Annotated in this window: 203 protein-coding genes, 7 tRNA genes and 1 riboswitch; of the genes, 154 read left to right on the top strand and 56 right to left on the bottom strand. The window is 72.0% G+C overall.

All coding sequences use genetic code 11. The features are described 5' to 3' along the window. Positions 1-245: 245 nt before the first annotated feature. Together CP978_RS07655 and CP978_RS07650 are read left to right on the top strand one after the other, a co-directional pair. A complete protein-coding gene (locus CP978_RS07655) occupies positions 246-1,073 on the top strand; it encodes an SGNH hydrolase domain-containing protein (RefSeq protein WP_227745338.1) in 828 nt (275 codons plus the stop codon). Between the two features lie 62 nt (positions 1,074-1,135). Then, positions 1,136-1,447: a hypothetical protein gene (locus CP978_RS07650; RefSeq protein ID WP_144401437.1), complete on the top strand. Its 312-nt coding sequence runs from the start codon at positions 1,136-1,138 to the stop codon at positions 1,445-1,447. Between the two features lie 36 nt (positions 1,448-1,483). Here CP978_RS07650 and CP978_RS07645 read toward each other — a convergent pair whose 3' ends face one another. Both CP978_RS07645 and CP978_RS07640 read right to left on the bottom strand, forming a co-directional pair. Then, complete coding sequence (locus CP978_RS07645) at positions 1,484-2,176, bottom strand: gamma-glutamyl-gamma-aminobutyrate hydrolase family protein (protein ID WP_043438719.1); 693 nt, start codon at positions 2,174-2,176, stop codon at positions 1,484-1,486. Positions 2,177-2,276: 100 nt separating this feature from the next. Beyond that, entirely contained in the window at positions 2,277-3,023 is a 747-nt protein-coding gene (locus tag CP978_RS07640; RefSeq protein WP_043438717.1) for a FadR/GntR family transcriptional regulator, read from the bottom strand. Positions 3,024-3,127: 104 nt separating this feature from the next. Here CP978_RS07640 and CP978_RS07635 point away from each other — a divergent pair, with 104 nt between their 5' ends. The 3 genes from CP978_RS07635 to CP978_RS07625 are packed head-to-tail and all read left to right on the top strand — an operon-like array spanning position 3,128 to position 6,725. Beyond that, on the top strand, positions 3,128-4,498 hold the full coding sequence (locus CP978_RS07635; RefSeq protein WP_043438715.1) for a glutamine synthetase family protein: 1,371 nt from the start codon (positions 3,128-3,130) through the stop codon (positions 4,496-4,498). An 11-nt stretch (positions 4,499-4,509) separates the two neighbouring features. Beyond that, positions 4,510-5,913: an aldehyde dehydrogenase family protein gene (locus CP978_RS07630; RefSeq protein WP_052454055.1), complete on the top strand. Its 1,404-nt coding sequence runs from the start codon at positions 4,510-4,512 to the stop codon at positions 5,911-5,913. 26 nt (positions 5,914-5,939) lie between these two features. After that, a complete protein-coding gene (locus tag CP978_RS07625) occupies positions 5,940-6,725 on the top strand; it encodes a 3-oxoacyl-ACP reductase (protein ID WP_043448268.1) in 786 nt (261 codons plus the stop codon). A gap of 89 nt (positions 6,726-6,814) precedes the next feature. On the opposite strand, the gene CP978_RS07620 is transcribed toward CP978_RS07625, so the two are convergent. Beyond that, positions 6,815-7,234, bottom strand: a complete 420-nt coding sequence (locus tag CP978_RS07620) for a hypothetical protein (protein WP_043438713.1) — start codon at positions 7,232-7,234, stop codon at positions 6,815-6,817. Positions 7,235-7,325: 91 nt separating this feature from the next. On the opposite strand from CP978_RS07620, the gene CP978_RS07615 reads away from it, so the two are divergent. After that, positions 7,326-8,228 carry a DUF2510 domain-containing protein gene (locus CP978_RS07615; protein WP_043438711.1) on the top strand — a complete coding sequence of 301 codons (903 nt, stop codon included), beginning with the start codon at positions 7,326-7,328 and terminating at the stop codon, positions 8,226-8,228. A 24-nt stretch (positions 8,229-8,252) separates the two neighbouring features. Here CP978_RS07615 and CP978_RS07610 read toward each other — a convergent pair whose 3' ends face one another. After that, positions 8,253-9,455 carry an amino acid deaminase/aldolase gene (locus CP978_RS07610; RefSeq protein WP_043438710.1) on the bottom strand — a complete coding sequence of 401 codons (1,203 nt, stop codon included), beginning with the start codon at positions 9,453-9,455 and terminating at the stop codon, positions 8,253-8,255. 1,009 nt (positions 9,456-10,464) lie between these two features. Between CP978_RS07610 and CP978_RS35575 the strand changes: the two genes are divergently transcribed. Beyond that, a complete protein-coding gene (locus tag CP978_RS35575; RefSeq protein WP_249044197.1) occupies positions 10,465-11,730 on the top strand; it encodes a hypothetical protein in 1,266 nt (421 codons plus the stop codon). 14 nt (positions 11,731-11,744) lie between these two features. Further along, the gene (mycP, locus tag CP978_RS07600) at positions 11,745-12,923 is read left to right on the top strand and encodes a type VII secretion-associated serine protease mycosin (RefSeq protein ID WP_043438707.1); all 1,179 of its coding nucleotides are present in this window, start codon (positions 11,745-11,747) and stop codon (positions 12,921-12,923) included. A gap of 22 nt (positions 12,924-12,945) precedes the next feature. Here the strand turns inward: mycP and CP978_RS07595 are convergent, their stop codons facing one another. Beyond that, entirely contained in the window at positions 12,946-13,887 is a 942-nt protein-coding gene (locus CP978_RS07595; protein ID WP_150478164.1) for a serine hydrolase, read from the bottom strand. Between the two features lie 236 nt (positions 13,888-14,123). Between CP978_RS07595 and CP978_RS07590 the strand changes: the two genes are divergently transcribed. Further along, positions 14,124-14,882 (top strand): SseB family protein, encoded by a 759-nt coding sequence (locus tag CP978_RS07590; protein WP_043448266.1) that lies wholly within the window; start codon positions 14,124-14,126, stop codon positions 14,880-14,882. 84 nt (positions 14,883-14,966) lie between these two features. Here CP978_RS07590 and CP978_RS07585 read toward each other — a convergent pair whose 3' ends face one another. After that, positions 14,967-15,344, bottom strand: coding sequence for a DUF1844 domain-containing protein (locus CP978_RS07585; protein ID WP_043438704.1), 378 nt, complete (start codon positions 15,342-15,344; stop codon positions 14,967-14,969). 412 nt (positions 15,345-15,756) lie between these two features. On the opposite strand from CP978_RS07585, the gene infC reads away from it, so the two are divergent. The 9 genes from infC (at position 15,757) to CP978_RS07540 (ending at position 26,093) form a co-directional block, all read left to right on the top strand. Beyond that, the gene (gene infC, locus CP978_RS07580) at positions 15,757-16,419 is read left to right on the top strand and encodes a translation initiation factor IF-3 (protein WP_079162497.1); all 663 of its coding nucleotides are present in this window, start codon (positions 15,757-15,759) and stop codon (positions 16,417-16,419) included. 110 nt (positions 16,420-16,529) lie between these two features. Next, positions 16,530-16,724: a 50S ribosomal protein L35 gene (gene rpmI / locus CP978_RS07575; RefSeq protein WP_007829094.1), complete on the top strand. Its 195-nt coding sequence runs from the start codon at positions 16,530-16,532 to the stop codon at positions 16,722-16,724. A 95-nt stretch (positions 16,725-16,819) separates the two neighbouring features. Continuing rightward, on the top strand, positions 16,820-17,203 hold the full coding sequence (gene rplT, locus CP978_RS07570; RefSeq protein WP_043438698.1) for a 50S ribosomal protein L20: 384 nt from the start codon (positions 16,820-16,822) through the stop codon (positions 17,201-17,203). Between the two features lie 135 nt (positions 17,204-17,338). Next, positions 17,339-18,193, top strand: a complete 855-nt coding sequence (locus CP978_RS07565) for a TrmH family RNA methyltransferase (RefSeq protein WP_043448265.1) — start codon at positions 17,339-17,341, stop codon at positions 18,191-18,193. A gap of 138 nt (positions 18,194-18,331) precedes the next feature. Further along, positions 18,332-19,462: a sensor histidine kinase gene (locus CP978_RS07560; RefSeq protein WP_043438696.1), complete on the top strand. Its 1,131-nt coding sequence runs from the start codon at positions 18,332-18,334 to the stop codon at positions 19,460-19,462. Between the two features lie 313 nt (positions 19,463-19,775). After that, positions 19,776-20,900, top strand: a complete 1,125-nt coding sequence (pheS, locus tag CP978_RS07555; RefSeq protein WP_043438693.1) for a phenylalanine--tRNA ligase subunit alpha — start codon at positions 19,776-19,778, stop codon at positions 20,898-20,900. After that, positions 20,900-23,410: a phenylalanine--tRNA ligase subunit beta gene (gene pheT, locus CP978_RS07550; protein ID WP_043438690.1), complete on the top strand. Its 2,511-nt coding sequence runs from the start codon at positions 20,900-20,902 to the stop codon at positions 23,408-23,410. The genes pheS and pheT overlap by 1 nt, the downstream gene beginning before the upstream one ends. Before the next feature lie 647 nt (positions 23,411-24,057). After that, on the top strand, positions 24,058-25,398 hold the full coding sequence (locus tag CP978_RS07545; protein WP_043438687.1) for an NsdA family TPR-like regulatory protein: 1,341 nt from the start codon (positions 24,058-24,060) through the stop codon (positions 25,396-25,398). Positions 25,399-25,547: 149 nt separating this feature from the next. After that, positions 25,548-26,093 (top strand): NUDIX hydrolase, encoded by a 546-nt coding sequence (locus CP978_RS07540; RefSeq protein WP_043438684.1) that lies wholly within the window; start codon positions 25,548-25,550, stop codon positions 26,091-26,093. Between the two features lie 206 nt (positions 26,094-26,299). On the opposite strand, the gene CP978_RS07530 is transcribed toward CP978_RS07540, so the two are convergent. Together CP978_RS07530 and CP978_RS07525 are read right to left on the bottom strand one after the other, a co-directional pair. Next, the gene (locus CP978_RS07530; protein WP_043438682.1) at positions 26,300-26,557 is read right to left on the bottom strand and encodes a hypothetical protein; all 258 of its coding nucleotides are present in this window, start codon (positions 26,555-26,557) and stop codon (positions 26,300-26,302) included. 245 nt (positions 26,558-26,802) lie between these two features. After that, entirely contained in the window at positions 26,803-27,663 is an 861-nt protein-coding gene (locus CP978_RS07525) for a 3-hydroxybutyryl-CoA dehydrogenase (protein ID WP_043438681.1), read from the bottom strand. Positions 27,664-27,866: 203 nt separating this feature from the next. On the opposite strand from CP978_RS07525, the gene CP978_RS07520 reads away from it, so the two are divergent. Beyond that, complete coding sequence (locus CP978_RS07520; RefSeq protein WP_227745336.1) at positions 27,867-29,054, top strand: glycoside hydrolase family 10-like protein; 1,188 nt, start codon at positions 27,867-27,869, stop codon at positions 29,052-29,054. 16 nt (positions 29,055-29,070) lie between these two features. On the opposite strand, the gene CP978_RS07515 is transcribed toward CP978_RS07520, so the two are convergent. Together CP978_RS07515 and CP978_RS07510 are read right to left on the bottom strand one after the other, a co-directional pair. Continuing rightward, positions 29,071-29,277: a DUF1918 domain-containing protein gene (locus tag CP978_RS07515; protein WP_043438679.1), complete on the bottom strand. Its 207-nt coding sequence runs from the start codon at positions 29,275-29,277 to the stop codon at positions 29,071-29,073. A 98-nt stretch (positions 29,278-29,375) separates the two neighbouring features. Beyond that, positions 29,376-30,350 carry a DMT family transporter gene (locus tag CP978_RS07510; RefSeq protein WP_043438677.1) on the bottom strand — a complete coding sequence of 325 codons (975 nt, stop codon included), beginning with the start codon at positions 30,348-30,350 and terminating at the stop codon, positions 29,376-29,378. On the opposite strand from CP978_RS07510, the gene CP978_RS07505 reads away from it, so the two are divergent. After that, positions 30,349-31,839 (top strand): aminotransferase-like domain-containing protein, encoded by a 1,491-nt coding sequence (locus tag CP978_RS07505; RefSeq protein ID WP_052454053.1) that lies wholly within the window; start codon positions 30,349-30,351, stop codon positions 31,837-31,839. The genes CP978_RS07510 and CP978_RS07505 overlap by 2 nt on opposite strands. Positions 31,840-31,911: 72 nt before the next feature. Beyond that, positions 31,912-32,493 (top strand): histidine phosphatase family protein, encoded by a 582-nt coding sequence (locus CP978_RS07500; protein ID WP_043438676.1) that lies wholly within the window; start codon positions 31,912-31,914, stop codon positions 32,491-32,493. 11 nt (positions 32,494-32,504) lie between these two features. Here the strand turns inward: CP978_RS07500 and CP978_RS07495 are convergent, their stop codons facing one another. Continuing rightward, positions 32,505-32,963 carry a DUF6314 family protein gene (locus CP978_RS07495; protein WP_043438675.1) on the bottom strand — a complete coding sequence of 153 codons (459 nt, stop codon included), beginning with the start codon at positions 32,961-32,963 and terminating at the stop codon, positions 32,505-32,507. 189 nt (positions 32,964-33,152) lie between these two features. On the opposite strand from CP978_RS07495, the gene argC reads away from it, so the two are divergent. The 5 genes from argC to CP978_RS07470 all read left to right on the top strand — a co-directional run bounded on the left by argC (position 33,153) and on the right by CP978_RS07470 (position 38,157). After that, positions 33,153-34,181 (top strand): N-acetyl-gamma-glutamyl-phosphate reductase, encoded by a 1,029-nt coding sequence (gene argC / locus CP978_RS07490; protein ID WP_043438674.1) that lies wholly within the window; start codon positions 33,153-33,155, stop codon positions 34,179-34,181. Next, positions 34,178-35,335, top strand: a complete 1,158-nt coding sequence (gene argJ / locus CP978_RS07485; protein WP_043438671.1) for a bifunctional glutamate N-acetyltransferase/amino-acid acetyltransferase ArgJ — start codon at positions 34,178-34,180, stop codon at positions 35,333-35,335. Before argC ends, argJ begins: the two co-directional genes overlap by 4 nt. Before the next feature lie 116 nt (positions 35,336-35,451). Then, positions 35,452-36,402, top strand: coding sequence for an acetylglutamate kinase (gene argB / locus CP978_RS07480; RefSeq protein WP_052454052.1), 951 nt, complete (start codon positions 35,452-35,454; stop codon positions 36,400-36,402). Further along, the gene (locus CP978_RS07475) at positions 36,399-37,610 is read left to right on the top strand and encodes an acetylornithine transaminase (RefSeq protein WP_043438670.1); all 1,212 of its coding nucleotides are present in this window, start codon (positions 36,399-36,401) and stop codon (positions 37,608-37,610) included. The genes argB and CP978_RS07475 overlap by 4 nt, the downstream gene beginning before the upstream one ends. Positions 37,611-37,617: 7 nt before the next feature. Further along, positions 37,618-38,157 (top strand): arginine repressor, encoded by a 540-nt coding sequence (locus CP978_RS07470; protein WP_043438667.1) that lies wholly within the window; start codon positions 37,618-37,620, stop codon positions 38,155-38,157. A gap of 99 nt (positions 38,158-38,256) precedes the next feature. Here CP978_RS07470 and CP978_RS07465 read toward each other — a convergent pair whose 3' ends face one another. The 5 genes from CP978_RS07465 to CP978_RS07445 form a co-directional block, all read right to left on the bottom strand. Continuing rightward, positions 38,257-38,994: an FAD:protein FMN transferase gene (locus CP978_RS07465; protein ID WP_043438665.1), complete on the bottom strand. Its 738-nt coding sequence runs from the start codon at positions 38,992-38,994 to the stop codon at positions 38,257-38,259. Between the two features lie 63 nt (positions 38,995-39,057). Beyond that, positions 39,058-39,516: an FMN-binding protein gene (locus tag CP978_RS07460; RefSeq protein ID WP_043438664.1), complete on the bottom strand. Its 459-nt coding sequence runs from the start codon at positions 39,514-39,516 to the stop codon at positions 39,058-39,060. Between the two features lie 28 nt (positions 39,517-39,544). Continuing rightward, a complete protein-coding gene (locus CP978_RS07455; protein ID WP_052454541.1) occupies positions 39,545-40,882 on the bottom strand; it encodes a ferredoxin reductase family protein in 1,338 nt (445 codons plus the stop codon). Positions 40,883-41,006: 124 nt separating this feature from the next. Next, on the bottom strand, positions 41,007-41,474 hold the full coding sequence (locus CP978_RS07450; protein WP_043438662.1) for an FMN-binding protein: 468 nt from the start codon (positions 41,472-41,474) through the stop codon (positions 41,007-41,009). 7 nt (positions 41,475-41,481) lie between these two features. Continuing rightward, positions 41,482-42,831: a ferredoxin reductase family protein gene (locus CP978_RS07445; RefSeq protein WP_043438661.1), complete on the bottom strand. Its 1,350-nt coding sequence runs from the start codon at positions 42,829-42,831 to the stop codon at positions 41,482-41,484. A 166-nt stretch (positions 42,832-42,997) separates the two neighbouring features. Between CP978_RS07445 and CP978_RS07440 the strand changes: the two genes are divergently transcribed. Further along, the gene (locus tag CP978_RS07440) at positions 42,998-43,756 is read left to right on the top strand and encodes a response regulator transcription factor (RefSeq protein ID WP_043438660.1); all 759 of its coding nucleotides are present in this window, start codon (positions 42,998-43,000) and stop codon (positions 43,754-43,756) included. Continuing rightward, on the top strand, positions 43,753-45,390 hold the full coding sequence (locus CP978_RS07435) for a sensor histidine kinase (protein WP_079162049.1): 1,638 nt from the start codon (positions 43,753-43,755) through the stop codon (positions 45,388-45,390). The genes CP978_RS07440 and CP978_RS07435 overlap by 4 nt, the downstream gene beginning before the upstream one ends. A gap of 133 nt (positions 45,391-45,523) precedes the next feature. Here CP978_RS07435 and CP978_RS07430 read toward each other — a convergent pair whose 3' ends face one another. Together CP978_RS07430 and CP978_RS07425 are read right to left on the bottom strand one after the other, a co-directional pair. Continuing rightward, positions 45,524-46,228, bottom strand: coding sequence for a L,D-transpeptidase family protein (locus tag CP978_RS07430; RefSeq protein ID WP_043438659.1), 705 nt, complete (start codon positions 46,226-46,228; stop codon positions 45,524-45,526). A 3-nt stretch (positions 46,229-46,231) separates the two neighbouring features. Continuing rightward, positions 46,232-46,819 (bottom strand): pyridoxamine 5'-phosphate oxidase family protein, encoded by a 588-nt coding sequence (locus CP978_RS07425; RefSeq protein WP_043438657.1) that lies wholly within the window; start codon positions 46,817-46,819, stop codon positions 46,232-46,234. A gap of 175 nt (positions 46,820-46,994) precedes the next feature. On the opposite strand from CP978_RS07425, the gene CP978_RS07420 reads away from it, so the two are divergent. The 5 genes from CP978_RS07420 (at position 46,995) to CP978_RS07400 (ending at position 52,962) form a co-directional block, all read left to right on the top strand. Beyond that, positions 46,995-48,191, top strand: coding sequence for an argininosuccinate synthase (locus tag CP978_RS07420; RefSeq protein WP_179946873.1), 1,197 nt, complete (start codon positions 46,995-46,997; stop codon positions 48,189-48,191). Between the two features lie 102 nt (positions 48,192-48,293). Further along, positions 48,294-49,724 carry an argininosuccinate lyase gene (gene argH, locus CP978_RS07415; protein ID WP_043438654.1) on the top strand — a complete coding sequence of 477 codons (1,431 nt, stop codon included), beginning with the start codon at positions 48,294-48,296 and terminating at the stop codon, positions 49,722-49,724. A gap of 77 nt (positions 49,725-49,801) precedes the next feature. Further along, the gene (locus tag CP978_RS07410; RefSeq protein ID WP_043438652.1) at positions 49,802-50,773 is read left to right on the top strand and encodes an aldo/keto reductase; all 972 of its coding nucleotides are present in this window, start codon (positions 49,802-49,804) and stop codon (positions 50,771-50,773) included. A gap of 93 nt (positions 50,774-50,866) precedes the next feature. Beyond that, the gene (locus tag CP978_RS07405) at positions 50,867-51,418 is read left to right on the top strand and encodes a TetR/AcrR family transcriptional regulator (RefSeq protein ID WP_221500863.1); all 552 of its coding nucleotides are present in this window, start codon (positions 50,867-50,869) and stop codon (positions 51,416-51,418) included. Beyond that, positions 51,415-52,962, top strand: coding sequence for an MFS transporter (locus CP978_RS07400; RefSeq protein WP_079162048.1), 1,548 nt, complete (start codon positions 51,415-51,417; stop codon positions 52,960-52,962). The genes CP978_RS07405 and CP978_RS07400 overlap by 4 nt, the downstream gene beginning before the upstream one ends. Before the next feature lie 378 nt (positions 52,963-53,340). Here the strand turns inward: CP978_RS07400 and CP978_RS07395 are convergent, their stop codons facing one another. Continuing rightward, complete coding sequence (locus CP978_RS07395) at positions 53,341-54,012, bottom strand: lysophospholipid acyltransferase family protein (RefSeq protein ID WP_043438645.1); 672 nt, start codon at positions 54,010-54,012, stop codon at positions 53,341-53,343. Positions 54,013-54,351: 339 nt separating this feature from the next. Between CP978_RS07395 and CP978_RS07390 the strand changes: the two genes are divergently transcribed. Both CP978_RS07390 and CP978_RS07380 read left to right on the top strand, forming a co-directional pair. Further along, entirely contained in the window at positions 54,352-55,548 is a 1,197-nt protein-coding gene (locus CP978_RS07390; RefSeq protein WP_043438642.1) for a glycerophosphodiester phosphodiesterase, read from the top strand. Positions 55,549-55,820: 272 nt separating this feature from the next. Next, positions 55,821-56,324 carry a GNAT family N-acetyltransferase gene (locus tag CP978_RS07380; protein ID WP_043438640.1) on the top strand — a complete coding sequence of 168 codons (504 nt, stop codon included), beginning with the start codon at positions 55,821-55,823 and terminating at the stop codon, positions 56,322-56,324. A gap of 169 nt (positions 56,325-56,493) precedes the next feature. Here the strand turns inward: CP978_RS07380 and CP978_RS07375 are convergent, their stop codons facing one another. Then, positions 56,494-56,928 carry a hypothetical protein gene (locus tag CP978_RS07375; protein WP_043438638.1) on the bottom strand — a complete coding sequence of 145 codons (435 nt, stop codon included), beginning with the start codon at positions 56,926-56,928 and terminating at the stop codon, positions 56,494-56,496. Position 56,929: 1 nt separating this feature from the next. Then, the gene (locus tag CP978_RS07370) at positions 56,930-57,289 is read right to left on the bottom strand and encodes a hypothetical protein (RefSeq protein WP_043438636.1); all 360 of its coding nucleotides are present in this window, start codon (positions 57,287-57,289) and stop codon (positions 56,930-56,932) included. A 308-nt stretch (positions 57,290-57,597) separates the two neighbouring features. Here CP978_RS07370 and CP978_RS07360 point away from each other — a divergent pair, with 308 nt between their 5' ends. The 9 genes from CP978_RS07360 (at position 57,598) to CP978_RS07320 (ending at position 69,880) form a co-directional block, all read left to right on the top strand. Then, positions 57,598-58,248, top strand: coding sequence for an HAD-IA family hydrolase (locus tag CP978_RS07360; RefSeq protein WP_043438632.1), 651 nt, complete (start codon positions 57,598-57,600; stop codon positions 58,246-58,248). Positions 58,249-58,634: 386 nt separating this feature from the next. Continuing rightward, the gene (locus CP978_RS07355; RefSeq protein WP_043438630.1) at positions 58,635-59,669 is read left to right on the top strand and encodes a methionine ABC transporter ATP-binding protein; all 1,035 of its coding nucleotides are present in this window, start codon (positions 58,635-58,637) and stop codon (positions 59,667-59,669) included. After that, complete coding sequence (locus CP978_RS07350; protein WP_043438628.1) at positions 59,666-60,430, top strand: methionine ABC transporter permease; 765 nt, start codon at positions 59,666-59,668, stop codon at positions 60,428-60,430. The genes CP978_RS07355 and CP978_RS07350 overlap by 4 nt, the downstream gene beginning before the upstream one ends. A 119-nt stretch (positions 60,431-60,549) precedes the next feature. Then, positions 60,550-61,383 carry a MetQ/NlpA family ABC transporter substrate-binding protein gene (locus CP978_RS07345; RefSeq protein WP_150478163.1) on the top strand — a complete coding sequence of 278 codons (834 nt, stop codon included), beginning with the start codon at positions 60,550-60,552 and terminating at the stop codon, positions 61,381-61,383. Positions 61,384-61,586: 203 nt separating this feature from the next. Next, positions 61,587-62,225: a GNAT family N-acetyltransferase gene (locus tag CP978_RS07340; protein ID WP_043438626.1), complete on the top strand. Its 639-nt coding sequence runs from the start codon at positions 61,587-61,589 to the stop codon at positions 62,223-62,225. 125 nt (positions 62,226-62,350) lie between these two features. After that, the gene (gene cbiE, locus CP978_RS07335) at positions 62,351-63,559 is read left to right on the top strand and encodes a precorrin-6y C5,15-methyltransferase (decarboxylating) subunit CbiE (protein WP_043438623.1); all 1,209 of its coding nucleotides are present in this window, start codon (positions 62,351-62,353) and stop codon (positions 63,557-63,559) included. Between the two features lie 344 nt (positions 63,560-63,903). After that, a complete protein-coding gene (gene cobT / locus CP978_RS07330) occupies positions 63,904-67,536 on the top strand; it encodes a nicotinate-nucleotide--dimethylbenzimidazole phosphoribosyltransferase (protein ID WP_150478162.1) in 3,633 nt (1,210 codons plus the stop codon). A gap of 234 nt (positions 67,537-67,770) precedes the next feature. Then, positions 67,771-69,009 (top strand): uroporphyrinogen-III C-methyltransferase, encoded by a 1,239-nt coding sequence (gene cobA, locus CP978_RS07325; protein WP_043438614.1) that lies wholly within the window; start codon positions 67,771-67,773, stop codon positions 69,007-69,009. Between the two features lie 52 nt (positions 69,010-69,061). Next, a complete protein-coding gene (locus tag CP978_RS07320; protein WP_043438611.1) occupies positions 69,062-69,880 on the top strand; it encodes a TrmH family RNA methyltransferase in 819 nt (272 codons plus the stop codon). Between the two features lie 103 nt (positions 69,881-69,983). On the opposite strand, the gene CP978_RS07315 is transcribed toward CP978_RS07320, so the two are convergent. After that, positions 69,984-71,255, bottom strand: a complete 1,272-nt coding sequence (locus CP978_RS07315; protein WP_043438609.1) for a serine/threonine-protein kinase — start codon at positions 71,253-71,255, stop codon at positions 69,984-69,986. Positions 71,256-71,956: 701 nt separating this feature from the next. Between CP978_RS07315 and CP978_RS07310 the strand changes: the two genes are divergently transcribed. Next, complete coding sequence (locus CP978_RS07310; protein ID WP_043448260.1) at positions 71,957-72,166, top strand: hypothetical protein; 210 nt, start codon at positions 71,957-71,959, stop codon at positions 72,164-72,166. A gap of 231 nt (positions 72,167-72,397) precedes the next feature. On the opposite strand, the gene CP978_RS07305 is transcribed toward CP978_RS07310, so the two are convergent. The 5 genes from CP978_RS07305 to CP978_RS07285 all read right to left on the bottom strand — a co-directional run bounded on the left by CP978_RS07305 (position 72,398) and on the right by CP978_RS07285 (position 72,895). Further along, positions 72,398-72,469, bottom strand: a tRNA-Val gene (locus tag CP978_RS07305). Positions 72,470-72,511: 42 nt separating this feature from the next. Further along, positions 72,512-72,583 (bottom strand) — tRNA-Val (locus tag CP978_RS07300). 54 nt (positions 72,584-72,637) lie between these two features. Continuing rightward, positions 72,638-72,709: transfer RNA gene (locus CP978_RS07295), tRNA-Val, on the bottom strand. 1 nt (position 72,710) lies between these two features. Beyond that, positions 72,711-72,784, bottom strand: a tRNA-Cys gene (locus CP978_RS07290). A 38-nt stretch (positions 72,785-72,822) separates the two neighbouring features. Next, positions 72,823-72,895, bottom strand: a tRNA-Gly gene (locus CP978_RS07285). A gap of 179 nt (positions 72,896-73,074) precedes the next feature. Between CP978_RS07285 and CP978_RS07280 the strand changes: the two genes are divergently transcribed. The 3 genes from CP978_RS07280 to CP978_RS07270 all read left to right on the top strand — a co-directional run bounded on the left by CP978_RS07280 (position 73,075) and on the right by CP978_RS07270 (position 75,869). Further along, the gene (locus CP978_RS07280; RefSeq protein ID WP_043438607.1) at positions 73,075-74,118 is read left to right on the top strand and encodes a chorismate-binding protein; all 1,044 of its coding nucleotides are present in this window, start codon (positions 73,075-73,077) and stop codon (positions 74,116-74,118) included. Next, positions 74,115-74,936, top strand: a complete 822-nt coding sequence (locus tag CP978_RS07275) for an aminotransferase class IV (protein WP_043438606.1) — start codon at positions 74,115-74,117, stop codon at positions 74,934-74,936. Before CP978_RS07280 ends, CP978_RS07275 begins: the two co-directional genes overlap by 4 nt. Before the next feature lie 108 nt (positions 74,937-75,044). Beyond that, positions 75,045-75,869, top strand: a complete 825-nt coding sequence (locus tag CP978_RS07270; RefSeq protein WP_043438605.1) for a GNAT family N-acetyltransferase — start codon at positions 75,045-75,047, stop codon at positions 75,867-75,869. 95 nt (positions 75,870-75,964) lie between these two features. Here the strand turns inward: CP978_RS07270 and CP978_RS07265 are convergent, their stop codons facing one another. Beyond that, positions 75,965-76,489, bottom strand: a complete 525-nt coding sequence (locus CP978_RS07265; RefSeq protein WP_174498611.1) for a DsbA family protein — start codon at positions 76,487-76,489, stop codon at positions 75,965-75,967. Between the two features lie 220 nt (positions 76,490-76,709). On the opposite strand from CP978_RS07265, the gene CP978_RS07260 reads away from it, so the two are divergent. Together CP978_RS07260 and CP978_RS34790 are read left to right on the top strand one after the other, a co-directional pair. Further along, on the top strand, positions 76,710-77,159 hold the full coding sequence (locus CP978_RS07260; RefSeq protein ID WP_043448259.1) for a hypothetical protein: 450 nt from the start codon (positions 76,710-76,712) through the stop codon (positions 77,157-77,159). A gap of 199 nt (positions 77,160-77,358) precedes the next feature. Further along, positions 77,359-77,511, top strand: a complete 153-nt coding sequence (locus CP978_RS34790) for a hypothetical protein (protein ID WP_167748005.1) — start codon at positions 77,359-77,361, stop codon at positions 77,509-77,511. 93 nt (positions 77,512-77,604) lie between these two features. Here the strand turns inward: CP978_RS34790 and CP978_RS07255 are convergent, their stop codons facing one another. Then, positions 77,605-78,162: a CGNR zinc finger domain-containing protein gene (locus CP978_RS07255; RefSeq protein WP_043438602.1), complete on the bottom strand. Its 558-nt coding sequence runs from the start codon at positions 78,160-78,162 to the stop codon at positions 77,605-77,607. Between the two features lie 300 nt (positions 78,163-78,462). After that, a complete protein-coding gene (locus tag CP978_RS07250) occupies positions 78,463-78,876 on the bottom strand; it encodes an SsgA family sporulation/cell division regulator (RefSeq protein ID WP_003959770.1) in 414 nt (137 codons plus the stop codon). Between the two features lie 380 nt (positions 78,877-79,256). On the opposite strand from CP978_RS07250, the gene CP978_RS07245 reads away from it, so the two are divergent. Continuing rightward, positions 79,257-79,328: transfer RNA gene (locus CP978_RS07245), tRNA-Val, on the top strand. Between the two features lie 608 nt (positions 79,329-79,936). Here CP978_RS07245 and CP978_RS07240 read toward each other — a convergent pair. Then, the gene (locus CP978_RS07240) at positions 79,937-82,309 is read right to left on the bottom strand and encodes an SCO7613 C-terminal domain-containing membrane protein (protein WP_150478161.1); all 2,373 of its coding nucleotides are present in this window, start codon (positions 82,307-82,309) and stop codon (positions 79,937-79,939) included. Positions 82,310-82,412: 103 nt separating this feature from the next. Here CP978_RS07240 and CP978_RS07235 point away from each other — a divergent pair, with 103 nt between their 5' ends. Continuing rightward, positions 82,413-82,859 carry an SRPBCC family protein gene (locus tag CP978_RS07235; RefSeq protein ID WP_043438595.1) on the top strand — a complete coding sequence of 149 codons (447 nt, stop codon included), beginning with the start codon at positions 82,413-82,415 and terminating at the stop codon, positions 82,857-82,859. A 39-nt stretch (positions 82,860-82,898) separates the two neighbouring features. After that, positions 82,899-82,970: transfer RNA gene (locus CP978_RS07230), tRNA-Val, on the top strand. A 78-nt stretch (positions 82,971-83,048) separates the two neighbouring features. Here the strand turns inward: CP978_RS07230 and CP978_RS07225 are convergent. Continuing rightward, complete coding sequence (locus CP978_RS07225) at positions 83,049-83,774, bottom strand: 3'-5' exonuclease (protein WP_043438594.1); 726 nt, start codon at positions 83,772-83,774, stop codon at positions 83,049-83,051. 168 nt (positions 83,775-83,942) lie between these two features. On the opposite strand from CP978_RS07225, the gene CP978_RS07220 reads away from it, so the two are divergent. The 4 genes from CP978_RS07220 (at position 83,943) to CP978_RS07205 (ending at position 88,604) form a co-directional block, all read left to right on the top strand. Then, on the top strand, positions 83,943-84,566 hold the full coding sequence (locus CP978_RS07220; protein ID WP_043448258.1) for a DUF4365 domain-containing protein: 624 nt from the start codon (positions 83,943-83,945) through the stop codon (positions 84,564-84,566). Beyond that, a complete protein-coding gene (locus tag CP978_RS07215; protein WP_043438592.1) occupies positions 84,563-85,789 on the top strand; it encodes a hypothetical protein in 1,227 nt (408 codons plus the stop codon). The genes CP978_RS07220 and CP978_RS07215 overlap by 4 nt, the downstream gene beginning before the upstream one ends. A 136-nt stretch (positions 85,790-85,925) precedes the next feature. Continuing rightward, positions 85,926-87,902 carry a threonine--tRNA ligase gene (thrS, locus tag CP978_RS07210; protein WP_043438590.1) on the top strand — a complete coding sequence of 659 codons (1,977 nt, stop codon included), beginning with the start codon at positions 85,926-85,928 and terminating at the stop codon, positions 87,900-87,902. A 123-nt stretch (positions 87,903-88,025) separates the two neighbouring features. Further along, positions 88,026-88,604 carry an HIT family protein gene (locus CP978_RS07205; protein ID WP_043438589.1) on the top strand — a complete coding sequence of 193 codons (579 nt, stop codon included), beginning with the start codon at positions 88,026-88,028 and terminating at the stop codon, positions 88,602-88,604. A 99-nt stretch (positions 88,605-88,703) separates the two neighbouring features. On the opposite strand, the gene CP978_RS07200 is transcribed toward CP978_RS07205, so the two are convergent. After that, entirely contained in the window at positions 88,704-90,362 is a 1,659-nt protein-coding gene (locus CP978_RS07200) for a hypothetical protein (RefSeq protein ID WP_043438588.1), read from the bottom strand. A gap of 220 nt (positions 90,363-90,582) precedes the next feature. Further along, positions 90,583-92,781 carry an elongation factor G-like protein EF-G2 gene (locus CP978_RS07195; protein WP_043438586.1) on the bottom strand — a complete coding sequence of 733 codons (2,199 nt, stop codon included), beginning with the start codon at positions 92,779-92,781 and terminating at the stop codon, positions 90,583-90,585. 300 nt (positions 92,782-93,081) lie between these two features. Between CP978_RS07195 and pgsA the strand changes: the two genes are divergently transcribed. Genes pgsA through CP978_RS07180 form a run of 3 tightly spaced genes read left to right on the top strand, consistent with a single transcriptional unit; the run spans position 93,082 to position 95,907 of the window. Beyond that, entirely contained in the window at positions 93,082-93,780 is a 699-nt protein-coding gene (pgsA, locus tag CP978_RS07190; RefSeq protein WP_043438583.1) for a phosphatidylinositol phosphate synthase, read from the top strand. 37 nt (positions 93,781-93,817) lie between these two features. After that, a complete protein-coding gene (locus tag CP978_RS07185; RefSeq protein WP_043438580.1) occupies positions 93,818-94,750 on the top strand; it encodes a phosphatidylinositol mannoside acyltransferase in 933 nt (310 codons plus the stop codon). Further along, positions 94,747-95,907 (top strand): glycosyltransferase family 4 protein, encoded by a 1,161-nt coding sequence (locus CP978_RS07180; protein ID WP_043438578.1) that lies wholly within the window; start codon positions 94,747-94,749, stop codon positions 95,905-95,907. The genes CP978_RS07185 and CP978_RS07180 overlap by 4 nt, the downstream gene beginning before the upstream one ends. 149 nt (positions 95,908-96,056) lie before the next feature. On the opposite strand, the gene CP978_RS07175 is transcribed toward CP978_RS07180, so the two are convergent. Further along, on the bottom strand, positions 96,057-96,602 hold the full coding sequence (locus CP978_RS07175) for a LemA family protein (protein WP_043438576.1): 546 nt from the start codon (positions 96,600-96,602) through the stop codon (positions 96,057-96,059). Between the two features lie 215 nt (positions 96,603-96,817). Here CP978_RS07175 and pdxS point away from each other — a divergent pair, with 215 nt between their 5' ends. The 11 genes from pdxS to CP978_RS07120 all read left to right on the top strand — a co-directional run bounded on the left by pdxS (position 96,818) and on the right by CP978_RS07120 (position 108,616). Next, complete coding sequence (gene pdxS / locus CP978_RS07170) at positions 96,818-97,729, top strand: pyridoxal 5'-phosphate synthase lyase subunit PdxS (protein WP_043438574.1); 912 nt, start codon at positions 96,818-96,820, stop codon at positions 97,727-97,729. 37 nt (positions 97,730-97,766) lie between these two features. Continuing rightward, complete coding sequence (gene pdxT / locus CP978_RS07165; RefSeq protein WP_043438573.1) at positions 97,767-98,375, top strand: pyridoxal 5'-phosphate synthase glutaminase subunit PdxT; 609 nt, start codon at positions 97,767-97,769, stop codon at positions 98,373-98,375. 50 nt (positions 98,376-98,425) lie between these two features. Beyond that, entirely contained in the window at positions 98,426-99,178 is a 753-nt protein-coding gene (locus CP978_RS07160) for a YebC/PmpR family DNA-binding transcriptional regulator (RefSeq protein ID WP_043438571.1), read from the top strand. Positions 99,179-99,296: 118 nt separating this feature from the next. Beyond that, positions 99,297-99,827, top strand: coding sequence for a crossover junction endodeoxyribonuclease RuvC (gene ruvC, locus CP978_RS07155; RefSeq protein ID WP_043438569.1), 531 nt, complete (start codon positions 99,297-99,299; stop codon positions 99,825-99,827). Next, a complete protein-coding gene (gene ruvA, locus CP978_RS07150; protein ID WP_043438568.1) occupies positions 99,824-100,429 on the top strand; it encodes a Holliday junction branch migration protein RuvA in 606 nt (201 codons plus the stop codon). The genes ruvC and ruvA overlap by 4 nt, the downstream gene beginning before the upstream one ends. Before the next feature lie 109 nt (positions 100,430-100,538). Further along, positions 100,539-101,609, top strand: a complete 1,071-nt coding sequence (gene ruvB / locus CP978_RS07145) for a Holliday junction branch migration DNA helicase RuvB (RefSeq protein ID WP_043438566.1) — start codon at positions 100,539-100,541, stop codon at positions 101,607-101,609. A gap of 163 nt (positions 101,610-101,772) precedes the next feature. Then, complete coding sequence (gene yajC / locus CP978_RS07140; protein ID WP_107070356.1) at positions 101,773-102,318, top strand: preprotein translocase subunit YajC; 546 nt, start codon at positions 101,773-101,775, stop codon at positions 102,316-102,318. A 139-nt stretch (positions 102,319-102,457) separates the two neighbouring features. Then, entirely contained in the window at positions 102,458-104,221 is a 1,764-nt protein-coding gene (gene secD, locus CP978_RS07135) for a protein translocase subunit SecD (protein ID WP_043438562.1), read from the top strand. A 1-nt stretch (position 104,222) separates the two neighbouring features. Then, the gene (gene secF, locus CP978_RS07130) at positions 104,223-105,329 is read left to right on the top strand and encodes a protein translocase subunit SecF (RefSeq protein WP_043438560.1); all 1,107 of its coding nucleotides are present in this window, start codon (positions 104,223-104,225) and stop codon (positions 105,327-105,329) included. Further along, on the top strand, positions 105,326-105,865 hold the full coding sequence (locus CP978_RS07125) for an adenine phosphoribosyltransferase (RefSeq protein ID WP_043438557.1): 540 nt from the start codon (positions 105,326-105,328) through the stop codon (positions 105,863-105,865). The genes secF and CP978_RS07125 overlap by 4 nt, the downstream gene beginning before the upstream one ends. A 219-nt stretch (positions 105,866-106,084) precedes the next feature. Next, positions 106,085-108,616 (top strand): RelA/SpoT family protein, encoded by a 2,532-nt coding sequence (locus CP978_RS07120; RefSeq protein WP_043438554.1) that lies wholly within the window; start codon positions 106,085-106,087, stop codon positions 108,614-108,616. Positions 108,617-108,751: 135 nt separating this feature from the next. Here CP978_RS07120 and CP978_RS07115 read toward each other — a convergent pair whose 3' ends face one another. Both CP978_RS07115 and CP978_RS07110 read right to left on the bottom strand, forming a co-directional pair. Further along, positions 108,752-109,981 carry a DUF349 domain-containing protein gene (locus tag CP978_RS07115; protein ID WP_043438552.1) on the bottom strand — a complete coding sequence of 410 codons (1,230 nt, stop codon included), beginning with the start codon at positions 109,979-109,981 and terminating at the stop codon, positions 108,752-108,754. Positions 109,982-110,116: 135 nt separating this feature from the next. After that, on the bottom strand, positions 110,117-110,938 hold the full coding sequence (locus CP978_RS07110) for a peptidylprolyl isomerase (protein ID WP_043438550.1): 822 nt from the start codon (positions 110,936-110,938) through the stop codon (positions 110,117-110,119). Between the two features lie 167 nt (positions 110,939-111,105). Here CP978_RS07110 and CP978_RS07105 point away from each other — a divergent pair, with 167 nt between their 5' ends. From CP978_RS07105 to nusB, 19 genes are all read left to right on the top strand, one after another. Continuing rightward, positions 111,106-111,813, top strand: coding sequence for an MBL fold metallo-hydrolase (locus CP978_RS07105; protein ID WP_043438548.1), 708 nt, complete (start codon positions 111,106-111,108; stop codon positions 111,811-111,813). A 13-nt stretch (positions 111,814-111,826) separates the two neighbouring features. Continuing rightward, positions 111,827-113,089, top strand: a complete 1,263-nt coding sequence (hisS, locus tag CP978_RS07100) for a histidine--tRNA ligase (RefSeq protein WP_043438546.1) — start codon at positions 111,827-111,829, stop codon at positions 113,087-113,089. Positions 113,090-113,431: 342 nt separating this feature from the next. Beyond that, positions 113,432-114,088, top strand: coding sequence for a vitamin K epoxide reductase family protein (locus tag CP978_RS07095; RefSeq protein WP_043438544.1), 657 nt, complete (start codon positions 113,432-113,434; stop codon positions 114,086-114,088). 79 nt (positions 114,089-114,167) lie between these two features. Further along, the gene (locus CP978_RS07090; protein WP_043438542.1) at positions 114,168-115,523 is read left to right on the top strand and encodes a replication-associated recombination protein A; all 1,356 of its coding nucleotides are present in this window, start codon (positions 114,168-114,170) and stop codon (positions 115,521-115,523) included. A 367-nt stretch (positions 115,524-115,890) separates the two neighbouring features. Further along, the gene (gene rpsD / locus CP978_RS07085) at positions 115,891-116,505 is read left to right on the top strand and encodes a 30S ribosomal protein S4 (RefSeq protein WP_043438540.1); all 615 of its coding nucleotides are present in this window, start codon (positions 115,891-115,893) and stop codon (positions 116,503-116,505) included. Between the two features lie 185 nt (positions 116,506-116,690). After that, on the top strand, positions 116,691-117,146 hold the full coding sequence (locus tag CP978_RS07080; RefSeq protein WP_043438538.1) for a DUF948 domain-containing protein: 456 nt from the start codon (positions 116,691-116,693) through the stop codon (positions 117,144-117,146). Positions 117,147-117,153: 7 nt separating this feature from the next. Further along, positions 117,154-117,504, top strand: coding sequence for a hypothetical protein (locus CP978_RS07075; protein WP_043438536.1), 351 nt, complete (start codon positions 117,154-117,156; stop codon positions 117,502-117,504). Continuing rightward, positions 117,504-120,176 (top strand): alanine--tRNA ligase, encoded by a 2,673-nt coding sequence (gene alaS / locus CP978_RS07070; protein ID WP_043438533.1) that lies wholly within the window; start codon positions 117,504-117,506, stop codon positions 120,174-120,176. Before CP978_RS07075 ends, alaS begins: the two co-directional genes overlap by 1 nt. A 15-nt stretch (positions 120,177-120,191) precedes the next feature. Beyond that, positions 120,192-120,656, top strand: a complete 465-nt coding sequence (ruvX, locus tag CP978_RS07065; RefSeq protein ID WP_043438530.1) for a Holliday junction resolvase RuvX — start codon at positions 120,192-120,194, stop codon at positions 120,654-120,656. A gap of 302 nt (positions 120,657-120,958) precedes the next feature. Further along, entirely contained in the window at positions 120,959-122,881 is a 1,923-nt protein-coding gene (mltG, locus tag CP978_RS07055; protein WP_150478159.1) for an endolytic transglycosylase MltG, read from the top strand. Next, positions 122,862-123,710 carry a shikimate dehydrogenase gene (locus CP978_RS07050; RefSeq protein WP_043438525.1) on the top strand — a complete coding sequence of 283 codons (849 nt, stop codon included), beginning with the start codon at positions 122,862-122,864 and terminating at the stop codon, positions 123,708-123,710. Before mltG ends, CP978_RS07050 begins: the two co-directional genes overlap by 20 nt. Positions 123,711-123,863: 153 nt before the next feature. Beyond that, positions 123,864-124,262 carry a serine/threonine protein kinase gene (locus CP978_RS07045; RefSeq protein WP_227745334.1) on the top strand — a complete coding sequence of 133 codons (399 nt, stop codon included), beginning with the start codon at positions 123,864-123,866 and terminating at the stop codon, positions 124,260-124,262. A gap of 192 nt (positions 124,263-124,454) precedes the next feature. Further along, a complete protein-coding gene (gene aroC / locus CP978_RS07040; protein WP_043438520.1) occupies positions 124,455-125,639 on the top strand; it encodes a chorismate synthase in 1,185 nt (394 codons plus the stop codon). Next, on the top strand, positions 125,636-126,151 hold the full coding sequence (locus CP978_RS07035) for a shikimate kinase (protein ID WP_043438517.1): 516 nt from the start codon (positions 125,636-125,638) through the stop codon (positions 126,149-126,151). The genes aroC and CP978_RS07035 overlap by 4 nt, the downstream gene beginning before the upstream one ends. Continuing rightward, entirely contained in the window at positions 126,148-127,239 is a 1,092-nt protein-coding gene (gene aroB, locus CP978_RS07030; RefSeq protein WP_043438514.1) for a 3-dehydroquinate synthase, read from the top strand. The genes CP978_RS07035 and aroB overlap by 4 nt, the downstream gene beginning before the upstream one ends. Before the next feature lie 194 nt (positions 127,240-127,433). Continuing rightward, the gene (locus CP978_RS07025; protein ID WP_079162045.1) at positions 127,434-128,288 is read left to right on the top strand and encodes a Pro-rich N-terminal domain-containing protein; all 855 of its coding nucleotides are present in this window, start codon (positions 127,434-127,436) and stop codon (positions 128,286-128,288) included. A 105-nt stretch (positions 128,289-128,393) separates the two neighbouring features. Further along, positions 128,394-129,500: an aminopeptidase P family protein gene (locus CP978_RS07020; RefSeq protein WP_043438508.1), complete on the top strand. Its 1,107-nt coding sequence runs from the start codon at positions 128,394-128,396 to the stop codon at positions 129,498-129,500. A gap of 44 nt (positions 129,501-129,544) precedes the next feature. Further along, on the top strand, positions 129,545-130,111 hold the full coding sequence (gene efp / locus CP978_RS07015) for an elongation factor P (RefSeq protein ID WP_043438506.1): 567 nt from the start codon (positions 129,545-129,547) through the stop codon (positions 130,109-130,111). Positions 130,112-130,113: 2 nt separating this feature from the next. Then, the gene (gene nusB, locus CP978_RS07010; RefSeq protein WP_043438504.1) at positions 130,114-130,548 is read left to right on the top strand and encodes a transcription antitermination factor NusB; all 435 of its coding nucleotides are present in this window, start codon (positions 130,114-130,116) and stop codon (positions 130,546-130,548) included. A 173-nt stretch (positions 130,549-130,721) separates the two neighbouring features. Here nusB and bldD read toward each other — a convergent pair whose 3' ends face one another. Beyond that, entirely contained in the window at positions 130,722-131,222 is a 501-nt protein-coding gene (gene bldD, locus CP978_RS07005) for a transcriptional regulator BldD (RefSeq protein WP_043438502.1), read from the bottom strand. A gap of 265 nt (positions 131,223-131,487) precedes the next feature. On the opposite strand from bldD, the gene pyrR reads away from it, so the two are divergent. From pyrR to CP978_RS06935, 14 genes are all read left to right on the top strand, one after another. Then, positions 131,488-132,060, top strand: coding sequence for a bifunctional pyr operon transcriptional regulator/uracil phosphoribosyltransferase PyrR (pyrR, locus tag CP978_RS07000; RefSeq protein WP_043438501.1), 573 nt, complete (start codon positions 131,488-131,490; stop codon positions 132,058-132,060). A gap of 102 nt (positions 132,061-132,162) precedes the next feature. Further along, positions 132,163-133,194 (top strand): aspartate carbamoyltransferase catalytic subunit, encoded by a 1,032-nt coding sequence (locus tag CP978_RS06995; RefSeq protein WP_043438499.1) that lies wholly within the window; start codon positions 132,163-132,165, stop codon positions 133,192-133,194. Positions 133,195-133,200: 6 nt separating this feature from the next. Continuing rightward, positions 133,201-134,487 (top strand): dihydroorotase, encoded by a 1,287-nt coding sequence (locus CP978_RS06990; RefSeq protein WP_043438496.1) that lies wholly within the window; start codon positions 133,201-133,203, stop codon positions 134,485-134,487. Continuing rightward, positions 134,484-135,053 carry a PH-like domain-containing protein gene (locus CP978_RS06985; protein ID WP_043438493.1) on the top strand — a complete coding sequence of 190 codons (570 nt, stop codon included), beginning with the start codon at positions 134,484-134,486 and terminating at the stop codon, positions 135,051-135,053. The genes CP978_RS06990 and CP978_RS06985 overlap by 4 nt, the downstream gene beginning before the upstream one ends. Beyond that, a complete protein-coding gene (gene carA, locus CP978_RS06980) occupies positions 135,050-136,207 on the top strand; it encodes a glutamine-hydrolyzing carbamoyl-phosphate synthase small subunit (RefSeq protein ID WP_043438492.1) in 1,158 nt (385 codons plus the stop codon). The genes CP978_RS06985 and carA overlap by 4 nt, the downstream gene beginning before the upstream one ends. Then, positions 136,200-139,508, top strand: a complete 3,309-nt coding sequence (gene carB, locus CP978_RS06975; RefSeq protein ID WP_043438489.1) for a carbamoyl-phosphate synthase large subunit — start codon at positions 136,200-136,202, stop codon at positions 139,506-139,508. The genes carA and carB overlap by 8 nt, the downstream gene beginning before the upstream one ends. A gap of 102 nt (positions 139,509-139,610) precedes the next feature. Then, a complete protein-coding gene (locus CP978_RS06970) occupies positions 139,611-140,717 on the top strand; it encodes a quinone-dependent dihydroorotate dehydrogenase (protein ID WP_043438488.1) in 1,107 nt (368 codons plus the stop codon). Then, entirely contained in the window at positions 140,714-141,625 is a 912-nt protein-coding gene (gene pyrF, locus CP978_RS06965) for an orotidine-5'-phosphate decarboxylase (RefSeq protein WP_052454050.1), read from the top strand. The genes CP978_RS06970 and pyrF overlap by 4 nt, the downstream gene beginning before the upstream one ends. Positions 141,626-141,881: 256 nt before the next feature. After that, positions 141,882-142,205: an integration host factor gene (locus CP978_RS06960; RefSeq protein WP_043438486.1), complete on the top strand. Its 324-nt coding sequence runs from the start codon at positions 141,882-141,884 to the stop codon at positions 142,203-142,205. Positions 142,206-142,242: 37 nt separating this feature from the next. Beyond that, a complete protein-coding gene (gene gmk / locus CP978_RS06955; protein ID WP_052454049.1) occupies positions 142,243-142,836 on the top strand; it encodes a guanylate kinase in 594 nt (197 codons plus the stop codon). Positions 142,837-142,903: 67 nt separating this feature from the next. Then, on the top strand, positions 142,904-143,176 hold the full coding sequence (gene rpoZ / locus CP978_RS06950) for a DNA-directed RNA polymerase subunit omega (RefSeq protein ID WP_005319902.1): 273 nt from the start codon (positions 142,904-142,906) through the stop codon (positions 143,174-143,176). Positions 143,177-143,318: 142 nt separating this feature from the next. Then, a complete protein-coding gene (gene coaBC / locus CP978_RS06945; RefSeq protein WP_043438481.1) occupies positions 143,319-144,521 on the top strand; it encodes a bifunctional phosphopantothenoylcysteine decarboxylase/phosphopantothenate--cysteine ligase CoaBC in 1,203 nt (400 codons plus the stop codon). 239 nt (positions 144,522-144,760) lie between these two features. Continuing rightward, the gene (gene metK, locus CP978_RS06940; RefSeq protein WP_043438480.1) at positions 144,761-145,969 is read left to right on the top strand and encodes a methionine adenosyltransferase; all 1,209 of its coding nucleotides are present in this window, start codon (positions 144,761-144,763) and stop codon (positions 145,967-145,969) included. Between the two features lie 224 nt (positions 145,970-146,193). After that, the gene (locus CP978_RS06935; RefSeq protein WP_043438479.1) at positions 146,194-148,353 is read left to right on the top strand and encodes a primosomal protein N'; all 2,160 of its coding nucleotides are present in this window, start codon (positions 146,194-146,196) and stop codon (positions 148,351-148,353) included. Positions 148,354-148,606: 253 nt separating this feature from the next. On the opposite strand, the gene CP978_RS06930 is transcribed toward CP978_RS06935, so the two are convergent. After that, on the bottom strand, positions 148,607-149,149 hold the full coding sequence (locus CP978_RS06930; RefSeq protein WP_043438478.1) for a hypothetical protein: 543 nt from the start codon (positions 149,147-149,149) through the stop codon (positions 148,607-148,609). Between the two features lie 298 nt (positions 149,150-149,447). Here CP978_RS06930 and fmt point away from each other — a divergent pair, with 298 nt between their 5' ends. Further along, positions 149,448-150,380, top strand: a complete 933-nt coding sequence (fmt, locus tag CP978_RS06925) for a methionyl-tRNA formyltransferase (protein ID WP_043438477.1) — start codon at positions 149,448-149,450, stop codon at positions 150,378-150,380. 89 nt (positions 150,381-150,469) lie between these two features. Continuing rightward, positions 150,470-151,888: an RsmB/NOP family class I SAM-dependent RNA methyltransferase gene (locus tag CP978_RS06920; RefSeq protein WP_043438475.1), complete on the top strand. Its 1,419-nt coding sequence runs from the start codon at positions 150,470-150,472 to the stop codon at positions 151,886-151,888. Positions 151,889-151,948: 60 nt separating this feature from the next. Here the strand turns inward: CP978_RS06920 and CP978_RS06915 are convergent, their stop codons facing one another. Continuing rightward, on the bottom strand, positions 151,949-152,254 hold the full coding sequence (locus CP978_RS06915) for a hypothetical protein (protein ID WP_043438474.1): 306 nt from the start codon (positions 152,252-152,254) through the stop codon (positions 151,949-151,951). A gap of 123 nt (positions 152,255-152,377) precedes the next feature. Between CP978_RS06915 and rpe the strand changes: the two genes are divergently transcribed. The 6 genes from rpe to CP978_RS06885 all read left to right on the top strand — a co-directional run bounded on the left by rpe (position 152,378) and on the right by CP978_RS06885 (position 157,144). After that, entirely contained in the window at positions 152,378-153,064 is a 687-nt protein-coding gene (gene rpe / locus CP978_RS06910; protein ID WP_043438473.1) for a ribulose-phosphate 3-epimerase, read from the top strand. A gap of 77 nt (positions 153,065-153,141) precedes the next feature. Next, positions 153,142-154,185, top strand: coding sequence for a sugar-binding transcriptional regulator (locus CP978_RS06905; RefSeq protein ID WP_043438471.1), 1,044 nt, complete (start codon positions 153,142-153,144; stop codon positions 154,183-154,185). A 36-nt stretch (positions 154,186-154,221) separates the two neighbouring features. After that, on the top strand, positions 154,222-154,632 hold the full coding sequence (locus tag CP978_RS06900; protein WP_043438470.1) for a guanyl-specific ribonuclease: 411 nt from the start codon (positions 154,222-154,224) through the stop codon (positions 154,630-154,632). Further along, entirely contained in the window at positions 154,629-154,958 is a 330-nt protein-coding gene (locus tag CP978_RS06895; RefSeq protein ID WP_043438469.1) for a barstar family protein, read from the top strand. Before CP978_RS06900 ends, CP978_RS06895 begins: the two co-directional genes overlap by 4 nt. Before the next feature lie 132 nt (positions 154,959-155,090). Beyond that, positions 155,091-156,533, top strand: coding sequence for a GuaB1 family IMP dehydrogenase-related protein (locus CP978_RS06890; protein WP_043448255.1), 1,443 nt, complete (start codon positions 155,091-155,093; stop codon positions 156,531-156,533). 158 nt (positions 156,534-156,691) lie between these two features. Then, on the top strand, positions 156,692-157,144 hold the full coding sequence (locus tag CP978_RS06885; protein ID WP_043438468.1) for an Lrp/AsnC family transcriptional regulator: 453 nt from the start codon (positions 156,692-156,694) through the stop codon (positions 157,142-157,144). Positions 157,145-157,164: 20 nt separating this feature from the next. Here the strand turns inward: CP978_RS06885 and CP978_RS06880 are convergent, their stop codons facing one another. Further along, positions 157,165-157,905 (bottom strand): GntR family transcriptional regulator, encoded by a 741-nt coding sequence (locus CP978_RS06880; RefSeq protein WP_043438465.1) that lies wholly within the window; start codon positions 157,903-157,905, stop codon positions 157,165-157,167. 211 nt (positions 157,906-158,116) lie between these two features. On the opposite strand from CP978_RS06880, the gene CP978_RS06875 reads away from it, so the two are divergent. The 7 genes from CP978_RS06875 to CP978_RS06845 all read left to right on the top strand — a co-directional run bounded on the left by CP978_RS06875 (position 158,117) and on the right by CP978_RS06845 (position 166,413). Beyond that, positions 158,117-159,271, top strand: a complete 1,155-nt coding sequence (locus tag CP978_RS06875) for an ABC transporter substrate-binding protein (RefSeq protein ID WP_043438463.1) — start codon at positions 158,117-158,119, stop codon at positions 159,269-159,271. Continuing rightward, the gene (locus CP978_RS06870) at positions 159,268-160,167 is read left to right on the top strand and encodes an ABC transporter permease (RefSeq protein WP_043438460.1); all 900 of its coding nucleotides are present in this window, start codon (positions 159,268-159,270) and stop codon (positions 160,165-160,167) included. The genes CP978_RS06875 and CP978_RS06870 overlap by 4 nt, the downstream gene beginning before the upstream one ends. Continuing rightward, on the top strand, positions 160,155-160,967 hold the full coding sequence (locus CP978_RS06865) for an ABC transporter permease (RefSeq protein ID WP_043438456.1): 813 nt from the start codon (positions 160,155-160,157) through the stop codon (positions 160,965-160,967). Before CP978_RS06870 ends, CP978_RS06865 begins: the two co-directional genes overlap by 13 nt. Positions 160,968-161,018: 51 nt before the next feature. Beyond that, positions 161,019-162,104, top strand: coding sequence for an ABC transporter ATP-binding protein (locus CP978_RS06860; RefSeq protein ID WP_052454539.1), 1,086 nt, complete (start codon positions 161,019-161,021; stop codon positions 162,102-162,104). A 49-nt stretch (positions 162,105-162,153) separates the two neighbouring features. After that, positions 162,154-163,620: an HAD-IA family hydrolase gene (locus tag CP978_RS06855; RefSeq protein WP_043438454.1), complete on the top strand. Its 1,467-nt coding sequence runs from the start codon at positions 162,154-162,156 to the stop codon at positions 163,618-163,620. Positions 163,621-163,849: 229 nt separating this feature from the next. After that, on the top strand, positions 163,850-164,638 hold the full coding sequence (locus CP978_RS06850; RefSeq protein WP_043438451.1) for a carbon-nitrogen hydrolase family protein: 789 nt from the start codon (positions 163,850-163,852) through the stop codon (positions 164,636-164,638). A gap of 62 nt (positions 164,639-164,700) precedes the next feature. Beyond that, positions 164,701-166,413, top strand: a complete 1,713-nt coding sequence (locus CP978_RS06845; protein WP_043438449.1) for a flavin monoamine oxidase family protein — start codon at positions 164,701-164,703, stop codon at positions 166,411-166,413. 31 nt (positions 166,414-166,444) lie between these two features. Here CP978_RS06845 and CP978_RS06840 read toward each other — a convergent pair whose 3' ends face one another. From CP978_RS06840 to CP978_RS06830, 3 genes are all read right to left on the bottom strand, one after another. Further along, entirely contained in the window at positions 166,445-167,374 is a 930-nt protein-coding gene (locus CP978_RS06840; protein ID WP_043438446.1) for an LLM class F420-dependent oxidoreductase, read from the bottom strand. 147 nt (positions 167,375-167,521) lie between these two features. Then, the gene (locus CP978_RS06835; RefSeq protein WP_052454048.1) at positions 167,522-168,967 is read right to left on the bottom strand and encodes a uracil-xanthine permease family protein; all 1,446 of its coding nucleotides are present in this window, start codon (positions 168,965-168,967) and stop codon (positions 167,522-167,524) included. 131 nt (positions 168,968-169,098) lie between these two features. Further along, positions 169,099-170,310 carry an MFS transporter gene (locus CP978_RS06830; RefSeq protein WP_043438444.1) on the bottom strand — a complete coding sequence of 404 codons (1,212 nt, stop codon included), beginning with the start codon at positions 170,308-170,310 and terminating at the stop codon, positions 169,099-169,101. Between the two features lie 131 nt (positions 170,311-170,441). Here CP978_RS06830 and CP978_RS06825 point away from each other — a divergent pair, with 131 nt between their 5' ends. The 10 genes from CP978_RS06825 (at position 170,442) to CP978_RS06780 (ending at position 179,764) form a co-directional block, all read left to right on the top strand. Beyond that, positions 170,442-171,659, top strand: a complete 1,218-nt coding sequence (locus CP978_RS06825; RefSeq protein WP_043448252.1) for an ROK family transcriptional regulator — start codon at positions 170,442-170,444, stop codon at positions 171,657-171,659. Between the two features lie 313 nt (positions 171,660-171,972). Further along, positions 171,973-172,103, top strand: a riboswitch (FMN riboswitch). A gap of 146 nt (positions 172,104-172,249) precedes the next feature. Then, positions 172,250-172,852 carry a riboflavin synthase gene (locus CP978_RS06820; RefSeq protein ID WP_043438441.1) on the top strand — a complete coding sequence of 201 codons (603 nt, stop codon included), beginning with the start codon at positions 172,250-172,252 and terminating at the stop codon, positions 172,850-172,852. Next, the gene (locus CP978_RS06815; protein WP_043438438.1) at positions 172,849-173,493 is read left to right on the top strand and encodes a nicotinamide mononucleotide transporter family protein; all 645 of its coding nucleotides are present in this window, start codon (positions 172,849-172,851) and stop codon (positions 173,491-173,493) included. The genes CP978_RS06820 and CP978_RS06815 overlap by 4 nt, the downstream gene beginning before the upstream one ends. Next, on the top strand, positions 173,490-174,935 hold the full coding sequence (gene ribA / locus CP978_RS06810) for a GTP cyclohydrolase II (protein WP_079162044.1): 1,446 nt from the start codon (positions 173,490-173,492) through the stop codon (positions 174,933-174,935). Before CP978_RS06815 ends, ribA begins: the two co-directional genes overlap by 4 nt. Before the next feature lie 19 nt (positions 174,936-174,954). After that, positions 174,955-175,440 (top strand): 6,7-dimethyl-8-ribityllumazine synthase, encoded by a 486-nt coding sequence (gene ribH / locus CP978_RS06805; protein WP_043438436.1) that lies wholly within the window; start codon positions 174,955-174,957, stop codon positions 175,438-175,440. A 34-nt stretch (positions 175,441-175,474) separates the two neighbouring features. Continuing rightward, positions 175,475-175,747, top strand: a complete 273-nt coding sequence (locus CP978_RS06800) for a phosphoribosyl-ATP diphosphatase (RefSeq protein WP_043438434.1) — start codon at positions 175,475-175,477, stop codon at positions 175,745-175,747. Between the two features lie 49 nt (positions 175,748-175,796). After that, entirely contained in the window at positions 175,797-176,645 is an 849-nt protein-coding gene (gene hisG, locus CP978_RS06795) for an ATP phosphoribosyltransferase (protein ID WP_043438432.1), read from the top strand. 14 nt (positions 176,646-176,659) lie between these two features. Beyond that, positions 176,660-177,115, top strand: coding sequence for a PH domain-containing protein (locus CP978_RS06790; protein WP_043438431.1), 456 nt, complete (start codon positions 176,660-176,662; stop codon positions 177,113-177,115). A 223-nt stretch (positions 177,116-177,338) separates the two neighbouring features. After that, entirely contained in the window at positions 177,339-178,676 is a 1,338-nt protein-coding gene (locus tag CP978_RS06785; protein ID WP_150478158.1) for a hemolysin family protein, read from the top strand. Next, positions 178,673-179,764, top strand: coding sequence for a hemolysin family protein (locus tag CP978_RS06780; RefSeq protein ID WP_043438430.1), 1,092 nt, complete (start codon positions 178,673-178,675; stop codon positions 179,762-179,764). The genes CP978_RS06785 and CP978_RS06780 overlap by 4 nt, the downstream gene beginning before the upstream one ends. A 105-nt stretch (positions 179,765-179,869) precedes the next feature. On the opposite strand, the gene CP978_RS06775 is transcribed toward CP978_RS06780, so the two are convergent. Both CP978_RS06775 and CP978_RS06770 read right to left on the bottom strand, forming a co-directional pair. Further along, on the bottom strand, positions 179,870-181,726 hold the full coding sequence (locus CP978_RS06775) for an AAA family ATPase (RefSeq protein ID WP_043438428.1): 1,857 nt from the start codon (positions 181,724-181,726) through the stop codon (positions 179,870-179,872). Positions 181,727-182,160: 434 nt separating this feature from the next. Next, a complete protein-coding gene (locus CP978_RS06770) occupies positions 182,161-182,781 on the bottom strand; it encodes a uridine kinase family protein (protein ID WP_079162043.1) in 621 nt (206 codons plus the stop codon). A gap of 401 nt (positions 182,782-183,182) precedes the next feature. Here CP978_RS06770 and CP978_RS06765 point away from each other — a divergent pair, with 401 nt between their 5' ends. The 4 genes from CP978_RS06765 to CP978_RS06750 all read left to right on the top strand — a co-directional run bounded on the left by CP978_RS06765 (position 183,183) and on the right by CP978_RS06750 (position 187,084). Beyond that, positions 183,183-184,541, top strand: coding sequence for a C39 family peptidase (locus tag CP978_RS06765; RefSeq protein WP_043438426.1), 1,359 nt, complete (start codon positions 183,183-183,185; stop codon positions 184,539-184,541). Positions 184,542-184,726: 185 nt separating this feature from the next. Next, a complete protein-coding gene (locus CP978_RS06760) occupies positions 184,727-184,873 on the top strand; it encodes an SCO1431 family membrane protein (RefSeq protein ID WP_311775010.1) in 147 nt (48 codons plus the stop codon). 67 nt (positions 184,874-184,940) lie between these two features. Further along, positions 184,941-185,702 carry a TetR/AcrR family transcriptional regulator gene (locus tag CP978_RS06755; protein ID WP_079162042.1) on the top strand — a complete coding sequence of 254 codons (762 nt, stop codon included), beginning with the start codon at positions 184,941-184,943 and terminating at the stop codon, positions 185,700-185,702. A gap of 182 nt (positions 185,703-185,884) precedes the next feature. Further along, the gene (locus tag CP978_RS06750; protein ID WP_043438424.1) at positions 185,885-187,084 is read left to right on the top strand and encodes an acyl-CoA dehydrogenase family protein; all 1,200 of its coding nucleotides are present in this window, start codon (positions 185,885-185,887) and stop codon (positions 187,082-187,084) included. Positions 187,085-187,542: 458 nt separating this feature from the next. Here the strand turns inward: CP978_RS06750 and CP978_RS06740 are convergent, their stop codons facing one another. Further along, positions 187,543-187,971: a hypothetical protein gene (locus tag CP978_RS06740; RefSeq protein WP_043438422.1), complete on the bottom strand. Its 429-nt coding sequence runs from the start codon at positions 187,969-187,971 to the stop codon at positions 187,543-187,545. 291 nt (positions 187,972-188,262) lie between these two features. On the opposite strand from CP978_RS06740, the gene CP978_RS06735 reads away from it, so the two are divergent. From CP978_RS06735 to fxsA, 4 genes are all read left to right on the top strand, one after another. Next, positions 188,263-188,703 carry an Lrp/AsnC family transcriptional regulator gene (locus CP978_RS06735; protein ID WP_043438421.1) on the top strand — a complete coding sequence of 147 codons (441 nt, stop codon included), beginning with the start codon at positions 188,263-188,265 and terminating at the stop codon, positions 188,701-188,703. Between the two features lie 66 nt (positions 188,704-188,769). Continuing rightward, the gene (locus CP978_RS06730) at positions 188,770-190,386 is read left to right on the top strand and encodes an amidohydrolase (protein ID WP_043438419.1); all 1,617 of its coding nucleotides are present in this window, start codon (positions 188,770-188,772) and stop codon (positions 190,384-190,386) included. A 514-nt stretch (positions 190,387-190,900) separates the two neighbouring features. After that, positions 190,901-191,686, top strand: coding sequence for a polyprenol monophosphomannose synthase (locus CP978_RS06725; protein ID WP_043438418.1), 786 nt, complete (start codon positions 190,901-190,903; stop codon positions 191,684-191,686). An 88-nt stretch (positions 191,687-191,774) separates the two neighbouring features. Continuing rightward, positions 191,775-192,344 carry an FxsA family membrane protein gene (gene fxsA, locus CP978_RS06720; RefSeq protein WP_043438416.1) on the top strand — a complete coding sequence of 190 codons (570 nt, stop codon included), beginning with the start codon at positions 191,775-191,777 and terminating at the stop codon, positions 192,342-192,344. 191 nt (positions 192,345-192,535) lie between these two features. On the opposite strand, the gene CP978_RS06715 is transcribed toward fxsA, so the two are convergent. The 4 genes from CP978_RS06715 to yczE all read right to left on the bottom strand — a co-directional run bounded on the left by CP978_RS06715 (position 192,536) and on the right by yczE (position 196,086). Then, positions 192,536-192,910 carry an RNA polymerase-binding protein RbpA gene (locus CP978_RS06715; protein WP_043438414.1) on the bottom strand — a complete coding sequence of 125 codons (375 nt, stop codon included), beginning with the start codon at positions 192,908-192,910 and terminating at the stop codon, positions 192,536-192,538. A 267-nt stretch (positions 192,911-193,177) separates the two neighbouring features. Then, positions 193,178-194,569, bottom strand: a complete 1,392-nt coding sequence (locus CP978_RS06710) for an MFS transporter (protein ID WP_052454047.1) — start codon at positions 194,567-194,569, stop codon at positions 193,178-193,180. Between the two features lie 42 nt (positions 194,570-194,611). Next, a complete protein-coding gene (locus CP978_RS06705; protein WP_043438411.1) occupies positions 194,612-195,379 on the bottom strand; it encodes a glycerophosphodiester phosphodiesterase family protein in 768 nt (255 codons plus the stop codon). Beyond that, positions 195,376-196,086: a membrane protein YczE gene (yczE, locus tag CP978_RS06700; protein WP_052454046.1), complete on the bottom strand. Its 711-nt coding sequence runs from the start codon at positions 196,084-196,086 to the stop codon at positions 195,376-195,378. Before yczE ends, CP978_RS06705 begins: the two co-directional genes overlap by 4 nt. Before the next feature lie 64 nt (positions 196,087-196,150). On the opposite strand from yczE, the gene CP978_RS06695 reads away from it, so the two are divergent. Continuing rightward, a complete protein-coding gene (locus CP978_RS06695; RefSeq protein ID WP_043438408.1) occupies positions 196,151-197,650 on the top strand; it encodes an SCO1417 family PLP biosynthesis transcription factor in 1,500 nt (499 codons plus the stop codon). Between the two features lie 75 nt (positions 197,651-197,725). Here CP978_RS06695 and CP978_RS06690 read toward each other — a convergent pair whose 3' ends face one another. Next, positions 197,726-199,294, bottom strand: a complete 1,569-nt coding sequence (locus tag CP978_RS06690) for a P-loop NTPase family protein (RefSeq protein WP_043438407.1) — start codon at positions 199,292-199,294, stop codon at positions 197,726-197,728. 37 nt (positions 199,295-199,331) lie between these two features. Continuing rightward, complete coding sequence (locus CP978_RS06685; RefSeq protein ID WP_043438406.1) at positions 199,332-199,526, bottom strand: hypothetical protein; 195 nt, start codon at positions 199,524-199,526, stop codon at positions 199,332-199,334. A gap of 336 nt (positions 199,527-199,862) precedes the next feature. On the opposite strand from CP978_RS06685, the gene CP978_RS06680 reads away from it, so the two are divergent. The 8 genes from CP978_RS06680 to CP978_RS06645 all read left to right on the top strand — a co-directional run bounded on the left by CP978_RS06680 (position 199,863) and on the right by CP978_RS06645 (position 213,144). Continuing rightward, a complete protein-coding gene (locus tag CP978_RS06680; protein WP_043438405.1) occupies positions 199,863-200,255 on the top strand; it encodes an ankyrin repeat domain-containing protein in 393 nt (130 codons plus the stop codon). Between the two features lie 299 nt (positions 200,256-200,554). Then, the gene (locus CP978_RS06675) at positions 200,555-202,009 is read left to right on the top strand and encodes a HEAT repeat domain-containing protein (protein WP_150478157.1); all 1,455 of its coding nucleotides are present in this window, start codon (positions 200,555-200,557) and stop codon (positions 202,007-202,009) included. Positions 202,010-202,148: 139 nt separating this feature from the next. Next, entirely contained in the window at positions 202,149-203,315 is a 1,167-nt protein-coding gene (locus CP978_RS06670) for a glycosyltransferase family 4 protein (RefSeq protein ID WP_043438404.1), read from the top strand. Next, positions 203,312-204,523, top strand: coding sequence for a glycosyltransferase (locus CP978_RS06665; protein ID WP_227745333.1), 1,212 nt, complete (start codon positions 203,312-203,314; stop codon positions 204,521-204,523). The genes CP978_RS06670 and CP978_RS06665 overlap by 4 nt, the downstream gene beginning before the upstream one ends. Then, positions 204,520-205,374: an SGNH/GDSL hydrolase family protein gene (locus CP978_RS06660; protein WP_043438402.1), complete on the top strand. Its 855-nt coding sequence runs from the start codon at positions 204,520-204,522 to the stop codon at positions 205,372-205,374. Before CP978_RS06665 ends, CP978_RS06660 begins: the two co-directional genes overlap by 4 nt. Positions 205,375-205,984: 610 nt before the next feature. Then, complete coding sequence (locus tag CP978_RS06655; protein ID WP_043438400.1) at positions 205,985-207,508, top strand: hypothetical protein; 1,524 nt, start codon at positions 205,985-205,987, stop codon at positions 207,506-207,508. 37 nt (positions 207,509-207,545) lie between these two features. Continuing rightward, complete coding sequence (locus tag CP978_RS06650; RefSeq protein ID WP_043438398.1) at positions 207,546-208,433, top strand: hypothetical protein; 888 nt, start codon at positions 207,546-207,548, stop codon at positions 208,431-208,433. Between the two features lie 67 nt (positions 208,434-208,500). Beyond that, positions 208,501-213,144, top strand: a complete 4,644-nt coding sequence (locus CP978_RS06645) for a hypothetical protein (protein WP_150478156.1) — start codon at positions 208,501-208,503, stop codon at positions 213,142-213,144. Positions 213,145-213,240: 96 nt separating this feature from the next. Here the strand turns inward: CP978_RS06645 and CP978_RS06640 are convergent, their stop codons facing one another. Further along, positions 213,241-213,714, bottom strand: a complete 474-nt coding sequence (locus CP978_RS06640; RefSeq protein WP_043448246.1) for a hypothetical protein — start codon at positions 213,712-213,714, stop codon at positions 213,241-213,243. A 420-nt stretch (positions 213,715-214,134) separates the two neighbouring features. Between CP978_RS06640 and CP978_RS06635 the strand changes: the two genes are divergently transcribed. The 6 genes from CP978_RS06635 (at position 214,135) to CP978_RS06610 (ending at position 222,536) form a co-directional block, all read left to right on the top strand. Then, positions 214,135-216,663, top strand: a complete 2,529-nt coding sequence (locus tag CP978_RS06635) for a sensor histidine kinase (protein WP_043438394.1) — start codon at positions 214,135-214,137, stop codon at positions 216,661-216,663. Continuing rightward, on the top strand, positions 216,660-217,100 hold the full coding sequence (locus CP978_RS06630) for a roadblock/LC7 domain-containing protein (RefSeq protein ID WP_043438392.1): 441 nt from the start codon (positions 216,660-216,662) through the stop codon (positions 217,098-217,100). Before CP978_RS06635 ends, CP978_RS06630 begins: the two co-directional genes overlap by 4 nt. A 9-nt stretch (positions 217,101-217,109) precedes the next feature. Then, positions 217,110-217,505: a DUF742 domain-containing protein gene (locus tag CP978_RS06625; RefSeq protein ID WP_043438390.1), complete on the top strand. Its 396-nt coding sequence runs from the start codon at positions 217,110-217,112 to the stop codon at positions 217,503-217,505. Positions 217,506-217,700: 195 nt separating this feature from the next. Continuing rightward, complete coding sequence (locus tag CP978_RS06620) at positions 217,701-221,312, top strand: hydantoinase B/oxoprolinase family protein (protein WP_043438389.1); 3,612 nt, start codon at positions 217,701-217,703, stop codon at positions 221,310-221,312. Further along, positions 221,293-221,898, top strand: coding sequence for a GTP-binding protein (locus tag CP978_RS06615; protein WP_043438386.1), 606 nt, complete (start codon positions 221,293-221,295; stop codon positions 221,896-221,898). The genes CP978_RS06620 and CP978_RS06615 overlap by 20 nt, the downstream gene beginning before the upstream one ends. Positions 221,899-221,993: 95 nt before the next feature. Then, positions 221,994-222,536 carry an NUDIX domain-containing protein gene (locus CP978_RS06610; protein ID WP_043438383.1) on the top strand — a complete coding sequence of 181 codons (543 nt, stop codon included), beginning with the start codon at positions 221,994-221,996 and terminating at the stop codon, positions 222,534-222,536. Positions 222,537-222,600: 64 nt separating this feature from the next. On the opposite strand, the gene CP978_RS06605 is transcribed toward CP978_RS06610, so the two are convergent. Then, positions 222,601-224,973 carry a glycoside hydrolase family 31 protein gene (locus CP978_RS06605; protein WP_043448245.1) on the bottom strand — a complete coding sequence of 791 codons (2,373 nt, stop codon included), beginning with the start codon at positions 224,971-224,973 and terminating at the stop codon, positions 222,601-222,603. 222 nt (positions 224,974-225,195) lie between these two features. On the opposite strand from CP978_RS06605, the gene CP978_RS06600 reads away from it, so the two are divergent. Both CP978_RS06600 and CP978_RS06595 read left to right on the top strand, forming a co-directional pair. After that, complete coding sequence (locus tag CP978_RS06600) at positions 225,196-227,163, top strand: acetoacetate--CoA ligase (RefSeq protein ID WP_043438380.1); 1,968 nt, start codon at positions 225,196-225,198, stop codon at positions 227,161-227,163. A gap of 118 nt (positions 227,164-227,281) precedes the next feature. Further along, complete coding sequence (locus tag CP978_RS06595) at positions 227,282-228,172, top strand: hypothetical protein (protein ID WP_043438378.1); 891 nt, start codon at positions 227,282-227,284, stop codon at positions 228,170-228,172. Between the two features lie 114 nt (positions 228,173-228,286). Here the strand turns inward: CP978_RS06595 and ptsP are convergent, their stop codons facing one another. After that, positions 228,287-229,957 (bottom strand): phosphoenolpyruvate--protein phosphotransferase, encoded by a 1,671-nt coding sequence (gene ptsP, locus CP978_RS06590; RefSeq protein WP_043438376.1) that lies wholly within the window; start codon positions 229,955-229,957, stop codon positions 228,287-228,289. Positions 229,958-230,016 lie beyond the last annotated feature (59 nt).

The raw sequence follows: 230,016 nt of genomic DNA, 5'->3' as shown, positions 1-230,016 counted from the left end.
TCGGACGGCGTTGCCGATCGGGAGATTAGTCGTCCGGGTGCTGTGCCGAGTTCTGGCGCGCCCATCGGTGCAGTCATCCGGAGGCGGTTTCCGGACGGCTTGGGCCGATCCGGTGAAACACGGCACCATCGGGTCGCGCCGGGCGGTCGTCCAGTTTCCCACCGGTACGCTCCGAGGTCGTTGTCCGAGTTATCGGAACCTGTCGACGAATTGCGTGCTTCCTTTCTCCGGAGGGATTGGCGAAAATGCTTGTGTGTCAGGTGTTGAAAGGTGTCTCCCTGTGCCTGGCAGGCAGTATTTCCGGCTGGTCGGACGGCGTCCCCGGCGTTGCTCATGAACTGGGGCAGGCACGCTCGCCCATTCCCTGCTATGCGGCTCCGTGCTCGTACCCCGAAGCGCCTCGGTCCGCGCGTAACACCGGTCTCCCTCCCTGGGGGCAGCCCACCCTGCTGCCGGGTGCGGAAGGGAAGAAGGTGCTGGTCGTCGGCGACTCCTGGGCGCGGGACGCGGCTTCCGGGATCGCTGCGGCCTTTCATGGAAAGGGGCAGGTCAAGGACGCCTCGGTGCTCGCCTGCGGGATCCGCAAGCCGATCAATCCGATGCCGAACCGGCACTGTCCGGACTGGGAGCGCGAGTGGCCCGCCCTGATGGACAAGGTGCGTCCGGACGCGGTTCTGCTGAGCGTCCAGTGGGATGCGGCCGAGCAGCAGATCGACCCGGGTGGCAAGCCGGTGACGATTCGCGACGACAAGGCGCGGAAGAGGTTTGTGGTCAATCTTGACCGGGCCGTCCGGATCCTCTCGCGGCGGGGAACTCCGGTCTATGTCTTCGGGTCCACCTTCGCGCATGTCCCGGGCTCGGTCGCGGTCCTGCTGTCCGGGATTCTCCTGGAATTCAGCAAGAAGTATCCCGGGGTGCACTACCTGGATATCTATCACCAGCTCTGCAATGACCTGAACCAATGCCCGAAGAAGATGTCGGGGGTGCCCGTCTACGGTACCGACGTGCACACCAGCAAGGAAACCAAAGTGCGCCTCGGCAATTGGATTCTCAATTCGATGTTCCATCGGTAGGCGGCGTGCGGCGACGAGGTGAATGAACAATCGAAGAGGCTGGAGTCTGTGGAATGCTTGGTGTGAAACTCGTGCGGGCGGCCGGCCCGGGACTGCTGGTGGCCGCTCTGCTGACGCTGCCGATGTCCGCGCACGCGGCTGACGGGGGCTTCTACTGGAGCACCTCCGGGGTGGGCGGCCAGGACGGAGCGCTGTCCTCCCCGAAGTCGGGCCGCTGCTACTCCCTCAGGGGCGACAACCCCCCGTTCTATGCGTCGAACTACACCGGCTGGACGGTGCGTTCGTACCGCTCCAAAGGCTGTAAGGGCGCCGTCCAGAGCACCATCGAGCCTGGTGCCGTGGGGCACGTCTACAAATATGTGAAGTTCGGGTAGTGCCGGGGCGTCGGCGGGGCCGGCCGGAGCGTGCCGTCAACCGTCGGACGCGGCGCGGACCAGGGCCCGCATCACCCGGAGGTCCTCCGCCATCTCCGGATGCCACTGCACCCCCAGCACCCAGCGGGCAGCGGGGAGTTCGACGGCCTCCACCGTGCCGTCCGCCGAGTGCGCCGACGCCACCAGTCCCTCGCCGAGACGGTCCACGGCCTGGTGGTGGGAGGTCGGCACGACGGTCTCCTCCGGGACGGCGGCGGCGTACCGGGTGCCCGGCACCGGTACGACCGGATGACGGCCGAAGACCCCGGCGACGTCCGCCGTGTGCCCGTCGAGATGCTGGACGAGTGTGCCGCCGAGGGCGATGTTCAGCAACTGCATCCCCCGGCAGATGCCGAGCAGCGGGGTGCCGGACGCCAGCGCCGCCTCGATCAGGGCGAGTTCCCAGGCGTCCCGCTCGGTGGCGGGCGGCCCGGTGCGCGGGGAGCGGGGTGCGCCGTAGCGTGCGGGGTCGACGTCCGGGCCGCCCGCGATCACCAGGCCGTCCAGCCGGGCCACGGCCGCCGCCGCATGCGCCGGGTCGTCCGGCGGCAGCATCGCGACCAGCCCGCCGGCCCGTCGCACCAGCAGGGGGTAGCCCGTCGGCAGCAGCGCCGCGTCCAGCTCCCAGACGCCCCAGCGCGTACCGGTCTCCCAGTAGGTGCTCACACCGATCAGCGGCCGTCCGGACACAGGGACCTCCCGGGATTTCCATGGTGCACGGGCATACCTTTGCGGAGTGAGGGGCGCCGTATCAAGGCCGAGGTGCGACCGGGGCGCCATGACGCCGTCGTCAGGCCAGAAAGCCCCGGAGCAGCGCCGCCGTGCCCGCGCAGTGCTCCCGCATCATCTCCCGCGCGCCGTCCGCGTCCCCGTCGAGCACCGCCTCCACCAGCGCCTCGTGCTGCCGCTGCGAGTGCTCCAGATTCCGTACCAGCAGCGGGATGCAGTCCAGAAGGTCGTTCACCGTCGCCCTGACCGCCGCGTACTGCGCCGTGAGCGACGGCGATCCGCACAGTTCGGCCAGGGTGAGGTGCAGCAGGGTGTCCCGGCGCCGGTACTCCGTCAGCGGTGCCTCCCGGGTGCCCGCCAGCGCCGTGCGCAGCCGCCCGGCCTGCTCCGCCGTGAGGCCCCCGGCCGCGCACAGCCCGGCCGCCCCCACCTCCAGCACCTCCCGGAAGCGCAGCGCGTCCTCGATGTCGATCCGCCCGATCCGCCGGCGCAGCTCGTCCTCCCCGGCCGCGCCCCCGGACACCCGTACGAAGGTGCCGCCGTAGCGCCCGCGCCGCGACTCGACCAGACCCTGCTCCTGGAGCACCTTCAGCACCTCGCGCAGCGTCACCCGGCTGATGCCCAGCCGCTCCGCCAACTCCCGCTCCGCGGGCAGTCGTTCGCCGTCCGGCACCAGCCCGAGGCGGACCACCTGGAGGATCTGCTCCAGCGCCTCCTCGAAGCCGTTGCCCGCCCGCACCGGCCGCAGGACCGGGGCCAGCCGGTCCCGTGGGCCGTCGCGGTCTCCGTCGGGTTCCGCCCGCGACATGGCCGCGCCCCCTTCCCAGCCAATGGTTCGCAGCCATACCTTAGACCGACCGCCCCCTGTGCCGGTCGGTCTTATGACCCTCGGCGGACCGAAGGAGACCCTCCGTGGCACACCGCACACCACCGCTCGCCGTCGAGGAGCTGCACGCCCTCGTCGCGGGCGGCGAGATCGACACCGTGGTCCTGGCCTTCCCCGACATGCAGGGCCGTCTCCAGGGCAAGCGGTTCGGCGCGCGCTTCTTCCTCGACGAGGTCCTGGAGCACGGCACGGAGAGCTGCGCCTATCTCCTCGCGGTCGACGCCGAGATGAACCCGGTCGACGGCTATGAACTGGCCTCCTGGGACCGCGGCTACGGCGACGTCGCCCTGCACCCGGACCTGAGCACCCTGCGCCGGGCGCCCTGGAACGAGGCCACCGCGCTGGTCATCGCCGATGTCGCCTGGAGCGACGGCTCACCCGTGGTAGCCGCCCCCCGCCGGATCCTGCGCCGCCAGCTCGACCGCCTCGCCGCCCTCGGACTCGGCGCCCGGGTCGGCACCGAGCTGGAGTTCATCGTCTTCAAGGACTCCTACGAACAGGCCTGGGAGGCGGACTACCGGGGACTCACCCCGGCCAACCGGTACAACGTCGACTACTCCGTGCTCGGCGCGGGACGCGTCGAGCCCCTGATGCGCCGCATCCGCACCGAGATGGAGGGCGCCGGACTCACCGTCGAGTCCTCCAAGGGAGAGTGCAACCCCGGCCAGCACGAGATCACCTTCCGCTACGACGAGGCCCTGGTCACCTGCGACCAGCACGCGATCTACAAGACCGGCGCCAAGGAGATCGCGGCCCAGGAGGGCGTCTCGATCACCTATATGGCCAAGTACAACGAGCGTGAGGGCAACTCCTGCCACATCCACTTCTCGCTGGTGGACGAGCACGGCGCCACCGTCATGGCCGGCACCCCCGACGACCCCGGCGGAATGTCGGAGACCATGCGGCACTTCCTCGCCGGGCAGCTCGCCGCCCTTCGCGACTTCTCGCTGCTCTACGCGCCGGGCATCAACTCCTACAAGCGGTTCCAGCCCGGCTCCTTCGCCCCGACCGCGGTCGCCTGGGGACACGACAACCGCACCTGTGCGCTGCGGGTCGTCGGCCGCGGCCGCTCGCTGCGCTTCGAGAACCGGATGCCCGGCGGTGACGTCAACCCGTATCTCGCGGTCGCCGGAATGGTCGCGGCCGGACTGTACGGCATCGAGCAGAAGCTGGAGCTGCCCGAGCCGTGCCCGGGAAACGCCTACGCCGCCACGTACGAGCGGGTGCCCACCACCCTGCGCGAGGCCGCCGACCTCTGGGAGACCAGCCCCCTCGCCGAGGCCGCCTTCGGCCATGAGGTGGTCGCCCACTACCGCAACATGGCCCGCGTCGAGCTGGCCGCCTTCGACGCCGCGGTGACCGACTGGGAGCTGCGCCGCTCCTTCGAACGGATGTAAGGGGGCCTGCCGTGTCCGACCAGCCCTTGCGGACCGTCCCGTACGAGCCGGAGCTCCGGGTGCTGAATCCCGCCACCGAGGAGGTCGTCGCCACCGTCCCCGCCGCCACCGCCGAGGACGTCGACGCGGCCGTCGCACGGGCGGCGAAGGCGCAGTCCGGGTGGGCCGCGCTCGCACCCGGCGACCGTGCCCGGACGCTGCGCCGCTTCGCCGCCACCGTCGACGCGCACCTCGAGGAGCTGGCGTGGCTGGAGGTGCGGGAGGCCGGACATCTGATCGGCGACGCCCGCTGGGAGGCGGCCAACGTCCGTGATCTGCTCGACTACGCGGCCGGGGGAGTGGAGCGGCTCACCGGCCGTCAGATCCCGGTCCAGGGGGGCCTGGACGTCACCGTCCTCGAACCGCTCGGTGTGGTCGGCGTGATCGCGCCCTGGAACTTCCCGATGCCGATCGCCGCATGGGGTACGGCGCCGGCGCTCGCGGCGGGCAACGCGGTGCTCCTCAAACCCGCCGAGACCACCCCGCTCACCGCGCTGCGCCTGGCCGAACTGGCCCTCGACGCGGGCCTCCCGGAGGGCCTGTTCCAGGTGCTCCCCGGCCATGGTCCCGTCGCGGGCGACGCACTCGTCGAGCACCCGGAGGTGGCGAAGATCGTCTTCACCGGTTCCACGGCCGTGGGCAGACAGGTGGCGGCGAAGGCCTCCGCCCGGCTCAAGCGGGTCACCCTCGAACTCGGCGGCAAGAGCCCCAACATCGTCTTCGCCGACGCCGACCTCGAGACCGCCGCTGCCGCCGCCCCGATGTCCTTCCTCGACAACGCCGGACAGGACTGCTGCGCCCGCACCCGCATCCTGGTCCAGCGCTCGGTCCACGACCGCTTCCTCGAACTGCTCGCCCCCGCCGTCGAGTCGTTCCCGGTCGGCGACCCGGCCGACGAGCGGACCCGGATGGGCCCGCTGATCTCCGGGTCCCAGCTCCGGCGGGTGCGTTCGTACGTCCCCGACGACGCCCCCGGTATCCGCGGCAAGGCCCCCGAGGGGCCCGGCTTCTGGTTCCCGCCCACCGTGCTCACCGGGGTCGACCCGGACGCCCGGGTGGCCGTCGAGGAGGTGTTCGGGCCGGTCGCCGTGGTGCTGCCCTTCGAGGACGAGGCCGACGCGGTCCGCCTCGCCAACGCCACCCCGTACGGGCTCTCCGGCTCCCTGTGGACCCGGGACATCGGCCGTGCGCTGCGCGTCTCCGGGGCCGTCCGCGCGGGCAATCTGTCCGTCAACTCCCACTCCAGCGTCCGCTACTGGACCCCCTTCGGCGGCTGCAAACAGTCCGGGATCGGCCGCGAACTCGGCCCGGACGCGCTCACCGCCTTCACCGAGACCAAGAACGTCTTCATCAGCACGGAGGGCCCCGCACAGTGACCGCATCCAGGACCACCTCCCCCGCCGTGTCCGGCGAGGACATCGTCTGCCGACGGCTCGTCGGCCGTACCGCCGTGGTCACCGGTGCCGGCAGCGGCATCGGACGCGCCACCGCGCGCCGGCTCGCCTCCGAGGGGGCCCATGTGGTCTGTGCCGACATCGACGAGACCCGCGGCAAGGCCGCCGCCGAGGAGACCGGCGGGCTGTTCGTCCGGACCGATGTCACCGACGCCGAGCAGGTCGAGGCGCTCTTCGGCACCGCCCAGGACACCTATGGCTCCGTCGACATCGCCTTCAACAACGCGGGCATCTCACCGCCCGACGACGACTCCATCCTGGAGACCGGCCTCGAGGCCTGGAGAAGGGTCCAGGAGGTCAATCTGACCTCCGTCTATCTGTGCTGCAAGGCCGCCATCCCCCATATGCGGCGCCAGGGCAGGGGCTCCATCATCAACACGGCGTCCTTCGTGGCCCGTATGGGGGCGGCCACCTCGCAGATCTCCTACACCGCCTCCAAGGGCGGGGTCCTCGCCCTGTCCCGTGAACTGGGCGTGCAGTTCGCCCGGGAGGGCATCCGGGTCAACGCCCTGTGCCCCGGGCCGGTCAACACCCCGCTGCTCCAGGAGCTGTTCGCCAAGGACCCCGAGCGGGCCCGGCGCCGCCTGGTCCACATCCCGGTCGGCCGGTTCGCCGAGGCCGAGGAGATCGCCGCGGCGGTGGCCTTTCTCGCCAGCGACGACTCCTCCTTCGTGAACGCCACCGACTTCCTGGTGGACGGCGGGATCTCGGGCGCCTATGTCACCCCTCTCTGAGGGAGGAGGAGCCCGACGGCCTTGCCCCGGCGGGCGGTTGACCCTCGGGAAAGTCCTGCCCGGCGGGCCGGGTCAGCCGTCGGGCCGGGTCAGCCGTCGGGCGATTCCTGTGGGCTTGTGTCGGCCCGGCGCCGGGGGAGCCCGATGTGGTGGAAGGTCACCGTCAGACCGATCACCCCGTAGCCGGTGAGGACGGCTCCCTGCAGCAGCAGTTCGCGCTGGTGCTGCGCGCGCAGATTCAGGGCCTCTTCGAAGGTCTGGCTGCCGGTCCGGTGCTGTCCGTCGTACCGGGTGCAGGTCTGCCCGGGGCGCAGGTGACTTCCCGGGGTCTCCTCCCCGTCCTCCCCCTCGAGGATGCCCGCGCACGTCGGATCCCCCGAGGCGGGCAGGGCACCGGCCAGCTGGAACAGACCCCAGCCGATCGGCAGCAGAAAGAGCAGGGCCAGTCGTCGTGTGAACAGCTCGGTGCGGCTGAGGTGTTCTCGTGGTTTCGGGGCACGGAAGAACATGCGGTCGCAGCGTACCGCCCGGGGCCGGACCGAACCATTCCCGTGCTGCGGCGGCCCCCGGCGCTTTCGGAACACGCCCTAGAGTGAGGGGGTGAGCAGTACGCCCCCGCCCGGCTGGTACCGCGATCCGTCGTACCCGCTCACCGAACGCTGGTGGGACGGGACCGCGTGGACCGATCACCGGCGTCAGCCCGGGACACCCGCACCGCCCATGGCGCCGGCGGAGCCACCGCGCCGCGGGGGGTCCCGTCGTGCCAGGGCGATCGCGCTGACGTCCGCCGGGGTGGTGCTGGCCACGGCGATCGTCGCCGGAGCGGTCGCCCTCGGCCGGGACCGCGGGGAAGCCGCGCCGTCCACCTCCCCGCCCGCGGCGGGGACCTCCGCCCCCGGCAGCGAGCAGCCCTCGCCGTCCGCCGCCACGGACCCGGGCGTCGTCGTGGACCACCTCAACGGGGTCACCTTCCCCGTGCTCGACGGCTGGGCCGCGCCCGACAGCTTCTCCGAGGACGATGCGGTACTGATCACCCCGGGCACCTACGACTGCCCCGGCGACCCCGGCCTCTGCCGGCACGGCCGGGTGCTCTCGCGCACCGCAGCGATCGGCGAGGACCCCTCCCCGCAGGCGCTCGCCGAGGGTGACATCGAGGCCGCCGCGAAGTCGCAGTTCGACCGCGACGGGGTCGGCAACCGGCCCCACGGGGGCATCACTTCCCACCACGTGGTGAAGACGGGGCAGGTGGCGGTCGCGGGCCGTGCCGGGTACTTCGTGCGCTGGCGCGTCATCACCGCGAAGGGGCCCGGAGGCTACGTCCAGTCGCTGGCCTTCCCCTCCAGCACGGGCTCCCAGGCACCGGTCATCGTCCGCTTCGCCTTCGACGCGGGCCCCGACGGGCCCCCGCTCTCCGACATGGACCGGATCACCAAGGGAATCCGGTCCGTCGGGGACACGGCGACCGGCGGGGGAGTGGGCAGCAGCATCGGCCCCTCGCACTGACGTCCGGCCGCACGCCGCGGGGCGTCACAGGAAGGTACGGCCCTCGCCGCGATACGTCGGCACGGTCGCCGTCACCTGGTCGCCCTCGACCAGGTGCAGCACCTCGAAACGCTCGCACAACTCGCCCGCCTTGGCGTGCCGGAACCACACCTTGTCCCCGATGAGAAGGTCGTCGGCGGGGGCGCCCAGCAGGGGTGTCTGCACCTCGCCCGGCCCCTCCTGAGGGTCGTACGCCAGACCCTCGGGCAGATACGGGACGGGCAGCCGGTCGCGCCCGGCGGGGCCCGACGCCGGATAGCCGCCGCCCAGCACGGTCACCACCCCGACGCCGGGCCTGCGGACGACCGGCTGGGCGAACAGCGCGGCCGGACGCCCCCGGAACGAGGAGTAGTTGTCGAACAGCCTCGGCATGTACAGCCCGGAGCCCGCGGCTATCTCGGTCACCGCGTCCTCCGCCGCCGTGTACTGCACACTGCCCGTACCGCCGCCGTTGACGAACTCCAGATCCGGCGCCACGGCCCGTACGGCGTCCACCACTTCGGCGCGCCGCCGCGCGAGCTCCCTGCGGGCGGCGGTCTGCATCAGCCGGACGGCCCCGGAGCGCAGCGGGCGCCCGGCCACCGCGTCGCCGACACCGGCGACATGGCCCTCGTACGCCATGATCCCCACCAGCCGGAAACCGGGGCTGCGGGCCACGCTCCGGGCCAACTCGGCCATCTGGGCGGGGGAGTGCAGCGGTGAGCGCCGTGCGCCCACCCTCACCCGGCCGCCCAGCAGCTTCAGCGAGGTGTCCAACTCCAGGCAGACCCGCACCACTTCACCGCGGCTGCGGCGGGCGTCGTCGATCAGGCGCAGCTGGGCCGGGTCGTCGACCATCACCGTGACGGCGGCGGCGAGCTCGGGGTCGCCGGTCAGCTCGGCGAAACCCTGCCGGTCGGCCGAGGGGTAGGCGAGCAGGACGTCGTCGAAACCGGCCCTGGCCAGCCACAGGGACTCGGCGAGGGTGAAGGACATGACCCCCGAGAAACCGTCCCGGGCCAGGACGCGTCGGAGCAGGGCACGGCACCGCACGGACTTGGTCGCGACGCGCACCGGCTTGCCCGCTGCCCTGCGCAGGACGTCGTCGGCGTTGGCGTCGAACGCCTCCAGGTCCACGATCGCGAGGGGGGCGTCGAGAGAGGCGGTGGCCCGGTCGTAGCGGGCCCGGTCTGCGGCGCGGGCAGTCATGACCGCAGCCTGCCAGACGCGATTACCGCAGGGTAGGGGGATGTTCCGGGCAGATGCCCCGGTGCTGCGGACCGGTGCCCGCGCGGGGCCGTTCAACCCGTAGAGTGACGCGCACGTGGGGAAGCGTCGGCTCCGCCCGGGTACGCACGTCTGGGATGGGCGTCCGGCCGCGCGGGTATGCCTGCCCAGGACGGGTGACGGCCCCGCACCACGCAGACCGGCCGCTCCCGACGGGCGGCCGGACCCCCGGGCGGACCCCGGGGCGGCCCGGCCACAACGAAACGGGGGGTGCATGAGCACGGAAGCGCGCCGCGCCTCCTTCCCGCCGCGCCCCGCGACCCCGCCCATGGACCACACCGCTCCCGCCCCCCAGAACCCACCGGGGTCGGCACCCCCCGACACAGAAACGATCCCGCCCCGCCCCAGCCACCCCCCGACTGCGGGAACCACGCCCCACCCGGGCGCCCCCGTCCCCGGCCAGGCGTCGTCCGCCGGTCGGTCGCAGGTGCCGCAGCGACCCGAACAGCGGCTCGGTGCGGGGGAGTCGGAGCGTCCGGCACCCGGCCAGGTGCCGTCCGCCCGTAGGGCCCCGGTGCCGTCGGGTCCGGAACGGCCGTCGATGGCGGGGGACATGTCCGGGCTGGGCGCTCCTGTGACCGGGCAGACGCCCTCTGCGGGCCCCTCGTCGGTTTCGTCGCGCTTCGACCAGGCGCGTGCGGCGGGAGACCCCTCTCGCCTCGGTGCCCCCGTGTCGGATCAGGCGTCGCCCCCCGGCCGGTCCCCGGTGCGGCTCGGTGCGGGGGAGTCGGAGCGTCCGGCACCCGGCCAGGTGCCGTCCGCCCGTAGGGCCCCGGTGCCGTCGGGTCCGGAACGGCCGTCGATGGCGGGGGAGATGTCCGGGCCGGGCGCCCCTGTGACAGGGCAGACGTCGTCCGTGGGCCCTTCCTCGGTTTCGTCGCGCTTCGAGCAGACGCGTGCGGCGGGGGACGGCTTTCGCCCAGGCGCCCCCGTGTCGGGTCAGGTGCCGTCCGCCCGCAGGGCCTCCGTGCCGGCGCGGCCCGAACAGCCGCCGGTGGTGCGGGACATGTCGCGCCCCGGCGCTCCCGTCCCGGCTCAGGCGTCGTCCGTCGGCCCGTCCCCGGTCCCGCCGCGGCCCGAGCAGCCGCCCACGGCAGGGGGGCTGCCCCGGCAGGGCGGCCCCGCCGGACCGCCCTCCGCGGACCGCGGGGGTTCCTCGGAGCGTCTGCTTCCGCCCCACCCCGAGCGGTCGCACGAGGGGCGGAGCGGAGCGTTCGGCCCGCCCCCGCCCATGGCCTCCGCGCGCTTCCCGGACGCGCCCCCGACGGGCGACGGCACCGCGCCCAGCGGCGTGCCGGTGCCCGCCGACGGGATCGTCGAGACCACCGCACGCCTGCGGCAGCCGTACGACGAGACCGGGGTCGTCCGCCCCTCCGTGACCCTCGCCCGGCCCGACACCCGTGACATCGACACCCTGCGCCCCCGGGGCCTCGGCGGGCGTCCGCCCCGGGCCGCCGCGGCCGCCGCCTGTCTGGTGCTCGGCCTCGGGCTCATCGGCGGTGCCGTCACCGGCAGTTGGCTCACCGGGGACGACCCGCAGGACGAGGCGCGCGGCCCGTTCGCCGTCGCCTCGGGCGCCTGGCACAACCTCCCCGTCGACCAGCTCTTCCCGGCGGCCGTCGACGGCCCTGAGGCGGGTCCCGGCGGTGCCCACCGCAGCTGGACGCGCATTGCAGTCGCCCCGGACGGCGACTGCAAGGACGCCTTCGACCCCCTGCTGCACAAGGCCCTCGCCCCGGCCGGCTGCCAGCGGCTGCTGCGCGCCACCTACACGGACGCGACCGGCAGCCATGTCATCACCGTGGGCCTGCTGTTCACCCGGGCCGACGCCGCCGGCATGGCGGCCCTGAACAGCCGCTTCACCAAGGAGGGCCTGGACCGGCGCACCGACCTGATGCCCCGTCCGTACGCCGCGCGGGGCACCGTCGCCGAGGGCTTCGGCGACGCCCAGCGCGCCTCCTGGACGCTCACGGTCCGCACCGACATGCCCGTCGTCGTCTACGCCGTCTCCGGCTTCGCCGACGGCCGCACCGTCACCGAACCACTGCCCGCCGAGAAGGCGATGGAGAGCGGCGCCACCTCGGCCCCCGCCCAGGCGGGACTCGGCCATGACGCGGTCGGGCTCGCCGACCGCATCGGAACCGCCCTCCGCAAGAGCGTCACCCCGGCCGCGGAGAAGACGGAGAGGTCCTCATGAACGGAGCAGCCCTCATGAGCATCCGCCGGAACGGCATCCGGCTTCTCCCCCTGCTCCTCGCCGGCTCCCTCGCCCTGCTGCCCCCCACCGCCGCGCACGCCGACGGGATACGCGCCCAGCAGTGGGCGCTGGACGCCCTGCACGCCCAGGAGGCATGGCGGACCACCCAGGGCAAGGGAATCACCGTCGCCGTCCTCGACACCGGTGTCGACGCCACCCACCCGGACCTGATCGGCAACGTCCTCGACGGCAAGGACATGGTCGGCTTCGGCGCCGGGCCCGGGGACGAGGTCTGGGCCCACCACGGCACCGCCATGGCCGGCATCATCGCCGCGCACGGCCACGGCGCAGGGAACGCCGACGGCGTCCTGGGCATCGCCCCCGAGGCGAAGATCCTCCCCGTCCGCGTGATCCTCGAGGACGGCGACAAGGCCCGGCCGAGGGCCCGCAACTCCCGGGGCAACGCCCTCGCGGAAGGCATCCGCTGGGCCGCCGACCACGGCGCCGACGTCATCAATCTCTCCCTCGGCGACGACTCCGCGTCCGCGCACCCCGAACCGGCCGAGGACGAGGCGGTGCAGTACGCCCTGAAGAAGGGCATCGCCGTCGTCGCCTCGGCCGGCAACGGCGGAGAGAAGGGCGACCACATCTCCTACCCGGCGGCCTACCCGGGCGTCATCGCCGCGACCGCCGTCGACCGCTACGGCACCCGTGCCGCCTTCTCCACCCGCCGCTGGTACGCCAGCGTCAGCGCGCCCGGAGTGGACGTCGTCATCGCCGACTCCAACCGCAAGTACTTCGAGGGCTGGGGCACCAGCGCGGCGTCCGCCTTCGTCTCGGGCACCGTCGCGCTGATCAGAGCCGTCCACCCGGAACTGACCCCGGCCCAGATCAAAGAGCTCCTGGAGAAGACGGCCCGCAACGCCCCCACCGGAGGCCGCGACGACTCGCGCGGCTACGGCCTCATCGACCCCGCAGCGGCGCTCGAGGCGGCCCGGAACCTGAAGCCGGAGGGTCTGCAGGCAGCGGCGTACGGCGAGAGGTACTTCGGTCCGGGCCCCGACCCGGAGCGCGGCGGCGCGCACTCCCCGGGCTGGGTGGGGCTGGGCGCGGGCGGCCTGGGCCTGGTCCTGCTGGCGGCGGCGGTGGCGCTGTGGCGCGGCCGCGGCAGAACGCACCCCGGGAGCCACTGAACCGGCGCCCCTCGCCCCGCCGTCAGCCGAACGCGGCCACCGCGGCCCGCGCGGCCGCCTCCACCAGGGAGATCCCCTCGGCCTTCGTGGAGTTGCCGTCCGACAGCACCGCCACCAGATAGTCGTGACCGCCGGCCGTGACGCGCCCGATGCTGTTGATGTCCCACAGCCCGGTCGTGCTGCGCGGCAGCCAGCCGTTCTTCAGCGCCCACCGGGAGCCGTCGGCGACGGCGGACACGCCCCAGCTCTGGTCCTCGGCGATCTCCTCCATGAGCCCCCGCACATACGTCCGCGAGGCCTGGCTCAGCAGGGACTCCTCCCCGAACACCTGCCGCAGCAGGGCGAGCTGGTCGGCGGCCGTCGTCCGGGTCAGCCCCCACAGCGTGCCCTCGCCGCCCGCGGTGTCCGTCAACCCGAGGCGCTTGTTGGCGCGGTCGAGACCGTCCGCCCGCCCGATCGCGTCCCACAGCGCCGAGGCGGAGGCGTTGTCGCTGTTCTCGATCATCGCCGTGGCGTACGACCTCTCCTGTGCGGTCAGCCGCCGGTGCGCGTCCTGCGCCTGGAGCAGCAGTGCCGCCAGGATGTCGACCTTCACGATGCTCGCGGTGTCGAAGGTGCCGTCGCCGTACCGGGCGGAGTCACCGGAGTCCGGGTCGAGCACCGCCACGGCCACCTTCGCGCCGTCCTCGACGGTCACGGACTCCATGGCCTTCTCCAGCAGCGCGTCCCGGTCCTCCCGGGGTTCTGCGGCTTCCACCGATGCCTCCTGACGGGCCGTGGGCGACGACGAGGGTGCCGACGATACGGCGCCCCCGGCGGCGTGCGCCCGCTCCTTCACATACACCGTCCCGGCGACCGTCCCGACGACGGCCGGCACCAGTGCCGCGCACAGCCACCGGCGGTGTCGCGCCGGGCGGGCGCGACGGCGGCGGGCGCGGTGGCTGCGGGCTCTGCGGGAGCTCATGGCCGCGATGCTCGGGACCGAGGCTGTGCGTGCCGTGGGACGGACATGAGATCCGCTTCAGGTGTCGATGAGAAAACCCTGAGCGCACCCGAGGGACCCTGAGCGGCGAGAGGCCCTGAGCGGCCCCCGGGAGGACCGGCCGTGGACCGGGGCGGAGGGGGCGGTACGGGGTGGTACGGCCGCGGCGGGCATCCCCGGCCCGGGTGCGTCCCGGACCCCCGATAGGGTCGGTGACCGTGGCGAACAAGAACATTCCCGACCCCGGCTACTCCGACGACGACGGGTCCGCCGACCCCCGGCTGACCGCGGCGCTGGCCGCCTGGGCCGAGGACCGCACCGCCGTGGGCCCGGTGCTGGAGGCCCTCGAAGGCACCCGGCTGCTGGTCCCCGTGGTGGCCGTGCTCGGCGAGCTGGAGGAGGCCGGCGAGGAGGGGCACGCCTGCGGGCGGGGGGCCGGGCTGCCCCGGGAGAAGACCAGCGAGATGGCCGTCCCCACCCTGAAGGCCGGCGACCGTACCGCCCTGCCCGCCTTCACCTCCACCGAGTCGCTGGCCCGCTGGGACCCGGCGGCCCGTCCCGTCGCCGTCCCGCTGCACCAGGCCCTGAGGGCCGCGGCGCACGAGAAGGCCGACACGATCGTGCTGGACATGGCGGGGCCGGTCGCCTTCGAGCTGACCGGGCCCACACTGCTCGCCCTCGCCGAGGGCCGCAGGACGACCGATCCGCTCCAGGACCCGGCCGTGACCGAGGCCGTACGGGTCGCGGTGGCCGCGGAGTCCGCCGTGCTGAGCGCCTCTCTCGGCCCGGGACAGGCCGACGGCGTCCTGGCGCTCGTCCTCGACCCGGCCGCCGCCCCGGGCGAGGCCGTACGCGCCGTGGCGCGGCGCCTGGCGCAGGACGAGACGCTGAGGGCCCGCCTGGTGCGCGGCCTCGACCTGGCGGTGCTGCCGGCCGGGACGACGCCTCCGGGCGAGCCCCTGTTCGTGCGTGGCTGAAACGGAAGCGGCCGGTCCGTCCGCCGCAGCGGTGAACCGGCCGGGACGTCCGGCCGGTCGTGGGACCGGCCGGGGACGGAACGGCTAGCCGTAGACGGGGCCGGTGTACTTCTCCCCCGGCCCCTGGCCCGGCTCGTCCGGGACGAGCGACGCCTCGCGGAACGCCAGCTGGAGCGATTTCAGGCCGTCGCGCAGTGGGCCCGCGTGGAAGGAACTGATCTCCGTCGCGCTCGCGTCCAGCAGACCGGCGAGGGCTGCCACCAGCTTGCGGGCCTCGTCCAGGTCCTTGTACTGCTCGCCCTCCTCGGTCAGGCCGAGCTTCACGGCGGCGGCGCTCATCAGATTGACGGCGACCGTCACGATCACCTCGACCGCGGGGACCTCCGCGATGTCACGGGTCATGGCGTCGAAGCCGGGGTTCTCGGGGGAGGCCGGGGCTTCCTCGGGGGAGGTGTCACTCATGCCCCACACGATAGGCCCCGGCACGCTCCCGCCCGCACGGGAGGCCCGCCCCGGGGCCCCGGGGCGGACGGTGCACACCGGTTCGCGCCGCCCCCGGGGAGCTGCTAGCCTTGTGGGACGACCGGCCGGACGCGGTAGTTGTCCGGCCCTCAAGTGGAGGCTCCGATCTCCCACCTGACCGCCCTCCGGGGCGGCGGGTCACCGGTCAGGCGGCCCCCACCGTTCCGTACGGACGGTGGAGTCGCCCGAATGTGCGCCCCGCGGTCCACCGCGGCGGTGCTCCGGATCGTTCGGAGTCCCGCCTGTGTACCGTCCGGGGCATTTTTCGTGTGCCGCGGTGGTTGGTCCCCATGTCAAACGGACATACGCGGCTGTCTGCCAGGCGGCCGTATGGTGCTACCGAGGAGGATCCATCAGCGCCGAGCCCCGCATCAACGACCGGATTCGCGTTCCCGAGGTGCGACTTGTCGGTCCCAGTGGCGAGCAGGTGGGCATCGTCCCCCTGGCCAAGGCACTGGAGCTTGCGCAGGAGTACGACCTGGACCTGGTCGAGGTCGCGGCGAACGCCCGTCCGCCCGTGTGCAAGCTCATGGACTACGGGAAGTTCAAGTACGAGTCGGCCATGAAGGCCCGTGAGGCGCGCAAGAACCAGGCGCACACGGTCATCAAGGAGATGAAGCTCCGGCCGAAGATCGACCCGCACGACTATGACACCAAGAAGGGTCACGTCGTCCGGTTCCTCAAGCAGGGCGACAAGGTCAAGATCACGATCATGTTCCGTGGCCGTGAGCAGTCGCGCCCCGAGCTGGGCTACCGACTGCTGCAGCGCCTCGCGGAGGACGTCCAGGACCTCGGTTTCGTCGAGTCGAACCCGAAGCAGGACGGCCGCAACATGATCATGGTCCTCGGTCCGCACAAGAAGAAGACCGAGGCGATGGCCGAGGCCCGTCAGGCGCAGGAGGCCCGCAAGGCGGAGGCGAAGGCCCACCCGGGCCGCTCGCAGAACGCCGCCGAGGCCGAGACCGCGGAGGCCGAGACCAGCGAGGCCCCGGCCGAGGCCCCCGCCGAGGCGTGACCCCCGGGACACCCGTCCCAGGATGTAACCGACAGAAGAGCGACGCTCCGATCGTGCCCGGTTCTTGTGACCGGGCACGGGAGCGCCACCGACGAGGAGAGAACGGCGCTATGCCGAAGAACAAGTCGCACAGCGGTGCCAGCAAGCGCTTCAAGGTCACCGGCTCCGGCAAGGTGCTCCGTGAGCGCGCCGGCAAGCGCCACCTGCTTGAGCACAAGTCGTCCCGTCTGACGCGTCGCCTCACCGGTAACGCCGAGATGGCCCCGGGCGACGCCAAGAAGATCAAGAAGCTTCTCGGCAAGTGACGCGGCGGCGCGCGAGCGCCGTACGTCTGAACCGGGACCCAATCGATTCCGGGCCGCACAAGTCCAACCGCGGCCCCGTTACAAGGAGTTAACAAGTGGCACGCGTCAAGCGGGCAGTCAACGCCCACAAGAAGCGCCGGGCGATCCTCGAGCAGGCCTCCGGCTACCGCGGTCAGCGCTCGCGCCTGTACCGCAAGGCCAAGGAGCAGGTCACCCACTCGCTGGTCTACAACTACAACGACCGCAAGAAGCGCAAGGGCGACTTCCGTCAGCTGTGGATCCAGCGCATCAACGCCGCTGCCCGCGCCAACGGCATGACGTACAACCGCTTCATCCAGGGCCTGAAGGCCGCGAACGTCGAGGTCGACCGCAAGATCCTCGCCGAGCTGGCCGTCAACGACGCCGGTGCGTTCGCCGCGCTGATCGAGGTCGCCCAGAAGGCGCTGCCCGCGGACGTCAACGCGCCGAAGGCGGCGTGACGCCCGCCGGCTCCGGCCGGATGTGACACGGACCCGCAGGCTGATGGCCTGCGGGTCCGCCTGTGTCTGCGCAGCCGCCGCCCGGACCCTGAACAACGTGATCGACGGAACGTGACCGACCTGAAGGTGACCCCCATGCCCCCGGCCCCCGAGCTGATCTCCCCCCGCTCGCCCCGCGTCAACGCCGCGCGACGGCTGGCCAAGCGGAACTTCCGGGGCAAGGAGCGGCTGTTCCTCGCGGAGGGGCCGCAGGCCGTGCGGGAGGCGGCGGCGCACCGCTCCGAGGGCCGGGCCGGCCTCGTCGAACTCTTCGCCACCCCCGAGGCCGCCGAGCGCTACGCCGAGATCGTGGGCGAGGCACGGGCCGCCGGCGCGCGCATCCACCTCGCGGACGAGGAGGTGATCGCCGACATCTCCACCACCGTCACCCCACAGGGCCTCGTCGGTGTCTGCCGGTTCCTCGACACCGGCTTCGAGGCGATCCTCAGGACACGCCCCCGGCTGGTCGCCGTGCTCGCCCATGTGCGGGACCCCGGGAACGCCGGAACCGTGCTGCGCTGCGCGGACGCCGCCGGAGCCGACGCCGTGGTCCTCACCGACGCCTCCGTCGACCTCTACAACCCCAAGGCGGTCCGGGCCTCCGTGGGATCGCTGTTCCATCTGCCGGTGGCCGTCGGCGTCCCCGTCGAACGCGCCGTGGCCGGGCTCAAGGACGCCGGAGTGCGGATCCTGGCCGCCGACGGCGCGGGCGACCGAGACCTGGACGAGGAACTGGACAAGGGCACCATGGGCGGCCCCACCGCCTGGGTCTTCGGCAACGAGGCCTGGGGGCTCCCGGAGGAGACCCGCGCACTGGCCGACGCCGTGGTGCGCGTGCCGATCCACGGAAAAGCCGAAAGTCTGAACCTCGCGACCGCCGCCGCCGTATGTCTCTACGCGTCCGCCCGTGCACAGCGTGCCGTCGGAGGATGCCGTAGCGTCACCGTCTAGTGCCGACGCACTAGTAGGGTGGCGGGCTCGGGGGGACTTTCCCCAAGCTCTCGGCTCGTCCCCGCACACGGCTTCGCCCGGGAGGGACCCCTAGGAGCGGGGAGAACCCGTACGCCGGACGAGAGGTGGGGCACGGGGATGAGCGTCGGCACGAGCAGGGCACCGGAAGCACGGGACGCGTCCCGGGCCCCCGCGCCCCGGTGCGATGATCTCGCCGGGCTCGGCCTCGAGCCGGACGACCTCCCCGACGGCCTGGTGATCGCCGACGAGCAGGGCCGGGTGATCTGCTTCAACGCCGCGGCCGCCCGGATCACCGCCGTCCCCGCCGCCGAGGCCCTGGGCCTGCGCCTCGAACAGGTGCTGCCGCTGGAGGACCTGGAGGGCCGCCGCTGGTGGCAGCTGACCGACCCCTACGGCGGGCTCGCGATCCGGGTACGGCAGCCGGAGCGCAATCTGCTGCTGCCCGGGGGACGGGAGGTCCTGGTGGCCGCGCGGTATGTGCGCACCCGCCGGGGCGGGCCGGTCCGCCGCATCGTGGTCACCCTGCGCGACACCGAGGCCCGCCGCCGCACCGAGCGCAGCCATGCCGAGCTGATCGCGACCGTCGCCCATGAACTGCGCTCGCCGCTGACCTCAGTCAAGGGCTTCACGGCCACCCTGCTCGCCAAGTGGGAACGTTTCACCGACGACCAGAAGCGGCTGATGCTGGAGACGGTCGACGCCGACGCGGACCGGGTCACCCGGCTCATCGCCGAGCTGCTGGACATCTCACGGATCGAGTCCGGGCGGCTGGAGGTGAGACGCCAGCCCGTCGACATGGGCGCCGCGGTCGGACGCCATGTCCAGGCCCATGTGGCCGCGGGCCAGCCCGCCGACCGCTTTCTGCTGCGTCTCGAGCACCCGCTGCCCGTCCTCTGGGCCGACCCCGACAAGATCGACCAGGTGCTCAGCAACCTCCTCGAAAATGCCGTGCGCCACGGTGAGGGAACCGTCACCATTGAGGTCACGCCCGCGACGTCCCCCCGGGAAGGGGAGGACGCCGGCACGTCGGTCACGGTGAGCGACGAGGGCCCCGGCATCCCGGAGGAGTCCATGAACCGCGTCTTCACCCGCTTCTGGCGGGGCAGCAAACGCGGCGGCACGGGCCTCGGGCTCTATATCGTCAAGGGCATCGTCGAGGCCCACGGCGGCACCATCACGGTCGGCCGCGCCCGCGGCGGCGGCGCCGAGTTCCGATTTATTCTGCCCGTGGCGGCCCCGGCCTTCTGATCGATCTCGTCGCACGGCGACGAACAGGCCGGTGGCGGCGACGGGCGACACAGGAACGACAGGCGACAGAAAAACCTGCCCGGCGCCGTCTGCGGCGATGCCGGGCGACGGGCGCATTCACGGTGTCCCACGGCGCCGGACAGGGCGATGACGGGTGAGACGGGCGGGCCACAGCGGCCCATGGGCGCATACGCACGACGCCTGCCCCGTTAGACTCGGCCATTGGCACCTTTGCGTCCCGATCCGTGGACGAGAACGACCACGGATCGAAGACGAGGCACTCCAGCCAGCCAAATCGGAAGCACGGGAAGAGATGTCGGCACCCAATAAGTCGTACGACCCTGTCGAGGTCGAGGCCTTGAAACCGGAAGAGATCGAGCGCATGCGGGACGAGGCGCTCGCCGCCTTCGCCGCCGCGGACTCCCTCGACACGCTCCATGAGGCCAAGGTCGCCCACACCGGCCCCGCCTCACCGCTGGCCCTCGCCAACCGCGAGATCGGCGCCCTGCCCCCGCACGCCAAGGCCGACGCGGGAAAGCGCGTCGGCATGGCCCGCGGCGCCGTCAACAAGGCCCTGGCCGCGCGCCAGGCCGAGCTGGAGGCCGATCGGGACGCCCGGGTGCTGGTCGAGGAGTCGGTGGACGTCACCCTGCCCTACGACCGCGTACCGTCCGGCGCCCGGCACCCGCTGACCACCTTCATGGAGCGGGTCGCGGACGTCTTCGTGTCCATGGGGTACGAGGTCGCCGAGGGCCCCGAGGTCGAGGCGGAGTGGTTCAACTTCGACGCCCTGAACTTCACGCCCGACCACCCGGCGCGGCAGATGCAGGACACCTTCTTCGTCGAGGGCCCGGGGGCCGAGCACGGCGAGTCCGGGGTGGTGCTGCGCACCCACACCTCGCCGGTGCAGGCCCGTTCCCTGCTCGACCGCGAGCCCCCCGTCTACATCGTCTGCCCCGGCCGGGTGTACCGGACCGACGAGCTGGACGCCACGCACACCCCGGTCTTCCACCAGATCGAGCTGCTGGCCGTCGACGAGGGCCTGACCATGGCCGACCTCAAGGGCACCATGGACCACATGGTCCAGTCCCTCTTCGGCGCGGACATGAAGACCCGGCTGCGGCCGAACTACTTCCCCTTCACCGAGCCGTCCGCCGAGATGGACATGCTCTGCTACGTCTGCAAGGGCGAGTCCGTCGGCAACCCCGACCGGCCCTGCCGCACCTGCTCCAGCGAGGGCTGGATCGAGCTCGGCGGCTGCGGCATGGTCAACCCCCGGGTGCTCGTCGCCTGTGGCGTCGACCCCCAGAAGTACAGCGGATTCGCCTTCGGGTTCGGCATCGAGCGGATGCTGATGTTCCGCCACAACGTCGAGGACATGCGAGACATGGTCGAGGGTGACGTCCGGTTCACCCGGCCGTTCGGGATGGAGATCTGATGCGGGTCCCGCTTTCTTGGCTGCGGGAGTATGTCGACCTGCCGGCGACGGAGACCGGGCGCGACGTCCAGGCCAAGCTCATTTCGGTCGGTCTCGAGGTCGAGACCGTCGACCAGCTCGGCGCCGACCTCAAGGGCCCCCTGGCCGTCGGCCAGGTGCTGTCCATCGAGGAGCTGGAGGGCTTCAAGAAGCCGATCCGCTTCTGCACGGTCGACGTCGGCCAGGCCAACGGCACCGGTGAGCCGCAGGAGATCGTCTGCGGCGCCCGCAACTTCTCCGTCGGCGACAAGGTCGTCGTGGTCCTGCCGGGCGCCGTGCTGCCCGGCGGCTTCGCGATCGCCGCGCGCAAGACCTACGGCAAGGTCTCGCACGGCATGATCTGCTCCAGCGACGAGCTGGGCATGGGCGACGACGGCACCAAGGGCATCATCGTGCTGCCGCCGGAGCACGAGGTGGGCACCGACGCCATCGAGCTGCTCGAACTGGTCGACGAGGTGCTCGACGTCGCCGTCACCCCGGACCGCGGCTATGCGCTCTCCCTGCGCGGCATCGCCCGGGAGACCGCCATCGCCTACGGTCTGCCGCTGCGCGACCCGGCGCTGCTCGACGTCCCCGCGCCGAACGCCTTCGGCTACCCGGTGCAGATCTCCGAGCCGCTGGGCTGCGACCGCTTCACCGCGCGCACGGTGACCGGGATCGACCCCGAGGCGCGCTCCCCGATCTGGCTGAAGCGCCGGCTGCAGAAGGCCGGGATGCGCCCGGTCTCCCTGGCCGTCGACATCACCAACTATGTGATGCAGGAGCTGGGCCAGCCCCTGCACGCCTACGACCGCTCCCGCGTCCAGGGCGCGATCGGTGTGCGCCGGGCCGAGCAGGGCGAGAAGCTCACCACCCTCGACGGCGTCGCCCGCACGCTGAACGCCGAGGATCTGGTGATCACGGACGACCGGGGTCCGATCGGCCTCGCCGGTGTCATGGGCGGCGCCGACACCGAGATCGCGGACCACGGCCATGAGACCGGCGGCACCACCGATGTCGTCATCGAGGCCGCCCACTTCGCCCCGATCTCCATCGCGCGCACCGCCCGCCGCCACAAGCTGGCCTCCGAGGCCTCCCGCCGCTTCGAGCGCGGCGTCGACCCGCAGGCCGCCTCCGCCGCGGCGCAGCGCACCGTCGACCTCCTGGTGCTGCTCGCCGGCGGCACCGCGGAGGGGGGCGTCACCGAGGTCGTCGCGCCGTCCGCGCCGCGCACCATCACCATCCCGGTGGACCACCCGGACAAGGTGGCGGGCGTCGAGTACGGCCGCGAGACCGTCGTACGCCGGCTCCAGGAGGTCGGCTGCGACGTCTACGGACAGGACGAGCTGATCGTCACCGTCCCGTCCTGGCGGCCCGACCTCACCGACCCCAACGACCTGGCCGAGGAGGTCATCCGGCTGGAGGGGTACGAGAACCTGCCCTCCACGCTGCCCAAGCCCCCGGCCGGCCGCGGACTGACCGACCGGCAGCGGCTGCACCGCCGGGTCGGCCGCGCCCTGGCCGGCGCCGGCTATGTCGAGGCGCCGAACTACCCCTTCATCGGCGAGCAGGTCTTCGACCAGCTGGGCCTGGCCGCGGACGACCCGCACCGCAAGGTCGTCAAGCTGGTCAACCCGCTCTCCGACGAGGAGCCCGCCCTCCGTACGACGCTGCTGCCGGGCCTGCTCGGCGCGCTGCGCCGCAACGACGGCCGCGGCACCCACGACCTGGCGCTCTTCGAGACCGGTCTGGTGTTCCACCCCCGTGCGGAGCGGAGCGCCGCCGAGCGGCTGCCCGTCGACCGCCGCCCGACCGCCGAGGAGGTCGCCTCGCTCACCGCGGCGCTTCCCGAGCAGCCGCGGCACGCCGCCGTGGTCCTCGCGGGCGCCCGCGAGCAGGTCGGCTGGTGGGGCAAGGGCCGCCCGGCCGACTGGGCGGACGCCGTCGAGGCCGCGCGCAGCATCGCCCGGGAGGCCGGGGCCGACCTGGTCGTCCGCAAGGGCCAGTACGGTCCGTGGCACCCCGGCCGCTGTGCCGAGCTCGCCGTGGTGATCGACGGCACCGAGCGGGTCATCGGGTACGCGGGTGAGCTGCACCCCGGCGTCCTGAAGACCCTGGGTCTGCCGGCCCGTAGCTGCGCGATGGAGCTCGACCTCGACGCGCTGGAGCAGGCGGGCACCGGTCCGGTGAAGGGTCCGCGGATCTCCGCCTTCCCGATCGCCACCCAGGATGTCGCGCTGGTCGTCGACCGGACCGTCCCGCACGCGGACGTCGAGGCGGCGCTGCGGGAAGGCGCCGGGGAACTACTGGAGTCCGTCCGGCTGTTCGACGTCTACGAGTCCGAGCAGCTCGGCGAGGGCAAGAAGTCCCTGGCCTATGCGCTGCGCTTCCGCGCCCCGGACCGCACGCTGACCGTCGACGAGGCCTCCGCGGCCCGCGACACGGCCGTCGCACTGGCGGCCGAACGCACGGGCGCGGTCCTGCGGGGTTAGCCGAGCGGCACCCGGTGTGACGCTTCGGGCAAGGGAACCCCCTTGCCCGAAGCGCTCGGGAAGCACCGGACGCCGCCCCCGGCCGGACGAACGCGGCTCGCCGCGGCGGGCCGCGCCGGAGGGGCCGAGAAGCGGTGGCAGTCGAAGAACCGGAACCGGCCCGTGGAGTCCTGAACCCTGACTCCACGGGCCGGTTCCGTGCTGTCAGGGCCGCGGTCCGGCGTTCCGAGGTGTGGGCACCGGGGGCGCGGTTCCCGGGAACGCACGGGGCGGCGCGTCACCGGCCGCCGGCGCGGGATCTGGCCAGGGGCGCCGTGCCGCGCGGTTCCCCGAGGCGGGGGGCGCCCGGTGCAGACGGCTCGGCCTGCCCGTGCCCGCCGTACGCGAGGCGCGGGCCGCGGTCACGCCGTTCGCCCCACCGTGGAGTGTCGGGCAGGCAGGTGGGGCGGACGGCGTGGGATCGGGCCGCCGTACGGTACGAGGGGGAGCCGGCGGCCCGGCCGCCCTCTTGCGAGGGATGTCAGTCAAGCGGCCGGAAACCCCCCACGACAGCGCACGCACCGCCCGGATGCGGGCACTCCGTTCACACCCCGTGTGAAGGCGTACGCACTACGCTGTCGGGCACCGAGTCATCCGGGGGGCCACCGATGCAGCCCAATACTCTGCTCGACGCGATACTCGACGAGGCGGGGATCTCCCACGCGGGTCTGGCCGCGCACGTCAACCAGGCGGGGCGGGCCCGAGGCCTGGGGCTCCGGTACGAGCACACCGCGGTGGCGCGTTGGCTGAAGGGCCAGCGCCCGCGCGGCCAGGTGCCCGATCTGATCTGCGAGGTGCTCGCCGCCCGGCTGCACCGCCCGGTGACGCTCGACGACATCGGCCTCGGGGTCCCCGGCGAGCCCGCCGCCCCGCACGGCTCCGGCCTCTCCGGTTTCGTCGAACGGGCCACGGCCCTGTGGCGCTCCGACGAACAGCAGCGCCCCCATGTCCTGGACGCCCCCGCCGTCACCGGCACGCCCGCCGTGATGCCGGTATGGGAGTGGGAGAACCCGCCCGAGGACATGGACGTCTCGCGCGGCGGCCGGCACCGGGTCACCCCGGCCGACATCGAGACGCAGCGCGCCGCCCGCGCCCACTACGAGCAGATGTACCGCAAGGCCGGGGGCATCGCGACCCGCAGCCGGGTGGTCGGCTTCCTCAACGCCGAGACGGCGCCCCTGCTGCGCGGCGGCTACACCGATGCCACGGGCCGGCAGCTGCACCGCGCCACCGGCGGTCTGGTGGCCATCGCCGGCATCTGTGCCTATGACTCGGACGCCCATGGCCTCGCCCAGCGCTATTTCCACCAGGCCCTGCGCCTGGCCAAGGCCAGCGGCGACCGGGGTCTCGGCGCCTATGTGATAGCGCTGCTGGTCAACCAGTCGCTGTTCATGAAGGAGTACCGGCAGGCCGTCGCCTTCGCCGAGGCCGCGCTGCGCACCGCGGGCCGGCAGATCACCCCCGCGCTCGCCTCCGATCTGTATGCGATGCAGGCGAAGGCGTACGCCCATCTCGGGGACGCCACCGGGGCGTTGTCCTGCATCGGGCGGGCCGAGGCCGCCGCCGAACGCATCCGGCGCGGCAGCGAGCCCGATGAGACCGGCTATGTCCAGCCCGGCCTGGTCAACGTCCAGGTCGCGGAGGCGCTGCTCAGCCTCGGCGACCTGGAGGCGGCCGGGGAGCACGCCGTGGCCGCCGTCGACACCCCCGCCCACGACCGCGGCCGGGTGCACCGGCTCGCCATCCTCAGTCAGATCGAACTGCGCCAGGGCGACGCCGACAAGGCGACGGCCACCGCGGTCGAGATGGCGGAGCGGGCGCGGGGCATGGAGTCCATGCGGCTGCGCGACCGGCTGCGGGCGGTGCGCGAACATCTCGCCCGCAGCGGCTGCGCCGGAACGGCCCGGGCGGCCGAACTCATCGACGGGGCACTGCGCGTACCGCTGTAGACACGGCCCCACCACGCCGAACGTCCCCACTGCCGCGCCGAGGTGGACGACTGCGCCCGCCGCTGCGCCCGGGATGCGCCGCCGTGAGCCTGCTGAGAGGGCGTTCGTGCTGCGATATTGCCACTTACTCGGCGGAAGGTGGCAGAACCGTGCAATGGACGAAACAGAACGAACAAACCGTCTATGAAAACCGCTGGTTCAGCGTCAATCTGGCGGATGTCGAGCTCCCGGACGGCCGGCACCTCGACCACTTCCTCATACGGCTGCGGCCCGTCGCCGTGGCCACCGTCGTCAACGAGGCCCAGGAGGTGCTGCTGCTGTGGCGGCACCGTTTCATCACCGACAGCTGGGGGTGGGAACTGGCCGCGGGCGTCGTCGAGGACGGCGAGGACATCGTCGACGCCGCGGCCCGCGAACTGGAGGAGGAGACCGGCTGGCGGCCGGGACCTCTGCGCCATCTCATGAGCGTTGAGCCCTCCAACGGGCTCACCGACGCCCGGCACCACATCTACTGGGCCGACGAGGGCGAGTACATCGGACACCCCGTGGACGACTTCGAGTCCGACCGCAGGGAATGGGTTCCCCTCAAAGTCGTCCCCGACCTGGTCGCCCGCGGGGAGGTCCCGGCCGCGAACATGGCGGCCGCGCTGCTCCTCCTGCACCATCTCAGGCTCGGACAGGACACCCCGCGCTGAGCCTCCCACCGTGTGGCGAGGGCGGGGCATCGCCTGCCGGTCTAGTGCCCCGGCAGGCAACGTTCGCCCCGTCGCGGCGTCCAGCACGCACTCTCGCCGCACCGGCCGCAAGCCCAAGTACGTCCAGTACGAGGGCTTCCGGCCGGCACACCGAGAGCACGCACCGGACGCCGCTCCTTCACGGGCAAACGTTGCCAGCCGCGGCACTAGTGCCCCAGCGCCTGCCAGATCGTCACGACGAGTGCGCCCACGGCCGTGAGGGCGGCGACCGCGGGCAGCGGCCAGCGCGTGTGCTCCAGGGCGACGACCCTGACGGTCAGTTCGTCGAGATCCTTGGCGGTCTCCTCGGCGCGATGACTGAGCAGGGCCAGCCCTCCCTCGACGCGGGCATGTGCCACATCGAGGCGACGGCGTAACTCTGCGACTTCTCCATGGACCACGAGATGCTCGGGGTCGGCGGTCACGGGTCCGCTCCTTTCCGTAGTCGTCACATCCCTTGCTCTGTGCAGGGAGAGTCAACTCGCCTGGTGGGCGCGGGGGGAGCGTGTGCGAACGGCATATGCGTGTCCGCCGCGCACACGGTGTGTGAATACCGCGGGCCCGGCTCCGTGATCGGCGCCGGGCCCGCGGTGGCCTGATATTGACGGTCCGTGACCGGACCGGCCGCCGTGCGGCCGGGTCCCGTGGGGATCCCCTCCCGTCGGACGGCTCAGGCGTAGGTGTAGAACCCCGACCCCGTCTTGCGCCCCAGCCGGCCCGCCTCGACCATGCGCTGGAGGAGCGGGGGAGCGGCGTAGAGGGGCTCCTTGTACTCCTGGTACATCGAGTCGGCGATCGACACGATGGTGTCCAGGCCGATGAGGTCGGAGAGCCTGAGCGGGCCCATCGGGTGGGCGCAGCCCAGTTCCATGCCGTTGTCGATGTCCTCGCGGCCCGCGATGCCCGACTCGAACATCCGGACGGCGGACAGCAGATAGGGCACCAGCAGGGCGTTGACCACGAAGCCGGAGCGGTCCTGGGCGCGGATCGCGTGCTTGCCGAGGACCTTCTCGGCGAACGCCTGGGCCCGGGCGAGGGTGGCCTCGGAGGTGGTGAGCGCGGGGATCAGCTCGACCAGCTTCTGCACCGGGGCCGGGTTGAAGAAGTGGATGCCGACCACATGGTCCGGCCGTGCGGTGGCGACCGCCAGCTTCACCAGCGGGATCGAGGAGGTGTTGGATGCGAGGATCGCGTCCGGGCGGGTCACCACCTGGTCGAGGACCTGGAAGATCTCCGTCTTCACCTGCTCGTTCTCGACGACCGCCTCGATCACCAGATCGCGGTCCGCGAGCTCGCCGAGGTCGGTGGTGAAGGACAGACGCGCCTGCGTCGCGTCCCTCTCCTCCTCGGAGATCTTGCCGCGCTCGGCCGCCTTGGACAGGGAGTTGAACAGCCGGGTCCGCCCGATCTCCAGCGCCTCGCCGGTGGTCTCGGCGACCTTGACATCCAGTCCGGCGCGGGCGCAGACCTCGGCGATGCCCGCTCCCATCTGGCCGCAGCCCACCACTCCGACGCGTTCGATGTCGGTCACATCGTCCCCTTCGCTGTACTACGCCGACGCAGGTCCGTTCGGGTTCCGGTCGCCTGCTCCGATCGTGCACGTTACCCCCAGGTTTCCACGATCGATCGTTCGGGTGGGGGCATGCTGGGGGCCGCGAGAACGATCCGTGACGGCGCGGATCCGCAGCGTACGAGGGCAGGCAGATGGGCCGGGTCTCACGTCGGACGTTCACGATGGCCGCGCTGACGGCCCTTACCACGGGAGCGGCGGCCGCGCCGCGGCGACGGAGCACGGCCGAGGAGATGCGGGGGACCTGGCTGGCGACCGTGTTCAACCGCGACTGGCCCTCCCGGCCGGGACTGACCCCAGCCGTGCAGCGCTCCGAGCTGCGCGGCCTCCTGGACACGGCGGTACGGCACGGTCTGAACACCGTCTTCTTCCAGGCCCGCCCCTCGGCCGACGCGCTGTGGCCCTCGACGTACGAGCCGTGGTCCCAGTGGCTCACCGGCGTCCAGGGCAAGGACCCCGGCTGGGACCCGCTGGGCACGGCCGTGGCGGAGGCCCATGCGCGCGGACTCGAACTGCACGCCTGGTGCAACCCCTACCGGGTCGCCTCCCACACCGATCTCTCGCGGCTGGTCGCCTCGCACCCCGCCCGCAGACACCCCGACTGGGTCGTCGCCCACGGCGGGAAGCTGTACTACAACCCGGGACTGCCCGAGGTCCGCGCCTTCGTGGAGGACGCGATCCTGGACACGGTGGTCCGCTATCCGGTCGACGGTCTGCACTTCGACGACTACTTCTATCCCTATCCCGTCGCGGGACAGCTCTTCGACGACGACCGGGCCTATGCGGCCCACGGGGGCGGCTTCACCGGCCGGGCCGCCTGGCGCCGCAACAACATCGACCTGCTGGTGCGGGAGACCGCCGCCCGTATCCGGCGGATCCGGCCCGCCGCGCGCTTCGGGATCAGCCCCTTCGGGGTGTGGCGCAACGCCGCCACCGACGCCCGGGGCTCGGCCACCCGGGCCGGGGTGCAGACCTACGACGACCTCTACGCGGACACCCGGACCTGGGTGAGGTCCGGGTGGCTGGACTACATCTGCCCACAGCTCTACTGGAACATCGGCTACGCCCCGGCCGACTACGCGGAGCTGGTGCGCTGGTGGGCGCAGGTCGCCCAGGGGACGAACGTACGGCTCTACGCCGGCGAGGCGCTGTACAAGGCAGGAGACCCCGCGCAGCCGGCGGCCTGGCGGGACCCGGCGGAACTCTCCCGGCATCTCACCCTGGCCGGGCGCTACCCCCAGGTGCGTGGTCATGTCTTCTTCGCGGCGAAGGACATCGCCCAGGACAGGACCGGCGCGATGGCGCGGGTGGCCGCCGACCACTACACGCAGCCGGCCAGGCCCCCGCGCTGAAACGCTGCCGCCCGGTCTACCGTCCGGTCTGCCGGCTGATCTCCTTGTGGCGGATCTCGGTGTCGGGACCCGGTGAGCAGACACCTTCGTGCCCGTCCTGGAAGCGGACCCGGTACGGCGGGTTGCCGTCGGTGCCCATCACTTCGACGATCTCACCGATCTTGTCGTGCTGTCCGACGATCCTGCCGTGCTGTACCAGCTTGTCGCCCACGGTTGCACGCATCTGACGGGCCTCCTCGTCACGTGCGGATGGTCGGGCCGTGACCCGCGGGCCCACGGCCCGGGTGCGCCGGTCGACCCGGCCCGTGCACCCTGCCTCGGTCAGCTCCGCGCCCGCTGGGTGACCGCGATGCAGACCAGCACCGCGGCGGCCGTGAGCGGCGCTGCCGGGGTGAGGTGCTCGCCGAGGAGCAGTACCGACCACACCAGTGTGAGCAGTGGTTGCGCCAGTTGCAACTGGCTGGCCCGCGGTATGCCGACGGCGGCCATGCCCCGGTACCAGACCACCAGCCCGAGGAACTGCGAGCCGACCGCCACCCACAGCAGCCCGGCCACCGCGTGCGCCGTGAGGTGCGGCGGCTCGTACGCCAGGGCGACGAGCGCGCCGGGCACGGCCACCGGAAGGCACAGCATCAGCGCCCAGCCGATCACCTGCCAGCCGGGCATCACCCGGGCCAGCCGGCCGCCCTCGGTGTAGCCCGCCGCGCAGATCAGCAGCGCGCCGAAGAGATAGGCGTCCGCTCCGGTCAGCGCCCCGCCGCTCTGCCGCACGGTGAACGCGGCGACGGCGGCGGCGCCGAGGAGCGCGGCCACCCAGAAGGTCCGGGAGGGCCGGGTGCCCATGCGCAGCGCCGAGAACAGCGCGGTGGTCAGGGGGAGCAGCCCGACGACCACGGCGGCGTGCGCGGTGGTCGAGGTGCGCAGCGCGAGGGTGGTCAGCAGCGGGAAGCCGACCACCACCCCGGCCGCCACCACGGCGAGCCCCGCCCAGTGCCGGCGCGGGGGCGGGGGAACCCGCAGCGCCAGCAGTGCGCCACCGGCGACGACCGCGGCCAGCACACTGCGGACCGCCACCAGGGACCAGGGGCCGAAGCCCTCCAGGCCCCAGGCGGTGGCGGGAAAGGTGAGGGAGAAGGCGACGACCCCGAGGGCGGCTTGCAGGGTGCCGGCGCGGCGGAGGGGCGTCGCGGCCGGGGCCGGACCGCCCGGGACCGAGGTGTCCGCCCCGTCGGCGGTACCGGGCGCCGGGTGCACCGCTATCGACGTTTCTGCGGTAGCGCTATTCTCTGCTCTCATGCACGAGCGTAGCAGTGTGGGTGAATTGGCGGACAGGCTGCGGGCGGAGCTGAACCGCTACTCTCCCGGAGAGAAGCTGCCGTCCAGTCGTGCCCTCGTCGAGCGGTTCCGGGTGAGCCCGGTGACCGTGTCGCGGGCGCTGGCCCGGCTGGCGGCCGAGGGCCTGCTGGTGACCCGGCCGGGGGCGGGCGCCTTCCGGGCCGCACCGCGTACCGGCGCGCGGACGGTGGGCGACACCGACTGGCAGGAGGTCGCGCTCAGCGCCGACTCCTCCGCCGAACTCGTCCCGCGCAGCGTCGACGCCTCGGGGGTGCTGGCCTCCCTCGCCTCCCCGCCCGCCGGTGTCATCGAGTTCAACGGCGGCTATCTGCATCCCTCGCTCCAGCCCGAGCGGGCGATGGGCGCGGCCCTGACCCGGGCCGGCCGCCGGCCCGGCGTATGGGCCCGGCCGCCCGTCGAGGGCAGCGCCGAGCTGCGCGAGTGGTTCGCGCGCGGCATCGGCGGCGCGGTCACCGCGGCCGATGTGCTGATCACGGCGGGCGGCCAGTCGGCGCTCACCACGGCACTGCGGGCGCTGGCGCCGCCGGGCGCCCCGGTTCTGGTCGAGTCCCCCACCTACCCGGGCATGCTGGCGATCGCCCGGGCGGCGGGCCTGCGGCCGGTGCCCGTCCCGGTGGACGCGGACGGGCTGAAACCCGCGCTGCTCGCCGACGCCTTCCGGGCGAGCGGCGCCCGGGCCGTCGTCTGCCAGCCGCTCTTCCAGAACCCGACCGGTGCCGTCCTCGCCCCCGAGCGCCGGCCCGAGGTGCTGCGCATCGCGCGCGACGCCGGGGCGTTCGTGATCGAGGACGACTTCGTACGGCGCCTGGCGCACGAGGACGCGGGCCCGCTGCCGCCTCCGCTCGCGGCCGAGGACCCCGACGGTGTGGTCGTGCATGTCAGCTCGCTCACCAAGGCCACCTCGCCCAGCTTCCGGGTCGGCGCCCTGGCCGCCCGGGGCCCGGTGCTCGAGCGGCTGCGCGCCATCCAGGTCGTGGACACCTTCTTCGTACCGCTTCCCCTCCAGGAGGCCGCGCTGGAACTCGTCGGCTCGCCCGCCTGGCCGCGCCATCTACGGGCCGTCTCCGCCGAGTTGAGGCACCGCCGCGAGACCATGGCCGGGGCCCTCCGCTCCGGGCCGGGCGATCTCACCCTGCCGCACGTCCCCTCCGGCGGCTACCACCTCTGGGTGCGGCTGCCCGACGGCACCGACGAGTCCGCCCTGGTCGCGGGCGCCCTGCGGGCCGGTGTGGCGGTCGCCCCGGGCCGCCCCTACTTCAGCGCCGAGCCCCCCGCCGCCCAGCTGCGCCTCAGCTTCGCCGCGGTCGCGGGCACCGGGGAGATCACCGAGGGCGTACGACGACTGCGCACGGCCTGTGAGGAGGTGCTCCGGCGGCCGGGCACCGCGCTTCTCCCGGCCGCGGGCGACGGGCACACGGGCCCCGCGTGAACTCTCGGACACCACCGGAAACTCCTGAGCGCACATCTTGACCCGTACACCGGCACGCCGCACGATCGCCGCATGCATCTTCGGGTCACGTTCGTCGCGGCAGCGCGCAGTTCCTCGCTGCTGGCCGAGCGCTTCGAGGACGACCGCCCGCTGGACCAGGCCGGATGGTACGAGGTGCAGCGCGTCGCCGGGGGACTGGTACCGCTGGCGGCAGCCGAGCTGCGCTACTGTTCGCCGACCCCGCGGAGCCGGGCGACCGGGAACGCGCTCGGCTACGCACCACTGGTGCAGCCCGCGCTGCGGGACTGCGACATGGGCCGCTGGCGCGGGTTCACGCTGGGCGAGGCGATGGCCCGGGAGCCTTCGGCGGTGGACGCCTGGATCTCCGATCCGCGCTCCGCGCCGCACGGCGGGGAGTCGCTGCTGTCGTTCATCTCCCGGGTGGGCGGCTGGCTGGACACCCGCCCCGTGGACGACGGCGGTCGGGTCGTCGCGGTGGCGGAACCGTCGGTGATGCGGGCCGCGCTGGTGTACGCGCTGAACGTGCAGCCGTCGGCCTACTGGAACATCGACGTCCCCCCGCTGTCCACACTCACGCTCGCCGGGCGGGGCGGACACTGGAACCTCCGCCTGGAGACCGCGCCGGCCGCCTGATCGGAACGTCCTCAGCCGCCCTCGCGCTCACGGGTGTAGTCCGTGGTCAGGACCAGGTCCTTCGCGGGACCCCTCACCCGCCACACCGTGCGCCAGTGGTCCGCGTCGTGGACGGTGAACTCGCCCCGGTAGAGGTCCGCGGCGCACGGATGGTCGGCGACATGGCGGCCGGTGGTGAGATCGAGGTCGTGGAAGAAGCGCCCGTCGGTGAACCGCACCTCCGCCGTTCCGGGTGCCGGGCCCGTGAGGAACCACAGGGTGCGCTCGGCGGGACGCGGCGTGCCCCGCCAGACGAACGTGCCCGACTCCTGGTGCAGCAGCCCCTCACGGCCGTCCGCCAGGGGTGAGAACACGGTCGTCCCGCTGAAGTGCCCGGTCTCTCCGCTCGCCAGGTCGCGCACCGTCCGCTCCACGCGCCAGCGCCCGGCGAGATGGGCCCGCACATCCCTCACGGGCCACCATTCGCCCATCGTCGTCGTCCCTTCGGTCCCACCGCCCGCGCCCACCCGGTCGGCGCGCCCTGTTCCCGCGGTGGCCGGCTCCTCTTCCCGGGCCCGCCCCGGGTGGATCACCCTGCCGCGCCATGATCACACAGACGGCGGAATAGATTGCATAAACGTGCAGCGTTACGTATAGTCATGCCATCTAGAGGAGGGTTCATGACTGTACGTGCGGCGGTGGCCGGAGCGAGCGGGTATGCGGGCGGAGAGCTGCTGCGTCTGCTTCTGACGCACCCCGGGGTCGAGATCGGCGCCCTGACCGGGAACTCCAACGCCGGACAGCGGCTCGGCGCGCTTCAGCCGCATCTGCTGCCCCTGGCCGACCGGGTGCTGGAGGAGACTGCCCCCGCGGTCCTCGCCGGACACGACGTCGTCTTTCTCGCCCTGCCCCACGGGCAGTCCGCCGCCGTGGCCGAGCAGCTCGGTCCCGAGGTGCTGGTGATCGACATGGGGGCCGACTTCCGGCTGAAGGACCCGGCCGACTGGGAGCGGTTCTACGGCTCGCCGCACGCCGGGACCTGGCCCTACGGCCTCCCCGAACTGCCGGGTGCCCGTGCCGCGCTGGAGGGGTCCAAGCGCATCGCGGTGCCCGGTTGCTATCCGACCGCCGTCTCGCTCGCGCTCTTCCCCGCCTATGCCGCCGGGCTCGCCGAGCACGAGGCCGTGGTCGTCGCCGCCTCCGGCACCTCCGGCGCCGGCAAGGCACCCAAGCCGCATCTGCTCGGCAGCGAGGTCATGGGCTCCATGTCCCCGTACGGCGTCGGCGGCGTCCACCGGCACACCCCCGAGATGATCCAGAACCTCGGCGCGGCCGCCGGTGAGCCCGTCTCCGTGTCCTTCACCCCCACCCTCGCCCCCATGTCCCGGGGCATCCTCGCCACCTGCACGGCCAAGGCCAGGCCCGGGGGCACCGCCGAGTCGCTGCGCGCCGCCTATGAGAAGGCCTTCGCGGACGAGCCCTTCGTGCACCTCCTCCCCGAGGGGCAGTGGCCCGCCACCGCGTCCGTCCACGGTTCCAACGCCGTTCAGCTGCAGGTCGCGTACGACGCCGCCGCGCACCGGATCATCGCGATCAGCGCCATCGACAACCTGACCAAGGGCACCGCGGGCGGTGCCGTCCAGAGCATGAACATCGCCCTGGGTCTCGACGAGACCACCGGCCTTTCCACGATCGGAGTCGCACCGTGAGCGTCACGGCAGCCAAGGGATTCAGGGCGGCGGGCATCGCCGCCGGGATCAAGGAGAACGGCAACCCGGACCTGGCCCTCGTGGTCAACGACGGGCCCCGCCGCGCCGCCGCCGGCGTCTTCACCTCCAACCGTGTGAAGGCCGCACCGGTGCTGTGGTCCGAGCAGGCCCTCAAGGCCGGCCAGATCTCCGCGGTCGTCCTCAACTCCGGCGGCGCCAACGCCTGCACCGGCCCCAAGGGCTTCCAGGACACGCACGCCACCGCGGAGAAGGCCGCCGAGGTGCTGGGCCGGGGCCCCATCGAGGTCGCCGTCTGCTCCACCGGCCTCATCGGCGTGCTCCTCCCGATGGACAAGCTGCTGCCCGGGATCGAGACGGCCGCCGCCCAGCTGTCCGAGCACGGCGGTGAGAAGGCCGCCCTCGCCATCAAGACCACCGACACCGTCCACAAGACCTCCGTGGTGAGCTCGGAGTCCGGGGGCTGGACCGTCGGAGGCATGGCCAAGGGCGCCGGCATGCTCGCGCCCGGCCTGGCCACCATGCTGGTCGTGCTGACCACCGACGCCGATCTCGACGGCGAGACCCTGGACCGGGCCCTGCGCGCCGCCACCCGGGTCACCTTCGACCGTGTGGACTCCGACGGCTGTATGTCCACCAACGACACCGTGCTCCTGCTCGCCTCCGGGGCGTCCGGGGCCGTGCCGGAGTACGAGGAGTTCGCCGAGGCCGTCCGCGCCGTCTGCGACGACCTGGGCCGCCAGCTCATCGGCGACGCCGAGGGCGCCAGCAAGGACATCAAGGTCGAGGTGGTGGGCGCCGCGACCGAGGACGACGCCGTCGAGGTGGGCCGCGCCGTCGCCCGCAACAACCTCCTCAAGTGCGCGATCCACGGAGAGGACCCCAACTGGGGCCGTGTCCTGTCGGCGATCGGCACCACCCGGGCCGTCTTCGAGCCCGACCGGCTCAATGTCGCCATCAACGGAGTCTGGGTCTGCAAGAACGGCTCGGTGGGCGAGGACCGCGAGCGGGTGGACATGCGCTACCGCGAGGTCCACATCGTGGCGGACCTGGCCGCGGGCGACGCCGAGGCGACCATCTGGACCAATGACCTGACCGCCGACTACGTCCACGAGAACAGCGCGTACAGCTCCTGACCGGCCCACGGGCCGTTCCGGGATGACCCGGAACGGCCCGGTACGGGACCTAAGGTGCCTCCAAGGCCCACACCGCCCGACCGGCGGCTGATCCAAGACCTTCGCGAAAGTCGGCTATGACGGTCAAGAACTCAGAAGACTCAGCAGAACAGTCGAAGCTCCCGACCCGCAAGCACACCGCCCTGCCCAAGGCCCAGACCCTCATCGAGGCGCTGCCCTGGCTGACCCGCCACCACGGCAGGACGGTCGTCATCAAGTTCGGCGGGAACGCCATGATCGACGAGGAGCTGAAGTCCGCCTTCGCCCAGGACGTCGTGTTCCTGCGGCACGCCGGGCTCAGGCCCGTAGTCGTGCACGGCGGCGGCCCTCAGATCAGTGCCGCCCTCGACCGGCACGGCATCCCCAGCGAGTTCAAGGCGGGTCTCAGGGTCACCAGCGAGGACGCCATGGACGTCGTCCGCATGGTCCTGGCCGGACAGGTGCAGCGGGAGCTGGTCGGCCTGCTCAACCGGCACGGCCCGCTCGCCGTCGGCCTCACCGGCGAGGACGCGCACACCATCACCGCGGTCAGGCACCGGCCCGAGATCGACGGCCGGCCGGTCGACATCGGGCGGGTGGGCGAGATCACCCGGATCGACACGGGCGCCATCGAGGCGCTGCTGGCCGACGGCCGTATCCCGGTCGTCTCCTCGATCGCCCGGAGCCAGGACGACGGACATGTCTACAACGTCAATGCTGATACGGCGGCTGCGGCACTCGCTGCGGCACTGGGCGCCGAGACCCTCATGGTCCTCACGGATGTCGAGGGCCTCTACGAGGACTGGCCCGACAGCGACGAGGTGATCAGCCGCCTCACCGCCTCCCAGCTGGAGAAGCTGCTGCCGGAGCTGTCCTCGGGCATGGTGCCGAAGATGGAGGGCTGTCTGTTCGCCGTGCGCAACGGCGTCCGCACCGCCCGGGTCATCGACGGCCGGGTCCAGCACTCGATCCTGCTGGAGATCTTCACCGACGAGGGCATCGGCACCATGGTCGTGCCCGACGGATCCGACCAGGGGGACGCCGTATGACCGACCGCTCCGCCAACCAGGAGCTCACCCGGCGGTGGCAGGGCGCGCTCATGAACAACTACGGCACCCCGCGGCTGCCCCTGGTCCGCGGTGCCGGCACCCGGCTGTGGGACGCCGACGGCAAGGAGTACCTCGACCTCGTCGGCGGTATCGCGGTCAACGCCCTCGGCCACGCCCACCCCGCCGTGGTCGCCGCGGTCAGCGAGCAGATCGCCTCCCTCGGCCATGTCTCCAACCTGTTCGTCGCCGAACCCCCCGTCGCCCTCGCCGAACGGCTGCTCCAGCTCTTCGGCCGGGACGGCAAGGTGTACTTCTGCAACTCGGGGGCCGAGGCCAACGAGGGCGCCTTCAAGATCGGCCGGCTGACCGGGCGCACCCATATGGTCGCCACCGAGGGCGGCTTCCACGGCCGCACCATGGGCGCCCTCGCGCTCACCGGTCAGCCCGGCAAGCAGGAGCCGTTCCTGCCGCTGCCCGGTGACATCACGCATGTGCCGTACGGCGACGCCCAGGCCCTGGCCGCGGCGGTCACCGAGGAGACCGCCCTGGTGATCATCGAGCCCGTGCAGGGCGAGAACGGGGTCGTCGTCCCGCCCGCCGGTTATCTCAAGGCGGCCCGCGCGATCACCGCCGCCACCGGGGCGCTGCTCGTCCTGGACGAGGTCCAGACCGGTGTCGGCCGCACCGGGCACTGGTTCGCTTACCAGGCGCATGAGGGCGTGCTGCCCGATGTGGTCACCCTCGCCAAGGGCCTCGGCGGCGGGCTGCCGCTCGGCGCCACCGTCGCCTTCGGCCGTGCCGCGGAGCTGCTCAGGCCCGGCCAGCACGGCAGCACCTTCGGCGGCAACCCCGTCGCCTGCGCCGCCGGGCTCGCCGTGCTGGACACCATCGCCGCCGAGGGCCTGCTGGAGAACGTGAAGCGGCAGAGCGAGAAGCTGAGGGACGGGATCGAGTCACTGGGGCACCCGTTGATCGGCCGCGTCCGGGGCTCGGGCCTGCTCCTGGGTATCGTGCTCACCGAACCGCTCGCGCAGCAGGCGCAGCAGGCGGCTCAGGACGCCGGTCTCCTGGTGAACGCTCCCGCCCCGGACGTCGTACGGCTGATGCCTCCGCTGATCCTCGGCGACGACGACGTGGCGGAGTTCCTCCGGGCGCTGCCCGGCGTCCTCGACGCAGCGACCGACGGGGACGGACGATCCGGAGAATGAGACGACGATGAGTCAGGCGCAGGACCACGACCACACGGGGCCCGCCGTGCCGCAGACCCGCACCGCACGCCACCGCCGGATCGTGGACATCCTCAACCGGCAACCGGTGCGCTCCCAGAGCCAGTTGGCGAAGCTCCTCGCCGACGACGGACTGAGCGTCACCCAGGCGACGCTCTCCCGGGACCTGGACGAGCTGAACGCGGTGAAGATCCGCAACACCGACGGCGACCTCATCTACGCGGTCCCCAGCGAGGGCGGCTTCCGCACCCCGCGCGCACCGCTGGGCGGGTCGGCGAAGGAGGAGCGGATGCGGCGTCTGTCCCAGGAGCTGCTGATCTCCGCGGAGGCCTCCGCCAACCTCGTGGTCCTGCGCACCCCGCCCGGCGCGGCCCAGTTCCTTGCCTCGGCCATCGACCAGGCGGAACTGCACGACATCCTCGGCACGATCGCAGGCGACGACACCCTGCTGCTGATCAGCCGGGAGCCGAGCGGAGGCCAGGCGCTGGCGGACCATCTGCTGCGGCTGGCCCAGAACAACAACCACTGAGCCGACGGCGCGGCCGGCGGGCGTGCCGGATCGACCGGGGCCGAGGCGGCGCGGAGGGGGTGCGGAGGTCACCGATGGCGGGGTGCGGGGCCGGAGGGGTCAGCCCAGGAGCGCTGCCAGCCCTCCCGTGCACCGGACCTCGTCGCCCGCCGTGATCAGCAGGGCCTCCGTGTCCGGCAGGCTCTCCAGCCAGGCGAGACCCTCCCGCGACCCCATCGCGAACGCGGCCGTGGCCCAGCAGTCGGCCCAGGTCAGCCGAGGGGCCACCACCGTCACGGCCACCAGGTCGGTCACCGCGGAGCGGCCCGTGCGCGGGTCCACGATGTGCGCGCCGCGCTCCGCGGTCCCCGAGGTGGCCACGGCCAGCTCCGCCGCACCGGCCGCGGTGACCACCGCCGCCAGCCCGCCCGGACGCAGCGGATCCGCCACGCCGACCCGCCAGGGGCGGTGCGGCCCGGGCGCGCCGTACATCTGGACGTCCCCACCGCCGTTGACACTCACCCCGCCCGCCCCGGACGCCGCCAGCCGCCGGGCTGCCCGCTCGACGGCCCAGCCCTTGACGATCCCGGTCGGGTCCAGCCGCCCCGCGTACCGGGTGCTGAACCAGCCGTCGCTGAGCCGTTCCGCCTCGGAGCCCAGGGCGAGCACCTCGGCGACCTCCGGATCGCACTCCGCCACGGTCAGCTCACCACGGGCGAGCCGGGACAGCTGGCTCCCCTCCCGGTAGGTGCTGAACACCTCGTCCACGCGATGCAGCCCGGCCACCGCCTCCTCGAGCGCGGACCGCACGGCCTCGGGCTCGCCCCCGCGCACATCGAAGGAGACGACGGTGCCCATCACCTCCTCCGCGTGGCGCAGCGCTGCCGGTTCCCCGGCGGGGCCGGCGGGTCGAGCGGTCACTCAGCCACCGGCCCGGTCGAGGGCCGACTGCAGGGACTTCTTGTACCCCTCGCTGGTGTACGTGGCGCCGGAGACCGTGTCGATGTCCGCGCTCTGTACGTCCAGGACCGCCCGGTTGAGCCGGGGGACGGCCAGCTCGGTCTTCTCACCGCTGGTCCCGCCCTGCGGCGCCTGGACGGCCTCGGCCCCGGTGATCTTCCCGTCGCTGACGGTGAGCCGCACCTGGACCGTGCCGTACGGGGTCCGGGCCGCATCACCGGTGACGGTACGGGCGCCGGCCGCCGGGCCGCTGCCGCCCTGCGGAGCCTGGGCGGCGGACGTCTGCTGCGGCGCGGCGTCGCCCGCCGCCTGGGCCGCGGCGGGGTCCGTCGTCGGCTTCAGCGACAGCAGCAGCACGATCCCGGACACGGTGGCGGCGCCGGCCAGCACAAAACGCCGGATGGGGTGGCTCTTCCTCATCGCTTCTGGAGCTCCTGTTTCCCGTCGCTCACATCTCGAACGACTCGTGATGGATACGGCGGGCGGGGACTCCCGCGCCGCGAAGTGCCTCGTACACCTGCTGCGCGAAGCCGGGCGGCCCGCACATGAAGACGTCGTGCCGGTCGATGTCCGGCAGCTTGCGGCGCAGGGTGTCCGCCGAGATGTCCGGGCGTTCCCCGTCCGGGCTGTTGACCGCGTACATCAGCCGCGCGCCGCGCTCCTCGGCGATCTGGGCCAGTTCGTCCCACAGGGCCAGGTCCTGGGTGGTGTTGGCCCGGTACAGCAGCGTCAGGTCACCGGAGGCGCCGGGCAGCGTCTCGAACAGCGCCCGCATCGGCGTGATGCCCACACCGCCGGCCACCAGCAGCACCTTGCCGCGGCTACGCCGGTGGGCGGTCAGCGCTCCGTACGGGCCCTCCGCCCACACCCGGGTGCCGGGCGTCAGCTCGCGCAGCGCGGAGCTGTGGTCGCCGATCGCCTTCACCGTGATCCGGAGCATCTGGGGGCGGGGCGCCGCGGACAGCGAGTACGGATGCGAACTGAACCGCATGCCCGGCGCGAGGAAGCGCCAGCGGAAGAACTGCCCGGCCTCCGCGCCCATCCGGTGCAGCTTCCGCCCGGTGATCAGTACCGAGACGACCCCGGGTGTCTCCTCGATGACCGCCTCGACCCGCAGCCGATGACGCAGATTCAGCCGGATCGGGGTGAGGACCCGGTACCAGAGCAGCAGCGCGGTCACCGCTCCGTACAGCACGTACCAGGCGGTCCTGGCCTCCGGCCGGCCGGCGAACTCGTTGCCGGTGGACAGCTGGTGCCAGAACGACAGATAGGTGGCCGCGTAGGTGAGCAGATGGACGTGGTACCAGAAGTCGTACGAGATCCGGCGGCGGACCGGGCCGATCGACAGCAGCCCTATGAGCAGCAGCAGACCCGTGCCGACGGCGGCCTTGCCCATGTCCGGCAGTTGCTCGACCGAGTCGACGGTCTGCCCCACGATGCCGCCGAACCCGAGGCCCGCCTGGAGCGCATAGCCCCCCATGGTCAGCACGAGATGGGCGAGGACCAGGCAGAGGGTGTAGCGGCCGGTCATGGCGTGCCAGCGCGCCACCCGGTCGGAGCCGACCCGGCGTTCCAGTGCGGGCACCCGCGCCATCTGAAGGACGACCAGCGCCATCAGATAGCCCGCGAGCAGCCCGGTGATCCGCCCCGCGTTGATGATCCTGCCGCTGTCGTCGGCGATGGACGGGGTGTTCGCCCACCACAGCCAGATGACGCCCGCGGCGCCCGCCCAGACGGCGGCCAGCAACGGGACGGCGGGGGAACGGCGTGGGCGTATGGCGCGCATCGTCTGGCGCCGCGCCGCGCGGCCACCGGCGATCGTGGACACGGTTTCCTCCGTGGTCCTGCGTGGGACGGTCGAGGCCAGTGGCCCCCTTGCCCCAGAGGTACGCGGCGCGGCGGCCATCCGTTCAACCCCTCGCGGAGTCCAGCGCCGACTGGAGCGAGCGCCGGTATCCCTCGCTGGTGTAGGTGGCCCCGGAGACCGTGTCGATCTCCGCGCTCTGCGCGGCCAGCGCCTCCCGCGTCAGCCGGGGGACGGCATAGCCGCTGATCTCCCGGTCCCTCGGGTTGTCCCGGGGAAGGGCCACCGCCGTGACCTCGGTGAGCCGGCCGTTCCTCAGCGTGATACGGACCTGGACGGGCCCATAGCGGGTCTGCACCTGTTCCCCGGTGACGGTCCCGGTCGTGGTCACGCTGCCGGAGCCGCCGGCGTCCCCCGAGCCGGAGGACGCGTGCGAACCGCCCGACGGCACCGCCGGTCCGACCTCGGGCGCGGAGTGCGGCTTCAGCGACAGCAGCAGCACCAGCCCGGAGACCGTGGCGGCGCTGGTGAGCACCACGCGGCGCAGCGGGCTGGTCCTCCTCAACGCATGCATGACGGCCTCACAGCTCGAACGACTCGTGGTGGATACGGCGGTCGGGGACCCCGGCCGCCCGCAACGCCTCGTAGATGTCCTCGGCGAATGCGGTCGGACCGCACAGATAGACGTCATGGTCGGTGAGTCGGGGCACCGCGCCGCGCAGGGCTCCGGCACCGAGACTCGGGCGGGAGCCGTCGGCTCCGTTGAGCGCGTACAGCACCCGCGCGCCACGCCGGCGGGCGATGGTCTCCAACTCGCCGCCCAGCGCCAGGTCCTCGGCCGAACGCGCCCGGTACAGCAGCGTCACCTCGCCCGGCAGGGTCTCGAACAGGGCGCGCAGCGGGGTGATCCCCACACCGCCCGCGATCAGCAGGGACCTGCCGGTCCTGCCCCGGTCCGCGGTCAGCGCCCCGTACGGGCCCTCCGCCCACACCCGGGTGCCGGGCCGCAGCCGCGCCACCGACGCGCTGTGGTCACCGAGCGCCTTGACGGTGATGCGCAGCCGGTCGCCGTAGGGCGGTGCCGACAGCGAGTACGGCGTGGACGTCCAGCGCATGCCGTCCGCGAGGAACCGCCAGCGGAAGAACTGCCCCGGCTCGGCGCCCAGTTCGTCCAGCCGCCGGCCCCGTATCACCACCGACCACACCCCCCGCGCCTCCGCGTGCACCGACTCCACGCGCAGCCGGTGGCGCACATTGAGCCGTACCGGGGTCAGCACCCGGAACCACAGCACCAGGGCCGCGGCCCCCAGATACAGCGCGTACCAGACCGTCCGGGCGACCGGGGCGCCGGTGAACTCCGCGCCCAGCGCCAGCTGATGACCGAAGGCGAGGAAGACCGCGGCATAGGTGAGGAGATGGACGCCGTACCAGAACTCATGGCGGGCCCTGCGGCGGACGGCGCGCGCCGAGGTGATCCCCACGGCGAACAGCACCAGCGTGCCGAAGGCCGCCTTCAGCATCTCCGGGTAGTGCAGCACCACGGTGAGCGTCTCGCGCACCAGCGAGGTCCGGTCCTGGACGGCGTACCCGGTCAGGATCAGCACCAGATGCCCGACCAGCAGACACACCGTGCAGCGCCCGGCCGCTGCATGCCAGCGGGCCACCCGGTCCGAGCCGATCCGCCGCTCCAGCAGAGGCACCCGGGCCATCAGGGCGACCAGCACGGCACAGGAGTATCCGCACAGCAGTCCCGTGATCCGCCCGGCCCCGATGAGCACTCCGGCCGCGCCCACCACGGACGAGGTGTCCTGCCACCACAGGGCCACCACGGCCGCCGCACCGGCCCACAGCAGGGCCAGCACGGGGCCCGCCGGGGAGCGCCTCGCGATCGGCGGCGCGGGCGGCGCCTGCCGCGGGTACACCGTGGTCATGATCCGTTCCTTCCGGGCATCGGAGGACGCCACAGTGCAGGCACCAGCTCTGAGGAGGCTCTGAAGACTCTGAGCGTCCGGCCGGACGGGCCGAGGGCATTCACAGGGAACTCAGAGGGACCGCTGCCGCCGGTTCGCTCCGGAACGAGGGATCCTGGGGAGCGCGATGAACACACCCAGCGCGACGCACACCCCCCGCTCCGGCCGCCCCGCCCTGGCCCGCCCCGACGGCACCCCCCTGCGTGTCCTGGTCGTCGACGACGACCCCGACCTCTCCGAGGTGCTGTGCGGGGCCCTGCGCTACGAGGGCTGGGAGGTGCGCACGGCCGGTGACGGCGCCACGGCCGTCACCCGGGCCCGTGAGCTGATGCCCGACGCCGTCGTGCTGGACGTGATGCTCCCGGACACCGACGGCTTCGCAGTGCTGCGCTCCCTGCGCACCGCGAGGCCCGAGATCTGTGTGCTCTTCCTCACGGCGCGGGACGCCGTCGAGGACCGTATCGCCGGGATCACGGCGGGCGGCGACGACTATGTGACCAAACCGTTCAGCCTGGAGGAGGTCGTCGCCCGGCTCCGCGGACTGCTGCGCCGGGCCGGTATGGCCCGGCAGCTGGTGGACGGCCCCCGGCTGACCGTGGGCGATCTGACCATGGACGAGGAGGCCCGTGAGGTGACCCGGGCCGGTGAACTGATCGAGCTGTCCCCCACCGAGTTCGAGCTGCTGCGCTTTCTGATGCGCAATCCACGGCGGGTGCTCAGCAAATCGCAGATCCTGGACCGGGTGTGGTCGTACGACTTCGGCGGCCAGGCCCATGTCGTCGAGCTGTACATCTCCTATCTGCGCAAAAAGGTGGACGCGGGCCGCGACCCCATGATCCACACGGTGCGCGGGGTCGGGTATGTGCTCAAGCCGGTGACCCGATGACCGCGGGACCGCGCGGCCTGCCGTGGTGGGGCACGGTGGCGCGCAGGGTGCGCGGACTGCCCCGGCCGCGCACGCTGCGGGCCCGGCTCACCGCTGGACTCGTCGTGCTGCTCGCGCTCAGCTGCGCCGCGGTCGGGGTGGCAGCGGTGGTCGAACTGAACGGCTTTCTCACCGGCCGGCTTGACCAGCAGCTGCGCGAGGTCGGCCCGCGCTTCCCGGCGAGCCTGGAGCACGGGGTCAGACCGTCGGACCACGACGGTGACGAGTACGGCGACACCCGCAAGCAGACCGCCGGCACCTTCGGCGCCCGGCTGCTCGGAGCGAAGGTCACCCATGCGGCGGTGGTGCGCCCCGGCAGCGACAGCTCCGCCCTCACCACCCCCCTGAGCGGGCGGGACCGGCGCACCCTCGCGACCGTCCCCGAGGACGGCCGGGGCCACAGCGTCCGGCTGGCCTCCCTCGGCGGATACCGGCTGATGGCGACGCCGGGCATGGACGGCGACACCCTGATCACCGGGCTTCCGCTGGAGCCGGTGGAGGCGGCGGTGCACCGGCTGGAGAGCGTGGCGGCCGTCGTCTTCGGCGCGGCCCTCGCGGTGACCGGCGTCGCGGGCGCCGTCTGGGTGCGCTGGTCCCTGCGGCCGATGAGCAGGGTCGCCGCGACCGCGGCCCGCGTCAGCGAGCTCCCGCTGGCCAGCGGGGAGGTCGCGCTGCCGGCGCGCGTTCCCGAGAACGACCCGCGCAGCGAGGTGGGCCGGGTCGCCACCGCCTTCAACCGGATGCTCGGCCATGTCGAGGACGCGCTGACCAAGCGGCACGCCGTGGAGGAACGGCTGCGCAGCTTCGCCGCCGACGCCAGCCATGAGCTGCGCACCCCGGTCGCCTCGGTCCGCGGCCATGCCGAGCTGGCGCTGCTGCACCCCGGTCCCGTCCCGGCGGAGGTGACCCGCGCCCTGGAACGGATCGCCGCCGAGTCGGCGCGGATGGGTGTGATGGTGGACGATCTTCTGCTGCTGGCCCGCCTGGACGCGGGCCGCCCCCTGGAGCGGCGCCCCGTCGACCTCACCCGCCTGGTCCTGGACGCGGTGACCGACGCCCGCGCGGCCGGCCCCGGGCACCGCTGGACTCTGGAGCTGTCGGAGGAACCGGTGACCGTGACCGGTGACGAGCACCGGCTCCAGCAGGTGCTGGGCAATCTGCTGGCCAACGCCCGTCTGCACACCCCCGAGGGCACGCGGGTGGCGGTCTCGCTGGAGACCGACGGCCCGGCGGCCGTCCTCCGGGTCCATGACGACGGCCCGGGCATCCCCGAGGACATCCGCCCCGGCGTCTTCGAACGCTTCACCCGGGCCGAGCACCGTCGCCGCCCCGGCGACCAGGGCGGCGGCGCCGGACTGGGCCTGTCGATCGTGGCGGCGGTGACTCAGGCGCACGGCGGAGGCGTCCGCCTCGACTCCCGCCCCGGCGGGACCACCTTCACGGTCCGGCTGCCCGCGGACCCGGCCCCGGAAAGCGCCCCGGACACGGGCCCGGACGCGGCCCCGGAAAGGGCCCCGGAAACGGGCCCGGACGCGGCCCCGGCCGGTGCCGCCCGCCGCGGCACTAGTGCCGCGGCAGGCAACGTTTGCCCGTGAAGGAGCGGCGTCCGGTGCGTGCTCTCGGTGTGCCGGCCGGAAGTCCTCGTACTGGACGTACTTGGGCTTGCGGCCGGTGGGGCGAGAGTGCGTGCCGGGCGTCGCGACGGGGCGAACGTTGCCTGTCGGGGCACTAGTACCGGGTGAGCGCCGTCGTGCCGCTCACGGTTCCGATCGCGATGTGCGGTCCCCGCGACGGATCCGCCCACCCCAGGATCCGCCGCATCGCGTCCATCGGCACCGATACGCACCCCTCCGTCGCCGCCCTGCCGTCGACATGCAGGAAGATGCCCGCGCCCCGCTCCCGTACGGGCTCGGTGTAGTTGAAGCCGATGACCAGGGCGTAGGCGTACTGGGGGTCGTGGGCGATCAGATGCTCCGACTCCGAGGCACGGCAGTCGGCCGGGAGGGGTTCCGTCCAGCGGTTGTAGGAGGCGGACGCGTTGTCCTGGCACCACCAGGAGTCCTGGTGCACCGGGCGGTACGGCACCTTGGTGCCCGGGGGTGCGGTCCTGATGCCGAAGGCGTGGGGGAGGGCGTAGAGGCCGGTCGGTGTGGTGCCGGTGCCCTGCCGCCGTGCGGCGCCCTCGACGAGCCCGTGCGCACCGAAGCGCGCGGGCGCCGAACCGGCCCTCACCCACCGCCCGTCCCGGCGGTCCCACCAGTCGACCGTGCCCGAGGTCGCGCCGGTCGTGGACGCCCGCGCCGTGATCAGCTGGGTGCCGCCCCCGGTGTCCGCCATCCGCTCGGGCAGCGGCTTCTCCTCGGCGGCACCCGGCGCGGCGCCGAGCACCAGGAGGGAGACGGCGAGGAGGGCGGCGAGGGGACCGGGGCGCATGGTTCAGAACGTAGCCGGAGGCAGGGGCAGAGGCAGTCCCGGCAGGCCGTCCAGGCTGGTTCCGATGTGCTCCTTCCCCCGGAAGTAGGCATCGAGGGAGGTGTCGTCCTCCCGGGCGAACCGTCTGCCGTGCAGATCGCGGTCCTGGTCGTAGGTCATGAAGGGCACCGCGTATCCGCAGGTGTCGCGGACGAGTTCGGCCCGCACGACGATGATCGCGCGCAGTCCGTGCGGGGCCGGGTCGATGTCCGGGAAGCGGGCGAGCAGCTCGGGGAAGCGGGGGTCGTCGCGGAAGACCGGCTCACCGCGGCCGTGCACCCGCACGATGTTCGGCGGGCCCTGGAAGGCGCACCACATCAGGGTGATCCGGCCGTTCTCCCGCAGATGGGCGACGGTCTCGGCGTTGCTCCCGGCGAAGTCCAGATAGGCGACGGTGAGGTCGTCGAGGACGGCGAAGGAGCCCTTGAGCCCCTTGGGCGACAGATTGACCGTGCCGTCGCCGGACAGGGGAGCGGTGGCGGTGAAGAAGAGGGGCTGTTCCTCGATGAACGTCCGCAGTCGTCCGGTGATGCGTTCATAGGTCTTTCCCATGTCTGACGATTATCCGGCATGTTCCTTCGCCTGTCTAAGGAAATCGCGGGGCCGCTCCGGCACGGAGGAGGCTCCGGCTCGTCCCCGCCACGCCGCCCCGACCTCTTGAATTGACGAATCATGCAGGCGCCTGCATACTCATGCATATCAGCGAATGCACTGTGAGGAGAAACCCGTGACCGAGCGCGTCGTACTCGCCTACTCAGGCGGTCTGGACACCTCCGTCGCCATCGGCTGGATCGCCGAGGAGACGGGCGCCGAGGTCATCGCCGTTGCGGTCGACGTCGGCCAGGGCGGCGAGGACCTGGACGTCATCCGCAAGCGCGCGCTCGCCTGCGGTGCCGTGGAGGCCGAGGTCGCCGACGCCAAGGACGAGTTCGCCGACGAGTACTGCCTCCCGGCGATCAAGGCCAACGCCCTCTACATGGACCGCTACCCGCTGGTCTCCGCGCTCTCGCGCCCCACGATCGTCAAGCACCTCGTCGCCGCCGCCCAGAAGCATGGCGCCGGCACGGTCGCCCACGGCTGCACCGGCAAGGGCAACGACCAGGTCCGTTTCGAGGCCGGCATCGTCGCCCTCGCCCCCGACCTCAAGTGCATCGCCCCGGTCCGTGACTACGCGATGACCCGGGACAAGGCCATCGCGTTCTGCGAGGCGAAGAACCTCCCGATCGCGACCACCAAGAAGTCGCCCTACTCCATCGACCAGAACGTCTTCGGCCGTGCCGTCGAGACCGGCTTCCTCGAGGACATCTGGAACGCCCCGATCGAGGACATCTACGAGTACACCTCCAACCCGGCCGAGCCTCGCGAGGCCGACGAGGTGGTCATCACCTTCCACCAGGGCGTCCCGGTCGCCGTCGACGGCAAGCCCGTCACCGTTCTGCAGGCGATCCAGCAGCTCAACGAGCGCGCGGGCGCCCAGGGCATCGGCCGGATCGACATGGTCGAGGACCGGCTGGTGGGCATCAAGTCCCGCGAGGTCTACGAGGCTCCGGGCGCCATCGCCCTGATCACCGCCCACCAGGAGCTGGAGAACGTCACCGTCGAGCGCGAACTCGCCCGCTACAAGCGGCAGGTCGAGCAGCGCTGGGGCGAACTGGTCTACGACGGCCAGTGGTTCTCCCCGCTCAAGCGCGCCCTGGACGGCTTCATCGCGGAGGCCAACCAGCCCGTCTCCGGCGACATCCGGATGACCCTGCACGCAGGCCGCGCGGTCGTCACCGGCCGGCGGTCCGAGCAGTCGCTGTACGACTTCAACCTGGCCACCTACGACACGGGCGACACCTTCGACCAGTCCGCGGCCAAGGGCTTCATCGACATCTACAGCCTGTCGTCGAAGATCGCCGCGCAGCGGGATCTGCAGGCATAGCCTGACGCCGACCGGCACCTCACCGGCCTGACCGCCGCCTCCTCACTCATGGGTGGGGAGGCGGCGGCACATCCACACCCTCTCGATCGAGGAGCACAGCAAGTGAGCAGCAGCAGCGGTGACGTACGCCTCTGGGGCGGCCGTTTCGCCGACGGTCCCGCCGAGGCCCTGGCGAAGCTGTCCGCGTCCGTCCACTTCGACTGGCGGCTGGCGCCGTACGACATCGCCGGTTCCCGTGCCCATGCGCGTGTGCTGCACGGCGCGGGACTCCTCACCGACGACGAGCTCACCCGGATGCTCGCGGGGCTCGACCGGCTCGAGGCGGATGTCGCCGACGGCTCCTTCACCGGCACCATCGCCGACGAGGACGTGCACACGGCCCTGGAGCGCGGCCTGCTGGAGCGCCTCGGCCCCGACCTCGGCGGCAAGCTGCGGGCCGGCCGTTCCCGCAACGACCAGGTCGCGACCCTCTTCCGGATGTATCTGCGCGACCACGCCCGTACCGTCGGCGGTCTGATCGCCGACCTCCAGGACGCCCTGATCGGCCTGGCCGAGGCCCACCCGGACGTGGCGATGCCCGGCCGCACCCACCTCCAGCACGCCCAGCCGGTGCTCTTCGCGCATCATGTCCTCGCGCATGTCCAGGCGCTGACCCGGGACGCCGAGCGGCTGCGTCAGTGGGACGAGCGCACCGCCGTCTCGCCGTACGGCTCGGGCGCGCTCGCGGGCAGCAGCCTCGGCCTCGACCCGGAGGCGGTCGCCCGGGACCTCGGGTTCGAGCACGGCAGCTCGGCCAACTCCATCGACGGCACGGCCTCGCGTGACTTCGTCGCCGAGTTCGCCTTCATCACCGCGATGATCGGTGTCAACCTCTCCCGGATCGCCGAAGAGGTCATCATCTGGAACACCAAGGAGTTCTCCTTCGTCACGCTCCACGACGCCTTCTCCACCGGGTCGTCGATCATGCCGCAGAAGAAGAACCCGGACATCGCGGAGCTGGCCCGGGGCAAGAGCGGCCGGCTTATCGGCAATCTGACCGGTCTGATGGCGACCCTGAAGGCACTGCCGCTCGCCTACAACCGTGACCTCCAGGAGGACAAGGAGCCGGTCTTCGACTCCATCGACCAGCTGGAGGTCCTGCTCCCCGCCTTCACCGGGATGATGGCGACGCTGACCGTGCACCGCGAGCGGATGGAGGAGCTGGCCCCGGCGGGCTTCTCGCTCGCCACCGACATCGCCGAGTGGCTCGTCAAGCAGGGCGTGCCGTTCCGGGTGGCGCACGAGGTCGCCGGCGAGTGCGTGAAGGCCGCGGAGGCCGAGGGCAAGGAGCTGGACGAGCTGACCGACGAGCAGTTCGCGAAGATCTCGGCCCATCTGACGCCCGAGGTGCGGTCCGTGCTCAACGTCCCCGGCGCCCTCGCCTCCCGCAACGGACGCGGCGGCACGGCCCCCGAGGCGGTCGCCGTGCAGCTGACCGAGGTGAAGGCGGACGTGGCGGCCCAGCACACCTGGGCGACCGCGAAGCAGCACTGACAGAGGTCCGTTCGCCGAAGGGCATCGGAGGTTACGTTGGGTCGCAGCCGCAAGGAGCCGACCGAACGGAGCCCGCGATGCCCTTCGCACGCCTGACGTCAGCCACGACTCCCACCTGCCACCTCGGCCTGGGCCTCGCGGCCGTCGGACGACCCGGCTACATCAACCTGGGCCGGGAGCGGGACCTCCCGCCCGACCGCAGCGTCGACGCCCTGCGCGAGCGCACCCACCAGCTGCTGGACGCCGCCTATGCGCAGGGCGTCCGCTATGTCGACGTGGCCCGCTCCTACGGCCGCTCCGAGGAGTTCCTCGCCGAATGGCTGGCCGCGCGCCCCGACGCCGCGGACCTGGTGGTCGGCAGCAAGTGGGGCTACACCTACACCGCCGACTGGACCACCGACGCGGAGCGGCACGAGGTCAAGGACCACGGCCTCGCCACCTATGAGCGGCAGCGGGCCGAGACCGCCGCCCTGCTCGGCGACCGGCTCGACCTCCACCAGATCCACTCGGTGACCCCCGACAGCCCGGCCCTCACCGACCGGAAGCTGCACGCCAGGCTGGCCGAGGCGGCCGCGGAGGGCGTCACGGTCGGCTTCTCCACCAGCGGCCCCGCGCAGGCCGACGCGATCCGCGCCGCCCTCGCCGTGACGGTCGACGGCGAGCCCCTCTTCCGTACCGTCCAGTCCACCTACAACCTGCTGGAGACCTCCGCCGCCCCCGCGCTGGAGGAGGCCCATGACGCCGGACTCACGGTGATCGTCAAGGAGGGCGTGGCCAACGGACGGCTGGCCGGCCCGGATGCGCCCAAGGCGCTGAAGGCCGTGGCCGAGGAGACGTCGTACGGCTGTGACGCGGTCGCCCTCGCGGTGATCCTGTGCCGTCCCTGGGCCGGTGTCGTCCTCTCCGGCGCCGCCACCGTCACCCAGCTCGCCTCGAACCTGCACGCCGCCGCCGTCGACCTGGACGCGGAGCAGCTCGCCCGTCTGGAGGCCCTCGCCGAGGAGCCGGGCGCCTACTGGGAGCGGCGCGGCCGGCTGCCCTGGCACTGAGTTCCGCAGGATCGTCCGCATATCAGCAACCGATGGTGAGACCCCCACGCCTCTCATGAGACATTGATGTCTCACATGCCCTATAGTTGTCTCATGGCCGTCGATCGAGACCTCGTGCTGCGCAGCGCAGCCGCCCTGCTCACCCGCAAGTCCACCGCCACCCTGGACGAGGTCGCCAGGGCGGCCGGGATCAGCCGGGCCACGCTGCACCGCCACTTCGCGGGGCGCGATGCCCTCGTACGGGCGCTGGAGGCGCTCGGTATCGAGGAGTGCGAGGCGGCGCTGGACGCCGCCCGGCTCGACGAGGGTCCCGTCCGGGAGGCCCTGCAGCGCTTCGTGGCCGAGATCGAGCCCGCGGCCGGGCTGCTCGCCTTCCTCTACAGCGAGAACCAGCTCTTCGAGGGCGAGCAGCAGAACGAGGGCTGGACCCGGATCGACGCCCGGGCCGCCGCGCTGTTCCGGCGTGGCCAGGAGAGCGGCGAGCTCCGGATCGACCTCTCCCCGACCTGGCTCACCGAGGCCCTGTACGGACTGCTGGCCTCCGGTGCCTGGGCCGTACTGGAGGGGCGACTCGCCCCCAAGGACTTCACCTACATGATCGTCGAGCTGCTGCTCGGCGGCGTACTACGGAGAGAACAACCATGACCAGCTCCCTGCAGGAGAGTGGGGGAGGAGCCATGAGCTCGCTGGAGACCGTGCCACGGGCCGAGAGGCGCCCGGGCCGTTGGCTCGCACTCGGCGTGCTGGTGCTCGCCGTGCTGCTGGTGGCCGTGGACGCGACCGTCCTCGGCCTCGCCACCCCCTACATCAGCGAGGACCTGAGACCCTCGGGCACCCAGTTGCTGTGGATCGGCGACATCTACTCGTTCGTCATCGCCGGTCTGCTGGTGTCCATGGGCAGCCTGGGCGACCGCATCGGCCGCAAGCGGATCCTGCTCGTCGGCGCCACGGCCTTCGGGCTGATATCGGTCCTCAACGCCTATGCGTCGACGCCGGCCACCATGATCCTGGCGCGGGCGTTGCTCGGTGTCGCGGGGGCGACCCTGATGCCCGCCACCCTCGCCCTGATCCGCAACATCTTCCAGGATCCGCGCGAGCGCAGCCTCGCCGTCGGCGTCTGGGGCGCGATGGCCTCGGCCGGTACGGCGGTCGGCCCGATCGTCGGCGGCCTGCTGCTCGAACACTTCTGGTGGGGCTCGGTCTTCCTCATCAACCTGCCGGTGATGGTGCTTCTCGTGGTCATCGGGTTGCGCACGCTGCCCGAGTTCCGCAACCCCGACCCCGGCCCCTGGGACACCCCCAGTGTGCTGCTGTCGCTCGTCGGCATGGTCGGCGTGGTGTACGCCGTCAAGGAGGGGGCCTCCCACGGGTTCACCTGGCCCGCCACCGTGGTCGGACTGGTCGGCGTCGCCGCGCTGTACGGCTTCGTCCGTCGCCAGTTGACGCTTCCGGTGCCGCTGCTGGACATGCGGCTGTTCCGCCGTCGCGGCTTCAGCGGTGCGGTGCTCGCCGATCTGCTGACCGTGCTAGGGATGTCCGGGCTGGTCTTCTTCCTCTCCCAGTTCCTGCAACTGGTGCAGGGAAGGCGGCCGTTCGAGGCGGGCCTGGCCGAACTCCCGGCCGCCGTCGGAGCGGTCGTGGCGGGTCTGATGGCGGGCGCGGCGGCCCGGCGCTTCTCGGTGCGGGGCGTGGTCTCGGGCGGGCTCGCCGCGGTGGGCGTGGCGCTCGCCGCCCTCGCCGTGCTCGACCGGACCACCGGTTATCCGCTGATCGGGGTCGCGCTGCTGGTCGTGGGCGTCGGCGCGGGCCTCTCCTTCACGGTCACCGCGGATGTGATCCTCTCCAGCGTGCCCAAGCACCAGGCGGGCGCCGCCTCGGCGGTCTCGGAGACGGCGTACGAACTCGGCGCGGCCCTCGGTATCGCCCTGCTCGGCTCGGTGGTGACCGGGGTCTACCGCGGCTTCACGGGCCCACCGGGCACCCCCGCCGCGGCACATGAATCCCTGGGCGGCGCGGTCGAGGCCGCGGGAAGCATGCCCAGGGCCACGGGCCGGGCCCTGCTGCTGTCGGCCCGGGAGGCCTTCGTGAACGGCCTCTCCCTGGCGGTGGCAGCAGGCGCCGCAGTCCTCCTGGCCGCAGCCCTGGCCGCCTGGTTCCTCCTGAAAGACCAACGCCTCCACACCACCTGACCCACCCCCGCGCCCCGCCAGGGGCGCGGGGAACCGCGCGCTCAACTCAGACGCACCGGCACGCCCCCACGACGCGCACCCCCACGGCCGGCGAAGCTCCCGGCCCCGGCGCACCGAGCGGGCGCGGCAAACCCCGCCAGGGGCGCGGGGAACTGCGCACTCAACCCAGACGCACCCGCACGCCCCCCACGACGCGCACCCCCACGGCCCGCGAAGCTCCCGGCCCCGGCGCACCGAGCGGGCGCGCTAAACCCCGCCAGGGGCGCGGGGAACTGCGCGCTCAACCCAGACGCACCGGCACGCCCCACGGCGCGCAACCCCTACGACCGCAGGGCCGTCAACCCCGGGCACCCGAACACCCCGCCAACCGCCGGAGGCCTACGCCGCCTTGGCCTTGGTCGCGTACATGTCCACATACTCCTGCCCCGACAACCGCATGACCTCCGACATCACCGAGTCGGTGACGGCCCGCAGCACATACCGGTCCCGGTCCATCCCCTCATAGCGGGAGAACTCCAGCGCCTCCCCGAACCGCACCGTCACCTTGCTGGGCCGCGGCAGCCCCGACCCGGTCGGCTGGATCTTGTCGGTGCCGATCATGGCGAACGGAACCACCGGCGCACCGGTCATCAGGGTGAGCCGGGCGATACCGGTCCGCCCGCGGTACAGACGGCCGTCGGGCGAGCGCGTCCCCTCGGGGTAGATGCCGAAGATCCTGCCCTCCTCGAGGATCCGACGCCCGGTCATCAGCGCCGCGACCCCGCCCCTGCCGCCGTCGCGGTCGACCGGGATCATCCCGACCCCGGTGAAGAACCAGGCCATCAGCCTGCCCTTGACGCCCTTCCCGGTGACGTACTCCTCCTTGCCGATGAAGCAGACCTGACGGTCGCAGACCAGCGGCAGGATCATCGAGTCGATGAAGGTCAGATGATTGCCGGCCAGAATCACCGGGCCGTCGCCGGGAATGTTCTCCACGCCCTCCACCTGTGGGCGGAACATCAGACGCATGATCGGTCCGAGCACTGCCTTGATGAGCGTGAAGCGGGACAACAGGTCCTCCGGTGTCAAGGATGCGGTATGAGTCTGTGCAGCTGAGGACGATACTCGCGGTGCCCGGCATATCGCACACCGGATCACGCTCCGAACACGCGTCGTTGCCGATTGTTTACCCGAGATCACGTCCCGTCGCCTGTTCGTCATCCGCCGGACGGGTGGCGCACCTCACGGACGGCCGATGACGGTCCGTCATCCGGGCTCCCCCGAAAGGAGTCACCCCCGCACCCGGCAGGACGACGCATGTCCGCCCCGAGTTCCCGTGCAGGTCTCCCGGTCGTCGTCTTTGCGCATCTACCATCGAGCCGCTTCGGACAGACCTGGCGGGAGGGACCCATGGGGACGCGGGAGACGTACGAGCAAGGCCGAGGAACGGGACGGAGGGCGCTGCTCGGGGCCGCGGTGCTCGGCGCGGGAGGGGCGGTCCTCGGACTGCCCGGCGCCGCGAGCGCCGACGGCCGGCACGGAAAGGACCCCGGGCCGGGGGCGGGCTCGAAGCCCGGACACGGACTGAAGGGCCTGCCGGTGCCCACGATCATCGGGCACCGCGGAGCCAGCGGCTACCGGCCCGAACACACCTTCGGCTCCTATCAGCTGGCCCTGGACATGGGTGCCGACATCGTGGAGGCCGGCGACCTGGTGCCGACCCGGGACGGCCATCTGGTGTGCCGGCACGAGCCGGAGATCGGCGGGACCACCGATGTCGCCGACCACCCCGAGTTCGCCGCCCGCAGGACCACCAAGATCCTGGACGGCGTGTCCACCACCGGCTGGTTCACCGAGGACTTCACGCTCGCCGAGCTGAAGACCCTCCGGGCGGTCGAGCGGATCCCCGATACCCGCTCGCGCAACACCCTCTACGACGGCCGCTGGGAGATCCCCACCTTCGAAGAGGTGCTCCGCTGGCAGGACGAGCAGACCCGCAAGCGCGGCAAGCAGGTCTGGATCTACCCCGAGACCAAGCATCCGACCTACTTCCGCAAGCTGGGCCTCGGCCTGGAGGAGCGGCTCGCGAGCGTGCTGCGCAAGCACGGCAAGGACAAGAAGAACGCGCCGGTCGTCATCCAGTCCTTCGAGCCCACCAGCATCCAGCGCCTGGCAAAGCTCGTCGGCAACCCGCTGGCCGTGCTGCTGTCCGCCGCGAACACCCGCCCCTGGGACTTCGTCGAGTCGGGCGACCCGCGCACCGTCGCCGACCTCATCACCCCCAAGGGGCTCAAGGGGATCGCCTCCTACGCCCAGGGCATCGGCCCGACCCTCGACCTGGTCATCCCCAGGAAGGCCGACGGCAGCCTGGCCGAGCCGTCCACGCTCGTCGCCGACGCGCACGCCGCGGGCCTGATCCTGCACCCGTACACGATGCGGAACGAGAACACCTTCCTGCCCGCCGACTTCCGCCGGGGCACGGACCCGGCGGCGTACGGGGACGCCTTCGGCGCCTTCCGGGCGTACTTCGCGACCGGGATCGACGGTGTCTTCACCGACAACGCCGACACCGGGGTGCTCGCCCGTGAGGACTTCCTGCGCCGCTGAACTCCCCCGCCCATCACCCGTATCGCTCGGCCGCCCCGGCAATCCGTCGCCGGGGCGGCCGTGTCATGCGCTCCCTCGCCCGCGGGGCGCCCGAGGGCCGGAACCGGGATATTGCGGGGGAGTTGGATATCTCACAGGGTGTTCGCGGACCCGAACATCCTCAATGTCACGAATGTCTACGTCGATTGCTGTCGACGGAGGTTGCGGCCCCTCGGTGACGGGGATAGGAGTGGGGAACTATCGGCGATCAGGTGAGCGGGAGGCGTGCGCACATGGGCATGAGCGTGACCATCTCGGGGGCGACCGAGCGGGATGCCGAGCAGATCTTCAGGCTGCAGTACCTGTGCTTCCAGAGCGAGGCCGCGCTGTACGGGAACTACCGCATTGCCGCACTCGTCCAGAGCCTCGACTCGGTGCGTGCGGAAGTCGCCTCGGATTGCGTCTTCGTGGCGCGGCTGGGCGAGGAGGTGGTCGGCTCGGTGCGCGGCAGCGTGACCGAGGACGGCGCGGCCTCCATCGGCACGCTCTGTGTGCACCCGCGGCTCCAGGGCCATGGCATCGGGGCCCGGCTGCTGAGCGCGGCGGAGACCGCACTGGCCGGGGAGCACGGCGCCAGGACGTTCCGGCTCAGCACGGGCCACCGCAGCGAGCACAACCTCCGTCTGTATCGCAGGGTCGGCTATGAGGCGGTGGGCACCATCCAGGGCGAGGACGGCGTTCCGCTGATCGTTCTGGAGAAGCAGCTCCCGGCGGGCTCGTACGCGACGACCGCCTAGGACCTCTCACGCCCCGCCCGCCCGGGGCTCGGCACTGGCGGCCGGGGCCGGTCGTCCGTCCACGACCGGCCCACCGTCCTTCCCCGGGATCCCCGCACCCGGGCCCCGTACGGTGCGCACGCCCGCCGGACACCACGCGCCGGGGGCGCCCGCCGCCGGAGGGGGATGTTCAGGCCGCGTCCGGCTGCCCGGCGCCGAGGCCCTTGCGGAGCCAGTACATCGCCGACAGGGGCAGCAGTACCGGGATGAAGAGATAGCCCCTGCCGTAGTCCGACCACACGGTCGCATCCGGGAAGGCGGACGGTTCGACCAGGGTCCAGGTGCCGACGGCGAGCACACCCACGAGCTCGGCGGCACAGCACACCAGGGCCGCACGACGGGCCGTCTCGCCGCCGCGGACCAGGGAATAAGTGATGAAGCCGTAGACGACTCCGGCGACCGCGGACAGGGAGTACGCCAGCGGGGCCGTGCCGAACTGCGTCGAGATCTGGACGACCGAGCGGGACACCGCGCCGACCACCATCACGCCGTACAGCCATACGAGCAGCATGCCGGGCCCGCCGATGAGTCGGGCCCTCGCCGGCTTCTCCTCGGTGGTCGCCATCTCAGCCTCCCCAGATGTCATAGAGCCGCACCTCCAGCACGGCGAGCACCACACCGCCGGCCGCGACCGTCACCGAACCCCACCGGGTGCGCTCGGCCAACGACATGAAGCCCGCCGCCGGGATGCACGCGAAGGCGCCCAGCAGATACGCCACAAAGATCGTCGTGCCCTGCGCCGGCTTCTCGCCGCGTGCCAGCTGCACGACCCCGACGACCAGTTGGACCAGGGCCAGCAGCGTCACCACGGCCATGCCGATGAAGTGCCAGTCCTTGGTGGGCTGATCACGGTATGCCGCCCAGCCGCACCAGGCGGCGATCAGCAGCGCGGCGACACCGGTCACCAGCGTCAGGGCATCAAGCATGCCGTGACCCTATTACGGCCCAAAAGGCCCGACGTCCTCGGCCCACGTCTCACCGGACCGCCCCCGCCCTCTCCCGGATCTCCTGGAGCCGGGGCAGGGCCTCCCCCGAGGCCGGGGAATCGCCTCCCCTTAGGGCTCCGAACAAAAGTGGGGCCCGGCGGGCGGCGCCCGGCACGCACGCTCGCCGCGTTGCCGGAAGGTCCTGGTAGCTCCGCTACAAGGACCTTCCGGCGCCTTGCGATCGCATGCACCGGACACCGCCCGCTGATCGGACCCCACTTTTGTTCGGAGCTCTTAGGGTCGAGGCCATGAGGATCCACGCTGACGCCCTGCTCTTCGACAACGACGGGACGCTCGTCTCATCCCTTGAATCGGTCCGGCGGTGCTGGACGCTCTGGGCCCAGGAGTACGGCGTCACCGCGGAACAGTTCGGACGCTTCGCGCTGCACGGCCGTACGGCCGCCGAGATCGCCGCCGATCTGCTGCCCGCCGAGATCGTCCCGGAGGCCGTGGCGCGCATCGAGCGGCTGGAGGTCGAGGACGTGCCGAACGGCGGCGTCCATCTGCTCCCGGGCACCAGGGAGTTCCTGGACGCGCTGCCGGCCGACCGCTGGGCCGTCGTCACCTCCGCCACGCTCGGCCTCGCCGAGGCCCGGCTGGAGGCCGTCGGCATCCGCCCCAAGACCCTGATCACCGCGAACGACGTCACCCGCGGCAAGCCCGATCCCGAGCCCTATCTGCTGGGCGCCCGCGCACTGGGCGTCGACCCGTCCCGCTGCGTCGTGTTCGAGGACGCCCCGGCGGGCCTGGCGGCCGGCCGGGCCGCCGGCATGACGACCGTGGCGTTGGCCACAACCCACCAGGCCCGGGAACTGGACGCCGATCTGGTGGTGAAGGACCTGTCCGCCTTGTCCGTACTGGTCACCGACCGCGGGGTGGAGATCTCCGTACGCGACTGAACACACCCCCGGCTGTCCGCCATTCGGACAGCCGGGCCCGGCTCCGGTGGGGTGTCTGCTTTACTTGATCCCATGACCACGACGAGCTGCCGCATCTCTGCGACCGAGGCGACCATGACGCCCGGTGCTCGTTGTCGGTGTCGAATGTGCGCCTGCTAGAGGGCCCCCGCACCACCGCAGAGCCTCGCGCCCCGAAGCGAGACCGCCCGGCACGTCCGTGACGCCCCGCGGCGTACGAGACCCAGCCCGCCCCGCTGCCCGAACGGCGAGGGCCACCGCGCCACGTTCTCCGGATCGACCGTTCTCGCGAGAACCGTGCGCGCTCCCACGCACGCACCCGTGTCCGGCGTACCTCCACGCCTGCACTCGACAGTGACGGAAACCCAGTGATCACCACATCGGGCCTGACCAAGGTCTATCGCTCGCACGGCCGCGAGGTGACCGCCCTCGACGGCGTCGACCTGCATGTACGCGAGGGCGAGGTGTACGGCGTCATCGGCCAGTCCGGTGCCGGCAAGTCCTCGCTCATCCGCTGCGTCAACCTCCTGGAGCGCCCCACCGCCGGCACGGTCACCGTGGCCGGCCAGGACCTCACCGCGCTCGCCGGACGCGGACCCCGCGCCGGAAGGGAGCTGCGGCAGGCGCGCAGCCGGATCGGCATGGTCTTCCAGCACTTCAACCTGCTGTCCTCGCGCACCGTCCAGGACAATGTCGAGCTGCCGCTGGAGATCCTCGGCCGGTCCGGGAAGGAACGTTCCGGCAAGGCCCTGGAACTGCTCGACCTCGTCGGCCTGGCGGACAAGGCCAAGGCCTACCCGGCACAGCTCTCCGGCGGCCAGAAGCAGCGCGTCGGCATCGCCCGCGCCCTGGCCGGCGACCCCAAGGTGCTGCTCTCCGACGAGGCGACCAGCGCCCTCGACCCGGAGACCACCCGCTCCATCCTCCAGCTGCTGCGCGACCTCAACCGTCAACTGGGCCTGACCGTGCTGCTCATCACCCATGAGATGGACGTGGTCAAGACCGTCTGTGACTCGGCCGCACTGATGGACAAGGGCCGCATCGTCGAGTCCGGCACGGTCGGCGAACTGCTCGCCACCCCCGGCTCCGAACTGGCCGCCGCGCTCTTTCCGGTCAGCGGCGAGGCGACCGGCGACGACCGCACCGTCGTCGACGTCACCTTCCACGGGGACGCCGCCACCCAGCCCGTCATCTCGCAGCTCGCGCGCACCTACAACATCGACATCTCGATCCTCGGTGCCGCCATGGACACCGTCGGCGGCCGGCAGGTGGGCCGGATGCGCATCGAACTGCCCGGCCGCTACGAGGAGAACGTGGTGCCCATCGGCTTCCTGCGTGAGCAGGGCCTTCAGATCGACGTCCTGGGCCAGCGGCCCGCGCCCGTGAAGGAAGGTGCCAAGTGACCTGGTCCGAGATGCAGCCCCTGCTGTCCCAGGCGTGTTGGGACACGCTCTACATGGTCGGCTGGTCCACCGTGATAGCGATCGTCGGCGGCCTGCCGCTCGGCATCCTCCTGGTGCTGACCGACCGCGGGGGGCTGCTGCAGAACCTCGTCGCCAACAAGGTCATCGGACAGGTGGTGAACATCGCCCGGTCGATGCCGTTCATCATCCTGATGGTCGCGCTGATGAGCTTCACCCGCTGGATCACGGGCACCACCATCGGCCGTGAGGCCGCCATCGTGCCGCTGGCCATCGGCGCGATCCCGTTCTTCGCCCGCCTGGTGGAGACGGCCGTACGCGAGGTGGACGACGGGCTCGTCGAGGCGGTGCAGGCGATGGGCGGCAACACCTGGACCATCGTGCGCAAGGTCCTGGTGCCGGAGTCCCTGCCCTCGCTGATCTCCTCGGCCACCACCACGATCGTCGCCCTCATCGGCTACTCCGCGATGGCCGGCACCGTCGGCGCCGGAGGCCTGGGCGACATCGCCATCCGCTACGGCTACCAGCGCTTCGAGACCCAGATGATGTGGATCACCGTGGCGATCCTCGCCGTCGTCATCTCGCTGATCCAGTTCGCCGGCGACTACGCGGCCCGCACCCTGCACCGCCGCGGCGGCCGCTCCGGATCCGCCCCCCGGCTCCGGCTGCTGAAGGACAAGACGCCCGGCGGAGCGGCCCCCACCGCCGAGCCCGCCACGGCCGACGCGGGCGAGACCGCCTAGCGCGCCGCCCGGACCCCGGCCCCCGCACCTCCACCGCGATCTCCCGGGTCCCGGGCCCCCGATCTCCCCGCTTCGCACCGACGACGGGGTCGCACCACCCAAAAGGAAAGGCACTTTTCGTGCGTAACACCGCCAAGATCACCACTGCCGCCCTCGTCACCGGAGCCCTCACACTCGCCCTGACCGCCTGCGGCTCCGGCAAGGACTCCTCCGCCTCCTCCGACTCCAAGGGACCGCTGGTCGTCGCCGCGAGCCCCACCCCGCACGCCGAGATCCTCAACTTCGTCAGGGACAACCTGGCGAAGAAGGCCGGGCTGGACCTGGAGGTCAAGGAGTTCACCGACTACGTCACGCCGAACACGGCGACCGAGGACGGGTCCGTCGGTGCCAACTACTTCCAGAACCAGCCGTACCTCGACGACTTCAACAAGAAGAACGGCACCCACATCGTGCCCGTCGTCACGGTGCACCTGGAGCCGCTCGGCCTCTACTCCCACAAGGTCAAGAAGGTCGACGAGCTGAAGAAGGGGGCGACCGTGGCCGTCCCCAACGACACCGTCAACGAGGCGCGCGCCCTCAAGCTGCTCGCCGCCAACGGGCTGATCACCCTCAAGGACGGCGTCGGGACCGAGGCGACCCCCAAGGACATCGTCAAGAACCCCAAGGACCTCACGTTCAAGGAGCTGGAGGCGGCCCAGACGCCCCGCGCCCTCGACGACGTGGACGCCGCGGTGATCAACGGCAACTACGCCATCTCCTCGGGTCTCAAGCCCGCCGAGGACGCCCTCGTCCTGGAGTCCGCGGACAACAGCCCCTACGGCAACTTCCTCGCCGTGAAGAAGGGCAACGAGAACGACCCGCGCGTCAAGAAGCTCGCGAAGCTGCTCACCTCGCCCGAGGTGAAGAAGTTCATCGAGGACAAGTACCAGGGCTCGGTCATCCCCTCCTTCTGATCCCTCGGGGCCGGCTCCCGGGCGTCCTGCGCCGGGGCCTCCTCCCCGCGCACCCACCCGGTCCGCTCCCTCAGCGGACGGAAGTCCTCCCCCACGCCTGCGGGCGGCGGGGGAGGACCCGGTGGTGTGATGCGGTGTTCCGATGCTGCATGCTGGACAGTTCAGCATGCACTGACGGTTTCCGACGGTTACGGAGCGGCGCAATGACGAGCACCTTCCCCAACGTCTCCATCACCACGGAGCGTTTGGTACTGCGCCCTCTGGAGGGGGACGACATCCCGGCGCTGGCCGAGATGCTGAACGACGAGCTGACCGGCGCCTGGACCGATGTGCCCCAGCCGTTCACCGAGGACGACGCCCGCACCTGGATCACCGAGTACGCCCCCACCGAACGCGCCGCCGGGCGCGGGATCGACCTCGCCGTCGCCGAGTTCCTCACCCAGCGGCTGGTGGGCGTCGTCCAACTCGGCAGAACCGACTGGCACGTCCGCTCCGCGGAGCTCTCCTATATCGTCGCCCCCTGGGCGCGCGGGGAGGGCTACGCGGCCGAGGCGGCGCTCGCCACCGCCCAATGGCTCTTCGGGGAACAGAAGTTCGAGCGGATCGAACTGCGCACGGCGGCCGACAACACCGCCTCCCAACGGGTCGCCCAGAAGATCGGCTGCATCAGCGAGGGCGTACTGCGCAACGCCTGCATAGCGCACGTCCGTACCGAGGACGGCCACTGGACCGATGTGCGGACCGATTTCATCGTATGGAGCCTGCTGCCGGAGGATCTCGACGGGGTCGGTGAGGAACTGGCCGACCTCGGTGGTTTCACGTCGTTCTCGAACTGGAACTGATCCGGAGGGACCGCTTTCACGGCCGGGTCCGGGACGGTCTCACCCCGCCCGACCAGGTAGTCTCACGAGACCTGCCGTGCCGGGCAGCCCCGAGACCTGCGAAGACCTCCTGGAGACTGACGACGATGGCCGACCGCGTCACGGTGATCGGCTGGGACGGCTCGCCGCTGACCGCCGCCGCGCGTTCCGCCCTCGGGGCCGCCACCCTGGTCGCCGGAGCGGCCCACCACCTGGCGCTTCCCGAGGTGCCGGCCGCGGCCGAGCGCATCCGGCTCGGCAGTGTCGCCCTCGCCGCCCGCCGTATCGCCGCCCACCGCGGCAGCGCCGTCGTCCTGGCCGACGGCGACCCGGGCTTCTTCGGCGTCGTACGCACCCTGCACGACCCCCAGTTCGGCCTTGAGGTCGAGGTCGTGCCGGCCGTCTCCTCGGTGGCCGCGGCCTTTGCACGCGCGGGAATGCCCTGGGACGACGCCCAGGTGGTCGTCGCACACCCTCGCACCCTGCGACGCGCGGTGAACGTGTGCCGCGCCCACACCAAGGTCGCCGTGCTCACCTCGCCGGGCGCCGGGCCCGCCGAACTCGGCCTGCTGCTGGAGGGGGTGCACCGCACCTTCGTCATCTGCGAGGAACTCGGCACCGACCGGGAACGGGTCACCGTCGTCACCTCCGACCGGGCCGCCGACCACACCTGGCGCAACCCCAATGTGGTCATCGTCATCGGCGGACCCGCGGGCGCCGCCGAGGGCGGCTGGATCGCCGGCCGCGACCCGGGCGCCGGACCGCGCGGCTGGGCACTGCCCGCCGGGGCCTACGGCGGCGGACTCGGCGAAGGGGAGGCGCAGCTGCTGCGCGCCGCTCAACTGGCCCGCCTGGGACCTCGGGTGGGTGACCTCGTGTGGGACATCGGCAGCGGCAGCGGTGCGTTCGCCGTGGAGGCCGCCCGCTGCGGGGCCGCCGTCATCGCCGTCGACCGCGACCCGGGCGCCTGCGCCCGCACGGACGCCGCCGCCCGTCGCTTCGGGGTCCCGCTCCAGATCGTGTTCGGCGCCGCCCCGCACATCCTGGAGGACCTGCCCGAACCCGATGTGGTGCGCGTCGGGGGCGGCGGGCCCGCGGTCGTCTCGGCCGTCGCCGACCGCCGCCCGCAGTGCATCGTCGCGCACGCCGCCACCCGCGACGAGGCCGAGCTCCTCGGCAGGGATCTGACCGAGCACGGCTACGCCGTCGAGTGCGCGCTGCTGCAGTCCGTGGAACTCGACACACGGGCCTGGACGGAGAAGGAACGGAGCGTCGCGTTCCTGCTCAGCGGCCGATTGCCGGAACGCTCCCCGTGATCAGGTTGTCCTACCGGCGCGATAGGCTGACCGACCGTTGTACCGCACTTGGGTGATCCAGGGCTTCGTCGGCCAATGTCCGGAAAGCGCGCATCTTTTGGTGCGAGTGTGGTACGGCAGAGCCGGAGCGCGCGCAACGTGGCGCAGTCCACAGTGGACCGTCGCGGAACAAGGCGCCGCGAGGGCAGAGCGGCCGGGACAATACCGTTCGACGGTTTCGTCGTCATTGTTGGCGGGTCGTTCGTGCCGCTGGGCACGCACGCTCGTTCTTCACTGCGGGCGGTCGGCGCGCAGTTCCGGGCGAGCTGGTCGTAGAAGCACTAACCGATGGGCGAGGGGTACGCATGACCGACACCGGCCAGGTCCCGGGCGAGGGACTGCCGGAGAACGCAGGCACGGTGGAGCAGCCGGGCGTCCTCGCGCCGGACGCGTACACCTACCTCGACCACTCCGGGACCACCACTGCCACCGCCGACGACGACGATCTGCTTCTGCTGCCGGGCCAGCAGGGCGCATGGGGCAACGAACTGCCCCAGCCCGCCCCGGCCGCGGCGCCGCTCGCCCCCGAGCCGGGCCCGCACGAGACGGCCGGCCGGGACAGCGGTTCGCTCGACGTCGGCGCGTTCCGTACGCCGCCTGCGGCGCCCGCGCCTCAGCCGACGCCGCCGCGCCGCCCGCTGCACCTCGGCCCGCCCACCCCGGACAACTCCACCACCCTGGTGCGTTCGCTCGCCGACCGCGGTCCGGCGCAGGCCCCGATGCGTCCCTCCGGGCCGCCGACCACCGGCCCCGAGTACCTCGATGTGCCGCAGGCCGCGGAGACCTCCGCACAGGGCGCGGTGCCGTGGGGTGCCACGCCGCAGACGGGGACCGTGCCGTCGGTGCACACCGAGCCGACCGCCGCGGCGACGGCCCCCGCCGCGCCGACGGTCCTCGCGGAGCCCGCACCGGTCGCGGCCGAGGCCGTGCCGGTGGCGCCCGAGGCCGTGCCTGCGGCGTTTGAAGGGCCCGAGGTGCCCGGGCAGCAGGCCGTACCGGGCCCCGAGACATCGCACGCGCCCGGAGCGCCGACCGGGGTCGAGTCGCCGCAGCCGCCGGTCGTGGCACAGGAGGCGCCCGGCGCACCGCTGGGCCAGGAGATCCCGCCGCAGGCACCGGACATGGCGCAGGCCGCGGCGGCCCCCGAGGCCGTGCCCGCCGCCGAGGCCGTGCTGACCCCCGAGGGCACGCCGCTCCCGGCCGCCCCCGGCGTCCCCGAGGGTGTGCCGGCCGACGCACCGGTGCCGGACGCCGCGCAGGCCCCGGAGCCCGTACCGGCGGCCGACGTACTGCCGGACGCGGCGCCCGCCCAGGCGCCCGCCCCGGACACGGCGCCCTTCGTCCCCGTGCCGGACGCCGCCGCGCAGCCCGTGGACGCCGCTGTTCCCGGCGATGCGCAGGCCGCGCCCGCCGACGCCCCGGCGCCCGCCGTGCAGGCCGCCCCCGCGGCGGCCCCCGAACCCGAAGCGCCCGCTCCCGTCGAGTTCGCCCAGGAACCGGCTCCGGCTCCCGTGGCGGACCAGCAGACGCCCGAGCCGCAGGCCCCCGCCGCGCCGGTCGTGGTCGCCGCGACCGTGACCCCGGACACGGTGGCGCAGCCCGCCGAGCCCGTACCCGGGGGTGCCGTCGAGGAGACGGGGCCCATGGCCGCCGAGCCGGTTCAGGCCGTGCCGGCGGACGATGCCGCCCAGGCCCCGGCGTCCGAGGCCCTCGCGCCTCAGGACCAGGCCCCGGCGGAGGTCCCCGCTGCGCAGGCGAGCCACGAGCAGACCCGGGGCGGAGTACCCGCGGGCGACGAGCCGGCCGGGGCGCCCGCTGCCGCCCCGGAGTTCCCCGAGGACGCCACGCTCGGCCGGTTCGTGCCGGTCGAGGGCACCGTGCCCACCACCCCGCACCTGGCCCCGACCCCGCCCCACGCGCCGAGCGTGCCGCCGGTGCCCGCCCAGGAACAGCGGACGCCCCAGGAGCCGCAGGCCGCGGAGGAACCCGCCCCGGCAGCCGCCGAGCCGCCGGAGCCGACGGCGGACGCCCCGGCGGCGGAGGGGCCCATGGCCCATGTCCCTGCCCCTCGCGAGGGCGAGGCCGCCGCTCCGGAGCGCGGTGACCCGGAGCCCGTCGTCGCACAGCAGGCGGAGGACCTGGACACCAGGGCCGCCGACCAGGAAGAGGGCACCGCTGTGGCGGAAGACCCACGAGAGCTCAGCGGCCCGGCGGCGCCCGGCTACGACGAGGCCGAGCGTGAGGCGGTGCTGCGGGTGATGCGCGAGCGCCGTGACATCCGCAACGGCTTCCGCAGCGACCCGATCCCGCACGACGTACTGCTGCGGGTGCTGGAGGCCGCCCACACGGCGCCCTCCGTGGGCCACTCCCAGCCGTGGGACTTCGTGGTGATCCGCTCGACCGAGACCCGCCGCACCATGCACGAACTGGCCCAGCGCCAGCGCGAGGCGTACGCCAAGTCGCTGCCCAAGGGCCGGGCCAAGCAGTTCAAGGAGCTGAAGGTCGAGGCCATCCTCGACACGCCCGTGAACATCGTGGTCACCGCCGACCCCACCCGCGGCGGCCGGCACACCCTCGGCCGGCACACCCAGCCGCAGATGGCCCCCTATTCCTCCGCGCTCGCCGTGGAGAACCTCTGGCTCGCGGCCCGCGCCGAGGGCCTCGGCGTCGGCTGGGTCAGCTTCTTCGACGAGCGTGAGATGGTCCGTACCCTCGGCCTTCCCGAGCACCTGGAGATCGTGGCCTACCTCTGCGTGGGGTATGTCGACGAGTTCCCCGAGGAGCCCGAGCTGATGCAGACGGGCTGGTCCAAGCGTCGCCCGCTGTCCTGGGTGGTGCACGAGGAGACCTACGGGCGGCGCGCGCTGCCCGGCGAGGAGCCGCACGACCTGCTCGCCGAGACCGTGGCCGGCATCCGTCCGCTGGACGCCAAGGCCCTGGGCGAGGCCTGGGAGCGGCAGAAGCGCATGACCAAGCCCGCGGGCGCGCTGGGCATGCTGGAGATCATCTCCGCGCAGCTGTCCGGTCTGTCCCGGCAGTGCCCGCCGCCGATCCCGGAGCCCGCGGCCGTCGCGATCTTCGCGGGGGACCACGGTGTGCACGCCCAGGGCGTCACCCCCTGGCCCCAGGAGGTGACCGGCCAGATGGTCGCCAACTTCCTCGGTGGCGGCGCGGTCTGCAACGCCTTCGCCAACCAGGTGGGCGCCGAGGTCTGCGTCGTCGACGTGGGCGTGGCCGCCGAGCTCCCCGCCACCCCGGGCCTGCTGCCGCGCAAGGTCCGCGCGGGCACGGCGGACATGACGACCGGCCCCGCGCTCACCCGCGAGGAGGTCAAGCTGGCCATCGAGGTCGGCATCGAGACGGCCCGCGACCTGGTGGCGGCCGGCAACAAGGCGCTGCTGACCGGCGAGATGGGCATCGCGAACACCACGGCCTCGGCCGCTCTGATCTCCGTCTTCACGGACACCGACCCGTCCGAGGTGACCGGCCGCGGGACGGGCATCAACGACGAGACGCTGGCCCGCAAGACCGAGGTCGTCCGCCGCGCCATCGAAGTGCACCGGCCGGACCCGGCCGACCCGATCGGCGTCCTGGCCGCGTTCGGTGGCCTGGAGCACGCGGCGATGGTGGGCCTGCTGCTCGGCGGAGCCTCGCTGCGGACACCGGTGATCCTGGACGGCGTCAGCGCGGGTGCCGCCGCCCTGGTGGCCCGCGCCATCGCCCCCGAGGTCCTCGCGGCCTGCATCGCCGGCCACCGCAGCGCGGAGCCCGGCCATGTCGCCGCCCTCAACAAGCTGGGCCTGCGTCCCCTGGTCGACCTGGACCTGCGCCTGGGCGAGGGCACCGGCGCCCTGCTCGCGCTGCCGCTGGTGCAGAGCGCGGCCCGGGCGATGCACGAGGTGGCGACGTTCGACTCGGCGGGCGTCACCGAGAAGTGATCCGCGTCAGCGACCCCGCAGCGGTGACGGAGAGGTGACTCGGTCGCGGTGACCGAGAGGCCCCGGAGGCGGGGCGGAACCCCGGGCCAGGTGCCCGGGATTCCGCCCCGCCTCTCCGTCGAACCCGTACCTGACCACAGGCCGTCGCCGCTCCGGACGTAAAATCCCCACCTCAGGGCCGCTCCAGAGCCGTAGAGGCCCCTTCCGCACCGCCTGGACGAGGAGCCGCACGCCATGGCCGAACACCCGCCCTACCCCGTGGGGCTCCGGCTCCTCGGCCGCCGTGTCGTCGTCCTCGGCGGTGGCCAGGTCGCCCAGCGCCGGCTTCCCGCGCTGATCGCGGCCGGTGCGGACGTCCTTCTGGTGTCTCCCGAGGCCACGCCCTCGGTGGAGGCCCTGGCGGACACGGGCCGGATCACCTGGCTGAAGCGTCCGTACGAGCCCGGGGACCTGGAGGGCGCCTGGTACGCGCTCATCGCCACCAGCGACTCCGACGCCAACTCCCGGGCGTCGGCGGAGGCCGAGGCCGACCGCGTGTGGTGCGTCCGCTCCGACGACGCCGACGCGGCCACCGCCTGGACCCCCGCGACCGGTCACAGCGAGGGCGTCACGGTCGCCGTCCTGACCACCGAGGCGAAGGGCCGCGACCCCCGTCACACCGCCGCCGTCCGGGACGCCGTCGTCGAGGGCCTGCGCGACGGCACACTGGTCGCCCCCCACCATCGCACCCGCACCCCCGGCGTCGCGCTGGTCGGTGGCGGCCCCGGCGACCCCGACCTGATCACCGTGCGGGGCCGGCGGCTGCTCGCCGAGGCGGACGTCGTCATCGCGGACCGTCTCGGACCCCGCGACCTCCTGGCCGAACTCCCGCCGGGGGTCGAGGTGATCGACGCGGCGAAGATCCCGTACGGCCGTTTCATGGCCCAGGAGGCCATCAACGACGCCCTGATCCAGCACGCCCGGCAGGGCAAGTCGGTGGTGCGGCTCAAGGGCGGCGACCCGTATGTCTTCGGCCGCGGCATGGAGGAGGTCCAGGCGCTCACCGAGGCGGGCATCCCGTGCACGGTGGTGCCGGGCATCTCCAGCTCGGTCTCGGTGCCGGGCGCGGCCGGTATCCCGGTCACCCATCGGGGTGTCGCCCATGAGTTCACGGTGGTGAGCGGTCATGTCGCCCCCGACGACGAGCGCTCCCTCGTCGACTGGCCGTCGCTGGCGAAGCTCACGGGCACCCTGGTGATCCTGATGGGCGTCGACAAGATAGGGAAGATCGCCGAGACGCTCGTCGCCCACGGGAAGGCGCCCGACACCCCCGTCGCCCTGGTCCAGGAGGGCACGACTGCCGCCCAGCGCCGCGTCGACGCCACCCTCGCGACGGTCGCCGCGACCGTGGCGGCCGAGGAGGTGAGGCCGCCCGCGGTGATCGTCATCGGTGAGGTGGTACGCGTGGGCCCGCACCCGCCCGAGCAACGCTGAGCGACCCCTTCCCTCCGTTGGCACCCCTCCCAGGACAAGGCAGTATCACCTCGTGGCCGATCTCATCACCGTCGACGACCCCGACGACCCGCGCCTGCGCGACTACACGGGCCTGACCGACGTCGAACTGCGCCGCAGGCGCGAACCCGCCGAGGGCCTGTTCATCGCCGAGGGCGAGAAGGTCATCAGACGGGCCGCGGACGCCGGTTACGAGATGCGCTCCATGCTGCTGACCGCCAAGTGGGCCGACGTCATGCGGGACGTCATCGACGAGCTCCGGGCCCCGGTCTACACGGTCAGCCCGGAACTCGCCGAGCGCGTCACCGGCTATCACGTGCACCGCGGCGCCCTCGCCTCCATGCAGCGCAAGCCCCTGCCGCCCGCGGACGACATCCTGGCCGGCGCCCGCCGGGTGGTGATCATGGAATCGGTGAACGACCACACCAACATCGGCGCCATATTCCGCTCGGCCGCGGCCCTCGGCATGGACGCTGTCCTGCTGTCGCCCGACTGCGCCGATCCGCTGTACCGCCGCAGCGTGAAGGTCTCCATGGGCGCCGTCTTCTCGGTGCCGTACGCGCGCCTCGACACCTGGCCCAAGGGCCTGGAGGCGGTGCGCGAGGCGGGCTTCACCCTGCTGGCACTCACCCCCGACGAGAAGGCGAAGATCCTCGACGAGACGGCACCGCACACCATGGAGCGTGTCGCACTGATGCTCGGCGCGGAGGGCGACGGACTGTCCCGCCGGGCGCTGGCCGCCGCGGACGAACGGGTCCGCATCCCCATGGCCCATGGAGTGGACTCCCTGAACGTGGGCGCGGCAGCGGCCGTCGCCTTCTACGCGGTGACCACCGGCCGGCCTGGCTCCTGAGACCCCCGCGCATCCATCCGGGCACACGGCGGCCGGCCGTCCTCGCCCGTCTGTGGCAGCCGGCCGCCGACGCGTGGGTCCTGCTCGGTGACGAAGTCACCCGTCACGGCCAGTCGTGGGACGGGGGAGTGAACGGCTGCTCCTGCCGTGCGTTCTCCCGCGTGCCCCCGTCACCGAGCCCGCGTGCCGGTCCCTGGCAGCCCTGGGCCGCCGCGATGCCCAGGGCCACCAGCAGGGTCACCACCACGAAGACGAACAGCCGCTGACGCAGCAGCCGGGGGTTGGCCGGGCGCAGCCTGGTCCCGGTGGTGCGGGGCGCCGGTCGTCCGGTGCCGCTGCGCGGGGCGGGGCGCTTGCCGGGGCGGGTGGAGTGGCGCTGGGCCGGCGTCGGACGCGCCCCCGAGCGGGAGCCGCCGCCGCGGGACGGGGTGGTGCCCGATCCCTGGGGCCGCCGCAGGGTGCGCTGCTCGGCGTACTGCTCCGCCAGCCGTCCCGAGGGCCGGTCCGGCTCGCCGCGCTGGGCGGGCGGCCGTACATCGGCGAGCCCCTGGGCCTCCCGGGTCGCGATCTCCTTGAGCCGGAGCGAGAGTTGGAGCGTGCTGGGGCGTTCCTCGGGGTCCTTCGCCAGACAGGCGTGGACCAGCGGGGCCAGCGCGTCGGGGACGCCGTGCAGCTGGGGCTCCTCGTGTACCACCCGGTAGAGCATCACCTCGGAACTGCCGTGCCCGAAGGGGGAGTCACCCGTCGCCGCATAGGCCAGGGTGGCGCCCAGCGCGAACACGTCCGTGGCCGGGGTGACGGCGGCCCCTCGCACCTGCTCGGGGGCGAGGAAGCCGGGCGATCCGACGGCCGTGCCGACATGGGTGAGCGTGGAGGCCCCCGTCGCCCAGGCGATGCCGAAGTCGATGATCCGCGGCCCCTTGGGGGACAGCAGAATGTTGGACGGCTTCAGATCACGGTGGACCACCCCGGCCTCGTGCACCGCCACCAGCCCCTCGGACAGGGCGGCACCCACCGCGGCCACCTCCGCGGCGGTGAGGGCGCCGTCCTCGGCGACCTTGTCGTGCAGGGAGGGACCGGGCACGTACTGGGTGGCGAACCACGGGCGGTCCGCCTCCAGATCGGCGGCCACCAGCCGCGCCGTGCAGCCGCCGCGGATCCGCCGTGCCGCCGAGACCTCCCGTGCGAACCGCGACCGGAACTCCTGGTCCTCGGCCAGGTCCGGGCGGATCACCTTGAGCGCGACCCGCTGGCCCCGCTTGTCGGAGCCCAGGTAGACGACGCCCATCCCGCCGGCGCCGAGCCGCCGGTGAAGTCTGAACGATCCGATGACACGCGGGTCCTCACGCCTCAGGCGCATCATCGCCATGTCCATCCCCGCTGCCCGGTCCGTCTGACGAGCCACAGCTTACGTTTCCACGGCCGGGTGCGCAGAGAGGCCGCGCCCTCTCGCCCGGATCGATTGTCGGTGCCGCACAGGAGACTTGACAGGCGGTCAGCACCGGGCCGGACGGGTTTGCTGTGCGTCACCTGTGATCCCAACCGTCCGATGGGACAGGGGGGTTGGATCGACGACGGGTGCCGTGCGGGGAGGGGCGCGGACGGTGGGGACCCGGCCCCCGGGGGACGGGCCTGCGGTCCACGGGGCGGTCCGCAGGGCGGGGACGGCCCTGCACGGGGGTGCCGGGGACGTGAGTGATGTCACCCGGTGGGGGCACCCGGGACGGTTCGGAACGGAAGGGGTACACCGGGCACCCCCTCCTCGGGACCGGGCACTTTCCGGGGAGGCACCGGGGCCCTCCGGCCACCCCACCGGGCCCTTCCGCGAAGCCTCGGGCGTTTCCTCGGGGAAGACCCTGAGACCGGGGACCCGGCCTCCACCCAGGGGAGTACACCGTGGGACGCCACTCATCCTCCTGGAGGCCCGGCAATAGGTACGCGGGCATGACGACCCCGGACGCCCCGCTGCCTAGATTTGATGTCGAGCGGCGGGTGCAGCACTCGTCCCCCGAGGTCGGTCGCCCGCCGCTTGTCAAGGACACGAAGTACTACGACTCAACGGTCAGGAGAGGGACCATGACCCGGACGGCACCGCGGACAGCGATCCGCACGCAGGGACGCAGGGCGTACTCCGCCGCGTTCGGCACGGGTCGCCCGGACCGCCGCCACCCGCTGGTGGCGATCGCGATGGTCCTTCCTCTGGCGGCCCTGCTCGCCTACGCCTTCGGCGGCTGGGACGCAGTGGTCGCACAAGCGTCGTCCGTGGGAGTGATGCTGGGGCGCTGAGCGGCGCCCCAGGCCCGGAAGAGCGGTCCGGGCGGGGACATCCACCCATATGAAACCCCGTGGGGACGGGGGTGCGGCGGACGGCACAGACGCCCGCGCAGCTGGGGAGCTGCGCGGGCGTTGTCTTTGTCCCGCCGGAGTCGACGCCTTCCCGCCCGGCGAAGCACCACCGCAGGGCGAGGAGTTGAGCCACGACGAAGCCCCCGGTCAGGGACCGGGGGCTTCGGGATGTGGACGATACTGGGATTGAACCAGTGACCTCTTCCGTGTCAGGGAAGCGCTCTCCCGCTGAGCTAATCGTCCTCGGGGCCAGGGCCGCTCCGTGGAGACGGCCTGGGTGACGCGTGCGCGATACTGGGATTGAACCAGTGACCTCTTCCGTGTCAGGGAAGCGCTCTCCCGCTGAGCTAATCGCGCGGGGATCCTCGGGGATCATACCGACCCCGGCGGACCGTGGTCCTCGCGGACCAGTGGACGATACTGGGATTGAACCAGTGACCTCTTCCGTGTCAGGGAAGCGCTCTCCCGCTGAGCTAATCGTCCTTGGAGGTGGAGACGGGATTTGAACCCGTGTAGACGGCTTTGCAGGCCGTTGCCTCGCCTCTCGGCCACTCCACCGGGAGTGCAGGGGCCCTGGAGGATCCCTGGTTCCTACGAGCGGACGACGAGGCTCGAACTCGCGACCTCAACCTTGGCAAGGTTGCGCTCTACCAACTGAGCTACGTCCGCCTGTCGTTTCGGATCGCTTGCGCGTCCCGGCGACGTGTTGAACTCTAGCGGATTCCGGTGCCAGTACAAAAACGCGTTTGTGCAGCGTGCTGCGCTGCGTCCGGTCGGCGACACGGCCGGGGTGTCCGAGGGGGACACATCGGGGTCACCCGGAGGACACCCGCCCTAGACTCGATCACGTGCACGACCTGCCTCCTCTCGCTCGTTTCGGCGACCGTGTCGCCACCGGTCTCATCGATGTCACCAGTGATCCCGCGGCCCTTGATTCCACCGGTTTCTGGGCGGTCTGTGCGGATTACGAAGGACGTCTGACCTGCGCCCGCTTCGATGACGTACGGGAAGAACCGGTGCCCGCCCCGGTGCCGGGCGGGTGGCGCGGACCGGCGGCCGCCGACTGGACGTCATCGCTCGACCGCGCCGCGTACACGGCGGGGGTGCGCCGGATCCGTGAGCGCATCGCGACCGGCGAGGTCTACCAGGTGAACCTCTGCCGGGTGCTCTCCGCGCCCGTCGCGCCCGGCGTCGATGTGGACGCCCTGACCGCCGTGCTGGCCCGCGGCAACCCGGCGCCGTACGCAGGAACGATTCGTCTTCCGGGGCACGGCGTGGAGATCGCCACCGCGTCCCCCGAGCTCTTTCTGCGCCGCGCGGGCCGCGTCGTGGAGTCCGGCCCGATCAAGGGCACCGGGCGCACCGAGGCGGACCTGCTGGAGAAGGACCACGCCGAGAACGTGATGATCGTGGACCTGGTCCGCAACGACCTGGGACGCGTCTGCACCACCGGCAGCGTGACCGTCCCCGACCTGTGCGTGGTCGAGAAGCACCCCGGTCTGGTCCATCTTGTCTCCATGGTCCGCGGCGAGCTGCTCCCGGATGCGGGCTGGCCACAGCTGCTGGCCGCAGCCTTCCCGGCCGGCTCGATCACCGGCGCCCCCAAGTCCAGCGCCCTCAGGATCATCGACGCCCTGGAGACCGCGCCCCGCGGCCCCTACTGCGGCGGTATCGGCTGGGTCGACGCGGACCGGGGCGTGGGGGAGCTGGCGGTCGGCATCCGCACCTTCTGGATCGACCGGGCCGAAGGCGTCCTGCGCTTCGGCGCCGGCGCGGGGATCACCTGGGGATCCGACCCGGACCGGGAGTGGCGGGAGACCGAGCTCAAGGCGGCCCGGCTGCTCGCGGTAGCGTCTGGGGCGTACGAGGAAAGCGGAGGGACCCTTACGTGAAGATCTGGCTCGACGGCGCGCTGCGGGACACCGAGTCCGCCCGCGTCTCCGTGTTCGACCACGGACTGACCGTCGGCGACGGCATCTTCGAGACCGTCAAGGCCGTCGAGGGACGGCCGTTCGCACTGACCCGCCACCTCGACCGGCTCACCCGCTCGGCGCGCGGCCTGGGTCTCGAGGACCCGGACCTCGACGAGGTCCGCCATGCCTGTGCCGCCGTGCTGGAGGCCGACCCGATGCCGCTCGGGCGCCTGCGCGTCACCTACACCGGGGGCCACGGCCCGCTCGGTTCGGACCGCGGTGACCAGGGCCCGACCCTGGTGGTCGCCCTCGGCGCCACCGGCCGGCGGCCCGACTCCACCGCCGTGATCACCGTGCCCTGGACCCGCAACGAGCGCGGCGCGCTGACCGGCCTCAAGACCACGTCGTACGCCGAGAACGTGGTCGCTCTCGCCCGCGCCTCCCAGCAGGGCGCCAGCGAGGCGCTGTTCGCCAACACGGTGGGACGGCTCTGCGAGGGCACGGGATCGAATGTCTTTGTGGTGCTCGACGGCGAGATCCACACCCCGCCCCTGGCCTCGGGGTGTCTCGCGGGCATCACCCGCGCGCTCACCGTCCAGTGGACCGGAGCCCGGGAGACCGATCTGCCGCTGGACGTCCTGGAGCACGCGGACGAGGTCTTCCTCACCTCCACACTGCGGGACGTCCAGGCCGTGCACCGGGTCGACGGCCGTGAGCTGCCGGGGGCGCCCGGACCGGTGACCGCCAAGGCCATGCGGATCTTCGCCGAGCGCGCCGCGGACGACCTCGATCCGTGAGGTCCGGCCCGGACGCGCGGAGCCGGGGCCCGGCCGTGCTGAGGTCCGGCCCGGTTCGCCCCGGAAATTCGGTGGGCCCGATCCTTCCCGAGGGGTAGAACGTCCCTGATGACCACGACCCTGCGGCCGGTCGAGCCGCTTCAGCACGCGGCCGACGGGACGCGTTCACGCCGCTATCAGGTGTGTGTGAACAGCCGTCCCGTGGGCGCGATACGTCTCGCCACCTCTTCCGCCTTCGGCGACACGGTGGCCGAGATACTGGACCTGCGCATCGAGGAGCCGGACCGCGGGCGCGGCCGGGCCACGGTGGCGGCGCTCGCCGCCGAGGAGGTGGTGCGCGGCTGGGGCTGTGTCCGGATCGAGGCCACCGTCCCCGCCGAGGCCGGGGCGGCGTTGCGGCTCGCCGAGGCGCTCGGCTATGTGCTGCGCAACCGCGGTATGGAGAAGCCGCTCGGCGACACCCCGCCCGCACTGCCCGCCGGGAGCCTGGCCCGGCCCATGACCGAGACGGAGTTCGGGGCGTGGCAGGCCGACCAGGCGGAGCACTACGCGCATTCCTGGATCGACAGGGGCGTCCCGGAGGCCGAGGCCCGTACCAAGGCGCGGCGCGACTACGAGCGGCTGCTGCCACAGGGTTCGGCCACCGAGAACATGCTCTTCAGCGTCCTGGAACAGGAGGGGACGCGGGCGGGCACCCTGTGGCTGGCGCTGCGGGAGGACGGGGCGTTCGTCTACAACGTCGAGGTCGACGACGCCCACCGCGGCCGGGGACACGGCCGGGCGCTGATGCGGCTGGCGGAGGCGCAGGCGATCGGCGCCGGAAGGGGCCTCCTCGGCCTCAATGTGTTCGCGGGCAACACCCCGGCGGAGCGGCTCTACGAGTCCCTCGGATACCGGACGGTGCGCTCCTCCTTCTTCAAGCCGTTGCTCTAGCCGTTGCCCCAACCGTTGTTCCCGCTGTTGCTCTCGGCTGTCGCCGGCGCGGCCGGTGGGGGCGAGGGACTCGGCTCCCACCGGCCGCCCGGGGTTCAGTCCTCTCGTGCCGCCAGCAGCCGGTCCGCGATCTCCTCGATGCGCTCGCGCAGGCCCTCCTGGCTCTTGCCCCCGTCGAGGCGCTCGCCGCCGATCACATATGTCGGGGTGCCGGTCACCCCGATCGCCTTGCCCTCGGCGTGGTCGGCGTCCACGATCAGGATGTGCCGGCCGTCGATCAGCGCGGTGTCGAACTCCTCGGCGTCCAGGCCGAGTTCGCGGGCCACCTCGATGAGGAACGGCTCTCCCCGGCGGTCCAGCTCCTCGACCCGGCCGAGCACGGCCTCCACATAGGCCCAGCCCTGCTCCTGTTCCAGCGCCTCCTCGGCGGCCTGCGCGGCGGCGAAGGAGTGCCGGTGCTTCTCCAGCGGGAAGTGCCGCAGCCGCAGCTCCAGCCGGTCGCCGTAGCGGGCACGCAGGGCGCGCAGATCGTCGAGGGCGGTGCGGCAGTCGGGGCACTGGAGCTCGCACCACACGTCCAGGACGGGGGCGGCGGCAGCTGCGGGGGAGGACTCACTCATGGTCACCAGTCTTCCAGTACGCCCCGTGATCCCCGAACGGGACCTCCGTGCCCGGCACGCAGGGACGGCACAGGTGGAGACGGGGCCGCACCCTGAGGAGGAGCCGACCCGGAGATCTCCCTGAGGTCCGTCCGGACCGTGGCCCACGGAGCACCGGGAGGTGCAGGATGGAAGGGGCCGAACCAGCTCAGCCCGACCGATTTCTGTGTGGGAGGACCGGATGATCGCCGAGACAGTATGTTCCGCCGTCTCTGCGGCCGGCCTGGGCGTGGCCGTGGTCACCGCCTATCGCAAGCGCTTCCTCGCGGCCGCCCGGATCGCCGCGTACGCGCTCGTTCCCGTGGGCCTGGTGATGACGGGAGCCGTGGGCTGGCTGGCCCACACGGCCTTCAGCCCCACCGCATGGGCGGGTTTCGGGGTGCTCGGTGTGGCCTGGGTGCTGTTCGCGAGCACCCGGGCCGTGGAACGCAGAGGCGGCGGCAGCCGCAAGGAGCGCAAGGCGGCCCGGGCCGCTCAGCGGGAGGCGGTGGCCCCGTCGTCCTCGACCCCGGCCCTGGGCGGCGCGAAGAGCCCGGCCGCCCGGCCGGCATCCGCCGCGCCGAGGTCGTCGAGCGACTCCGCGGACGACTTCAGCGACATCGAGGCCATCCTGAAGAAGCACGGCATATGAGCGGGCATATGAGCACGTCACATCAGGCCGGCATATGAAGGCGGAAACGGCACAGCGGTCGCACGGCACCGACGGATGATCACGGTCGCACACATCGAGATCAGCTTCGTTCCGTAGATCACGGATATCGGAGAACTACTCGTCATTCCGAGCGTGTTGATCGCGTGGCGGGCGTCGGCTGAGTCATGATCGCCGCGAGATGCTGGACAGAACCCAGAGTGACGCCGGCGCTCCTCCCGAGGAGCGCCGGGGTTGTCTCTTCGCGCTTTCCCAGCCACCGCTGATGATCTTCCTTGCGGTTGTCGGCTGCCTGCTGCTCATGGCATCACTGCACGATCTGCTGATGCTCTGAGCCGTATGCGGAGCCCCTGGCGTCACCCGCCGAGGGCTCCGTCAGCCCCGCCGCTCCGGCCGTGCGCCACGGTGCGCCGCCCCCGTTCGCCGCTCAGCCCGCCGCCTCCTTGCGGCGTGCGCGGTACGCGGCCACATGGAGACGGTTCCCGCAGGTTCGGCTGTCGCAGTAGCGGCGGGAGCGGTTGCGGGAGAGATCGACGAAGGCGCGCCGGCAGTCGGGCGCCTCACAGCGGCGCAGCCGCTCCTCCTCCCCGGCCACCACGAAGAACGCCAGAGCCATCCCGCAGTCCGCGGCGATGTGATCGGCGACGGAGGCGCCGGGCGCGAAGTAGTGGACATGCCAGTCGTAGCCGTCGTGGTCCGTGAGCCGGGGAGTCGTTCCCGCCGCCGCGACCAGCTCGTTGATCAGCCCGGCCGCGGTCCGGGCGTCCTCGGCGGCGAAGATCGCGGCGAACCGCCCCCGGATCCTGTGCACCGCGGAGAGGTCGAGTTCCGAGAGGACGCCGACATCGCTCAGGTCGTGGTTGCGTGCGAAGTCGTCGAGGGCGGCGACATCCGGGAGGCCTTCCGTCTCGTCGTCCTCGGGTGCGGTGTTCACCAGATCCACCACGAGGTCGAGCGCGCACCGGGTGTCGTGAGTGATCAGCACGTGTCGCTCCCTGGCCTGGGGTCGGGCGGGCGCCCGCCGATGCTGGCCGAGCCTAGCGGCTCAGGGCCGCGCTGGAGCGCCGCCGGTCGAGCCGGGGCCCTCCGCGATCGCCGGGAACGGTCCGGAGACACCACGTCGACCGCGGCGACACACTGCGGAGCGTCACCGTCACCCACCGCGCACACCCGGGCGCCGCCGCCGCGAGATACGCGGCGGCGGCGCCCGGGTGTGCCGTTTGCGGTTGTCCTGGCCCGAGCCGTCTCCCCGAGTGGACGGCGCCGGGCGATTCTGAGGGGTGCGCTAGCTCTCGGCCAGGATGTGGGAAAGCTCCGTGTCGAGATCGAAATGGCGGTGCTCCGTACCGGGTGGCACGGCAGCGTCGGTACGCTTCAGGAACGACTCCAGGGCCCGCGCCGGGGCCTCGAGCAGGGCCTCGCCCTCCGGAGAACTCAGGGCGATGCAAACGACGCCCTGTCCGTGGCTCCGGGACGGCCAGACACGGACGTCGCCGGTGCCGGTGGGCCGGTGCAGGCCCTCCGCGAGGAGGTCGCGGGCGAACACCCACTCGACGGTCTCCTCGGCTCCGGTGTGAAAGGTGGCGTGCACGGCATAGGGATCGGCCGTGTCATACCGCAGTCCCGCGGGAACAGGCAGTGAGGACTCGCTCGACACAACGAGGCGCAGGTGCAGCTCGCAGCTGACCGTGGTGTTCATAAGCGCCAGGGCCTTTCGCTCAGTGTGCGCTCGGGGATTCGCACGTCGGCGAAATCGACATGCCACCTACGGTGCCGTTGTAAACCCCTCTGAGGGTTTTGCCTTGCTTTACGTAGCTCATCCGGCCGAGATGTTGTTCGTCCGGTACGGCCATTCCGGTGACCGGATTCTTGCCGGTTAGGTTTGGTCATATGAATACGGGGAGTGACTGGTGGGGCGAGATCGTTGTATCTGCGAGGCAATCGCAGTTCGGGGCGGGTACCCGGTTCTCGGCTGTTTGAAATCGTCAGCACACGAACGGCCCGGGCCGCTGGGGCCGCCGCCCTCGGCATCCCTGGTCGGAGGCACCCCTGACATGGGGTAATCTTCTTCCTGCGCCCGGGCGATTAGCTCAGCGGGAGAGCGCTTCGTTCACACCGAAGAGGTCACTGGTTCGATCCCAGTATCGCCCACAGTTTCGAGGGCGGCGTGACACACGGACACCGTGGGTCGCGCCGCCCTCGTCGCGTTCCCGTAGCCCGTTGCCGCTCCGCCCTCTGTCAAGATCCTCCGGCCTGTCGAAGCCGTACAACTTCACTCTTACGTGTGATCCGATCCAGCCGAGCGGTCCGTCCGCCGCTGGTGGGGCAAGCGTTTGCTGGGACGTCGGAGGGAGGGGCCTCGTGCCGTTCGATCAGTCCGGGCGGGATGTTCCGGCGATGCGGCCCGCCGGCGTCGAGGAGCATGGCGACGCCGTCGGGCCTTTGTGGAGGGCGTAGCCGGCCCAAGAAGGGACTTTTCGGCGGTTCCTGAATCGCCGTCACCCGACTGTGGACGGAATCTTCCCGTCCATGAAGCTCTCCTGGCCGCCGGGTGGCGGTCAGAAGGCGCGTGGACATCTCCGCCGACAGAACGGATCATCTCTCCGGGTATGTGCTCCGTGAATATCTCACCTTCTTCATGAGGGAATTCCGGAGCCCGGAGATCGGCCGGCCTCGGCCGCCGGGCCGAATTTCATGAATGACGATCCCTATTTGTTCGGCTCGGACCGAGGTGAGGCGAACGGGACCGTGCCTGCCCCTCAGCGCATCCGCCCCAGTGCCTCCCGCACCCGGCGCGCGTCCCGGAGGCGCTGCTCATAGGTCGCGCCGAGGGCGAGGAGCAGCAGGCCGGCGAGGGCGGGCGGCAGCCAGCGGGGCAGCGCGTGTGCCAACTGCACCAGATGGGGAGCGAGTTCGTGCAGGACGTCCAGCACGAGCACGCCTCCGCCGAGGACCAGCGGCGCCTGCATCCGGTGGTGGGCGCCCAGCAGGGTCAGGGCGAGTGCCGCCGTGCCGAGCAGCAGCGGTCGCGGCCAGTCGGCGTCGCCCCATGCCAAGAGCAGGCTCGGCAGCAGCGTCACCGAGAGCCCCGGACCGTACGCCGTCCAGGACGAGGCCAGGGGATCCCTGCGCTGCCGGACGAACCCGACGACCAGCGCCGGGACGGTCACCGGCAGGGTGTACGCCTCCGGGGTGCCGATGTGCCAGGTGCCGAGCTGTACCCAGGTGGCCAGCAGGAACAGCACCGCCGCCGCGTATCCGGCCGGACGACGGTCCTCACGTACGGCGGTGCCCGCGGCGATCACCCCGCACAGGGCGAGCACCAGCGCCAGCACCGGTCCGTCGGTGACCGCGAGGCCGACGGCCACCAGGCCGGCGCCCGCCCCCGTGACCTCGACCGGGACCGCCGGGCGTGCCATCCGGGCGGCCAGCAGCGCCGCGACGACCGGGACGACCAGCACCAGCAGCGCCGTGTGCGCGGCCGGGGCGCCCGCGGCGGCACCCACCGCACAGGCCAGCCCCGTCGCGGTGGCCAGCGACGCGCTCGCGCGGCCGGGGGCCGGGCGCCGGTGCGCGGCGGCGACCGCGAAGAGCGCGGTCAGCGCGGCGAGCACGGCCAGGGTGGCGGTCCGCGAGGCGAGGGAGAGCAGCGCGAGATCCGCCGCGGTGAGCAGCGACAGCGGAAAAGCAGTCATGGACATCGGCGTCCGGCGTGTGCGGGCCGCCACCACGAGCCCACCGGCCACCGTCGCTCCCAGCATGAACAGCCCCACCGCATAGGGGAGTCGCAGCGTCGCCGGAAGGATGAGCAGGGCGGCCCAGCCCAGCGTCGTGGCGCCCGTCGTGGCCTGGCTGCGCCGGGCCGGGACGGTGCGGGCCACCGCCACCAGGACCGCCGCGACCAGCACGAGCACCAGCGGCGCGGTCGACGCGTAGGGCGGCCAGGGCGCCCCGAGCGTGAGGGCGTCGCGCAGGTCCGACGGGGCTCCGGACCAGCTCCGTACCGTCCAGCCGAGCGGTCCCAGCAGCGCGAGGACGACCGGCGGCAGCGCCCACAGCACCGCCGCACCCTGCACTCCGGCCGAGGCCAGGGCGAAGCCGCGCCGCACGGGCTCCGGGAGCCGGCCGCGCACGACCGCCGCCAGGGCGATCGCGCAGGCCAGATGGACCGGTACCGTCCAGACCCCGGGCAGCAGGACGCGCGGGACCCCGCCGAGCGCGGCGACCAGCAGCACCCCGCCGGCCACCGCCGTACCGGTCGAGAGGTCCCGCCCCGGGGCCCGCCGGGCGACCCCCAGCGCGATCGCCGCGGCGAGAAGCAGCAGTGCCGACGCACGGGTGGCGTCGCCCGGGCCGGTGGCGGTCAGGGAGAAGACACCGGCCGCCAGAACACCCCAGCCGCCCAGGCCGTACGCGCCCACGGAGGCCGGCAGACGCAGGGACCTCAGCGGGGTCCGGAGCGCGACCACCGAGTCGCACGCGGCCGTCAGCAGCAGCGCGGCCGCGATCGCATGCGGGCCCGCTCCGGACGCCACCGCCCCCAGCGGCAGGGGGAGTTGGGCGGCGGCCAGCGCGGCGGGACGGGAGACGCGCAGGGAGCCGAGCGCCCTGCCGTACCCCGACCACAACCCGGCCAGGACCGCCGCCGCCACGGCCGTGTACCCCGTGCCGTCGGTCCTCGCCATCGCCACCTCGTGCAGCGCGTATGCGTCCAGCACCGTCAGCGCCAGACCGACACCCGCCACCGCCTCCGCGGTCGAGCCGAGCCCGTGCCGTCGGAGCGCGGCCGGCGCGCTCAGCGCCGCCAGGGTCACCGCGCCCAGCACCAGCGACCGCCCGGCGATCCCCAGATGCCCCCAGCTGACCAGCGTGAACGCGATCGCGGCGACGGCCAGCAGCACACCGCCGAGGACGAGCAGCACGTTCTGCACCCGGGGCGCGGTGGTCTCGGGCCGCCGGGCGGCCGGCGGCGCCGCCGGTGACGCGGCCCGGGGTGCGGCCGGGAGGACGGGCTGGAGGAGCGCGAGCAGCTGGGTCCGCCGCGCCAGCAGATGGGTCCGACGGGCGTCGAGTTGCCGCAGCTCATGGTCGAGGAACCGCAATTCCTCGGCGGGGGACGGTGGATGGGTCATGCCCCCGAGTGTGCGGTGGGCCGTGCGGCCCGGCATGAGTCCGTGTACTCACGCCGTACTCAGATCCCGCCCCGGGGCGGCCTCCGCGCGGCAGACTCGGCACATGGACCGGAACCACCACCGCTTCCGCAGCACATGGGCGCTGCCCGTCCCGCCCGCCCGCGCCTACGCCGTGCTGGCGCGGGCCGAGGACTACCCGCGCTGGTGGCCGCAGGTCCGCGCCGTGCGGTGGACCGGCGACACCACCGCCGTGCTCACCGTCCGCTCCCTGCTGCCGTACGAGATGACGCTCATGGCGCGGGAGACCCGGAACGAGCCCGGCGCCGGTGTGCTGGAGGTCGCGCTCACCGGGGACCTGGACGGCTGGGCCCGCTGGACGGTGACCCCGGCCGGGTCCGGCACCCTCGCCCGCTACGACCAGGCGGTCGAGGTGAACAAGCCGCTGCTCAGGCGGTTCGCCGTGCCCGGACGGCCGCTCTTCCGTGCCAACCACCGGCTGATGATGCGGGGCGGGCGGCGGGGGCTGGTGGCGTATCTCGAAGCGGTTTGAAGGAAACCCGTCGGGGCCTGTATTGTTCAGTGCGTTCCCGGGCGATTAGCTCAGTGGGAGAGCGCTTCGTTCACACCGAAGAGGTCACTGGTTCGAACCCAGTATCGCCCACCCGGAGAAGACCGGTCCGTCGCCGACGGACCGGTTTTTCGTCTGCCTCCCGACGTTGTGTGAGCCGCGGGGCCATGGTCAGGCGGCCGCCGGAAGCTCCGGACGCAGCGGCCATGAAGGGTCCACCTCCTCCGGGGTGCCGCTGCGGGCGAACCACGCCTGCAGCCCGCGTGCCTGCGCCGCATGCCACTGCGTCTGCAGAGCGTGCAACTCGGCCGGTGTCAGCCGCTCCAGACGGCTCGCGAAGCGGCGCCCCACCGCCCGTACCACCTCCAACGCGGCCAGTGCGTCCGCCCCCGCGTCATGCGCCTCGTCCAGCACGACCGCATAGTGCGCACACAGATCGGTGAGCGTGCGGCGGCCCTTGCGGTAGCGGTCCAGCTGTTTGTCCAGCACCCGGGGGTCCAGCACCCGCAGCGGCGCCGAGCCCAACCAGCGCTCCAGCGGACCGTCGCGATGCCGGCGCAACTCCCGGTCCAGGAGCGTCAGATCGAACGGCGCGTTCATCACCACCAACGGCACGCCCCGTACGGCCTGTTCGCCCAGAGCCCGGGCTATCTCCTCCATCACGGGCGACGGCCAGCGGCCGGTGCGCTGCAGATGTTCGTCCGTCAGCCCGTGCACCGCCGTCGCCCCGGCGGGCACCGGCACTCCCGGGTTCACCAGCCACCGGCTCACCCGCGGCCGGGTGCCCGGGGCGTCCTGGACCACGACGGCGGCCGACACGATCCGGTCGGTCTCCACGTCCACGCCCGTGGTCTCTGTGTCGAAGGCGGCCAGAGGCCCCTCGTACCAGCACGTCATGTGTACACAACTCCTCGTTCACCCTGGGTGGCTGACGCGCCGTCTTCCACCGTTTCGGTGATACCCGGGCTGTTTGCGCAGTACGCCGGAAGGAGACAACACGAGTACGGGTCTTTGCAGTTCAGCGACCCGCACGAGGAACTCATCTGGTACGGGGGGCTGTTGGCCATGGCGATAGCGCAGCCCGAGCGGGGCGGGCTGCTGCCCGAGCGGAGGGCACCCCATCGCGGCTCACTCGCCGTCACCGCCTGCATGGAGACCCTGCAGGTGGGCTATCTGCACGCGGTCGCCGCGGCGGCCGGCTGCTCGCTGTCCCAGCCCTTCCCGGACAACGGCATCGACTGGCACGTCAGTCACAGCGCCCCGGGGCACACCGTCGACGACGAGGTCACCATCAAGGTGCAGCTCAAGTGCACCTATCAGATCCCGCCGCACCAGCCCGCCCGGCTTCCGGCACCGTCCGGGCCGGAGAGCGCCGCGCACCCGTCCCGCCGGACGGGTGCCTTCTTCTCCTTCACGCTCGACAACGACCACCTGGCGAAGCTCGCCCGCACCCCGGTCTCCGTGCACAAGATCCTCGTGGTGATGATCGTCCCCCGGTCGCAGGACCAATGGCTGCGGGCCGGACACGACCGCCTCGACCTGCGGCACTGCTGCTACTGGATCAATCTCGCCGGACATCCGATCACGGGCCGGCACCGCACCACGGTGCGCATCCCCACCTCGCGCATCTTCGACGACCGAGCCCTCTGCGAGATCATGACCCGGGTCGGAACGGGAGGCAGACCATGACGCACCGCCCCCTCGACGAGGCCGCCCGCACCGGCCGCCCCCATCCGGCCGAACCGGCGTGGCGCGGCACGCCGGTGCCCGAGCAGGTGGATCCGGCCGTGCTCGGCGCCCTGCTGCAGCGGCACGGCTGGCAGCGCCGCGGCGGAGCCGCCGGACGCTACGGACGGTGGACGCCGCCGGGCCCCCACGGCGGACGCACCAGCCTGCTGGTGCCGGAGAGCCGGGACTTCCCCGACAGCGACGACCTGATCGGCGAGGCCCTCGACGCCCTGTCCCGCAGCGGTTCGCCCTCCGCCCGGGACGTGCTGATCGGCCTCGCCGTGCCCAGCGACGAGATCCACTGGTGGCGGGATGTGCCCTCCGGACCCGTGGACACGGCGCCCTGGACCGTCGAGGACCGGCTGCGGACCGCCGCCCGCCAGATGCTGCTGGCCGGTGCGCTCGCCGTCCGCGCGCGGGCCGGCTACCACGGCGCCCGGCACCGCGGTCCCGCCGCCGCGTCCCTGGACGACGTCCTGATCGGCGGCGCCCCCGGCGGCCGGCGGCTCACCGCCCTGGTGCCCGTCGCCACCGGCCGGCCGCTCTCGGTGCGTCTGCACCAGGCGCTGTACGCGGCCCGGGAGGCCGTCGACTACCGGCGGGCCACCGGCGGCATGGACGCCTTCGACACCGCGGTCGAGGCGGGCGTGAGCCATGAACTGACCGAGGCCCTGGTCGCCCTCGTACGCGGTTCCGAGGGCGCCCGGATCGCGCTGGAGTGGGCGCCCTCGACGGGTGTCCCGGAAGGCTGTGCGACCCGGATGGAACCGGTCGAGTTCTCCCCGGGCGACCTGCCCGCCCTGCGTGAGGCCGGGGCCCGCTATCTGCGCCAGGAGCCCTCCGTGCCGGTGCGGATCACCGGGGCCGTGGTCCGGCTGCGCAGGTCGGGGCCGCGCGGCGAGGGCACCGTACGGCTGAAGGTCATCGCCGGGGCCGAGGTCCCCCATGTCCGGATGACCCTGGACGAGGAGTCCTACCGGATCGCCGGCCACGCCCATCTCGTCGGGCTGCCGGTACGGGTCGACGGGCGGCTGGAGAGCCGCGGCGGTTTCCGGCGCCTGGTCGCGGTGTCCGGGGTGGCCCCGGTGCAGGTCGACGAGGCCGAGCGGGACCGGCTGATGAAGTCGCTCCAGGAGACCGCGGAGATCACCACCTTCTTCGAGGAGGTGTGCGGAGGGGACTGAGGACGCGGCGGGGAGCGGGGTCGCGGCGGGAGCCGGCGAGAACCCTTTCGCGGGGCACGGCCCCGGCTCGGTACGATCCACGTATCGCGCGCGCTCCAGGTACGGCGCCGCATCCACCAGCAGTCAGGAGAGACCGGTGTCAGACGTCCGTGTGATCATCCAACGCGATTCCGAGCGGGAAGAGCGCACGGTGACGACGGGCACCACGGCCGCCGAGCTCTTCGCCGGCGAGCGCTCGATCATCGCCGCCCGCGTGGGCGGAGAGCTCAAGGACCTCGCCCACCAGGTGCGGGACGGCGAGACCGTCGAGGCCGTGGAGATCTCCTCCGAGGACGGTCTGAACATCCTGCGCCACTCGACGGCACATGTGATGGCCCAGGCCGTGCAGGAGATCTTCCCCGAGGCCAAGCTGGGCATCGGCCCGCCGGTCAGGGACGGCTTCTACTACGACTTCGACGTCGAGAAGCCGTTCACCCCCGAGGATCTCAAGGCCATCGAGAAGAAGATGCAGGAGATCCAGAAGCGCGGCCAGCGCTTCTCGCGGCGCGTGGTCACCGACGACGCCGCCCGCGAGGAGCTCGCCGACGAGCCGTACAAGCTGGAGCTGATCGGCCTCAAGGGCTCCGCCTCCAGCGACGACGGCGCGGACGTCGAGGTCGGCGCCGGCGAGCTGACCATCTACGACAACCTCGATGCCAAGACCGGCGAGCTGTGCTGGAAGGACCTCTGCCGCGGTCCCCACCTGCCCACCACCCGGAACATCCCGGCCTTCAAGCTGATGCGCAACGCGGCCGCCTACTGGCGCGGCAGCGAGAAGAACCCCATGCTCCAGCGCATCTACGGCACCGCCTGGCCCTCCAAGGACGAGCTGAAGGCGCACCTGGACTTCCTCGCCGAGGCCGAGAAGCGCGACCACCGCAAGCTCGGCGCCGAGCTCGACCTGTTCTCCGTCCCGGAGCAGATCGGCTCCGGCCTCGCCGTCTTCCACCCCCGGGGCGGCATCGTCCGCCGGGTGATGGAGGACTACTCGCGGCGCCGCCACGAGGAGGAGGGCTACGAGTTCGTCTACACCCCGCACGCCACCAAGGGGAAGCTCTTCGAGACCTCGGGCCACCTGGACTGGTACGCCGACGGCATGTACCCGCCCATGCAGCTCGACGAGGGCGTGGACTACTACCTCAAGCCCATGAACTGCCCGATGCACAACCTGATCTTCGACGCGCGCGGCCGCTCCTACCGCGAACTGCCGCTGCGCCTCTTCGAGTTCGGGACGGTGTACCGCTACGAGAAGTCGGGCGTGGTGCACGGACTGACCCGGGCCCGCGGCTTCACCCAGGACGACGCGCACATCTACTGCACGCGCGAGCAGATGGCCGACGAGCTCGACCGGACGCTCACCTTCGTGCTGAACCTGCTGCGCGACTACGGCCTCACCGACTTCTATCTGGAGCTGTCCACCAAGGACCCGGAGAAGTTCGTGGGCTCCGACGAGGCCTGGGAGGAGGCCACCGAGACCCTGCGCCAGGTCGCGGAGAAGCAGGGCCTGCCGCTGGTCCCGGACCCGGGCGGCGCGGCCTTCTACGGCCCGAAGATCTCCGTCCAGGCCAAGGACGCGATCGGCCGCACCTGGCAGATGTCGACGGTCCAGCTGGACTTCAACCTGCCGGAGCGCTTCGACCTCGCCTACACGGGCCCGGACGGCTCCAAGCAGCGCCCGGTCATGATCCACCGGGCCCTGTTCGGTTCCATCGAGCGCTTCTTCGCGGTGCTCCTGGAGCACTACGCGGGCGCGTTCCCGGCGTGGCTGGCGCCGGTGCAGGCGGTCGGTATCCCGATCGGCGACGCGCATGTGGAGTATCTGGAGAAGTTCACCGCGGCGGCCCGCGCCAAGGGCCTGCGCGTCGAGGTGGACTCCTCCTCGGACCGTATGCAGAAGAAGATCCGCAACGCCCAGAAGCAGAAGGTGCCCTTCATGGTCATCGCGGGCGACGAGGACATGTCCAACGGATCGGTCTCCTTCCGCTTCCGGGACGGGTCGCAGGAGAACGGCATCCCGTTCGACGAGGCCATCGCCAAGATCCTGACGGTCGTCGAGGAGCGGGCCCAGGTCTGACCTGACCCGCACCTGACGGAGGGCCCCGGGCGCATTCCCCGGGGCCCTCCGTCGTCGGTTCCGGGCCCGCACCGGTCGCCGGTCGCGGAGCCCCGCCGACACGCCGCGAACGGGCGACGCCATATGCTGCACTGCATGACGAGTGAGCCGGAGCAGCAGATCGGAGTGGGGACGCAGGACGCGTTCCAGCGCCTGTGGACGCCCCACCGGATGGCCTACATCCAGGGGGAGAACAAGCCGACCGGTCCGGGTGCCGGCGACGGCTGCCCGTTCTGCTCGATCCCGGCCAAGTCAGACGAGGACGGCCTGATCGTCCGGCGCGGCGAACAGGTGTACGCGGTGCTCAATCTCTACCCGTACAACGGCGGCCATCTGATGGTGGTGCCCTACCGCCATGTCGCCGACTACACCGATCTGACGGAGCCGGAGACCGCGGAGCTCGCCGAGCTGACCAAGCAGGCGATGACCGCCCTGCGCACCGCCTCCGGCGCCCATGGCTTCAACATCGGCATGAACCAGGGCACGGTCGCCGGCGCGGGCATCGCGGCCCATCTGCACCAGCACATCGTTCCCCGCTGGGGCGGGGACACCAATTTCATGCCGGTGGTGGGTCACACCAAGGTGCTGCCGCAGCTGCTGGCCGACACCAGGAAGATGCTCGCGGAGGCCTGGCCCACGGAAGCCGGACCGTCCGGCGCCTGAGGCGGGCACGCCGCGGCCGGAGCGCACGCCCGGGGGCCGGCAGCCCCCGGGGACGGCCCACCCGCGCGGGGCGCGGGGACCGTCCGGCCGCGGGGAGCGCTACGCGTTGTACAGGTCGGCCTTGCCCGGCGACGGGTCCTGCACCGCGCCGCTGAGGAACGAGGACCGGTTGCCGAACTTCTCCACGTCCACCCCGTTGTCCCTGAGGACCCGGATCGCCGCCGAGTGCACCACGCGCAGCACCGGAGCGGCCGCGCGCAGGGCGTCGTCCGCCATGAAGCGGTGCCGCCAGGGCTGGTCGGCCCAGGCGTGACGCAGTCCGAACGGCTCGGGGAGGCCCAGCGAGCCGCCGAGCCAGTTGAGGAGCGGCGGATACCAGGTGAGCGGGGCGCGTGCGGCGAGCCGTACGACCTCGTCGGTGTCGACCAGTGGAAGTTTCACCTTCCGGGTCTCCCAGAACTTGACCGCCTTCTGCACCTCCTTCTCCTTGGCCGCGGGCTTGGAGGCGAACAGACCGTTGACGGGGCCCAGGGCGTGCCCGGTGACCTCGATGCGCAGGGTGTCGTGCAGCACGGTCACCGTGATGAGCATGGTGATGACCAACTGCCCGTCCCACAGCGTCCACTGGACGCCGAGATAGTGCCGGTTGCCGCTGCCGAACTGCTGCTTGTTGCAGATGTCCTGTATCGCGTGCGTCTTGATCGTGTACGCGTCCATGTCGGCACCGCTCGGCCGTGACACGGCCTTGGCGTTCTCACCGACCGGGGTGACGATCCAGTGCGTTATGGAGGGCTTCGGGAAGCCGCCGGTGTTGATGGAGGTCCGCTCCAGCATCGCCAGATCACCTTGGATCGCGGTGATGACGTCCCAGCTGCGGAAGGGGTGGAACTCCTTCCCCGGTACGGCCGAGACCAGGTCCTCGGCCAGCTGCCAGCTGCCCCAGCGGGTGCCCATGCCGAGGATGCCCTTGGGACCTGCGTAGAAGACGGAGTTGGAGCGCTGTTCGGCGCTCAGCCGGGCGAGCTCCTTGCGCAGCTGCTCGGCCGCGTCGCCGGGGTTGCCGGGCACCGCCTCGGGGATCTTGGCGCCCAGGCCGCCGCCGGCCAGCAGGCTGCTCCAGCGCTCGCGCAGGTCCGCCGCCGTGCGTTCACAGATCCGCTTGGCCCAGAACCAGCCGACGACCGGCATGACGACCGCCGCACGCCCGTACCACGCCCAGAAACCCGTGAAAGGCATCCGGATCAGGAAGATCACGGCGAAGATGCCGACGCCGACCAGGAGGGCCGTGGCCAGGGCGCCGGCGCGTTTGTCCGCCCGCTTGCCGAGGGTGGTCCGGATCTGGAACACCAGCAGCCACAGCAGGAATCCCGGCAGGAAGAGCACCCCGCACAGGACCGTCACCGCCGAGAGCCAGTTGTCGCGGTCGCGGCGGATGCGGTGGGCCGCCAGGCAGTGTTCGACGATCACCTGCGGTTCGAGGCCGAAGGACTGGATGAGGGGCTTGCGGCCGGCGCCCAGCATGCGGTCGATCACCGCGCGGGAGTAGGCCTCGCCGAGTTTCGGGCGGAAGATCTTCGCCCAGGAACGGGGCTCCTTGACCGTCGACTGGTGCCACTCGTTGTCGGCTTCGAGGATCTTCGAGACCTCGTCGTCGTCCCGATAGGCCGCCGAGGCCAGGGCGTAGGTCGCCGCCGTCTGGCCCGCGGAGCCCGAGAGGGGCACCTGTGCCCCGGGGCTGAAATCGAATCCGTCCGTCACTGCCCGCCCCCATCGCCGCCGATCCCGCTTCTGCGGCTTTCCCGACTTCCTTGCTCCGCACACCTGTTGAACAGGCCGTCCGCTGATCTTGTCTCAACTCGGCGCTCGACGGCCGACGCTCGACCCGATCAGGTGATCAGCGTATCCGGGGACCGCGCTGTTCGTCGGCGGACGGCCGAAGCCGTCCGCCGAGGGGGAGCGGAGACGAACACCGGTTCACCTACGGGGCATCCTGCGCCTGTTCCCTGACCTTCGCCGCGAGCTGCGGCGGCATCGGTTCATGCCGTGCGTAGGAGCGGCTGAAGCGTGCGGTGCCGTGCGAGAGGGAGCGCAGATCGACCAAGTACCGGCCGATCTCGATCTCCGGCACCTCGGCCCGTATCAAGGTGCGCCCGCCGCTTGTCTGTTCGGTGCCCACCACCCGGCCGCGCCGCCCGGACAGGTCGCTCATCACGGCGCCGACATAGTCGTCCCCGACCAGCACCGTCACCTCGGCGACCGGTTCCAGCAGATGGATCGTGGCGTCGCCCGCGGCCTCCCGCAGGGCGAGCGCACCCGCGGTCTGGAAGGCGGCGTCCGAGGAGTCCACGGAGTGGGCCTTGCCGTCCAGGAGCGTCACCCGGACGTCGACGAGCGGGTATCCGGCCGCCACACCCCTGGCGGCCTGGGCGCGGACGCCCTTCTCGACGGACGGGATGAACTGCCGCGGTACGGCCCCGCCGACCACCTTGTCCACGAACTCGATGCCGGAGCCGCCGGGCAGCGGTTCGACCTCGATGGCGCAGATCGCGTACTGGCCGTGCCCGCCGGACTGCTTGACGTGCCGGCCGCGCCCGGCGGAGCGGCCCGCGAACGTCTCCCGCAGGGAGACCCGGTACGGGACCACGTCGACCTGGACGCCGTACCGGGTGCGCAGCCGTTCCAGGGCGACGTCCGCGTGCGCCTCGCCCAGACACCACAGCACCACCTGGTGGGTGTCCTGGTTCTGCTCGAGGCGCATGGTCGGGTCCTCGGCGACCAGTCGGGCCAGTCCCTGGCTGAGCTTGTCCTCGTCCGGCTTGCTGTGCGCCCTGATGGCGATCGGCAGCAGCGGGTCCGGCATCTCCCAGGGCGCCATGAGCAGCGGGTCGTCCGTGGCCGAGAGGGTGTCCCCGGTCTCGGCCCGGCTGAGTTTCGCCACGCACGCCAGGTCGCCCGCGACACAGTGGGTCAGGGGGCGCTGCTGTTTGCCGAAGGGCGCGGACAGGGCGCCGACGCGTTCGTCGACGTCGTGGTCCTCATGGCCGCGGTCGGTCAGCCCGTGCCCGGACACATGCACCGTCTCGTCGGGACGCAGGGTGCCCGAGAACACCCGGACCAGCGAGACCCGGCCCACATACGGGTCGGACGAGGTCTTGACGACCTCCGCCACCAGCGGCCCGTCCGGGTCGCACAGCGTGAGGTCGCGCTGTTTGCCGTCCGGGGTGGAGACCGTGAGCCCGTCCCGCTCCAGCGGGGTGGGGAAGCCGCGCCGGATCAGCTCGAGGAGTTCGACGGTGCCGAGGCCCTTGCGGGCGCCCTCGGCGGCGGGGGCGGCGGCCAGCACCGGGAAGAAGCTTCCGCGTGCGACGGCCCGCTCAAGGTCCTGGACCAGGGTGTCGAGGTCGATGTCCGCACCGCCCAGATAGCGGTCCATGAGGGTCTCGTCCTCGCTCTCCGCGATGATCCCCTCGATCAGCCGGTTGCGGGCCTCCTCGATCAGCGGCAGTTGGTCGGGACCCGGCTCGGACTCCTTGCGCTCGCCGGAGGAGTAGTCGAACAACTGCCGGGTCAGCAGACCGATCAGCCCGGTCACGGGCGCGTGTCCGTCCGGTCCCGGGCCGTCCCGCAGCGGCAGATACAGCGGCAGCACGGCGTCGGGGTCGTCCCGGCCGAAGACCTGGGCGCAGATCCGGGTCATCTCCTCGAAGTCGGCGCGCGCGGTCTCCAGATGCGTGATCACGATGGCCCGCGGCATGCCGACGGCCGCGCACTCCTCCCACACCATCCGGGTCGAGCCGTCCACGCCGTCGGAGGCCGAGACCACGAAGAGGGCCGCGTCCGCGGCGCGCAGACCGGCCCGCAGCTCACCGACGAAGTCGGCGTACCCGGGGGTGTCCAGCACATTGATCTTGACCCCGTCCCAGTCGACGGGGACCAGGGAGAGCTGCACCGAGCGCTGCTGCCGGTGCTCGATCTCGTCGTAGTCCGAGACGGTGCCGCCGTCCTCCACGCGGCCCGCCCGGTTCACCGCTCCCGCGGTCAGCGCGAGCGCCTCCACCAGGGTCGTCTTGCCCGCTCCGCTGTGGCCGACCAGTACCACGTTCCGTACGGACGCGGGGTGGTCGGCCGCCGGAGCCCTGCCGGCGGCTCCGGTGTGTGTGTTCGCCTTGTCGCCCATGGCCTTGCCTCCCGTGCACGGTGAGGTCACTGTGGGCGCGGACATCCGATCCGCGACGGCGGCTCCGACGACGCCCGCGGTGTCTTCGAGCTTCGCACTCGCGACATGGTGCGTCCATACGAATGACGCGATCCCGTCGCCCCCCGGTGGCCGTCGGCCGCGATCGGGCCGTGACCCGGGCGCGATCATGACGTGACACGGAGTGTGGGTGCCCGCCCGTCACGTATGGGTATGCGTGGCTACCATGGGCCAGCCGGCGGCCAGCAGGGGACGCGCGGCCCACGACCCTCCGGGAAGGCCATGCTGAACAAGTACGCGCGTGCATTCTTCACGCGTGTCCTCACACCGTTCGCCGCGTTTCTGATCCGCAGGGGCGTCAGTCCCGACACGGTCACGCTGATCGGTACCGCCGGAGTGGTCGCGGGCGCACTGGTCTTCTATCCCCGGGGCGAGTTCTTCTGGGGCACGGTCGTCATCACCCTGTTCGTGTTCTCGGACCTCGTCGACGGCAACATGGCACGCCAGCTGGGCCGCTCCAGCCGCTGGGGCGCCTTCCTGGACTCCACGCTCGACCGGGTCGCCGACGGAGCGATCTTCGGCGGCTTCGCCCTGTGGTACGCGGGCACCGGGAACAACGTCATGCTGTGCGCGGTCTCGATCTTCTGTCTGGCCAGCGGCCAGGTGGTGTCCTACACCAAGGCCCGCGGCGAGTCGATCGGACTGCCCGTCGCGGTCAACGGGCTGGTGGAGCGCGCGGAGCGGCTGGTGATCTCGCTGGTCGCGGCCGGTTTCGCGGGGCTGCACGCGTTCGGTGTGCCCGGCATCCAGGTGCTGCTGCCGATCGCGCTGTGGATCGTCGCCGTCGGCAGCCTGGTCACCCTGGTCCAGCGGGTGGTCACGGTGCGCAGGGAAGCGGCCGAGGCGGATGCCGCGGCGGCCCTGCAGAAGGGCGAGAATGCCTCACAGGGGACCTCGCACGGGAGCGGGGCCGCGCAGTGAACACCGGGCAGGACCGACGGGCGAGCGGGGCGGCGACGTGACCAGCCTCAAGGAACGGCTGACGGACGGGCTCTACGGCCTCGGCTGGAGCGCGGTGAAGACGCTGCCGGAACCCGTCGCCACCCGGCTGGGCCGGACCGTCGCGGACCTCGCCTGGAAGCGGCGCGGCAAGGGCGTACTACGGCTCGAGAGCAACTACGCACGGGTGGTGCCGGACGCGAGCCCCGCGCGGCTCGCCGAGCTGAGCCGGGCGGGCATGCGCTCGTATCTGCGCTACTGGATGGAGTCCTTCCGGCTGCCGGCCTGGAGCGCCGACCGGGTCAGGAACGGCTTCGAGGCCAAGGACATACATCACCTCACCGACGGCCTCGCCTCGGGCCGGGGCGTGGTGCTCGCGCTGCCGCACCTGGCCAACTGGGACCTGGCGGGGGCCTGGGTCACCACCGCGCTGGAGACCCCGTTCACCACGGTCGCCGAGCGGCTCAGGCCCGAGTCGCTCTACGACCGTTTCGTCGCCTACCGCGAGGGCCTGGGCATGGAGGTGCTGCCGCACACCGGCGGCTCCGCGTTCGGCACCCTGGCCCGGCGGCTGCGCGACGGCGGCCTGGTCTGTCTGGTGGCCGACCGCGATCTGTCCTCCTCCGGGGTCGAGGTCTCCTTCTTCGGCGAGACGGCCCGGATGCCCGCGGGACCCGCGCTGCTCGCCCAGCAGACCGGGGCACTGCTGCTGCCGGTGACCCTCTGGTACGACGACTCTCCCGTCATGCGGGGGCGCGTCCATCCCCCGGTCGAGGTACCGCAGTCAGGTACCCGGGCCGAGCAGACGTCCCTCATGACACAGGCGCTGGCCGACGCCTTCGCCCAGGGGATCGCCGAGCACCCGGAGGACTGGCACATGCTGCAACGCCTGTGGCTCGACGACCTGGATCCCGCGAAGGCGCCCCCGGAGTCCGGGAAGGGGACGGCGTGAGGATCGGCATCGTCTGCCCGTACTCCTGGGACGTGCCGGGCGGCGTCCAGTTCCACATCCGCGACCTGGCGGAGTATTTCATCCGGCTCGGGCACGAGGTCTCGGTGCTCGCCCCCGCGGACGACGACACCCCGCTCCCGCCGTACGTGGTCTCGGCCGGCCGTGCCGTCCCGGTGCCGTACAACGGCTCGGTGGCCCGGCTGAACTTCGGCTTCCTCAGCGCCGCCCGGGTGCGGCGCTGGCTGCACGACGGCGCCTTCGACGTGATCCACATCCATGAGCCGGCCTCGCCGTCGCTGGGCCTGCTGGCCTGCTGGGCGGCGCAGGGCCCGATCGTGGCGACCTTCCACACCTCCAACCCGCGGTCCCGGGCGATGATCGCCGCCTATGCGATCCTCCAGGCGGCCCTGGAGAAGATCAGCGCACGGATCGCGGTGAGCGAGTACGCGCGGCGCACCCTGGTCGAGCACCTGGGCGGCGACGCGGTGGTGATCCCGAACGGGGTGGACGTCGACTTCTTCGCGAAGGCCGAGCCCAGGGCCGAGTGGCAGGGCGACACCATCGGCTTCATCGGGCGGATCGACGAACCGCGCAAGGGGCTGCCGGTCCTGATGAAGGCCCTGCCGAAGATCCTGGCCGCCCGGCCCGGGGCCCGGCTGCTGGTGGCCGGGCGTGGCGACGAGGAGGAGGCGGTGGCGACGCTCCCCGCCGAGCTGCGCCCGCGGGTGGAGTTCCTCGGGATGGTCAGCGACGAGGACAAGGCGCGGCTGCTGCGCAGCGTCGACCTGTATGTGGCGCCCAACACCGGGGGTGAGAGCTTCGGGATCATCCTGGTGGAGGCGATGTCCGCGGGGGCGCCGGTGCTCGCCTCCGACCTCGACGCCTTCGCCCAGGTCCTGGACCGGGGCGCGGCCGGGGAACTCTTCGCCAACGAGGACGCCGACGCGCTCGCCGAGGCGGCCGTGCGGCTGTTGGAGGACCCGGCGCGGCGTGCGGAGCTGTGCGCGCGGGGCAGTGCGCATGTGCGGCGCTTCGACTGGTCGACGGTGGGGGCGGACATTCTGTCCGTCTACGAGACGGTGACGGACGGCGCGGCGGCGGTGGCGACGGACGAGCGCACGGGGCTGAGGGCCCGGCTGGGGCTGGTCCGCGACTGAGCTCTTTGCCCGGGGTTCGGTCGGGCGTGCGGTCGTGGGTGGGTGCGCTTGGTGGGTCGGTGCGGGTGCGTTGTGGCTGGTCGCGCAGTTCCCCGCGCCCCTGGCGGCACGGTGACCTGTGCCCGGAGTGTCCCTGGCGGGGGCGCTTCTCAGACCGGGGTGCGGTCCAGGAGGGGGGTCGGGGGTTCGTCGTCCATTTCGAAGGCGAGGGGGAACGGCGCGTGGCCGGCCAGGCGGAACCAGCGCACCTTGCGGTGGCGGCGCAGTGCCCGGGCCGCCCGTACCGCGTCGTTGTGGAACCGCCGGGCCATCGGCACCCGCCGTACCGCCTCGGTGAGTTCCCCGGCCGCCGCCTCCCCGCCGGGTGCCTCCCGTACGGCCTCCACCTGCTGGGCCTCGGAGAAGACGGCCCGCAGCGCCTGACTGAGCTCGCTCTCGGCGACCTCCCGCTGCTCCTCCTCCGCCTGCCGGGCCGCGTGCGCGGCCTCGTACAGGACGATCGAGGCGGCCGGGTCGAGCACTCCTGAGGTCGCCAGCTCCTGCGCCACCGAGGCCCGCCGCAGCAGCTGTGCGTCGAGCGCCGCGCGGGCCGCGTCGATACGGGAGTGCAGCCGGTCGAGGCGCCCCGCGGTCCAGCTCAGATAGAGGCCGATCGCGACCAGGGCGACAAGGATCCAGATCAGGGTTGCGGTCACGGGCGGCAAGGCTACCGGGCGACCGCCGCGGACCCGGGGGAATCGGGCACACCGAGGGCCTCGCCGCCCGTCCCGCCGCGGTGTCCGTGGACCCTCCGGTTTCCGGCAAAGCGGTAAAACGATCCACCACCTCCTCATTGGCCCTTGTAGCGGACTGTTCTCCTCCCGTTTCCTCTTTCGAGCAGATTCCCTCGTCTTCAAGTGAGGTCCCACCCGTGTCCAGCACGCTCTCCACCCCCCAGACGCCCGAGACCGGAACCGCCCGCGTCAAGCGTGGTATGGCCGAGCAGCTCAAGGGCGGCGTGATCATGGATGTCGTCACTCCGGAACAGGCGAAGATCGCCGAGGACGCGGGCGCCGTCGCCGTCATGGCCCTGGAGCGGGTCCCGGCCGACATCCGCAAGGACGGCGGGGTGGCACGCATGTCCGACCCGGACATGATCGAAGGCATCATCGAGGCCGTCTCCATCCCGGTCATGGCCAAGTCGCGGATCGGCCACTTCGTGGAGGCCCAGGTCCTGCAGTCCCTCGGCGTGGACTACATCGACGAGTCCGAGGTGCTGACCCCGGCCGACGAGGTCAACCACTCCGACAAGTGGGGCTTCACCACGCCGTTCGTCTGCGGTGCCACCAACCTGGGCGAGGCCCTGCGCCGTATCGCCGAGGGCGCGGCCATGATCCGCTCCAAGGGCGAGGCCGGCACCGGCAACGTCGTCGAGGCGGTCCGCCATCTGCGCCAGATCAAGAACGAGATCGCCCGGCTGCGCGGCTACGACAGCCACGAGCTGTACGCCGCCGCCAAGGAGCTGCGCGCCCCGTACGAGCTGGTCAAGGAGGTCGCCGAGCTGGGCAAGCTCCCGGTCGTGCTGTTCTCCGCCGGCGGCGTGGCCACCCCTGCCGACGCCGCGCTGATGCGCCAGCTGGGCGCCGAGGGCGTCTTCGTCGGCTCCGGCATCTTCAAGTCCGGTGACCCGGCCAAGCGCGCCGCCGCCATCGTCAAGGCGACCACCTTCTACGACGACCCCAAGATCATCGCGGAGGCGTCCCGCAACCTCGGCGAGGCCATGGTGGGCATCAACTGCGACACCCTCCCCGAGAACGAGCGCTACGCCAACCGCGGTTGGTGACGCGGACCGGTACGACACCGCAGAGGACACCCCCTACATGACCGGCGCACCCGTCGTTGGCGTCCTGGCTCTCCAGGGCGACGTACGGGAGCACCTCATCGCCCTGGCCGCGGCGGACGCCGTGGCCAGGCCGGTGCGGCGCCCCGAAGAGCTCGCCGAGGTCGACGGCCTCGTCCTCCCCGGCGGCGAGTCCACCACCATCTCCAAGCTGGCCCACCTCTTCGGAGTGATGGAGCCCCTGCGCGCGCGGGTGCGGGACGGCATGCCCGTCTACGGCACCTGCGCGGGCATGATCATGCTCGCCGACAAGATCCTCGACCCGCGCTCGGGCCAGGAGACCGTCGGCGGGATCGACATGATCGTCCGCCGCAATGCCTTCGGACGTCAGAACGAGTCCTTCGAGGCGGCGGTCGACGTCGCCGGGATCGGGGGCGATCCTGTAGAGGGCGTCTTCATCCGCGCCCCCTGGGTCGAGTCCGTCGGTGCCGGGGCCGAGGTGCTCGCCGAGCACGACGGGCACATCGTCGCCGTACGCCAGGGCAACGCGCTGGCCACGTCGTTCCACCCGGAGCTGACCGGGGACCACCGTGTGCACGCCCTGTTCGTGGACATCGTCCGCGCCGACCGGGCGGCGGAGTCCTTGTAGGATCTCTGACGTTCGTTTACGGAGATGGGTTACGCGAAGGAGACAGGCAGATGTCCGGCCACTCTAAATGGGCCACGACGAAGCACAAGAAGGCCGTCATCGACGCCAAGCGCGGCAAGCTCTTCGCGAAGCTGATCAAGAACGTCGAGGTCGCGGCCCGCATGGGCGGTGCCGACGTGGAGGGCAACCCGACCCTCTACGACGCCGTCCAGAAGGCCAAGAAGCAGTCGGTCCCGAACAAGAACATCGACTCGGCGATCAAGCGCGGCGCGGGCCTGGAGGCCGGTGGCGCCGACTACGAGACGATCATGTACGAGGGCTACGGCCCGAACGGGGTCGCGGTGCTCATCGAGTGCCTCACCGACAACCGCAACCGCGCCGCCTCCGACGTCCGTGTCGCCATGACCCGCAACGGCGGCTCCATGGCCGACCCCGGCTCCGTCTCGTACATGTTCAACCGCAAGGGCGTGGTGATCGTCCCCAAGGGCGAGCTGACCGAGGACGACGTGCTGGGCGCCGTGCTGGACGCGGGCGCCGAGGAGGTCAACGACCTCGGCGAGTCCTTCGAGGTGCTCAGCGAGGCCACCGACCTGGTCGCGGTCCGCAGCGCCCTCCAGGAGGCCGGGATCGACTACGACTCCGCCGAGGCCAACTTTGTCCCGACCATGCAGGTCGATCTGGACGAAGAGGGCGCCAAGAAGATCTTCAAGCTGATCGACGCCCTGGAGGACAGCGACGACGTGCAGAACGTCTTCGCCAACTTCGATGTGAGCGACGAGATCATGGAGAAGGTGGGGGCATAGCGCCACCTCGGAATCCGACGGGCCGACGGGAGAACACCCCGTCGGCCCGTTGCTGTGCGGGCCGTTGTCGGTGGCACCCGATAGCCTGCACGAATCAGCGAGGGACAGGGAGGGGCGCGTGCGCGTACTGGGGGTGGACCCGGGGCTGACGCGGTGCGGCGTCGGCGTCGTCGAGGGAGTGCCGGGCCGGCCGCTGACCATGCTCGGCGTCGGAGTCGTCCGTACGCCCCCCGACGACGAACTCGGCGACCGTCTGGTCGCCGTCGAGCGGGGCATAGAGCGCTGGCTCGACGAGCACCGACCCGAGTTCGTGGCCGTGGAGCGGGTCTTCAGCCAGCACAATGTGCGCACGGTGATGGGCACCGCCCAGGCCAGCGCCGTCGCGATGCTCTGCGCCGCCCGCCGCGGCATCCCCGTCGCCCTGCACACCCCGAGCGAGGTCAAGGCCGCCGTCACCGGCACAGGACGAGCCGACAAGGCCCAGGTCGGAGCCATGGTCACCCGGCTGCTCCGGCTCGACGCGCCCCCGAAGCCGGCGGACGCCGCGGACGCCCTCGCCCTCGCCATCTGTCACATCTGGCGCGCCCCCGCCAAGAACCGCCTCCAGCAGGCCGTCGCCCTGCACACGACGAAAGGCCGCACCGCATGATCGCCTTCGTGAGCGGCCCGGTCGCCGCCCTCGCCCCGGACGCCGCGGTGATCGAGGTGGGCGGCCTCGGCATCGCCGTCCAGTGCACCCCGGGCACACTTTCCGGGCTGCGCACCGGCGAGCAGGCCCGGCTCGCCACCTCCCTGGTGGTCCGCGAGGACTCGCTGACCCTGTACGGCTTCGCGGACGACGACGAGCGCCAGGTCTTCGAGCTGCTCCAGACCGCGAGCGGCGTCGGCCCGCGCCTGGCCCAGGCCATGCTGGCGGTGCACAGCCCGGACGCTCTGCGCCGCGCCATGGCGACCGGTGACGAGAAGGCGCTCACCGCCGTCCCCGGCATCGGCAAGAAGGGCGCCCAGAAGCTGCTGCTCGAACTGAAGGACCGGCTGGGCGAGCCGGTGGGCGCCCCCGCGGCCGCCGCCCCGGCCGCCGCCGGCTGGCGCGACCAGCTGCACTCCGCCCTGATCGGTCTCGGGTACGCCGGCCGCGAGGCCGAGGAGGCCGTCGCCGCGGTCGCCCCGCAGGCCGCGGCCGCCGGGGGAACACCCCAGGTGGGAGCCCTCCTCAAGGCGGCCCTGCAGACACTGAACCGGGCCCGCTGACCGGCGCACGCTCCGATCGGAGCGTGCCGACCGGAGCCCGCGGGCGGGGCCCGCGCAGGGGCGCCCGCCGCGAACCACCGTGCCACCACGAGACCGCGAGGCATCACCGATGAACTGGGACGACACGACCGACGCCACTGCCCCCGAGCGGCTCGTCGGCGCGTCAGCCGACCGCGAGGACCAGGCCGTCGAGGCCGCCCTGCGCCCCAAGGACCTGGACGAGTTCATCGGCCAGGAGAAGGTCCGTGAACAGCTCGATCTGGTGCTGCGCGCGGCACGCGCCCGGGGCGCCACCGCCGACCATGTGCTGCTGTCCGGCGCTCCCGGTCTCGGCAAGACCACCCTCTCCATGATCATCGCGGCCGAGATGGGCGCCCCGCTCCGCATCACCAGCGGCCCCGCCATCCAGCACGCCGGCGACCTCGCCGCGATCCTGTCCTCCCTCCAGGAGGGCGAGGTCCTCTTCCTCGACGAGATCCACCGCATGTCCCGGCCCGCCGAGGAGATGCTCTACATGGCGATGGAGGACTTCCGGGTCGACGTGATCGTCGGCAAGGGACCCGGCGCCACCGCCATCCCCCTCGAACTGCCGCCGTTCACCCTGGTCGGCGCCACCACCCGGGCGGGTCTGCTGCCGCCCCCGCTGCGCGACCGGTTCGGCTTCACCGCGCACATGGAGTTCTACGGGCCCGGCGAACTCCAGCGCGTCGTCCACCGCTCCGCACACCTGCTCGATGTGGCGATCGACCCCGACGGCGCCGCCGAGATCGCCGGACGGTCCCGCGGCACGCCCCGTATCGCCAACCGTCTGCTGCGCCGCGTCCGGGACTATGCGCAGGTCAAGGCCGACGGTGTGATCACCCGCGAGGTCGCGGGCGCCGCGCTCTCCGTGTACGAGGTCGACGCCCGGGGTCTGGACCGGCTGGACCGTGCCGTCCTCCAGGCGCTGCTCAAGCTGTTCGCTGGCGGTCCGGTCGGACTGTCCACACTCGCCGTCGCGGTGGGGGAGGAGCGTGAGACAGTGGAGGAGGTCGCCGAGCCCTTCCTGGTCAGAGAGGGCCTGCTCGCCCGTACCCCGCGCGGACGCGTGGCCACTCCGGCCGCCTGGGCGCACCTCGGTCTGACCGCGCCGGCCGGGGCCGACGGGGGAAAGGGACAACAGGACCTGTTCGGGGCGTGACGGCGCGGGACTCTGCCCCGTCAGGAACCTCGATGCCATGCTGAGCGTTGTTCCACGCGTGCGGACTCGCTTAGACTCCGCCGACGCCGTCTTTGCGGGCGGCGCCACCCACCCCATCCACCAGGCCGCCGTTGGGCGGTCGTGCGAAGGAAATTCCACCCCCGTGAATACTATGGCCCTCCTCCCGTTCATCGTGCTCATCGGGTTCATGTTCCTGATGACCCGCTCGGCCAAGAAGAAGCAGAATCAGGCCGCGCAGATGCGTGACGAGATGCAGCCAGGCAGCGGCGTCCGCACCATCGGGGGCATGTACGCGACGGTGAAGGAGGTCTCCGAGGACACGGTCCTGCTGGACGCGGGCCCGGGCGTGGACCTGCTCTTCGCCAAGAACGCGATCGGTGCCGTTCTCTCCGACGACGAGTACAACCGCATCGTCCACGGCGTCGAGCACGACCTGAAGGCCGACGGTGTCGTCGTCCCGGACGACGCCTCCTCCCTCACCGAGACCGACGAGCCCGCCGCCGACGCCGCTTCCGACGCCTCCGACGACAAGCCCGTGGACCTCGGCAAGAAGGAGGCGGCCGAGCCCGCCGACGAGCCGGCCGAGGCCAAGACGGACGAGACGAAGTCGGACGAGACGAAGTCGGACGAGGCGAAGACGGACGAAGCAGAGTCGAAGAAGACCGACGGCGGCGCCGACGCGAAGTAACCGCACCCCGGGCGTTCGTGAGCGTGGACACGCGCCACGGCGCCCGGGTTGTGTGGTTTTCGCGCGGAATCCCGACACACTGTCATGGCTGTCCGCACGCTGACCCCGCGCGCGGCGGCCCGAGAGGGAGTACGAGAAGGTGGCAGCACCGAAGAAGGGCCGGAGTGGGAGCGCCCAGAGCAAGCCATGGCGCTCGCTGGCGCTCATCCTGATCGCCATCGTGGCGCTCACCGGAGGAATGTTCGCCTCCGGGCACACCGCCCCGCGTCTCGGCATCGACCTCGCCGGTGGCACGAGCATCACGCTCAAGGCGAAGAGCGGCCAGGAATCCGCGATCAACAAGACGAACCTGGACACCGCGGTCGACATCATGGAGCGCCGCGTCAACGGCCTGGGCGTCTCCGAGGCGGAGGTCCAGACGCAGGGCGATCGCAACATCATCGTCAACATCCCCAAGGGCACCAACTCCCAGCAGGCCCGGGAGCAGGTCGGCACCACGGCCAAGCTGTACTTCCGCCCGGTCCTCGCCACGGAGGTCACCGGCTCGCCCGCCACGGCGGACCCCTCCCCGTCGGACTCCGCCAGCCCCTCGAAAGGCTCCGGCACGGCGACCCCGTCCAGCTCCGCGACCCCCTCCGGCTCCTCGACCCCGTCGTCGAGCGCCACCTCACAGGGCCGCGCCGTCACCGACGCGCTGAAGGACTCCCCCTCCCCGACGGACTCCGCCTCCGCCTCGGCCGGCGAGAGTGCCTCGCCCAGCGCCTCGTCCTCGGCGAACGACGGCTCCGACGCGGCCGGCAAGCTCCAGGCCCAGTACGCCACGCTGAACTGCGCCGACAAGGCCGTACGGGCCAGGACCGGTGACCGCGCCAAGCCCACCGAGCCCACCCTGGCCTGCGGCAAGGACTCGCGCGGCCAGTGGCAGAAGTACATCCTCGGTGCGGCCGAGGTCGCCGGCACGGATGTGAAGAAGGCCCAGGCGGTCTACGACACCCAGGGCGCCGGTGGCTGGAAGGTCACCATGAACTTCACGTCCGCGGGGTCCAAGAAGTTCGCGGACATCACCGGCAAGCTGGCGCAGAACCAGTCCCCGCAGAACCAGTTCGCCATCGTCCTCGACGGTGAGGTCGTCTCCGACCCGTACGTCCAGCAGGCACTGACCGGCGGCAACGCCGAGATCAGCGGCAGCTTCGACCAGACCGAGGCCAAGAACCTGGCGAACGTCCTGTCCTACGGTGCGCTCCCGCTCTCCTTCGAGGAGCAGAGCGTCACCACCGTGACCGCCGCCCTCGGCGGTGAGCAGCTGCACGCCGGCCTGATCGCCGGCGCGATCGGCCTCGCCCTGGTCGTGCTCTACCTGGTGGTCTACTACCGGGGCCTGTCGCTGATCGCGATCGCCTCGCTGCTGGTCTCCGCGATCCTGACCTATGTCGTGATGTCGCTGCTCGGCCCGACCATCGGATTCGCGCTGAACCTGCCGGCGGTCTGCGGTGCCATCGTGGCGATCGGCATCACCGCGGACTCGTTCATCGTGTTCTTCGAACGCATCCGGGACGAGATCCGCGAGGGCCGCTCGCTGCGCCCCTCCGTCGAGCGGGCCTGGCCGCGTGCGCGACGCACCATCCTGGTCTCCGACTTCGTGTCGTTCCTGGCCGCCGCGGTGCTGTTCGTCGTCACCGTCGGCAAGGTGCAGGGCTTCGCGTTCACCCTGGGTCTGACCACGGTCTTCGACGTCGTCGTGGTCTTCCTGTTCACCAAGCCGCTGATGACGATCCTCGCCCGCCGGAAGTTCTTCGCGGACGGCCACAGCTGGTCCGGTCTCGACCCCAAGCGCCTCGGTGCCAAGCCGCCTCTGCGACGCGCCCGTCGTGTCTCCGCCCCCGTCGACCCGAAGGAGGCGTGAGATGTCGAAGCTCGGCAACCTCGGCGCCAGGCTCCACCACGGAGAGGTCGGTTACGACTTCATCCGCAACCGCAGGATCTGGTACGGCGTCTCGATCCTGATCACCATCGCGGCCATCCTGGGCCTGGCGGTGCGCGGTCTGAACATGGGCATCGAGTTCCAGGGCGGTGCCGTCTTCACCACCCCGAAGACCAGCGTCTCCGTGGACCAGGCCCAGCACGACGCCGAGGAGTCCTCCGGACACGAGGCCGTCGTGCAGAAGCTCGGCACGGGCGGGCTGCGCATCCAGATCGCCGGTATCGACACCAGCAAGTCGGACCACATCAAGCAGGAACTCTCCAAGGACCTGCAGGTCGACTCCGAGAAGATCAACGCCGAGCTGGTCGGCCCCAGCTGGGGCGAGCAGATCGCCAACAAGGCCTGGCAGGGCCTGGGGATCTTCATGGTGCTCGTGGTGATCTATCTGGCGATCGCCTTCGAGTGGCGGATGGCCGTCGCGGCCCTGATCGCGCTGATCCACGACATCACCATCACGGTCGGCGTCTATGCGCTCGTCGGCTTCGAGGTGACGCCCGGCACGGTCATCGGTCTGCTGACGATCCTCGGTTACTCGCTCTACGACACGGTCGTGGTCTTCGACAGCCTCAAGGAATCGACGAAGGACATCACCAAGCAGACCCGCTGGACCTACGCGGAGGTCGCCAACCGCTCGATCAACGGCACCCTGATCCGCTCCATCAACACCACCGCGGTGGCGCTGATGCCGGTGGCCGGTCTGCTGTTCATCGGTGGCGGCGTCCTGGGCGCGGGCACCCTCAACGACATCTCGCTGTCGCTGTTCGTCGGCCTCGCCGCCGGTGCCTACTCGTCGATCTTCATCGCCACGCCGCTCGTCGCCGACTTCAAGGAGCGCGAGCCGCAGATGAAGGCCCTCAAGAAGCGCGTCCTCGCCAAGCGTGCCCAGGCCGCCGAGGAGCAACTGGTCGGTGCCGGGGTCGGCTCGGGCGCCGACGACCAGGACGAGGCCGCGGCCGCGGTCGTCGGCCCGCGCAACCAGTCCGCGTCCCGCAACCGCGGCCGTGGCCGACCCTCCGGAAAGCGTCGATGACCGACATACAGGCCCTGCTGCTCAGCCGCATCCGTGATGTGCCCGACCACCCGGAGCCCGGGGTGATGTTCAAGGACATCACCCCGCTGCTCGCGGATCCGGCGGCGTTCGGGGCGCTCACCGAGGCTCTGGCGGAGCTGACCGTGCGCCACGGCGCGACGAAGATCGTCGGTCTGGAGGCGCGGGGCTTCATCCTCGGCGCCCCGGTCGCGGTCCGGGCGGGCGTCGGCTTCGTCCCGGTGCGCAAGGCGGGCAAGCTCCCCGGAGCCACCCTGCGGCAGGCCTACGACCTGGAGTACGGCTCGGCCGAGATCGAGGTGCACGCCGAGGACCTGTCCGCCGGGGACCGGGTGATGGTCGTCGACGACGTCCTCGCCACCGGCGGCACCGCGGAGGCCTCCCTCAGGCTGATCCGCCGGGCGGGCGCCGAGGTCGTCGGCGTCTCCGTGCTCATGGAACTGGGCTTCCTGGGCGGCCGGGCCCGGCTGGCGCCGGCCCTGGCGGGAGCACCGCTGGAGGCGCTGCTCCGGATGTGACATCCGCGCGGGGCGAGTCACGCGCACGCCGGTGATGTGAGGCCGCGGACGACCGCGGGACACCATGAGGCGGGCATCGGAGGAATCCGACGCCCGCCTCATACGTTTCTCCTGTCATGGGCCGTCTCACGGCCTGAGGGCGAGCCCGGAGCCCGGGATCGCTACCATGGGGTCTCCGGAGCCTGACCGGGGGACCCGGATCGCGCACGAGGAGTCCTCTTGCCAGACGAGGCCCAGCCCCTGACCGCCGCCAAGCCCGACCCCAGGTCGCAGGCAGCGGCAGCCAAGCCCGCGCGCGGCGCCAAGAGCGCCTCGCAGGGGCCGGTCGAGCATGCCCAGGCCACCCCCGTCGAGCAGGCGGCCGAGCAGCCCCGTCCCAAGCCGGCCCCTCCCGAGCGCACCCCCGCGGTCCGCCCCGCTCCGGCCGCGCACGCCCGCTCCGCCTCCTCCAACCGCGTCCGCGCCCGCCTCGCCCGCCTCGGAGTCCAGCGCGCCAACCCGTACAACCCGGTCCTGGAACCGCTGCTGCGGATAGTGCGCAGCAACGACCCGAAGATCGAGAACTCGACCCTGCGCCAGATCGAGCGGGCCTATCAGGTCGCCGAGCGCTGGCACCGCGGCCAGAAGCGCAAGAGCGGCGACCCGTACATCACCCACCCGCTCGCCGTGACCACCATCCTCGCCGAGCTGGGCATGGACCCGGCCACCCTGATGGCGGGGCTGCTGCACGACACCGTCGAGGACACCGAGTACGGCCTCGACCAGCTGCGCCGCGACTTCGGCGACACGGTCGCCCTGCTGGTGGACGGCGTCACCAAGCTGGACAAGGTCAAGTTCGGCGAGGCCGCGCAGGCCGAGACCGTGCGCAAGATGGTCGTGGCCATGGCCAAGGACCCGCGGGTCCTGGTGATCAAGCTCGCCGACCGTCTGCACAACATGCGCACCATGCGCTACCTCAAGCGCGAGAAGCAGGAGCGCAAGGCGCGCGAGACGCTCGAGATCTACGCGCCGCTCGCCCACCGGCTGGGCATGAACACCATCAAGTGGGAGCTGGAGGACCTCGCCTTCGCGATCCTCTACCCCAAGATGTACGACGAGATCGTCCGCCTGGTCGCCGAGCGCGCCCCCAAGCGCGACGAGTACCTCGCGATCGTGACCGACGAGGTCCAGGCCGATCTGCGCGCCGCCCGCATCAAGGCGACCGTCACCGGCCGCCCCAAGCACTACTACAGCGTCTACCAGAAGATGATCGTCCGCGGCCGGGACTTCGCGGAGATCTACGACCTGGTGGGCATCCGCGTCCTCGTCGACACGGTCCGCGACTGCTATGCGGCCCTGGGCACCGTCCACGCCCGCTGGAACCCGGTTCCGGGGCGGTTCAAGGACTACATCGCGATGCCCAAGTTCAACATGTACCAGTCGCTGCACACCACGGTGATCGGCCCCAACGGCAAGCCCGTCGAACTCCAGATCCGCACCTTCGACATGCACCGCCGCGCCGAGTACGGCATCGCCGCGCACTGGAAGTACAAGCAGGAGGCCGTCGCGGGCGCCTCCAAGGTCCGCACGGACGCGCCCCGGACGAGCGCCAGGAACGCCAAGGACCACGACGCCGTCAACGACATGGCGTGGCTGCGGCAGTTGCTGGACTGGCAGAAGGAGACCGAGGACCCCAGCGAGTTCCTGGAGTCGCTGCGCTTCGACCTGTCGCGCAACGAGGTCTTCGTCTTCACCCCCAAGGGAGACGTGATAGCGCTCCCGGCCGGTGCCACCCCGGTGGACTTCGCCTACGCCGTCCACACGGAGGTCGGCCACCGGACGATCGGGGCCCGGGTCAACGGCCGCCTGGTCCCCCTCGAATCCACCCTGGACAACGGCGATCTGGTGGAGGTCTTCACCTCGAAGGCGACCGGCGCGGGCCCGTCCCGTGACTGGCTCGGCTTTGTGAAGTCGCCGCGCGCCCGCAACAAGATCCGGGCCTGGTTCTCCAAGGAGCGCCGCGAGGAGGCGATCGAGCAGGGCAAGGACGCCATCGCCCGGGCGATGCGCAAACAGAACCTGCCGATCCAGCGCATCCTCACCGGCGACTCCCTGGTGACCCTCGCCCATGAGATGCGCTACCCGGACATCTCCTCCCTGTACGCGGCGATCGGCGAGGGCCATGTCGCCGCGCAGAACGTCGTGCAGAAGCTGGTGCAGGCGCTCGGCGGTGAGGAGGCCGCCACCGAGGAGATCGACGAGTCCGTGCCGCCCGCCCGGGGACGCGGCCGCAAGCAGCGCCGCAGTCAGGACCCGGGTGTGGTCGTCAAGGGCGTCGAGGACGTCTGGGTCAAACTGGCCCGCTGCTGCACGCCCGTGCCCGGCGACCCCGTCATCGGCTTCGTCACCCGCGGCAGCGGGGTGTCGGTCCACCGCAACGACTGTGTGAACGTGGAGTCCCTGTCGCGGGAGCCGGAGCGCATCCTCGAGGTGGAGTGGGCGCCGACGCAGTCGTCGGTCTTCCTGGTCGCGATCCAGGTGGAGGCGCTGGACCGCTCGCGGCTGCTCTCGGATGTCACCCGGGTCCTGTCCGACCAGCATGTCAACATTCTCTCGGCCGCCGTCCAGACCTCCCGCGACCGCGTCGCCACCTCCCGCTTCACCTTCGAGATGGGCGACCCGAAACACCTCGGGCATGTCCTCAAGGCGGTACGGGGCGTGGAGGGCGTCTACGACGTCTACCGCGTGACCTCGGCCCGCAGGCCGTCGTAGAGCCCACAGGCCGTCGTAGAGTCCGCAGGCCCTCTAGAGCTCACAGGCCCTCGTGGAGAAGGCACAGGCAAAGCCGAAGGGGCTCCCGTACACCGTGTACGGGAGCCCCTTCGCCGTGCGTCACCCCGGGGCGGGTCAGCCGCCGAACTCCTGGAGACCCTTCAGAGCCTGGTCCAGCAGCGCCTGGCGGCCCTCGAGCTCCCTCTCCAGCTTGTCGGCCTTGGCGTTGTTGCCGGCGGCCCGAGCCTGCTCGATCTGGCCCCTCAGCTTGTCCACGGCCGCCCGCAGCTGACCGGTGAGACCCTCGGCGCGCGCCAGCGCCTCCGGGTTCGTCCGGCGCCACTCGGTGTCCTCGGCGTCCTGGATGGCCCGGTCCACGGAGTGCATCCGGCCCTCGACCTTCGGCCGCGCGTCGCGCGGCACATGACCGATGGCCTCCCAGCGCTCGTTGATCGAGCGGAAGGCGGCACGGGCGGCCTTCAGATCCGTGATCGGCAGCAGCCTCTCGGCCTCCTCGGCCAGCTCCTCCTTGAGCTTGAGGTTCTCCGCCTGCTCGGCGTCCCGCTCCGCGAAGACCGAGCTACGGGCGGCGAAGAAGACGTCCTGGGCGCCGCGGAAACGGTTCCACAGATCGTCCTCGTGCTCGCGCTGGGCGCGGCCCGCCGCCTTCCACTCGGCCATCAGATCGCGGTAGCGTGCCGCCGTGGGACCCCAGTCCGTCGAGCCGGACAGGGCCTCGGCCTCGCCGACCAGCCGCTCCTTCGCCTTGCGGGCGTCCTCGCGCTGCGAGTCCAGCTGTGCGAAGTGCGCCTTGCGACGCTTGGAGAACGCCGAGCGGGCGTGCGAGAAGCGGTGCCACAACTCGTCGTCCGACTTGCGGTCCAGTCGCGGCAGCCCCTTCCAGGTGTCCACCAGCGCCCGCAGCCGCTCGCCGGCCGCCCGCCACTGCTCGGACTGCGCCAGCTGCTCCGCCTCGACGACCAGCGCCTCCTTGGAGTGCCGTGCCTCGTCGGACTGCTTGGCGCGCTGCGCCTTGCGCTCCTCGCGGCGATTCTCGACGGATGCCACGAGCTTGTCCAGGCGGGTCCGCAACGCGGCCAGGTCACCGACCGCGTGGTGCGCATCGACCTGCTCCCGAAGGTGGTCGATGGCCGCCTGGGCGTCCTTCGCCGACAGATCGGTGGTCCGCACGCGCCGCTCGAGGAGGCCGATCTCGACAACCAAGCCCTCGTACTTGCGCTCGAAGTAGGCCAGCGCCTCATCGGGGGAGCCGGCCTGCCAGGAACCGACGACCTGCTCGCCGTCGGCCGTACGCACGTACACGGTCCCCGTCTCGTCGACGCGGCCCCACGGGTCGCTGCTCACAGCGCCTCCTCCACATGATGCCTCTGAGGTGCCTCAGCGCCCCCGGGCATCGTCCACAGTTTCGTCACGGCCAACATAGGCGACGCGCGGTGCGGCTGTCCGCATCCAGCGCGACCGAAATTGCGCAGTTGACGGTCAGGATTTCGTCACGGTCGCCTTGTCGATCACGACCGTGGCGTTCGGTGCTCCGTCGCCCTGACCCGTGTTCTCTCCGGCGGCCGCGATTTTCTTCAGCACCTTCATGCCGGCCGCGTCCACGGTTCCGAACGGCGTGTAGCTGGGCGGCAGCGGGCTGTCCTCGTACACCAGGAAGAACTGGCTGCCGCCGGTGTGCGGCTGACCGGTGTTCGCCATGGCGACCGTGCCCGCCGGATAGGTGTTGTCCTTGAGGCTCTTGTCCTTCAGATTCTCGTCCGGGATCGTGTAGCCGGGCCCGCCGCTGCCGGAGCCCTCCGGGTCGCCGCACTGCAGCACATAGATGCCGTTGGTGGTGAGCCGGTGGCAGTGCGTGTGGTCGAAGTACCCCTTGCCGGCAAGGAAGTCGAACGAGTTCACGGTGTGCGGGGCCGCCGACGTCTTCATCGCGATGCCGATGTCACCGCAGGTGGTCGCGAGCTTCATCGTGTACGCCGCGGAGGTGTCGATGGTCGTCGCCGGCTCCTTCTTCCAGCTCTGCGACTTGACCTTGCCCTCGGCGGGCTTCGCGCACGGGTCCGGCGCCTTGCTGGTCGGCGCGGCGCTCGGAGTCACCTCCGCGGCGGCGTTCGTCTTGGTGTCGTCGTCCTTGAGGACCCCTGTGGTGTACAGCGCCAGGCTGCCCACGAGGACCACGCCGAGGACGGACGCGATCACGGAGTTGCGCACCCGCGCCTTGTTTCGCGCCTCCGTACGCCGCTGCTGCTGCCGCAAGAACTTCTCCCGGGCGAGCTGTCGCCGCCGCTGATCCTGGGTGACCACGGGGTTCTCTCCTCATGGGTCTCGTTGGCCGACCGGTACGCGTGCGTCCGATGTGCCGACCGCATGCGCGTGACCCGTACCGTATCTGGGTTCGCTGTGGAATCGGCAGCGCCGGTAGGCTCTGACCCACAGCCAGTCACCCCGTTCGACACCACAAAAGGACAATCGTGCTCATTGCCGGGTTCCCCGCCGGGGCCTGGGGCACCAATTGTTATCTGGTCGCCCCCGCCGCCGGAGAGGAGTGCGTGATCATCGACCCGGGCCATCAGGCCGCCCAGGGAGTCGAGGACGCGCTCAGGAAGCACCGGCTCAAGCCCGTTGCGGTGGTCCTCACCCATGGCCATATCGACCATGTGGCCTCGGTCGTCCCGGTGTGCGGCGCACACGATGTGCCCGCCTGGATCCACCCCGAGGACCGCTACATGATGAGCGACCCGGAGAAGGCGCTCGGGCGGTCCATAGGAATGCCGCTGATCGGCGAGCTGACCGTGGGCGAGCCGGACGACGTCGAGGAGCTGACCGACGGTACGAGGCTGGAGCTGGCGGGTCTGGAGCTGTCCGTCGCCCATGCGCCGGGCCATACCAAGGGGTCGGTGACCTTCCGGCTGCCCGAGGCCGACGACATCCCGTCGGTCCTCTTCTCGGGCGACCTGCTGTTCGCCGGCTCCATCGGACGCACCGACCTGCCCGGCGGTGACATGGCCGAGATGCTCGACTCGCTGGCCCGTGTGTGCCTGCCACTCGACGACTCGACCGTGGTGCTGTCCGGCCACGGGCCCCAGACGACCATCGGCCGTGAGCGTGCCACCAACCCCCATCTGCGGCAGGTGGCCGCCGGCCAGGGAGCCGAGAGCGCTCCCCGACGAGGAATGTGACGAGAGACCTTTCGTGAGCACCTTCAAGGCCCCCAAGGGCACCTACGACCTGATCCCCCCGGAGTCCGCCACCTATCTCGCGGTGCGTGAGGCGATCGCCGCCCCGCTGCGCAACTCCGGCTACGGCTACATCGAGACGCCCGGCTTCGAGAACGTCGAGCTGTTCGCGCGCGGGGTGGGCGAGTCCACCGACATCGTGACCAAGGAGATGTACGTCTTCGAGACCAAGGGCGGCGACCGGCTCGCCCTGCGTCCGGAGACGACGGCACCCGTGCTGCGCGCGGTGCTGGAGGCCAATCTGCACAAGACCGGAAACCTGCCGGTGAAGGTCTGGTACTCCGGTTCGCAGTACCGCTACGAGCGTCCGCAGAAGGGCCGCTACCGGCACTTCTCGCAGGTGGGTGCCGAGGCGATCGGCGCCGAGGACCCGTATCTGGACGCCGAGTTGATCATCCTGGCGGACCAGGCGTACCGCTCGCTCGGCCTGCGCGACTTCCGCATCCTGCTGAACAGCCTCGGCGACCGGGAGTGCCGGCCGGTCTACCGTGCCGCCCTCCAGGACTTCCTGCGGGTCCTGGACCTGGACGAGGACACCCGGCGCCGTATCGACATCAACCCGCTGCGGGTGCTGGACGACAAGCGGGAGTCGGTGCAGAAGCAGCTGACCGGCGCCCCGCTGCTGCGGGACTACCTGTGCGACGACTGCAAGGCGTACCACAAGGAGGTCCGCGAGCTGATCACGGCGGCGGGCGTCTCCTTCGAGGACGACCCCAAGCTGGTGCGCGGACTGGACTACTACACGCGCACCACCTTCGAGTTCGTGCACGACGGTCTGGGCTCCCAGTCCGCGGTGGGCGGCGGCGGCCGCTACGACGGACTGTCGGAGATGATCGGCGGACCCGCGCTGCCGTCCGTGGGCTGGGCCCTGGGCGTGGACCGCACCGTGCTGGCCCTGAAGGCGGAGGGCGTCGAACTTCCGATCCCCGCGTCCACCAGCGTGTTCGCGGTCGCCCTGGGCGAGGAGGCCCGCAGGCTGCTGTTCGCCAAGGTCACGGAGCTGCGCCGGCTGGGCGTCGCGGCGGACTTCTCCTTCGGGGCCAAGGGCCTCAAGGGCGCGATGAAGAACGCCAACCGCAGCGGCGCCCGCTACACCCTGGTGGCCGGCGAGCGGGACCTCGCGGAGGGCGTGGTCCAGCTGAAGGACATGGAGACCGGCGAGCAGACCGCGGTCGGCGTGAACGAGATCGTGGCGGAACTGGAGACCAGACTCGGCTGATCCGCACCACCTGAGCGCAGGGGCCCCGGGCGATCCGCCCGGGGCCCCTCGCCTCGATCACCACCGTCGTCTGCCGCGCCGTCTCACGAGCGTCAACACCGTCGGCGCTGTTTCGCCCTGCCGGGCGATGCCGACTTTTCGAGTGCCTCGCGCGCATGCCCTGCACGGGGTCCGCCCCGGCCATGGTCACGGCCTTCTGCCAGGGCCGGCTCCTGCGGACACGGCCGTGCGCACATGAACAGGCGCCCAAGCTACTCACATGAGTAGGTTGCGCCGTGCGTCCATGCGGCACAATGACCTCTGACCAGAGCTCCGCCCTCGACGAGCATCGGAATCGACGTGATGACCAAGACGACAGTGCAGGACGTCTCCGCCGGGTCGACCGAACCGGAACGCCTCGACGCGCCCCGGACGGTGGGCGGCAGCCGTGTGTTCGCGCTGCTGCTGGTGATCACCGGCGCCGCCGGTGTGCTCGCCTCCTGGGTCATCACCCTCGACAAGTTCAAGATCCTCGAGGGCAAGGTGAGCGGCAAGACGGTCGTCCCCAACTGCAACATCAACCCCGTCGTGTCCTGCGGCAGCGTCATGGAGAGCAAGCAGGCCGCGGTCTTCGGGTTCCCCAACCCGATGCTGGGTCTGGTCTGCTACGGCATCGTGATCTGCGTCGGCATGAGCCTGCTCGCCCACGCCCGCTTCCCCCGCTGGTACTGGCTGACCTTCAACTTCGGCACGCTCTTCGGGGTCGGCTTCGTCACCTGGCTGATGACCCAGTCGCTGTACGAGATCAACGCGCTGTGCCTGTGGTGCTGCCTGGCCTGGGTCGCCACCATCACCATGTTCTGGCACCTCACCTCCTTCAACATCCGCAACGGCTTCCTGCCCGCCCCGAACGGGGTGAAGAACTTCCTCGGCGAGTTCACCTGGGTGCTGCCGGTCACCCATGTCGGCATCATCGCCATGCTGATCCTGACCCGCTGGGGCAGCCAGCTCTGGGCCTGAGAAGGGCCGCGCACACACCGGGCCGGGCGGGGACGCCCGGCCCGGCCGTGTTGTCGGCGGGGTGACATAGGGTTTCAGCGTGGAGCCCGACCTGTTCACCGCCGCCGCCGAAGACCGCCAGGAGAAGGACCCGACAGGCAGCCCCCTGGCGGTCCGTATGCGTCCCCGCACCCTCGACGAAGTGGTGGGCCAGCAGCATCTGCTGGGGCCGGGGTCCCCACTGCGCAGACTGGTCGGCGAGAGCGGCTCGGGCCCCGCCGGCCCCTCCTCGGTGATCCTCTGGGGCCCGCCCGGCACGGGCAAGACGACCCTCGCGTACATCGTCTCCAAGGTCACCGACAAGCGCTTCGTCGAACTGTCGGCGATCACCGCGGGCGTCAAGGAGGTCCGCGCGGTCATCGACGGCGCCCGCCGCGCCATCGGCGGCTTCGGCAAGGAGACCGTCCTCTTCCTGGACGAGATCCACCGCTTCAGCAAGGCCCAGCAGGACTCCCTGCTCCCCGCCGTCGAGAACCGCTGGGTGACCCTGATCGCGGCGACCACGGAGAACCCGTACTTCTCGGTGATCTCCCCGCTGCTGTCCCGCTCGCTGCTGCTCACCCTCGAACCGCTCACCGACGACGATGTGCGCGCTCTGCTCCGCCGGGCCCTGACCGACGAACGCGGTCTGAAGGGCGTCGTCGGGCTCCCCGAGGACACCGAGGCCCATCTGCTGCGGATCTCCGGCGGCGACGCCCGCCGCGCCCTGACCGCGCTGGAGGCCGCCGCCGGGGCCGCGCTCGACAAGGGCGAGCCGGAGATCGCCCTGAGCACCCTGGAGGAGACCGTCGACCGGGCCGCGGTGAAGTACGACCGCGACGGCGACCAGCACTACGACGTGGCGAGCGCGCTGATCAAGTCCATCCGAGGCTCGGACGTCGACGCGGCGCTGCACTATCTGGCCCGGATGATCGAGGCCGGCGAGGACCCCCGCTTCATCGCCCGCCGTCTGATGATCTCCGCCAGCGAGGACATCGGCCTCGCCGATCCCCACGCCCTGCCGATCGCGGTCGCCGCCGCCCAGGCCGTCGCGATGATCGGCTTCCCGGAGGCCGCGCTCACCCTCAGCCACGCCACCATCGCCCTGGCCCTGGCCCCCAAGTCCAATGCGGCGACCACGGCGATCGGCGCGGCCATGGAGGACGTCCGCAAGGGACTGGCCGGCCAGGTGCCCCCGCATCTGCGCGACGGCCACTACAAGGGCGCGGCCAAGCTCGGCCATGCGCAGGGCTATGTGTATCCGCACGATCTGCCCGAGGGCATCGCCGCCCAGCAGTACGCCCCGGACGCGCTCAGGGACCGCACCTACTACACCCCGACCCGGCACGGCGGTGAGGCGCGGTACGCGGACGCCGTCGAGTGGACCCGTAAGCACCTCGGCCGGAAGCAGTCCTAGGGCGTCCCAGGGGGTGTCGGGCATCTCCTGGCCACCCTGTAGACTTTCCCGAAGCGCTGAGTCCCGTGTCCGGCCCTGGTCGGCATCACCAGAACGGGACATCCAGCCGGAGCTCCGGGGTCGTTCGCGGCCACGGGGATCCAGGAGCGTCGCGCACCGTCGAACGGTGTCGCGGGCAGCCCACCACCTCCCCGGCACGCCCGGGGTACGGGTCGGTGGGCCACTCGCGTGCTGCACATAGTGCCCAGACCAGGGGAGCGGCTGCCCGGCAGGTCCCATGCGGACCCGCGGGTTTCCCCGGCTGCGGATGCGACCTCCCCTAACCCTGGTGAAGCCGTACACACAGAAAAAACGAGGTGTTTGGTTCATGGCGAACCAGTCCCGCCCCAAGGTCAAGAAGTCGCGTGCCCTCGGTATCGCGCTGACCCCGAAGGCCGTCAAGTACTTCGAGGCCCGCCCCTACCCGCCGGGTGAGCACGGTCGTGGCCGCAAGCAGAACTCGGACTACAAGGTCCGTCTGCTGGAGAAGCAGCGTCTGCGTGCCCAGTACGACGTCTCCGAGCGTCAGCTGGTCCGTGCCTACGAGCGTGCCGTCAAGGTGCAGGGCAAGACCGGTGAGGCCCTGATCGTCGAGCTGGAGCGCCGTCTCGACGCGCTGGTCCTGCGTTCGGGCATCGCCCGCACGATCTACCAGGCCCGCCAGATGGTCACCCACGGCCACATCGAGGTCAACGGCCACAAGGTCGACAAGCCGTCGTACGGTGTCCGTCCCGACGACGTCGTGATGGTCCGTGAGCGCAGCCGCGACAAGGCGCTCTTCCAGGTCGCCCGCGAGGGTGGCTTCGCCCCCGACGGCGAGACCCCGCGCTACCTCCAGGTGAACCTCAAGGCCCTGGCGTTCCGCCTGGACCGCGAGCCGAACCGCAAGGAAGTTCCGGTGATCTGCGACGAGCAGCTCGTCGTCGAGTACTACGCCCGCTGATCCTCCGGCGGACGCAGGACTTTCCACCCGGCGGCCCGCCGTCTCCCCGCCCCTCCCGGGCGGGCGAGGCGGCGGGCCGCCGCGGTTCCACCGGGACCTGCCCCGAATCCGGTACGGACTCCCGGCCCGGGCGCGATAGGCTCGGGGGACGACTTTTCGATGTTCAGACACGTTCCAGGGAGCGGGTGCGCACGGTGTCCGGTGGAGAGGTGGCCGGGATCCTCGTGGCCGTGTTCTGGGCGATCCTGGTCTCCTTCCTCGCCGTCGCACTGGTGAGGCTGGCCCAGACGCTCAAGGCGACCACCAAGCTGGTGGCGGACGTGACCGACCAGGCCGTTCCGCTGCTGGCCGACGCCTCCTCCGCGGTGCGCTCGGCGCAGACCCAGATCGACCGGGTCGACGCGATCGCATCGGACGTCCAGGAGGTCACCTCGAACGCGTCGGCGCTGTCGACGACCGTCGCGTCCACCTTCGGCGGCCCCCTGGTCAAGGTCGCGGCCTTCGGCTACGGCGTGCGCCGCGCGCTGCTGGGCCGCCGTGAGAATGTGCCCGACCAGGACCCCCGGCGTACCGTGATCGTGGGCCGCACCGTCCCGTCCGTGCGACGGGGCCGGCGGAGCACCCGGGAAAAGAGAGACTGACCGAGCGATGTTCCGCCGTACCTTCTGGTTCACCACGGGCGTCGCCGCCGGTGTGTGGGCCACCACCAAGGTCAACCGCAAGCTGAGGCAGCTGACCCCCGAGAGCCTGGCCGCGCAGGCGGCGAACAAGGCACTCGAGGCCGGTCACCGGCTCAAGGACCGCGCGCTGGGCTTCGCGCTCGACGTCCGCGACAACATGGCGCAGCGGGAGGCCGAACTCGGCGACGCGCTCGGCCTGAACGCCTCCGCGGACCCCGAGCTGCCGGCGCCCCGGCAGCACACCGCCATCGAGAACCGCAACAACCCGAAGTACGTCGGGAGTACGACGTACTCGTACAACCGGAATGAGGACCACTGATGGAGTCGGCTGAGATCCGCCGCCGCTGGTTGAGCTTCTTCGAGGAGCGCGGTCACACCGTCGTCCCTTCGGCGTCGCTCATCGCGGACGACCCGACTCTGCTGCTCGTCCCGGCCGGCATGGTGCCCTTCAAGCCCTACTTCCTGGGTGAGGTCAAGCCGCCGTTCCCACGCGCCACCAGCGTGCAGAAGTGCGTGCGCACGCCGGACATCGAAGAGGTCGGCAAGACCACCCGGCACGGCACGTTCTTCCAGATGTGCGGCAACTTCTCCTTCGGCGACTACTTCAAGGAAGGCGCCATCAAGCTCGCCTGGGAGCTGCTCACCGCGTCCCAGGACAAGGGCGGTTACGGCCTCGACCCCGAGCGTCTGTGGATCACCGTCTACCAGGACGACGACGAGGCCGAGCAGATCTGGCGCGAGGTCGTCGGCGTCCCCGCCGAGCGCATCCAGCGCCTGGGGATGAAGGACAACTTCTGGTCCATGGGCGTCCCCGGACCGTGCGGCCCCTGCTCCGAGATCAACTACGACCGCGGCCCCGAGTTCGGCGTCGAGGGCGGCCCCGCCGTCAACGACGAGCGGTATGTGGAGATCTGGAACCTGGTCTTCATGCAGTACGAGCGCGGCGCGGGCATCGGCAAGGACAACTTCGAGATCCTCGGGGACCTGCCGAGCAAGAACATCGACACGGGCCTCGGCCTGGAGCGGCTCGCCATGATTCTGCAGGACGTGCAGAACATGTACGAGATCGACACCTCGATGGCCGTGATCAAGAAGGCCACCGAGCTCACCGGTGTCGCCTACGGCCATGCGCACGCCTCGGACGTGTCGCTGCGTGTGGTCACCGACCATATGCGCACCGCCACCATGCTCATCGGTGACGGCGTCACCCCCGGCAACGAGGGCCGGGGCTATGTGCTGCGCCGCATCATGCGCCGCGCCATCCGCAACATGCGGCTGCTCGGAGCCACGGGGCCCGTCGTCAAGGACCTGATCAACACCGTGATCGGGATGATGGGGCAGCAGTACCCCGAACTCCTCACCGACCGCGAGCGCATCGAGAAGGTCGCCCTCGCCGAGGAGGCCGCCTTCCTCAAGACCCTGAAGGCCGGCACCAACATCCTCGACACCGCCGTGACCGACACCAAGGCCTCCGGCGGCACCGTCCTCGCCGGCGACAAGGCCTTCCTGCTCCACGACACCTGGGGCTTCCCGATCGACCTCACCCTGGAGATGGCCGCCGAGCAGGGCCTTTCCGTCGACGAGGACGGCTTCCGCCGGCTGATGAAGGAGCAGCGGGAGCGCGCCAAGGCCGACGCCCAGGCCAAGAAGACGGGCCACGCCGACCTCGGTGCCTACCGCGAGATCGCCGACGCCGCCGGGGAGACCGACTTCATCGGCTACACCGACACCGAGGGCGAGTCCACGATCGTCGGCATCCTCGTCGACGGACTCTCCTCGCCGGCCGCCACCGAGGGCGACGAGGTCGAGATCGTCCTGGACCGCACCCCGTTCTACGCCGAGGGCGGCGGCCAGATCGGCGACACCGGCCGTATCAAGGCGGACTCCGGTGCCGTGATCGAGATCCGCGACACCCAGAAGCCGGTCCCGGGCGTCTACGTCCACAAGGGCGTCGTCCAGGTCGGCGAGGTCACCCTGGGCGCCAAGGCCCACGCCACCATCGACTCGCTGCGCCGCAAGTCCATCGCCCGCGCCCACTCGGCCACCCATCTGACCCACCAGGCGCTGCGCGACGCCCTCGGCCCGACGGCCGCCCAGGCCGGTTCCGAGAACCAGCCCGGCCGCTTCCGCTTCGACTTCGGCTCCCCGTCCGCCGTGCCGACAGCTGTGATGACCGACGTCGAGCAGAAGATCAACGAGGTGCTCGCTCGGGACCTCGATGTGCAGGCCGAGGTCATGGGCATCGACGAGGCCAAGAAGCAGGGCGCCATCGCCGAGTTCGGCGAGAAGTACGGCGAGCGCGTGCGCGTCGTGACCATCGGCGACTTCTCCAAGGAGCTGTGCGGCGGCACCCATGTGCACAACACGGCCCAGCTGGGCCTGGTGAAGCTGCTCGGCGAGTCCTCGATCGGCTCCGGTGTGCGCCGTATCGAGGCCCTCGTCGGCGTCGACGCCTACAGCTTCCTCGCCCGTGAGCACACGGTCGTCAACCAGCTCACCGAGCTGCTCAAGGGCCGCCCGGAGGAACTGCCGGAGAAGGTCTCCGCCATGCTCGGCAAGCTCAAGGACGCCGAGAAGGAGATCGACAAGTTCCGCGCGGAGAAGGTGCTGCAGGCCGCCGCCGGGCTCGCCGAGTCCGCCAGGGACGTACGCGGTGTCGCCGTGGTCACCGGCCGGGTCCCCGACGGCACCACCCCCGACGACCTGCGCAAGCTGGTCCTGGACGTGCGCGGCCGCATCCAGGGCGGCCGGGCCGCCGTGGTCGCCCTGTTCACGGTCAACAACGGCAAGCCGCTCACGGTCATCGCCACCAACGAGGCCGCCCGCGAGCGCGGGCTCAAGGCCGGTGACCTGGTCCGCACCGCCGCCAAGACCCTCGGCGGCGGTGGCGGCGGCAAGCCGGACGTCGCCCAGGGCGGAGGCCAGAACCCGGCCGCCGTCCCGGAGGCCGTCGACGCCGTCGAGCGCCTGGTCGCCGACACCGCCAAGTAAGGAACGGCCGACAGCATGAGAAGAGGACGCCGACTCGCGATCGACGTCGGTGACGCCCGGATCGGGGTCGCCTCCTGCGACCCCGACGGCATCCTCGCCACCCCGGTCGAGACGGTGCCCGGACGGGATGTCCCCGCGGCCCAGCGGAGATTGCGGCAACTCGTCGAGGAGTACGAGCCCATCGAGGTGGTCGTCGGGCTCCCTCGCTCCCTCAAGGGGGGCGAGGGCCCGGCCGCGGTCAAGGTCCGTGCCTTCACCCTGGACCTGGCGCGTTCGATCGCGCCCGTCCCGGTCCGGCTGGTGGACGAGCGGATGACCACGGTGACGGCCAGTCAGGGGCTGCGCGCCTCCGGGGTGCGGTCCAAGAAGGGCCGGTCCGTGATCGACCAGGCGGCCGCCGTCGTCATCCTCCAGCAGGCGCTGGAGTCCGAACGGATGTCGGGAACATCCCCCGGCGAGGGCGTCGACATCACCTCGTGAGTTCCTCGGTGTCTTCACCCGTTGTTCGCGGGACGGTCGGCCGAGGTCGGGCGCGATGGACGAGTCTCTCGATGTCGCCCGGTCGGCGTATGCTCCCCGGATCCGGCGGTCGGCTGTGGGGTGGCGACCCGAGCAGGGGACAACCGGACAATTCGACCGGAGAAATGAATCTGAGCTGATCGCGATACGGTAACGTTCCGCGCTGCGGCGGCGTTCGAACAGCTGCCGCACAGCAGGAGAGGCGGACCGGATGTCGTGCCGTAGGTGCTCAGCAACCGTCGCCTCGCGGCTCTAGGGGATCGATGACTGAGTATGGCCGGGGCCCAGGCTCCGCACCGTGGCATCCGGAGGACCCGTTGTACGGGGACGGCGGATGGGAAGGGCAGGGGCAGCCCGCCCAGTCTCCCTACGGCGACCAGCCGCAGCATTACCCGGAGCAGCACCAGCAGCACCAGCAGCAGTACGGCGGTGGCTGGGAGGGTGGCGGGCAGCCCGGCTATGACCAGGGACAGCAGGGCTACCAGCAGTATCCGGACCAGGGCCAGGCGCAGTACCAGCAGCCGCAGCAGTATCAGCAGCAGGGCGGGCAGCCGTATCCGGGCCAGCCGCAGCAGCCGGGGCCGCAGCAGTATGCGGGCCAGCCCCAGGCGGGCGGTCCCCCGTATCAGGGGCACCCCCAGCAGGGCCATCCCCAGCAAGGTCATCCCCAGCAGGGTGGGCACCCGTACCCGGGGCAGCCCCAGCAGTACCCGGTGCAGCAGGAGATGGGCGGGCAGTACTACCCGGGCGGTCCGCAGCAGAACCACGGTGACGGAGGCTGGAACGGCGGTGGGCAGCCCCCCATGCCCTACCCCGGCGACGCCGGTGACCCCTACGGCGCCCAGGCCGGCGGGTACGGCGCCGAGCAGCCCGACCCCCAGCAGTTGCCCGACACCTATCCCTCGCCCGAGTCGTCGCCCGAGCCGTCGGACCGTCGGCGTGCCGAACCGGAGCCGGAGACGGACTGGGACCCGGGTCCCGACCAGGGCGAACATGCCTTCTTCGCGGACGCCGACGATGACGAGGACGACGAGGACGAGGCGCCGCGCGGCTCCCGCGGCCGCGGTGACCGGCGAGGGCGCGGCGGCAAGGGCGAGAAGACCAAAAAGCGCCGTAGCGGAACCGCCTGCCTGGTGGTCGTGCTGGTCGTCGGCGGTGGCACCAGCGGGATCAGCTATCTCGGATACCAGTTCTACCAAAGCCATTTCGGCGCGGCACCCGATTACGCGGGCGAGGGCAACGGCGAGCAGATCAGCGTCACCATTCCGGACGGGTCCGGCGGTTACACCATCGGCCAGCTGCTGAAGAAGGCCGGTGTCGTCAAGAGCGTCGACGCGTTCGTGGCGGCGCAGGAGCAGAACCCCCAGGGCAAGACCATCCAGGCGGGCACCTACCTGCTCAACAAGGAGATGTCCGCGGCCTCCGCAGTCCAGTTGATGCTCAGCCCCAAGAGCAAGAACAACCTGATCATCGCCGAGGGATGGCGCAATGTGAAGGTCTATGCGGCGATCGACGACCGTCTCAAGCTCAAGGCGGGCACCACCCAGGGCATCGCCGAGAAGGAATGGAAGAGCCTCGGGCTTCCCAGTTGGGCCAACACCAACAAGGAAATCAAGGACCCGCTGGAAGGATTCCTCTTCCCGTCCAGCTATCCGGTCACCAAGGGCATGAAGCCCGAGGACGTCCTCAAGCAGATGATCGGTACGGCCAAGAAGAAATATGCCGATTTCGAGCTGGAGAGCAAGGCCTCGAAATTCGATCTGAAGAACCCTCTGGAACTCCTGACGGTGGCGAGCCTGGTCCAGGCCGAGGGGAAGACGCACGACGACTACCGGAAGATGGCCGAGGTGGTCTATAACCGCCTCAAGCCCGACAACACGGAGACCTATCAGCTGCTCCAGTTCGACTCGACCTTCAACTATCTGAAGGGTCAGAGCAACATCCACATCAGCGAGTCCGAGATAAACAGCAATAAAGACCCGTACAACACCTACACCCAGAAGGGCCTGCCGCCCGGGCCGATCGGCAACCCCGGTGCCGAGGCGCTGTCCGCGGCCCTCGACCCGACACACGACGGGTGGATCTACTTCGTCGCCACCGACGGTGTCAGCAAGACCGAGTTCGCCAAGACGCACGCCGAATTCCTGAAGTTGAAGGACAAGTTCGATGCCCTCCGCAAGCAGTGAGCGGACCCGGCGCGCGGCCGTCCTCGGTTCGCCCATCGCCCACTCCCTCTCCCCGGTGCTGCACCGCGCCGCATACGCGGAACTGGGGCTGACGAACTGGTCGTACGACCGTTTCGAGGTCGACGAGAGGGCGCTGCCCGGATTCGTCGGGGGACTCGGACCCGAGTGGGCCGGACTGTCACTGACCATGCCGCTCAAGCGGGCCGTCATCCCGCTCCTCGACTCGATCAGCGACACCGCGGCGTCGGTGGAGGCGGTGAACACCGTCGTCCTCACCGAGGACGGACGGCGTCTCGGTGACAACACCGACATCCCCGGGATGATCGCCGCGCTGCGCGAGCGGGGCGTCGAACAGGTGGAGTCCGCCGCGATCCTCGGCGCGGGCGCCACGGCGTCCTCCGCGCTGGCCGCGCTGTCCCGGATCTGCACCGGCGAGGTCGTCGCCTATGTCCGTAGCGAGACCCGGGCCGCCGAGATGCGGCAGTGGGGCGAGCGGCTCGAGGTGGACGTCCGGATCGCCGACTGGTCGGGAGCCGACCGGGCGCTGCATGCGCCGCTGGTCGTCGCCACCACACCGGCCGGGACGACGGACGCGCTGGCCGCAGCCGTCCCCGCGCGCCCCGCGACCCTCTTCGACGTTCTCTACGACCCCTGGCCCACCGCCCTCGCGGCGCGCTGGTCCATGTACGGCGGCGCGGTCGTGGGCGGCCTGGACCTGCTGGTCCACCAGGCCGTGCTCCAGGTGGAGCAGATGACCGGCTGCGCCACCGCGCCGCTCGGCGTCATGAGGGTGGCGGGTGAACGAGCGCTCAAGGGGACAGGCGTCTGATCCAGTCATGATCTGGCTGGATCGAGCGGTCGGAAAAGATCATTTCGCCGCTACATTCTCGCTGGGCGGTGTCGAGCGACACCGGTGAAGGGGAGAACCGTGCGTAAGTCGATCGGCCGCGTCTTTGCTCTGACTGCGGCAGCCTTTGGGACGTTGCTGGCCGGATCCGGTGTGGCCCATGCGGCGACACCCGCCGAGCAGGCCGTGGCCGCCTGCGGTTCCAGCTACTACGTACAGCGCAGCTACACGCTGGGGTACGGGCAGAGCGTCACCGTCTTCCAGCTTTACAGCGCCTCGACGAAAAGTAACTGTGTCGTCACCGTCAAGCACGAGTCCAACACCTACTACGGCAGAGCCACCGGCCTCGGTGTCGGAATCCAGGCCGAGGGCGGCTCGATGAAGAAGGACGACGGCGACTACAAGTACTACGCGGGCCCCCTCTATCTCAACGCGCCTGGCACGTGCGTGCGCTTCTGGGCGCACTACGACGAGATCGGCGCGTCCACCATTCACAACTGGACCTACACCAGCCCCTACGCGAACTGCGGCTGATACGGACGGCTGGCGGGCCCGAGCCCGTCGGCCGTCGAGGTTCGTCCGCCTGACGGACTAGGGCCGGTTCCTGTCGCCTAACGTGGGAGGATCGGGTAGGCGGGCCGGGGCCGCGCACCCGGTCGCACCGTCGCCGTACGCGAGGACATGCGTACGCAGGGCCGTACCAGGGCGCGAGACTGAGGAGCATCGTTGAGCAGGTTGCGCTGGCTGACCGCGGGGGAATCCCACGGTCCCGCACTTGTCGCGACGCTGGAGGGCCTTCCCGCCGGCGTGCCGATCACCACGGAGATGGTGGCGGACCACCTGGCGCGGCGGCGGCTGGGCTATGGGCGCGGTGCCCGGATGAAGTTCGAGCGGGACGAGGTCACCTTCCTGGGCGGTGTCCGGCACGGCCTCACCCTGGGCTCACCGGTGGCGGTCATGGTCGGCAACACCGAGTGGCCCAAGTGGGAGCAGGTGATGGCGGCCGATCCGGTCGACCCCGAGGTCCTCGCCGGTCTTGCCCGTAACGCCCCGCTGACCCGGCCCCGTCCCGGGCACGCCGATCTCGCCGGTATGCAGAAGTACGGCTTCGACGAGGCACGCCCGATCCTGGAACGGGCCTCGGCCCGGGAGACCGCGGCGCGTGTGGCGCTCGGTGCGGTGGCGCGGTCGTATCTGAAGGAGACGGCCGGGATCGAGATCGTCTCGCATGTGGTCGAGCTGTGCTCCGTGAAGGCCCCGCACGGCGTCTACCCGACCCCCGCCGATGTGGAGAGGCTGGACGCCGACCCGGTGCGCTGTCTGGACGCCGACGCGTCGAAGGCGATGGTCGCGGAGATCGACCAGGCCCACAAGGACGGCGACACCCTCGGCGGAGTGGTCGAGGTCCTGGCCTACGGCGTCCCGGTCGGCCTGGGCTCGCATGTGCACTGGGACCGCAAACTGGACGCCCGGCTGGCCGGCGCCCTGATGGGCATCCAGGCGATCAAGGGCGTCGAGCTCGGCGACGGCTTCGAGCTGGCGCGGGTGCCCGGTTCGAAGGCGCACGACGAGATCGTCAACACCCCTGAGGGCATCCGGCGCGTCTCCGGCCGCTCCGGTGGCACCGAAGGCGGCCTGACCACCGGTGAGCTGCTGCGGGTGCGGGCCGCGATGAAGCCGATCGCGACCGTGCCGCGCGCCCTGAAGACCGTGGACGTGGCCACCGGCGAGGCCACCCAGGCCCACCACCAGCGCTCCGACGTCTCCGCCGTGCCGGCCGCGGGCATCGTCGCCGAGGCCATGGTGGCCCTCGTCCTCGCGGACGCGGTCGCCGAGAAGTTCGGCGGCGACTCGGTCACCGAGACCCGCCGGAACGTCCGGTCCTACCTCGAGAACCTGGCGATCCGGTGAGCGCGCCCCTGATCGTGCTGGTCGGCCCGATGGGCGTGGGCAAGTCCACCGTGGGACTGCTGCTCGCCGAACGGCTCGGCGTCGGCTACCGCGACACGGACGAGGACATCGTGGCCGAACAGGGCCGCTCCATCGCCGACATCTTCGTGGACGAGGGCGAACCGTTCTTCCGCACCCTGGAGAAGGAGGCCGTGCGCCGGGCGGTCGCCGAGCACCGGGGCGTCCTCGCCCTGGGCGGGGGCGCCGTCCTCGACGAGGACACCCGCGCCCTGCTGGCCGGGCACCAGGTGGTCTATCTGTCGATGGACGTCGAGGAGGCGGTCAGGCGCACCGGCCTCAACGTCGCCCGTCCGCTGCTCGCGGTCAACCCGCGCCGCCAGTGGCGGGAGCTGATGGAGGCCCGCCGCCATCTGTACGAGGAGGTCGCGACGGCCGTCGTGGCCACCGACGGCCGCACCCCCGAAGAGGTCGGCCGAGCCGCCCTGGACGCACTGGAGTTGAAGCAGGCATGAGCGAGGACGTGACACGGATCCCGGTCGGCGGCACCGCCGGCACCGACCCGTACGAGGTCCTGGTCGGCCGTCAACTCCTCGGTGAACTGGGCGGCTTGATCGGCGACAAGGCCAAGCGGGTGGCCGTGATCCACCCAGAGGCGCTGGCCGAGACCGGCGACGCGCTCCGCGCCGACCTGGCCGAACAGGGCTATGAGGCGGTCGCCATCCAGGTGCCCAACGCGGAGGAGGCCAAGACCGCCGAGGTCGCCGCGTACTGCTGGAAGGCGCTGGGCCAGTCCAACTTCACCCGCTCCGACGTCATCGTCGGGGTGGGCGGCGGGGCCACCACCGACCTGGCCGGCTTCGTCGCGGCGACCTGGCTGCGCGGGGTGCGCTGGATCGCCGTCCCCACCACCGTGCTGGCCATGGTGGACGCCGCGGTCGGCGGCAAGACCGGTATCAACACCGCCGAGGGCAAGAACCTGGTCGGCGCCTTCCACCCGCCCGCCGGGGTGCTGTGCGACCTCGCCGCGCTGGACTCCCTCCCGGTCAACGACTATGTCTCCGGGCTGGCGGAGGTCATCAAGGCCGGTTTCATCGCCGACCCGGTCATCCTGGAGCTGATCGAGGAGGACCCGGAGGCCGCGCGCACCCCGGCCGGACCGCACACCGCCGAGCTGATCGAACGCTCCATCAGGGTCAAGGCCGAGGTGGTCTCCGCGGACCTGAAGGAGTCCGGCCTGCGAGAGATCCTCAACTACGGGCACACGCTCGGCCATGCGATCGAGAAGAACGAGCGCTATCAGTGGCGCCACGGCGCCGCGGTCGCCGTGGGTATGCACTTCGCCGCCGAACTCGGGCGCCTGGCAGGCCGGTTGGACGACGCCACCGCCGACCGTCACCGCACGGTGCTGGAATCGGTCGGACTGCCGCTGCACTACCGCTACGACCAGTGGCCCAAGCTCCTCCAGACCATGAAGGTCGACAAGAAGTCCCGGGGCGATCTGCTGCGCTTCATCGTCCTGGACGGCCTGGCCAAGCCCACCGTGCTGGAAGGCCCCGATCCCGCGGTCCTGCTCGGCGCGTACGGCGAGGTGGGGGAGTAGCCGCGACGGGAACGCCCCGGCGGGCGAGTCGTTCCCCTCGGGACCGGGTTGTCCCGATGTGCGCGTGGCGAGCAGCACGTCCCGGCGTTCCCGGCCGTTCACACAACGGCGGCCGGGAACGGTACCGTTCGGTGGGGAGCGGGGTGCGCCCCGCTGTCAGTGTCGATCGCCCGCACGAGACGGAGTGCCACCGGATGCAGCACGCAGTGGGAGCTCCGCTGCCGCCCCACCAGCCGGGGCAGGGTCCGGGGACCGCCTGGTCACCCACCGCCCACCACCCGGGACAGCCGGGCGTCCCGCAGGGGACCCCGCCGCCGCCCGCTCCGGGCTTCGCCGCGCCACCGCCCCCCGGCGCACCGCACACTCATGTCCCCCCGCCCCAGCCGCACCTTCCCCCGGCACCCGACGTCACGGGCCAGGTGAGGCTGCCGCCCGAGGTCCCGGCGGGCAGGCCGGGCCCGGCACCCGCCGGTGGTGCGCCCGCCCCCTCGACCACCACGCTGGCCGTGCTGCTCATCGGCCCCGCGGGCGCCGGCAAGACCAGCGTGGCGCAGTACTGGGCCGGCCACCGCCGGGTCCCCACGGCCCACATCAGCCTCGACGACGTCCGCGAGTGGGTGCGCTCGGGCTTCGCCGACCCGCAGTCGGGGTGGAACGACAACTCGGAGGCGCAGTACCGGCTCGCCCGCCGCACCTGTGGCTTCGCGGCCCGCAACTTCCTCGCCAACGGCATCTCGTGCATCCTCGACGACGCGGTCTTCCCCGACCGGCCCGCCGTGGGCCTCGGCGGCTGGAAGCGGCATGTGGGCCCCGGTCTGCTGCCGGTCGTCCTCCTCCCGGGACTGGAGATCGTCCTGGAGCGCAACGCCCAGCGTTCCGGCAACCGCCGGCTCACCGACGAGGAGGTCGCCCGCATCCACGGCCGGATGGCCGGCTGGTACGGCTCCGGGCTGCCGATCATCGACAACTCCCAGCTCGATGTGGAGGGCACGGCCCGGGTCCTGGACGAGGTGCTGGCCCGCTCGATCGCCAGCCCTCCGCAGTGGTGAGACCGCCCCGGCGAACCGTGCGGGCCGGTGCGGCCCACCGGGCGCCCGCCGCCCGTCCGGACCTCTGAAACGGCGACATCGGGCCGACCCTCGTAGGCTCGGGTCATGTCAGAGGTGTACGCGGCCCGCCGGGAGCGGCTGAGGGAACGCTGCAGCGCGGGCGGCGGCGCGGCGGCGCTGATCTCGCGCCCCGCCAACGTGCGCTATCTCGCGGGCGCCGCGCCCCAGGGCGCGGTGCTGCTGCTGGGCCTCGGCGAGGACGTGCTGCTGTGCGCCGGGCCCCCCGAGGACCAGCTCGCCGACGGGCGGCCCGACGAGGGACTGCGGGTGCACGCGCTGCCCGCGCCCGCCGGTGACACCGCCGTCGCCGCGGCGGATCTGGCCGCCGCCCAGGGCGCCGAGTCGCTGGCCGTCGAGGAGCACCACCTCACCGTCGCCCGGCACCGCGCCCTCAGGTCCGTCGCCCCCCGGCTGAGGCTCGGCGACCTCGGCAACGCGGTCGAGCAGCTCCGGCTCGTCAAGGACGAGGAGGAGATCGCCCTGCTGCGGATCGGGGCGGAGATCGTCGACCAGGCCCTCAGTGAGCTGCTCGAGTCCATCCTGGTGGGCCGCACCGAGCGCCATCTCGCCCTGGAGCTGGAGCGCCGCCTGGTCGACCACGGCGCCGACGGACCCGCCTTCCCCACCTCCGTGGCCACCGGGCCCAACGCCGGCCGCCGCGGTCACCGGCCCACCGACCGGAGAGTGGAAGAGGGAGATTTTCTCTCCGTCTGCCTCGGGGCCGCCTACCGCGGCTACCGCTGCGAGATCGGTCGTACGTTCGTCATCGGCACCTCGCCCGCCGACTGGCAGATCGAGCTCTATGACCTCGTCTTCGCCGCTCAGCGCGCCGGACGACAGGCCCTGACCCCCGGCGCCGCCTACCGTGACGTGGACCGCGCGGCGCGTCAGGTACTGGATTCAGCCGGGTACGGCGGGGCCCTTCCGCCGCTCACCGGGCACGGCGTGGGGCTGGAAAACGACGAGGACCCGCAGTTGGCCCCCTCGGCCATGGGTAAACTGGACGCTTGCGTGCCGGTCACCGTCGAACCGGGGGTCCACCTCCCCGGCCGGGGTGGTGTCCGGATCGATGACACGCTCGTCGTGCGCCCCGAGGCGGACGGCGGACCCGAGCTACTCACCATCACGACCAAGGAGCTGCTCGCGCTGTAGCGCGTGCCCCGGGGTCGTACGTCTGTCCAGGAGATTCCGCAACCGTGGCTTCCACGAACGACCTCAAGAACGGCATGGTGCTCAAGCTCGAAGGCGGCCAGCTCTGGTCCGTCGTCGAGTTCCAGCACGTCAAGCCCGGCAAGGGCCCGGCCTTCGTGCGCACCAAGCTCAAGAACGTGCTCTCCGGGAAGACCGTCGACAAGACGTTCAACGCCGGCGTCAAGGTCGAGACGGCCACCGTCGACAAGCGCGACATGCAGTTCTCCTACATGGACGGCGAGTACTTCGTCTTCATGGACATGGAGACCTACGACCAGCTGCACATCGACCGCAAGGCCGTCGGTGACGCCGCCAACTTCCTGATCGAGGGCTTCGAGGCCACCGTCGCCCAGCACGAGGGCTCGGTGCTCTTCGTCGAGCTCCCGGCCGCGGTCGAGCTGACCATCGCCGAGACCGAGCCGGGCGTCCAGGGCGACCGCTCCACCGGCGGCACCAAGCCCGCCACGCTGGAGACCGGCCACCAGATCCAGGTCCCGCTCTTCATCACCACCGGTGAGAAGATCAAGGTCGACACCCGCACCAGCGACTACCTCGGCCGGGTGAACAGCTAACCGTGGCCGCCCGTAACACGGCCCGTAAGCGCGCCTTCCAGATTCTCTTCGAGGGGGACCAGCGCGGGGCGGACGTCCTGACGGTCCTCGCGGACTGGATCACGCTCTCCCGGACCGACCCCCGGCAGCCGCCGGTGAGCGAGTACACGATGCAGCTGGTCGAGGGCTATGCGGAGCACATCCGGCGCATCGACGAGCTGATCGCGCAGTACGCGGTCGGCTGGACGCTCGACCGGATGCCGGTCGTCGACCGCAACATCCTGCGGCTGGGCGCCTATGAGCTGATCTGGGTCGACGCGACCCCGGACGCCGTGGTGCTCGACGAGATGGTGCAGCTCGCCAAGGAGTTCTCCACGGACGAGTCACCCGCGTTCGTCAATGGCCTGCTCGGCCGGCTGAAGGAGCTCAAGCCGTCCCTGCGCCGCGAAGAGGCCTGAGACACACGGGAAACGCCTCAGGGGCCCACAGCACGAGTGCTGCGGGCCCCTGAGGCGTTCTCGGCCGTGGTGTCGCCCCGTACGGCGGCGGGTCCTCACAACGCCGCCGGGGTGACCCGAACCGATGAGTTCGGGTCACCCCGGCGGCACGTTTCTGCTGGGGACGGGGGTGGTCAGCTCTCCTCGTGGGAGACCGCGCGGCGCGCGTCCGCGTCCAGGACACCCCAGCTGATCAGCTGCTCGGTCAGGACGGAGGGCGACTGGTCGTAGATGACCGCGAGCGTGCGCAGGTCGTCCTGGCGGATCGACAGGACCTTGCCGTTGTAGTCACCACGCTGCGACTGGATGGTCGCCGCGTAGCGCTGGAGCGGGCCCGCCTTCTCGGCCGGCACGCCCGCCAGGCGCTCCAGGTCGAGGACGAGCTTCGGCGGCGGCTCGGCGGCTCCACCGGGGGTGGTGCCGGGCAGCAGCTCCTGTACCGGAACCCCGTAGAAATCCGCCAGCTCGGCAAGGCGCTGCACGGTGACGGCGCGGTCTCCACGCTCGTACGAACCGACCACGACCGCCTTCCAGCGTCCCTGGGACTTCTCCTCCACACCGTGGAGGGAAAGGCCCTGCTGGGTGCGGATCGCCCGGAGCTTGGCCCCGAGCTGTTTGGCGTATTCGCTGGACATATAGCTCCCCGGACACGGTGTCGACGTGCGGCTCGGCCGCGCGGCTGGTGACTCACTGTGAGGTTACGCAGCGTGACTCTGCCCCGTCAAGCCGAACGGTCCGGACCGACCCTTCCGTGATCGACGGCCTCCGACGGGGCCGGACGGGTGAGACATGACGCCGGGGGGATGACAGCGCGCCGTCGGCGGGCTGGTAGCGTGTATGGCGCAATGACGACGTCCTTTAAGGTCCGTCCCGTGAGGCGGAGAAGGAGGTCCGTTTCTTATGGACACGCAGCATTCCGATGCTCGGGCCGTCCTCGAAGGCCCCGACATCGCGCGGGTGTTGACCCGCATCGCCCACGAGATCGTCGAGCGCGCCAAGGGCGCCGGCGACGTGGTGCTCCTCGGCATCCCCACCCGAGGCGTCTTCCTCGCCCGGCGGCTCGCCGCCAAGCTCGAGCAGATCACCGGTCGCACCGTCCCGGTCGGCTCCCTCGACATCACCATGTACCGCGACGATCTGCGCATGCGGCCCCCGCGTGCGCTGGCCCGCACCGAGATCCCCGGTGAGGGCATCGACGGCCGCCTGGTCGTCCTCGTCGACGATGTGCTCTTCTCCGGCCGCACCATCCGCGCCGCCCTCGACGCCCTGAACGACATCGGGCGTCCCCGCGCGGTCCAGCTCGCGGTCCTGGTCGACCGCGGCCACCGCGAGCTCCCGATCCGCGCCGACTACGTCGGCAAGAACCTCCCCACGTCGCTGCGGGAGACGGTCAAGGTCCAGCTCGCCGAGGAGGACGGTCGCGACACCGTGCTGCTCGGTGTGCAGCCGGCCGTCCCGGGCGCACAGCGATAGCACCGCGGCGTACGTCATCGGCGTACGCCCCGTGAGTGCGCCCCTTCGCGGGCCCGCCTGCCCGAAAACTCCTCATATGAACTGCCTTACGGAGCCTGAAAGATGCATCGTCATCTCATCTCGGCCGCCGACCTCACCCGCGACGACGCCGTCCTGATCCTCGACACCGCCGAGGAGATGGCCCGGGTCGCCGACCGGCCGATCAAGAAGCTGCCGACCCTGCGCGGCCGCACCGTCGTCAATCTCTTCTTCGAGGACTCCACCCGCACCCGGATCTCCTTCGAGGCCGCCGAGAAGCGCCTGTCCGCGGACGTGATCAACTTCTCCGCCAAGGGATCCAGCGTGTCCAAGGGCGAGTCCCTCAAGGACACCGCCCAGACCCTGGAGGCCATGGGCGTCGACGCCGTCGTCATCCGGCACGGCGCCTCCGGCGCCCCCTACCGTCTGGCCACCTCCGGCTGGATCGACGCCGTCGTCATCAACGCCGGAGACGGCACCCACCAGCACCCCACCCAGGCGCTGCTCGACGCCTTCACCATGCGCCGCCGACTGATCGGACCGGACGCGGGCATAGGCCACGACCTGGCCGGCCGGCGCATCACTCTCGTCGGCGACGTGCTGCACAGCAGGGTCGCCCGCTCCAACGTCGATCTGCTGCACACCCTGGGCGCCGAGGTCACCCTGGTCGCCCCGCCCACCCTGCTGCCGGTAGGCGTCGGAACCTGGCCCTGCGAGGTCTCCTACGACCTCGACTCCGTGCTCCCCAAGTCCGACGCGGTGATGATGCTGCGCGTCCAGCGTGAACGCATGAACGCCGCCTTCTTCCCGACCGAGCGCGAGTACGCGCGGCGCTACGGCCTCGACTCCGACCGGATGGCCCGGATGCCCGAGCACGCCATCGTCATGCACCCAGGACCGATGGTCCGCGGCATGGAGATCACCGCCGAGGTCGCCGACTCCGACCGCTGCACCGTCGTCGAACAGGTGGCAAACGGCGTCTCCACCCGGATGGCGGTGCTCTATCTGCTGCTCGGCGGCAACGAGCCGGCCGTCACCCACAGCCGCACCCCCGCCGCCCACCCCCACCCTTCCGAACGCCTCACGGCGACGCCGTCCACGGACGAGGAGAAGTAGATCCAGATGAGCAAGACCCTGATCCGTGGTGCGAACGTGCTCGGCGGCGAACCGCTGGACGTCCTGATCGACGGCGAGACCGTCGAGGCCGTCGGCACGGACCTCGACGCCGAGGGCGCCGAGGTCGTGGAGGCCGGGGGAAAGGTCCTGCTGCCGGGCCTCGTCGATCTCCACACCCATCTGCGCGAACCCGGCCGTGAGGACTCCGAGACCGTACTGACCGGCACCCGGGCCGCCGCGAGCGGCGGCTACACGGCCGTGTTCGCCATGGCCAACACCTTCCCGGTCGCCGACACCGCCGGCGTCGTCGAGCAGGTCTGGCGGCTGGGCCGGGAGCACGGCTACTGCGACGTACAGCCCATCGGCGCGGTCACCGTCGGCCTGGAGGGCAGGAAGCTCGCCGAACTGGGTGCCATGCACGAGTCCGCCGCGGGCGTCACCGTCTTCTCCGACGACGGCAAGTGTGTCGACGACGCGGTGATCATGCGCCGGGCGCTGGAGTATGTGAAGGCCTTCGGCGGTGTGGTCGCCCAGCACGCGCAGGAGCCGCGGCTCACCGAGGGCGCCCAGATGAACGAGGGCGTCGTCTCCGCCGAGCTGGGCCTCGGCGGCTGGCCCGCCGTCGCCGAGGAGTCGATCATCGCGCGGGACGTGCTGCTCGCCGAGCACGTCGGCTCCCGGGTCCACATCTGCCATCTGTCCACCGCCGGGTCCGTGGAGATCGTGCGCTGGGCGAAGTCCCGCGGCATCGACGTCACCGCCGAGGTCACCCCGCACCACCTCCTGCTCACCGACGAACTGGTGCGCAGCTACAACCCGGTCTACAAGGTCAACCCGCCGCTGCGCACCGAGCGCGATGTGCTGGCCCTGCGCGAGGCGCTCGCCGACGGCACGATCGACATCGTCGCCACCGACCACGCCCCCCACCCGCACGAGGACAAGGACTGCGAGTGGGCCGCGGCCGCCATGGGCATGGTCGGCCTGGAGACCGCGCTGTCGGTGGTCCAGGAGACGATGGTCGACACCGGACTGCTCGACTGGGCGGGTGTCGCCGACCGGATGTCCGCCGCTCCCGCCAGGATCGGCCGGGCCGCCGGACACGGACGACCCGTCTCGGCAGGCGAGCCCGCGAACCTCACCCTGGTCGACACGGCATACCGTGGGCCCGTGGACCCCGCGGGCTTCGCCTCGCGCAGCCGCAACACTCCGTACGAGGGCCGTGAGCTGCCGGGCCGTGTGACGCACACGTGGCTCCGGGGCAAGGCCACGCTCATCGACGGGAAGCTCGCGTGACATCTCTCTACCTGTTGGCCGCCGAGAAGAAATCGGCGGAAGTGACCGACTGGGCCGCCCGCATCGGCTGGCTCGTGGGTCTCGCCCTGTTCATCGCGCTGATCTACTGGCTGATGCGCGAGGGCTGGAAGTGGCGGGCCACCCTCCAGGGCGATCTGCCGGAGCTGCCCGCCTCGCCCGCGGAACCCGGCGCGCCGAGACTCACGATGAGCGGCCGCTACCACGGCTCCACCACCGCCGGGCAGTGGCTGGACCGCATCGTCGCCCAGGGTCTGGGCACCCGCAGCCGGGTGGAGCTGACCCTGACCGACGCCGGCCTGGACGTCGTACGCCCCGGCGCGCGGGACTTCTTCGTCCCGGCGGCGCAGCTGCGCGAGGCCCGGCTCGACAAGGGCATCGCGGGCAAGGTCCTCACCGAGGGCGGACTGCTGGTCGTGACCTGGGCGCACGGCGACAGACTGATCGACTCCGGCTTCCGCTCCGACCACGCGGCCGAGCACAACGACTGGGTCGACACCCTGAACCAGATGATCGACAAGATCGACGAGACGGAAGGCGCACGATGACGACCTCCAGCCAGGGAACCGCCTCGGGGAGGCACCAGGCGGCTCCCGCCGTACTCGTCCTGGAGGACGGCCGGATCTTCCGGGGCCGTGCCTACGGGGCCGCGGGGGTGACCTTCGGCGAGGCCGTCTTCTCCACCGGCATGACCGGCTACCAGGAGACCCTCACCGACCCGTCGTACCACCGTCAGGTGGTGGTGATGACCGCCCCGCACGTGGGGAACACCGGGGTCAACGACGAGGACCCGGAGTCCGGGCGGATCTGGGTGGCCGGCTATGTGGTCCGCGACCCCGCGCGGGTGCCCTCCAACTGGCGGTCCCGGCGCTCCCTGGACGAGGAGCTGCGCCGGCAGGGCGTCGTCGGCATCTGCGGTATCGACACCCGGGCGCTCACCCGTCATCTGCGCGAGCGCGGCGCCATGCGGGTCGGCATCTTCTCCGGCAACGCGCTGCCCGACGAGGGCACCATGCTGACGGAGGTGCGCCAGGCCCCCGAGATGGCGGGTGCGGACCTGGCCGCCGAGGTCGCCACCACCGAGTCCTATGTCGTCCCCGCGATCGGCGAGAAGAGGTTCACCGTCGCCGCCGTCGACCTCGGTATCAAGGGCATGACCCCGCACCGGATGGCCGAGCGCGGCATCGAGGTGCATGTGCTGCCCGCGACGGCGACCGTCGAGGACGTCTATGCCGTGGCCCCGGACGGAGTGTTCTTCTCCAACGGCCCCGGCGACCCCGCCACCGCCGACCACCCCGTCTCCGTGATGCGGGCCGTCCTGGAGCGCGGGACGCCCCTGTTCGGCATCTGCTTCGGCAACCAGATCCTCGGCCGCGCGCTCGGCTTCGGCACCTACAAGCTGAAGTACGGCCACCGGGGCATCAACCAGCCGGTGCAGGACCGTACGACCGGAAAGGTCGAGGTCACCGCGCACAACCACGGCTTCGCCGTCGACGCCCCGCTCGACCGGGTGTCCGACACCCCCTACGGCCGCGCCGAGGTCTCCCATGTCTGTCTCAACGACGACGTGGTGGAGGGCCTCCAGCTGCTCGACCGGCCGGCCTTCAGCGTCCAGTACCACCCCGAAGCGGCGGCGGGCCCGCATGACGCCGCCTATCTGTTCGACCGCTTCGTCTCTCTGATGGAGGGCCAGCGTGCCTAAGCGCACCGATATCCAGTCCGTCCTGGTCATCGGCTCCGGCCCGATCGTCATCGGTCAGGCCGCCGAGTTCGACTACTCCGGCACCCAGGCGTGCCGGGTCCTGAAGGCCGAGGGTCTCCGGGTGATCCTGGTCAACTCCAACCCGGCGACGATCATGACCGATCCGGAGATCGCCGACGCGACCTATGTCGAGCCGATCACCCCGGAGTTCGTCGAGAAGATCATCGCCAAGGAGCGGCCCGACACGCTGCTGCCCACCCTGGGCGGTCAGACGGCCCTCAACACCGCGATCTCCCTGCACGAGAACGGTGTGCTGGCCAAGTACGGCGTCGAACTGATCGGCGCCAACGTCGAGGCGATCCACAAGGGCGAGGACCGCGATCTGTTCAAGGAGGTCGTGGAGGCCGTCCGGCAGAAGACCGGGCACGGCGAGTCCGCCCGCTCCGTGATCTGCCACTCCATGGACGAGGTGCTGGCCGGAGTGGAGCGGCTCGGCGGCTACCCGGTCGTGGTCCGCCCCTCCTTCACCATGGGCGGCGCCGGCTCCGGCTTCGCGCACGACGAGGAGGAACTGCGCCGCATCGCCGGACAGGGCCTCACCCTCTCGCCGACCACCGAGGTGCTCCTGGAGGAGTCCATCCTCGGCTGGAAGGAGTACGAGCTGGAGCTGATGCGCGACAAGCACGACAATGTCGTGGTCGTCTGCTCCATCGAGAACTTCGACCCGATGGGCGTGCACACCGGTGACTCGATCACCGTCGCCCCGGCGATGACCCTCACCGACCGCGAGTACCAGATCCTGCGGGACATCGGCATCGCCGTGATCCGCGAGGTCGGCGTCGACACCGGCGGCTGCAACATCCAGTTCGCGGTCGACCCCGAGGACGGCCGGGTCATCGTCATCGAGATGAACCCCCGGGTGTCGCGTTCCTCCGCGCTCGCCTCCAAGGCGACCGGCTTCCCGATCGCCAAGATCGCGGCCAAGCTCGCCGTCGGCTACACCCTCGACGAGATCCCCAACGACATCACCCGGGAGACTCCGGCCTCCTTCGAGCCGACCCTCGACTATGTGGTCGTCAAGGCCCCGCGCTTCGCCTTCGAGAAGTTCCCGAGCGCCGACAGCGGGCTGACCACCACCATGAAGTCGGTCGGCGAGGCCATGGCCATCGGCCGCAACTTCACCGAGGCCCTCCAGAAGGCGCTGCGCTCCCTGGAGAAGAAGGGCAGCCGCTTCACCTTCACGGGTGAACCTGGTGACAAGGACCAGCTGCTGCGTGAGGCCGTCCGCCCGACGGACGGCCGGATCAACACCGTGATGCGGGCCATCCGCGCCGGTGCCACCCAGGAAGAGGTCTTCGAGTCCACCAGGATCGACCCCTGGTTCGTCGACCAGCTCTTCCTGATCAAGGAGATCGCCGACGAGCTCGCCGAGGCACCGGAGCTGACCCCCGGCCTGCTGGCCGAGGCCAAGCGGCACGGGTTCTCCGACCAGCAGATCGGCGAGATCCGCGGACTGCGTGAGGACGTCGTCCGCGAGCTGCGGCACGCCCTGCACATCCGGCCGGTCTACAAGACGGTCGACACCTGCGCCGCCGAGTTCTCCGCACAGACCCCGTACTTCTACTCCTCCTACGACGAGGAGAGCGAGGTCGCGCCCCGCGAGAAGCCCGCGGTGATCATCCTGGGCTCCGGGCCCAACCGCATCGGCCAGGGCATCGAGTTCGACTACTCCTGTGTCCACGCCTCCTTCGCGCTCAGCGACGCCGGGTACGAGACCGTGATGGTCAACTGCAACCCGGAGACGGTGTCCACCGACTACGACACCTCCGACCGCCTCTACTTCGAGCCGCTGACGCTGGAGGACGTGCTGGAGATCGTGCACGCCGAACAGCAGGCGGGACCGGTCGCCGGGGTGATCGTGCAGCTGGGCGGCCAGACCCCGCTGGGCCTGGCGCAGGCGCTCAAGGACAACGGTGTGCCGATCGTGGGCACCCCGCCCGAGGCGATCCACGCCGCCGAGGACCGCGGCGCGTTCGGCCGGGTGCTCGCCGAGGCCGGTCTCCCGGCCCCCAAGCACGGCACCGCCACCACCTTCGCCGAGGCCAAGGCCATCGCGGACGAGATCGGCTACCCGGTCCTGGTCCGGCCGTCCTACGTCCTGGGCGGACGCGGCATGGAGATCGTCTACGACGAGGCCCGGCTGTCCTCGTACATCGCCGAGTCCACCGAGATCGGCCCCTCGCGGCCGGTGCTGGTCGACCGGTTCCTCGACGACGCGATCGAGATCGACGTGGACGCCCTCTACGACGGCGAGGAGCTCTACCTCGGCGGCGTCATGGAGCACATCGAGGAGGCCGGCATCCACTCCGGCGACTCGGCCTGCGCCCTGCCCCCGATCACCCTGGGCGGCTTCGACATCAAGCGGCTGCGCGCCTCCACCGAGGCCATCGCCAAGGGCGTCGGGGTCCGCGGACTGATCAACATCCAGTTCGCCATGGCCGGCGACATCCTCTACGTCCTCGAAGCCAACCCGCGCGCCTCCCGCACCGTCCCCTTCACCTCCAAGGCGACCGCGGTACCGCTGGCCAAGGCCGCCGCCCGGATCTCGCTCGGCGCCACCGTCGCCCGGCTCCGGCAGGAGGGGCTGCTGCCCGCGCGGGGCGACGGCGGCGAGCTGCCGCTGGACGCGCCGATCTCGGTCAAGGAGGCCGTGCTGCCGTGGTCGCGGTTCCGTGACATCCACGGCCGGGGCGTCGACACGGTCCTCGGCCCGGAGATGCGCTCCACCGGAGAGGTCATGGGCATCGACTCCGTCTTCGGCACCGCCTACGCCAAGTCGCAGGCGGGGGCCTACGGGCCGCTGCCGACCAAGGGCCGCGCCTTCATCTCGGTCGCCAACCGCGACAAGCGCTCCATGATCTTCCCGGCGCGTGAGCTGGTCGCCCACGGCTTCGAGCTGTTCGCCACCTCCGGCACCGCCGAGGTCCTCAAGCGCAACGGCATCAACGCCACGGTGGTGCGCAAGCAGTCCGAGGGCACCGGACCGAACGGCGAGCGGACCATCGTCCAGCTCATCCACGACGGCGAGATCGACCTCATCGTCAACACGCCCTACGGCACCGGCGGACGCCTCGACGGCTACGAGATCCGCACCGCGGCGGTGGCGCGCTCCGTGCCCTGCCTGACCACCGTCCAGGCGCTCGCCGCCGCCGTCCAGGGCATCGACGCCCTGCACCACGGCGATGTGGGCGTCCGTTCGCTCCAGGAACACGCGGAACATCTGACCGCGGCCCGCGACTAGCAGCCCCGAGGGGGACATCGGAAACGGTGTCCCCCTCGTCATGAGGGACCCCTCGGCCGGGCCGGTAGGACGGCTCCCTCAGGCTTCCGGAGGACACCACCCATGTACATGTACTTCTTCCGCCTCGTTTTCCGGCACATGGACCCGGAACGGGCCCACCACCTCGCCTTCGGCTGGATCCGTCGCGCCGCGCGCGTCCCGGTGCTGCGCACCTTCCTCGCGGCCGCGCTCGCGCCCCGCCACAAGGAACTGCGCACCGAGGCCTTCGGACTGCGGATGCACGGCCCCTTCGGGCTCGCGGCCGGCTTCGACAAGAACGCCCTGGCGATCGACGGGATGGCGATGCTCGGCTTCGACCATGTCGAGATCGGCACGGTCACCGGGGAGCCTCAGCCGGGCAATCCCGGGAAGCGGCTGTTCCGCCTGGTCCCGGACCGGGCGCTGATCAACCGGATGGGCTTCAACAACGAGGGCTCGCTGGCCGTCGCCGCGCGCCTGGCCTCCCGCACACCGGTCTTCAGGACCGTGGTGGGCGTCAACATCGGCAAGACCAAGGTCGTCCCGGAGGCGGAGGCCGTCGGGGACTATGTGAAGTCCACCGAGCGGCTCGCCCCGTACGCCGACTATCTGGTGGTCAACGTCTCCTCCCCGAACACCCCCGGCCTGCGCAATCTGCAGGCCACCGAGGCGCTGCGCCCGCTGCTGACCGCCGTCCGGGAGGCAGCCGACCGCACGGTCACCGGGCGGCGCGTCCCGCTCCTGGTGAAGATCGCCCCGGACCTCGCCGACGAGGACGTCGACGCGGTCGCGGACCTCGCCGTGGAGCTGGGCCTGGACGGGATCATCGCCACCAACACCACCATCGCCCGGGAGGGACTCGGCCTGGCCTCCGACCCCTCCCTGGTGAAGGAGACCGGGGGACTGTCGGGCGCCCCGCTCAAGGCGCGCTCCCTCGAGGTGCTGCGCCGCCTCTACGCACGCGTGGGCGACCGCATCACCCTGGTGGGCGTCGGCGGCATCGAGGACGCCGAGGACGCCTGGCAGCGCATCCTGGCGGGCGCCACCCTGGTCCAGGGCTACAGCGCCTTCATCTACCGGGGACCCTTCTGGAGCCGCGCCCTCCACAAGGGACTGGTGGCACGTCTGCGCACCAGCCCCTACGCCACCCTCGCCGACGCGGTCGGCGCCGATGTGAGGAAGCCCGCATGAACTCCCACCCCACCTCCGTGACACCTTTCGGTGCGCGCCTGCGCCGGGCCATGGACGAGCGCGGCCCGTTGTGCGTCGGCATCGACCCGCATGCCGCGCTGCTCGCCGAGTGGGGCCTGAACGACGACATCGCGGGCCTGGAGCGGTTCAGCCGCACGGTCGTGGCGGCGCTGGCCGAGCGGGTCGCCGTCCTCAAGCCGCAGAGCGCGTTCTTCGAGCGTTTCGGGTCGCGCGGGGTCGCCGTCCTGGAGAAGACGGTCGAGGAGGCCCGGGCCGCCGGGGCGCTGGTGGTCATGGACGCCAAGCGCGGCGACATCGGCTCGACCATGGCCGCCTACGCCGAGTCCTTCCTGAGGAAGGACGCCCCGCTCTTCTCCGACGCCCTCACGGTCTCGCCCTACCTCGGCTTCGGCGCTCTCGCACCGGCCGTCGAGCTGGCCCGGGAGAGCGGCGCCGGGCTGTTCGTGCTGGCGCTGACCTCCAACCCGGAGGGCGCCGAGATCCAGCACGCCGTGCGGCCCGACGGACGCACCGTGGGGGCGACGATCCTCGCGCACCTCGCCACCGAGAACGCGGGCCAGGAACCCCTGGGTTCCTTCGGCGCGGTCGTCGGCGCCACCCTGGGCGATCTGTCGTCCTACGACCTCGATGTCAACGGCCCCCTGCTCGCGCCCGGCATCGGTGCCCAGGGAGCGACTCCGGCCGATCTGCCCGCCGTCTTCGGGGCGGCGGTGCGCAATGTGGTGCCCAGCGTGAGCCGGGGCGTGCTGCGCCACGGTCCCGACGTCATCACGCTCCGTGACGCCGCGGAACGCTTCGCGGAGGAGATCCGGGCCGCCGTGGCGTCCGGCCGGGACCGCCACGAGGATCGCACAGCTGCGCCCGGAGGTGCCTCCGGGGCCTCCTGAGCCCGCATCCACGCGCAAATCCGGTGCATTATGTCCGAAAGGTCTGGCTCAACAGAGGCTGACCAGGACTTTTCCTCCGTTCTCGCTGACTCAGGCCCGCTCGCCCGCTAGTCTCCGACGAGTGGGACACCCCCCACGCCCTCAGGGCAGTGGGGGGAGAACGGGCAAGCGTGTTGCTCGTGGCTCCCCAGGTGTGGGGCGACTAGGTTCCTCACCGGTCCGTATCCGACAGTTCGACATCCGAGGTGACGTAGGCGTGGCTCTTCCGCCCCTTACCCCTGAACAGCGCGCAGCCGCGCTCGAAAAGGCCGCCGCGGCTCGCCGGGAGCGGGCCGAGGTCAAGAATCGACTCAAGCACTCCGGCGCCTCCCTGCACGAGGTCATCAAGCAGGGCCAGGAGAACGACGTCATCGGCAAGATGAAGGTCTCCGCCCTCCTCGAATCCCTCCCGGGCGTGGGCAAGGTCCGCGCCAAGCAGATCATGGAGCGACTCGGCATCTCCGAGAGCCGCCGTGTCCGAGGGCTCGGCTCCAACCAGATCGCCTCCCTGGAGCGGGAGTTCGGCGGCGCCCCCAGCTGAGTCCGGGGCACTCCGGGTTTGCTGGAATAATCGCTGCATGGCAGCAACACCCCGGGGGACGACCCCCGTACCCCCGGACGCACGTCCGCGGCTGACCGTGCTCTCCGGCCCCTCCGGGGTCGGCAAGAGCACGGTCGTCGCCCATATGCGCAAGGAACACCCCGAGGTCTGGCTCTCGGTGTCGGCGACGACCCGCAAGCCGCGCCCCGGCGAGCGGCACGGAGTCCACTACTTCTTCGTCACCGACGACGAGATGGACAAGCTGATCGCCAACGGTGAGCTGCTGGAGTGGGCCGAGTTCGCCGGCAACCGCTACGGCACGCCCCGGGCCGCCGTGCTGGAGCACCTCGAGGCCGGAGTTCCGGTCCTGCTGGAGATCGACCTCCAGGGTGCCCGGCAGGTCCGTGCGTCCATGCCCGAGGCGCAGCTGGTGTTTCTGGCGCCTCCCTCCTGGGAGGAGCTGGTGCGCAGGCTCACCGGGCGGGGCACCGAGTCGCCCGAGGTCATCGACCGCCGTCTGGAGGCGGCCAAGACCGAGCTGGCGGCCGAGCCCGAGTTCGACGAGACCCTGGTCAACACCTCGGTCGAGGATGTGGCGCGCGAGCTGCTAGCCTTGATGAACGTTGTGTGATCAGGTTTGGGTGATCATGTCTGATCGATCCCCGTCCGATCAATCCCCGACTTTCGGAAGGTAGAGCGTGTCCTCTTCCATCACCGCGCCCGAGGGCATCATCAACCCGCCGATCGATGAGCTCCTCGAAGCCACCGACTCGAAGTACAGCCTCGTGATCTACGCGGCCAAGCGGGCCCGCCAGATCAACGCGTACTACTCGCAGCTCGGCGAGGGCCTCCTTGAGTACGTCGGTCCGCTCGTCGACACCCATGTCCACGAGAAGCCGCTCTCGATCGCCCTGCGCGAGATCAACGCCGGCCTGCTGACCTCCGAGGCCATCGAGGGCCCGGCGCAGTAAGCGGCAGCGCAGAAGTTTTTCCACGGGCCCGACAGGGGGCACCTCCCGGCGGTGGCCGGGGGAGCGACTGTCGGGCCCGTGGTGTGTCATAGACGCGTACCCCGAGCCGGGGGCGGACGCGGATCGAGTGTGGGGAGGCCCGGTGGGCAAGCCGAAGGTCGTTCTGGGGGTCAGTGGCGGGATCGCCGCCTACAAGGCGTGCGAGCTGCTGCGCCGGCTGACCGAGTCCGGACATGAGGTCCGCGTCGTGCCGACCGACTCCGCACTGCACTTCGTGGGCGCCGCCACCTGGTCCGCCCTCTCCGGCAACCCGGTCTCCACCCAGGTCTGGGACGACGTCCACGAGGTCCCGCACGTCCGCATCGGACAGCACGCCGACCTGGTGGTCGTGGCCCCCGCCACCGCCGACCTGCTCGCCAAGGCCGCCCACGGCCTCGCCGACGACCTGCTCACCAACACACTCCTCACCGCCCGCTGTCCCGTCGTCTTCGCCCCGGCGATGCACACCGAGATGTGGGAACACCCCGCCACCCGGGAGAACGTGGCGACGCTGCGCCGGCGCGGTGCCCTCGTCATCGAACCCGCCGTCGGACGACTGACCGGAGTGGACACCGGAAAGGGCCGGCTGCCCGACCCGGCCGAGATCTTCGAGGTCTGCCGCCGGGTGCTCGCCCGGGGCGTGACGGAGCCGGACCTCGCGGGCCGCCATCTCGTGGTCAGCGCCGGCGGCACCCGGGAACCCCTCGACCCCGTCCGGTTCCTCGGCAACCGCTCCTCCGGCAAGCAGGGCTACGCCCTCGCCCGCACCGCCGCGGCCCGGGGCGCCCGGGTCACCCTGATCGCCGCCAACACGACCCTGCCCGATCCGGCCGGGGTCGATGTCGTACCGGTGGGGACCGCGGTCCAGCTGCGCGAGGCGGTGCTGAAGGCCGCCGCGGACGCGGACGCCGTGGTGATGGCGGCGGCCGTGGCCGACTTCCGCCCCGCGGCCTATGCGCCGGGGAAGATCAAGAAGAAGGACGGCCAGGACCCCGAGCCCATCGCCCTGATCAGGAATCCGGACATTCTCGCGGAGATCTCCGCCGACCGCGCCCGTCCGGGCCAGGTGATCGTCGGCTTCGCCGCGGAGACGGACCAGGTCCTGGCCAACGGCCGGACCAAACTGGAACGCAAGGGCTGTGACCTGCTCGTGGTGAACGAGGTGGGGGAGCGCAAGACCTTCGGCTCCGAGGAGAACGAGGCGGTCGTCCTGGGCGCCGACGGCAGCGAGACCCCGGTGCCCCACGGTCCCAAGGAGGCACTGGCCGAAATCGTGTGGGATCTTGTGGCCCGCCGTCTGGCCTGAAAGCTCCCCTCGTCGGCGTACCGTCCCACGGCTCGGACATTCGCGCGTGGCGACCCTGGAAAGAGCGCACCGCTTTGGGCAGAATGCCCGTGCCGCAGGTCACAGCGCTCCCGAGAGGCGAGACACGTGGGCCGGTGGCCGAGTGCGACCGATAAACTGTTCTCCGGACGACCCCGGGCGCAGCCCCCGTCCCGTCCGCCAATGATCAGCCAGCAGCCGCTGCAACCCCAGGGAGCGTTGTGTCCCGTCGCCTGTTCACCTCGGAGTCCGTGACCGAAGGTCACCCCGACAAGATCGCTGACCAGATCAGCGACACCATTCTCGATGCGCTTCTGCGTGAGGACCCGACCTCCCGGGTCGCCGTGGAGACGCTGATCACCACCGGCCTGGTGCATGTGGCCGGCGAGGTCACCACCAAGGCCTACGCGGACATCGCCACGCTGGTGCGCAACAAGATCCTCGAGATCGGTTACGACTCCTCCAAGAAGGGCTTCGACGGCGCCTCCTGCGGTGTCTCGGTGTCGATCGGTTCCCAGTCCCCGGACATCGCCCAGGGTGTGGACACGGCGTACGAGACGCGTGTCGAGGGCGACGACGACGAGCTGGACCGGCAGGGCGCCGGTGACCAGGGCCTGATGTTCGGTTATGCGACGGACGAGACGCCGACCCTGATGCCGCTGCCGATCTTCCTGGCCCACCGGCTGTCCAAGCGGCTGTCGGACGTCCGCAAGAACGGCACGATCCCCTATCTTCGCCCGGACGGAAAGACCCAGGTCACCATCGAGTACGACGGCGACAAGGCGGCCCGTCTCGACACGGTGGTGGTCTCCTCGCAGCACGCCAGCGACATCGACCTGGAGTCCCTGCTGGCCCCCGACATCCGCGAGTTCGTGGTGGAGCCGGAGCTGAGGGCGCTGCTGGACGACGGCATCAAGCTGGAGACCGACGGCTACCGGCTGCTGGTCAACCCGACCGGCCGTTTCGAGATCGGCGGCCCGATGGGTGACGCGGGTCTGACCGGTCGGAAGATCATCATCGACACCTACGGCGGTATGGCCCGGCACGGCGGCGGCGCCTTCTCCGGCAAGGACCCGTCCAAGGTGGACCGCAGCGCCGCCTACGCGATGCGCTGGGTGGCCAAGAACGTGGTCGCCGCGGGACTGGCCGCCCGCTGCGAGGTCCAGGTCGCCTACGCCATCGGCAAGGCCGAGCCGGTGGGCCTGTTCGTGGAGACCTTCGGCACGGCCAAGGTGGACGCCGAGAAGATCGAGCACGCGATCGCCGAGGTCTTCGACCTCCGCCCGGCCGCGATCATCCGCGACCTCGACCTGCTGCGCCCGATCTACTCCCAGACCGCCGCGTACGGCCACTTCGGCCGTGAGCTCCCCGACTTCACCTGGGAGCGCACCGACCGGGTGGACGCGCTGCGCAAGGCAGTGGGGCTGTAGCAGCCCCTCGCGCGGGGAGCTCCTCCTCGCGTGTGCCTACCGGCTTGTGCCATGAGGCCCGGTGTCCCGGCAGGGGCGCCGGGCCTCGGCCTGTTCCACGACCGACCCGGGGCCCGGCCCGTGACGGGCTTCTGACGGCGTCCGGGGCGGTCCGTCGCGGGCCGGTGGCCCGATGTGCTCTCGGCCCCGCGTCGTTGTCGGTGGTGTTTGGTAAGAATGCAAGCGTGAGCAGCGGAAACGGGCGGCGACGGGCGGGCGGCGAAGAGACCGGACCGCCCGAGCAGCTTGCGCTGATACGGGACGCCGTGCGCAAGGCCAAGGAGCCCAGGGCCAAGCCGCGCACCTGGCGGGGCGCCGCACTGGCCGAGGAACTGCCCGTCGCCCGGGTCGTGGTCGACAAGGGCGTGCTGCATCTGGACCGGTACTTCGACTACGCCGTGCCCGAGGAACTCGACGCCGTCGCCCGGCCGGGGGTCAGGGTACGGGTGCGGTTCGGGGCCGGCGGGCGCACCGTGCGCGGCGGGCGGCGCGAGGGCGGCGCACTCATCGACGGGTACCTGGTCGAGCGGGTGGCCGAGTCCGACTACCGGGGTCCCCTCGCGGCGCTGGCACAGGTCGTGTCGCCTGAGCCCGTGCTGTCGCCCGAGCTGCTGGCGCTGGCCAGGGCCGTCGCCGACCGGTATGCGGGCAGTCTCGCCGATGTGCTGCAACTGGCCGTTCCACCGCGGCACGCCCGCGCCGAGGCCGCGGAGACGGGGCCGCCGCCCCCGCCGCCCCCCGCACCCGACCCAGGGTCCTGGCGCAGCTATGGGCGGGGCGAGGACTTTCTGCGCTCGCTGGCCTCCGGAGGTGCGCCCCGCGCCGTGTGGACGGCGCTGCCGGGGCCCCGGTGGGCGGAGGAGACGGCCCGTGCCGTGCAGGCCACGCTGGCCTCCGGCCGGGGTGCGCTGGTCGTGGTGCCCGCCGGACGGCCCGCCGCGCGGGTCGACGCGGCCCTGCGCGCGCTCCTGGGCGAGGGCGGACATGCCCTGCTGACCGCCGACGCCGGGCAGGAGCGGCGCTACCGGGAATGGCTCGCGGTGCGACGCGGGGCGGTACGGGCCGTCGTCGGGACCCGGGCCGCCATGTTCGCCCCCGTGCAGAATCTCGGTCTGGTGGTCGTCTGGGACGACGGCGACTCGGGGCACAGCGACGAACACGCCCCCTTCCCCCATGTCCGCGAGGTGCTGGAGCTGCGCGCCACCCGTGACAAGTGCGCCTTTCTGCTGGGGAGTTGGGGCTGCACCGTGGAGGCCGCCCAACTGGTGGAGAGCGGGTGGGCCGTGCCGCTGGCCGCCGACCGCGAGCAGGTGCGGGCCGCCGCCCCGCTGGTGCGGACGGTGGGGGACGGCGACCTCGCCCGGGACGGGGCGGCCCGGGCGGCCCGTCTGCCGACCCTCGCCTGGGAGGTCGTACGGGACGGGCTGCGGCGGGGGCCGGTCCTGGTGCAGGTGCCCCGGCGCGGCTATGTGCCCCGGCTGGCCTGCGAGCGGTGCCGGGAGCCCGCCCGCTGCCGGCACTGTGCCGGGCCCCTGGCCGCGCAGGAGGCGGGGGAGCTGCGGTGCGGGTGGTGCGGGCGGGAGGAGACCGCCTGGCACTGTGGTGCGTGCGGAGGGTTCCGGCTGCGCGCCAGTGTCGTGGGCGCCCGGCGTACCGCCGAGGAGCTGGGACGCGCGTTTCCCGCGGTTCCGGTGCGGACCTCGGGACGGGAGCAGGTGCTGGACACGGTGCCGGGGACGCCCGCCCTGGTGGTCAGCACCCCGGGGGCCGAGCCCGTCGCCGAGGGCGGGTATGCGGCGGCGGTGCTCCTCGACGGATGGGCCATGCTCGGGCGGCCCGATCTGCGGGCGAGTGAGGAGGCGCTGCGGCGGTGGCTCGGCGCCGCCGCGCTGGTGCGTCCGCAGTCGGCCGGCGGCACCGTGGTGGTCGTGGCCGAGCCGACGCTGCGGCCCGTGCAGGCGCTGGTGCGCTGGGACCCCGTCGGGCATGCGCTGCGGGAGCTGGCCGAGCGGGCCGAACTGGGCTTCCCCCCGGTGTCGAGGATGGCGGCCGTGTCGGGGCCGGCCGGGGCCGTGCCGGAGTTCCTCGACGGGGTGCAGCTCCCGTCGGACGCGGAGGTGCTGGGCCCGGTGCCGCTGCCGGTCACCGAGGCCGGACGGCCGCGGCGGACCGGGGAGGCGCCGGGGGGCGAGCCGGGGGAGCGGGCGCTGGTCCGGGTGCCGCCCGGGAGCGGGGCCGCGCTGGCGAGCGCGTTGAAGACCGCGCTCGCCGCCAGAACGGCACGCGGGGGCAGCGGCGGGGGCCAGACGGTGCGGGTCCGGGTCGACCCGCCGGACATCGGCTGAGGTATGCGCCCTCGGCTGAGGCCCGGGCGCTCGCGGGGGAGCCGGCCGCCCGCACGATCGCGCCCGGTTCCGGTCGCGCATACGCCGCCCTCACGGCCCTCGTCGTACGACGTCCGGCGCGCGACGGTGTCCCCGCGCCTGGAGTGGGACGGGACCGTGTGGGGCTGGACCGTGTGGGGAGGGGCCATGTGCCGTGCGCACACGGCCCCGCGCGCGTGGGCGGCGCAGCCGCGTGGTCACAGCACCGGGTGGGTCAGCCGTTGCGGGGGCCGGGGAAGGCCGTCGGCCGGGTGTCCTCGCGGAGGGTGGGGCTGCCGGCCGTCGGCTGGGTCGGCATGGTGCGGGCCGCGGGGACGGTGGGGACCGTGGGGATGCCAGGGCCCACATTGAGGGTGCGGGTGCCTGACGGCTCCGGCGCGCGCTCGGCCTCGGCCGCGGCCTGCGCGGCGGCGCGGCGGGCGCCGTAACGGCGGTGCACCGCCTGCTTGGTGACCCCGAGTGCGGAACCCACGGCGTCCCACGAGAAGCCGAGCGAACGGTCGAAGTCCACGGCGGCCGTGACCAGGGTCTCGACACTGTCCCGCAGTTCCTGGGCGAGACGGACGGTCGGCGCGGGGGCGCGTCCGTAGACCACGAAGCCCGTGGAAGGGCCGGAACGGCGCGGGCGGTAGACGTTGCCCAACTGGGCGGTGAGGGTGCGCAGTGCGTCCACCTGTCGGCGGACCCGCTCGATGTCCCGGACCAGCAGGTGCAGGCTGGCCCGGGCCTGGGCGTCGTGGGTTGCGTGGTCGGCCATGAACAAGCCTCTCGAACCGGCGTTGAAAGGGATCGGGCCGCGTCGAGGGCCCGCTGTGGTCAACTCTTTCTTGACCAACGCGCTTTCGGGGCTCTGGTCACGGTGCGGGGGCGTAAGAGCGTGTACGTACGCCCCCATGGGGGGTGCGCGCTGCGCGGGGCGTGCGCCGTGGGCCGGGGCGGCCCTCGCGCCCCCGGCTCCCGAGCCCCCATAGACTGGTGCGCTGCCCGTCCGCCCCGGCGCAGCCGGCGGTGTGCGGGTCCGTCAGAACTCCCGCCCGAGAGGCCGTCATCCACTCATGAGGCTCGTCTTCGCAGGTACCCCCGAGGTAGCCGTCCCCGCGCTGGACGCTCTGCTCGCGTCCGAACGGCACGAGGTGGCCGCCGTCGTCACGCGGCCCGACGCCCCGGCGGGACGCGGACGCAGGCTGGTCGCCAGTCCCGTCGCCGAGCGCGCGGAGGAGGCAGGGATCGAGGTCCTCAAGCCGAACCGGCCCCGCGACGAGGACTTCCTGGCCCGGCTGAGGGAGATCGCCCCCGACTGCTGCCCCGTCGTCGCCTATGGTGCGCTGCTGCCCCGGGTCGCGCTGGACATCCCGGCCCACGGCTGGGTCAATCTGCACTTCTCCCTGCTTCCCGCGTGGCGCGGTGCCGCCCCCGTGCAGCACTCCCTCCTCGGCGGCGACGAGATCACCGGTGCCTCCACCTTCCTCATCGAGGAGGGGCTCGACTCCGGGCCCGTCTACGGCACCATCACCGAGCGGATCCGGCACACCGACACCAGCGGCGACCTCCTCACCCGTCTGGCCTTCGCCGGTGCCGGGCTGCTCGCCGCCACCATGGACGGCATCGAGGACGGCACCCTCAAGGCCGTGCCGCAGCCCGCCGACGGCGTCTCGCTCGCCCCGAAGATCACCGTCGAGGACGCGGGGGTCGACTGGTCGGCGCCCGCGCTGCGGGTCGACCGCGTGGTGCGCGCCTGTACGCCCGCGCCCGGCGCCTGGACCGTCTTCCGCGGCGAACGGCTCAAGCTCATCCAGGTCACGCCCCGGCCCGAGCGGACTGACCTCGCCCCAGGGGAGCTGTCCGTGGGCAAGAACAACGTCCAGGCCGGCACGGGTTCCCACGCGGTCGAGCTGCTGTGGGTGCAGGCCCAGGGCAAGAAGCCGATGCGGGCCGCGGACTGGGCGCGCGGGGTGCGGATCGGCGCCGGGGAGAGCCTCGGGAGCTGATCCTCCCCGACCCCGTCCGACCTCCCCCGATCCCCACGGACGTACGCTGGAACAGCGCATGTCGTCCCTTCAACCGGAGCACATTTTTCGTGAGCGACCAGCCCCGTCGTCCCCGCAAGCCCGGCAAGCCCTATCGCCGGCCCCAGAAGGACCCCGTCCGTCTCCTCGCCTTCGAGGCCCTGCGGGCCGTCGACGAGCGGGACGCCTATGCGAACCTCGTGCTGCCCCCGCTGCTGCGCAAGGCGCGTGAGAAGGACGGCTTCGACGGGCGGGACGCGGCGCTCGCCACCGAGCTGGTGTACGGGACGCTGCGCAGACAGGGGACGTACGACGCCGTTCTCGCGGAGTGTGTCGACCGGCCGCTGCGCGAGGTGGACCCGCCGGTGCTCGATGTGCTGAGCCTGGGCGCCCATCAGCTGCTGGGGACCCGGATCCCCAGCCATGCCGCAGTGTCGGCCACCGTCGAGCTGGCCCGGGTGGTGCTGGGCGACGGCCGGGCCAAGTTCGTCAACGCGGTGCTGCGCAAGGTCGCGCGGCACGACCTCGACGGCTGGCTGGAGCAAGTGGCTCCGCCCTACGACAAGGACCCCGAGGACCATCTCGCCGTGGTGCACTCGCATCCGCGCTGGGTCGTGTCCGCGCTGTGGGACTCGCTCGGCGGCGGGCGCGCCGGGATCGAGGACCTCCTCGAGGCCGACAACGAACGGCCCGAGGTCACCCTGGTCGCCCGTCCGGGCCGTGCCACCACCGAGGAGCTGCTCCGCGAGGACGCGGCCGTACCGGGCCGCTGGTCGCCCTACGCGGTCCGGCTCACCGAAGGCGGCGAGCCGGGCGCCGTGGAGGCCGTACGGGAGGGCCGGGCCGGCGTCCAGGACGAGGGCAGCCAGCTGGTCGCGCTCGCCCTGGCCGACGCGCCCCTGGAGGGGCCCGACGAGAAGTGGCTGGACGGCTGCGCCGGGCCCGGCGGCAAGGCCGCGCTGCTCGCCGCGCTGGCCGCCGAGCGCGGGGCCGTGCTGCTGGCCTCCGAGAAGCAGCCGCACCGGGCCGGTCTGGTGGCCAGGGCCCTCGCCTCGAACCCCGGCCCCTACCAGGTGATCGCCGCCGACGGCACCCGCCCGCCCTGGCGCCCCGGCACCTTCGACCGGGTGCTGATGGATGTGCCCTGCACGGGGCTCGGTGCGCTGCGCCGCCGCCCCGAGGCACGCTGGCGCCGCCGCCCCGAGGACCTGGACAACTTCGGGCCGCTCCAGCGCGCCCTGCTGCGGACGGCGCTGCGCTCCGTGCGCGTCGGCGGGGTCGTCGGCTATGCCACCTGCTCGCCGCATCTCGCCGAGACCCGTGCCGTGGTGGACGATGTGCTCAAGCAGCACGGGGACGCGGAGCTCATCGACGCCCGGCCGCTGCTGCCCGGCGTACCGGCCCTCGGCGACGGTCCCGACGTACAGCTGTGGCCGCATCTGCACGGCACCGACGCGATGTATCTGGCGCTCGTCCGCCGGACCGCCTGACGCCGGCGGGGGCCGCGACCACCAGCCGCCGGACCGTCGGACGCCCGGCGGGGGCCTCGGCTACCAGTAGGTGCGCCGGATCGTGTCGGGCAGTCGCCCCTGCCGCTCCCCCTCCTGGAAGATCACCGATGCCGCGATCAGGAAGGCGCGACGGATCTCCGGGTCCGGGTCGGGGTTCTCCGTGTTCCCGACGTCTTTCGCGAGGAGCATCTCGCCGAGGACGGCTCCCTCCGGTGTGCAGGGGCGGGCGACCGCTTCCGCCAGGTCGATCAGGACGTTTCCGGTGGCTCCTTCCGCGGTCTCCCAGGCGTAGACGGACCCCGTTTCGAGGGAATGGGTCTTCCTGCATGTCAGTGCTGCTGTCACGGGGCGAGAACCTACCGTGGGCCGGGGATCGTCGCGGTGTCCGCGGCGGGAGTCCGGACGGGCCGGAGGTCCGGTGGGCGGACCGGGGCCAACAAGCCGCTTCGGGCATGGCACGCTTGGGTCATGGCCGTGCAGATCAACCCCAGCATCCTGTCCGCGGACTTCGCCCGCCTCGCCGACGAGGCGAAGGCCGTGGAGGGCGCCGACTGGCTCCACGTCGACGTCATGGACAACCACTTCGTCCCGAACTTGACGCTCGGTGTGCCGATCGTCGAGTCCCTGGTGCGGGCGACGGACATCCCGCTGGACTGCCATCTGATGATCGAGGACGCCGATCGCTGGGCCCCGCAGTACGTCGAGGCGGGAGCCGGCTCCGTGACCTTCCATGTGGAGGCCGCGGCGGCGCCGGTGCGGCTCGCCCGTGAGATCCGGGCCAAGGGCGCCCGGGCCTCCATGGCCCTCAAGCCCGCGACCCCGATCGAGCCGTACGAGGACCTGCTGCCCGAGCTGGACATGCTGCTGATCATGACGGTCGAGCCCGGCTTCGGCGGCCAGGCCTTCCTGGACATCATGCTCCCGAAGATCCGCCGCACCCGTGAGCTGATCAGCAAGCACGGCCTCGAACTGTGGCTCCAGGTGGACGGCGGAGTCTCGGCCTCCACCATCGAACAGTGCGCGGAGGCGGGGGCGGACGTCTTCGTGGCCGGTTCGGCCGTGTACGGGGCCGGGGACCCGGCCGAGGCGGTGCGCGCACTGCGCGCCCAGGCGGAGCGGGCGACCGCCCGGGCGTCCTGGGCGTGCGACGACTGAGACAACGGAACCTGAACGCCGTCCGTCCGGGCTGATCAAACACGCCGGATCTGCAAGGATGAACGGCGAATCCAAGTGTGAACAGCAGTGAGGAGATGGCCGTGTCGGGTATGTCGGCGGGCCGGTCAGCCATGCGGATGGGACCCGCTGAGCTGGTGCAGGCGGCGGCCATGGCCCGTCGCTTCTATCTCGAGGGCAAATCCAAGATCCAGATCGCGGAGGAGTTCGGCGTCAGCCGCTTCAAAGTGGCCCGGGTCCTGGAGACCGCTCTCGAACGGGATCTGGTACGGATCGAGATCCGTGTCCCGGCCGAGCTGGACGCCGAGCGCTCCGACGCGCTGCGCGCCCGCTACGGCCTCAGACACGCCGTGGTGGTCGAGTCCCCGGCGGACGTCGAGGAGTCGCCCGACCCGGAGAACCTGGGCGAGGTGGCGGCAGATCTGCTCGGCGAACTGGTGACCGAGGGCGATGTGCTGGGCCTGGCCTGGGGCCGCTCCACCATTCATATGGCGGCTGCCCTGAACCGGCTGCCGCCGTGCACGGTGGTGCAGCTGACGGGCGTGTACGACGCCGGGACCGCCGAGCGCGGCTCGGTGGAGGCCGTGCGCCGTGCCGCGCAGGTCTCGGGCGGGGACGCGCACCCCATCTACGCGCCGATGCTGTTGCCGGACGCGGCGACCGCGGCGGCGCTGCGCAACCAGACCGGGATCGCCCGTGCCTTCGAGTACTTCGACAAGGTCACGGTCGCCTGTGTCTCCATCGGCTCCTGGGAGCCGGGCATCTCGACGGTGCACGACATGCTGAGCGACGAGGAGCGTGCCCACTACGCCTCCCTCGGGGTAGCCGCCGAGATGTCCGCACACCTCTTCGACGCCGAGGGCCGCCGGATCGGGCGGGACCTGGGGGAGCGGTGCATCACGGTCAAGGCCGACCAGCTGCGCCGCATCCCGGAGGTCGTCGCGATCGCGGGCGGTCAGCGCAAGGGGTCCGCGATCGACGCGGTGCTGCGGTCCGGGCTCGTCACCAGCCTGGTGACGGACACCTCGGCGGCGGACTACCTGATGGCGGCGGGACCGACGCCGAAGCCCGCCCTGAACCGGGCGGACCCCGACGGGGCCTGACGGGCCGCGTGGGACGGCCGTGGGAACATCTACGGCATGCTGCTGCGGTTCGTCCCCCGTGTGCTCGCGGGGCTCCTCGTCACGCTCGTCGTCCTACTGACGGGCTGCTCGCCCTCAGGTCCCTCCGGAGCCACCGGTGCCGGCTCCTCCGCCCCGTCATGGGCCCGGGGGATGGCCACGATCAGCCGGTCCGGGCTGCCGGCCGAGGCCCGGCAGACGCTGGACCTCATCGACCGGGGCGGCCCCTTCCCGTACCGGCAGGACAACACCGTGTTCGGCAATTTCGAGGGGCGGCTGCCCAAGGAGCCGCGTGGCTATTACCACGAGTACACGGTGCGCACCCCGGGGTCGCGCGATCGTGGTGCCAGGCGCATCGTCACCGGTCAGGGCGGGGAGTTCTACTACACCGATGATCACTACAACACGTTCCGGGCGGTACTGAGATGAGCGAAGAGCTGGCAGGCCGGGTCGTGGTCACCGTCGACCTCGACGGTGTCACGGACAAGGCGGGACTGATGGACCGCGTCGCGCACGCCCTTGCGCTGCCCGACTGGTTCGGACGGAACTGGGACGCGCTGGCGGACAGCCTCGGCGACGAGACCCTCTGGCCCGCCGGGGCCGTCGAGCGGGGGATGCTGGTCGTCGTACGTGGCTGGCAGACGTATGCGCAGGCCAGGCCGGAGGAGTGGAAGATCGCCGAGGAGGTCTTCGCCGGCTCGGCGGGCGACCGTCCGGCCCTGGACATCGCCCTCGCGCTTGGAGGTTCCTCCTAGGCGGCCGACGCCCCGCCTGGAGCTTTCGTCCGGGCATGGCACGGCCTGCGCCATGGGAGAATGAAGTACGTGCTCTTTCCCCCTGACGGACCTGTCCGGGGGCCGCCTCCGATCGACTGGGATGTGCAGCACGTGCGTTTCCTCAACGACATCCAGCCCGCGTACGACCTGACCTACGACGACGTCTTCATGGTGCCGAGCCGTTCCTCGGTCGGTTCCCGGCACGGTGTGGACCTCAGCTCCCCGGACGGCTCGGGTACGACCATCCCGCTCGTCGTCGCCAATATGACGGCCATCGCCGGGCGCCGTATGGCGGAGACCGTGGCCCGGCGCGGCGGTCTGGTCGTCATCCCGCAGGACATCCCCATCGATGTGGTGGCCGACGTCGTCTCCTGGGTCAAGAGCCGCCATCTGGTGCTGGACACCCCCATCGTGCTGGCCCCGCACCAGACCGTCGCCGACGCCCTGGCGCTGCTGCCGAAGCGCGCGCACAACGCCGGGGTGGTCGTCGACGAGGCGCACCGGCCTATCGGCGTGGTCACCGAGGCGGATCTGTCCGGGGTGGACCGCTTCACCCAGCTCGAAGTGGTCATGTCGAAGGACCTGCTGCTCCTCGACGCCGGCATCGAGCCCCGCGAGGCCTTCAACGCCCTCGACTCCGCCAACCGCCGCTATGCGCCCGCCGTCGGCGAGGACGGCCGGCTCGCCGGCATCCTCACCCGCAAGGGCGCCCTGCGCGCCACGCTCTACACCCCGGCCACCGACGCGGGCGGGAGGCTGCGCATCGCCGCCGCCGTCGGCATCAACGGCGATGTCGCGGGCAAGGCCAAGCAGCTGCTGGACGCGGGCGTCGACACCCTGGTCATCGACACCGCGCACGGCCATCAGGAGTCGATGATCGGCGCCCTCAGGACGGTACGGGCGCTGGACCCGCAGGTGCCGCTGGTGGCGGGCAATGTCGTCGCCGCCGAGGGAGTGCGCGATCTGATCGAGGCCGGCGCGGACATCGTCAAGGTGGGCGTGGGCCCCGGCGCCATGTGCACCACCCGGATGATGACCGGCGTCGGCCGGCCGCAGTTCTCGGCGGTCCTGGAGTGCGCGGCCGAGGCGAGGAAGTTCGGCAAGCACGTATGGGCCGACGGCGGTGTCCGTCATCCGCGCGATGTGGCGATGGCACTGGCCGCGGGCGCCTCCAATGTGATGATCGGCTCCTGGTTCGCGGGCACCTATGAGTCCCCGGGCGACCTCCAGCAGGACGCGAGCGGACGGCTCTACAAGGAGTCCTTCGGCATGGCGTCGGCGCGCGCGGTGCGCAACCGCACCTCGGAGGAGTCGGCGTACGACCGGGCACGCAAGGCCCTGTACGAGGAGGGCATCTCCACCTCCCGGATGTACCTGGACCCGGTCCGCCCGAGCGTCGAGGACCTGATCGACTCGATCATCGCGGGCGTCCGCTCCTCCTGCACCTACGCCGGTGCCGCCTCCCTCGAGGAGTTCGCCGAGCGGGCCGTGGTGGGCATCCAGAGCGCGGCCGGCTATGCGGAGGGCAAGCCGCTGCACGCCAGCTGGAGCTGAGCCGGCCCCGGGCGGCCTTCCGGGCGTCACCCGGGCGGTGTGCGGAGTCCCGATGGCCGTCGGGGGCGGCGTGTTCTACTTCCGGTAGGCGCCGCCCCCGGCCGTCCGCCGTGGAGCCGCGCCTTCCGCAGCCCTCGCACAGAAGTGAACCGCCCGCCTTGCTGAACGATCTCGACGAACGCATCGTCCACGCCCTCGCCGAGGACGCCCGCCGCTCCTATGCGGACATCGGGCACCTGGTCGGCCTGTCCGCGCCCGCGGTGAAGCGGCGCGTGGACCGGCTGCGCGCCTCCGGTGCCATCACCGGGTTCACCGTCCGGGTGGACCCGGCGGCGCTCGGCTGGGAGACCGAGGGGTTCGTCGAGATCTACTGCCGGCGCAACACCTCGCCGGAGATCATCCAGCGGGGTCTGGAGCGCTACCAGGAGGTCGTGTCCGCCTCCACCGTCACCGGCGAGGCGGACGCTATCGCCCAGGTCTTCGCCTCGGACATGCGGCACTTCGAGCGGGTGCTGGAACGGATCGCGGGCGAGCCCTTCGTGGAACGCACCAAGTCCGTACTGGTGCTCTCCCCGCTGCTCCGCCGCTTCTCCTCGGGCTCACCGACATAGGGTCCACCCGAGGCCGGAGGTCACCCGGCCGGCTTGCGGGCCAGGGCGTTGTTGCCGATGGCGTTGTGCACGCTGAAGTTCACCGCGTCCGACCGGTAGCGGTCGTCGGACCACTCCACCGGGCGCCCGTCGCGGGTGGTGGTGACACGGCGGACCCTCAGCAGCGGGCTGGTGCGCCGGACGCCGAGCAGTTCGGCGTCCCGGGCGCCTGCGGCCACCGCGTCGATGAGGTGCTCGCCGTGGGCGAACACCAGGCCCGTCTCGTCGAAGAGCCGCTGGGTCACGGAGGGGCAGCCCGGCTCGATGGACTCCACCGCCGGGGAGATCCAGTCCGCGTACACCGTCCGTTCCAGCAGGACCGGCTCGCCGTCCAGCCCCCGCACCCGCAGGACGTGCAGCACCGGGGCCCCCTCGGGCAGCTGGAGCAGGGCCGCGTCCTCCTTCGTCGCGGGCCGGCGCTCCTGGCTCACCACCTGCCCGGTCGCCTCGCGCCCCATCGCCCGCGCCCACTGCGCGAAGCTGCGCAGCTCCGCGAAGCTCTGGCTGCGCCGGCTGGCCAGGACGACCCTGCGGGCACCCTGCCGCGACCCGATGAGCCCCTCGGCGGTCAGGGCCGCGACGGCCTGGCGTACCGTCCCGCGTGAGACTCCGTAGTGAGCCGCGAGGTCCGTCTCCGGAGGCAGCAGCGACCCCACCGTGTACTCCTCGCGGTCGATCGCACGCCGCAGTGCGTCGGCGATCTCCTCGTGTCGCGCTGTCATGCTTCCCCTCTGACTCGGCCACTGTGCACAGCGCTGCCAGCCTAGACGAGGCTCCGGGCGTTCCGTACACCCCGGGATTGTGCAGGCAACAAGGGCTCAAGGTTTGAGCAGCGTTTACGCGAAGGACATCGACGCCGGGCGTACTGGAGTCGACTTGTTCAGACAAGTTCCCCGCCTCGCCCGAGCCTTCGTGCGTACTCCTGGAGAGACCGTGACCGTGTTCCAGCCGAGGACCGCTGTCCTCACCGGTGGCCTCGTCGTCGCCGCACTCGCCCTCAGCGCCTGTGGCGCGGCCCCCGACAAGGCGTCGACCGGCGCGGACGGCAAGAGCGCGGCCTCCGCGACCTCGGCCGCGGACTTCGGCGGCCTCGACGCCCTGGTGAAGGCCGCCAAGAAGGAGGGCACGCTGCATGCGATCGCCCTGCCCCGGGACTGGGCCAACTACGGCGCCCTGATCGACGGTTTCCAGAAGAAGTACGGCATCAAGGTCGAGGTCGAGAACCCGGACGGCTCCAGCCAGGACGAGATCAACGCGGTCACCTCCCGCAAGGGCCAGGACCGCGCCCCCGACGTCCTCGACCTGGGCACCTCCTTCGCGCTCAGCGCCGCTCAGCAGGGGCTGCTGGCGTCGTACGAGGTGACCGCCTACGACGACATCCCCGAGGGCCAGAAGGACGCCCAGGCGCGCTGGTACAACGACTACGGCGGCTATATCTCCATCGGCTGCGACGACAAGCGCGTCAAGACCTGCCCGACCTCCTTCAAGGACCTCCTCAAGCCGGAGTACAAGGGCCAGGTCGCGCTCAACGGCAACCCCACCAAGGCGGCCGCGGCCTTCGCCGGCGTGTACGCGGCGTCCCTGGCGAACGGCGGCTCCTTCGACGACATCCAGCCCGGTCTCGACTTCTTCGCCCGGCTGAAGAAGAACGGCAACTACACGCCCGTCGAGTCCACCCCGGCCACCGTCGAGAAGGGCGAGACCCCGATCACCATCGACTGGGACTACCTGAACGCCGGGTACGCCGACGAGTTCAAGTCCAAGGGCCTGGACTGGAAGGTCGTCGTGCCGGACGACGGCATGTTCTCCCAGTACTACTCGCAGGCCATCAACAAGGACGCCCCGCACCCGGCGGCCGCCCGCCTGTGGCAGGAGTACCTCTACGGTGCCGAGGGCCAGAACCTGTGGCTCCAGGGATACGCCCGCCCCGTCCTGATGCCCGCCATGGAGAAGGCCGGCACCCTCGACAAGGACGCGGCGGCCAAGCTGCCCGAGGTCTCCGGCACCCCCGCCTTCCCGTCCGAGGACCAGCAGAACAAGGCCAAGACGGTCGTCGCGCAGGGCTGGGGCAAGGCCGTCTCCGGATGACCGTCGCCCTCACCGAGGCCGAACCGGCGCCCGCCGCTGCACCACGTCAGCGGCGGCGCCGCGCCACCGGCCGGCTCGCCGTCCTCCCGCTGCTCGCCTTCACCGGCGTCGCCTTCGGGATCCCTGCCCTCGCCATGCTGAACGGCGCCCTCACCGTCAAGGACCCGGCCACCGGCGCCACCTCCTACAGCACCGCCAACCTCAGCGCCTCCCTGCACGGCGCCTATCTCACCGCCCTGATCGGCAGCGTCAAGCTCTCCGCCGTATCCGCGGTGCTCGCCGCCGCGCTGGGACTGCCGCTCGCCCAGACCGTGGTGACCTCCCGTTTCCGCGCGCTGCGCGAGGCCGTGCTCACCGCCGCCGGGGTTCTCGCGAACTTCGGCGGCGTCCCGCTGGCGTTCGCCTTCGTCGCCACGCTCGGCAACTCCGGGGTGCTCACCCGCCGCCTCGGCCTGGCCGACAAGGGCTGGAACCTCTACAGCTTCTGGGGCCTGGTGATCGTCTATCTGTACTTCCTGATCCCGCTGATGGTCCTCACCATCACCCCCGCCCTCGACGGACTGCGCACCCAGTGGCGGGAGGCCGCCCGGAACAACGGGGCCACCGCCTTCCAGTACTGGCGCCATGTCGCCCTGCCCGTGCTGCTGCCCTCCCTGCTCGGCGGACTGGTGCTGCTCTTCGGCAGCGCCTTCGCCGCCTACGCCACCGCCGCCGCGATGGTGGGCAGCGCCGTCCCGCTGGTCACCCTGCAGATCGCCGACGCCATCTCCGGGAACGTCCTGGTCGGCCAGGAGAACGTGGCGCTCGCCCTCAGCCTCGACATGGTCCTGGTCGCGGGCCTGGTCATGGCCGTGTATCTGCCCCTGCAACGACGGAGTGCGCGATGGCTCGCCTGAACCCGTGGCGCTGGGCCGTACTGGCCGGTGCCGGGCTGTACTTCCTCGTCCCGCTCGCCGCGTCCGTGGTCTTCACGGTGGACGTGCCCGGACAGGGCGTCACCTTCGACGCCTACACCGAGATCGTCTCCACCGACGGCTTCGGCTCCAGCCTGCTGCTGTCGCTGGAGCTGGCCGCCGCGACCATCGCCCTGGTGCTGCTGCTCACCGTGCCCGCCCTGGTCGCGCTGCGGCTCGGCGCGCCCCGGCTGCGGCCGCTGGTCGAGGTCGTGTGCGCGCTGCCGCTGGTCGTCCCGCCGATCGCCTTCGTCGCGGGGATCTCCACCGTCCTCAAATGGGGGCCCGAACACCTCTCGCGCACACCGCTGTTCCAGACGTTCGTGGCCGTCCAGAACCCGGACTTCCCGTTCGTGCTCGTCCTCGCGTACGTCGTGATGGCGCTGCCGTTCGTGCACCGGGCCCTGGACGCCGGGCTGCGCGCCGTCGACGTACGCACCCTGGTGGAGGCCGCGCGCAGCTGCGGGGCGAGCCGGCCCCAGGCCCTGCTGCGGGTGGTGCTGCCCAATCTCCGCGGTGCGCTGCTGAACGCCTCCTTCCTCACCCTGGCGCTGGTCCTCGGCGAGTTCACCGTCGCCCAGCTGCTCGGCTTCACCCCGTTCGCCGTGTGGATCTACAGCGTCGGAGGGTCCCAGGCCCAGCTGTCCGTCGCCGTCTCCGTGCTCAGCCTGCTCGTCACCTGGGCCCTGCTCCTCTCGCTCGCCGTCCTCGGCGGGCGCTCCCGTACCCCTGCCAGGGGATGAACCCCATGACGCTCGATGAGGCGGAACCCCATGACGCTCGATGAGGCCCAGATGCGCGACCAGGCAGCCGCCCCCGGCGAGGGCGTGCCGGGCGGTGCCGCCGCCACCGTCGAATTCCGCGGAGTGCGACGGGAGTTCGGCTCCGCCGTCGCCCTGGACGGACTTGATCTGACCGTGCGGCCCGGGGAACTCCTCGCCCTGCTCGGCCCGTCCGGCTGCGGCAAGACCACCGCGCTGCGGATGCTCGCCGGGTTCGAGCACCCCGACTCCGGCGAGGTGCTGGTCGACGGCGAGGACGTCACCCGGGTCCCGGCCCACCGCCGCGACGCCGGCATGGTCTTCCAGTCGTACAGCCTCTTCCCTCATCTCAGCGCCCTCGACAATGTGGCCTTCGGGCTGCGGATGCGCAAGGTGCGTACGGCACAGCGGCACGCCCGGGCCGCCGAGCTGCTCGACCTGGTGGGTCTGGGCGACAAGGGCGGCCGGTTCCCGCACCAGCTCTCCGGCGGACAGCAGCAGCGCGTGGCGCTGGCCCGCGCGCTGGCCCTGCGCCCGCGCGTCCTGCTGCTGGACGAGCCGCTCTCCGCGCTCGACGCCAAGGTGCGGCTCACCCTGCGTGAGGAGATCCGCCGCCTCCAGCGGGAGCTGGGCATCACCACCCTCTTCGTGACCCACGACCAGGAGGAGGCGCTCTCCATGGCGGACCGGGTCGCGGTGATGCGCGCCGGGAGGCTGGAGCAGTGTGCCGCCCCCGTCGAGCTGTACGGCCGCCCGGCCACCGCTTTCGTCGCCGAGTTCGTCGGCACCATGAGCCGGATCCCCGGGCGGCTCTCCTCCGGCGCCGTCGAGGTGCTCGGGCAGCGGCTGCCCGTCGACGGCACCGCCCCCGGGTCGACCGAGGTGGATGTGCTGGTGCGGCCCGAGGCGGTGCGGGTGGCCGCGGACGACCAGGGCGACGCCCGGGTGGTCGCCACCGCGTTCCTCGGCGCCACGGTCCGGCTGACCGTGCGCCTGGCCGACGCCACCGAGGTGAAGGCCGACCTGCCGGCGCACGAGGCCGCCGCGCTGGGCGCCGGTGCCACGGTGGCGGTGACCCTGCCCGAACGGCCGGTGCTGGTCGCCGCACGCGCCCGCTGAACGTTCCGTTCTCCGCTCCCCCCACGAGACCCCCAAGAAAGAGTGAACCGTGACTCAACTGCCCCTCCAGGCCGTCCTGTTCGACATGGACGGCACCCTGGTCGACACCGAGCGACTGTGGTGGGAGGCGGTGGAGCGGGTCGCGGCGGAGCGGGGCCGGCCGCTGGGGGAGACGGACCATCCGGAGGTGCTCGGCCGTCCCGTCGAGCACACCGCCGACTGGCTGGCCGGCCGCACCGGAGCCCCGGCCGGGGAGCTGGCCGCCGCGCTGCACCGCGAGTTCGCGGACCGGGTGCGCGGCGGCATCGTGCCCCGCCCGGGCGCGCTCGCCCTGCTCGACGCCCTCGCCCGCGAGCGGATCCCCATCGCCCTGGTGACCGCCTCCCCGCGGGCCGTCGCGGACACGGTCCTGGAAGCCCTCGGCGCCGGGCGGTTCGCGGTCTCCGTCACCGCCGACGACACCGCGCACACCAAGCCGGCGCCCGACCCCTATCTCGCCGCCTGCCGTGCGCTCGGCGTCGACTCGGCCGGCTGTGTGGCCGTCGAGGACACCCCGACCGGAGTCACCTCCGCGGAGGCGGCGGGCTGTGCCGTCCTCGCCGTGCCGTCGCTGGTCACGATCGGGGCGGCGCCCGGCCGGACCGTGCTGGGCAGCCTGGAGGAGGCCACCCCGGAGCTGCTGCGGTCCCTGCCGCCGCACCGGCTGCGCGTGATGAGCTGGAACCTCTGGCTCGGCGGGAGCAAGGTCGACGACCACCGGGCCAAGCAGCTCAAGACCGTGCTGGAGACCGGCGTCGATGTGGTGGCGCTCCAGGAGACGGGCGGCACCGCGGCCGAGGAACTGGCCGAGGCGCTCGGCTGGCACCACCACCGGGCGGGCGAGAACCTCGGCGTCATCAGCCGGTACCCGATCACGGCCCGCTTCGGCGACCCGGAGGTGGGCTTCTACGGGGCGGCGGGCGTGCGTCTGCGCATCGGCCCCGGGCGCGAGATCGACGTCTGGACGGCCCATCTCCACTACACGCCCTACGGACCCTATGAGGCGGCCTTCGACGGGCTGGGCGCGGCGGAGCTGATCGCCCATGAGGGGGTGCGGCTGGCACAGATGCGGGACACCCTGCGGCGTATCGGGGAGTCGGCGGAGGAGGGCGTCCCGCTGGTGCTCGCCGGTGATTTCAACTGCCCCTCGCACCTGGACCGGACGGAGATCGACTGGCCGGTGACGAGGGCGGCCGAGGAGGCGGGGCTGCGGGACTCCTTCCGTGAGGCGCACCCGGATCCGGCCGCCCACCCCGGCCACACCTGGTCGCCGATCCACCCCGTGCACGAGGACGGCAGCGGGCGCCCCGAGCCGCAGGACCGGATCGACTACGTCCTGCACCGGGGCCTCGTGGTGCTCGACTCACGGACGCATGTCAGCGGCACCCCGCGCCCCTGGCCCGATGTCTTCGGCAACGACTGGCCCTCGGACCACGCGGCCGTGATCACCACCTTCGCGGTGCACCGGAGGGGCTGACCCGTACGAGGTGCCGGTGCCGGCCTGCCCGGGCCGGCACCGCCCCTGACCTGCGCGTCCCCGGTACGGAAGGCCGGAACCGGGGACGCGCAACGAATCGCCGTCCGGGCCCCGGCGGACGCAATGATCCGCTCACCCGTGCGCAACGGCTGCTCCTTGTCCGGTGAGGGTGCCGACCATACGGTCTAACTGGCCCCCGACCCCCCTTTCGTACCGGTGGAGAACCCGTATGCGCACCGCCCTGCTCCAGAGCTCCGGACACCCCGGCTCGGTCGTCGAGAACCTGAAGGTCCTCGACGAGGCCGCGGGACGTGCCGCAGCCGCGGGTGCCGGGCTGCTGGCCGCTCCGGAGATGTTCCTCACCGGGTACGCGATCGGCGCCGACATCGGCCGGCTCGCCCAGCCGGTCGACGGTGGCTGGGCGGACGAGGTCGCCGCGATCTCCTCCCGGCACGGCCTTGCGATCGTCTACGGCTACCCCGAGCGGGCGGGCGAGCGGGTCTTCAACTCCGCGCAGCTCGTCGCCGCCGACGGCGCCCGCCTCGCGAACCACCGCAAGACCCATCTGTTCGGCGGTTTCGAGCGCGAGCACTTCACCCCGGGCGACCAGCCGGTCGTCCAGGCCGAGCTGAACGGACTGAGGGTCGGCCTGCTGATCTGCTACGAGGTCGAGTTCCCGGAGAACGTCCGCGCCCATGCCCTGGCCGGCACCGATCTGCTCGTGGTGCCCACGGCTCTGATGCACCCGTTCCAGTTCGTCGCCGAGTCCCTGCTGCCGACGCGGGCCTTCGAGAGCCAGATGTATGTCGCCTATGCCAACCGGGTCGGCTCCGAAGGGGAGTTCGAGTTCGTGGGGCTCTCCACCCTGGCCGGGCCCGACGGCATCGCCCGGACCCGTGCCGGCCGTGGCGAGCAACTCGTCGTCGCCGACGCCGACCCGGACTTCCTCGCCGCCTCCCGCGCGGCGAACCCGTATCTCGCCGACCGCCGTCCCGGTCTGTACGGATCGCTCGTCTGACACCACCATCCCCCCCGTTCTCCGTTCTCCGTTCTTCTTCCCGCGCAAGGAGTCCGCGTCCCATGACGTCCACGGTGCCCAATGCCGTCCAGCACGCCGACGAGCAGCAGCCGCCGATCACCATGTTCGGGCCGGACTTCCCGTACGCGTACGACGACTTCCTGGCCCATCCGGCGGGCCTCGGCCAGATACCGGCGACCGAGCACGGCACCGAGGTGGCGATCATCGGCGGCGGCCTGTCCGGCGTCGTCGCGGCCTACGAGCTGATGAAGATGGGCCTGAGGCCCGTCGTCTACGAGGCCGACCGGATCGGCGGGCGGCTGCGCACCGTGGGCTTCGAGGGCTGCGACCCCTCCCTGACCGCAGAGATGGGCGCCATGCGCTTCCCGCCCTCCTCCACGGCCCTCCAGCACTACATCGACCTGGTGGGCCTCGAGACCCGGCCCTTCCCCAACCCGCTGGCCGAGACGACCCCGTCGACCGTCGTCGACCTCAAGGGCGAGAGCCACTACGCCCGGACGCTCGACGATCTGCCGCAGGTCTACCGCGATGTGGCGGACGCCTGGAACGCCTGTCTGGAGGAGGGCGCCGACTTCTCCGAGATGAACCGCGCCCTGCGCGAGCGCGATGTGCCGCGCATCCGCGAGATCTGGTCGAAGCTCGTCGAGAAGCTCGACAACCAGACCTTCTACGGCTTCCTCTGCGACTCCGAGGCCTTCTCGTCCTTCCGGCACCGCGAGATCTTCGGCCAGGTCGGATTCGGCACCGGCGGCTGGGACACCGACTTCCCCAACTCCATCCTGGAGATCCTGCGCGTCGTCTACACCGAGGCCGACGACCACCACCGCGGCATCGTCGGAGGCTCCCAGCAGCTTCCGCTGCGCCTGTGGGAGCGGGAGCCGCAGAAGATCCTGCACTGGCCCCACGGGACGTCGCTGAAGTCCCTGCACACGAACGGCGAACCCCGCCCCGCGGTGACCCGGCTGCACCGCACCGCCGGCAACCGGATCACCGTCACCGACGCGGACGGCGCCATCCGCACCTATCGTGCGGCGATCTTCACCGCGCAGTCCTGGATGCTGCTCTCCAAGATCGCCTGCGACGACGAGCTGTTCCCGATCGACCACTGGACGGCGATCGAGCGCACCCACTACATGGAGTCCAGCAAGCTCTTCGTGCCGGTGGACCGGCCGTTCTGGCGGGACGAGGCCGTCGACGACGAGGGCCGCCCGACCGGACGGGACGTCATGTCGATGACCCTCACCGACCGGATGACCCGCGGCACCTATCTGCTGGACGACGGCCCGGACCGGCCCGCCGTCATCTGTCTGTCGTACACCTGGTGCGACGACAGCCTGAAGTGGCTGCCGCTGTCCGCGGAGGAGCGGATGGAGGTCATGCTGAAGTCGCTCGGCGAGATCTATCCGAAGGTCGACATCAGAAAGCACATCATCGGCAGCCCGGTCACGGTCTCCTGGGAGAACGAGCCCTACTTCATGGGCGCGTTCAAGGCGAACCTGCCCGGCCACTACCGCTACCAGCGCCGCCTGTTCACCCACTTCATGCAGGACCGGCTGCCCGCCGACAAGCGGGGCGTCTTCCTCGCCGGCGACGACATCTCCTGGACGGCCGGCTGGGCCGAGGGCGCCGTGCAGACCGCGCTCAACGCGGTGTGGGGCGTGATGCGTCACCTCGGCGGCGCGACCGACCCGACCAACCCCGGCCCCGGTGACCTCTACGACGAGATCGCCCCGGTCGAGCTGCCGGAGGACTGACCCGGGGGCCGCCCCGCCCGCGCCCCGGGGCTCAGACGCCCGCCGCCCGCGCCGCCGTGTACAGCTCCTCGGCCACGGCCTTCAGCTCCTCGGCGTCCCTGGTCGAGCTCTGCAGATCGACGAGGATCTCCTCGAGGCCGACCTCGGCGTGGGCCGCCAGGTCCTGCACGATCTGGTCGACGCTCCCCCGGAAGGGGGCGCGGTCCGGACCGTCGTACGGCTTCGCCGAGTACCGGGCGTTGGCCCGCAGCACGGTCTGGAGGGGGAGGGCGCGGCCCCGCTCGGCGGCCAGCTCCCGGAGCTCGCGCCACTGCGCGGCCAGTGTCTCGGCGCCCATGGCCACCGGCATCCAGCCGTCGGCCTTGTCGACGAGCCGCCGCCGGGCCGCCTTGCTGGTCGCGGCCAGCAGAACGGGGATCGGCCGGGCGGGCTTCGGGCTCACCACCGCCGGGGAGATCCTGGTGAGCCCGCCCTCGTAGGAGACCGGATCCGGGCCCCAGACCGCACGGCAGACGTCGATCACTTCGTCCAGGACCCGGCCGCGCTCCTCGAACGGACGCACGGCGGCGGCCGCGTACTCGTCCAGGGACCAGCCCGTGCCGAGGCCCGCGACGACCCGGCCGCCGGCGGCCGCGTCCAGCGAGGCGAGCGCCTTGGCGAGCTGGAAGGGCACATGCAGCGGGGCCACCAGCACACTGGTGCCGAGCCGGGCGCGTTCGGTGGCCGCGGCGGCCAGGGTGAGGGTCACCAGCGGGTCGGCCACACCGCGGTACCCCTCCGGCCAGGGGACCCCCTCGATGCCGTACAGACCCTGGGTGCTCGCCACGGGGAACAGGGCCCGCTCGTACACCCACAGACTCTCGTAGCCCATCGCCTCGGCGGCGCGGGCGACATCGGGGACGTCGCGCCCGAGGGAGTACTGCTTGTTCTGGGGGAGGCCGAGTCCGAGCCGGGTCGCCATGCCTGTCGCTCCTTCGCCTGGAGGTGCCGTCCGTGCAACGTACAACGATCAACCGGAAGTTGCCCCCGCGACAGGCGAAGAAGGCCGGATCGGTACGGCAACGGCGGGAGCGGGGGCCGGCCCGCGGACCCGCCCCATGTCCGGCCGCTAGCGGCGCACCGTCTCCCGGGCCGTCCCGGTGTCGCCCTCCCCGGCCGCCCGTGCGGTGGCGTCGCCGTCGCCCTCCTCGCCGTACGAGGAGGTGCCGGAGTCCAGCAGCGGCTCCTGCCGCTTGAGGTGCGCGGGGGCCATCGCCCGCAGGGCGTGATAGCCGGTGATGACGACCAGCGTGCCCAGCGCGATGCCGCTCAGCGAGAAGGTGTCGGTGAACTTCAGGGTGACATTGCCGACGCCGATGATGATGCCCGCGGCGGCCGGCACCAGGTTCAGCGGATTGCGCAGGTCCACCTTGGAGTTGGTCCAGATCTGCGCGCCGAGCAGGCCGATCATGCCGTAGAGGATGACGGTGATGCCGCCGAGCACCCCGCCGGGGATCGCGGCCACGACCGCGCCGAACTTGGGGCAGACACCGAAGAGCAGGGCGAAGCCGGCCGCCGCCCAGTAGGCCGCGGTCGAGTAGACGCGGGTGGCCGCCATCACGCCGATGTTCTCGGAGTACGTGGTGTTGGGCGGGCCGCCGACCGCGGTCGAGAGCACCGAGGCGACACCGTCGGCGGATATCGCGGTGCCCAGCTTGTCGTCGAGCGGGTCGCCGGTCATCTCGCCGACCGCCTTGACGTGCCCGGCGTTCTCCGCGACGAGCGCGATCACCACGGGCAGGGCGACCAGCACCGCGGACCACTGGAAGGAGGGCCCGTGGAAGTGGGGCAGGCCGATCCAGTCCGCCTTGCCGACGCCCGAGAGATCCAGACGCCAGTGGTCGGTGAGCCGTCCGCTCGCGTCCACCGAGTGGATCTTTCCGAAGATCCGGTCGGACAACCAGGAGATCCCGTAGCCGAAGACCAGCCCCAGGAAGATCGCGATCCGGGACCAGAAGCCGCGCAGACAGACCACGGCCAGCCCGGTGAACAGCATCACCAGCAGGGCGGTCCACTGGTCCTGCGGCCAGTACGTCGACGCGGTCACGGGCGCCAGATTGAAGCCGATCAGCATGACCACCGCACCGGTCACCACGGGAGGCATCGAGGCGTGGATGATCCGCGCCCCGAACCGCTGGACCGCGAGCCCCACCAGGAAGAGCACGGCACCCACGACCAGCACCGCGCCGGTCACGGTCGCGCTGGTGCCGCCCTGCGCCCTGATCACCGCGGCGACGCCCACGAAGGACAGCGAACAGCCGAGGTAGCTGGGCACCCGGCCGCGGGTCGCAAGGAGGAAGATCACGGTCGCGACACCCGACATCATGATCGCGAGGTTGGGGTCGAGCCCCATCAGCACGGGCGCCACGAAGCTGGCCCCGAACATCGCGACGACATGCTGGGCGCCGAGCCCGGCCGTGCGGGGCCACGAGAGCCGTTCGTCGGGGCGGACGACCGCTCCCGGGGCGGGGGTGCGCCCGTCTCCGTGCAGCTTCCAGCGCACGCCGAGGTCCATGGTGAGGTGTCGCTTTCTCTCTATGGGAAGAAACTGTCCCGGACCATTGTCACGTGCACCGGACGGCTCACGTTCACAAGTTCGTCTTGTGAACCAGGTTCACATGAGTGCGACGGGGTCCCGGTCCGTGGTCAGGGCCGCGGGTCGGGAACAGGGGCGCTCGGCGGGCCCGTCCTGGTGCGGTTCCGGTCCCCCGCGCGCAGCACCCCGGCGAACCCGGCCAGCCCGCAGGCCAGCACCGTGACCAGGCCGAACGACACCGTCAGGCTGGTCGCCTGGGCCAGGGTGCCGATCGCGCTCGGCGCCACAAGACCCGAGGTGTAGGTGATGGTCGCCACACCAGCGATGGCCTGGCTCGGGTTGGGGCCGCTGCGGCCCGCCGCCGCGAAGCACAGCGGTACGACCACCGCGATGCCGAGGCCCATCAGCGCGAACCCGCCCATCGCCACCGCAGGGGTGTCCGCGAGGACGATCAGCAGCCCGCCGAGCGCGGCCAGCACACCGCTCGCCCGGACCGTGCGCACGGCCCCGTACCGGTCCACCACCCGGTCGCCCGCGATCCGGGCGACCGCCATGGTGAGGGTGAAGGCCGTGGTGCACGCCGCGGCCAGGCCCGCCGAACTCGCCAGCCGGTCCCGCAGATAGACCGCCGACCAGTCCAGGCTCGCGCCCTCCGCGAACACCGCGCAGAACCCGATCGCGCCGATCAGCAGCGCCGACTTGGGCGGCAGCGCGAACCGGGGCGGCGGCTCCTCGTCCTGGGCGGGCTGCATGTCGAGGACCCAGGTGCAGGCGACGGCGCCCAGCAGGGTCAGGACCCCGGCGGCCAGGGCGTGGTGCAGCCGGGCGTCCGCGCCCAGATGGGCCGCGAGGGTGCCCGCCGCCGAGCCGACCAGGGCGCCGGTGCTCCACAGCCCGTGCAGTCCGGACATGATCGACTTGTTCAGCCGGTTCTCGACCTCCACGCCCAGCGCGTTCATCGCCACGTCCGACATGCCGGCCGAGGCGCCGTAGACGAACAGGGCCAGGCAGAGCGCCGGCAGACCGGGGGCGAGGGACGGCAGGATCAGGGACAGCGTCCACAGGGCGAGCAGGACCCGCAGCGCCGTGCGGGAGCCCAGGCGGTGGCTGATCCGTCCCGCGAGCGGCATCGCCAGGGACGCACCGAGCGCGGGGAAGGCCAGAGCGATGCCCAACTGGCCCGCGCTGATCCCCGCATGCTCCTGGATCCACGGCACCCGGGTCGCGAAGGAGCCGGTCACCGCGCCGTGCACGGCGAACACCGCGGCCACGGCGAACCGGGCGCGCCTCACCTCGTGCGACGGGGAGATCCCCTCGGTCATGGCGTCCATTCCTCCGCTTGCCCCCGCTGTGTCCGGTCTGTTGCGTGGCGTAAACTATCAGGAACCCTGCCTGATAGATAGTGCGCAAAGCCGCCGCCGGTGGGGCCCCGCCGATCTGGAAGGATCCCGGCATGGCTGCGTCCCCGAGTACCGCCCGGGCCATCAACGACCGCCTTGCCCTGCGGCTGTTGCAGCAGGAAGGCCCTCTGACGGCCGGGCAGCTGAAGCAACTCACCGGACTGTCCCGGCCCACGGTCGCCGATCTGGTGGAACGGCTCACCGAGGCCGGGCTCGTCACGGTGGTGGGGGAGTCCCGGGCCCAGCGCCGCGGCCCGAACGCGCGCCTGTACGGGATCGTCGCCCGCCTCGCCCATCTCGCGGCCCTCGATGTGCGCACCGAGGGCGTCTCCGTCCTGGTGTCGGATCTGCTAGGCGGGGTGCTCGCCGAGGCCTCGGTGCCCATCGGCGGCGAGACGGGCACGGGCCCCGCGGTGGAGCAGTCGGTGGCACTGGTGGAGCGCGCCGTCAAGGAGGCCGGTGCCGCCTCGCTGCACACGGTCGGGATCGGGGCGCCCGGGCTCATTGACCCCGTCACCGGTGAACTCCGCGACTCCCAGGGGCTGCCCGAGTGGCACCGCCGGCTGGTCGCCGCGCTCCAGGAGCGGCTGCCCGCGCATGTGATCGTGGAGAACGAGACCAATCTCGCCGCCCTGGTCGAGCAGCGCGAGGGCGTCGCCCGCGACCGGGACACCTTTGTGCTGCTGTGGCTGGGCCATGGCGCCGGTGCCGCCGTGGTGCTGGACGGCGCGCTGCGACGCGGTGCCTCGGGCGGCACCGGTGAGATCGGCTTTCTGCCGGTCCCGGGTACCTCCGGCCTTCCGTCGGCCACGGACTGCGAGGGCGGCTTCCACTCCCTGGCGAGTTCGGCGGCCGTCACGGAACTGGCCGCGCGATGCGGGCTCTCGGCCGAGGCCGAGGGCGACGAGCCGACGGCGGCGGCCGTGGTGCGGCTGGCCGTGGCGCGGGTCACCGGGGACGACGGGACGGGCGCGGGAAAGGGGCCGGGGAGGGACGACGCCGAGCGGTTCCTCGACACCCTCGCCGAGCGGCTCGCCGTGGGCGCCGCCTCCGTGGCCGCCATTCTCGACCCCGGGTGCGTGGTGCTCGGCGGTGAGATCGGGCAGGCCGGCGGGGAGGTGCTCGCCGGCCGGGTCGGCCGGCGGCTGGCGCGGATGACACCGCTGGCCACCGAGGTACGGGCCACCGCCCTGGGCGGGGGCGCCGTACTGCGCGGTGCGCTGCTGATCGCGCGGGACGGCGCCCAGGACGAGCTGTTCGCCCCTCGATAGCCGGCCGGGCGGACGGTCGCGGGGAAAGAAGGCCCGGCGGCGGGGCAAGGGCCTTCGTCACCGCCGCCGGGCCGATCATGGACGGCGCACTGCGCCGGGACCGCCGACCCTAAAAGGACTAGACCAGACCCGTCAACAGTTGTGGATCATCACAACTTCCCTGCGCAGAAAGGGTGTTGGCTCCGTCGTCACCGAGTGAAGGTTCTGTGCGCACAACCCGCGGAAGTCCATCATGTGGGCCTGTGAGGGACCGCACAGCGAATCCCCCGCATGGGTGCCGAGCGGGCGTGGCACACTGTGCCTGTACCAGAAGCAGCGCACTCCGGGGTCGGTGAAAGTCCGAACCGGCGGTTACAGTCCGCGACCCGGTCGCTTCCAGCGGCCGGTTGACCAGGTGAAATTCCTGGACCGACGGTTAAAGTCCGGATGGGAGGCAGTGCGCGGCGGGCGAGCATGCGTGCGCGCCGCCGTAACGGCTCGTCCTCAGGGACGGCCGGTGTCCGGCGTCGCCCCGCTGTCGTCGCCCGTGTTCTCTGTCGTCATGACAGGCCCCGGAGTCCGTGCCCTATGAGGCAGGAGGACCCGGGAAAGTGTTCACCGGAATCGTCGAAGAGCTGGGTGAGGTCACCGCCGTCGAGAACCTCGGCGACGCCTCCCGCTTCCGGCTCCGTGGACCCGTCGTCACCGAGGGCGCCGGACACGGGGACTCCATCGCCGTCAACGGCGTCTGTCTCACGGTCGTGGAGCACGAGGGCGACGAATTCACCGCCGACGTCATGGCGGAGACCCTCAAGCGCTCCAGCCTCGGTGCCCTCACGGTCGGCTCCCGGGTCAACCTCGAACGCCCCACCGCGGTCGGCGCGCGCCTCGGCGGGCACATCGTGCAGGGCCATGTCGACGGCACCGGCACCGTACTGGAGCGCGAGCCCTCCGAGCACTGGGAGCTGGTCACCCTCTCGCTCCCCGCGGAGCTGAGCCGCTATGTGGTCGAGAAGGGTTCCATCACCGTCGACGGCATCAGCCTCACCGTGGTCGAGGCCGGCTCCGACCGCTTCACCGTCAGCCTCATCCCGACGACCCTCGCGCTGACCACCCTGGGCATCAAGCAGCCCGGCGACCCGGTCAACCTCGAGGTCGACGTCATCGCCAAGTACGTCGAGCGTCTGCTGGCCGGTCAGGGGGGCACCCGGTGAACTGGCTCAACTCCGATGCCTTCACCCTGCTGGACCAGGACATCAAGTGGTCGGACATGACCGGCAACGTGATCGGACTGCTCGGCCTCGCCCTCGGCTGGCGGCGTTCGCTATGGAGCTGGCCGGTGCAGTTCCTGTCCGGCGTCATCCTCTTCGCGGCCTTCGCCACGGCCCATCTCTCCGGCAGCGCCGGCAAACAGGTCGTCGTCATGGTCGTCGCCGTCTACGGCTATCGGCAGTGGCACCGCGGCAAGCAGCAGGGCGAGGACGGTCATATCGCCGTACGGTTCGCCACCTGGGGCGAGCGCGCGGCCCTGCTGGGCGCCGCGGCCGTGGGCACCCTCGCGGTGGCGGGCCTGTTCACCGCCTATCCGAAGCTGTCCTGGGACCCCTGGCCGGACGCGTACATCTTCGTCGGCACCGTCGTCGCCATGTACGCCCAGGCCCGCGGCATGGTCGAGTTCTGGTTCGCCTGGCTGCTGGTCGACGTCGTGGGCGTCCCGCTCAACTTCGCCAACGGCTTCGCCTTCTCCGGCTTCGTCTACATCGTCTACGGCGCGCTCGTCCTGTGGGGCATGCGCGACTGGTGGCTGCGCTCCCGCCGGAGCACGCGGCCCGTCCTGGAAGGAGCGCCGGCATGACCGCCAGCCCGTCGCCCAGCACCGCCCCCACCGAAACACTCCCCGTGCCGGGCGGGCCCCGTCGCGACGTCCCCCCGTCGCCCGTCCTCCCCGGTGTGGACCGTGTCGAGGAGTTCGCGCTCGACCCGGTCGAGCGGGCCGTCGCCGACATCGCGGCCGGCCGGCCCGTCGTGGTCGTCGACGACGAGGACCGGGAGAACGAGGGCGACCTCGTGATCGCCGCCGAGAAGGCCACCCCCGAGATCGTCGCCTTCATGATGAGTGAGTGCCGCGGGCTGATCTGCGCCCCCATGGAGGGCGGCGAACTCGACCGGCTCCGGCTCCCGCAGATGGTCGAGAACAACACCGAGTCGATGCGCACCGCGTTCACCGTGTCCGTGGACGCGAGCGGCGCCCACGGTGTGACCACCGGCATCTCCGCCGCCGACCGCGCCACCACCCTGCGGCTGCTCGCCGGGGGAGAGGCGGGCCCCGGTGACTTCGTCCGCCCCGGCCATGTCTTCCCGCTGCGGGCCAGGACCGGCGGAGTGCTGGTGCGCAACGGCCACACCGAGGCCGCCGTCGACCTGGCCCGGCTCGCCGGACTGCGCCCGGCCGGCGCCATCGTGGAGATCGCCGGCGAGGACGGCCGTATGCTGCGGCTTCCGGAGCTCGTCCCGTTCGCCCGCAAGCACGGTCTGACCATCATCTCGATCGAGGATCTGATCGCTTATCGGCGCTTCCTGGAGGCCTCGATCCCCTCCCCGCTGTCGGCCTCGACCGGTCGGGCCGGTCTCCGGGACCCGCAGGAGCAGGAGGCGCCCGTGTCCGAACCCACCGTTCACCGTGAGGCGGAGGTCTCTCTGCCCACCGCCTTCGGCGCGTTCACGGCGTACGGCTACCGCTCCACCGTCGACGGGGTCGAGCATGTCGCCCTGGTGCACGGCGAGATCGGCGACGGCGAGGACGTCCTGGTGCGCGTCCACTCCGAGTGCCTCACCGGCGATGTCTTCCGTTCCCTGCGCTGCGACTGCGGCCCCCAGCTGGAGGCGTCCCTGGAGCGCGTCCAGGCGGAGGGCAGGGGAGTGGTGGTGTATCTGCGCGGCCACGAGGGACGCGGCATCGGACTGATGTCCAAGCTGCGTGCGTACGAACTGCAGGAGCGCGGACGCGACACCCTGGACGCCAACCTGGAGCTGGGCCTGCCCGCCGACGCCCGGGACTACGCCGCGGGCGCCAGGATCCTGGCGGACCTCGGGGTGCGCAGCCTGCGGCTGATGACCAACAACCCCGACAAGACCGAGGCTCTGCTCCGGCACGGCTTGAAGGTCACGGCACGGGAGCCGATGCCCGTGCAGGCGGGCGAGCACAACCTTCCCTATCTGCGCACCAAGCGCGACCGGATGGGACACGACCTGCCCTGGCTCGACACGCCCGCCGTGTCCGCCTGCGGCAACCAGTAAGAGAACACCGAGGAGAGACGTGAGCGGCAAGGGTGCACCGGAGCTGTCGGTACGCAATGTGAGCGATCTGCGGGTCGCCGTCATCGCGGCCCAGTGGCACGAGAAGGTGATGGACGGTCTGGTGGAGGGAGCCCTGCGCGCCCTCGGGGAACTGGGTATCGACGAGCCGACCCTGCTGAGGGTCCCCGGCAGCTTCGAGCTGCCGGTCGCCGCCAAGGTCCTGGCGAGCCGCGGCTATGACGCGATCGTCGCCCTCGGCGTCGTCATCCGGGGCGGCACACCGCACTTCGACTATGTGTGCCAGGGAGTCACCCAGGGCCTGACCCAGGTCTCCGTGGAGACCGGCGTCCCCGTCGGATTCGGGGTGCTCACCTGCGACACCGAGGAGCAGGCCCTGGACCGCGCCGGCATCGAGGGATCCACCGAGGACAAGGGGCACGAGGCCGTGACGGCCGCGGTGGCCACCGCGGCCACACTGCGCTCGGTGTCCGAGCCCTGGCACTGAGGCACCGACCGGAGCGCGTAGGGTAAGCAACACCATGTCCAAGAAGACGTTCGAGGAGCTGTTCACCGAGCTCCAGAAGAAGGCCGCCCAGGGCGACCCGGCCACCTCCCGCACCGCCGAACTGGTCGGCAAGGGCGTCCATGCCATCGGCAAGAAGGTCGTCGAGGAGGCCGCGGAGGTCTGGATGGCCGCCGAGTACGAGGGCAAGGACGCGGCCGCCGAGGAGATCTCCCAGCTGCTGTACCACGTCCAGGTGATGATGGTGGCGCGCGGGATCTCCCTGGACGACGTCTACGCGCACCTCTGAGCCGTATATCGCACACCCGTACCACCGACGAACGAAGGAAGCCGACCTCATGCTGCGCATCGCCGTCCCCAACAAGGGTTCCCTGTCCGGCCCTGCGGCGGACATGCTGCATGAGGCCGGCTACCGGCAGCGCAGAGAGTCCAAGGAACTCCGGACCGTCGACCCGGTGAACGAGGTGGAGTTCTTCTACCTCCGCCCCCGCGACATCGCGATCTATGTCTCCTCCGGCCGCCTCGACATCGGCATCACCGGCCGGGACCTGCTCATCGACTCGGGCGCCAACGCCGAGGAGATCCTGCCGCTCGGCTTCGCCCGCTCCACGTTCCGCTTCGCCGGCAAGCCCGGCACCGTCGGCTCCCTCGAGGACCTCGCGGGCAGGACGGTCGCCACCTCCTACGAGGGCATCGTCGCCAAGCACCTCGCGGACAGCGGCGTCGACGCCTCCGTCGTCCACCTCGACGGTGCCGTCGAGACCGCCATCGAGCTGGGGGTCGCCGAGGTCATCGCGGATGTCGTCGAGACCGGCACCTCGCTGCGCAACGCCGGACTCGAGGTCTTCGGCGAGCCGATCATGAAGTCCGAGGCGATCGTGGTCCGCCGCACCGGCGCCGACGTCGAGGAACCCAAGGTCCAGCAGTTCCTGCGCCGCCTCCAGGGCGTCCTGGTGGCCCGGACCTACGTGATGATGGACTACGACTGCCGGGTCGAGCAGCTCGAGAGGGCCGTCGCGCTCACCCCCGGCCTGGAGTCCCCGACGGTCTCCCCGCTGCACAACGAGGGCTGGGTCGCCGTCCGCGCCATGGTCCCGGCCGACCAGGCCCAGCGGATCATGGACGACCTCTACGACATCGGGGCCCGGGCCATCCTGACCACGGCCATCCACGCCTGCCGCCTCTGAGGAACCGTACGCCGATGCCGGACCTGCCCACCCTTCCCGTCACCTTCCGGCCGGGCCGCACCCGAGTGGTGCTGCTGAGCGCCGGAGCCGCGATCTTCGTGGTGATAACCGCCGTCGCGGTGCTGCTGGAGCAGCTCAGCAGCGGAGAACGGCTCAGTTTCGTCCTCACCGGGGCGCTCCTGTGCGGAGTGCTGCTGCTGCTCGCCCGGCCCAAGGTGGTCGCCGACGAGACCGGGGTCACCGTCGTCAACATCGCCAGCCGGCGCCGGCTGGACTGGGCGGAGATCCTCCGGGTCAATCTGCGTCCGGGTGACCCCTGGGTGTTCCTCGACCTCAGCGACGGCACCAGCCTGCCCGCCCTCGGCATCCAGCCGGGCATCGCCAAACAGCGGGCGATCGAGGACGCACGGACCCTGAGGGCACTCACCGAAATCCGCTCCACGGCCGATCCGGAGCGGCATCAGGACTGAATCGGGGCCGCCGCCCCTGCCGCACAGGCCGATGTCTTGATTAATCTGGTGGAAGAGGCGCTTACACGGCGCCTCCGCCCCTGATGTCTCCGCCCGGTGCCCAGGGGCTCCTGCTAACCGAGGAGTGACTCCCTCCGGCGATGGACGGATCGTCCTGTAGTACCTGCGCCGCCCCCTGCCGACATAGCGCGGGCTCTGCCCGTGTTCACGCGGAGGCGGCCTCATGACCACCCCCCTGCTGCTCCTGGGAGCGGCGTTCCTGCTCATCCTGGCCAACGGCTTCTTCGTCGCGGCCGAATTCGGACTGGTGACGGTCGAGCGGCCCGACGCGGAGAAGGCCGCCGAGGCGGGCGACCGACGGGCCGGTACGGTCGTCGAGTCGCTCAAGGAGCTGTCCTTCCAGCTCTCCGGCACCCAGCTCGGCATCACCATCACCTCGCTGGTCGTCGGCATGCTCGCCGAACCGGCACTGGCCGAGCTGCTGCACGGCCCGTTCGCCGCGACCGGCATCCCCGCGGGCGCCGTCCGGGGCGTCGCCGTGGTCGTCGGCATGCTGTTCGCCTCGGCCGCCCAGATGGTGATCGGGGAACTCGTGCCCAAGAACTGGGCGGTGTCCAGGCCGCTCCAGGTCGCCCGCTTCGTCGCGGGCCCGCAACACCTCTTCTCGCGGTCGTTCCGGCCGGTGATCGCGGCCCTCAACGCGGTCGCCAACCGGGCGGTGCGCGCCCTGGGCGTCGAGCCCACCGAGGAGCTGGCCTCCGCCCGCACCCCCGGCGAGCTGGTCTCCCTGGCCCGGCACTCGGCGCGGGCCGGTGCACTGGAGCAGGACACCGCCGACCTGTTCGTGCGGACCCTGTCCCTCGGCGGGCTGACCGCCCAGCATGTGATGACCCCGCGGGTGAAGGTGAGCGCGCTCCAGTCCTCCGCCACGGCCGAGGACGTGGTCAACCTCACCCGGGCCACCGGACTGTCCCGCTTCCCCGTCTACCGGGAGAAGATCGACGAGATCATCGGCATGGTCCACCTCAAGGACGCCCTCGCGGTGCCCTCGCGGGAACGGCTGCGCACCACCGTGACCCGGATCGCCCAGCCGCCGCTGCTGGTCCCGGAGAGCCTCCCCGTGCAGCCCCTGCTGGGGCGCCTGCGCAACGAGCAGCCCATCGCCGTGGTCGTCGACGAGTACGGCGGCACGGCCGGTGTCGTCACCCTGGAGGACATCGTCGAGGAGCTGGTCGGAGAGGTCCGCGACGAGCACGACGGTCTCGATCTGCCCGAACTCGCCGTGGCGCCGCCCGAGGACGGCTGCCCCGCCTGGGAGGCCGACGGCAGCTGCCGGGTCGACATCCTCAAGCGGATAGGCCTGGACGTGCCGGAGGGCCCCTACGAGACCGTGGCGGGACTCGTCGCCGATCTGCTCGGCCGCATCCCCGCCCCCGGGGACCGGGCCGAGCTGCCGGGCTGGCGGCTGCTGGTCCGTGAGGTCGGTCACTACCGCGCCGAACGGGTCAGGCTCGTGAAGACCGCGGACGCCTCCGCGACGACCCTGGAGTCGGTGCGATGAGCCTGCTCCAACTGATGTTCGCCGGGCTACTGGTGCTGGCGAACGGGTTCTTCGTCGGCGCCGAGTTCGCGCTGGTGTCCGTGCGGCGCAGCCAGATCGAGCCGCTGGGCACCGCACAGGCCCGGCAGGTGCTCCACGGACTGGAACGGCTGCCGCAGATGATGGCCGCGGCCCAGTTCGGCATCACCGTGTGCTCGCTGACGCTGGGCGCGGTCGCCGAACCGACGGTGGCCCAGCTGCTGGAGCCGGTGTTCACGGCGGTCCATGTCCCCGCCGGGATGGTCCATCCGCTCGGCTATGTGATCGCGCTCGCCGCGGTCGTCTTCTTCCATCTGGTGATCGGCGAGATGGTGCCGAAGAACCTGGCGATGGCGGCGCCGGAGAAGACCGCGATCTGGCTGGGCCCGGGGCTGGTGGCCTTCGCCCGGCTGTGCTGGCCGGTGACGGTCGCGCTGAGCGCCTGCGCCAGGGTGATCCTCAGGCTGTTCCGGGTGGAGCCCAAGGACGAGGTCGAGGCGGTCTTCACCAGTGAGCAGCTCAACCAGCTGGTGGAGGACTCCGGTCAGGCGGGGCTGCTCGACCCCGAGGCGAAGGAGCGGCTGGAGGACGCGCTGGAGCTGGGGTCCCGCCCGGTGACGGACGTCCTGCTCGACCCCTCGCTGCTGGTGACCGTGGAGCCCACGGTGCTGCCCGCACAGGTGGTGGAGCTCACCGCGCGCACCGGGTACTCACGCTTCCCCGTGGCCGCCGGCAACGGCGCCTTCCTCGGCTATCTCCATGTGAAGGACGTCCTCGACCTGGAGGACTCCGAGCGTGCGGTGCCGCGGCAGCTGTGGCGGCCGATGACCACGCTCGCGGCGGACCTTCCGCTGGACGACGCGCTGACGGTGATGCGCCGGGCCGCCACCCATCTGGCCCAGGTGGCCGACGGCTCCGGCCGGGTGCTCGGACTGGTGGCTCTGGAGGACGTCCTGGAACTGCTGGTGGGCGAGGTCAGGGACCCGGCCCACCGGGAGGCCGGGGTGCCCGCGGCCAGGCCGGTGGAGTCCCGCTCCAGCGGGGCCCCTGAGGAGGCACTCGCGAGCTGAGGCCCACCCCGTGGACCGTGTCGGCCCGCCCGCCCTTCCGGGGCGGGCGGGCCGCTCCGAGTTTCTGTGCTCCTGTGCGACGCGGCGCGGGGGCGGAACCGGCGCTCAGATTCCCGGCGGGTCCTGCGGCCCCCGCCCCGACAGCACCTCCCCGTAGGACTGCATCAGGTCCGGGAGGCGCAGCGTCGACAGATCGTCCCGGGACGGTGTCCCCGGGTACCCCGTGAGCCGCAGATCTCGGTAGGCGCAGCTCTTCTCGTACAGCGTCCGCAGAAACCGCCCGTTGCCGAGCTCGTCGAGCCAGCCCTGGTCCACGACATGGCCGGCGATCGAGCGGAGCTCCTCCAGGGCCTCCTCGTCCCAACGGTCGCCGTTCTCCGCAGCCAGGACCTCGCCGATCGCGGTGAGCTCCGAGGGGCGGTACGACGGGAAGTCGACCCGGGTCGTGAAGCGCGAGGACAGACCGGGGTTGGCTGCCAGCAGCCGGTCCATGCCCTCGGGGTAGCCGGCCAGGATCACCACCAGGTGGTCGCGGTTGTCCTCCGCCCGCTTCAGCAGCACCTGGAGCGCCTCGTCGCCGTAGGCGTCGCCCTTGCCGTAACCGGAGTTGGACAGCGAGTAGGCCTCGTCCACGAACAGCACCCCGCCGATCGCGGAGTCGATCAGCTCGTTCGCCTTCACCGCGGTCTGGCCCAGATACTCGCCGACCAGGTCGGCCCGCTGGGCCTCCACCAGATGGTCGCCGCCGAGCAGCCCGAGGGCGTAGAAGACCCGGCCGAGGATCCGCGCCACTGTGGTCTTGCCGGTGCCGGAGGGGCCGGAGAAGACGAAGTGCCGTTTGGGCGGCTGTACGGGTAATCCCTGCTCCGCCCGCAGCCGGGCCATGTTCAACTGTGCCGACAACGCCTTGACCTGGCGCTTCACCGGCTCCAGACCGACCATGCGCTCCAGTTCGGCGAGCGCCTCCTCCAGCAGCGCCGGATCCGTCGGCCCGGTCGGCAGCGGCTGCGCGGGCAGCGCCGCCTTCTCGCGCACCAGGTCGCTCTGCGCCGGCAGCGCGCCCGGCGGCGGTTCGGGGTCGGAGAGTTTCACCTCCCGGCCCTCGGTGCCGAACAGCGGATCGAGACCGTCCGGACCGTCCAGCAGGTCACCGCCCCCGGTGAGCGCCATCGCGGTCAGGTCGGACGACTCGTCGTACCCGTCGCTCTCGGAGATCGCCGCGAGCCGGGCGGAGGTGTCCATGAACGCCGGGTCCACCCGGTGCACCGCCCGGTACAGGGGCAGCGCCGCCGCCGAACGGCCCGTGCCCTCATGGGCCCGGGCCAGCCAGTACCGCAGCTCCTTGCGCTGCGGCTGCTCGCTGCGACAGCGCATCAGGGCGGCGGCCAGCAGCGGTTCGGCGTGTCCGTACATCTCCAGGCGGACCCGGGCCATCCCCCCGAACAGCCCGGCCTCGATGCCCAGCATGGGATCGTCGATCAGCGGGTCGGTGTGCCGGACCAACTGTTCCCAGTCCTTGACGAGATAGGACCGGCAGGCGAGCAGAAAACGGACCTGGGGGTCGGTGTCGACGGGGGGCAGCCCCGCCAGCGCCCGGTCCAGCTCGGGCACATGGCGGCCGTCCAGCCAGTGCGAGGCGTGCGCCAGCAGCAGATCGCGCGGGCTCTCCAGCACCGGCTGCACCCACCAGCCCAGCCAGTACCAGGAGTTGAGCGTGCGCCGATGCCGCGAGCGCTGTTCCCCGAAGCGGTCCCGATGCCGGAACATCTGCAGCAGCGCGGTCGTCGTGTCGACGCGCAGCGCATGCAGCCCGAGCCAGCCGTCGGCCATCTCCGGATCCATCCGTACCGCGGTGCGGAACTCCTCCTCCGCCTGCGGATAGGCGCCCATCGTGTAGGCGTCGACGCCTCGCAGCCAGGCGAGGTCGGCCGGGGCTTTCGGGCCCCGCGTGCCGAAGTCCATCACGTCCCCCACAAACCGTGCCCCCGATGGTTCACCGCCGGGCAGGTGCCCGCCGGTCGCCTTGCTCGAACCGCTCTGTCGCAGACCGGAGTTGCGACGCCGTGCACAGACACGGCGTCCGAAGGTCACACGGGAGGCATCGTACCTGCGGGGGAGCGGCGCACCGAAGGGTGCCGCACGGGTCGTTCGACGAGGTGGGAGCAGACGGGGCGCACGGCGCCCGGTGACCGAGGGTGAGCGGATCATCCCCTCCGGGGTCCTCGGAGGGACACCGGGGCAGAACGAAGCCCCCGATCACGGGGGAACAACCGGGGGCTTCGCGTTCTGCGGGCGGCTTCCAAAGCCGCACATTGAGAACGTAAGTCCTGTACGGCTCCCGGGTCAAGCCGACGTGAAGCACTCAAGGAAGTTCTGAGACAAGGGTCTTCACAAGTTCAGCACACTGCCGATGGCCCGTCACTGTGGGTGAGAATCTGGTCCGGATCCGGAGCTGTCGCGAGTCCCGGACGCACCTCGTATCCCTCTGTCCTCTGACGCACCAGAAGATCTGCATACCGGCGCGAGGGATCCCCGGCGAAGTGCCGGCGCTCCTCCTGCGTCCACCGGTCCCAGAACGCGCGCTGTTCCTCGCCGTCCCGCGCCCGCCCGCGCGCCCAGGCCTCCTCGCGCGGCAGATCCATCCACAGCAGCCGCGCCAGCCGGGGGCGCAGGGCGCGGCGGCCGGCGCCGACACCCTCGAGCAGGATCACGGGAGCAGGGGGCAGCGCGCGCGCCGGGCCGAAGCGCCGGGTGCGCCAGTCGTAGGGGCGGTAGTGCGCGGTCTCCCCCCGGCCGAGCGGCTCGATCACCTCGCGCTGCAGCCGTTCCGTCCAGGTGAACAGTTCCTGATGGGTGGCGATGTCGTCCAGATGCAGCACGGGCGCGCCCTCGAGTGCGGCGGCCAGCCTCCCGGCGAAGGTGGACTTCCCGGAGCCCGCATGTCCGTCGACGCCGATGAGACGGACGGGGCCGCAGGACGGCGGCAGCCGCCGCAGACGGGAGGCGAGGGTGTGAATGGTGACTCCCGGGGGAGTGGGACAGGGGGCTGATCAGGGAGAACAGTGTACGGGGGCGCTGTGCCGCGGCCGGGCGGACGGCGGGCCCGAGGCCCGTCGGCTCCGGGCGAGGGGGCGGTGCCCGGAGGCGCGCTCCCGGACACGTCGCGGGGAGCGTCGCCACGCCGTCGGCCGTTCGGCGGTGGCCTTCCCTCCGGGGCGCGGCGGTGGGGAGGGGACCGTGCCGGTGCCCGCCGTACCGCTTCGCCCCAGGTCACGCCGGGGACCGGGACCCGGCCGGGGCGCGCCGGTGTCCGGGTGCTGGCAGAAGTCCAGTTGCGGCGGCCATAGTTGGCGCACACCATGCGTCTGAACCGCTGCTTCCGAACCGCTGCCTGTGGACCATTGGGGGTCACCCACCGATGACGAGAGCCTCAGAGCCGTCCCGCAGAACCGTCCTCTCCGCGGCGGTCGCCGCGGCCACCGCGGTCGGCGTCGCCGTCCCGGCGTTCGCGGCCACCCCGGCCGCCCGGCCCGCGAAAGCGTCCCCGGGGCTTGTGGACGACCATGCCTGGACCACCCACCCCGACTGGCGGAGCGGCACCGCACAGGGCGTGCGCCCCGTCGCCGGCACCCGCCCCGGGGTGGTGATCGCCACCCCTGCCGGCCGTACCGACTACACCGACCCGCACACCGGCAGGACCGCCACCTGGGAGTACGCCACCTGGACCTCCCCGGTGCACCGGCTGTCCGTCCCGGCCACGGAGGCCGTGGTCTCCTGGAACGCGCACACCCCCGCCGGCACCTGGCTGGGGATCGAACTGAAGGGCACCTACTCCGACGGCACCGTCACCCCCTGGTACGTGATGGGCCGCTGGGCGGCCGGCGACCAGGACATCAGGCGTACCTCCGTGGACGGCCAGACGGACGGCAGGAGCGCCGTTCAGACCGACACCCTCACCGTCGAGGACGCCGCCTCGGGGCTGCGTCTGGTGTCGTACCGGCTGCGGCTGACCCTCCACCGCAAGCCGGGCACCAAGCTGACCCCGACGGTGTGGCGGCTCGGGGCCATGGCCTCCGCCGTCCCCGACCGCTTCACGGTTCCCGCCAGCAAGCCCGGGCTCGCCAGGGAGCTGACCGTCCCGCGTTACTCGCAGGAGATCCACAAGGGCCAGTACCCGCAGTACGACAACGGCGGCGAGGCCTGGTGCAGCCCCACCTCCTCCCAGATGATCATCGAGTACTGGGGCCGGAAGCTCACCCCCGCGCAGCTGTCCTGGGTCGACCCCTCGTACGCCGACCCCCAGGTCTGTCACGCCGCCCGCTCCACCTACGACCACCAGTACCAGGGCTGTGGGAACTGGCCCTTCAACGCGGCCTATGCGGCGACCTTCCCCGACCTCCAGGGCGTGGTCACCCGGCTCTCCTCGCTCACCGATCTGGAGAAGCTGATCGCGGCGGGCATCCCGGCCATCACCTCGCAGTCCTTCCTCAGGGAGGAGCTGACCGGCGCCGGGTACGGCACCGCGGGACATCTGATGACCGTGATCGGGTTCACGGCCGACGGAGACGTGATCGCCAATGATCCGGCCTCGCCCGACGACGGGGCGGTGCGCCGCGTCTACCGGCGGCGCGAATGGGAGAACATCTGGCTGCGGACCAAGCGGTACAACGCCTCGGGCAAGGTCGTCTCCGGCACCGGCGGCGTCTGCTACCTCTATTTCCCGGTCCGTCTCACCCCGGAGCAGCGCACGGCGCTGGCCGCGGTGGGCATCCGCTGACCCGGCGAGCGAGCCGGCGCGGTCGCGGGGCCCCGGGGCGACCCGGGGCCCCGCCCTGTGAGCAAGGTCTCGGCCGCGGGGGTGCATTCCGGTGGCAAGGTGGACACATCGGCGGGGGGAGTCCAGCCGGGGGAGCCCGTCACACGGCCGCCGTACGGCCGTCCGACACCAGTGAGATGCATGCCATGACCGCCACCTCAGCCGTATTCGCCCGTGTCCGCGCCTGTACGGGCGGCCCGAAGGACGACGGCCCCAAGGTTCTCGAGCACATCGCGGGCTGGGCGCTCGTGATGGTCCTCGCGATGCTGGTCACCCAGGTCGGACTGCTGTGAGCTGACCCGTCGGCCGGCTCTGCCATACTGCGGATGTCTCGCCGTCAGTTGGAGGCTCGGGCCGACCTTGAACACCAGTGAACGGCGCGCCGCCGAAGGCCCCCGGAGGCGTGGTGCCGAAGGCCCGCGAGCGCGCGGTACCGACCGCTCCCTGGCGCGGCGTGCCGAACTCATCGCCATCGGGCGGAAGTTGTTCGCCGACACCTCCTATGACGCGCTGTCCATGGACGACATCGCCCGCCATGCCCATGTGGCCAAAGGGCTGATCTATTACTACTTCACCTCCAAGCGCGGCTATTACCTGGCCATCGTCGAGGACTCGGTGGCCGACCTCGTCACCTCCGCCGCGGGCGGCCTGGAACTGCCGCAGGCGGACCGGGTGCACCGCACCATCGACCGCTATCTGCGGTACGCCGAACACCATCAGGCCGCCTATCGCACGATCGTCAGCGGCGGCGTGGGGTTCGACGCCCAGGTGCAGGCCATCCGGGACGGGGTGCGCGAGGCGATCGTCGTCACCATCGCCGAGGGCGCCTACGGCCGCAGCGATCTCTCCCCGCTGGCGCGGACGGGTCTTTTCGGCTGGGTGTGCAGCGTGGAGGGCGCGACCCTCGACTGGATCGCCCGCCCCGAGCTGTCCCGCGACGCCCTGTGCGGCCTGCTGGTGAAGACGCTCGGCGGCACCCTGCGCGCCGTCGAGGAGCTCGACCCCGCATTCGTGGCGCCCTCGCCGGCCCGCCGGGACCCTGACCGCGGAGGCGCCGGGGAACGGGCCGGTGACGCGGTGGCTGGGACCAATGTGGGCATGCTGCGCCCTTTCTTGAAGTAAGCGCTCGTTAACCGGTGACGCGGTGCCTCCGATCGGGCATACTCCAAGCGCCACAACCGCTGGTCAGCCGCCTCCGAGACCCGGAGCAGCGAGCATCGGCCAGACCCGGTGAGACCCCGGCGGAGCCGCCCCACCCAAGGCGCCTCTCCGCCGATGTGCCCAACAGGGAGGAGAGCGTCGCCATGCCCGACCGCGCCCCGCAGCAGGTGGACCGGCAACTGCCCACGGACGAGGCCAGGGAACTGATCTCGCTCGTCCGCGACATCGCGCAGCACGAGATCGCCCCGAAGGCGGCCGAGGAGGAGGACGCCGGACACTTCCCGCGTGAGGTCTTCCGGCTGCTCTCCGCCTCAGGACTGCTCGGCCTGCCCTACGACACCGAGTACGGCGGCGGGAATCAGCCGTACGAGGTCTACCTCCAGGTCCTGGAGGAGCTGGCCGCCGCCCGGCTCACCGTGGGACTCGGCGTCAGCGTCCACACACTCGCCTGCCACGCCCTCGCCCAGTACGGCACCAAGGAACAACAGGCCGAACACCTGCCCGCCATGCTCGGTGGCGGTCTGCTGGGCGCCTACTGTCTGTCCGAGGCCTCGTCCGGATCGGACGCGGCGTCCCTGCGGACCAGGGCCGTGCGCGAGGCCGGGAGCGCCCCCGGCGCCGAGCACGGCGGGGACTGGTCGATCACCGGCACCAAGGCGTGGATCACCCATGGCGGGATCGCCGACTTCTACACCGTGATGGCGCGCACCGGCGAGCAGGGCCCGCGCGGGATCACCGCGTTCCTGGTGCCCGGCGACGCCGCCGGGCTGAGCGGGGCCGCGCCCGAGAAGAAGATGGGCATGAAGGGCTCGCCCACCGCACAGGTCCACTTCGACCAGGTGCGGGTGTCCGACGAGCGGCGCATCGGCGAGGAGGGCCAGGGCTTCGCGATCGCCCTGTCCGCGCTGGACTCCGGGCGCCTCGGCATCGCGGCCTGTGCCATCGGCGTGGCGCAGGCGGCCCTCGACCAGGCCCTCGGGTACGCGAGCGAACGGCGGCAGTTCGGCCGTCCGATCTCGGACTTCGAGGGGCTGCGCTTCATGCTCGCCGACATGGCCACCCAGATCGAGGCGGGCCGCGCGCTGTATCTGGCGGCCGCCCGGCTGCGGGACGCCGGACTGCCGTTCTCCAAGCAGGCCGCCATGGCCAAGCTGCACTGCACCGACACGGCGATGAAGGTCACCGTCGACGCCGTCCAGGTGCTCGGTGGCTACGGCTACACCGCGGACTTCCCCGCCGAGCGCTTCATGCGGGAGGCCAAGGCGCTGCAGATCGTCGAGGGGACGAATCAGATCCAGCGGATGGTCATCGCCCGTCACCTGGCAGGTCCCGAGACCCGCTGAGCCGTCCGCCCGCACCGGTCGGGGGAGCGGTCAGACGCGCCCACTCCGGGTCATGGCGCCCCGGCAGTGTGCGCCCGCGGTCGGCCCAGGACCGCATCAGTGCGCGATAGATGGGCGGGTCCTGGTGCTGCGGCGGCGGAAGCGTGGCCACCGGTGCCGGGACGAACACCCGTCGCCGCAGCGCGGTCGCCGCATACGTGGCAGTCATACAGGGGGAACGCCCGCACCCGCGCCCGGGTCACCGGGGCGGCTCATCGCGAGTGAGTTCCCCTGGGGGCTCGTACGGGGCATGCCGCGCGTCACCTCCCCGCCCGGTCCACCGTGCCGGAGAGGTGTGGGCGCTCGGTTCCCGTACCGCGACGGCCCGCGTGTCGGGGCGCGGGGCGTGAGGGGCGACGGGAGCGGGCAGAGGCGGCCTGATGCGGCGCTCGGAGGCGCTCCGCGGGTGCGGTGTCGGGTCAGGCGGCCCGGCGCCGCATCGCCGGCATCTGCATCGGGCGCGAGCCGGGCCCGCCGACGTGCGAGAACGGCTGCATCCGCCAGTGCAGCCCCTGGGGAAGCGTCAGCAGCAGGGCCGTGTCCTGCTCCTGGGGCGCCGCGGACTCGTCCGCGGACCGGGCGTCGGCCGCCGCGCGGCCCGTGCCGGGGCAGACCGTGAGACCGAACGGGTTCCACGGCGAGGCGCACAGCGCGTGCTCCGGCAGGATCTCCTCGTCCGCCAGGAGCGCGATGGGCTGCGCGCAGTCCGGGCAGATCACCCGGTACATCTCGAAGGTGTCGTAGGCGTCGAACTCGTCGGCGACCTCGGTGTCCTCAGGCTCCACGAGCGCGACGACCGCCTGCTGCCGCTTGGACGCGGTACGACCAGGGCGCTTCAGACTGTGCATGGGATTCTCCCCCTCGGGCTGGGCGGGCGAGGCGCTGTGGCCTCGACCACAGCAAGCACTTCCCGCCCCGACTCGGGGGTAATCACGAGGACATCACGAAGCCTGTTCGAAACCTGTGGCGTTGGTCACATGCCGCTCGCAGATGCCGGATGCGACGGCCGGGCGGCGCGGCCGGCACATCGCTCCGGAGGGCGCGGACCGCACGTTCGCCGGATCATGCGGCACACACCGGGCATGACCTGCGTCGCCCGGCTGTCCCAGGGGTCCGGGAGCCCTGTAGGTTCTAGCGCCATGGAGGAGCTGGACCGACAGATCGTGCAGCTGCTCGTCGAGGACGGGCGGATGAGCTACACCGACCTGGGCAAGGCCACGGGCCTGTCCACGTCGGCCGTGCACCAGCGGGTACGCCGGCTGGAGCAGCGCGGTGTCATCCGCGGATACGCTGCGGTCGTCGACCCGGAGTCCGTCGGTCTGTCGCTGACCGCCTTCATCTCGGTGAAGCCCTTCGACCCCAGCGCCCCCGACGACATCGCCGAACGCCTCGCCGGCGTCCCGGAGATCGAGGCCTGCCACAGCGTCGCGGGCGACGAGAACTACATCCTCAAGGTCCGCGTGGCCACCCCCCACGAGCTGGAGGAACTGCTGGCACGCCTGCGCAGCCTGGCGGGTGTCTCCACGCGGACGACGGTGGTGCTGTCCACGCCCTACGAGGCGCGCCCGCCCCGTGTCTGACCGGCCCGCGCGGCATCCGGCGGACCTGCCTGCCGGGCGGCCCGGGCGAGGCGCGAGACTGGTGCCATGAACGAGCGCACCGCCCCCTCGCAGACCGTCCTGCTGCGCCGGGGAGAAGTCCACAGCCCCGCCGACCCCTTCGCGACCGCCATGGTCGTCGAGCGCGGACAGATCGCCTGGGTGGGCTCCGAGGGTGCCGCGGACGCCTTCGCGGACGGCGTGGACGAGGTCGTGGACCTGGACGGCGCGCTCGTCACCCCGGCCTTCACGGACGCCCATGTGCACACCACCTCCACCGGTCTGGCCCTCACCGGGCTCGATCTGTCCGGGGCGGCCTCCCTGACGGCGGCCCTCGACCTGGTCCGTGCCTTCGCCGCCGCCCGTCCGCACGACCGGGTCCTGCTCGGACACGGCTGGGACGCGGCCCGCTGGCCCGAGCGGCGGGCGCCGCGGCGCGACGAGCTGGACGAGGTCACCGGGGGCCGTCCGCTCTACCTCAGCCGGATCGATGTCCACTCGGCCGCCGTCACCACGGCTCTGCTGGACCTGGCGCCGGGCGTGCGCGACCGGGCCGGGTTCAGGGACGGGGAACCGCTCACCCGGGACGCCCACCACGCCGTGCGCGCCGCCGCGTTCGCCGCCGTGACCCCCGAGCGGCGCACCGAGGCCCAGCGTGCCGCCCTCGCGCACGCCGCGTCCCTCGGTATCGGTTCGCTCCATGAGTGCGCGGGGCCCGAGATCTCCTCCCCGGACGACTTCACCGGGCTGCTGCGGCTGGCCGCCGAGGAGGACGGGCCCCGGGTGGTGGGCTACTGGGCGGACCAGGATGTGGACAGGGCGCGGGAGCTGGGCGCGGTCGGCGCCGCCGGTGATCTGTTCGTCGACGGTTCCATCGGTTCCCACACCGCATGTCTGTGCGAGCCGTATGCGGACGCCGCCCACACCGGTGTCTCCTACCTGGACGCCTCCGCCGTGGCCGCGCATGTCGTCGCCTGCACCGAGGCCGGGCTGCAGGCGGGCTTCCACGCCATCGGCGACGCCGCCCTCACCGCCGTGACCGAGGGCGTGCGCGCCGCCGCCGAGAAGGTCGGTCTCGCCCGGGTGCGCGCCGCGCGCCACCGGGTCGAACACGCCGAGATGCTCACCCCGGAGACCGTCGCGGCCTTCGCCGAACTCGGTCTGACCGCCTCCGTCCAGCCCGCCTTCGACCGCCTGTGGGGCGGCGAGGCGGGCATGTACACCGAGCGCCTCGGCGTCGAGCGGGCCCGCACGCTGAACCCGTTCGCGGCCCTGCTGCGGGCCGGGGTCCCGCTCGCCTTCGGCTCCGACAGTCCCGTCACCCCGCTGGACCCGTGGGGCACCGTCCGGGCGGCCGCCTTCCACCGCACCCCCGAGCACCGGGTCTCGGTGCGGGCCGCGTTCACCGCGCACACCCGGGGCGGCTGGCGGGCCGTCGGCCGGGACGACGCGGGCGTGCTGGTGCCGGGCGCCCCCGCGGACTACGCGGTCTGGCGTACCGGCGAACTGGTCGTCCAGGCGCCCGACGACCGGGTGGCGCGCTGGTCCACGGACCCCCGTTCCGGCACCCCGGGACTGCCCGATCTGAGCCCGGGCACCGACCTCCCGGTCTGCCTGCGGACCGTGGTCGCCGGCCGCACGGTGTTCGTGCGGCCGGGCGAGTGATCTCCGGGACCGGTACGGCGGCCCTTCCTCGTCGCGCGATCCGTGTGTCCTCGGCCCTGACCAGGGCATCGGCGGCATCTCCGCAGATCGGGCGGCTGTTGACAGCGAGGCGCAGGGGGCCGGTAGGTTCGGCCGGGTCCACCGCCGGACGTCCGACCGGGGAACCTCTGCGCAGTCGCCGGAGCGCCGCTGGGTCAGGGATGGTGTGCCGTACCGGCGCATCACCACTGGGAGCCAGGCTCAGCGCCCGCGCTACGGCGAGGGCATGTTCCGGTCGGTCGGCAGTGTGTGACCCGGGTGGGGCCCGGACGTCCAGTAGACAACGGCTTTCGGTCGACCCGCAGCCAGCGGGTCCCAGGTCGGCCCGAAGGGCGCCGGGCCCCGACCGCAGTGCGGGGGCGCACTCTTACCCGACTCTTGAGGAATCGACACCCCCCGTATGCACGCACTGCCACGTCGGCGCAGACCGGGGCCATTATGGTGGACCCCTGCGTACGGACATGAAGGGGCAGCAGTGAACGACGGCGACGGGACTCGCGGGGCGGGGGTCCAGGGGAGGCAGTTCGGTCCGCTCGGCACCGCCTTGGTGATCATTCCGACCTACAACGAGGCGGAGAACATCAAGACGATCGTCGGCCGGGTGCGGTCGGCCGTGCCCGAGGCGCACGTTCTCGTGGCCGACGACAACAGCCCCGACGGCACCGGCAAGCTCGCGGACGAGCTGGCGGCCGCGGACGAGCATGTCCATGTACTGCACCGCAAGGGCAAGGAAGGGCTGGGCGCGGCGTATCTCGCGGGCTTCCGTTGGGGTATGGAGCACGACTACGGCGTGCTGATCGAGATGGACGCCGACGGCTCTCACCAGCCGGAGGAACTGCCGCGTCTGCTGACCGCGCTCAAGGGCGCCGACCTGGTGCTCGGCTCCCGCTGGGTGCCGGGCGGGCGGGTGGTCAACTGGCCCAGGTCCCGGCAGCTCATCTCCCGGGGCGGCAGCCTCTACTCGAAGATCGCCCTCGATCTGCCGCTGCATGACATCACCGGCGGCTACCGCGCCTTCCGTCGCGAGACCCTCGAAGGCCTCGGACTCGACGAGGTCGCCTCCCAGGGGTACTGCTTCCAGGTCGATCTCGCCCGTCGCGCGGTCAAGGCCGGCTACCAGGTCGTCGAGGTCCCCATCACCTTCGTCGAGCGGGAGCTGGGCGACTCCAAGATGAGCCGGGACATCCTCGTCGAGGCGCTGTGGCGGGTCACGGCATGGGGAGTCGGGGACCGCGTCGCCAAGCTCAAGCACCGCGACTAGCGTGCCTGCCGCGGCACCAGGACCTTTCCCCGGGGATCAGACCGATCCCCTTATCCCGGACTGAGCGGGCCTTGGGCACACTGGGAGCATGACGACTGGTGCACCGACCTCTCCGTACTCCGCCCGGCCGCCGCGTTCACGGCTGAGCAGATTCCTGCCGCTGGGCGTGGCCGCCTGGTTGGTCCTGGAGATCTGGCTGCTCACGCTGGTGGCGGGCGCGGCCGGCGGGTTCACGGTGTTTCTGCTGCTGGTGGCCGGTTTTGTGCTCGGCTCCGTGGTTATCAAGCGCGCCGGGCGCCGGGCCTTCCGCCGGCTCAGCGAGACGCTGGGCGGCCGGCAGGACGATCCGGGAAGCAAGGGCGGCGAAGGCGGAAACGGGCTGACGATGCTCGCGGGCCTGCTGCTGATGCTGCCGGGCCTGATCTCCGACGCGCTCGGACTGCTGCTGCTGATCCCGCCGGTCCAGAAGGCGGTGCGCGGCCTCACGGAGAGCGCCATCCACCGCAGGCTCCGTTCGGTGACCCCCGGCAGCTTCGGTGACGCCTACCAGCAGGCGCGGATGCACCGTCCGGACGGAAAGGTCGTCCAGGGCGAGGTCATCAGGGACGAGCCGCCGGCCGGGGCCCCGGAGGAGCCGCGCCCGCCGCTCACCCGCTGAGGCCCGTCGGCCGCGGGCAGCCGCAGTCGCCGGCCGGTGGACACGGGATCCACCGGCCGGTACGCGGACGGCGGCCGCTCATCCGCACACACCGCACCGAAGCACCCAAGCAGTGGGCGCCGTACGTCGTTCTGACGTACGGCGCCCACTGAGGAAACCGGTGTGCTGCGTCCCGCCCGACCCCGGAGGGGCTACGCGGACTTGCGGCTGTCGCGCGGATGGATCGCGATGTTCATCGCACCGGAGCGCAGTACGGCAAGGCGCTCCTCGAGAACCTCCTCGAGCTCCTCACGGGTGCGGCGCTCCATCAGCATGTCCCAGTGTGTACGCGCGGGCTTGCCCTTCTTCTCCTCCGGGCCGTCGCCGTCCACCAGGAGTGCCTGCGCCCCGCAGACCTTGCACTCCCACTCCGGCGGGATCTCCGCCTCGACGGAGAAGGGCATCTCGAAGCGGTGCCCCTTCTCGCATGCGTACTCCACGGCCTGGCGCGGGGCCAGGTCGATGCCGCGGTCCGTCTCGTAGCTGGTCACCACGAGGCGCGTGCCGCGAAGAGCTCGCTCACTCATGAATCGTGCCTCCCGGGCTTGTCGCCCACAGGACAGGTGTCGCTGTCGTCGTCATCCGGTCAACGTCCGGTCGGCGGTAAAGATTCCCGTTCCGAGTCCCGTTCCGGGTCGTGCGTCGCCGTCGTAGCCGCCCCTTGTTGTACCCACCAGCGCCCGGTTTGTCACATCTGCTAGAAGATGTCACCCGGTGTCTCGTCTCCTTTGACGCGCAGTAACGGTACGCCTGGCTGGCCAAACGCGTACACTACCGCCCTTTGCCGCGGGGCGCTAAATCCTGTCCGGTACCGGATTGCCCGCGTCGCGCACGGCCTGCAGCACCGGGACCCGTGCCAGCAGCACGAACCCGATGATGAAGAAGGCCACCAGCGAGATGATCGCGTCCCGATAGCTTCCGGTCAGCTGGTAGGTGATCCCGAACAGAAGCGGTCCCAGCCAGCTCATTCCGCGATCGCTCATCTCATAGGCCGAGAAGTACTCGGCCTCCTTGCCCGGCGGCACCAGATGGGAGAACAAGGAGCGGGACAGCGCCTGGCTCCCGCCGAGGACCAGCCCGATGCAGGCCGCCAGGGCGAAGAACCAGACCGGAGCGCCCGCGGGCAGGAAGTAGCCGGCGCCGAGTGTGACGGTCCAGGCCACCAGGGACCCGAGGATGGTGCGTTTGGCGCCGTACGTCCGGGCCAGCCGCCCCATGCCCAGGGCTCCGCCCACCGCCAGCACCTGCACCAGCAGCACCGCGCCGATCAGTGTGGACTGGCTCAGCCCCAGCTCCTCGGAGCCGTACACCGAGGCCTGGGAGATCACCGTCTGGATGCCGTCGTTGTAGATGAGATACGCCAGCAGAAAGGCAAGGGTGAGCGGTTTGCCCCGCATGTCCCGGACCGTGGCCGCGAGTTGCCGCCAGCCGTTCGCCGAGGGTGCCGTGGGCGTGGCGCGGCGGTCGCGCAGCCGTCGGAGCGGCACCAGCGTGAAGGCGCCCCACCACACACCCGCCGAGGCCAGGCAGATCCGGACCGCCATGGACTCCGAGACACCGAAGGAGTCGTGCCCGGTGAACAGGACCAGATTCCCGACCAGCACCAGCGAGCCGGCCGCATAGCCGAAGGCCCAGCCGCGCGAGGAGACCGCGTCCCGCTCCTGAGGGGTCGCGATCTGCGGCAGATAGGAGTTGTAGACGACCATCGACACGGCCACCGAGGCGTTCGCGACGACAAGCAGCAGGCCGCCGAGCAGATAGCGGTCCCCGTCCAGGAAGAACATGCCCGTGGTGGCCGCGGCGCCCAGATACGCGCACAGGGCGAGCAGCCGCTTCTTGCGGCCGCCGCGGTCGGCCGCGGCGCCCGCCAGCGGCATCACCAGGATCGCCAGGACGACCGAGGCGGAGACCGAGTACGCGAAGAACGAGCCCGCGCGCACCGGGACGCCCAGCGGGTGCACATACCCGTCCGCGTCCGCCGCCGACTTGGCCACCGAGGTCAGATAGGGACCGAGGAACACGGTCAGCACGCTCGTCGAATAGACCGAGCACGCCCAGTCGTAGAAGTACCAGCCGCGCTGTTCGCGGCGCCGCTCGGCCCTCTCGCCGGCCGCCTCCGGGGAGTCCGGCGAGTCCGGAGAGTTCCCCTCGGAAGGGGCCGTCGCCTGCCCCGTGTCGGTGCCCACCCGTGCCCTCGTCTCCCCGTGGTACCTGATCGCGCGCGAATGTCAGACCCAGGTGGCCCGGGCCTCGAGGACCTCGCGCAGTGTCCCGATGTGATCGGTCATGATGCCATCCACTCCGAGATCCAGCAGCCGGTGCATCCGCTCGGGTTCGTTGACGGTCCACACATGCACCTGGAGCCCGAGGGCGTGGGCGGTGCGCACAAAGCGGCGGTCGACCACGGGGATGCCCGACTGGGACTCCGGCACCTGGGCGGCGACCGCCGAACCGCGCAGCGCCGCCGGGATGCCCCAGGAGCGCAGCCTGAGGCCCAGCACACCGCGGATGCCGTACGACGTCGCCAGGCGCGGCCCGGCCGCACGCTGGGCACGGGCGACCCGCGACTCGGAGAACGATCCGACGCAGATCCGGTCCCAGCAGCCGGTGCGCTCGATCAGTTCGAGCAGGGGAAGCAGCGCGGGCTCCGCCTTGACGTCCACGTTCCAGCGCGCCTCGGGGAACTCCTCCAGCAGCTCCTCGAAGAGGGGCACCGGGGCGCTGCCCGCCACCCGCGCCTGCCGCACGTCCGCCCAGGGCAGATCGGCGATCCGCCCCGCCCCGTCCGTGACCCGGTCCAGGGTCGCGTCGTGGAAAGCCACCAGCTTCCCGTCGGCCGTGGTGTGCACATCCGTCTCGAGATAGCGGTAGCCGGCCGTCACCGCGCGCCGGAACTGGGCCGCGGTGTTCTCCAGGCCGTCCGCCGCCCCGCCCCGGTGCGCGAAGGCGAGCGGGCCGGGGTGGTCGAGGTACGGGTGGCGTACGGGAGTGGTCACCGGGGCAGTATCGCGCCCTCCGGTTGCCCGCCGGCAACGACCGCGCTGCCCTTCGGTGCCGCGGGGACGGCGAACACGCGCAGGAAGAGCTGGGCGAGCGGACCGATGGCCAGCGCGTACAGCACGGTGCCGATCCCGACGGTGCCGCCGAGGGCGAAGCCGGTCACCACGACGGCCACCTCCACGGCGGTGCGGAGCAGCCGGATCGAGCGGCCCGTGACCCGGTGCAGTCCGGTCATCAGCCCGTCACGCGGGCCGGGGCCGAAGTTCGCGGCGATGTACAGACCGGTCGCCGCGCCATTGAGCACCACGCCCGCGACGAGGAAGGGAATCCGCACGGCCAGACCGTGCACCTCCGGAACCAGGGACAGGGTGGCGTCCATGGCGACCCCGATCACCAGGACGTTGGAGACGGTGCCGAGTCCGGGGCGCTGGCGCAGCGGTATCCACAGCAGCAGCACCACCGCACCCACGATCATCAGCACCACGCCCATGCTGAGCCCGGTCAGACCGGCGAGCCCCTGATGGAGGACATTCCAGGGCTCCAGGCCGAGACCCGCCTTCACAAGGAGGGCCGAACTGGCGCCGTAGAGCACGAGGCCCGCGTACAGCTGGATCAGACGCCGTCCCAGACGGCTTCTCCCGGACGAGTCCGTCGGGTCACCGGACAAAATAGGCCCCCCTGTGGTCGTAGTGGACTGATGCATGTCACTCTGTGGCTGGGAAAGAGAACTCATCCATGGCCAATTCAGGGAAGGTGGACTGGGAATCGTGACGCAGTGGACCTCGGCGGTGGGTGCGGCACAGCTCGCCCGGCTGCTCAACTCCCAGCAGGAGCGCCCCCCGGCCCCCGGCAGGCGCCGCCCGCCCGCCTATCGTGCGCTCGCCGACGGCATCCGGCTGCTGGTGCTGGAGGGCCGGGTGCCGGTGGCGGCCCGGCTGCCCGCCGAGCGGGAGCTGGCGCTGGCCCTGACCGTGAGCCGTACGACGGTCGCGGCGGCGTACGAGGAACTGCGCACCGAGGGCTTTCTGGAGTCCCGCCGGGGAGCGGGCAGCTGGACCGTGGTGCCGGCCGGGAACCCGCTCCCGGCGCGTGGCCTCGAACCCCTCCCGCCCGAGGCGCTGGGCTCGATGATCGACCTGGGCTGCGCCGCGCTGCCGGCACCCGAGCCCTGGCTCACCCGTGCCGCCCGGGGCGCCCTGGAGGAACTGCCGCCCTATGCGCACACGCACGGCGACTACCCGGCCGGTCTGCCCGCGCTGCGCGCCGCGCTCGCCGAGCGCTACACGGCGCGCGGCATCCCCACCATGCCCGAGCAGATCATGGTGACCACCGGCGCCATGGGCGCGATGGACGCCATCTGTCATCTCTTCGCCGGACGCGGCGAACGCATCGCGGTCGAGTCGCCCTCGTACGCCAACATCCTCCAGCTGATGCGGGAGGCCGGCGCCCGTCTGGTGCCCGTCGCCATGGCGGAGGGGCTCGGCGGCTGGGATCTGGACCGCTGGCGCCAGGTGCTGCGGGAGGCCGCGCCGAGGCTCGCCTATGTGGTGGCGGACTTCCACAATCCGACGGGCGCGCTGGCCGACGAGGACCAGCGCCGCCGACTGGTCGAGGCGGCCCGCTCCGCCGGGACGGTCCTGATCGTCGACGAGACGATGAGCGAGCTCCACCTGGAGGACGGCATGGAGATGCCGCGCCCGGTGTGCGCGTTCGACCCGGCGGGCTCCACGGTCGTCACGGTGGGTTCGGCGAGCAAGGCGTTCTGGGCGGGCCTGCGCATCGGCTGGGTGCGGGCCGCCCCCGATGTCATCCGCAGCCTGGTCGCGGCCCGCGCCTACGCCGACCTCGGTACCCCGGTGATGGAGCAGCTGGCCGTGAACTGGCTCCTCACCACGGGCGGTTGGGAGCAGGCGGTGGAACTGCGGCGCCGGCAGGCGAGGGAGAACCGGGACGCCCTGGTCGACGCGGTGCGCAGGGAGCTGCCGGACTGGGAGTTCTCGGTGCCCCGGGGCGGTCTGACGCTGTGGGTGCGCACCGGGGGTCTGTCGGGGTCCCGGCTCGCGGAGGCGGGGGAGCGGGTCGGCGTCCGGGTGCCCTCGGGACCGCGGTTCGGCGTCGACGGCGCCTTCGAGGGGTATGTGCGGCTGCCGTTCACCGTGGCCGGTGCGGTCGCGGAGGAGGCGGCGGTACGGCTGGCCGCCGCGGCACGTCTGGTGGAGACCGGCGTCCCGGGACCGACGGAGGCACCGCGGACCTTCGTCGCCTGACCGGGTTTCCCGGCCGGGGCCGGTCGTTCCCGGCGGGAGGCCTGACGACGGGGCCCGTCCCCGAAGCCCGCACCGTCAGCCCTCCGAGGCCGTCGCCTTCACCATCAGCGGCTTCGCGGGAACCGCCTCCACCGCCGGGCGGTCGCGCACCGGCAGCAGGTCCAGGACCGCCTGGCGGTGGTGTTCGCCGGTGGCGTCGTCGTACGGGTCCGGGGTGGCCGGCACCTGGAGGCGGTGCACCGGGCCCGTGCCCAGGCGGGCATAGCCGCGGCCGGGCGGGACCTCGTCGGCGGGCGTGGTGTGCGGGGGCGCGCCGAGCACGCTCTCCACCTCCTCCGGGGTCGCGGGACCGAGCACCACACGCGCCCGGGCGTACTGGCGCACGGTGTCGGGCAGGCCCTCCAGTCCGTCGAACTGCTCGGCGACCACGACCGTGACGTTCGCCGCCCGCCCGTGCCGCAGCGGCACCTGGACCAGCTCCCGGGGATCCCGGCGGCCGTCCGCCGCGGCGATATGGCCCAGCACGCTCGGCCGGTCCAGGAGGATCCACAGCGGGTGCCTGATGTCGTCCGGCGGGCGGTGCCCGGACTGCCGGGACCGGTTCGCCGCGATCAGCCGGCGCTCCGTCTCATGGGTCGCCCACTCCAGGCTCGCCGTCGCCCCGGCCGGCGTGGACTCCACGCTCAGTACCCCCTCCCGTCCCGCCAGGCACGCGAACTCACCGGTACCGCCGCCCTCGACGATCAGGATGTCGCCGTACTGCAGCGCCTGGAGGGCGACGGAGCGCACCAGGGTGGTGGTGCCGCTGCCCGGCCCGCCGACGATCAGCAGATGGGGCTCGGTGGAGCGTGGCCCGGTGCGCCACACCACCGGTGGCACATCGCGCCGCTCCTCGCCGTGGGTGAGGGGGAGCGTGCGCTGGACGCCGGTGGGATCGGTGAAGCCCAGCACCGTCTCGCCCGGCGCGGTCACGAAGCGCTGTGCGGCGATGTCGGTGGGCAGGGGCCCCAGCACGGTCAGCGTCAGCTCGTTGCCCTCCTCGTTCCACCGGAAGTGGTACTCGCGGCCCCGGCCCGACTTGGCGTGCAGCAGTCGCTCGATCTGCGCCCGGGACTCGGGCTCGCCGTCCTTGAAGTAGGCGGGGTAGCGGATGCGGAGCCGCGAGATCCGGCCGCTCTCGTCGAAGGCGGGGGAGGAGAACGCCTTCGTCCAGTCACCCCCGTGCGCATACAGCGGGGCGGGGTCCTCGGCGGCCGAGAAATACGGCACCAGCGCCTCGTACAGCGACCTCAGCCGTTTGACCTGCGCCTCGTCGGGGCCGGCGGGCCCGGACGGCCTGCGCTCCCGGCCGTGCCAGGCGGCCGCCGCCATCAGCCCGATGCCGCCGAGCAGCGGCCCGTACGGCACCAGGGCGACGACCAGGACCAGCGAGGCGGCCAGGAACAGGAGCGGTCCCCGCCGGTCCTTGGGCGTCCGGGTCCAGGTGCGCCGCCCGGCACCGGCCAGCCGGTGCAGTCCGCGGGTGATCGTGATCAGCGGATGGAGCATGTCGCCGGCCCCGCCGGCCGCCGTCCGCGCCAGCTCCCGTCCGCGGGAGAACGCGCTGCCGTTGCTCAGCATGCGGGGGAGGGGGCGCCGGGCCACGTGCTTCTCCTGGGGATGTGTACGACGCGGGGCGGGGTCAGAAGTTGAGCCCGCCGAGCAGGCTGGCGAGGCTCGCGCCGCCGGCCTTGATGCTGGGGGCGACGGCGGTGCTCGACAGATAGAAGCCGAAGAGCGAGCAGACGGTCGCGTGCGAGCCCTTGAGACCGTCCTTGCGGAAGAAGAGGAAGACGACGGTGCCGAGCAGCATCACGCCCGAGATGTTGAGGATCATTTGAGCTCTCCTGGTTCGCGGGGACAGTCACCATGAGTTCTTCCAGGCTCACAGAATGTATCTATACGACAAAAGGTGCAAGCGGGTGAAATCAGGCGGATTTCCCTCGGGTGGTGGAGCCGTCCCGTGCGTCCGGGCGGAGCTGTTGCGCTCGACGGGCACTGTCGTGATCTTCGCCTCGCGCGGTGCCCGTGGTGTGCCCGGGAAGCCAGTACGCTGGGCGATTCACCCGGACGGCGGCACCGCTCGCCGCCGTACCGGCCGTGTTCGACGGCTCCGCTCGCCGTCGAACGCTCCCGCAGTCCCCAGCAGTCGTAGTGAGAGGCGATCCGGCCGATGAGTGAAGGCCCCGACCCCGAGGTCGTGGAACTGGCGACCAAGATCTTCGATCTCGCGCGCCGAGGAGAGACCGAGACCCTCGTGGCCTATGTCGACGCGGGCGTTCCGGCCGACCTCACCAACGACCGCGGCGACTCCCTGGTGATGCTCGCCGCCTATCACGGCCACGCCGGCACCGTCCGGGCGCTGCTGGAGCGCGGCGCCCGGGCCGACCGGGCCAACGACCGGGGGCAGACCCCGCTCGCCGGCGCGGTCTTCAAGGGCGAGACGGAGGTCATCCGGACCCTGCTGGACGGCGGCGCCGACCCGGCCGCGGGCACCCCCTCGGCCATCGACACCGCCCGTATGTTCGGCAAGGCCGACCTGCTCGAACTGTTCGGCACACACTGATCGTCCGCGCCGACCGGCGAAGACGGCGAAAACGGGGGAGGCGGTATCGAGCCGCCCGAAATAGGGTCGCGGCAGCCGGAGAGACCGGGCCATCATGACGACGTGATTCACGGACGCGATGGCTGGGCAGGTGTTGCCGCACCGCGTGGACCGTGAGCGGTCCGTACGGGCCGATGACGAGAGGCAGAGGAAGATGGTCTACAGCAAGCAAGCGACGGCGGGTGCCCCGACGTGTTGTCGCGCGGTCAGGTAGTGCGTGTCCCCCGATTGCGTCGACGCTTGATGTGAGGCTTCTTCCCATGTTCGAACCGGTCATAGCGCCCAGCGGTACCCTGCTCGGCCTCCTGCAGAGGGGCCGTGGCGACGGCACGCTGCACGCGCTCACCGCACCGCGCTCCGAGGCGCTCGCGGCCCTCAACCACTGTGTGCTCCGTGACCCCCGCCACGACTGGCAGGTGGAGAACCGCTCCCTGTACTACGCCCGTCTCTTCCTCGACCTCGACGGCGAGCTCGACGAGATCGAGGCGCACCTCTTCAGCACCGAGGACCTCCTCGACACCGAGGACTGCCGCACCGGTCTCGCCCTCGCGGTCCTCGGCCACCTCGCCTCCTACGGCAGGCACGACGCGCTCGAACTGCTGCGCAGGTACGCGGTCTCGGGCTCCAACTGGGCCTGGGCCCTGGACGAGCTGGCGCTGCGCGACGACGACGCGGGGCTGCGCGCCCTCGCCGCCCCCGTGCTGGCCCGTTTCCCGCTCGACGCCGAGGGCGAGGCCGAGCTCGCGGCCGCCGTCCGGGGCTCCTTCGAACCGCGGCCCTGGCGGCTGTGGGCCGACGACCCGCGCCCCTCCGTCGCCGACCGGGTGCGGGCCGCACAGGAGGCCGACAGCTTCGACCGCTGGCAGCGGCAGCTGCGGCCCAACGGACCCCGGCCCGGCTGGAGCGTGCGGGCCGTCTTCGAGTGGGCCCAGCAGGGACTCGAACGCGGTGCCGTGCTTCATGTGCCCGCCGCCCGCTGTCTCGTCGCCGTCGCGGGGCCCGAGGACCGGCCCGAGATCCTCGAGGCCGCCCGCACCGGCGACGACGGGGCCCGCTGCACCGCCCTGCGCTATCTCGCCGACGGGAACGATCCCGATGCCCTCGATCTGATCGAGGGCGCCGTGTCCACCGGCTCCGCGCAGGTCGTCGAGGCCGCCGTGGACGCCTTCGAACGCATGCGCAGTGTCGCCGCCGTCGACCGGGCGCGCGGCTGGGCCCGCCGGCCGGACGCCCTGGGCGCCGCCGCCGGGCGGGTGCTCGCCTGCCGGGGCGGCGCCGGGGACAGTGACCCGGTGCTGGCGGCGCTGCGGGAGGCGGTACGGGGAGAGGGCCCCGACGCGCCCACCCTGTGGACCCTCGTCGACGGCGCCGGACGGCTCGGCATCGCCTGTGCCGCGCCCGTGCTGCGCCATGTCTACCGCGAGACCGCCTCGTCCCATCTCCGCGGCCGAGCCGCCCGCGCCCTGGCCGCCACCGACCCCTCCTTCCCCGCCGGATTCGCCGTCGAGTGCCTCTGGGACTGCGAGGAGTCCACCCGCGAGATCGCCGCACGGCACGCCGAGACCGGGGACGCCCGGGTCGTCGAGCGGCTGCGCCGGCTCGCCGTCGACCCGGCCGAGGAGGCCGAGGTCCAGACCGCCGTACGCAGCCGGATCGGGCCCGACACGGCCCTGCGGGAGCGCCGGATCCTCGGACCGGACATGCCGACGGCGTGAACGTCCGGTGATCCGGGCGTCAGGAACGTGTGGACGTGGGCCGGCCGACCCGGCCCCACCGCCCAACGCTCACGGGACGTTCCCCGGCCGGAAAGATCCACGTTGACGCGGCCACGTCCAGTGCGGCGAGAACACGGGTATGCGTGTCGTCATCGTGACCGAATCCTTTCCCCCCGATGTGAACGGCGTGGCCCACTGCGCGCTCCAGACCGCCCGGCACCTCGTCGATCGCGGTCACGCTCCCCTCGTCGTCGCCCCGGCCTCCCCCAAGTCCTCGGCCTTGCCCGGACCGGGAGGCTCCCCCCTGACCGGCGAAGGGCTCGACGCCCTCGCGCCGTGTCCCGTCGTCCGTGTCCCCTCCCTCCCGCTCCCCGGCTATCCCCAGGTGCGCGTCGCCCTCCCCAGCCGACGTGTCGCCGCCGCCATCACGGCCCACCGCGCCGACATCGTGCACCTGGCCAGCCCCTTCGTCCTCGGTGTCCGCGGCATGACGGCCGCCGCCCGGCTGGGCATCCCGGCCGTCGCCGTCTACCAGACCGACCTGGCCGGATACGCCCGCACCTACATGGGCGCAGGCGAGGCCGCCGCCTGGCGCCGCATCCGCTCCGTGCACGCCGCCGCCGACCGCACCCTCGCCCCCTCCAGCGCGGCCCTGCGCGATCTCGAGACACACGGGGTGCCCCGGGTGCAGCTGTGGCCGCGCGGCGTCGACACCGTCCGTTTCCGGCCGGAGCTGCGCGACGAGTCGATCCGCCGTGAACTCGCGCCCAACGGTGAGCTGATCGTCGGCTATGTCGGCCGGCTCGCACCCGAGAAGCATGTGGAACTCCTCGCCGGCGTCTGCGGCCTGGACGGCGTACGCGTCGTCGTGGTGGGCGACGGCCCCAGCGAGGCCACCCTGCACGGGGCCCTGCCCGGCGCCGCCTTCCTGGGCCGCCGCACCGGAGACGAACTCGCCCGGATCTTCGCCTCGCTGGACGTCTTCGCGCACACCGGCCCGTTCGAGACCTTCTGCCAGACCGTGCAGGAGGCCATGGCGAGCGGAGTGCCGGTCGTCGCGCCCGCCGCGGGCGGACCGCTGGACCTGGTGACGCACGGACGCACCGGGCTGCTCGTCCCGCCGGGTGACGCGGACGCCGTACGGGACGCGGTGCGCACGCTGGCCGCCGACCCGGCGCTGCGGGCCGCCTACGGGGACGCCGGGCGCACCACCGTCGAGGGCCGCACCTGGGCCGCCGTCGGCGACCAGCTCATCGGCCACTACGCGGATGTGCTCGCCGCGCGGCAGACGGCGGTGGCCGCATGAGCTTCGCCACCGAGCGGGCCGGCTCCGGCCTGCGGATCGTACGGCTCGCCAACTTCGTCGCCCCCGCCTCCGGGGGGCTGCGCACCGCCCTGCGCGAGCTGGGCAAGGGCTTCAAGGCCGCCGGTCACGAACCGGTGCTCGTCGTGCCCGGCGAGCGCCACACCGACCTGGACACCGAGCAGGGCCGGGTCATCACCCTCCCCGGGCCGCTGCTGCCCGGCACCGGCGGCTACCGGGTCCTCACCGACAAGCGGCGCGTCGCCGCCCTCCTGGAGGAGCTCGACCCCGACCGCCTGGAGGTCTCCGACCGCACCACGCTGCGCTGGACGGGCCGATGGGCGCGGCGCGCCCGGGTCCCCGCCGTGATGGTCTCCCATGAGACCGCCGACGGCGTCCTGCGCACCTGGGGCCTGTCCGAGAACCTCTCCCGGCGCGCCGCCGACGCCCTCAACACCCGCACCGCCCACACCTATGCACGGGTGGTGTGCACCACCGAGTTCGCCGAGCGGGAGTTCGTGCGGATCGGCGCCCGCAATGTCGTACGGGCCCCGCTGGGCGTCGACCTGGAGCAGCGGCACCCCGCGCTGCGGGACGAGGGGCTGCGGGAGCGGTACGCGCGCGAGGACGAGGCGCTGCTCGTCATGTGCTCACGCCTCTCCGTGGAGAAGCGCCCGGGGACGGCCCTGGACGCGCTGGAGGCGCTGCTGGGCCGGGGACGGCGCGTGGTGCTGGTGGTCGCCGGGGACGGCCCGCTGCGGGCCCGGCTGGAACAGCGGGCACGGGAACGCCGGTTGCCGGTGACGTTCCTCGGCCATGTCGGCGACCGGAACCTGCTCGGCGCGCTCCAGGCCGGCGCCGACGTCTGCCTGGCCCCGGGGCCCGCCGAGACGTTCGGGCTCGCCGCCCTGGAGGCCATGGCCTGCGGCACGCCGGTGGTGGCCAGCGCCTCGTCCGCGCTGCCCGAGGTGATCGGCTCCGCCGGGGCCAGCGCGGTGAACACCGGGGACGCCTTCGCCGACGCCGTCGAACTGCTCCTGGAACGGCCCGCGCACGAACGCCGGGAGGCAGCACGGGCGCGCGCCGAGTGCTTCGGCTGGAGGACGGCGGTGGACGCGTTCCTCGCGGCGCACGACGCCGGGCCGTCCGACACGCCGACGGCGACCGCCGACGTTCCCGGCCGGGACACCACCCGGGAGGGCGCCCGATGAGCCCCCTGCGGTTCGTCGCGCTCGGCGACTCCCTCACGGAAGGAGTGGGGGACCCCGTCGGCGACACCTGGCGGGGCTGGGCCGCGCTGCTCGCCGAGGGACTCGCCTCCGCGGAGGCGCCCGCCGAGTTCACCAACCTCGCCTTCAGCGGCGCCCAGACCCGGGAGGTCCTGGAACGGCAGACCCCGGAGGCGCTCGCCCTGCGCCCCGATGTCGCCTCCGTCGTCATCGGCGTCAACGACACACTGCGCTGCACCTTCGACATCCATGCCGTCGCCGCGCGGCTGGACAAGGTCTACGCGGCCTTCCGCGCCCAGGACACGGTGCTGCTCACGGCCTGTCTGCCCGACCCGGGATCGATGCTCCGGCTGCCCGGGGCGCTGGCGCGTCCGCTGGCCCGCCGGCAGCGGGCCGTCAACACGGTCGTGCACGCGCTGTCCGAGCGGTACGGGGCGCTTCATCTGCACGCCGCCGAGGGGGACTGGATCAGCGACCGCTCGATGTGGAGCGCAGACCGGCTGCACCCGGGGGAGCGCGGGCACCGGGCGCTCGCCCGGCGCTTCCACGCGCTGCTCGCCGAGGCGGGGGTCGCCTCCGGCACCGCGCCCTCGGCCGAGCCCGGGTTCCCGCCGCCCACCCGGAAGGCCGGCCTGTGGTGGCTGGCCACCGCGGGGACGGCCTGGGTGGCGCGCCGGAGCACCGATCTGCTGCCGCAGCTGCTCACCCTGGCCGCCGCCGAGGTGCGCCACAAGGCCCGGGGGACCAGCGCCCGGCTGGATCTGAGCGCCTCCCACGCGGTGGCGTCCGCCCTGGCCGCCCTGTCGGTGACCGAACAGCCGGACGCGGCCTGAGCGAACGGTCGGGTCCCTCCCACGGATCCGTGGGGAGCGGGAGCTGACGACCGCTCACGGCCGCGAACCGGACCGGGGGTTGCGCGCGGCTGTCGTGTGACTGCGGCCGGACGTGTCCCGCTGTGGGGGAGTGAGCGTCGCCTGCGTGCCGGCTCCTCCGGCCGCCGGACGGTCGAACGGCCGGCCGGGACGACGACAGGTCTGCCGCCGGACGGCACCCGGACCCCGCACGGCGCCATGCCCTCGCCGGGGAGTCCACCGGCCCGGGCGTTCCCGCGCGGCGCGCCCGCCCGGACGAGCCGATGCGGGACGTCCTCGCCGGACTGCGACTCGTCCCCGATGCCGTGGACGGCCCGCGGCGACCGCACGAGTCCTCCCCCGAACACACTCGGGAAATCCCGCGCGCCCCGCGGACGGGCGCCCGCAACGAGGCCGAGGGACCGCGCGTGTCCTCTCCCCGCCACTCGCCGGAGAGGCGCCCCGAGGTCCCCCGGCGGCGGGCCGGAGGCGACCGGCGGCGGCTGCCGCGCATCGATCGGGCCACCCCTTCCGCCCGGGCGCAGGCGCTTCGTTTGGAACGTTGTCAGATCGAGGACCTAATCTGTGCACCGTGACTTCGCCTGGACCGACGGACCTTCCGCCCCAGCTCAGCGCGGGGCCGCGCCCTGCCCCGGGCCCGGCCGCCGACGAGGGGCTGGCGCGTCGGCTGCGCGCGCTCGCCTGCACCGCGCCCCTGCACGACCTCGATGCGCGCAAGGCGAATCTGACGGGCGAGTACTCGGTGTACGGGATGGCGGAGATCGCACTCGCCGCCATCGATCTGGTCACCCTGAACATGGACTTCGACACGGGCGCGGACCACGACCAGATAGTCGCCCGTCTCCTCCCGCGCATCGCCGCCCAGGCCCCCGGGCGCCCGGCCGCCGAACACGAGCGCGTGGCCCGCTGGGTCCTGGAGAACCTGATCAACGTCGGCAGCGTCGACCGCGGCTTCCGCGCCGTGTACGGCACCTTCGCGCCGGACGGCACCTATGTGCGCCGGGACTACGACTTCAAGCTGATCGAAGAGGTGCCCGGCTACGGCGGAGGCGTCTACCTCAGGACCACCGACGAGGCGGTCAACGTCCTCGTCGGCGCCCTCGACACGGATGTCACCAGCGCCCAGATCGCCGCCGAGGTCAAGCTGGAGGTGCTGATCAGCCGCGGCCGCCTCGCCGACGCCCAGCTCGCCGCCGAGCAGGCGCGCTACCGCACCGTGCAGTACTCCCAGTCGCTGCGCAAGGTGCTGGAGGCGACCCGGCGCAACGTCCGCGCGGTGGACTGGCTGAACGTGGTGCCGGACATGATCGCCGAGGCCCTCGACCATGTGGCCGAGCGCTACCGCCACGAGAACGCGATCCTCACCAACATCCGCAGGGCGCGCGACGAGTCCGAGGACCCCGAGCAGAAGCGGCGCGCCGCCGAACTCGTCGACATCGTCAAGGACTGCATCCGCCGCCACACCCAGCTGCAGTCGCGGCTCCTGGAGGCGGGCCCCCTGTTCCGCGCCGAGCAGGACCGGCAGGCCTTCGCCACCCCCATGACCACCTCCGGCACCGACCTCTACGGGCATCTCTTCGCCCCGGTGCTGCCCCTCCCGCTGCACCGGGCGGTCCGCGTGACGGACGCCTTCTTCGCCCAGGGGACGGGGCTGCGCACCCCCGGGTCCGTACGGGTCACCGACCTCGTCGACCTGCTGCTGACCCCTCCGGTGGAGCGTGAGAACCTCGGAGCGGAGATGCCCGAGCCGGATCTGATCGCCACCCCGGACGACAGCCGGTTCAGCGAGGAACAGCTGGCCGCCGCGAGGGAACTGCTCGACCTGCCGGCGGACGCCCCGCGCAGGCTGTCCGGGCTGCTCGCCGAGGCGCGCCGCACCGACCCCGAACTTCCCTACCTGGTCGCACTGATGGCCGTGCACGCGGCCAGCCCGCCGGTCGGCACGGCCTACCGCCAGGGCGAGGAGAAACTGCTGTTCGGCGTGGACGACGGCACCGAACTGCACGATCCGGAGTTCGGCGGCGCCGATCTGATCGTCGGTACGGCGCTGTTGGACGCGGCCGGCATGGCGGCGGACCGGACCGAGGCGGCATGACCCGCACCCAGCACCAGCGCGACAAGGAGCCCCGACCGTGACCGAGCACGTCGAGTGGAGCGAGCCGGAGGCCGCCGCCACTCCGGTGAACGCCCCCGTCACCCCCGCCGACGCCGCCGACGCGGCGCGACTCGTCTCCTTCGGGCTCCAGCCGAGGCTCCAGCCCGCCCGCGACCAGGAGTACACGGAGCTGCTGCGCCGCTACCGCGAGGACCCGCCGTTCGCGCGGCTCGCCGACGCCGTCGCCACCGGGCTCGGCCTGGTCGTCCTCGAGGTGTCGCCGCGCGCGGGGATGGCCGTGACCGCGGGCGAGGACTCCGTGTTCGCCGTCCGCATGACCGACTACGCGCGCCGTACCTCCGCCGACTCGGGCGACCGCTTTCTGCACGGACTCGCCCATCTCGCCGTCGCCACCCTCGCCTTCCCCCGCCCCGAGGACCTGGCCGACGACGGCTACATCGGACGTGTCACGGTCAACGGCGTCGAGGCCTTCGTCCGCCAGGCCTGCCGCAGGCTGGAGGAGCGGGCCGAGGAACAGGGCGAGAACACCGACCCGGCGACGGACGCCCCGGACCTGGAGGCGGCCTGGCGGATCTGGGTCCGACGCAGCGCGACCGGGACCACCAAGGACGCGCGCCGACTGGCGGGTTCCACCACCGGAATCGTCGGCAAGGCCGTCACCTTCCTCACCGAGTCCGGCTTCCTCCAGCGCACCGGCGACGACAGCGGCGGCACCTACCGCACCACGGCCCGCTACCAGCTCCAGGTGCGCGACATGGCGGGCAGCGCCGCCATGGCCGAACTCCTCGAACTCGGCGTCGTCCCCCAGCCCGACGGCACGGCCGGACTGCTGCCCGCCGAGGACACCGACGACCTGGAACTGGTGGCCGACGCCGGTCTGCCGTTCCACTCCGGAAGCTCCTGAGCCCCCGCGGCTCCCCGCCTTCCGCCCCTTATCCCCAGACTCAGCAAGACTTACGACGAGAGCCACCATGTACGAGCTGTCCCGGGTCCGCCTCTACTCCATCGGACCGGCCGGTGCGCGCTATGCCGACACCGTGCTGGACCTGCGGGGCGTGGGTGATCCGGTACCCGATCCCGCGCCCGTCCAGGCGGAGTTCTTCGAGGCGGAGCCCGTGGGGCCGCCGCGCCGGCCCGCGCCCGCGGGCGTGCTCTTCCTGGAGAACGGCGGCGGCAAGTCCGTCCTGCTGAAGCTGATCTTCTCGGTGATGCTGCCGGGCCACCGCAACACGCTGGGCGGCGCCAGCTCCGGTGTGCTGCGCAAGTTCCTGCTGGCCGACGACTGCGGGCATGTGGCCCTGGAATGGCAGCACACCCTGACCGGCGAGTGCGTCGTGGTCGGCAAGGCCAGCGAGTGGCGCGGACGTCAGGTCTCCAACGACCCGCGCAAGTTCGCCGAGGCCTGGTACTCCTTCCGGCCGGGCCCCGGACTCAGCCTCGACAATCTGCCGGTCGCCGAGTCCACCGCCGTACGGCCACCCGTCGAAGGGGCGTCCGGGGCGCGCGGCCGGCGCCGCACCATGAAGGGCTTCCGGGACGCCCTCATGGAGTCGGGCAGGACCTATCCGCACCTCGAGGTGCACTGGGAGGAGATCCACGACCGCTGGAACGAACATCTGACGGAACTCGGCCTCGACCCCGAACTCTTCCGCTACCAGCGGGAGATGAACGCCGACGAGGGAGAGGCCGCCGGACTCTTCGCGGTCAAGAAGGACGCCGACTTCACGGACCTGCTGCTGCGGGCCGTCACCGACACCCGGGACACCGACGGACTCGCCGATCTGGTCGGCGGCTTCGGCAACAAACTGGGACGGCGCTCCGAACTGATCGCCGAACGCGACTTCACGGCCGGCTCGGTCGACCTGCTCGGGCGCATCGTGGACGCCGCCGACGCCCGCTCGCAGGCGCGCGACGTCCACGCCGGCGCCGAACGCCGCACCCGCACCCTCGCGCAACGGCTGTCCGCGCGCGGAGTGCGGGAACGGGCACGGGCCGCGGAGCTGGCCCAGCAGGTCACCGCCGCCGCCCACGCGGTCACCGGAGCCGAGGACGCCCGGGAGCGCAGCGCACTGGTCGCCGCCGAACTCGCCTACCGGCACGCCTCACTGGCGCTCGCCGGAGCGGAGAAGACCGCGGCGGCACAGAAACGCGAACTGGCCGACGCACGTCAGCTGTACTCCGCCTGGCAGGCGGCCGAGGCCGTACTGCGGCACCGCGCCGCCGCCGACCGCTCCGCGCGCACGGCCGCCGCCATCCGCGAGGCCGAACGGGACGCCGCCCCCGCCCTGGCCGCCCGCGCGAAGGCCGCCGTCGACCTGGTACGGGCCCTGCACACCGCCGCCGAGAGCGCCGAGACCCTCGCCAACGAGGAGGAAGAACGGTCCGCCGCACTCCAGACGGTCGGCGAGAGCGCCCACCGGGACGCCACCTCCGCCGCCACCCAGGCACAGCGCGCCCGCAGCGAGGCCGGTCATCTGCGCCAGCGGCTGAGCGAGGTCGAGCAGGAGACCGGCGAGGCCGTGCGGGCGGGCTGGCTGGACGGCGGCACGCCCGACGCCGACCCGGCGCGCGCCGCGCTCGCTGCGGGCGACGCCGCCAGGACGGCCGGCGCGGCCTGGGACACCGCACGCGAGGCCGCCCGCCGGACGTTCGAACAGGCGCGCGAGGCGGCCTCGGCCGAGTCCCGCGCCGAACTGACCGCGGCCCGGGCCGCGGACGCCGCCACCTCCGCCGCACGGGCCCACGAGGCCGAGCGCCGCACCGCGGAAGCCCTGGCGGCGGAGGAGCGCCTCGCCGAACTGCTGAGCCTGTCCGGCACCGCCGCGCCGGCCCGGGTACCCGGCCCCCGGCGCGACGAGGACAGCCGCACGGCCGCCGCCCCCGTCCCCGCGGACGGCGGCGCCCTCACCCCCGAGGAACTGGACGGCTTCGCCGACGAACTGCGCGAACTCCTCGACGACTCCATCTCCTCCGCCGAGCGCCAGCTCTTCGAACTGCGCACCGCCGCTGCCGACGACTCACGCATTCTCGGCGCCCTCGGCGACGGCGGACTGCTGCCCCCCGGCCCGGACGTCCTGGCGACCGTCGAGTTCCTCGGCGAGCAGGGCATCCCCGCGCTGCCCGGCTGGCGCTATCTCGCCCAGGCCGTCGATCCCGCCGACCACGCACGGGTGCTGGCCACCCGCCCCGAACTCGTCGACGGCGTGATCATCACCGACCCGGACTCGCACGCCCGGGCCCGGGAGTCGCTGGGCGACGCCGCGCTGCTGCCGCGCTCCACCGTCGCCGTCGGCACCGCCGCCGCGCTGGTCGCCCCCACCCCGGCCCCCGACGAGAGCGACAACGGGGTCTTCCTGGTCCCGCCGAACCCGGCCATGCACGACGAGTTCGCCGCCGACGAGGAACGGCAGACGCTGCGCGCCAGGACCGCCGCGCGGGACGAGGAGATCCGGCAGCTCGCGGCCCGGCTGGGCAAGGACCGTGAACTGGCCGCCCGGCTGGCCTCCTGGCGCTCCGGCTGCCCGGCCGGACGGCTCACCGAACTCGCCGACGCCGCCCGGGACGCCCGCGCGTTCGCCGAGGAGGCCGAGACGGAACTCGCCGAGGCCCGCACCCTCCGCGCCGAGTCCGAGGAGGCGGCGGCTGAGGCGAACCAGTTGCGCGACGAGCGGCAGGAGACCGCGCAGAAGGCCCGCCGCGCGGCCGACGCGCTCGCCGGACTCGCCTCCCGGCTGCGGGAACGCCCGAGCTGGCAGATCACCCTGCGGGAACTCGCCGAGGAGGCGGTCGAGGCGGAGGCCCGTGCCCAGTCCTGTCTGGAGCGCGCCCGCGCCGCCGACGAGGACCGGCGCGCCGCCCAGCGCGCCGCCGACGACGCCCGCCGCACCGCACGGGCGGTGCGCGCCGAACGCGCGGAGATCGCGGGTGCCCCCGACGACCTCCCCCAGGAGGACGCGGACTCCCCGAAGGTGTCCCTGCCCGCCCTCCGGGAGGCCTACCGGGCCGCCTCCCAGGTGTACGAGAAGGTCGGGGTCGGCGCCGATCTGCGGGCCGAGCAGGCGCGGGCCGAGAGCGACGAGTCGGCCGCGCTCGCCGAACTGGACCGGCTCAGCAACAAGGTGCGCACCCGCGCCGAGCACCTCCTCCAGTCCCCGGACGGCTCCGACGGCCCGTCCCGGCAGGCGGCCGCCGCGCGCGCCGAGGAACTGGTGCATCTGCTGGAGACACGCATGTCCACGGCGAGTGAGCAGCTCGGCCGGCTGCGCGGCGAGGCCGAGCGGCATGCACCCGAGAACGGCGAGGCCCACACCGAACTGCCCGAGGACCTGCTTCCCCGCGACACCGAGCACGCCCAGACCCTGCTGCGCACCGCCACCGGTGAACTGGCCGCCCGGGTGGAGGCGCTCGCCCGGGCCCGCGAGGCGCACGCCGAACTCCTCGCCGCCCACCGGGCCGCCGAGGACGCGGCGGGCGGCTTCGACGAGATCGCCGCGATGCTCCGCGACCTGCTGCGCGAACACGCCTCGGAGGAGGACCGGGAGGAGCCGGAGCCCTACCCGGGCACGCTCGACGAGGCCCGGGGGGCCGCCGCCGAGGCCCGCCGCTCGCTGCGCGGCTGCGCCGCCGATCTGTCCGCCGCCGAGGCGGCCGTGCGCGAGGCGAGCGACATCCTGGTCCGGCACGCCAACTCCACCCGGTTCGAGCATGTCCGCACCCCCGCCCGGCAGCAGATCCGTGAACTGCCCGCGTCCGCGCTGCCGGAGCACGCACAACGGTGGGCGGACGCCTTCGCGCCCCGGCTGCGCGTGCTCACCGACGAGTTGGCCCAGCTGGAACGCAACCGCGACTCCATCGTGGACCGGCTCCGGGGCCTGGTCGAGACGTCCCTCGCCACCCTGCGTTCGGCCCAGCGGCTCTCCCGGCTCCCCGAGGGCCTGGGCGAATGGTCCGGGCAGGAGTTCCTGCGCATCCGCTTCGAGGAGCCCGACCCGGCCACCCTCACCGAACACCTGGGCGAGGTCATCGACGACGCGACCCGCGCGGCCGTCAAGAAGAACTCCGACCTCCGGCGCGACGGCATGTCGCTGCTGCTGAGGGGGGTCGCCGCGGCTCTCCAGCCGAAGGGCGTCGCCGTCGAGATCCTCAAGCCGGACGCCGTGCTGCGGGCCGAACGCGTCCCCGTCGGCCAGATGGGCGATGTGTTCTCCGGCGGCCAGCTGCTCACCGCCGCCATCGCCCTGTACTGCACGATGGCCGCGCTCCGCAGCAACGACCGCGGCCGCGACAAGCACCGCCACGCGGGCACCCTGTTCCTGGACAACCCCATCGGACGCGCCAACGCGACCTATCTGCTGGAGCTCCAGCGGGCCGTCTCGGACGCGCTCGGCGTCCAGCTCCTCTACACCACCGGCCTGTTCGACACCACGGCGCTCGCCGAGTTCCCGCTGGTGATCCGGCTGCGCAACGACGCCGATCTGCGAGCCGGACTGAAGTACATCCGGGTCGAGGAGCATCTGCGGCCGGGACTGCCCCAGGAGCCCCGGGCCGGAGAGGCCGTGCACAGCGAGATCACGGCGACCCGGATGTTCAAACGGCCGGCCGCCGCCACCCACTGAGGGGAGCGGGCGGAAACCCCCACGGCTCCGCCGCGCGGACCACGCGCGGCGGACCGGTGCACCGCACCGGGCGGGCGCCCGGCCTCACCCCGGCGATCAGGGGTGCGACAACTGCCCGGTGCCGCCCCGCCGGCGTATCCGCTCCTGTCGTCGCTCCGCGGCCCGTGCCTCGCGGCGGGCCCTGCGGCGCTCGCGGCGCAGAGCCCGGGCCGTACTGCTCGGGACCGACACCACACCATGGCGCTGGTTCCACACCTGGCGCGTCACCCAGACGTCCAGGACGCCCCAGGTCGCCACCACCGTGCTGGCCACGCTGCTCAGCACCATCGGGAACGCCAGCCAGGAGTCGGCCAGCGTGCTCAGAAAGGCGATCACCGCCTGGATCAGCGTCACCGAGATGAGGAGCACCGCCCGCACCGCGGACGTCCGCACGGGATCCGGCAGCCTCCGTCGGGGCGAGGGATCCTCGACCCACAGGGGCCGGTACCCCGCTGCTTCGTACGGATCCTCGTACACCGCGGGCGCGGTGGCGCCCTCCCGGGGCGTCCCACGCTGCTTCGCCGTGCCCATCACCTTGTCACTCCCCACCACCCGCAGCCGTTCTGCTCCGGTGTCGGCCGACACCGGCTCCCCAGTGGCTGCCCGTCTTGCGCTGCTTTACGCCGCCTGGGAGCGGCATGCGACACCTACGGCCGATTCCGCCCGTTCCCCTTGACAGGAAGACGATCGGCGATGCGTGAAGATTCCCGGGAGAAGAAAAAGATCCGGTCGAGGGACGGGGATTCCCGGTCGGTTCCGGTCCCGGCCCGGACTACGGCTGCCGGGCGGCAATCTCCCGCATTGGCGTGACAACCGCCCACGCCCGCACCGGGTTCCGGGGACGGTCTCCCGCGCCGACCCTTCGGGATTCGCAGGGGACGGTAGTAGGCTCACGCCGTTTGTTGACGCACTGTGTACCCCCGACCGGAGGGGGTCGGGCTGGGGGAGGCCATGCGCTTTCGCGGGATGTCCATCCGCCGGAAGATCGTGGCGCTGCTGCTGGTGCCGCTGGTGTCGCTGACCGCCATCTGGGCCTTCACGACCGCGCTCACGGGCCGTGACGCCCGGGCGGTGTTCGTGGTCTCGCATGTGGTCGAGAAGGCCGGCTATCCCACCGAGGACACCGTGCGCGTCCTGCAGCAGGAACGCCGCCAGACCCTCGTCCATCTCGCCGACCCGCGCGCCTCCGACACCCTCGCCGCGCTGCGCCGCAGCCGCGCCGCCACCGACGAGGTCGTGGCGCAACTCCGTCGCAACAGCAAGGACAAGAGTCTCCGCGAGGACATGGGGCAGGGCACCACCGAGCGGCTCACCGCGATCCTGGACGCCCTCGACGGCATCGAGTCGTTGCGCCGCAGCGTCGAGGAGGGGACTGTCAGCCGGGGCCAGGCCCTCCATCTCTACAACCGCCTGGTGGACCCCTGCTTCACCCTGCTGGCCAATCTGCACATCCTGCATGATGTGGAGGTCGACCAGCAGGGCCGTGCGCTCGTCAATGTCTCCCGGGCCCGCGAACTGCTCTCCCGCGAGGACGCCCTGCTGGGCTCCGCACTCGTCGCCGGCCGGATCAGCCGTGACGAGATCCAGGACGTCTCCGCCCTCGCCGCCCAGCGCGCCGTGATGTACGACGTCAGCCTGCCGCTGCTGCCCGGTCAGGAGAGCGGGCGCTTCCAGCGGTACTGGAAGGACGCCGACACCGCCGCCCTGCGGGTGGCGGAACAGGCCGTCATCGACGCCGCGCCCGGCACCCCGCACGGAGTGACCGCGAGAAGCTGGGACGAGGCCGCCGGCCAGGTGCTCGAACGGCTGGACCGGATGAACGCCCAGGCCGACGACCGCTACCAGGACCGTGTCCACCCCCTCGCCGTCGATGTCGTCGTCAGGGCGGCCGTCGCGGGCGTCCTGGGCCTGGTGGCCCTGCTGGTCTCGCTGGTCATGTCCATACGCATCGGCCGTGGCCTCATCCACGATCTGGGCCGGCTGCGTCAGGACGCCCATGACGCGTCCGGGGTGCGGCTGCCCAGTGTGATGCGCCGGCTCTCCGCGGGCGAACAGGTCGATGTCGAGACCGAGGTGCCACGCCTGGAGTACGACAAGAATGAGATCGGCGAGGTCGGCCAGGCGCTCAACACCCTCCAGCGCGCCGCCGTCGAGGCCGCCGTCAAACAGGCCGAGCTGCGCGCCGGGGTCTCCGAGGTCTTCGTCAACCTCGCCCGCCGCAGCCAGGTCCTGCTGCACCGGCAGCTCACCCTGCTCGACGCGATGGAGCGCAGGACCGAGGACACCGAGGAACTCGCCGATCTGTTCCGCCTCGACCACCTCACCACCCGGATGCGCCGCCACGCCGAGGGCCTGGTCATCCTCTCCGGTGCGGCTCCCTCCCGGCAGTGGCGCAAGCCGATCCAGCTGATGGACGTGGTGCGCGCCGCCGTCGCCGAGGTCGAGGACTACGCACGCATCGAGGTGCGCAGGCTGCCCCGCGTCGCCGTCACCGGGCCCGCGGTCGCCGACCTCACCCATCTGGTGGCCGAACTCCTGGAGAACGCCACGGTGTTCTCGCCACCCCACACCGCGGTGCAGGTCGTCGGTGAACGCGTCGCCAACGGTTTCTCCCTGGAGATCCACGACCGTGGCCTCGGCATGCCGGCCCAGGCGCTGCTCGAGGCCAATCTGCGGCTCGCCGAGACCCCGCAGTTCGAGCTCTCCGACACCGACCGGCTCGGACTCTTCGTGGTCAGCCGCCTCGCCCAGCGGCAGAACGTCCGCGTCTCCCTCCAGCTGTCCCCCTACGGCGGCACCACAGCCGTCGTCTTCATCCCCGACACGCTGCTGTCCGACGACGTCCCCGACACCAACGGCATCGGCTTCCGCCTCGACCGCCCGCTCCCCGAGAAGAAGGCCGGGACCGAGGACGAGCGCAGGGCGGCCCTGGCCCATGTGCCCGCCAAGCTCCCCGGCCCCCCGGCGTCCCTGCTGAACGGCCCGGTGGAGCTGGAGGCCCCCGTCGACCCGGACGCGCTCGGCGGCCATCCGGGCGCCCCGATCCCGCTGCCGCGCCGTCGCCGGACCCCCAAGCTTGTCAGCTCCCATGGCCGCCCCGTGACGGGACCCGGGCCGCGGCGCGCGCCGCAGGACGAGGAACCGCCCCGCACCGCGACCCCCGACGGACCGGACGGGACCACGCCCGCGCCCCGGGAGACGGCGGCCGGACCGGCGGAACCGGACGCGAGCGCGCTGCCCCGCCGGGTCCGCCGGGCCGGCCCGGCCCCGCAGCGGAAGGAAAGCTCCGACCGGCGCGCCGAACGCGAGCCGTCCCGCACCGAGAACGGGGCGGGGCTCGACGACCGCGACGCCGACGAGGTACGCCGCCGCTTCACCTCGCTCCAGCGAGGCTGGCGGCGTGGCCGCGAGGAGAACGCCGAGGGCGACGACGCCCGGGACGGCTCAGCACCAGGAACGACAGAGGGAGACGGTCGATGACCGCACCGAAGGCCGCAGGGAACCAGGCGAACGGCAAGGCGTCGGGAGAGCTGAACTGGCTCCTCGACGACCTGGTGGAGCGTGTCGCCAGTATCCGCAAGGCGCTTGTGCTGTCGAGCGACGGCCTGCCCACCGGATTCTCCCAGGAACTCAGCCGGGAGGACGGCGAGCATCTGGCCGCCGTCGCCTCGGGGTTCCACAGTCTCGCCAAGGGTGTCGGCCGCCACTTCGACGCGGGCGGGGTCCGCCAGACCATCATCGAACTCGACGAGGCCTTCCTCTTCGTGACGGCCGCCGGGGACGGCAGCTGCCTCGCCGTGCTGGCGGACGCGGACTCCGACATCGGTCAGGTGGCCTACGAGATGACCCTCCTGGTGAAGCGGGTCGGCGTACATCTGGGCTCCGCCCCGCGCACCGATCTGCCCTCGGGCGGGTAGTGGGATGGCATGAGCGGAGACGAACGGGGAAACAGACACTGGTTCGACGACGAGGCCGGACCGGTGGTCCGTCCGTACGCCATGACCCGCGGCCGCACCAGCCATGCGGTCCAGCATCGCCTCGACCTGATCGCGGTGGTGGTCACGGAACCCCAGGTGGACGGGGCCGAGGCGGATCCCTCGCTGTCCCCGGAACATGTGGAGATCGTCGAACGGTGCCGGGACGCCCCCCGGTCGGTCGCCGAACTCGCCGCGGACCTCGATCTGCCCATCGGCGTGGTGCGGGTCCTCGTCGGGGACCTCGTGGACGAGGAACTGGTGCATGTGACACGGCCCGTCCCGCCCGCGGAACTGGTGGACGAGAGCATCCTGCGCGATGTGATCAACGGCTTGCGAGCCCTCTGAACCGGGCCTCGCACCCCGCCGGCCGGCCCGCGCGCACTTCCTTGCGTGCGGGCCCGGCGCCGCCCGCGCCCACCGCGCGCGGCCCGGCGCCCCGGCGACCCGCCGGATATGATCTGAACCACCGTCGACGACCTGCCGCGGTGGACCGAACACCTCGCGGACACGGTTCCGGGCAGCGCGATCGGAGAGACGGACATGACCAGGGGCTGGCAGTTCTGGGTCGACCGCGGAGGCACCTTCACCGATGTGGTCGCGCGCCGCCCGGACGGCCGCCTGCTCACCCATAAGCTGCTGTCGGACAACCCTCATCGGTACGCGGACGCGGCCGTCGAGGGCGTACGGGAACTCCTCGACGACGGGCCCGTCGACGCCGTCCGCATGGGGACCACCGTCGCCACCAACGCCCTCCTGGAACGCAAGGGCGAACGCACCCTCCTCGTCATCACCCGAGGCTTCCGCGACGCCCTGCGCATCGCCTACCAGAACCGCCCCCATATCTTCGCCCGCGCGATCGAACTGCCCGAGCTGCTGTACGAGCGGGTCCTGGAGGTCGACGAACGCGTCACCGCCGACGGCACCGTGCTGCGCGCCCCCGACCTGGACGCCCTCGAGGGGCCGCTCCGCCGGGCCTACGACGACGGGATCCGCGCACTGGCGGTGGTGTGCATGCACAGTCATCTGCACCCCGCCCACGAGCAGGCCGTCGGAGCGCTGGCGGCCCGCACGGGCTTCCCGCAGATCTCGCTCTCCAGCGAGGTCAGCCCCCTGATGAAACTGGTCCCCCGGGGCGACACCGCCGTCGTGGACGCCTACCTCTCGCCCGGACTGCGCCGCTACGTCCAGCATGTCGCCGACGAACTCGAAGGCGTACGGCTGATGTTCATGCAGTCCAACGGCGGGCTCGCCGAGGCCGGGCAGTTCCGCGGCAAGGACGCCGTCCTCTCCGGGCCCGCGGGCGGGATCGTGGGCATGGCCCGGATGTCGCAACTCGCCGGGTTCGACCGGGTCATCGGCTTCGACATGGGCGGCACCTCCACCGATGTCTCGCACTTCGCGGGCGAGTACGAACGCGTCTTCACCACACAGCTCGCCGGGGTCCGGCTGCGCGCACCGATGCTGGACATCCATACGGTCGCGGCGGGCGGCGGCTCGATCCTGCACTTCGACGGCTCCCGCTACCGCGTGGGGCCGGACTCGGCGGGCGCGGACCCGGGACCCGCCTGCTACCGCGGCGGCGGCCCGCTCACCGTCACCGACGCCAATGTCATGCTCGGACGCATCCAACCCGCCCACTTCCCCAGGGTGTTCGGACCGGACGGCGACCAGCCCCTGGACGACGCACTGGTCCGGGACCGCTTCACCGCGCTCGCCCGGGAGATCCACGAGCGGACCGGTGACGACCGCACCCCCGAACAGGTCGCCGAGGGGTATCTGCGGATCGCGGTCGCCGACATCGCGGGCGCCGTGAAGCGGATCTCCGTCCAGAAGGGCCACGACATCACCCGCTACGCGCTCACCACCTTCGGCGGGGCGGGTGGCCAGCACGCCTGCAAGGTCGCGGACTCCCTCGGGATCCGCAGCGTCCTGGTGCCCCCCATGGCCGGAGTGCTCTCCGCGCTCGGCATCGGGCTCGCCGACACCACCGCGATGCGCGAACAGTCCGTCGAGGCACCCCTGGCACCCGCGTCGATGCCCGGGGTGACAAGGACCGCCGACGACCTCGAGGCCGCAGCCCGCGCCGAACTCCTCGCCGAGGACGTGCCCGAGGACCGCATCCGGGTCGTCCGCAGGGCCCAGCTGCGCTACGACGGCACCGACACCACCCTCACCGTCGAGCTGACCGAGCCCGACACCATGCGGCACGCCTTCGAAGAACGTCATCGCGCCATGTACTCCTTCACCCTGGACCGCCCGATCGTCGTCGAAGCCCTCTCCGTGGAAGCCACCGGCATCACCGAACCCCCCGATCTCTCCGCCCTCGCCCCGTACGAGGGCCGGCCCGGCGTGCCCGAGACCGTCCGCCTCCACACGGGCGGTGCCTGGCACGACGTACCCCTCCACCGCCGTGAGCAGCTGCCTCCCGGCGAGACCGTCACCGGCCCCGCGATCATCACCGAGGCCAGTTCCACGACCGTGGTCGACGACGGCTGGCGGGCCGCGGCGACCGAGGACGGGCATCTGGTCATGGAACGCACGGCGGTCACGGAGAGTTCCGACGCGGACACGGAGGTCGACCCGGTTCTCCTCGAGATCTTCAACAACCTGTTCATGTCCATCGCCGAACAGATGGGCGCCCGCCTGGAGTCCACGGCCCAGTCCGTCAACATCAAGGAACGCCTCGACTTCTCCTGCGCCCTCTTCGACGCCGAGGGCGACCTGGTCGCCAACGCCCCCCACATCCCCGTGCACCTGGGCTCCATGGGCACCAGCGTCAAGGAGGTGATCCGAAGGCGCGCGGGCCGGATGCGCCCCGGCGACACCTATGCCGTCAACGACCCGTACCACGGCGGCACCCATCTGCCCGACATCACCGTCATCACCCCCGTCTTCGACGCACCGGGCGAGCGGGTCCTCTTCCATGTCGCCTCCCGGGGCCACCACGCCGAGATCGGCGGCATCGCGCCCGGTTCGATGCCCGCGCACAGCCGCACCATCGAGGAGGAGGGCGTCCTCTTCGACGACTGGCTGCTCGCCGAGAACGGCCGCTTCCGCGAGGAGGAGACCCACCGGCTGCTCATCGAGGCGCCCCACCCGTCCCGCAATCCCGGGACCAACCTCGCCGATCTGCGCGCCCAGATCGCCGCCAACCGCAAGGGTGTCGACGAGGTCGGCCGGATGATCGAGCACTTCGGCCTCGACGTCGTCCAGGTGTATATGAAGCACGTCCAGGACAACGCGGAGGAATCCGTCCGCCGGGTGATCGACGCCCTCGACGACGGTGCGTACGCCTATGAGACCGACTCCGGCGCCGTCATCCGCGTCCAGGTGCGCGTCGACCGCGAACACCGCCGCGCGACCATCGACTTCACCGGCACGTCCCCCCAGCTGGACACCAACTTCAACGCGCCCTTCTCGGTCGTCAACGCCGCAGTCCTGTATGTCTTCCGCACCCTGGTCGCCGACGACATCCCCCTCAACGACGGCTGTCTGCGCCCCCTCGACATCGTCGTGCCGGCCGGCTCCCTGCTGGCTCCGCACCCCCCGGCCGCCGTCGTGGCCGGCAATGTCGAGACCTCCCAGGCGGTCACCGGCGCCCTGTACGCGGCACTCGGTGTCCAGGCCGAGGGCTCCGGCACCATGAACAACGTCAGCTTCGGCAACGACCGCTGCCAGTACTACGAGACCGTGGCCTCCGGTTCCGGCGCGGGCGACGACTTCCCGGGCGCCTCCGTCGTACAGACCCATATGACCAACTCACGTCTCACCGATCCCGAGATCCTGGAGTGGCGACTGCCGGTCCTGCTCGAGGAGTTCGCGGTACGGTACGGCAGCGGCGGCGCCGGCCGACGACGGGGCGGCGACGGTGCCGTCCGCCGGATCCGCTTCCGTGAGCCCATGACCGTCTCCATGCTCTCCCAGCACCGCAGGGTCCCGCCCTACGGCATGGCGGGCGGGGAGCCCGGGGCGCTCGGCGCCAACCGGGTGGAGCGCGCGGACGGCACGGTGCTGCCGCTCCGGGGCAGCGACACGGCAGAGGTCGGCCCCGGTGACGTACTGGTCGTCGAAACCCCCGGCGGCGGAGGCTATGGACCGCCGCCCCACCCCGATCGAGCAGGAGAAGAGAACGATGATCTTCGGGCCCGGTGAGCGTGGCACACCTCCGGTCGAGCCGCTCACGCTCAAGATCCTCGTGGCGGGCGGATTCGGCGTGGGCAAGACGACCCTGGTCGGCGCGGTCAGCGAGATCAGGCCGCTGCGCACCGAGGAGATGCTCACCGAGGCGGGCCGCCCGGTCGACGACCTCCGGGGCGTGGAGGGCAAGCGCACCACCACCGTCTTCATGGACTTCGGCCGCATCACCCTCCGCGAGGACCTGGTGCTCTATCTGTTCGGCACACCCGGCCAGGACCGCTTCTGGTTCCTCTGGGACGAACTGGCCACCGGCGCCCTGGGTGCCGTCGTCCTCGCCGACACCCGCCGCCTGGAGGACTGTTTCCCGGCCGTCGACTACTTCGAGCGCCGCTCCATACCCTTCGTCGTGGCCGTCAACTGCTTCCAGGGCGTGGCCCGCCACCCCGTCGAGGCCGTGCGGGCGGCCCTCGACCTCGACGAGGACGTGCCGGTCGTGCTGTGCGACGCCCGCGACCGGGAGTCGGTCAAGCAGGTGCTGATCGAGGTCGTCCGGAACACCATGACCCGCCCCTCGGACCACCGCGCCGGCATCGCCACCTGAGTCCCGCGGCCTCCGCCGGGCACACCGGTGCCCGCAGCCGCCCGGCGACCGCGGGACGCCGTCCCCGTGGACGTCCGTCGGCTACAGTCCGCCCCGTGTCCGAATCCGAATCCGCGTTCCCCTCCATCGATGCCGTACCGGACTCCCACTGTGCGAGCTGTGGGACCCCCTACGCAGCGGCCGTCTCCGGCTGGCCCCGTTCCTGCGCGGCCTGCGGCACGGTGACCTACCGCAATCCGCTGCCCGTCGCGGTGGCCCTCCAGCCGGTGTACGACACCGGGGGAACCGCCCTGGTCGTCATCACCCGCACCATCTCTCCCGCCCGCGGAGGCACCGCCCTGCCCGGGGGGTTCATCGACCACCGGGAGGACTGGCGGCACGCCGTCGTCCGTGAACTCGCGGAGGAGACCGGCATCGAGGCGACCGAGCGCGACGTACGGCTCGCCGACGCGATGAGCTCGCCCGGTGGCCATCTGCTGCTGTTCGGGCTGCTCCCCGAGCGGCCGGCCAGCGAACTGCCGCCGTCCGTCCCCACCGACGAGACGGCGGGCTGGCACCTGCTCCGCCTTCCCGCCGAACTCGCCTTCCCGCTGCACACCCTGGCGGCGCGGGGATGGTTCGAGGGCCGCTACAGCTGAGCCACGGGCGGGACACCCCACGTCCCGTCCGCGCCCGTCGCCGACCTCCCGCCAGCCGCCCGGCTCACCCGCCGTCGAGACCCCGGACCAGGACCGGACGGCCGGGCTCGCTCCGGCCGTCCTTGCCGTCCCGCCGGACCACCACCCGCCGACCGCTCTTCCACCGCGACCCGTACCGCTCGATCTCCGGCTCTTCCCAGCCGTCGCCCGCGTGCGGCACCACCAGTCCGCTCCCGGTCCTGCCACGGACCGGAGCCCAGGCCTCCAACGAGAGACCGCCGTCCGCACCCCGTACGGGCAGGATCGCGCCCGCCCGCGCCAGCACCGGAATCCGCCCCAGGGGCGCGTCGACCACCACGGACCCGGGCCCCTGGTACGCCTCCCCGGTCGCCGTGTCGTACCAGCGCCCCCGCGGCAGCGGCACGCTCCGCCGCCGCACGCCCGGCTCCAGCACCGGCGCCACCAGAAGGCCGTCCCCGAGCAGAAAGGCGTCCTCGCAGTCCCGCAGCGCCCGGTCCCCGGGATCGCCCCACCACAGGGGCCGTACATAGGGCGCACCCGTACGGTGTGCCAGATGCGCCAGGGTGATGAAGTACGGCAGCAGCCGCCGCCGTTCGGCCAGCGCCGTCCGCGCATGCCCGAGCACCTCGGCACCGAACTCCCAGGGCTCCCGGCGCCCCGCCCGGACACTCGAGTGCGTCCGGAACAGCGGCAGATACGAGGCGAGCTGGAACCAGCGCAGATACAGCTCCGGCGACGGACTCCCGTCGAACCCGCCCACATCCGGCCCGGAGTAGGGAACACCGCACAGCCCGAGCCCCAGGACCAGGGAGAGCGAGGCACGCAGCCCGGGCCAGCCGGTGGCCACGTCCCCGGACCAGGTCCCCCCGTAACGCTGCATGCCCGCCCACCCCGAGCGGGAGAAGAGGAACGGCCGCTGCTCGGGCACGAGATCGCACAGCCCCTCGTACGCGGCCCGGGCCATGCACAGCCCATACACGTTGTGGGCCTCCCGGTGGTCCCCGCCGCGGCCTTCCAGCGCATGCCGGGACGACCGCGGCAGGGTCTTCTCCCCGAAGGCCGTGAACGACACCGGCTCGTTCATGTCGTGCCAGAAACCCGCGAACCCCTGTTCGAGGCGCTCCCGGTACAGACCGCCCCACCAGGCACGCACCCCCGGCTGCGTGAAGTCCGGATAGACCGCCTCCCCGGGCCACACCACCCCCTCGACGACCCGGCCCGAGGCGTCCCGGACGAACGCGTCCACGGCACTCCCGCCGTCATGGACGGGGTTGCCGGACTCCGCCTTGACCGCGGGGTCGACGATCGACACCAGCCGGATCCCGTCCCTGCGCAGCTCCTCGGCGAGCACCGGAAGCTTCGGAAAACGGTCCCGGTCCACCGTGAACACCCGATGGCCGTCGTAGTGATCGATGTCCAGATGGACGGCATCGAGCGGAAGATCACGTTCCTGATAGCCCGCGACGATCCGCCGCACCTCCTGCTCACTGCCGAAACCCCACCGCGCGTGATGGTGACCCAGCGCCCACGCCGGTGGCAGGGCGGGCGCCCCGGTCAGCGACGTCCAGACCCGCAGCACCCGCGCGGGCGCACCCACCACCACCCAGCAGCGCAGTGGCCCGCCGTCCATCCGGACCTCGCAGGCGCCCGGCCGGTCGTGTCCCGAGCCCGCGCCCTCCTCGCCCTCGCGCACCGTCACCGTGCCGTCCCAGGAGGTGTCGTGGAACACCAGATGCGTGCCCGCGTCGGCGACCACCAGCTGCACCGGCATGGTGATGTACAGAGGGTCGTCGCCGGGTCCGAAGGCACGCCCCGGATCCGTGTTCCACAGCCGGTACGTCCCGTCCCGCAGCCGCGGCCCCGCGGCCCGGCCGCCGAGCCCGAAGAACCGCGCGTCCGGTGCCACCTCGGACCGCTGCATCCACCGCGCGCCGCCCCCGCTCACCGGCTCCCACCAGCGCGGCGGCAGATCCCGGCGCAACGGCACCCCGCCCGGGGTACGCACCTCGATCGCACCGTGCTGCGACACCGCGACCGTGACGCGCTGCGCCACCACCCGCCAGCCGCCGTCCTTGTCCGGCTCCAGCACGGCGCGCGGATCCGGCTCGGGAGCGTGCCCCACCAGCGCGTACGAGGGCTCCGGCCCGGCACCGTCCCAGCCCCAGAACACCGCCCCGTCCACGGTCACCGTGATCCGCAGCTCGGCCCGGGCGAACCGCACGACGCCACCGCCGGGCCCCGGCTCCGCCTCCAGCACGGAGCCCGGTACCCGCGCCCGCTCCGCACCCCGTCTCGGCAACCCGGCGGCGTCGCTGCGCCCCCTGCGCCATGCGGCCCGTACGGTGCGCACGCCCTGTGCCGCACCCCCGAAACCGACCGCCGTCTTCACCGAACGCACCAGGTCACGACCGTCCATGCTGATCACCCTGCCATCGTCCGGTCATCTGCGTCCTCGCGGAGGGGCGTCGTTCAACTGCCGTTCATCCGTGGCCTGAGCACATGTTCATCCTGGCGAGTATGTGCTGCGGACCCTGGTGCAGAAGTCGATCACATGGCATCGTCCCCCTCAGCCGCGTCACGCGCACACCCAGCCCGTGCGCGGACCACGCACACGACGCGTACAGCCCGGGAGCCCCCCATGACCTCAGCGAACACCGTGCCGCTCTGGCAGCCCGACGCCGACCGCATCGCCAGGGCACGGATCACCAGGTTCCAGGCCTGGGCGGCCCAGCACCACGGAGCGCCCGCCGAGGGTGGCTACGCGGCCCTGCACCGCTGGTCGGTGGACGAGCTCGACACCTTCTGGAAGGCCGTCACCGAATTCTTCGAGGTGCGCTTCTCCACGCCCTTCACCCAGGTGCTCGGCGACCGTTCCATGCCGGGCGCCGCATGGTTCCCCGGGGCGAGGCTGAACTACGCCGAACACGCCCTGCGCGCGGCGGCCACCCGCGCCGACCAGCCGGCCCTCCTCGCCGTCGACGAGACCCAGGAGCCCCGCCCGGTCACCTGGTCCGCACTGCGCCGGCAGGTCGGCTCCCTCGCCGCCGAGCTGCGCGCCCTAGGGGTGCGCCCCGGAGACCGCGTCAGCGGATACCTTCCCAACATCCCCGAAGCCGTGGTCGCCCTCCTCGCCACGGCGGCCGTCGGCGCCGTATGGACCTCCTGCGCCCCCGACTTCGGCGCCCGCAGCGTCCTGGACCGCTTCCAGCAGGTCGAGCCCGTGGTCCTCTTCACGGTCGACGGCTACCGCTACGGAGGCAAGGAGCACGACCGGCGCGAGACCGTCGCCGAACTGCGCCGCGAACTGCCCGGCCTGCGCGCCGTCGTGCACATCCCGCTACTCGGCACCGAAGCCCCCGAGGGCGCCCTGGAGTGGGCGGACCTGACCTCGGCTGACGTCGAACCCGTCTTCGAACAGGTCCCGTTCGACCACCCGCTGTGGGTGCTGTACTCCTCGGGCACCACCGGCCTGCCCAAGGCCATCGTCCAGTCCCAGGGCGGCATTCTGGTCGAGCACCTCAAACAGCTCGGCCTGCACTGCGACCTCGGCCCCGAGGACCGCTTCTTCTGGTACACCTCCACCGGCTGGATGATGTGGAACTTCCTCGTCTCCGGCCTGCTGACGGGCACCACGATCGTCCTGTACGACGGCAGCCCCGGCCATCCCGACACCGGCGCCCAGTGGCGCATCGCCGAACGCACCGGGGCCACTCTCTTCGGCACCTCCGCCGCCTATGTCATGGCCTGCCGCAAGGCGGGCGTGCACCCGGCGCGCGACTACGACCTCACCCGCGTCCAGTGCGTGGCCACGACCGGCTCGCCGCTGCCGCCGGACGGCTTCAGCTGGCTGCACGACGAGGTCCGCGACGACCTGTGGATCGCCTCCGTCAGCGGCGGCACCGATGTGTGCTCCTGCTTCGCGGGCGCCGTACCGACCCTCCCGGTGTACCTGGGCGAACTCCAGGCGCCCGGTCTCGGCACCGATCTCCAGGCCTGGGACCCCAGCGGCAGGCCCGTGACCGACGAGGTCGGCGAGCTGGTCGTCACCAACCCCATGCCCTCCATGCCGATCCGCTTCTGGAACGACCCCGACGGCAGCCGCTACCGCGACAGCTACTTCGACATGTATCCGGGGGTCTGGCGGCACGGCGACTGGATCACCCTCACCTCCCGCGGCTCCGTGATCATCCACGGCCGCTCGGACTCCACCCTGAACCGCCAGGGCGTCCGGATGGGTTCGGCCGACATCTACGAAGCCGTCGAGCGCCTCCCCGAGATCAAGGAGTCCCTGGTCATCGGCGTCGAACAGCCCGACGGCGGCTATTGGATGCCCCTCTTCGTCCACCTCTCACCGGGCGCCGTCCTGGACGACGCCCTGCTGGGCCGCATCAAGCGGACCATCCGCGAACAGCTCTCCCCCCGACACGTCCCCGACGAGGTCATCGAGGTGCCGGGCGTCCCGCACACCCTCACCGGCAAGCGCATCGAGGTCCCCGTCAAACGCCTCCTCCAGGGCACCCCGCTGGAGAAGGCCGTCAACCCGGGCTCCGTGGACAACCTCGAGCTGCTCCACTTCTACGAGGACCTGGCCGGCAAGCGCGCCTGACACACCCGCGGCACCCCCGCCCGCCCCGAGACGGCCACCCGGCCACCGCGGGGCGGGGCGTTGTCAGTGGCCCCCATTACGGTGAGTGACGATCGCTCGACTGCACACAGGGGGAACCATGCCGCACACCGACCTGACCATGCGCCGCGTCCTGCGCCGCGAGATCGCGGGCACCATCGGCCTGCTGACCGACGAACACGACTTCACCGCGATGCGGCGCTACCGCACCTTCGCCTTCGACGACCACACCACCTACCTCCAGCAGGTGGAAACCCTGCTCAAGACCCTCGCCGCCCAGGGCGGCCACACCACGGTCGCCCTCTTCGACCCGCAGGAGTACGCGGAGTTCTGCGCCGACGGCGGTCTCGATCCGGACGCCCCGGCCAGCCGCAGCCGCTTCACCGCACAACTGGCCGCCACCGGACCGACCGTCCCCTACGACGGCCGACCCCTGACCGAACTCGTCCCGGACCTGGTCGACCAGGCGGTACGACAGGCCACCTGGCAGTACGCCACCACCCTGCTCACCCGCCTCGGTGCCTGCGCCTCCTGCGGCGAGGACATCGGACACACCGCCTTCGCCCACGCCTCCCGGCTGTTCACCCGCATCCTCGGCACCGCGGCTCCCGGCCACCGCCATCTCGTCTGCAGCGTCTCCACGGAGCCCGAGGGCGTCGTCGCGGTGCTCAACGCGGCCGGTGAGCTCGACGGTACGACCCGCCTGGACGAGTCCGAGGCCCTCGAGTTCACCGCGGTCCTCGCCCTGGGCATCGCCACACACAGCTCCGGCGGGCTCGTCATGCGCACCACCGCACCGGGCTCCCCCGACCGCGTCTACGGCTGGCGCCTGCGGGGAGACCGGCTGATCCCGCTCACCGCGGGAGAGGTCTTCGACGCCTACTGCACCGACATCGAGTCCGGTGATCTCGTGGCCCCGGAATCCGGCGTCGACTACTGCGCGCCACCCGACCTCGGGGACGACGGACATACCGCGGGCCATGTCCATTGAAGCCGGAGCCGAGACTGAAGGCGGATCCAGGCCGCCGTGAAAGGGAGAAGGGCGCCCCACCCGCAGGTGGAGCGCCCCTCCGCGCACGCCGCCATGGCGGACGCGCGTCCCGGATCACTCGCCGGACAGCACAGCCTGGGCCGCCCGGCGCGCCTCGTCGGCGGTGTCGGCGGCACGCGCGGCCGCCGCGGCACGCTCGCACTGCGCCAGGGTGTGCTTCGCCAGCGCCGACCGGACATAGGGAAGGGAGGCCGCACCCATGGACAGGGAGGTGACCCCCAGACCGGTCAGTACACACGCCAGCAGCGGGTCGGACGCGGCCTCACCGCAGACCCCACAGCTCTTGCCCTCGGCCCTCGCCGCCTCGGCCGACGACGCGACCAGGTCGAGCAGCGCGGGCTGCCACGGGTCCTGAAGACGCGACACCGCGCCCACCTGGCGGTCCGCGGCGAAGGTGTACTGCGCCAGGTCGTTGGTTCCCAGCGACAGGAACTCGACCTCCTGGAGGATCGACCGGGCCCGCAGCGCCGCCGAGGGGATCTCCACCATGGCCCCGAACTTCGCCGCGAGTCCGGCCTCACGACAGGCGTCCGCGAAGGCCCGCGCATCGATGCGGTCGGCCACCATCGGCGCCATCACCTCGAGGTGGACCGGCAGTCCCTCCGCGGCCTTCGCCAGTGCGGTCAGCTGGGTGCGCAGCACCTCGGGGTGGTCGAGCAGGGTGCGCAGTCCGCGCACGCCCAGCGCGGGGTTCGGCTCGTCCCCCGGGGTCAGGAAGTCCAGCGGCTTGTCCGCGCCCGCGTCCAGCACCCGCACCACGACACGGCCCTCGGGGAAGGCTTCGAGGACCTGGCGGTAGGCCTCGATCTGCTTCTCCTCGGACGGCGCGTTCTTGTTGTCGTCCAGGAAGAGGAACTCCGTGCGGAACAGACCGACACCCTCGGCACCCGCCTCGAGGGCGGCGGGGACGTCCGCCGGGCCGCCGATGTTCGCCAGCAGCGGCACCGTGTGACCGTCGGCGGTGGCACCCGGACCGGTGGCGGCCGCCAGGGCCGCCTTGCGCTCGGCGGCCGCCGCCCGGAGCCGGTCCTTGTTCTCCTCGCTCGGGTTCACGAAGATCTCACCGGTGCTGCCGTCGACGGCGATCACCGTGCCCTCGGCGAGCTCCCGCGCACCGGGCAGGGCCACGACGGCCGGGACGCCGAGCGCCCGAGCGAGGATCGCGCTGTGGCTGGTGGGCCCACCCTCCTCGGTGACGAAACCGAGCACCAGGGCCGGGTCGAGCAGCGCGGTGTCGGCGGGCGCCAGATCACGGGCTACCAGCACATACGGCTCGTCGCTGTCCGGGACGCCGGGCATGGGCACCCCGAGCAGCCGGGCGACGATGCGGTTCCGCACGTCGTCGAGGTCGGCCACCCGGCCGGCGAGGTATTCGCCGGCGTTCGCCAGCAGCTCGCGGTAGGCGGCGAACGCGTCGTAGACGCCCCGCTCCGCCGTGCTGCCGACCGCGACACGGCGATCCACATCGGCCATCAGCTCCGGGTCCTGGGCCATCAGGGCCTGGGCCTCCAGCACCGCCTGGGCCTCGCCCCCCGCCAGATTGCCGCGGGCGACGAGGTCGGCCGCCACGGCGTCCACGGCCTGACGAGCGCGGGCCTGTTCGCGCTCCGCGTCCTGCGCCGGTATCTGCTTCGCCGGGGGTTCGAGCACCGCCGTCCCCATGTGGCGGACCTCGCCGATCGCCACTCCATGGCTCACACCGACGCCTCGCAGCGTTGTCTCCATCTCACCCGTCTCCGAAATCATGCGGCGGACCCGCCACCGCGATGGTTGTCTGTGGTGCC

Source organism: Streptomyces nodosus (assembly GCF_008704995.1).
GTDB classification, from domain to species: Bacteria; Actinomycetota; Actinomycetes; order Streptomycetales; family Streptomycetaceae; genus Streptomyces; species Streptomyces nodosus.
The sequence above is the reverse complement of the archived record's forward strand: the minus strand, read 5'-3'. Positions and strand labels throughout refer to the sequence as shown.

Bases quoted from the DNA above. Each gene is read 5' to 3' on its own strand.
- CP978_RS06860 (WP_052454539.1), top strand. From the start codon at position 161,019: ATGCGCGACCAGGCAGCCGCCCCCGGCGAGGGCGTGCCGGGCGGTGCC.
- CP978_RS07500 (WP_043438676.1), top strand. From the start codon at position 31,912: ATGCATCTTCGGGTCACGTTCGTCGCGGCAGCGCGCAGTTCCTCGCTG.
- CP978_RS07025 (WP_079162045.1), top strand. From the start codon at position 127,434: ATGCAGCACGCAGTGGGAGCTCCGCTGCCGCCCCACCAGCCGGGGCAG.
- fxsA (WP_043438416.1), top strand. From the start codon at position 191,775: ATGACGACTGGTGCACCGACCTCTCCGTACTCCGCCCGGCCGCCGCGT.
- CP978_RS06800 (WP_043438434.1), top strand. From the start codon at position 175,475: ATGTCCAAGAAGACGTTCGAGGAGCTGTTCACCGAGCTCCAGAAGAAG.
- CP978_RS07400 (WP_079162048.1), top strand. From the start codon at position 51,415: ATGACCAGCTCCCTGCAGGAGAGTGGGGGAGGAGCCATGAGCTCGCTG.
- CP978_RS06740 (WP_043438422.1), bottom strand. From the start codon at position 187,971: ATGCACAGTCTGAAGCGCCCTGGTCGTACCGCGTCCAAGCGGCAGCAG.
- CP978_RS06600 (WP_043438380.1), top strand. From the start codon at position 225,196: ATGACCTCAGCGAACACCGTGCCGCTCTGGCAGCCCGACGCCGACCGC.
- CP978_RS06615 (WP_043438386.1), top strand. From the start codon at position 221,293: ATGATCTTCGGGCCCGGTGAGCGTGGCACACCTCCGGTCGAGCCGCTC.
- CP978_RS07375 (WP_043438638.1), bottom strand. From the start codon at position 56,928: ATGGCGACCACCGAGGAGAAGCCGGCGAGGGCCCGACTCATCGGCGGG.
- CP978_RS07410 (WP_043438652.1), top strand. From the start codon at position 49,802: ATGCCCTTCGCACGCCTGACGTCAGCCACGACTCCCACCTGCCACCTC.
- CP978_RS07455 (WP_052454541.1), bottom strand. From the start codon at position 40,882: ATGCGCGCCATACGCCCACGCCGTTCCCCCGCCGTCCCGTTGCTGGCC.
- pyrF (WP_052454050.1), top strand. From the start codon at position 140,714: ATGAACTCCCACCCCACCTCCGTGACACCTTTCGGTGCGCGCCTGCGC.
- CP978_RS06605 (WP_043448245.1), bottom strand. From the start codon at position 224,973: ATGGACGGTCGTGACCTGGTGCGTTCGGTGAAGACGGCGGTCGGTTTC.
- CP978_RS06970 (WP_043438488.1), top strand. From the start codon at position 139,611: ATGTACATGTACTTCTTCCGCCTCGTTTTCCGGCACATGGACCCGGAA.
- CP978_RS07655 (WP_227745338.1), top strand. From the start codon at position 246: ATGCTTGTGTGTCAGGTGTTGAAAGGTGTCTCCCTGTGCCTGGCAGGC.
- CP978_RS07160 (WP_043438571.1), top strand. From the start codon at position 98,426: ATGTCCGGCCACTCTAAATGGGCCACGACGAAGCACAAGAAGGCCGTC.
- CP978_RS07495 (WP_043438675.1), bottom strand. From the start codon at position 32,963: ATGGGCGAATGGTGGCCCGTGAGGGATGTGCGGGCCCATCTCGCCGGG.
- rpsD (WP_043438540.1), top strand. From the start codon at position 115,891: ATGGCGAACCAGTCCCGCCCCAAGGTCAAGAAGTCGCGTGCCCTCGGT.
- mycP (WP_043438707.1), top strand. From the start codon at position 11,745: ATGAGCATCCGCCGGAACGGCATCCGGCTTCTCCCCCTGCTCCTCGCC.
- CP978_RS07250 (WP_003959770.1), bottom strand. From the start codon at position 78,876: ATGAACACCACGGTCAGCTGCGAGCTGCACCTGCGCCTCGTTGTGTCG.
- argB (WP_052454052.1), top strand. From the start codon at position 35,452: ATGACGGTCAAGAACTCAGAAGACTCAGCAGAACAGTCGAAGCTCCCG.
- mltG (WP_150478159.1), top strand. From the start codon at position 120,959: ATGACTGAGTATGGCCGGGGCCCAGGCTCCGCACCGTGGCATCCGGAG.
- CP978_RS07520 (WP_227745336.1), top strand. From the start codon at position 27,867: ATGGCCGCGCTGACGGCCCTTACCACGGGAGCGGCGGCCGCGCCGCGG.
- cobT (WP_150478162.1), top strand. From the start codon at position 63,904: ATGACCGACACCGGCCAGGTCCCGGGCGAGGGACTGCCGGAGAACGCA.
- CP978_RS07435 (WP_079162049.1), top strand. From the start codon at position 43,753: ATGACCGCGGGACCGCGCGGCCTGCCGTGGTGGGGCACGGTGGCGCGC.
- CP978_RS06660 (WP_043438402.1), top strand. From the start codon at position 204,520: ATGAGCCCCCTGCGGTTCGTCGCGCTCGGCGACTCCCTCACGGAAGGA.
- CP978_RS06830 (WP_043438444.1), bottom strand. From the start codon at position 170,310: ATGACCGAGGGGATCTCCCCGTCGCACGAGGTGAGGCGCGCCCGGTTC.
- ptsP (WP_043438376.1), bottom strand. From the start codon at position 229,957: ATGGAGACAACGCTGCGAGGCGTCGGTGTGAGCCATGGAGTGGCGATC.
- CP978_RS07515 (WP_043438679.1), bottom strand. From the start codon at position 29,277: ATGCGTGCAACCGTGGGCGACAAGCTGGTACAGCACGGCAGGATCGTC.
- fmt (WP_043438477.1), top strand. From the start codon at position 149,448: ATGAGGCTCGTCTTCGCAGGTACCCCCGAGGTAGCCGTCCCCGCGCTG.
- CP978_RS06750 (WP_043438424.1), top strand. From the start codon at position 185,885: ATGCCCGACCGCGCCCCGCAGCAGGTGGACCGGCAACTGCCCACGGAC.
- CP978_RS07340 (WP_043438626.1), top strand. From the start codon at position 61,587: ATGACGAGCACCTTCCCCAACGTCTCCATCACCACGGAGCGTTTGGTA.
- CP978_RS07020 (WP_043438508.1), top strand. From the start codon at position 128,394: ATGTCAGAGGTGTACGCGGCCCGCCGGGAGCGGCTGAGGGAACGCTGC.
- CP978_RS07315 (WP_043438609.1), bottom strand. From the start codon at position 71,255: ATGGACATGGCGATGATGCGCCTGAGGCGTGAGGACCCGCGTGTCATC.
- CP978_RS07050 (WP_043438525.1), top strand. From the start codon at position 122,862: ATGCCCTCCGCAAGCAGTGAGCGGACCCGGCGCGCGGCCGTCCTCGGT.
- CP978_RS06835 (WP_052454048.1), bottom strand. From the start codon at position 168,967: ATGGACCTCGGCGTGCGCTGGAAGCTGCACGGAGACGGGCGCACCCCC.
- hisG (WP_043438432.1), top strand. From the start codon at position 175,797: ATGCTGCGCATCGCCGTCCCCAACAAGGGTTCCCTGTCCGGCCCTGCG.
- CP978_RS06990 (WP_043438496.1), top strand. From the start codon at position 133,201: ATGAGCAAGACCCTGATCCGTGGTGCGAACGTGCTCGGCGGCGAACCG.
- aroB (WP_043438514.1), top strand. From the start codon at position 126,148: ATGAGCGAGGACGTGACACGGATCCCGGTCGGCGGCACCGCCGGCACC.
- CP978_RS07195 (WP_043438586.1), bottom strand. From the start codon at position 92,781: ATGGGCGACAAGGCGAACACACACACCGGAGCCGCCGGCAGGGCTCCG.
- CP978_RS06645 (WP_150478156.1), top strand. From the start codon at position 208,501: ATGTACGAGCTGTCCCGGGTCCGCCTCTACTCCATCGGACCGGCCGGT.
- alaS (WP_043438533.1), top strand. From the start codon at position 117,504: ATGGAGTCGGCTGAGATCCGCCGCCGCTGGTTGAGCTTCTTCGAGGAG.
- CP978_RS07640 (WP_043438717.1), bottom strand. From the start codon at position 3,023: ATGTCGCGGGCGGAACCCGACGGAGACCGCGACGGCCCACGGGACCGG.
- yczE (WP_052454046.1), bottom strand. From the start codon at position 196,086: ATGCATCAGTCCACTACGACCACAGGGGGGCCTATTTTGTCCGGTGAC.
- CP978_RS06790 (WP_043438431.1), top strand. From the start codon at position 176,660: ATGCCGGACCTGCCCACCCTTCCCGTCACCTTCCGGCCGGGCCGCACC.
- CP978_RS06775 (WP_043438428.1), bottom strand. From the start codon at position 181,726: ATGGACTTCGGCACGCGGGGCCCGAAAGCCCCGGCCGACCTCGCCTGG.
- ruvX (WP_043438530.1), top strand. From the start codon at position 120,192: ATGAGAAGAGGACGCCGACTCGCGATCGACGTCGGTGACGCCCGGATC.
- CP978_RS06995 (WP_043438499.1), top strand. From the start codon at position 132,163: ATGCATCGTCATCTCATCTCGGCCGCCGACCTCACCCGCGACGACGCC.
- carA (WP_043438492.1), top strand. From the start codon at position 135,050: ATGACGACCTCCAGCCAGGGAACCGCCTCGGGGAGGCACCAGGCGGCT.
- CP978_RS06900 (WP_043438470.1), top strand. From the start codon at position 154,222: ATGCTGCTGCGGTTCGTCCCCCGTGTGCTCGCGGGGCTCCTCGTCACG.
- pyrR (WP_043438501.1), top strand. From the start codon at position 131,488: ATGGACACGCAGCATTCCGATGCTCGGGCCGTCCTCGAAGGCCCCGAC.
- CP978_RS07565 (WP_043448265.1), top strand. From the start codon at position 17,339: ATGCCCCCGGCCCCCGAGCTGATCTCCCCCCGCTCGCCCCGCGTCAAC.
- CP978_RS06765 (WP_043438426.1), top strand. From the start codon at position 183,183: ATGACGAGAGCCTCAGAGCCGTCCCGCAGAACCGTCCTCTCCGCGGCG.
- CP978_RS06785 (WP_150478158.1), top strand. From the start codon at position 177,339: ATGACCACCCCCCTGCTGCTCCTGGGAGCGGCGTTCCTGCTCATCCTG.
- CP978_RS06735 (WP_043438421.1), top strand. From the start codon at position 188,263: ATGGAGGAGCTGGACCGACAGATCGTGCAGCTGCTCGTCGAGGACGGG.
- CP978_RS07235 (WP_043438595.1), top strand. From the start codon at position 82,413: ATGGACCGGAACCACCACCGCTTCCGCAGCACATGGGCGCTGCCCGTC.
- pheS (WP_043438693.1), top strand. From the start codon at position 19,776: ATGTCGGCACCCAATAAGTCGTACGACCCTGTCGAGGTCGAGGCCTTG.
- CP978_RS07075 (WP_043438536.1), top strand. From the start codon at position 117,154: ATGTTCCGCCGTACCTTCTGGTTCACCACGGGCGTCGCCGCCGGTGTG.
- gmk (WP_052454049.1), top strand. From the start codon at position 142,243: ATGGCAGCAACACCCCGGGGGACGACCCCCGTACCCCCGGACGCACGT.
- CP978_RS07095 (WP_043438544.1), top strand. From the start codon at position 113,432: ATGACCAAGACGACAGTGCAGGACGTCTCCGCCGGGTCGACCGAACCG.
- CP978_RS07360 (WP_043438632.1), top strand. From the start codon at position 57,598: ATGAGGATCCACGCTGACGCCCTGCTCTTCGACAACGACGGGACGCTC.
- CP978_RS06625 (WP_043438390.1), top strand. From the start codon at position 217,110: ATGAGCGGAGACGAACGGGGAAACAGACACTGGTTCGACGACGAGGCC.
- bldD (WP_043438502.1), bottom strand. From the start codon at position 131,222: ATGTCCAGCGAATACGCCAAACAGCTCGGGGCCAAGCTCCGGGCGATC.
- CP978_RS06715 (WP_043438414.1), bottom strand. From the start codon at position 192,910: ATGAGTGAGCGAGCTCTTCGCGGCACGCGCCTCGTGGTGACCAGCTAC.
- CP978_RS07260 (WP_043448259.1), top strand. From the start codon at position 76,710: ATGATCGCCGAGACAGTATGTTCCGCCGTCTCTGCGGCCGGCCTGGGC.
- CP978_RS07215 (WP_043438592.1), top strand. From the start codon at position 84,563: ATGACGCACCGCCCCCTCGACGAGGCCGCCCGCACCGGCCGCCCCCAT.
- CP978_RS06870 (WP_043438460.1), top strand. From the start codon at position 159,268: ATGACCGTCGCCCTCACCGAGGCCGAACCGGCGCCCGCCGCTGCACCA.
- CP978_RS07220 (WP_043448258.1), top strand. From the start codon at position 83,943: ATGGCGATAGCGCAGCCCGAGCGGGGCGGGCTGCTGCCCGAGCGGAGG.
- CP978_RS06865 (WP_043438456.1), top strand. From the start codon at position 160,155: ATGGCTCGCCTGAACCCGTGGCGCTGGGCCGTACTGGCCGGTGCCGGG.
- CP978_RS06685 (WP_043438406.1), bottom strand. From the start codon at position 199,526: ATGATCCTCAACATCTCGGGCGTGATGCTGCTCGGCACCGTCGTCTTC.
- ribA (WP_079162044.1), top strand. From the start codon at position 173,490: ATGACCGCCAGCCCGTCGCCCAGCACCGCCCCCACCGAAACACTCCCC.
- CP978_RS06840 (WP_043438446.1), bottom strand. From the start codon at position 167,374: ATGGCGACCCGGCTCGGACTCGGCCTCCCCCAGAACAAGCAGTACTCC.
- CP978_RS07225 (WP_043438594.1), bottom strand. From the start codon at position 83,774: ATGACGTGCTGGTACGAGGGGCCTCTGGCCGCCTTCGACACAGAGACC.
- CP978_RS06850 (WP_043438451.1), top strand. From the start codon at position 163,850: ATGCGCACCGCCCTGCTCCAGAGCTCCGGACACCCCGGCTCGGTCGTC.
- CP978_RS06730 (WP_043438419.1), top strand. From the start codon at position 188,770: ATGAACGAGCGCACCGCCCCCTCGCAGACCGTCCTGCTGCGCCGGGGA.
- CP978_RS06780 (WP_043438430.1), top strand. From the start codon at position 178,673: ATGAGCCTGCTCCAACTGATGTTCGCCGGGCTACTGGTGCTGGCGAAC.
- ruvB (WP_043438566.1), top strand. From the start codon at position 100,539: ATGAACTGGGACGACACGACCGACGCCACTGCCCCCGAGCGGCTCGTC.
- CP978_RS07370 (WP_043438636.1), bottom strand. From the start codon at position 57,289: ATGCTTGATGCCCTGACGCTGGTGACCGGTGTCGCCGCGCTGCTGATC.
- CP978_RS06595 (WP_043438378.1), top strand. From the start codon at position 227,282: ATGCCGCACACCGACCTGACCATGCGCCGCGTCCTGCGCCGCGAGATC.
- CP978_RS07380 (WP_043438640.1), top strand. From the start codon at position 55,821: ATGGGCATGAGCGTGACCATCTCGGGGGCGACCGAGCGGGATGCCGAG.
- CP978_RS07310 (WP_043448260.1), top strand. From the start codon at position 71,957: ATGACCCGGACGGCACCGCGGACAGCGATCCGCACGCAGGGACGCAGG.
- CP978_RS07545 (WP_043438687.1), top strand. From the start codon at position 24,058: ATGCAGCCCAATACTCTGCTCGACGCGATACTCGACGAGGCGGGGATC.
- CP978_RS06640 (WP_043448246.1), bottom strand. From the start codon at position 213,714: ATGGGCACGGCGAAGCAGCGTGGGACGCCCCGGGAGGGCGCCACCGCG.
- CP978_RS07560 (WP_043438696.1), top strand. From the start codon at position 18,332: ATGAGCGTCGGCACGAGCAGGGCACCGGAAGCACGGGACGCGTCCCGG.
- CP978_RS07445 (WP_043438661.1), bottom strand. From the start codon at position 42,831: ATGACCACGGTGTACCCGCGGCAGGCGCCGCCCGCGCCGCCGATCGCG.
- CP978_RS07465 (WP_043438665.1), bottom strand. From the start codon at position 38,994: ATGGGCACCGTCGTCTCCTTCGATGTGCGCGGGGGCGAGCCCGAGGCC.
- argC (WP_043438674.1), top strand. From the start codon at position 33,153: ATGACTGTACGTGCGGCGGTGGCCGGAGCGAGCGGGTATGCGGGCGGA.
- CP978_RS06665 (WP_227745333.1), top strand. From the start codon at position 203,312: ATGAGCTTCGCCACCGAGCGGGCCGGCTCCGGCCTGCGGATCGTACGG.
- CP978_RS07505 (WP_052454053.1), top strand. From the start codon at position 30,349: ATGCACGAGCGTAGCAGTGTGGGTGAATTGGCGGACAGGCTGCGGGCG.
- cobA (WP_043438614.1), top strand. From the start codon at position 67,771: ATGGCCGAACACCCGCCCTACCCCGTGGGGCTCCGGCTCCTCGGCCGC.
- cbiE (WP_043438623.1), top strand. From the start codon at position 62,351: ATGGCCGACCGCGTCACGGTGATCGGCTGGGACGGCTCGCCGCTGACC.
- CP978_RS06680 (WP_043438405.1), top strand. From the start codon at position 199,863: ATGAGTGAAGGCCCCGACCCCGAGGTCGTGGAACTGGCGACCAAGATC.
- CP978_RS07440 (WP_043438660.1), top strand. From the start codon at position 42,998: ATGAACACACCCAGCGCGACGCACACCCCCCGCTCCGGCCGCCCCGCC.
- CP978_RS07595 (WP_150478164.1), bottom strand. From the start codon at position 13,887: ATGAGCTCCCGCAGAGCCCGCAGCCACCGCGCCCGCCGCCGTCGCGCC.
- CP978_RS07390 (WP_043438642.1), top strand. From the start codon at position 54,352: ATGGGGACGCGGGAGACGTACGAGCAAGGCCGAGGAACGGGACGGAGG.
- CP978_RS07205 (WP_043438589.1), top strand. From the start codon at position 88,026: ATGCTGCACTGCATGACGAGTGAGCCGGAGCAGCAGATCGGAGTGGGG.
- pdxT (WP_043438573.1), top strand. From the start codon at position 97,767: ATGACCGGCGCACCCGTCGTTGGCGTCCTGGCTCTCCAGGGCGACGTA.
- CP978_RS07510 (WP_043438677.1), bottom strand. From the start codon at position 30,350: ATGAGAGCAGAGAATAGCGCTACCGCAGAAACGTCGATAGCGGTGCAC.
- CP978_RS07470 (WP_043438667.1), top strand. From the start codon at position 37,618: ATGAGTCAGGCGCAGGACCACGACCACACGGGGCCCGCCGTGCCGCAG.
- CP978_RS06930 (WP_043438478.1), bottom strand. From the start codon at position 149,149: ATGGCCGACCACGCAACCCACGACGCCCAGGCCCGGGCCAGCCTGCAC.
- CP978_RS34790 (WP_167748005.1), top strand. From the start codon at position 77,359: ATGCTGGACAGAACCCAGAGTGACGCCGGCGCTCCTCCCGAGGAGCGC.
- CP978_RS06620 (WP_043438389.1), top strand. From the start codon at position 217,701: ATGACCAGGGGCTGGCAGTTCTGGGTCGACCGCGGAGGCACCTTCACC.
- CP978_RS07240 (WP_150478161.1), bottom strand. From the start codon at position 82,309: ATGACCCATCCACCGTCCCCCGCCGAGGAATTGCGGTTCCTCGACCAT.
- CP978_RS06895 (WP_043438469.1), top strand. From the start codon at position 154,629: ATGAGCGAAGAGCTGGCAGGCCGGGTCGTGGTCACCGTCGACCTCGAC.
- CP978_RS07450 (WP_043438662.1), bottom strand. From the start codon at position 41,474: ATGCATGCGTTGAGGAGGACCAGCCCGCTGCGCCGCGTGGTGCTCACC.
- CP978_RS07585 (WP_043438704.1), bottom strand. From the start codon at position 15,344: ATGAGTGACACCTCCCCCGAGGAAGCCCCGGCCTCCCCCGAGAACCCC.
- CP978_RS06825 (WP_043448252.1), top strand. From the start codon at position 170,442: ATGGCTGCGTCCCCGAGTACCGCCCGGGCCATCAACGACCGCCTTGCC.
- secF (WP_043438560.1), top strand. From the start codon at position 104,223: ATGTCGAAGCTCGGCAACCTCGGCGCCAGGCTCCACCACGGAGAGGTC.
- pgsA (WP_043438583.1), top strand. From the start codon at position 93,082: ATGCTGAACAAGTACGCGCGTGCATTCTTCACGCGTGTCCTCACACCG.
- CP978_RS06675 (WP_150478157.1), top strand. From the start codon at position 200,555: ATGTTCGAACCGGTCATAGCGCCCAGCGGTACCCTGCTCGGCCTCCTG.
- CP978_RS06760 (WP_311775010.1), top strand. From the start codon at position 184,727: ATGACCGCCACCTCAGCCGTATTCGCCCGTGTCCGCGCCTGTACGGGC.
- CP978_RS06845 (WP_043438449.1), top strand. From the start codon at position 164,701: ATGACGTCCACGGTGCCCAATGCCGTCCAGCACGCCGACGAGCAGCAG.
- CP978_RS07270 (WP_043438605.1), top strand. From the start codon at position 75,045: ATGACCACGACCCTGCGGCCGGTCGAGCCGCTTCAGCACGCGGCCGAC.
- CP978_RS06630 (WP_043438392.1), top strand. From the start codon at position 216,660: ATGACCGCACCGAAGGCCGCAGGGAACCAGGCGAACGGCAAGGCGTCG.
- CP978_RS07265 (WP_174498611.1), bottom strand. From the start codon at position 76,489: ATGAGTGAGTCCTCCCCCGCAGCTGCCGCCGCCCCCGTCCTGGACGTG.
- CP978_RS07610 (WP_043438710.1), bottom strand. From the start codon at position 9,455: ATGACTGCCCGCGCCGCAGACCGGGCCCGCTACGACCGGGCCACCGCC.
- pheT (WP_043438690.1), top strand. From the start codon at position 20,900: ATGCGGGTCCCGCTTTCTTGGCTGCGGGAGTATGTCGACCTGCCGGCG.
- CP978_RS06880 (WP_043438465.1), bottom strand. From the start codon at position 157,905: ATGACAGCGCGACACGAGGAGATCGCCGACGCACTGCGGCGTGCGATC.
- CP978_RS07405 (WP_221500863.1), top strand. From the start codon at position 50,867: ATGGCCGTCGATCGAGACCTCGTGCTGCGCAGCGCAGCCGCCCTGCTC.
- CP978_RS07460 (WP_043438664.1), bottom strand. From the start codon at position 39,516: ATGAGGAAGAGCCACCCCATCCGGCGTTTTGTGCTGGCCGGCGCCGCC.
- CP978_RS07430 (WP_043438659.1), bottom strand. From the start codon at position 46,228: ATGCGCCCCGGTCCCCTCGCCGCCCTCCTCGCCGTCTCCCTCCTGGTG.
- CP978_RS07125 (WP_043438557.1), top strand. From the start codon at position 105,326: ATGACCGACATACAGGCCCTGCTGCTCAGCCGCATCCGTGATGTGCCC.
- CP978_RS07425 (WP_043438657.1), bottom strand. From the start codon at position 46,819: ATGGGAAAGACCTATGAACGCATCACCGGACGACTGCGGACGTTCATC.
- rpe (WP_043438473.1), top strand. From the start codon at position 152,378: ATGGCCGTGCAGATCAACCCCAGCATCCTGTCCGCGGACTTCGCCCGC.
- CP978_RS06670 (WP_043438404.1), top strand. From the start codon at position 202,149: ATGCGTGTCGTCATCGTGACCGAATCCTTTCCCCCCGATGTGAACGGC.
- CP978_RS07620 (WP_043438713.1), bottom strand. From the start codon at position 7,234: ATGTTCTTCCGTGCCCCGAAACCACGAGAACACCTCAGCCGCACCGAG.
- CP978_RS06635 (WP_043438394.1), top strand. From the start codon at position 214,135: ATGCGCTTTCGCGGGATGTCCATCCGCCGGAAGATCGTGGCGCTGCTG.
- rpmI (WP_007829094.1), top strand. From the start codon at position 16,530: ATGCCGAAGAACAAGTCGCACAGCGGTGCCAGCAAGCGCTTCAAGGTC.
- ruvA (WP_043438568.1), top strand. From the start codon at position 99,824: ATGATCGCCTTCGTGAGCGGCCCGGTCGCCGCCCTCGCCCCGGACGCC.
- CP978_RS07475 (WP_043438670.1), top strand. From the start codon at position 36,399: ATGACCGACCGCTCCGCCAACCAGGAGCTCACCCGGCGGTGGCAGGGC.